174 protein-coding genes, 5 pseudogenes and 2 riboswitches (2 of these 181 only partly in view) are annotated in these 230,686 nt (G+C 52.5%); of the genes and pseudogenes, 57 read left to right on the top strand and 122 right to left on the bottom strand.

What is annotated here, in order from left to right:
- Positions 1–370 carry the start of a sugar phosphate isomerase/epimerase family protein gene (locus GYMC10_RS02380; protein WP_012818676.1) on the bottom strand. Its footprint begins 404 nt before the window's first position, so the window shows 370 of its 774 coding nt (coding positions 1–370); its start codon is at positions 368–370; the stop codon falls past the left edge of the window.
- A 139-nt stretch (positions 371–509) separates the two neighbouring features.
- Here GYMC10_RS02380 and GYMC10_RS02375 point away from each other — a divergent pair, with 139 nt between their 5' ends.
- Entirely contained in the window at positions 510–1,337 is an 828-nt protein-coding gene (locus GYMC10_RS02375) for a helix-turn-helix domain-containing protein (RefSeq protein WP_036664747.1), read from the top strand.
- A 116-nt stretch (positions 1,338–1,453) separates the two neighbouring features.
- On the opposite strand, the gene GYMC10_RS02370 is transcribed toward GYMC10_RS02375, so the two are convergent.
- From GYMC10_RS02370 to GYMC10_RS02330, 9 genes are all read right to left on the bottom strand, one after another.
- Positions 1,454–1,906 carry a hypothetical protein gene (locus tag GYMC10_RS02370; RefSeq protein ID WP_012818674.1) on the bottom strand — a complete coding sequence of 151 codons (453 nt, stop codon included), beginning with the start codon at positions 1,904–1,906 and terminating at the stop codon, positions 1,454–1,456.
- Between the two features lie 122 nt (positions 1,907–2,028).
- Positions 2,029–3,279: an MFS transporter gene (locus GYMC10_RS02365; protein ID WP_012818673.1), complete on the bottom strand. Its 1,251-nt coding sequence runs from the start codon at positions 3,277–3,279 to the stop codon at positions 2,029–2,031.
- Positions 3,280–3,486: 207 nt separating this feature from the next.
- On the bottom strand, positions 3,487–4,551 hold the full coding sequence (locus GYMC10_RS02360) for a bifunctional transcriptional activator/DNA repair enzyme AdaA (protein ID WP_012818672.1): 1,065 nt from the start codon (positions 4,549–4,551) through the stop codon (positions 3,487–3,489).
- A 253-nt stretch (positions 4,552–4,804) separates the two neighbouring features.
- Entirely contained in the window at positions 4,805–5,674 is an 870-nt protein-coding gene (locus GYMC10_RS02355; RefSeq protein WP_012818671.1) for a carbohydrate ABC transporter permease, read from the bottom strand.
- 18 nt (positions 5,675–5,692) lie between these two features.
- The gene (locus GYMC10_RS02350) at positions 5,693–6,568 is read right to left on the bottom strand and encodes a carbohydrate ABC transporter permease (protein ID WP_009595489.1); all 876 of its coding nucleotides are present in this window, start codon (positions 6,566–6,568) and stop codon (positions 5,693–5,695) included.
- 45 nt (positions 6,569–6,613) lie between these two features.
- Complete coding sequence (locus GYMC10_RS02345; RefSeq protein ID WP_009595478.1) at positions 6,614–7,939, bottom strand: extracellular solute-binding protein; 1,326 nt, start codon at positions 7,937–7,939, stop codon at positions 6,614–6,616.
- 117 nt (positions 7,940–8,056) lie between these two features.
- Positions 8,057–9,607: a helix-turn-helix domain-containing protein gene (locus GYMC10_RS02340; protein WP_260871482.1), complete on the bottom strand. Its 1,551-nt coding sequence runs from the start codon at positions 9,605–9,607 to the stop codon at positions 8,057–8,059.
- Positions 9,597–11,417 (bottom strand): sensor histidine kinase, encoded by a 1,821-nt coding sequence (locus tag GYMC10_RS02335; protein WP_012818669.1) that lies wholly within the window; start codon positions 11,415–11,417, stop codon positions 9,597–9,599. The genes GYMC10_RS02340 and GYMC10_RS02335 overlap by 11 nt, the downstream gene beginning before the upstream one ends.
- 397 nt (positions 11,418–11,814) lie before the next feature.
- Positions 11,815–12,891, bottom strand: a complete 1,077-nt coding sequence (locus tag GYMC10_RS02330) for a copper amine oxidase N-terminal domain-containing protein (protein WP_012818668.1) — start codon at positions 12,889–12,891, stop codon at positions 11,815–11,817.
- A gap of 414 nt (positions 12,892–13,305) precedes the next feature.
- Here GYMC10_RS02330 and GYMC10_RS32400 point away from each other — a divergent pair, with 414 nt between their 5' ends.
- The 4 genes from GYMC10_RS32400 (at position 13,306) to GYMC10_RS02315 (ending at position 19,581) form a co-directional block, all read left to right on the top strand.
- Complete coding sequence (locus tag GYMC10_RS32400) at positions 13,306–13,476, top strand: hypothetical protein (RefSeq protein WP_012818667.1); 171 nt, start codon at positions 13,306–13,308, stop codon at positions 13,474–13,476.
- 457 nt (positions 13,477–13,933) lie between these two features.
- Positions 13,934–14,833 (top strand): streptogramin B lyase Vgb(C), encoded by a 900-nt coding sequence (vgb(C), locus tag GYMC10_RS02325; RefSeq protein WP_012818666.1) that lies wholly within the window; start codon positions 13,934–13,936, stop codon positions 14,831–14,833.
- 141 nt (positions 14,834–14,974) lie between these two features.
- Positions 14,975–16,624 carry an SWIM zinc finger domain-containing protein gene (locus GYMC10_RS02320; protein ID WP_012818665.1) on the top strand — a complete coding sequence of 550 codons (1,650 nt, stop codon included), beginning with the start codon at positions 14,975–14,977 and terminating at the stop codon, positions 16,622–16,624.
- Positions 16,621–19,581, top strand: coding sequence for a DEAD/DEAH box helicase (locus GYMC10_RS02315; RefSeq protein ID WP_012818664.1), 2,961 nt, complete (start codon positions 16,621–16,623; stop codon positions 19,579–19,581). The genes GYMC10_RS02320 and GYMC10_RS02315 overlap by 4 nt, the downstream gene beginning before the upstream one ends.
- A gap of 684 nt (positions 19,582–20,265) precedes the next feature.
- Here the strand turns inward: GYMC10_RS02315 and GYMC10_RS02310 are convergent.
- Complete coding sequence (locus GYMC10_RS02310) at positions 20,266–21,105, bottom strand: helix-turn-helix transcriptional regulator (protein ID WP_012818663.1); 840 nt, start codon at positions 21,103–21,105, stop codon at positions 20,266–20,268.
- A gap of 134 nt (positions 21,106–21,239) precedes the next feature.
- Between GYMC10_RS02310 and fabF the strand changes: the two genes are divergently transcribed.
- The 4 genes from fabF to GYMC10_RS02290 all read left to right on the top strand — a co-directional run bounded on the left by fabF (position 21,240) and on the right by GYMC10_RS02290 (position 25,387).
- On the top strand, positions 21,240–22,481 hold the full coding sequence (gene fabF, locus GYMC10_RS02305; protein WP_012818662.1) for a beta-ketoacyl-ACP synthase II: 1,242 nt from the start codon (positions 21,240–21,242) through the stop codon (positions 22,479–22,481).
- Positions 22,482–22,693: 212 nt separating this feature from the next.
- A complete protein-coding gene (locus tag GYMC10_RS02300) occupies positions 22,694–23,206 on the top strand; it encodes an RNA polymerase sigma factor (RefSeq protein ID WP_012818661.1) in 513 nt (170 codons plus the stop codon).
- Positions 23,206–24,087 (top strand): anti-sigma-V factor rsiV, encoded by an 882-nt coding sequence (locus tag GYMC10_RS02295; protein ID WP_012818660.1) that lies wholly within the window; start codon positions 23,206–23,208, stop codon positions 24,085–24,087. The genes GYMC10_RS02300 and GYMC10_RS02295 overlap by 1 nt, the downstream gene beginning before the upstream one ends.
- Positions 24,088–24,271: 184 nt before the next feature.
- Positions 24,272–25,387 (top strand): stalk domain-containing protein, encoded by a 1,116-nt coding sequence (locus GYMC10_RS02290; RefSeq protein ID WP_012818659.1) that lies wholly within the window; start codon positions 24,272–24,274, stop codon positions 25,385–25,387.
- Positions 25,388–25,561: 174 nt separating this feature from the next.
- On the opposite strand, the gene comJ is transcribed toward GYMC10_RS02290, so the two are convergent.
- The 3 genes from comJ to GYMC10_RS02275 form a co-directional block, all read right to left on the bottom strand.
- Positions 25,562–26,020, bottom strand: a complete 459-nt coding sequence (comJ, locus tag GYMC10_RS02285; protein ID WP_012818658.1) for a competence protein ComJ — start codon at positions 26,018–26,020, stop codon at positions 25,562–25,564.
- A 55-nt stretch (positions 26,021–26,075) separates the two neighbouring features.
- Positions 26,076–26,726, bottom strand: a complete 651-nt coding sequence (locus tag GYMC10_RS02280) for a hypothetical protein (protein ID WP_012818657.1) — start codon at positions 26,724–26,726, stop codon at positions 26,076–26,078.
- Between the two features lie 99 nt (positions 26,727–26,825).
- Positions 26,826–27,425, bottom strand: coding sequence for an SMI1/KNR4 family protein (locus GYMC10_RS02275; RefSeq protein WP_009595862.1), 600 nt, complete (start codon positions 27,423–27,425; stop codon positions 26,826–26,828).
- A 279-nt stretch (positions 27,426–27,704) separates the two neighbouring features.
- Between GYMC10_RS02275 and GYMC10_RS02270 the strand changes: the two genes are divergently transcribed.
- The gene (locus GYMC10_RS02270; protein ID WP_012818656.1) at positions 27,705–28,700 is read left to right on the top strand and encodes an aldo/keto reductase; all 996 of its coding nucleotides are present in this window, start codon (positions 27,705–27,707) and stop codon (positions 28,698–28,700) included.
- Positions 28,701–28,802: 102 nt separating this feature from the next.
- On the opposite strand, the gene GYMC10_RS02265 is transcribed toward GYMC10_RS02270, so the two are convergent.
- Complete coding sequence (locus tag GYMC10_RS02265) at positions 28,803–29,438, bottom strand: carbohydrate-binding family 9-like protein (RefSeq protein WP_012818655.1); 636 nt, start codon at positions 29,436–29,438, stop codon at positions 28,803–28,805.
- A 200-nt stretch (positions 29,439–29,638) separates the two neighbouring features.
- Here GYMC10_RS02265 and udk point away from each other — a divergent pair, with 200 nt between their 5' ends.
- The gene (gene udk, locus GYMC10_RS02260) at positions 29,639–30,277 is read left to right on the top strand and encodes a uridine kinase (RefSeq protein ID WP_012818654.1); all 639 of its coding nucleotides are present in this window, start codon (positions 29,639–29,641) and stop codon (positions 30,275–30,277) included.
- Between the two features lie 338 nt (positions 30,278–30,615).
- Here the strand turns inward: udk and GYMC10_RS02255 are convergent, their stop codons facing one another.
- From GYMC10_RS02255 to GYMC10_RS02235, 6 genes are all read right to left on the bottom strand, one after another.
- On the bottom strand, positions 30,616–32,943 hold the full coding sequence (locus GYMC10_RS02255) for a histidine kinase (RefSeq protein WP_012818653.1): 2,328 nt from the start codon (positions 32,941–32,943) through the stop codon (positions 30,616–30,618).
- Between the two features lie 2 nt (positions 32,944–32,945).
- The gene (gene kdpC / locus GYMC10_RS02250) at positions 32,946–33,578 is read right to left on the bottom strand and encodes a potassium-transporting ATPase subunit KdpC (RefSeq protein ID WP_012818652.1); all 633 of its coding nucleotides are present in this window, start codon (positions 33,576–33,578) and stop codon (positions 32,946–32,948) included.
- A gap of 80 nt (positions 33,579–33,658) precedes the next feature.
- Positions 33,659–35,692 carry a potassium-transporting ATPase subunit KdpB gene (kdpB, locus tag GYMC10_RS02245; RefSeq protein WP_012818651.1) on the bottom strand — a complete coding sequence of 678 codons (2,034 nt, stop codon included), beginning with the start codon at positions 35,690–35,692 and terminating at the stop codon, positions 33,659–33,661.
- 22 nt (positions 35,693–35,714) lie between these two features.
- Positions 35,715–37,394: a potassium-transporting ATPase subunit KdpA gene (kdpA, locus tag GYMC10_RS02240; protein ID WP_012818650.1), complete on the bottom strand. Its 1,680-nt coding sequence runs from the start codon at positions 37,392–37,394 to the stop codon at positions 35,715–35,717.
- A 30-nt stretch (positions 37,395–37,424) separates the two neighbouring features.
- A complete protein-coding gene (locus tag GYMC10_RS33250; RefSeq protein WP_353057785.1) occupies positions 37,425–37,493 on the bottom strand; it encodes a potassium-transporting ATPase subunit F in 69 nt (22 codons plus the stop codon).
- A 158-nt stretch (positions 37,494–37,651) separates the two neighbouring features.
- Positions 37,652–38,062, bottom strand: a complete 411-nt coding sequence (locus GYMC10_RS02235) for a hypothetical protein (RefSeq protein WP_012818648.1) — start codon at positions 38,060–38,062, stop codon at positions 37,652–37,654.
- 129 nt (positions 38,063–38,191) lie between these two features.
- A riboswitch (cyclic di-AMP (ydaO/yuaA leader) is annotated at positions 38,192–38,360 on the bottom strand.
- A 542-nt stretch (positions 38,361–38,902) separates the two neighbouring features.
- A riboswitch (cyclic di-AMP (ydaO/yuaA leader) is annotated at positions 38,903–39,075 on the top strand.
- Between the two features lie 136 nt (positions 39,076–39,211).
- On the opposite strand from GYMC10_RS02235, the gene GYMC10_RS02230 reads away from it, so the two are divergent.
- Positions 39,212–39,673 (top strand): hypothetical protein, encoded by a 462-nt coding sequence (locus GYMC10_RS02230; protein ID WP_012818647.1) that lies wholly within the window; start codon positions 39,212–39,214, stop codon positions 39,671–39,673.
- A gap of 149 nt (positions 39,674–39,822) precedes the next feature.
- On the opposite strand, the gene GYMC10_RS02225 is transcribed toward GYMC10_RS02230, so the two are convergent.
- Positions 39,823–40,743 carry a proline dehydrogenase family protein gene (locus GYMC10_RS02225; RefSeq protein WP_012818646.1) on the bottom strand — a complete coding sequence of 307 codons (921 nt, stop codon included), beginning with the start codon at positions 40,741–40,743 and terminating at the stop codon, positions 39,823–39,825.
- A 196-nt stretch (positions 40,744–40,939) separates the two neighbouring features.
- Between GYMC10_RS02225 and pruA the strand changes: the two genes are divergently transcribed.
- Positions 40,940–42,487 carry an L-glutamate gamma-semialdehyde dehydrogenase gene (pruA, locus tag GYMC10_RS02220; protein ID WP_012818645.1) on the top strand — a complete coding sequence of 516 codons (1,548 nt, stop codon included), beginning with the start codon at positions 40,940–40,942 and terminating at the stop codon, positions 42,485–42,487.
- Between the two features lie 67 nt (positions 42,488–42,554).
- Here the strand turns inward: pruA and GYMC10_RS02215 are convergent, their stop codons facing one another.
- The 7 genes from GYMC10_RS02215 to GYMC10_RS02185 all read right to left on the bottom strand — a co-directional run bounded on the left by GYMC10_RS02215 (position 42,555) and on the right by GYMC10_RS02185 (position 50,207).
- Positions 42,555–43,988 (bottom strand): serine hydrolase domain-containing protein, encoded by a 1,434-nt coding sequence (locus GYMC10_RS02215; protein WP_012818644.1) that lies wholly within the window; start codon positions 43,986–43,988, stop codon positions 42,555–42,557.
- Positions 43,989–44,039: 51 nt separating this feature from the next.
- On the bottom strand, positions 44,040–44,801 hold the full coding sequence (locus GYMC10_RS02210; RefSeq protein ID WP_012818643.1) for a polysaccharide deacetylase family protein: 762 nt from the start codon (positions 44,799–44,801) through the stop codon (positions 44,040–44,042).
- Positions 44,798–45,634: a carbohydrate ABC transporter permease gene (locus GYMC10_RS02205; RefSeq protein WP_009595886.1), complete on the bottom strand. Its 837-nt coding sequence runs from the start codon at positions 45,632–45,634 to the stop codon at positions 44,798–44,800. Before GYMC10_RS02205 ends, GYMC10_RS02210 begins: the two co-directional genes overlap by 4 nt.
- Positions 45,634–46,509 (bottom strand): carbohydrate ABC transporter permease, encoded by an 876-nt coding sequence (locus GYMC10_RS02200; protein ID WP_012818642.1) that lies wholly within the window; start codon positions 46,507–46,509, stop codon positions 45,634–45,636. Before GYMC10_RS02200 ends, GYMC10_RS02205 begins: the two co-directional genes overlap by 1 nt.
- Positions 46,510–46,677: 168 nt before the next feature.
- Positions 46,678–47,940, bottom strand: a complete 1,263-nt coding sequence (locus GYMC10_RS02195) for an ABC transporter substrate-binding protein (protein WP_012818641.1) — start codon at positions 47,938–47,940, stop codon at positions 46,678–46,680.
- A 164-nt stretch (positions 47,941–48,104) separates the two neighbouring features.
- Positions 48,105–49,064: a LacI family DNA-binding transcriptional regulator gene (locus tag GYMC10_RS02190; RefSeq protein WP_012818640.1), complete on the bottom strand. Its 960-nt coding sequence runs from the start codon at positions 49,062–49,064 to the stop codon at positions 48,105–48,107.
- Between the two features lie 231 nt (positions 49,065–49,295).
- Complete coding sequence (locus GYMC10_RS02185) at positions 49,296–50,207, bottom strand: DMT family transporter (protein ID WP_012818639.1); 912 nt, start codon at positions 50,205–50,207, stop codon at positions 49,296–49,298.
- Positions 50,208–50,332: 125 nt separating this feature from the next.
- On the opposite strand from GYMC10_RS02185, the gene GYMC10_RS02180 reads away from it, so the two are divergent.
- A complete protein-coding gene (locus tag GYMC10_RS02180) occupies positions 50,333–51,190 on the top strand; it encodes a LysR family transcriptional regulator (RefSeq protein WP_012818638.1) in 858 nt (285 codons plus the stop codon).
- Positions 51,191–51,263: 73 nt separating this feature from the next.
- On the opposite strand, the gene GYMC10_RS02175 is transcribed toward GYMC10_RS02180, so the two are convergent.
- The 4 genes from GYMC10_RS02175 to GYMC10_RS02160 form a co-directional block, all read right to left on the bottom strand.
- The gene (locus GYMC10_RS02175) at positions 51,264–52,088 is read right to left on the bottom strand and encodes an alpha/beta fold hydrolase (RefSeq protein WP_012818637.1); all 825 of its coding nucleotides are present in this window, start codon (positions 52,086–52,088) and stop codon (positions 51,264–51,266) included.
- Positions 52,069–52,611 carry an SRPBCC domain-containing protein gene (locus GYMC10_RS02170; protein ID WP_012818636.1) on the bottom strand — a complete coding sequence of 181 codons (543 nt, stop codon included), beginning with the start codon at positions 52,609–52,611 and terminating at the stop codon, positions 52,069–52,071. The genes GYMC10_RS02175 and GYMC10_RS02170 overlap by 20 nt, the downstream gene beginning before the upstream one ends.
- Positions 52,612–52,687: 76 nt before the next feature.
- Complete coding sequence (locus GYMC10_RS02165; protein WP_119850358.1) at positions 52,688–53,020, bottom strand: ArsR/SmtB family transcription factor; 333 nt, start codon at positions 53,018–53,020, stop codon at positions 52,688–52,690.
- Between the two features lie 285 nt (positions 53,021–53,305).
- The gene (locus tag GYMC10_RS02160) at positions 53,306–54,955 is read right to left on the bottom strand and encodes a glutathione ABC transporter substrate-binding protein (protein ID WP_012818634.1); all 1,650 of its coding nucleotides are present in this window, start codon (positions 54,953–54,955) and stop codon (positions 53,306–53,308) included.
- Positions 54,956–55,115: 160 nt separating this feature from the next.
- Here GYMC10_RS02160 and nikC point away from each other — a divergent pair, with 160 nt between their 5' ends.
- The 4 genes from nikC to GYMC10_RS02140 all read left to right on the top strand — a co-directional run bounded on the left by nikC (position 55,116) and on the right by GYMC10_RS02140 (position 60,402).
- The gene (nikC, locus tag GYMC10_RS02155; RefSeq protein ID WP_012818633.1) at positions 55,116–56,012 is read left to right on the top strand and encodes a nickel transporter permease; all 897 of its coding nucleotides are present in this window, start codon (positions 55,116–55,118) and stop codon (positions 56,010–56,012) included.
- A 19-nt stretch (positions 56,013–56,031) separates the two neighbouring features.
- Positions 56,032–56,955, top strand: coding sequence for an ABC transporter permease (locus tag GYMC10_RS02150; RefSeq protein WP_012818632.1), 924 nt, complete (start codon positions 56,032–56,034; stop codon positions 56,953–56,955).
- A gap of 1,432 nt (positions 56,956–58,387) precedes the next feature.
- Positions 58,388–59,401: an ABC transporter ATP-binding protein gene (locus tag GYMC10_RS02145; RefSeq protein ID WP_012818631.1), complete on the top strand. Its 1,014-nt coding sequence runs from the start codon at positions 58,388–58,390 to the stop codon at positions 59,399–59,401.
- The gene (locus GYMC10_RS02140) at positions 59,398–60,402 is read left to right on the top strand and encodes an ABC transporter ATP-binding protein (RefSeq protein ID WP_012818630.1); all 1,005 of its coding nucleotides are present in this window, start codon (positions 59,398–59,400) and stop codon (positions 60,400–60,402) included. Before GYMC10_RS02145 ends, GYMC10_RS02140 begins: the two co-directional genes overlap by 4 nt.
- Positions 60,403–60,535: 133 nt before the next feature.
- On the opposite strand, the gene GYMC10_RS02135 is transcribed toward GYMC10_RS02140, so the two are convergent.
- The gene (locus tag GYMC10_RS02135) at positions 60,536–61,855 is read right to left on the bottom strand and encodes an FtsW/RodA/SpoVE family cell cycle protein (RefSeq protein ID WP_012818629.1); all 1,320 of its coding nucleotides are present in this window, start codon (positions 61,853–61,855) and stop codon (positions 60,536–60,538) included.
- Positions 61,856–62,000: 145 nt separating this feature from the next.
- On the opposite strand from GYMC10_RS02135, the pseudogene GYMC10_RS33245 reads away from it, so the two are divergent.
- A pseudogene (locus GYMC10_RS33245) lies at positions 62,001–62,102 on the top strand (alpha-amylase family glycosyl hydrolase); the annotation flags it as partial.
- 73 nt (positions 62,103–62,175) lie between these two features.
- On the opposite strand, the gene GYMC10_RS02130 reads toward GYMC10_RS33245, so the two are convergent.
- The 3 genes and pseudogenes from GYMC10_RS02130 to GYMC10_RS02120 form a co-directional block, all read right to left on the bottom strand.
- Positions 62,176–63,498, bottom strand: coding sequence for an FtsW/RodA/SpoVE family cell cycle protein (locus GYMC10_RS02130; RefSeq protein ID WP_012818628.1), 1,323 nt, complete (start codon positions 63,496–63,498; stop codon positions 62,176–62,178).
- Between the two features lies 1 nt (position 63,499).
- Positions 63,500–63,829, bottom strand: coding sequence for a PadR family transcriptional regulator (locus tag GYMC10_RS02125; RefSeq protein WP_009595865.1), 330 nt, complete (start codon positions 63,827–63,829; stop codon positions 63,500–63,502).
- 317 nt (positions 63,830–64,146) lie between these two features.
- Positions 64,147–64,683: pseudogene (locus tag GYMC10_RS02120) on the bottom strand (NAD(P)H-dependent oxidoreductase).
- 165 nt (positions 64,684–64,848) lie between these two features.
- On the opposite strand from GYMC10_RS02120, the gene GYMC10_RS02115 reads away from it, so the two are divergent.
- From GYMC10_RS02115 to GYMC10_RS02080, 8 genes are all read left to right on the top strand, one after another.
- Positions 64,849–65,550: a dihydroorotate dehydrogenase electron transfer subunit gene (locus GYMC10_RS02115; RefSeq protein WP_012818627.1), complete on the top strand. Its 702-nt coding sequence runs from the start codon at positions 64,849–64,851 to the stop codon at positions 65,548–65,550.
- Positions 65,531–66,463: a dihydroorotate dehydrogenase gene (locus GYMC10_RS02110; protein ID WP_012818626.1), complete on the top strand. Its 933-nt coding sequence runs from the start codon at positions 65,531–65,533 to the stop codon at positions 66,461–66,463. Before GYMC10_RS02115 ends, GYMC10_RS02110 begins: the two co-directional genes overlap by 20 nt.
- Before the next feature lie 158 nt (positions 66,464–66,621).
- The gene (locus tag GYMC10_RS02105; RefSeq protein ID WP_012818625.1) at positions 66,622–67,533 is read left to right on the top strand and encodes an FMN-binding protein; all 912 of its coding nucleotides are present in this window, start codon (positions 66,622–66,624) and stop codon (positions 67,531–67,533) included.
- Between the two features lie 50 nt (positions 67,534–67,583).
- Complete coding sequence (locus tag GYMC10_RS02100) at positions 67,584–69,452, top strand: FAD-dependent oxidoreductase (RefSeq protein ID WP_012818624.1); 1,869 nt, start codon at positions 67,584–67,586, stop codon at positions 69,450–69,452.
- 123 nt (positions 69,453–69,575) lie between these two features.
- The gene (locus tag GYMC10_RS02095) at positions 69,576–70,013 is read left to right on the top strand and encodes a hypothetical protein (protein WP_009593826.1); all 438 of its coding nucleotides are present in this window, start codon (positions 69,576–69,578) and stop codon (positions 70,011–70,013) included.
- A gap of 32 nt (positions 70,014–70,045) precedes the next feature.
- Complete coding sequence (locus GYMC10_RS02090) at positions 70,046–71,050, top strand: polyprenyl synthetase family protein (RefSeq protein ID WP_012818623.1); 1,005 nt, start codon at positions 70,046–70,048, stop codon at positions 71,048–71,050.
- 91 nt (positions 71,051–71,141) lie between these two features.
- A complete protein-coding gene (locus GYMC10_RS02085; RefSeq protein ID WP_261979535.1) occupies positions 71,142–72,323 on the top strand; it encodes a PCYCGC motif-containing (lipo)protein in 1,182 nt (393 codons plus the stop codon).
- 233 nt (positions 72,324–72,556) lie between these two features.
- A complete protein-coding gene (locus GYMC10_RS02080; protein WP_012818621.1) occupies positions 72,557–73,522 on the top strand; it encodes a hypothetical protein in 966 nt (321 codons plus the stop codon).
- A 31-nt stretch (positions 73,523–73,553) separates the two neighbouring features.
- Here GYMC10_RS02080 and GYMC10_RS02075 read toward each other — a convergent pair whose 3' ends face one another.
- Genes GYMC10_RS02075 through GYMC10_RS02055 form a run of 5 tightly spaced genes read right to left on the bottom strand, consistent with a single transcriptional unit; the run spans position 73,554 to position 76,998 of the window.
- Positions 73,554–74,345: an energy-coupling factor transporter transmembrane component T family protein gene (locus GYMC10_RS02075; RefSeq protein WP_012818620.1), complete on the bottom strand. Its 792-nt coding sequence runs from the start codon at positions 74,343–74,345 to the stop codon at positions 73,554–73,556.
- Positions 74,346–74,390: 45 nt separating this feature from the next.
- A complete protein-coding gene (locus GYMC10_RS02070) occupies positions 74,391–75,248 on the bottom strand; it encodes an ATP-binding cassette domain-containing protein (protein WP_012818619.1) in 858 nt (285 codons plus the stop codon).
- Positions 75,197–76,072 carry an energy-coupling factor transporter ATPase gene (locus GYMC10_RS02065; RefSeq protein WP_012818618.1) on the bottom strand — a complete coding sequence of 292 codons (876 nt, stop codon included), beginning with the start codon at positions 76,070–76,072 and terminating at the stop codon, positions 75,197–75,199. The genes GYMC10_RS02070 and GYMC10_RS02065 overlap by 52 nt, the downstream gene beginning before the upstream one ends.
- A gap of 16 nt (positions 76,073–76,088) precedes the next feature.
- Positions 76,089–76,634: a Gx transporter family protein gene (locus tag GYMC10_RS02060; RefSeq protein WP_009593823.1), complete on the bottom strand. Its 546-nt coding sequence runs from the start codon at positions 76,632–76,634 to the stop codon at positions 76,089–76,091.
- Positions 76,618–76,998, bottom strand: a complete 381-nt coding sequence (locus GYMC10_RS02055) for a NusG domain II-containing protein (RefSeq protein WP_009593819.1) — start codon at positions 76,996–76,998, stop codon at positions 76,618–76,620. The genes GYMC10_RS02060 and GYMC10_RS02055 overlap by 17 nt, the downstream gene beginning before the upstream one ends.
- Positions 76,999–77,157: 159 nt before the next feature.
- Between GYMC10_RS02055 and GYMC10_RS02050 the strand changes: the two genes are divergently transcribed.
- From GYMC10_RS02050 to GYMC10_RS02025, 6 genes are all read left to right on the top strand, one after another.
- Complete coding sequence (locus GYMC10_RS02050; RefSeq protein ID WP_012818617.1) at positions 77,158–78,222, top strand: FAD:protein FMN transferase; 1,065 nt, start codon at positions 77,158–77,160, stop codon at positions 78,220–78,222.
- Between the two features lie 22 nt (positions 78,223–78,244).
- Positions 78,245–78,994, top strand: a complete 750-nt coding sequence (locus GYMC10_RS02045; RefSeq protein WP_012818616.1) for a Crp/Fnr family transcriptional regulator — start codon at positions 78,245–78,247, stop codon at positions 78,992–78,994.
- A 404-nt stretch (positions 78,995–79,398) separates the two neighbouring features.
- Positions 79,399–82,203, top strand: coding sequence for a glycoside hydrolase family 3 protein (locus tag GYMC10_RS02040; protein ID WP_012818615.1), 2,805 nt, complete (start codon positions 79,399–79,401; stop codon positions 82,201–82,203).
- Positions 82,204–82,466: 263 nt separating this feature from the next.
- Positions 82,467–83,000, top strand: a complete 534-nt coding sequence (locus GYMC10_RS02035) for an RNA polymerase sigma factor (protein WP_012818614.1) — start codon at positions 82,467–82,469, stop codon at positions 82,998–83,000.
- Entirely contained in the window at positions 82,987–84,636 is a 1,650-nt protein-coding gene (locus GYMC10_RS02030; RefSeq protein WP_012818613.1) for a DUF4179 domain-containing protein, read from the top strand. The genes GYMC10_RS02035 and GYMC10_RS02030 overlap by 14 nt, the downstream gene beginning before the upstream one ends.
- Before the next feature lie 216 nt (positions 84,637–84,852).
- Complete coding sequence (locus tag GYMC10_RS02025; protein ID WP_012818612.1) at positions 84,853–85,299, top strand: carboxymuconolactone decarboxylase family protein; 447 nt, start codon at positions 84,853–84,855, stop codon at positions 85,297–85,299.
- On the opposite strand, the gene GYMC10_RS02020 is transcribed toward GYMC10_RS02025, so the two are convergent.
- A complete protein-coding gene (locus GYMC10_RS02020; RefSeq protein ID WP_012818611.1) occupies positions 85,268–86,167 on the bottom strand; it encodes a sigma-70 family RNA polymerase sigma factor in 900 nt (299 codons plus the stop codon). The genes GYMC10_RS02025 and GYMC10_RS02020 overlap by 32 nt on opposite strands.
- A 303-nt stretch (positions 86,168–86,470) precedes the next feature.
- Between GYMC10_RS02020 and GYMC10_RS02015 the strand changes: the two genes are divergently transcribed.
- Genes GYMC10_RS02015 through GYMC10_RS02010 form a run of 3 tightly spaced genes read left to right on the top strand, consistent with a single transcriptional unit; the run spans position 86,471 to position 88,815 of the window.
- On the top strand, positions 86,471–87,346 hold the full coding sequence (locus GYMC10_RS02015) for a GGDEF domain-containing protein (RefSeq protein WP_012818610.1): 876 nt from the start codon (positions 86,471–86,473) through the stop codon (positions 87,344–87,346).
- A 37-nt stretch (positions 87,347–87,383) separates the two neighbouring features.
- Positions 87,384–87,527, top strand: coding sequence for a hypothetical protein (locus GYMC10_RS32395; protein WP_012818609.1), 144 nt, complete (start codon positions 87,384–87,386; stop codon positions 87,525–87,527).
- Positions 87,520–88,815: a glycosyltransferase family 2 protein gene (locus GYMC10_RS02010; RefSeq protein WP_012818608.1), complete on the top strand. Its 1,296-nt coding sequence runs from the start codon at positions 87,520–87,522 to the stop codon at positions 88,813–88,815. The genes GYMC10_RS32395 and GYMC10_RS02010 overlap by 8 nt, the downstream gene beginning before the upstream one ends.
- 121 nt (positions 88,816–88,936) lie before the next feature.
- Here GYMC10_RS02010 and GYMC10_RS02005 read toward each other — a convergent pair whose 3' ends face one another.
- Positions 88,937–89,164 carry a DUF896 domain-containing protein gene (locus tag GYMC10_RS02005; protein WP_012818607.1) on the bottom strand — a complete coding sequence of 76 codons (228 nt, stop codon included), beginning with the start codon at positions 89,162–89,164 and terminating at the stop codon, positions 88,937–88,939.
- A gap of 327 nt (positions 89,165–89,491) precedes the next feature.
- Between GYMC10_RS02005 and GYMC10_RS02000 the strand changes: the two genes are divergently transcribed.
- Both GYMC10_RS02000 and GYMC10_RS01995 read left to right on the top strand, forming a co-directional pair.
- A complete protein-coding gene (locus GYMC10_RS02000) occupies positions 89,492–90,847 on the top strand; it encodes a sodium-dependent transporter (RefSeq protein WP_012818606.1) in 1,356 nt (451 codons plus the stop codon).
- Between the two features lie 159 nt (positions 90,848–91,006).
- Positions 91,007–91,483, top strand: coding sequence for a hypothetical protein (locus GYMC10_RS01995; RefSeq protein ID WP_012818605.1), 477 nt, complete (start codon positions 91,007–91,009; stop codon positions 91,481–91,483).
- Positions 91,484–91,577: 94 nt separating this feature from the next.
- Here GYMC10_RS01995 and GYMC10_RS01990 read toward each other — a convergent pair whose 3' ends face one another.
- The 12 genes and pseudogenes from GYMC10_RS01990 to GYMC10_RS01940 form a co-directional block, all read right to left on the bottom strand.
- Entirely contained in the window at positions 91,578–92,303 is a 726-nt protein-coding gene (locus tag GYMC10_RS01990) for an ABC transporter permease (RefSeq protein ID WP_012818604.1), read from the bottom strand.
- Positions 92,300–93,148 (bottom strand): ABC transporter ATP-binding protein, encoded by an 849-nt coding sequence (locus tag GYMC10_RS01985; RefSeq protein ID WP_012818603.1) that lies wholly within the window; start codon positions 93,146–93,148, stop codon positions 92,300–92,302. The genes GYMC10_RS01990 and GYMC10_RS01985 overlap by 4 nt, the downstream gene beginning before the upstream one ends.
- 163 nt (positions 93,149–93,311) lie before the next feature.
- Positions 93,312–93,674 (bottom strand): annotated as a pseudogene (locus GYMC10_RS32830) (LytTR family DNA-binding domain-containing protein); the annotation flags it as partial.
- A gap of 510 nt (positions 93,675–94,184) precedes the next feature.
- Positions 94,185–94,640: pseudogene (locus GYMC10_RS32825) on the bottom strand (ATP-binding cassette domain-containing protein); the annotation flags it as partial.
- Between the two features lie 238 nt (positions 94,641–94,878).
- Entirely contained in the window at positions 94,879–95,532 is a 654-nt protein-coding gene (locus GYMC10_RS01975; RefSeq protein ID WP_012818601.1) for a response regulator, read from the bottom strand.
- Positions 95,511–100,613, bottom strand: a complete 5,103-nt coding sequence (locus GYMC10_RS01970; protein WP_012818600.1) for an AAA family ATPase — start codon at positions 100,611–100,613, stop codon at positions 95,511–95,513. Before GYMC10_RS01970 ends, GYMC10_RS01975 begins: the two co-directional genes overlap by 22 nt.
- A gap of 793 nt (positions 100,614–101,406) precedes the next feature.
- Positions 101,407–103,521, bottom strand: a complete 2,115-nt coding sequence (locus GYMC10_RS33195; protein ID WP_012818598.1) for a glycoside hydrolase family 76 protein — start codon at positions 103,519–103,521, stop codon at positions 101,407–101,409.
- A gap of 75 nt (positions 103,522–103,596) precedes the next feature.
- Complete coding sequence (locus tag GYMC10_RS01960; RefSeq protein ID WP_009593907.1) at positions 103,597–104,487, bottom strand: carbohydrate ABC transporter permease; 891 nt, start codon at positions 104,485–104,487, stop codon at positions 103,597–103,599.
- A gap of 27 nt (positions 104,488–104,514) precedes the next feature.
- Complete coding sequence (locus tag GYMC10_RS01955) at positions 104,515–105,435, bottom strand: carbohydrate ABC transporter permease (RefSeq protein WP_009593927.1); 921 nt, start codon at positions 105,433–105,435, stop codon at positions 104,515–104,517.
- Between the two features lie 41 nt (positions 105,436–105,476).
- Positions 105,477–106,757 carry an ABC transporter substrate-binding protein gene (locus GYMC10_RS01950; RefSeq protein WP_012818597.1) on the bottom strand — a complete coding sequence of 427 codons (1,281 nt, stop codon included), beginning with the start codon at positions 106,755–106,757 and terminating at the stop codon, positions 105,477–105,479.
- Positions 106,758–106,816: 59 nt separating this feature from the next.
- Positions 106,817–108,052, bottom strand: coding sequence for a glycoside hydrolase family 125 protein (locus tag GYMC10_RS01945; protein ID WP_012818596.1), 1,236 nt, complete (start codon positions 108,050–108,052; stop codon positions 106,817–106,819).
- 452 nt (positions 108,053–108,504) lie between these two features.
- A complete protein-coding gene (locus GYMC10_RS01940; protein ID WP_012818595.1) occupies positions 108,505–109,665 on the bottom strand; it encodes a GntR family transcriptional regulator in 1,161 nt (386 codons plus the stop codon).
- Positions 109,666–109,893: 228 nt separating this feature from the next.
- Here GYMC10_RS01940 and splB point away from each other — a divergent pair, with 228 nt between their 5' ends.
- Positions 109,894–110,919, top strand: a complete 1,026-nt coding sequence (splB, locus tag GYMC10_RS01935) for a spore photoproduct lyase (RefSeq protein ID WP_012818594.1) — start codon at positions 109,894–109,896, stop codon at positions 110,917–110,919.
- A gap of 104 nt (positions 110,920–111,023) precedes the next feature.
- Here the strand turns inward: splB and GYMC10_RS01930 are convergent, their stop codons facing one another.
- Positions 111,024–113,042 carry a bifunctional diguanylate cyclase/phosphodiesterase gene (locus GYMC10_RS01930; protein ID WP_012818593.1) on the bottom strand — a complete coding sequence of 673 codons (2,019 nt, stop codon included), beginning with the start codon at positions 113,040–113,042 and terminating at the stop codon, positions 111,024–111,026.
- A gap of 388 nt (positions 113,043–113,430) precedes the next feature.
- A complete protein-coding gene (locus GYMC10_RS01925) occupies positions 113,431–113,769 on the bottom strand; it encodes a winged helix-turn-helix transcriptional regulator (protein ID WP_009593955.1) in 339 nt (112 codons plus the stop codon).
- 203 nt (positions 113,770–113,972) lie between these two features.
- On the opposite strand from GYMC10_RS01925, the gene GYMC10_RS01920 reads away from it, so the two are divergent.
- Positions 113,973–114,566: an NAD(P)H oxidoreductase gene (locus GYMC10_RS01920; RefSeq protein WP_041621916.1), complete on the top strand. Its 594-nt coding sequence runs from the start codon at positions 113,973–113,975 to the stop codon at positions 114,564–114,566.
- Positions 114,567–114,840: 274 nt separating this feature from the next.
- On the top strand, positions 114,841–115,254 hold the full coding sequence (locus GYMC10_RS01915; protein WP_012818591.1) for a DUF2500 domain-containing protein: 414 nt from the start codon (positions 114,841–114,843) through the stop codon (positions 115,252–115,254).
- Between the two features lie 141 nt (positions 115,255–115,395).
- On the opposite strand, the gene GYMC10_RS01910 is transcribed toward GYMC10_RS01915, so the two are convergent.
- The 7 genes from GYMC10_RS01910 to GYMC10_RS01880 all read right to left on the bottom strand — a co-directional run bounded on the left by GYMC10_RS01910 (position 115,396) and on the right by GYMC10_RS01880 (position 122,701).
- The gene (locus GYMC10_RS01910) at positions 115,396–115,815 is read right to left on the bottom strand and encodes an OsmC family protein (protein WP_009593933.1); all 420 of its coding nucleotides are present in this window, start codon (positions 115,813–115,815) and stop codon (positions 115,396–115,398) included.
- Positions 115,816–115,857: 42 nt separating this feature from the next.
- Positions 115,858–116,844, bottom strand: coding sequence for an ABC transporter ATP-binding protein (locus tag GYMC10_RS01905; protein WP_012818590.1), 987 nt, complete (start codon positions 116,842–116,844; stop codon positions 115,858–115,860).
- Positions 116,828–117,850 carry an ABC transporter ATP-binding protein gene (locus GYMC10_RS01900; RefSeq protein WP_012818589.1) on the bottom strand — a complete coding sequence of 341 codons (1,023 nt, stop codon included), beginning with the start codon at positions 117,848–117,850 and terminating at the stop codon, positions 116,828–116,830. The genes GYMC10_RS01905 and GYMC10_RS01900 overlap by 17 nt, the downstream gene beginning before the upstream one ends.
- Before the next feature lie 22 nt (positions 117,851–117,872).
- Positions 117,873–118,778, bottom strand: a complete 906-nt coding sequence (locus GYMC10_RS01895) for an ABC transporter permease (RefSeq protein ID WP_012818588.1) — start codon at positions 118,776–118,778, stop codon at positions 117,873–117,875.
- A gap of 15 nt (positions 118,779–118,793) precedes the next feature.
- On the bottom strand, positions 118,794–119,744 hold the full coding sequence (locus GYMC10_RS01890) for an ABC transporter permease (RefSeq protein ID WP_012818587.1): 951 nt from the start codon (positions 119,742–119,744) through the stop codon (positions 118,794–118,796).
- Between the two features lie 99 nt (positions 119,745–119,843).
- Positions 119,844–121,442 carry an ABC transporter substrate-binding protein gene (locus GYMC10_RS01885; RefSeq protein ID WP_012818586.1) on the bottom strand — a complete coding sequence of 533 codons (1,599 nt, stop codon included), beginning with the start codon at positions 121,440–121,442 and terminating at the stop codon, positions 119,844–119,846.
- A 311-nt stretch (positions 121,443–121,753) separates the two neighbouring features.
- On the bottom strand, positions 121,754–122,701 hold the full coding sequence (locus tag GYMC10_RS01880) for a phosphotransferase enzyme family protein (protein ID WP_144374186.1): 948 nt from the start codon (positions 122,699–122,701) through the stop codon (positions 121,754–121,756).
- A 245-nt stretch (positions 122,702–122,946) separates the two neighbouring features.
- On the opposite strand from GYMC10_RS01880, the gene GYMC10_RS01875 reads away from it, so the two are divergent.
- On the top strand, positions 122,947–123,570 hold the full coding sequence (locus GYMC10_RS01875; protein WP_012818584.1) for a TetR/AcrR family transcriptional regulator: 624 nt from the start codon (positions 122,947–122,949) through the stop codon (positions 123,568–123,570).
- Between the two features lie 77 nt (positions 123,571–123,647).
- Here the strand turns inward: GYMC10_RS01875 and GYMC10_RS01870 are convergent, their stop codons facing one another.
- The 4 genes from GYMC10_RS01870 to GYMC10_RS01855 form a co-directional block, all read right to left on the bottom strand.
- Complete coding sequence (locus tag GYMC10_RS01870) at positions 123,648–124,787, bottom strand: toxic anion resistance protein (RefSeq protein ID WP_012818583.1); 1,140 nt, start codon at positions 124,785–124,787, stop codon at positions 123,648–123,650.
- A gap of 56 nt (positions 124,788–124,843) precedes the next feature.
- Entirely contained in the window at positions 124,844–126,532 is a 1,689-nt protein-coding gene (locus GYMC10_RS01865) for a vWA domain-containing protein (protein WP_012818582.1), read from the bottom strand.
- Positions 126,533–126,547: 15 nt separating this feature from the next.
- Positions 126,548–127,291 carry a hypothetical protein gene (locus GYMC10_RS01860; protein ID WP_012818581.1) on the bottom strand — a complete coding sequence of 248 codons (744 nt, stop codon included), beginning with the start codon at positions 127,289–127,291 and terminating at the stop codon, positions 126,548–126,550.
- A 431-nt stretch (positions 127,292–127,722) separates the two neighbouring features.
- Entirely contained in the window at positions 127,723–128,565 is an 843-nt protein-coding gene (locus tag GYMC10_RS01855; RefSeq protein ID WP_012818580.1) for a MurR/RpiR family transcriptional regulator, read from the bottom strand.
- 198 nt (positions 128,566–128,763) lie between these two features.
- Between GYMC10_RS01855 and GYMC10_RS01850 the strand changes: the two genes are divergently transcribed.
- Genes GYMC10_RS01850 through GYMC10_RS01835 form a run of 4 tightly spaced genes read left to right on the top strand, consistent with a single transcriptional unit; the run spans position 128,764 to position 133,203 of the window.
- Positions 128,764–129,654: a cell division protein FtsQ gene (locus GYMC10_RS01850; RefSeq protein ID WP_012818579.1), complete on the top strand. Its 891-nt coding sequence runs from the start codon at positions 128,764–128,766 to the stop codon at positions 129,652–129,654.
- Positions 129,647–131,605, top strand: a complete 1,959-nt coding sequence (locus GYMC10_RS01845) for an ABC transporter ATP-binding protein (protein ID WP_012818578.1) — start codon at positions 129,647–129,649, stop codon at positions 131,603–131,605. Before GYMC10_RS01850 ends, GYMC10_RS01845 begins: the two co-directional genes overlap by 8 nt.
- A complete protein-coding gene (locus GYMC10_RS01840) occupies positions 131,580–132,389 on the top strand; it encodes an energy-coupling factor transporter transmembrane component T family protein (RefSeq protein WP_012818577.1) in 810 nt (269 codons plus the stop codon). The genes GYMC10_RS01845 and GYMC10_RS01840 overlap by 26 nt, the downstream gene beginning before the upstream one ends.
- 37 nt (positions 132,390–132,426) lie before the next feature.
- On the top strand, positions 132,427–133,203 hold the full coding sequence (locus GYMC10_RS01835) for a PHP domain-containing protein (RefSeq protein ID WP_012818576.1): 777 nt from the start codon (positions 132,427–132,429) through the stop codon (positions 133,201–133,203).
- A 215-nt stretch (positions 133,204–133,418) separates the two neighbouring features.
- Here GYMC10_RS01835 and GYMC10_RS01830 read toward each other — a convergent pair whose 3' ends face one another.
- The 9 genes from GYMC10_RS01830 to GYMC10_RS01790 form a co-directional block, all read right to left on the bottom strand.
- Positions 133,419–141,005, bottom strand: coding sequence for a pullulanase (locus GYMC10_RS01830; RefSeq protein ID WP_012818575.1), 7,587 nt, complete (start codon positions 141,003–141,005; stop codon positions 133,419–133,421).
- A 398-nt stretch (positions 141,006–141,403) separates the two neighbouring features.
- Positions 141,404–144,082: an alpha-L-rhamnosidase gene (locus tag GYMC10_RS01825; protein ID WP_012818574.1), complete on the bottom strand. Its 2,679-nt coding sequence runs from the start codon at positions 144,080–144,082 to the stop codon at positions 141,404–141,406.
- A gap of 48 nt (positions 144,083–144,130) precedes the next feature.
- Entirely contained in the window at positions 144,131–147,964 is a 3,834-nt protein-coding gene (locus GYMC10_RS01820; protein WP_012818573.1) for a DUF5722 domain-containing protein, read from the bottom strand.
- Positions 147,965–148,070: 106 nt separating this feature from the next.
- Positions 148,071–150,485 carry a glycoside hydrolase family 78 protein gene (locus tag GYMC10_RS01815; RefSeq protein ID WP_261979533.1) on the bottom strand — a complete coding sequence of 805 codons (2,415 nt, stop codon included), beginning with the start codon at positions 150,483–150,485 and terminating at the stop codon, positions 148,071–148,073.
- Positions 150,482–152,626, bottom strand: a complete 2,145-nt coding sequence (locus GYMC10_RS01810) for an alpha-L-rhamnosidase C-terminal domain-containing protein (RefSeq protein WP_012818571.1) — start codon at positions 152,624–152,626, stop codon at positions 150,482–150,484. The genes GYMC10_RS01815 and GYMC10_RS01810 overlap by 4 nt, the downstream gene beginning before the upstream one ends.
- Positions 152,627–152,653: 27 nt before the next feature.
- A complete protein-coding gene (locus tag GYMC10_RS01805) occupies positions 152,654–153,484 on the bottom strand; it encodes a carbohydrate ABC transporter permease (RefSeq protein ID WP_012818570.1) in 831 nt (276 codons plus the stop codon).
- Between the two features lie 12 nt (positions 153,485–153,496).
- A complete protein-coding gene (locus GYMC10_RS01800; RefSeq protein ID WP_261979731.1) occupies positions 153,497–155,407 on the bottom strand; it encodes an ABC transporter permease subunit in 1,911 nt (636 codons plus the stop codon).
- 101 nt (positions 155,408–155,508) lie between these two features.
- Positions 155,509–157,179 (bottom strand): ABC transporter substrate-binding protein, encoded by a 1,671-nt coding sequence (locus tag GYMC10_RS01795; RefSeq protein WP_012818568.1) that lies wholly within the window; start codon positions 157,177–157,179, stop codon positions 155,509–155,511.
- 158 nt (positions 157,180–157,337) lie between these two features.
- Positions 157,338–158,351, bottom strand: a complete 1,014-nt coding sequence (locus GYMC10_RS01790; RefSeq protein ID WP_041621914.1) for a LacI family DNA-binding transcriptional regulator — start codon at positions 158,349–158,351, stop codon at positions 157,338–157,340.
- A gap of 442 nt (positions 158,352–158,793) precedes the next feature.
- Here GYMC10_RS01790 and GYMC10_RS01785 point away from each other — a divergent pair, with 442 nt between their 5' ends.
- On the top strand, positions 158,794–160,710 hold the full coding sequence (locus GYMC10_RS01785; protein WP_012818566.1) for a beta-N-acetylhexosaminidase: 1,917 nt from the start codon (positions 158,794–158,796) through the stop codon (positions 160,708–160,710).
- 118 nt (positions 160,711–160,828) lie between these two features.
- Here the strand turns inward: GYMC10_RS01785 and GYMC10_RS01780 are convergent, their stop codons facing one another.
- Positions 160,829–162,148, bottom strand: a complete 1,320-nt coding sequence (locus GYMC10_RS01780) for a sulfatase-like hydrolase/transferase (RefSeq protein WP_041621913.1) — start codon at positions 162,146–162,148, stop codon at positions 160,829–160,831.
- A gap of 153 nt (positions 162,149–162,301) precedes the next feature.
- Between GYMC10_RS01780 and GYMC10_RS01775 the strand changes: the two genes are divergently transcribed.
- Positions 162,302–163,177 (top strand): AraC family transcriptional regulator, encoded by an 876-nt coding sequence (locus tag GYMC10_RS01775; RefSeq protein WP_012818564.1) that lies wholly within the window; start codon positions 162,302–162,304, stop codon positions 163,175–163,177.
- Between the two features lie 138 nt (positions 163,178–163,315).
- Here the strand turns inward: GYMC10_RS01775 and GYMC10_RS01770 are convergent, their stop codons facing one another.
- From GYMC10_RS01770 to GYMC10_RS01665, 22 genes are all read right to left on the bottom strand, one after another.
- The gene (locus GYMC10_RS01770) at positions 163,316–164,233 is read right to left on the bottom strand and encodes a hypothetical protein (protein ID WP_235201864.1); all 918 of its coding nucleotides are present in this window, start codon (positions 164,231–164,233) and stop codon (positions 163,316–163,318) included.
- A gap of 68 nt (positions 164,234–164,301) precedes the next feature.
- On the bottom strand, positions 164,302–164,790 hold the full coding sequence (locus GYMC10_RS01765; RefSeq protein ID WP_012818562.1) for an RNA polymerase sigma factor: 489 nt from the start codon (positions 164,788–164,790) through the stop codon (positions 164,302–164,304).
- Between the two features lie 344 nt (positions 164,791–165,134).
- Positions 165,135–171,389, bottom strand: a complete 6,255-nt coding sequence (locus GYMC10_RS01760) for a 5'-nucleotidase C-terminal domain-containing protein (protein ID WP_012818561.1) — start codon at positions 171,387–171,389, stop codon at positions 165,135–165,137.
- A gap of 182 nt (positions 171,390–171,571) precedes the next feature.
- On the bottom strand, positions 171,572–172,525 hold the full coding sequence (locus GYMC10_RS01755) for an ABC transporter permease (RefSeq protein WP_012818560.1): 954 nt from the start codon (positions 172,523–172,525) through the stop codon (positions 171,572–171,574).
- A gap of 6 nt (positions 172,526–172,531) precedes the next feature.
- Positions 172,532–173,587 (bottom strand): ABC transporter permease, encoded by a 1,056-nt coding sequence (locus GYMC10_RS01750; protein ID WP_012818559.1) that lies wholly within the window; start codon positions 173,585–173,587, stop codon positions 172,532–172,534.
- Complete coding sequence (locus GYMC10_RS01745; RefSeq protein WP_012818558.1) at positions 173,580–175,112, bottom strand: ABC transporter ATP-binding protein; 1,533 nt, start codon at positions 175,110–175,112, stop codon at positions 173,580–173,582. The genes GYMC10_RS01750 and GYMC10_RS01745 overlap by 8 nt, the downstream gene beginning before the upstream one ends.
- Positions 175,113–175,508: 396 nt before the next feature.
- Positions 175,509–176,621 carry a BMP family protein gene (locus GYMC10_RS01740; RefSeq protein ID WP_012818557.1) on the bottom strand — a complete coding sequence of 371 codons (1,113 nt, stop codon included), beginning with the start codon at positions 176,619–176,621 and terminating at the stop codon, positions 175,509–175,511.
- A gap of 368 nt (positions 176,622–176,989) precedes the next feature.
- The gene (locus GYMC10_RS01735; RefSeq protein WP_012818556.1) at positions 176,990–177,178 is read right to left on the bottom strand and encodes a hypothetical protein; all 189 of its coding nucleotides are present in this window, start codon (positions 177,176–177,178) and stop codon (positions 176,990–176,992) included.
- A gap of 413 nt (positions 177,179–177,591) precedes the next feature.
- On the bottom strand, positions 177,592–180,489 hold the full coding sequence (locus GYMC10_RS01730; RefSeq protein ID WP_012818555.1) for a DUF4855 domain-containing protein: 2,898 nt from the start codon (positions 180,487–180,489) through the stop codon (positions 177,592–177,594).
- A gap of 316 nt (positions 180,490–180,805) precedes the next feature.
- The gene (locus GYMC10_RS01725; RefSeq protein WP_012818554.1) at positions 180,806–182,356 is read right to left on the bottom strand and encodes an extracellular solute-binding protein; all 1,551 of its coding nucleotides are present in this window, start codon (positions 182,354–182,356) and stop codon (positions 180,806–180,808) included.
- 107 nt (positions 182,357–182,463) lie between these two features.
- On the bottom strand, positions 182,464–183,330 hold the full coding sequence (locus tag GYMC10_RS01720) for a carbohydrate ABC transporter permease (protein ID WP_012818553.1): 867 nt from the start codon (positions 183,328–183,330) through the stop codon (positions 182,464–182,466).
- A 184-nt stretch (positions 183,331–183,514) separates the two neighbouring features.
- Positions 183,515–184,450 carry an ABC transporter permease gene (locus tag GYMC10_RS01715; RefSeq protein WP_012818552.1) on the bottom strand — a complete coding sequence of 312 codons (936 nt, stop codon included), beginning with the start codon at positions 184,448–184,450 and terminating at the stop codon, positions 183,515–183,517.
- 174 nt (positions 184,451–184,624) lie between these two features.
- Positions 184,625–186,850, bottom strand: coding sequence for an AraC family transcriptional regulator (locus GYMC10_RS01710; protein WP_012818551.1), 2,226 nt, complete (start codon positions 186,848–186,850; stop codon positions 184,625–184,627).
- Between the two features lie 380 nt (positions 186,851–187,230).
- Entirely contained in the window at positions 187,231–188,250 is a 1,020-nt protein-coding gene (locus tag GYMC10_RS01705; protein WP_012818550.1) for an SPFH domain-containing protein, read from the bottom strand.
- 20 nt (positions 188,251–188,270) lie between these two features.
- On the bottom strand, positions 188,271–189,071 hold the full coding sequence (locus tag GYMC10_RS01700; RefSeq protein WP_012818549.1) for a TPM domain-containing protein: 801 nt from the start codon (positions 189,069–189,071) through the stop codon (positions 188,271–188,273).
- Positions 189,068–190,099 carry a TFIIB-type zinc ribbon-containing protein gene (locus GYMC10_RS01695; RefSeq protein WP_009593950.1) on the bottom strand — a complete coding sequence of 344 codons (1,032 nt, stop codon included), beginning with the start codon at positions 190,097–190,099 and terminating at the stop codon, positions 189,068–189,070. Before GYMC10_RS01695 ends, GYMC10_RS01700 begins: the two co-directional genes overlap by 4 nt.
- 27 nt (positions 190,100–190,126) lie before the next feature.
- Entirely contained in the window at positions 190,127–190,831 is a 705-nt protein-coding gene (locus tag GYMC10_RS01690; RefSeq protein ID WP_187293020.1) for a PspA/IM30 family protein, read from the bottom strand.
- A 157-nt stretch (positions 190,832–190,988) separates the two neighbouring features.
- Entirely contained in the window at positions 190,989–191,447 is a 459-nt protein-coding gene (locus GYMC10_RS01685) for an Hsp20/alpha crystallin family protein (RefSeq protein ID WP_036664830.1), read from the bottom strand.
- A gap of 325 nt (positions 191,448–191,772) precedes the next feature.
- On the bottom strand, positions 191,773–192,000 hold the full coding sequence (locus tag GYMC10_RS32810) for a helix-turn-helix domain-containing protein (RefSeq protein ID WP_012818546.1): 228 nt from the start codon (positions 191,998–192,000) through the stop codon (positions 191,773–191,775).
- 66 nt (positions 192,001–192,066) lie between these two features.
- Positions 192,067–192,309 carry a cold-shock protein gene (locus GYMC10_RS01675; protein WP_012818545.1) on the bottom strand — a complete coding sequence of 81 codons (243 nt, stop codon included), beginning with the start codon at positions 192,307–192,309 and terminating at the stop codon, positions 192,067–192,069.
- 222 nt (positions 192,310–192,531) lie between these two features.
- Positions 192,532–192,732 (bottom strand): cold-shock protein, encoded by a 201-nt coding sequence (locus tag GYMC10_RS01670; RefSeq protein ID WP_012818544.1) that lies wholly within the window; start codon positions 192,730–192,732, stop codon positions 192,532–192,534.
- Positions 192,733–193,075: 343 nt separating this feature from the next.
- Positions 193,076–195,862, bottom strand: coding sequence for a glycoside hydrolase family 3 C-terminal domain-containing protein (locus GYMC10_RS01665; RefSeq protein ID WP_012818543.1), 2,787 nt, complete (start codon positions 195,860–195,862; stop codon positions 193,076–193,078).
- A 240-nt stretch (positions 195,863–196,102) separates the two neighbouring features.
- On the opposite strand from GYMC10_RS01665, the gene GYMC10_RS01660 reads away from it, so the two are divergent.
- The 5 genes from GYMC10_RS01660 to GYMC10_RS32390 all read left to right on the top strand — a co-directional run bounded on the left by GYMC10_RS01660 (position 196,103) and on the right by GYMC10_RS32390 (position 201,640).
- Entirely contained in the window at positions 196,103–197,788 is a 1,686-nt protein-coding gene (locus GYMC10_RS01660) for a sigma-54-dependent Fis family transcriptional regulator (protein WP_012818542.1), read from the top strand.
- A gap of 159 nt (positions 197,789–197,947) precedes the next feature.
- Positions 197,948–198,931: a 2-keto-3-deoxygluconate permease gene (locus GYMC10_RS01655; RefSeq protein ID WP_012818541.1), complete on the top strand. Its 984-nt coding sequence runs from the start codon at positions 197,948–197,950 to the stop codon at positions 198,929–198,931.
- 53 nt (positions 198,932–198,984) lie between these two features.
- Positions 198,985–200,280 carry a four-carbon acid sugar kinase family protein gene (locus tag GYMC10_RS01650; protein WP_012818540.1) on the top strand — a complete coding sequence of 432 codons (1,296 nt, stop codon included), beginning with the start codon at positions 198,985–198,987 and terminating at the stop codon, positions 200,278–200,280.
- Positions 200,277–201,278, top strand: a complete 1,002-nt coding sequence (gene pdxA, locus GYMC10_RS01645) for a 4-hydroxythreonine-4-phosphate dehydrogenase PdxA (protein WP_012818539.1) — start codon at positions 200,277–200,279, stop codon at positions 201,276–201,278. Before GYMC10_RS01650 ends, pdxA begins: the two co-directional genes overlap by 4 nt.
- Positions 201,279–201,463: 185 nt before the next feature.
- The gene (locus GYMC10_RS32390) at positions 201,464–201,640 is read left to right on the top strand and encodes a hypothetical protein (protein ID WP_012818538.1); all 177 of its coding nucleotides are present in this window, start codon (positions 201,464–201,466) and stop codon (positions 201,638–201,640) included.
- A 64-nt stretch (positions 201,641–201,704) separates the two neighbouring features.
- Here the strand turns inward: GYMC10_RS32390 and GYMC10_RS31705 are convergent, their stop codons facing one another.
- From GYMC10_RS31705 to GYMC10_RS01610, 7 genes are all read right to left on the bottom strand, one after another.
- Positions 201,705–202,124, bottom strand: coding sequence for a DUF1259 domain-containing protein (locus GYMC10_RS31705; protein ID WP_012818537.1), 420 nt, complete (start codon positions 202,122–202,124; stop codon positions 201,705–201,707).
- 55 nt (positions 202,125–202,179) lie between these two features.
- Positions 202,180–202,599 carry a DUF1259 domain-containing protein gene (locus GYMC10_RS01640; RefSeq protein WP_012818536.1) on the bottom strand — a complete coding sequence of 140 codons (420 nt, stop codon included), beginning with the start codon at positions 202,597–202,599 and terminating at the stop codon, positions 202,180–202,182.
- 495 nt (positions 202,600–203,094) lie between these two features.
- Positions 203,095–204,648 carry an AAA family ATPase gene (locus GYMC10_RS01635; protein WP_012818535.1) on the bottom strand — a complete coding sequence of 518 codons (1,554 nt, stop codon included), beginning with the start codon at positions 204,646–204,648 and terminating at the stop codon, positions 203,095–203,097.
- Complete coding sequence (locus GYMC10_RS01630; RefSeq protein WP_012818534.1) at positions 204,649–205,191, bottom strand: hypothetical protein; 543 nt, start codon at positions 205,189–205,191, stop codon at positions 204,649–204,651.
- A 205-nt stretch (positions 205,192–205,396) separates the two neighbouring features.
- A complete protein-coding gene (locus tag GYMC10_RS01620) occupies positions 205,397–207,100 on the bottom strand; it encodes a hypothetical protein (RefSeq protein WP_012818533.1) in 1,704 nt (567 codons plus the stop codon).
- 7 nt (positions 207,101–207,107) lie between these two features.
- A complete protein-coding gene (locus GYMC10_RS01615) occupies positions 207,108–207,488 on the bottom strand; it encodes a hypothetical protein (protein ID WP_261979532.1) in 381 nt (126 codons plus the stop codon).
- A 372-nt stretch (positions 207,489–207,860) separates the two neighbouring features.
- Positions 207,861–211,502, bottom strand: a complete 3,642-nt coding sequence (locus GYMC10_RS01610) for an S-layer homology domain-containing protein (RefSeq protein ID WP_012818531.1) — start codon at positions 211,500–211,502, stop codon at positions 207,861–207,863.
- A 242-nt stretch (positions 211,503–211,744) separates the two neighbouring features.
- Here GYMC10_RS01610 and GYMC10_RS01605 point away from each other — a divergent pair, with 242 nt between their 5' ends.
- Both GYMC10_RS01605 and GYMC10_RS01600 read left to right on the top strand, forming a co-directional pair.
- On the top strand, positions 211,745–214,684 hold the full coding sequence (locus tag GYMC10_RS01605) for a histidine kinase (protein ID WP_012818530.1): 2,940 nt from the start codon (positions 211,745–211,747) through the stop codon (positions 214,682–214,684).
- Positions 214,684–215,454 (top strand): response regulator, encoded by a 771-nt coding sequence (locus GYMC10_RS01600; protein WP_012818529.1) that lies wholly within the window; start codon positions 214,684–214,686, stop codon positions 215,452–215,454. Before GYMC10_RS01605 ends, GYMC10_RS01600 begins: the two co-directional genes overlap by 1 nt.
- A gap of 121 nt (positions 215,455–215,575) precedes the next feature.
- Here GYMC10_RS01600 and GYMC10_RS01595 read toward each other — a convergent pair whose 3' ends face one another.
- The 13 genes from GYMC10_RS01595 to GYMC10_RS01540 form a co-directional block, all read right to left on the bottom strand.
- Positions 215,576–216,250: a uracil-DNA glycosylase gene (locus tag GYMC10_RS01595; protein WP_012818528.1), complete on the bottom strand. Its 675-nt coding sequence runs from the start codon at positions 216,248–216,250 to the stop codon at positions 215,576–215,578.
- 148 nt (positions 216,251–216,398) lie between these two features.
- Positions 216,399–217,283, bottom strand: coding sequence for a glycoside hydrolase family 43 protein (locus GYMC10_RS01590; RefSeq protein WP_012818527.1), 885 nt, complete (start codon positions 217,281–217,283; stop codon positions 216,399–216,401).
- A 176-nt stretch (positions 217,284–217,459) separates the two neighbouring features.
- Positions 217,460–218,713: a mechanosensitive ion channel family protein gene (locus GYMC10_RS01585; protein ID WP_012818526.1), complete on the bottom strand. Its 1,254-nt coding sequence runs from the start codon at positions 218,711–218,713 to the stop codon at positions 217,460–217,462.
- A 180-nt stretch (positions 218,714–218,893) separates the two neighbouring features.
- Entirely contained in the window at positions 218,894–219,367 is a 474-nt protein-coding gene (locus GYMC10_RS01580; RefSeq protein WP_012818525.1) for a DUF5381 family protein, read from the bottom strand.
- 494 nt (positions 219,368–219,861) lie between these two features.
- Positions 219,862–220,266: an HNH endonuclease gene (locus GYMC10_RS31700; RefSeq protein WP_261979730.1), complete on the bottom strand. Its 405-nt coding sequence runs from the start codon at positions 220,264–220,266 to the stop codon at positions 219,862–219,864.
- A 301-nt stretch (positions 220,267–220,567) separates the two neighbouring features.
- A complete protein-coding gene (locus tag GYMC10_RS01575) occupies positions 220,568–221,164 on the bottom strand; it encodes a hypothetical protein (protein ID WP_012818523.1) in 597 nt (198 codons plus the stop codon).
- Positions 221,165–221,468: 304 nt separating this feature from the next.
- Positions 221,469–222,824: an FAD-dependent oxidoreductase gene (locus GYMC10_RS01570; RefSeq protein ID WP_012818522.1), complete on the bottom strand. Its 1,356-nt coding sequence runs from the start codon at positions 222,822–222,824 to the stop codon at positions 221,469–221,471.
- Between the two features lie 34 nt (positions 222,825–222,858).
- Positions 222,859–223,716 (bottom strand): carbohydrate ABC transporter permease, encoded by an 858-nt coding sequence (locus tag GYMC10_RS01565; RefSeq protein ID WP_012818521.1) that lies wholly within the window; start codon positions 223,714–223,716, stop codon positions 222,859–222,861.
- A complete protein-coding gene (locus GYMC10_RS01560; RefSeq protein WP_012818520.1) occupies positions 223,706–224,653 on the bottom strand; it encodes a carbohydrate ABC transporter permease in 948 nt (315 codons plus the stop codon). Before GYMC10_RS01560 ends, GYMC10_RS01565 begins: the two co-directional genes overlap by 11 nt.
- A gap of 26 nt (positions 224,654–224,679) precedes the next feature.
- On the bottom strand, positions 224,680–225,372 hold the full coding sequence (locus tag GYMC10_RS01555) for a hypothetical protein (RefSeq protein ID WP_012818519.1): 693 nt from the start codon (positions 225,370–225,372) through the stop codon (positions 224,680–224,682).
- Between the two features lie 26 nt (positions 225,373–225,398).
- The gene (locus GYMC10_RS01550; protein WP_012818518.1) at positions 225,399–226,691 is read right to left on the bottom strand and encodes an ABC transporter substrate-binding protein; all 1,293 of its coding nucleotides are present in this window, start codon (positions 226,689–226,691) and stop codon (positions 225,399–225,401) included.
- Positions 226,692–226,861: 170 nt separating this feature from the next.
- The gene (locus GYMC10_RS01545; protein ID WP_012818517.1) at positions 226,862–227,626 is read right to left on the bottom strand and encodes a response regulator; all 765 of its coding nucleotides are present in this window, start codon (positions 227,624–227,626) and stop codon (positions 226,862–226,864) included.
- A 10-nt stretch (positions 227,627–227,636) separates the two neighbouring features.
- Entirely contained in the window at positions 227,637–229,469 is a 1,833-nt protein-coding gene (locus GYMC10_RS01540) for a sensor histidine kinase (RefSeq protein ID WP_012818516.1), read from the bottom strand.
- A gap of 179 nt (positions 229,470–229,648) precedes the next feature.
- Here GYMC10_RS01540 and GYMC10_RS01535 point away from each other — a divergent pair, with 179 nt between their 5' ends.
- Together GYMC10_RS01535 and GYMC10_RS01530 are read left to right on the top strand one after the other, a co-directional pair.
- Positions 229,649–229,912: an AbrB family transcriptional regulator gene (locus tag GYMC10_RS01535; RefSeq protein WP_012818515.1), complete on the top strand. Its 264-nt coding sequence runs from the start codon at positions 229,649–229,651 to the stop codon at positions 229,910–229,912.
- A pseudogene (locus GYMC10_RS01530) lies at positions 229,909–230,327 on the top strand (type II toxin-antitoxin system death-on-curing family toxin). Before GYMC10_RS01535 ends, GYMC10_RS01530 begins: the two are co-directional and overlap by 4 nt.
- Positions 230,328–230,398: 71 nt before the next feature.
- Here GYMC10_RS01530 and GYMC10_RS01525 read toward each other — a convergent pair.
- Positions 230,399–230,686, bottom strand: partial view of a pectate lyase gene (locus tag GYMC10_RS01525; RefSeq protein WP_012818513.1) — the final stretch only. Its footprint extends 1,764 nt past the window's final position; only the last 288 of its 2,052 coding nucleotides appear in the window; its start codon lies beyond the right edge, outside the window — the gene reads right to left on this strand; its stop codon occupies positions 230,399–230,401.

The following is a 230,686-nucleotide window of genomic DNA, read 5'->3' as shown; positions in this document are numbered from 1 at the left end:
GTCCCTGCTTGCGGGCTTCGGCCCCTACTTCCTCCAGGAAGGAGAAGAGGTTCTTCCAATCCTCGGCATCTTTACGATCTTCTTCGGCCACATATGGACACATCATATATTTAGCGCCAATGGTTTTCAGGTAATCAATTTCCTTCTGCAGGTCTGCACGAAGCAGATGCAGGCCCACGTGACTGCCGATCGCTTTCAAGCCAAGCTCTTGAAGAAGCGTTTTCATTTCCTCGGCCGGAATGTCTCCATAACCTGCGAATTCCACGCCTTCATAACCCAATTCAGCAACTTTGCGGAGCGTACCGCGGAAATCCTGTGCCGTTTCATCGCGCAGCGTATACATTTGCAAACCAATGTTCATTCTTCTCATTATAGCGCACCTCGATTCCAAAAATGAGTTACTGCTCTATCTGCTACTATCATACATGCAAATAGGCTAAAATGAACATAAACAATATTGCTGCAACATGAACTATCTGCTTATATTTTTACTGGGGGTTGTTACCATTATGGAAGCTAGGCTGCTCATCTGCGACTATTCCTATCACTTTCAGCAATTCAGCAACAGCCATCGGGGCGGCTTGACGACCTATCTGTTCCGACTTCAAACCGAAGGCTCCTGCGAAATCTACTGCAACGGCATTGAGCACCATGTGCAGGCAGGCGACCTGCTGCTGCTGAAGCCCGGCGATGAATACGAGCTGCGGGTGAAGGAAGACGGCGAGGATGGCCGCGTGTCCAGCGGGGATTATTTTATATTCTGCGACGGCTCCTGGATTGATGATTGGTGGAACCGCATCCCCCGCCCTGTCGTCAGTCATGTCGGGCTCGACGATTATTTGCTCGGTCTGTGGAGACAGATGCTGCTGGAGAAGCGGCGCGGCCTCGAAGGGGAAATCGGGGAACTGACCGACTACCTGCTGCGCAGTCTCTGCCTCTGCCTGGACCGCGCCATCACCGAGATCAAGCCGACCGATCGCCTTGCCTTCACTGCCCTGCGGCTGAAGCGATTCGTGGAGGAGCATGCCACCCTAACCTTCAAGCTGGAGGAAGCTGCTTCCCATGTCGGGCTTAGCTTATCCCGGGCGGTCAAACTGTTCAAGGAGTATTACGGAAAAACCATGATCCAGTACGCACTCGAGATCAGGCTGAACGCAGCCGTCGAACGCATCAAATACAGCACGATGACGCTGGAGGAAATCGCGGAAACCTGCGGCTTCGCAAGCTACTCTTATTTTCACCGGGTATTCCGGGCGAACTATGGCGTGTCCCCGGTGAAATTCCGGGAAACGGCAACGGTGCCGGCAAGGCCGGGGCAGGAGAAAAACCCCCGCTAATTTTTTTCTACTATAATATAAAGAAGCAGCCATGCTCCTCCTTAAAGGCAGGGGCTAGGCTGCTTTGTACTTTAGTAACTCGAAAGTATTCTGCAAAATGCTTTTTCCGGCCACATTCATAGCATCGCAGCCCCGGCGGCGGCAAAGACCAGCGTGAAATAAACTCCGACCCCTATCAGATGATTGCGATTCCAATCCCGCGGCTTGATCTCGACGATATACGGGAGCAGCCACAGGAAGCTGGCGACAAACCATGCAGCGGAGGCCAATCCGATAAACAGCAGTTTCTTTCCTTGCTCGTATTGGAAGACAGGGTCCATCCCGTTAAAACGGATCAGGGAGCCGCTGGTCAAGGTACAGGAATAAGCCAACACCATGAACACGGCCACGACCAAGAGCGTGCCGATGGCCTTGAGCCCGTCCGAAGTCAGAAAATTCGGCCGTCTCCCCTTCTTTCCGGAAAAGCCGATCAAAAAGAATACAAACCCGACCAAAATGGCCACACCTGCTCCTGAAGCGACAATGCCTCCGGAAATGGCAGCTGCCAAGGCTAGAATCGGAATCATCATCTCGTCTTTTCCTCTCTTTCGTACCTGCTGAACCGTACGGTGTGTGGTTGAAATTGAAATCGTGCGAAGGAGCACTAAGATTCCATAGGTAACGGCACAATGACCGTGCAGAACGTATCGATCTACTTACTCACATCTGTCGTATCATCCATACGGGCAGCCCGCATCGGTGAAAACACAAACCAAACTCCGACTACAGCCAGTCCGGTGATAACAACGCCTAATGCTGTGCGAAATCCATATACATCAGCGATTAAGCCACCCAGAGGCGCTCCAATAACGATCATACTGCGGTTGATAGACCTCATGGTGGCATTCATACGCCCATGCAAGTGTGCAGGTGTGATCGTCTGCCGGTAACCCATCTCAATCGGACCTTCAATACCTAATGCAAAACCATAAAACAGTTGCCCAAATCCGATCAAGAGGAAGGTCTGAATCGACAGATCACCGTCGTCAGTGGATGGTGCCAGAACCATGAACAGGACCGCAGGTGCATACAAAAGTCTGGCAAACGTGATGCTGCGTCCAATTCCAAATCGCTTGCTGACCCGGGTTGATAACGTCGTGCCTATAACAGCGCCAATCCCTGCTGATGTCATGACCAGTCCCAGGGTTGACGCATTAAACCCTAATTCAGTGAGAGCGTAAGTTACCAGCACCGTACCCAGCATACTGTTAAATAGAAACCACACATGGGTATTGAGTGCCAGCGTGCTAAGAAACGGATGCCGATAGACCCAGCGCAATCCTTCCTTTATCAATTCAACTATACGTTCATTCGAGGCCTTTTCCTGTATGGGCTGATGTTTAATGAAAGCCATAACCAGCCCTGAAAACAGATACGAAGCTGCGTTAACCAAGATGGCAAACGGAGCCGTAATGATGGAGACTAATAAACCGGCAGCTGCGGGGCCGCTGGTTTCCGCAACGGCTGCGCTTTGCTCCAACCGTGCATAAGCGGGCAATAACAACCTTCTCGGCACGAGCTGGGGCACAATAGATTGAGATGCAGCATCATTGAATAACGACATCGTCCCGAAGAGTATCATGATGATCATCAGAATGCCCACATGGATTCCATCGAACAATGCCAGTAGGCAAATCGCTACGAGCAAGATCCCCCGTCCCAAATCGGTCAGTACCAAGATGTTCCGACGACTGACGCGATCAATAATCACTCCGGCCACCAATCCCAGCAGCACATAGGGTAGCCACCTCGAGGAATTGATCCAGCCCACATCAACGGTACTGCCTTCCAGGTTAACCACCACCAGCACTTGGAGAGCAAGTGTGGTTATATATGTGCCAAAATATGAAATGGTGGAGGCTAACCAGAAAAATACGTAACTCTTATTGTTGGTGAGATTCATCTCTAACCTCCATCTGAGCGCCGTATTTTTCAGGTTAATTGTATATTGGAGTCACTGCTGAATGAAGTCACGAGCGCTATAACTAGTTAGATTGTAGCATATCTGTAACAGATAGAGTCGTACTCATTCCAATCGTTCCACGATCAAACCATGGGGCGACTTACCGACAGAATGATAGGTAAGACCATTTTCTACGACGAAAGTCTACTATTCATGTATGGTTCCCGCACTCATGGACTGCTCATGATGCAACAGCCACTGCTTTCGTGATAGGCCGCCGCCATATCCGCCGAGCTCACCGCTCGTATTGATCACGCGGTGGCATGGAATGACAATCGCAAGCTGATTGGCGCCATTCGCTTGGGCAACGGCGCGATATGCGGTCGGTCTTCCCATCGCCGCTGCGATTTCGCCATACGAAGACGTTTGGCCGGGGGGAATCCGCAGCAATCGGCCCCACACTTCTTGTTGAAACGGCGAACCCAGCAAGAACAAGGGCGTCTTGAAATCCGTTAACTTCCCTTCAAAATACGCTGCGAGCTCCAGCTCGATTGAACGGATCGGAGCCGTATGGCCCGGAATGATCGCCGACTTGGTTCTCTGCCGGAGACGTTCAACCTCACGCTCCAGGCCCCGGCGGTCCACGAATTCGAGCAGATACAGCGCCTCTTCATCCGCGATGGCCATCATCGGCCCGAGACGCGTGTCGATCCATGAAGCTTTTAAGATGTTATGGTGCCCCGATCGGCTAGGCGCCGCGCCCATGATGCGGGAAAATGCATCCCTAAAACCGCTGCTCGACTCGTATCCGGTCGACAGCTGCGCATCGATGACGGCATGCCCCTCCCGGATTTGCTTCAGGGCAAGTCCCATTCGCCGTGCCCGTGCGTATTCAACGAAGGTCATCCCGAACCGTTTCTTGAACTGGCGCCTTGCCGTTGAAGCATCGACGGACAGCTTCTGGAAATCCTGGTTGGTCCACCTTTTCTCCGGATTCTCCTCAACGGCTTCTACGAGCAGCCGGACCAGGTCCGATACCTGATTGGGGTGCGATAGCGGACGGCAGCGTTTGCAAGGCCTGAAGGATGCAAGCAGCGCTTCTTGAGCCGTCTCGTAAAATTCGCAGTTTTCCATCTTCGGTTTCCGGGCCGGGCATGTCGGGCGGCAGAACACTCCTGTAGTCTTCACGCCTACATAAAACACGCCCTCGTACTCCGATTTCTTTTCCAGCAGCGCCTGGTAATACTCCTGCTGATTGGCAGCCGATATCACTTGGGTTCCTCCCCGCTCTGATGTACTTTCTAAAGGGCCATACGCTTGTTGGCCTTAATCATCATGCTCTCTTGTTCTCGTGTTTCTATTATATTTCTTTTGCCGGCATGACGTGGCCGAAAAACGTGCACGAATATTTTCGAGAGGAAAAAGCGCCGACTCCGATGCCCCTGATTGACCAATCATACGAAAAGCCCCTTCCGTTGACCGGAAGAGGCTTTTTTCTTTCAAGAATATGAATTTCGCTTGAAGTTTAACCTTTGATGGATCCTGCCACCATGCCCTTCATGATTTGCTCCTGCAGTATTAGGTAGGCCACGATCGTCGGAATGACCGCGATCGCCATCGCTCCCATCGTCAGGCTGTAATCCGTGCCGAAGCCGTCCGAGAACAGGGACAAGCTGAGCGGGAGTGTCTTCAATGCCTGCGTATTGATGAATACGAGGGCGAAAGAGAAATCATTCCAGAATCGGAGGAATGCCAGAATCGATATCGTTGCCACAATCGGCGTACAGAGCGGCAGAATCATTCGGCCGAAGATTCCCCACCAGCCGCTGCCGTCGATCATGGCCGCTTCTTCAATCTCTCTTGGAATGGATGACATGTACGCCATCGCCAGGAAGATCGCGATCGGCAGCTCAAACGCCGTATATGGCAGGATGAGTGCGCCGTACGTGTCGAGCAGGCCGATATTTTTCATCATAATGAACAGGGGCACCAGCGTACTATGGATCGGAATCAGCAGCCCCGTCGTAAACAATACGACCACCAGCTTTTTAAACCGAAACTGGAATCTGGACAGCACATACGCCGCCAGCACGCTGAGCAGGATGGTCAGCACGACGGCCGTAATCGTTACAACCGTTGAATTGATCATCGCTCGGCCCATATTTCCGAGCTCCCATGCCCGGAATAAATTCTCGGTCATCCACTCCTTCGGCAAGCCGTAAGGGTTGTTGAAGAAATCCTGGTTCGATTTAAACGCGCTCGTAAAAAGCCAGTACAAGGGATAGAGCGTAAGAATCGCATACACAATCAGCAGCAATTTTACGAATCCGGTTAACCCCTTCGTGATGACGCGTTTCCCTGAGGTACTTCCGGTCCCGGTCGTCTGTAAATTCACATCGCTCCCTCCTTCATGTTAACTTGACTTTCTGCGCGTTGCGAAATAGTTAAGCGCGATAAGAATGGCGCTGACGATCATGATCATCGTGGAAACGGCGGAGCCGTAACCGTAGCGGTACACGCTGAACGTGCTGTTGTACATATAGGTAGCAAGAAGCTCGGTCGATTGCGCCGGTCCGCCGCCTGTCATGACGATGACATGGTCAAAAGCTTTCAGGCTTCCCGAGATACAGAGCACAATGGTTACGACCACCGTGCTCCAGACCATCGGCAGCGTGATTTGCATCAGCTTGTTCCAGCCGGTGGAGCCATCGATTTTGGCCGCATCGTGGATCTCTGGCGAAATATTTTGCAGCGCTGCGATAAAGATGACCAGATAAGGGCCGATGTTCGCCCAGTTAATCGGGATCGATATCGCCAGCATGTTGACCTTCGGATCGGACAGCCAAGCACGGGTCCATGACTCCAGGCCGAGCATCTCCAGCACATAGTTGGCAATCCCGAACTGCGGGTGGTAAATGTAACCCCAGATGAGACCGACAACCACCGTGGAGAGAACCATCGGCATGAAGACAGCGGACCGGATGAACCTGGAGAAGAACGAATTCTTGAACAATACGATAGCCAGAATCAACGCGATCGGAACCTGGCCGATAATGGACGATACGACCAGAATCAGGTTGTTTCGAAGCGCCCGCCAGAAGATCGGGTCCTTGAACATCTCTCTATAATTGTCAAGGCCGATGAACGTGGCGTCTCCGAACCCTTTCCAACTGAAAAATCCGTAGTATGCTGACCAAAAAACCGGAATGATGACAAATATCAGAAACAACAGAAGCGCAGGAAGAAGAGCTATGGCTATAAATCCTTTGCTTCTCATCGCTGTAGGCATGGCAGCCTCCTCCCTCCTAATCCTTATGCAGCGGTGAATCTATTCTTATGGAGTAGCGGATCGGGCTTGCGCATCCTGCAGCTTCTGGGCCACGCCTTCGACGGCACCGCCCATCATGATTTCCTGCAGGCCGTTGTTGATGACTTCAGCCGCTTCTGCAGACAGATAAGCATCGTATACCGGCGTAATGCCTGTGGATTTCACCAGGTTAAAGGCTTTGTAGTACAGGGAAGTAACTTTCGACTCATCGATTTCGGTATCGTACATGACCATGGAGTTGCTCTCGGCAATCGCTTTTTGCGCTTCCGGTCCACTCACGGCATAAATCAGTTCGAGCGCCAATTCTTTCGCTTTCCCTTCCGTTCTGCTGCTGAGGGCCAGACCGCCGCCAGCTCCGCCGGAGATGGTGTTAGCTTCGCCTTTGCCACCAGGGATCGCAGGCAGAGTCGTCACTTCAATATCCTTCATCTGCTCTTCGGAGGAAGAAGCCGCCAAGTTGGTGAGCGTCCACGCGCCGCTGATCATCATTGCTGCATTGCCTTGGATGAAATACTGCTCGGCTTGCGTGTTGTCGATGCTGTTGGCACCTTCTTGGAATGCTTTGTTGTCGACGAGCTCTTTGAAATAGCCAAGTGCTTCGATAAACTCAGGATCGGTGAATTTCGCGCCATCCTGTGCTGCCGCTTTTTTGAACCATTCGGTGCCGGTCACGCGGTCGGCAATCGATCCGATAATGGTAGATTGCGCAACCCACGGCGCTTTGTTTCCGAGGGCGATCGGCGTAATGCCGTTATCGTTGAACGTTTTAACCGCCGCCATCATTTCTTCCCAAGTCGTCGGAACTTTTACGTTATGTTTGTCAAACAACGCTTTGTTGTAGTAGAGAATCGATGTTGCGGACATGCCCAGTGGAGCGGAGTAAATCTGGCCGTCCTCGAACTCGTATGGATCAAATGCGCCCGGCAGGAATTTGTCCTTCCAATCGGAATGGGCGTCCAACACTTCCGTGATCGGTTGAAGCAGCTTCGCTTGATGAAGCTCGGCCGACTGACTTCCCGCATAAACGAAGAACACGTCCGGCATTTCATTTGCAGCCGCAACGGTGCTCAGACGCTGACGGTAACCGTCCGGCGGAATCGCTTGCGCGTCGAGCGTAACTTCAGGATGGTCCTGAGCAAATTGATCGATAAAACTCCGGACTGATTTCGCGCGCAGGTCGTCACCGGCAAAGTTATGCCAGATGGTCAGCTTGACCTTTTCTTGATCGCCTTCGTTCCCTCCGGCCTGCTCTTTGCTTTGCCCGCCTCCGCAAGCTGCAAGAACCAGTGTCATCATCAGCAGTACAAGACCTATTTTACGTTTTGGTCTCATGGTCAATCCCCCTTTTAATATACGAAAATGATGAAGCTTCAAGATGATTAGCCCAAGTATAAAAGAGGATGTAACGCTTACATAGGGGATATAATTCAGTCCATAGAGGGACAAAATTCAGGATTCGGGATTTGTCCGATACTCCGAAGGGGTGAGTCCGGTCCACTTTTTGAACAGGCGGTTAAAATATTTGATATCCTCGTAGCCGATTTCATTCGCGATTTCACTGATTTTGGCCGGCGTTTCCCGCAGCAGGTGCATCGCTTTCCGAAGCTTCGCCTGGGTTACGAATTCGATGTAATTCTGTCCGGTCTCCTTCTTGAACATTTCGCTGAAATAGTTGGGGTTCATATGAACATGCTTGGCCACTTGTTGGAGAGACAAGCTCTGTCCCAGATGTTCATGAATGAAGGAGATCGCTCGCTGGACGGGACTTGTCGTCGACACCATATCACGGTACTCCTTCATGATGAGCCCGAGCGAATCGACCAGCACCTTCTCCGGATTCTTGGTCAACTCGCGGATATCGTACGTCTCTTCCACTTTCACCGGACTGGTATAGCCGATAGACGTCGCAGCCCGTATGAGCCAGCGCTGTGCCGAGACGATCAGGGAATGCAGGTAAGCCTGAACCGAGCCGGGCGTTGCCTGGCCCTGGCTTTGGATACGCCGCAGCAGATCCGCCACCCATGCCTGCAAGTCGGCGGATTCCCCCGAACGCAGCAGGGATGACAGCTTGGTTTCTTCTTCCATCGAACATACCGTGCGGATGCCTGTACGTCCTTCGATATCTTCATAACGGATATGCCGTTCCGATTGCAGCAGCCACTCGTAGGAGCTGGCCTCTACCGCGGTAGCCAGCGCAATGTGCAGCTCCCTGGCGCTTGCGACCCGTCGGCCGCTGGCAGCCTTGATGCGGCAGGCATGCGTGGATTCCATCTTATGCAGAGCGGAATCTACCCGCCCCCAGCCATGATTCGGCTCTGCCCGCACCAACAGAAGCAGCGAGCCGTTCCACTCCAGCCACGCGCATGGCAGCACTTCGGCCAGCTCCGTGCCGATTAATCGATGCAGCTCGCTGCTGACGTTCGATTGTTCCGCCTCTTCTGGATGCAGCGGATAGACCGACAGCATCCAGATCTGCAGCACCGAATCGTTCGATTCCAAACGCAGCTCCGGGTATCGCTCACACAATTCGGCCTCGGCATGCTCATCCAGCGGAGTCCCGGAAGCAAGCAGTCTTCGCAGAAAGCCCCGGTTGACCACCATTTCCTGGGCCTGCCCCTTCGCTTGTGTAAGCCTGCGCTGCAACAGCCGTCCCCTGGCTTGGACAGCCGCCTCGATAATTTCACCGGGCCTGCTCGTCTTCAGCAGGTAATCGCTCACGCCTTCCCGCATCGCCTGCTGCGCATACGCGAATTCATCGTATCCCGAAATGACGATGATCTCGATCTCGGGATACTGCTGCTTGACTTGATGCGCCATGTCCAATCCGCTCAGGCCTGTCATGCGTATGTCCGTAAATATGATTTCGGGCATTTCAACGGGAATACGCTGAAGGGCTTCCTCCGCCGAAGCCGCGGGCGTCAGCACCGTAAAGCCGTTATCCGCCCAATTGATCACGGTACTCAAACCATTTCGAATGATCACTTCATCATCAACGATCATGACCTTCAATGTCGCCATCCCCTTTGCCGGATATTTCCGATTGTTGAATTTCAGGTAAATCAGGTATCGTAAACATCACCCGTGTCCCGGTACCCTCGGTGCTCTCCACACGCAGCCCCGCATCCTTCCCGTAATGAAGGAGCAGCCGCTTATGGACGTTCCGCAGCCCGTAGCTGCCGCGCGGGGTTTGTCCCTTCTCGTACTGCAGCGGATTTTCGACCAGCTGCTCCTGAAGCCATTTCAGGCGCTCCGCCGTCATCCCGATGCCGTCATCCTCCACCACGAAGCGGATCCCTTCGGGTTCGCGGTGTCCGCGAATCGTAATCGTCCCTACCCCGTCACGGCTCAGGATGCCATGCAGCATGGAATTCTCCACCAACGGCTGCAGCAGCAGCTTCAGCATGGTGTGCTGATACAGATCCTCTTCCACAAGATCCTTAAACTCGAATTTGTCCGGATAGCGGATGGTTTGGATGTTCACGTAGTGGCGGACATGCATGATCTCCTGCTGTATCGTGCAGTATTCCTGCCCGTTGTTCAGGCTGAACCTCAGAAAATCGCTGAGCGATCCCACCATCTCGGCAATCTTCACATCCTGGTTCATCAGCGCCAGCCAATGGATCGATGACAGCGTATTGTAGAGGAAATGCGGATTGATCTGCACCTGCAGTGCATGCATATCCGCCTCCTTCTTCAGCGACTCGTTCAGCTTCACTTCATCGGTAAGCTTCACGATCCGGGAGCTGAGCCGGTTATAACTGATAATAAGCTGCCCGACCTCATCAACCGTTTTGACCGGCAGCGCCGGCAGCGGCTCTTCCGGGCTCGAGTTCTTGAGGAATTTCGTTAAGACGGACAGAGGATTCGTAATCTTCTGGATCAGGAAAAGAACCAGGATAATGGCCAGCAGGATGGCCACCGTGACCGCAACCGCCGTCAATTTGATGAAATACTGGTTCTGGGAACGGTATTCCTGCGAAGGAATGATGCCGACGAGCTTCCAGTTCACGCTGGACATTTTCTTATAGAGAATGGTCTTCTTGCTGCTTCCCTCGCCATAGTCTATATTGCCGCTGAGCCCCTCGAACTCTCCAATCGCAGGATAATAATCCGCCAGCGTCAAATTGGTCTCCATATCCGGCGGACCGGCGATAATCCGGTTATTCTCGTCAAGAAGAAGGACGAATCCGGTCTTCTCCAGGACGGCCTGCCGGAACTGATTGGCAATGACGCCCTGATCCAGATTGATCTGCAGGTTCCCGATCGGCTTGTATTTATCCGTGCTCCGAATCGGCCGGGCCAGCGTGATGACCTTCCTGACGCCTTCAAAGGTCCACTGCCGGTGAACGAATGACCACCATTTGGGATGGTGTTCGTAATAATCGGGAACCATTTCGGTAATATTCCGGAACTCGGAGCGTACCAAGGATTTATGCGAAATCGCATCTTTGCTGCCGAGCGGTTCGACGATGATGTTGGCGATATAATCTTTGGAAAAGGCCAGGTTCGTCAAAAAATTAATAACCGTCGTCTGCTGAACGTAGTTGCTCTGCTCGGTCTTCAGATAGGCCTGAACACCGGTATGCCCGATGAGAAACAGCGAGATATTCTCCACGTCCTTGACCATCGTATCCAGGTAAGCTTCCAGCTGGCGGAGCGTATTCATCCCCGTAATTTTGGCCTTCTCCTCGGTCAGGCTTTTGGCTATGTTAAAAGAGAAAATGCCCAGAAACAGCAGCGGCACCAGCGTAGCGATAATGATAAGCAACGACAATTTATGCTTTAGCGATTTCCCAAGCCATTGCTGCATACATACACCCCGTTCAAAGTCCCCATGGTATGGGCTTGTTATATTACTTAACATTGAATGCGTTTACTTCAAAATCAATCTCCATTCTTCGCTAAAATGTGTCAGGTTTATTAACTATCTTAGAGGAATCTTAAGACTCAAGTAAATGGTAATAAAGTCCTATGAGAAGGGATGAAATCTTCTTGAAGCATATGGTATACGCCCCATTTCGGCGAACGGCTACGGAGATGAAAACGGCGTTGAAATCTATAAAAGCACAGCACAAAAAGGGCGCCGCAGCGCCCTCACATTCGGAATTCACATCATCCGACCGAAACCTTCCGCTTCTAACCCATGTTGATCACATCCTGCCAACATGCGTTTATGTGTAGTCCTAAAGCTTTATGATGAAAAACCGTTATTGCTCTCGCTCTTCCAAACGACGATATTCCATGTCATCCACCTCAAACCGGTTCAGCTCTTCATTAAATCGGTATGTGATTCGGAGATCCCCGGCAAAACCGGCCGGGCTCATGCTTCCTGCCGCTTCCGTAAGAAGCCGTCCTTCCGCCAAACGATGTCTGACAACGGCTCCGAAGCCAAGCTTATCAAATAGATAGCTTTTATCTTTGGAATCGTCCTTGAACTTCTGGACGCTTTCCTTTCCGTCAACCGTAACCTTAACCGTAAAGTGATCCGCTTCCTTCTCGATGCTGGATTTCACATGGCTCGATACGGCCTGCTCCAGCGATTCGATCGGGATTTCCTCCAGAGAACCGGCGTCCACTACATGCATCTCCCCCGCGTACAGACCGGTGCCCGTCCCGTCCACGTAGAACACAACAACGTCCGGCTTGCCATCGCCTGTGACATCCTGGTAATGAATGACCGGTTTACGCGTAGCCTCTCCTCCATGCCAGTCCTTAAAAACCCGCTTCCTGCCTTCTACCTCGACCACCATGCCTTCATATCTGCCATATTTCGATGCGCTGACCGGATACAGCTTCACATTGCTGTTCTCCTCCGCCGTCAACAGGTCAACCTCCGGCGTATAAATGTAAACCATGCCATCCTTCGTATCCAAGCGGACTTCAGCATCGTACAGCTCCGTCATGAATCGGGCGGGAACCATGACGCGACCATCCATAAGCTGCGCGGGAACGGACAGGGCGTAGGTCTTCTCTTTTCCCTCGGCAACGTCGCTTCCCATTTTCAAGGTGACTTGATCGGTGCCCGTGTTGACGGTTAGCGTCTTATTCTTGTTATCCCAGCGGAGCCCCATAGGCTTCAAGTATTCCTTGACCGTGTTCAGGGGGACCAGCACTGTGCCGTTCACGATGACGGGTTTGACATCCGGCGTCATTACATAATGATTGACGTTTAAAAATTCCAAGTCCTGCTTGTGCGCGGCCTGGGCCTGTACCGCCGTACTTAACAGCATCGCGGCCGCTATAGCGCCGCTTGCAGCCATTTTCGTCCATTTCCGGGTTATCATGTTCGCTAATCTCCTTGGCTTATAATATTCAGTAATGCATCTATAACTAAGACGCAAGGTGAATGCAATTGGTTCGTGCATATCCATGAAAAATGACGAAAAGCGTCTCTATTTCGATTTTTTTCGATCATCATCAGTAAAAATTGCCGCTTTTAAACTTAAATTCATGACCACATTCCAGATGATATGTTAGAATCAGAAATGATTGTTATATTATGGAACATACTTAATTCAAGGTTAATGGCATTCATTCGGGATACCAACGATAAGTATGTCATGGATCGGGCACGAACTCACCTGTATCCGAGCTCCGAGCTTCAGCGGGGAGTTAAGCCATCGCCTGGTCTTAAGGATATGACAACTGGAATCTTCGATATGATTCGTAAAACAGTACCTTGAAGGGAGGTGAGCTCCTTGAACCAGGGGATATCCTTTTTCGGCATGTTTTCCATGCTTAGCATTATCGTATACGGGCTATTCGCACTTCTCGGTTTATATGCTTTGTATCTCCTCATCAAATTGATGATCCGGGCCATAACCGCGCTTGAACTCTACATCGACGAGAAGCGCAACCGACGGTTGTAAAGGCAAACTTCGGATAAACCGAGGTTGAAACCACGGAATATCCTATGGTAAAGTCTAGGCAACCAGAAATGAAAGGGTGAACCCAAAGCCAATGATCTACTAATCCTGTCCCAAGCATTTGGAAAACACTTCGATTTCACGATACGAGGTTTTCGGGATAGGATTCGTGCGGCTTTTTTTATATGTGACGGGTGGATGTTTGGGACTTCTCCAGGTAGAGTCCGCATCTTCTTAGTTCGTATTCGCCTCCTATTCCGAAATCTCGGAGTGGGGGGTTTTTCTATTTAATCAACACCAATTGAGAGGCTAGAGATTATCGATGACAGGAACTCATCTAAGCATCCAAGGGAGGGCCTTCCCCATTCCGGGAAAGCCGAACGCGAGATTTGAACACGCTCAATCAAATGAAGAATCCGCTTTAAGCATCCTAACAACTTCTACAAGGAGGCATGTTTGCATGCAGATCACGGTACAGGAGTACAAGATAGCGAACCGGGAGTCGGGACCTTATGGCATTGCGGCAGGACGAGACGGGGCCATCTGGTTCACGGAGCAAAAAGGAAACCGGATCGGACGAATCACCAAGGGAGGGGATATGCGTACTTTCGATGTCCCGACGCCGGATGCGGGGGTCATGTCCATCCTCTCTGCCCCTAACGGGGACCTCTGGTTCACGGAGTACAAAGCGAATAAAATCGGACGGATGACAATAGAAGGGACATTCACGGAATTCGAGCTGCCGGAAGCAGGCTCGTCTCCTTACGGCTTGACGGAGGGCCCGGATGGAGCCATATGGTTCACCCAGCTAATCGGCAATCGGATTGGCCGGATTACGCCGGCAGGCGTTATCACGGAATACGATTTGCCGCGCGCAGGCTCGTACCCTTCCTATATCACGGCCGGTCCGGACGGCGCGCTGTGGTTTACGGAAAACCAAAACAACTGCATCGGCCGGATTACGGTAGACGGGGAGATCGCCGAGTACCGGATTCCAACCGAGCAATCAGGGCCTGTCGGCATCACGGCAGGTGCCGATGGCGCCCTGTGGTTCGTTCAAATCAACGGCAATCAAATCGGACGGATCACGACGGCCGGGGAGATTACGGAATTCAAGCTCCCTTCCGGGAATGCCAGACCCCATGCCATCGCGGCGGGAGCTCGCGAAGATTTATGGTTTACGGAGTGGGGAGCCAACCGGATCGGACGAATAACATGTACCGGGGACATTACCGAGTACCCGATCCCCACCCCCTCAGCCGAGCCTCACGGCATTGCCGTGGATTCCGGCGGCGAGGTATGGTTCGCCGAGGAATGCGATCAGATCGGCCGTTTCATCGTTCAATATGAGTATTCCTGATCGAACGCTCCACGCCGAAAAGTCCGTGGAGCCCGCTGCCGGGCTTTTCCAGCGTGAAGCTGCTCCGGCTGGTTTCTTCATCTAGGGGAATGTGATAGATTAAATGGATACTTAGAATTATTTCTCTTAGGAGACTGTCCGATGATGAACCCAAACTTAACTTTAGATGATCTGCAGTGGCAAACGCTCATTCGGCAAACTGCCGGTTATTTCAGCGATTTGACCATTAAACGGGGATTTCAATATTACAAGCAGGGCCGTGTCCACGCAAGTGAAAAGGCGGATGCTTCCGGTGTGATCGAGGCTTCCGTGGATGGAACGGAAACCTACCGCATCAGGCTTCAGCTGCATTCCCTGAGCGACAGCGAATGCAGCTGTCCCGTTAACGGGGGCTGCAAGCATATGGTGGCCGTTCTGCTTGACTATGCCCAGCTTCAGGGCCGATCCATCCATGCCTTGGTTAATGCGCATTCCACTACGTATGCCGCAACCTCTTCGTATGACCGAAGCGAGCCCGGCTTGAGCCAAGGCCATGAACGGCCGCCTGCCGGAGTTTCGAAATGGAGAGTCAAGGCCGACCATTTGCCCGAGCTGCCGATCTCCGCATGGCATGAGCTGTTCGAGGTTTGCACGGCATCGCTGGGAGCTAACACGCAGAATTCGTTTTACGCCAAAAACGCGTTAGCCTCACTCCATCACATTAAACCGCCGCTGCCGCCGGATATGGATCCGTTATACGAGCTCCATGCCCATCTCTTCATTCTCGAGAAGCTGGTCAAGCAGCCAGCCAGTGCTTGGAATGCCTCAGGCTCTTACATCGGCTATCATACGCAGGTGGCAGCGGATCATATCCTGGCCAGAATCGAGCGAATCCTTCATGAAGGGCTGGTGGACAGCGAACACGAAGAGGCATTCGGACAGCGGCTGACCGAGACGATTTCGTTTGTCCGGCGGAGCATGCTAAGCGAACCGCGGAACCGTAAATTTTACGCCCAGGTCTATATGCAGCTCTGGATGCACTGGATTCATCCGTTGGCAAAAAAGAACGACGGCTTGATCAAGGAGGAATTGGAGCAGCTGCAGGCAGCCGAATCGGAGCTCGGCAGCAGCCTTTCGCGCGCCTCATGGTATATGGCGCAGAGCTTCATGTCCTTCTATCTCGGAGAAGACGAATCGTCCTGGGACCTGATCAGGGCAGCGGACAAGGTCAGCAGCCTGCCCCCGGCTTCCGTCCTGGGCTTCTTCGACATGCTGCATTCGGGACGAGACTGGGACCGCTTGGCCCGCTGGCTCCCGGAGATCGGCCCGCTGCTTGGCAGTCACCGCAACGAGCACCTCAGCAGCTATCAATTCTACTGGGATGCCGTCATAGAGCACCTGCCCGGGGAAACGGAACGGATGTGGAGCAGTCTTGCCGACATGCTCCCTTATTCGAAGGACATCTATCAGAATGCCTTGATCACGCACGGCAGATGGCGGGAATGGATCGACTATCAATTAAGCACAGGCCGGGAGCCGCTGGAGCTCCGGGTCAGCGAGCTCGCGCCGATTGAGAAGAACGCGCCCGAGCTGCTGCTGCCTTTTTATCATCAGGCCGTCGAGCGATACATCCTTCATAAGAACCGGGCCGGCTATAAAGCAGCCGTCAAGCTGCTCAAACGGCTAGCTAAGTTATATAAAAAGCTCAAACAGCAGGAGCGCTGGGATCTGTTCATTATTTCCTTGTCCGTACGCAACAGCCGGCTTCGCGCATTCCAGGAAGAGCTTCGGAGAGGAAAGCTGATATCATGAGCAGATACACGGAAACCATCACGGTCCATATGGCATTAAGCGAATACGGAGATGCCGTGATATACGGCTCTACCGTCATGCGTGGTTACGTATCCGGACAATACCTGAAGCACCGTTTATTCGCTTGGCATGAAGCCTCCTTCTACGGAACAGAGCTTATCGTCCAATCCGTTCAGGATATGGAAGTCATCATCTTGCCTTCCGAACAAGTCATACCGTTCTTCGCAGACGGCCGGCTGCTCGAACATATCGAATGGGTTTGGGACGAGGATTGCCTTCCCTTCATTGAACTTGCGCCTTCGCTGGCAGCCTGCATTCAGGATCAGCAGTACGCGCCCAGCTTGAGCGCCTTCAAGAATGGCAAGCTGCAATGGATCTGGGATGCGGAGGCTTTCTCAGCCGAAGAGCAGGCCCGCCTCTCCGTCTTGGATGAAGACGAGATATGGAATGAAGGCTTGCGCGCCGCGTTCTCCGCCGCCGTTCAAGAACAGTGGTACGGCAGCGAAGAAGCCGTTGCTGACCTGCGCAGGGAGTATCCCCTGCTGTTCTCGCCGAGCCGTACCGCGGCCGAAGGCATGGATGACAAGTCCTGGCTGATCGCCATCGGATGGCGGCCGGATACCGCTCCGTTCCGCCCCCTGCTGCAATTGCTGGAGCCGGACGAAGAAGAAGCCGAGTGGCGTCTTCGGCTCGTATTGCAGGATAAGCTGGACGCAGCGGCGCTTGCAGCCGTTCGTCTGGCCGAAGACGGGCAGGCATACGGATCGTGGCCGGAGACATGGACCGCCCATATCAAGGAGCGGGCCTCCGGCTGGCTCCAAGGTTTGCGGGCAGCCCTGCCGGCCCGGGTGCTTCACGCTCCGGCTGAAGACATGCTCGGCGCCCCGCTGTCCGACGAGGCCGCGTGGCAGTTCCTGACCGTCGACAGCCAGCGGCTGCTCCAGTCCGGCTGGCTGGTGCTGCTGCCGGCTTGGTGGGAAGCCGCCAGCAGGAAGAAGCCCAAGCTGCGGGCGAAAGTCCGCTCCGGCGAAGGCGAGAGCGCGGAACGAAGCAGCGGCGGGTCCCTGTTCGGCTTGGATGCGCTGGTCAATTTCGATTGGCGCATCGCCATCGGCGAAGCTACCCTTTCCGAAGCGGAATTCGCCGAGCTTGTTGCCCGGAACGAACGACTGGTTCGGTTCCGGGGCCAGTGGATTCCGCTGGACCCGGCCCTGGTCGCCCAAATCCGCCAGATGATGGCGGGCGTCGACCGTGAGGAAGGCCTGTCGTTCCAGGATATTCTGCACTTGCATCTGCTCGGTAACAGCGATGAGGGGGAGCAGGTTCGTCAGGATGCGGAGGAAGCGCGAGATCCGGAACGGATCAAACTGGAAGTAGAGCTGAACGAGCATCTCGTGAAGCTCATCGGCCAACTCGGCCGGCAAAGCGAATGGCCGAGCCTCCCTGTCCCCGCCGGTCTGAAAGCCGAGCTCCGGTCGTACCAGCATGACGGCTTTGCCTGGCTTGCCTTTTTGCGGCGTTACGGGCTTGGTGCATGCCTTGCCGATGATATGGGCCTTGGCAAGACCGTGCAGTTTATCGCCTACCTGCTGCACGTGAAGGAGACGACGATGGAGCGGGAAGAGAGACGCCTCCCTTCCCTGCTGATCTGTCCGACCTCGGTGCTTGGCAATTGGCAGAAGGAGCTTGAACGGTTCGCCCCGTCGCTCCGGGTCATGCTGCACTACGGCGGGAAGCGCAGCAGCAGCGAGGATTTCTATCATGAGGCTTACCAAGCGGACATTATTCTTACTTCCTATGCGACGGCAACGCTCGATCAAGAGATGTTAAGAGACATGAAATGGGAAACGATCGGCATCGACGAGGCCCAGAACATCAAGAATGCCGACACCAAGCAATCCGCCGCCGTTCGAAGCTTCCCGGCAAGGCACCGCGTTGCGCTGACCGGCACACCGATTGAGAACCGGCTGTCCGAGCTGTGGTCCATCTATGACTTCATCAACCCCGGATATCTCGGCAGCCTGCGGGCATTCAATCTCCGGTTCATCCAGGCCATCGAAAAAGACAAAAACGAGCAGCGCACGGTCGATTTGCAGAAGCTAATCAAGCCGTTCATGCTCCGGCGCAAGAAAAAGGATCCTGCCATTCAGCTCGACCTGCCGGACAAGAACGAGATGAAGACTTATATTCATCTCACCGCCGAGCAAGGCGCGCTTTACGATCAGACCGTGAACAGCCTCCTGGAACGCATGCAAAAGCTCGAGGGCATCGAGCGCAAAGGCGCCATTCTGGCAGCTCTGACGCAGTTCAAGCAGCTCTGCGACCACCCGGCTCTGCTCACGAAGGAGCCGCTCCCGGAACTGCCGGGGGGTGGCGGCTTGCTCGACACCGAGGCCGTGGTCAACCGCTCGGCCAAGCTGGAGCGGCTGCTGTCCATGGTGAAGGAGCTGCGGGACGAAGGCGAACGCTGCCTGATTTTCACCCAGTATATCGGCATGGGCGAGATGATGCGGCAGGTGCTGCATCAAGAGCTTGGTGAGCCGGTGCTGTACTTGAACGGCAGCACGCCGAAGCGGACGCGCGATCGCATGATCGAGCAGTTCCAGTCCCAGACCCTGCCGCCCGAAGAGCAGCCGAATGTCATGATTCTCTCGATCAAGGCCGGCGGCGTCGGCCTGAATCTGACCGCGGCGAATCACGTATTCCACTTTGACCGCTGGTGGAACCCTGCCGTGGAGAATCAGGCAACCGACCGGGCCTATCGGATGGGGCAGACCAAGGACGTCCAAGTGTACAAATTCATCTCCATGGGAACGCTCGAAGAGCGGATCGATGAGATGCTGGAGAGCAAGCAGCAGCTGAGCGATCAGGTTATTGCAAGCAGCGAGGGCTGGATTACCGAGCTGTCTACCGATGAGCTGAAGGATCTGTTCACGCTGCGGCGCGATTGGGCGTAATCGTTGCGTCAAGGAGCGAGCTGTTAGGCGATTGTGGACAGTCGCCCCCTTGGAGCACAGCGCGGAATGCCTGTGGAACTCTGGGCGGCTTTCAGTAGCTCTATAACAACATCATGGAGTAGCAAAAGGCCCCGTGTGCAGACACGGGGCTTTTGTTATGTGGAGGGGTGACGAACTGCGAGAAGATTTACATTGTTACGCGTTTGAAGATTGTATGACAGAGCTATGTTTTCTATTAACGGACACAGAATACGCTATTAAGCCAAAACCCACTATTCTGGAAGACGAACCGGACTGTGAGTCCGTTATTTGCTCCAAAATATGATGAATATGCCGGTTATGAGCCCAATAACGGATCTTGTGTCCGATAAAGTTGTAATTAGGGCGTAATCTCGTCAAATAACGGAACTGGAGTCCGTTTAGTCGGGAACAACAAGTAGTTTGGCTACTTCAAGAACAGTAAGTGCCGGCGCGGAGTCTGTAATTACTGATGCAGCAAGCGCAAAATGCACGGGATCCATTTTTTCTGGCATAACAAGTACCATCAGTATCGCAATCCGTCACATCAAGCACCAAGCGCAAACGGCACGGAGTCCTATTACTTCGGCGCAACAAGTGTATCCAGCATCAAATCCGTTACCTCTGGCGCAGCAAGTAAACTCGCCGCTCCCCCGCTACCTCCCTTCACTTCTCCTCCATCAGCTGCCGCAGCTTCGCTTCCGTGGTCGTGTCGGGAGCCGGCGTATAGATGCTGCACCGCAGGTCATCATTTCCGTACACTTTGAGCGACGTGAGCTCATATACCATTTTCCCGGCCTTGGCATGCCGGAATTCCAGATGCACCTCCGGGGCGTAGCTGACCTGGCTCTGCTCCCACATGCGGTTGAAATCCGGATGTCCGTTCTTCATTTCCTCCAAAAAATGATCATACCATTCATCCTCGACATATTGACCGTAATAGCTTCGGAACATAGACAAGAAGCCGCTGGCAAACTGCTCCCAGTTCACCGCCAGCCGCTGGAATTCCCTGCGGGTAAAGAGCAGCCGGATCATGTTCCGCTCCTCGGGCGGGATCCGGTCAAAATCTAGGAACACGTACGCAGCCGCGCGGTTCCACCCCACGATATTGCACTTCCGATCGGATATCATGACGGGACAATATTTCAGCTCGGTGATGATTTTTTGCAGGGACGGGCTGATCTGCACCGCTTCGTGTTTGACCGTATACGGCTCCGCCCCGCTCTCCAGCGCCAGGGAGTACAGATATCTGCGCTCGTCCGCGTTCAGCTGCAGCGCACTTGCGACGCAGTCCAGCACGGATGACGACACCTGGATGTCGCGCCCCTGCTCGAGCCAGGTGTACCAAGTGGTACTGACGCCGGCCAACTGGGCGACCTCCTCCCTGCGCAAGCCCGGTGTTCTCCTCCGGGTACCGGGTGGCAGCCCGACGGACTCGGGAGAGATTTTAGCACGCTGCCCTTTCAAAAAAGCGGATAACGCTTGCAGCCTAACCTGGGAATTCATCTATCATCCTCCTTCCTTCAACAAGGATAGCAGTTTTTATACTAGGATAAACGGTATCTTGTAATAGGATACTACACGTGACATTATAACCTTAAGATTGACAAGTTATAAAGTCCTAAGGAGGCTGTTCATCCATGGAAAGAGTCGTTATCACCGGTATGGGCGTCATATCGCCGCTGGGCCATGATGTGGATACGTTCTGGTCCCGGCTTGTACGAGGAGAATCCGGTATTGCACATATAGAAAATTTGGACACATCAAGACAAAAGGTACAAATAGCAGGCGCCGTGAAGGGGTTTGACGCAAACGCGCTGTTCGGTGCGAAGGAAGCCCGGCGGTTGGACCGCTTCTGCCAGTTTGCGCTGGCTGCGGCGGATCAAGCGATAAGCCAGTCGGGCCTTGATCTTGATCAGATCGATCATGAGCGCATGGGAGTCTACGTAGGCTCCGGCATCGGCGGCATCCAAACCCTGATGAATCAGAGCGGCACGCTGTCGTCGCGGGGTCCCGAGCGGGTCAGTCCTACCCTGGTACCCATGATGATTCCCAATATGGCGGCCGCGCTCATCAGCATTAAATACAAGGCGCTGGGCTCCACGCTGGCACCGGTTACGGCATGTTCGATCGGCAATACGGCGATCGGCGAGGCTTTCTTTAACATCCAAGCCGGCCGGTCCGACGTCATTATCGCGGGAGGATCCGAAGCCGCATTGACCGACATCTCGCTGGCCAGCTTCGCGAATGCCACCGCCCTGTCCTCCCGCAACGAGGAACCGGGCCGTGCCAGCCGGCCGTTCGATGCGGACCGCGATGGATTCGTCATGGCGGAAGGAGCCGGCATCCTCATCCTGGAGTCGCTTTCCCATGCCTTGCGCAGAGGCGCCGTCATCCTGGGCGAGGTTATCGGTTACGGTGCCAGCTCGGATGCCTATCATATGGTCGCAACGCCGGAAGACGGCAGCGGCGCGGCACGTGCGATGAAGCTGGCACTGGCCGAAGCGGACCTCTCCCCGCCCGACGTGGATGTCATCAGCGCCCATGCCACCAGCACGGTCATCGGTGACCGTTCGGAGACGGCGGCCATCAAGCAGGTATTCGGCGAGGAGGCATACCGTATCCCGGTAACAGCCAACAAGTCGATGACCGGACACATGCTGGGCGCATCCGGCGGCGCGGAGGCCATTGCCCTCGTGAAATCCCTGCAAGAAGGCATCATACCGCCGACGATCAATCTGGATCATGCCGATCCAACCTGCGATTTGGACTATGTGCCCAACGAGGCGAGAAGCGCCAAGCTCCGCATCGGCATGTCCAATTCCTTCGGTTTCGGCGGACATAATTCGGCAATTATTTTAAAAAGATATGTGAACGAATAACCATGAGTCTACAAGACCCCAGTTGAACTGGGGTCTTTTTCTTGTTGCGATAATTGGAGGATGGGCTGAATAATGGGACAGAAACAGAAACAACGGCTTTTTTAAATTTTTTTCGCAGAATCAAACTTTTTGAAAGACTCGCACGTCTTGCTTCCGTAAGTCAATTGCAATTGATGGTTACCCGCGCGGGCCCAAAGGAGTGTCATATTTACATGAGAGGCGGCCGGAAGCTTGAGAAGCTTCTTATCCAATGCATAACCGAAAATCAGGACAGCGCCTACCGGCTGGCATACAGCTACGTCAGAAATAAAGAGGATGCCCTCGATATCGTTCAGGACGCGATCCACAAAGCATTTTTATCCATGGAAAAGCTGAAGCAGACGGGTTCATTAAAAAGCTGGTTTTTCCGAATTATTGTCACAACCTCCCTGGATCTCATTCGAAAACAGAAAAAAGTCCGCGTCATGGACGACGAGAACCTGGAGTTCATCTTACCCGGCAGTCATGACCACTATCCGAATCTGGATCTGGCCCAGTCCTTGGAGGATCTGCCTGACAAGTATCGGGTCGTCATTATTCTCCGGTTTTTCGAAGATATGAAGATTGACGAAATTGCCGAAGTTCTCCATGAGAATGTCAGCACGGTGAAAACGAGGCTATACCAAGGACTGCAGAGACTGCGGGTAAACCTAAGCGAGGAAGACCAAGAGGAGGCACAACGATAATGCATGACAAGCTGAATAGGATGAAAGAGCAGTACGAGAGCACTCCTATTCCCGACGAACTAAGCTCGGTGGTCAACAAAGCCATTGCAGCCAGACGAACAAAAAATAGAGCCCTGCCCTGGCTCGCCGGCGTGGCCGCTGCATGCGCACTGCTGTTTGCCGGCGTGAACGCAAGTCCCGCCTTCGCCAAGGCCATGTCCGATGTGCCCGTTCTGGGCGAGATCGTCAAGGTGATGACCATCCGCGAATATGCCGAGCAGGACGGCAGCACGGAAGTGCATATCGAAACGCCCGGCATTGCCAACCTGGGCAATCCGGAGCTTGAGCAAACGCTGAATAACAAATACCTGGAAGAGAACAAGAAGCTGTATGAGGACTTCAAAGACGAAGTCGCCCAGCTAAATCATGAAGGCGGCGGGCATCTCAGCCTCGATAGCGGTTATGAAGTCGTGACCGACAATGAACAGCTGCTGACGCTTTCCCGCTACGTCGTAGAGTCCGCAGGTGGCTCCGCCGAGTCCAGACAATACGATACGATCGACAAGATCAACCATTTGGTGATCACGCTGCCAAGCCTGTTCAAGGATGATTCCTACATCCAAGTCATCAGCGACAATATCAAGGAGCAGATGCGACAGCAGATGCAGGATAACCCGGACATCGTCTATTGGGTAGAGCAGCCTGGCGTCGAATCCGATATACCGGAGGATCTATTCCAATCGATCGCCAAGGATCACAATTTCTATATTGATAAGAATGGCAAACTGGTCATCAGCTTCAACGAATACGACGTGGCTCCCGGCTATATGGGCGTCGTGGAATTTACGATCCCTACGGAGGCCATCGCGGATCAGCTCGTCAGCAACGAATACATTCGATAGATCCGCCATTCATCACCAACCTACGAGTGCAGATCGTTCTTCCGATCCCCGTTGCCCCCGAATTTTCTTTTGAAACTTTATGAGTCCGTGGGAATCCGGAGGACAAGGAGACCGCTTCGCTTCTCCAAAACGCTTCTGTCTTCTCACTTTAAAGATATCAAACCTAACCCTGGAGGTAATCACGATGAAAACAATGAAGCATACAAGCCCACTGGCCAAAACACTCGCGGCTGCCGGATTAGCGGGCGTCCTGATGATTTCCGCTTCGGGTCTGCCATCCGCTCATGTCCATGCCGAAACCAAAACTGCAGCGAGCACCGATCAGGTGAAGACTTCGACTGCTGCCCCGCAACGGATAACGTTCAAAACATTGCACTCCAAGGAAAAATGGCTCGAAACGGATATCAAGATTCCTGTATTCCAGGGTCTGGCCGATACCAAGTACCAAGATCAGCTAAATGACATCATCGAATCCCATGCTTCCAAGGATATCGCCAAATGGGAAAAGGAGGCCTCCGAGGCTGCGGCAAATGCGGAACAGAACGGCTATACCATGCACCCTTATCAGCTGACGATCACCTATGAGCTTACATCGGATGGCACGGACGACAGCCTGATATCCCTTAAGGTCATCACGGAAGGCATGGGAATGAACAATGGCGATCCCCGCGTGGATACGTATAACTTCACGAACGAAGCCGAAGCCCAGCGCGTGACGCTGGAGGACCTGTTCGGGAAGAATTACAAATCGATCGTGGATACGGCGGTCAAAACCGCGATTGCCGCGGATCAGGACCATTACTTCGCGAACGAAGACGGATTTCAAGGCATAGACGCGGAGCAATCCTTCTATGTCGCGGACGGAACAGCCTACATCGTATTCCAAAAATACAGCATCGCTCCAGGATCCACGGGAACGCCGGAATTTGCCGTGAAGCTGCCGGATACAGCACCCGAAGAAAAGCCCGTTTCCGCCGTCTTGAAGACAGGCGATTACTACAAGGATAACAACGGCAAGATGATGGTTCCCGCGGCCCGCGTGCTGCGTCAGCTCCAATTCGACGTCAAGTGGAACGGCAAGAGCAAAACCGCGGAAATCTCCAAAGGCGCCGTCTGGAGCGCGGTGACGCTGAACAAGGATGCGTACGCATTGGGTAAAATGGCTCCGCGCTCGCTAGGCGCGTCTCCAGCAATGAAAGACGGCCACGTCTATGTTCCGCTCGCTTTCCTCACGGACATTCTGCAACTGCAGGCTGACCAAAGCCCATATGGCGACATTACGGTGACGGCAGCACAATAGCTATTTTCCACGCAATCAGAATCCCGTAAAGAGCTAGCAAGACGGGACAACGGCACAGCAGCATGGCGGCAACAAAAGAGGCCTCTCCAACACGGAGAAGGCCTCTTCTTATTTCAATGACAGGGGGAATTGCCTGACGCGGCTTTCAGTACCCCGTTTTCTGCAATGAATTGGTCAACAATACCCCTCCGCCAAGGCTTCTCCAGCCCTGCCGCCCCATTCATCGTCCATCAAATATCGGGCTTGGACATACTCTCCTTCACGCACGAAAGTCAGACGGTAATACACCTCTTCATCCTCGCAAATCTCAAAATACAAGGCATACCGCCCTTCTTGCAGCGGAAGCTCGATGACGGCGTCCGACATGACGGATAGCAGCTCCAGCTTGCCAGGATCCAAAACGTCAAACGGCACGACCATTCGGCGCTGCGCGTTCGGGTCTTCCGTGAACGCCTCTGTCAGGGCCAGCTTCACCCAAGCGCCGAAAGCATCGTCAGGAATTGGATCAAAGGTCAGATAACCGGGATGAATGACCGCGCCCTGCTTGATATTGATTTCTCCCCACTGGCAAAGCTCCTCGTCAAAATCCCGCGAGCGGACTTGAATCTGATGGTGCGAGATGGTGAGATCCACCTCTTAGGTCAATTTTGTATGCTGCATTATTCCGCACCTCGTTTTTAAAAAAATTCTATTTAAGCTGCTCCATATGGATCGTGGCCAGCCTGCGCTCTTTATCCACCTGAACCCGCATGCTGACGCCCAGCTTCTCCTCGAACAATCGGGTAACATTCAGATACTTATCCTCCACCACGCCCGACCCTCCTTGGCCGTTAGAGCGCGTCATGCCTGCGGTGATAATCTCCTTCACCATATCCCCGTCCGCTTTGGCTGCCGGGTCGTATGTAAATATGGGCTCTTTACGGTCATTATAAAAGATGATGTCCTGCCGATATTCCTTTGCGTTCACATACTCTTTCCGGGTCTCGATATAGTCGTTCTCCAGATGGTCATACTGGACCCTCCCTGCCAAGAACGGATTGTCCTCCGAAGCCTCCACCTCGAACTGCCCATATGCCAATTGATACAGCATGTTGAGGTCCGACCCTTCCAGTCTGTAATAGAGCGGGCGCAGCTCCCCCTTCTTATCGGTTGCGGCGAAGCCAGCCAGCAGCGGCCAAGCATCCACTTGTTCACCATCCAACTCAACGGCGAGCTGGTATTTGGTCAAGACCACCTCATGCTGAAAAAGCCCATACGTGCGCGCAATAAAATAGCCGGGTGTCAACAACACGGCCGCCACCAACAGGATGACTCCCCAGAGGACCCGTCTGTTGTTCATGCTGTCACCTCTCCTCGCCGGTTCTTCATCCGACTCCTAACACACGGCCTTTAGGCAAAGTTATGGGCATTAGGAGTGGTTCTATGTCTTCTGCTTCAATTAGTAGTCCACTTCTTCAATGTCGGTGCGCAGATTGCGGTTGGACGCCTGAAGCAGCTCCGTGAAGGAAGGCGCGATATAGTACACAAAATCAGGATCATGCACGTACATGATGATCTGCCCGGACGTTCCCGGCTCAGCCGGATCGAAATCCAGCATCAGATACAATGAGCCGCCCGCCATCGTGGCAAACGGATACCATGCCTTGTGGAACAGGTACGGTTTAATTTCAGGATCCAGCCGCTGTACCTCCTCTGGACCGTAGTACGCATCGAGCCGTTCGTCCCGCTCGCAGAAATACGATTTGACTTCCCTCATCTCATCCAGGCTCATCAGATAGAACGGGGTGTATTCGCCATCTCCCTCGTTACCGGGATAGAGCACGTGGAATGCGTACCCGCTGCCGTCCTTCTTGCTGTAGAACGAACGGAAATCCTCCGGCAAAGCGATCCCGAACTCCTCTTCAAATTGCTTCAATCGATCCGAGGGCGCTCCCTCCAATTGTTTATACTCGCCCAGCAGATCCCGAAGATCTTCGGCCACCTTCTCCTCCAGCAGCTGCTCCAGCTCGGTCATCAGACCATCGATGACAGCATTCATCTTAACATCCCCTCCGTTTACAGCATGTCCGCTCACTCTAAGCGGAACGCTTTCCCTTTACTAAAAAGTATATAGAACCCGCCCCAATGAAAACAACATGTCCAGCGGCATGCAAAAAAAGGGACAAAATCCCTGTTGAGATGTCCGTTTTTGTTCTTTTATGAAAAAGCCCCGGGTATTTTCGCTTCCGGCTGCTGCGCTTGTCATCCATTCGTAAAAGGCCGATAATGGAAGCAGATTTCGATCACGAAGATCACTTGGAGATGGGGAGGCTAAACGATGGATTACGTCTATTTGGGAAGAACCGGACTTGAGGTATCCCGCTTCTGTCTGGGAACCATGACTTACGGAGATTGGGATTTGGACGAGAAGACCTCGCTCGGCATTATCGACAGGGTGCTGGATTCGGGGATTAATTTTATCGATACGGCAGATACCTATGGCAAGGGTACGAGCGAAGAAATTATAGGCAAAGCCCTTCATGGACGAAGAGACCGGGTGATCGTCGCGACCAAATTCAAGGTGCGGACCGCCGAAGGACCGAACGGAGAAGGCGCCAGCCGTTACCGCATCATGAGACAGGTCGAGGCCAGCCTGAAAAGGTTGAATACGGATTACATCGACCTCTACCAAGTGCATAGACCGGATCCTCATACCCCGCTGGACGAGACGCTGCGCGCGCTCGATGATCTGGTTGCCCAAGGAAAGGTACGATATATCGGTTGCTCGAACTTCGAGGCTTGGCGTATCGTCGAATCCCTATGGACCAGCGAGAAAATGAACCTCGAGCGCTTCGTTACCAATCAGCCTTCTTACAGCATCTTCAACCGATATATCGAGCAGGAAATCCTGCCGGCTTCACAGCGCCACGGCTTGGCTACGCTGGCCTACTCCCCGCTGGACGGCGGCTGGCTGTCCGGCAAATACCGTGCCGGGCAGCCGCTGCCGGGCAATTCGCGGGGCGAGCGCATGGATTTGGATGCTCCCGGCAACCGTGCCAAACTGGACAAGGTTGAACGGCTCGCCCGGCGTGCAGAGGACAAAGGGATCACGCTGGGCCAGTTCGCGCTCGCATGGCTGCTGCAACGCAACATCATTCCCGTCGTCGGCATCCGCAACGAGCAGCAGCTTGCGGACAATCTGAATGCACTGAACGTGCAGCTGACCGAAGAAGACTTGAAGCTGGTGGACGAGGTGTCCCCAAGCCCATACCGGGACTTCTCCCAGGACGGCAGCTTCTGGTTCAACGAACCGCGTGCTTACCGGTTTAAGTGAGCTTGAGCCGGACTCGTAAGGCATTAAGTCATCACCCAACCAAAAAAGCTACGTTCAACGCTGCACGCCCGGAATCGGTTCAACCGATTCCGGGCGTGCATGCTATGTGGCATCCACAAACTCCAGCCTTCCGAAACGCGAGGGGATATGGTAATTGACCTCTCCGGTGGGGCTCCACGCCTGATATTCCCGGTTTCCTTGGTCGTCCTCGTCAATGCGGTAAAAATTCACGTTCCAGCATCGTCCCGCTTGCGGCGGATTCTGAAAGTTCTGCGCCGGAATGCGAATCTCGTAAACCAAATTTCCCTTACCATCGTTCTCTACCGTGGTCAGAAGGCCGGTAAGGTCCCACTCGACATCGCTGTCCGTGATCGACTTTTGCCCATCGTTACGGATCCGCGCATCAAATACAACATTGTTCGGGCTCACCTCAAGCTCGATATATTCCAAACCTTCCCCTGCATCATCCATAAACAGCTCCACGACATCCTGCTCATACAGCGGGTCATCCCGATGCCGATACTCCGAGACGATATGTGAATCCTGGCAAACAAACTGCACGTAGAAGCATTCGGCGCTCCAGCAGGCACGCACCTCCGTCGCTTCCTTCGCGGCAAGCCCGGTCACGGTGTCGCTCAGGGCCACAGCTTCATAGCGGCTCCAATCGACGCTTCCCCGATTCTCTCCCTGTTGAAGGTATATGGCGGGCTTGCATGGGTAAATAGCGGTATAACGCATGATCATCCCTCCGAAACATTTTCAATTGTAGTCATAATATCCTCTATGATAAGTCATACAGATTCGGTTCGCTATTCCGTGGTAAGAATAAAGAACATACGGAAATCCCATCTTTTGTTCTATGCTCCCATAGTGAAAAGAAGCGCATGCTGTGCTACAATAATAAAATTGCAAACTCTAGGGAGGGTTATGGATTCGCCATGCTCATAATTGGTATCGCCGGCGGCACCGGATCGGGCAAAACAACGGTTGCCCGCTCTGTCATTGACCGTCTTGGTTCAGATAAAGTCACGTTTATTTCGCAGGATAACTATTACAAGGATCATAAAGAGCTCAGCTTCGAGGAACGCGAAGCGATTAACTATGATCATCCGTTCGCTTTTGACAACGAGCTGCTCGTCGAGCATCTCGGCATTTTAAAAAGCGGACAACCCGCTTTCGCACCGGTATATGATTTTACCGCCCATGCCCGCTTCACGGATCAGACCATCGAGCTGAAGCCGAACAACATCGTCATCATCGAAGGCCTGCATGTGCTGTCCGATGAGAATCTGCGCAAGCTGCTTCACATTAAAGTGTTTGTGGATACCGATCCCGATGTGCGCCTGCTTCGCCGGGTCGTACGCGATATTGAGGACCGCGGCCGAACCATCCAGTCGATCCATAATCAATACCTGACAACCGTCAAGCCGATGCATGAGGCGTTCATCGAACCCTCCAAGAAATACGCCGACCTGATCATTCCCGAAGGCGGAGAGAATGAAGTCGGCATTCGCCTGCTTTCCGTCTTGACCGAGAAATATTTGACCGGCGACCGCACGCTGTCGGGCGAATCATAAGACAAGCTTGTACGTCAGCCTTTAGGCATGTCGGCAGCATGAAAAAAGCCCGCGGATCTGTAATGACAGGTCAGCGGGCTTCTTGACGTTGTCCGTTCGCTTACGCGCTAGTAAGCCAGCCTGCGCGTATGGCTTGCATTCTTCCGTTTCCGAGCGTTCTGCGGTCTGTACGTTCTTTTTCTCCGGAATGTACGTCCGGTGTTTTTGTTCTCCGGATTGTTGCGTTATCCGCGTTTTCTGCGATTCCTGCGTTTACTGCTTTTCCTGCACTTTCAGCATTCCCAAGTCTCCTGCGTCACCGGTCCTCTCAAAACATTCAGCTCCCGGCGCTTCAGCCGTCATACGCGCGGATCGTAATCCGCAACCACGAGCACGTCCATATGCCTTGAGGATCGCAGCAGCCTCCTGATCCATTTTCGCCGAGCGAACAGCTTCCAACCGGCCATCTGCGGCTGGCCGATAATGAATTGGGTCGCCTTGACCTCGTCTGCTGCGGCGACCAATCGGCCAGAACAGGCGCATGCCGGTCCCCTTTTTATCGGCAGCGGCAGCATCGTGAAGGTGCCCCCAAGACGCTCCGTTAACGTCTGGAGCGCCGTCAAGCGCTGCTCTTCGTCATGAGACAGGCTGTCATGACGCTCCAGAGGGAATGCCACATACCAGGCTGCCTTCAGCCGATGGGCGATCCGGAAGCCGCGGCGAATGAGCCGCTCCGCTTGCGGCCCCCTGCCGACCACGACATAGATAATTTCCTCGCGCCGCCACGGCCCCCGAAGCGAGCCGCTGCGCTGCCAGGACTCCAGCCTTTCGTCCACATCATCCGCAATCTCCCTTAAGGCAAGCTCTCTTAGGGCGATCAGGTTTCCCGTCTTGAAAAAATGGCTGAGCGCCTGATGAATTTTCTCCTTCGCATAGATGTTCCCATCCTTCATCCGCTGCCGCAGCGACTCCGGCGTCACGTCGACCAGTTGAACCTCATCGGCCGATTGCAGAATATGATCCGGTATCGTCTCGCGGACACGGACGCCTGTAATCTGCTCGACGGCATCATTCAAGCTCTCCAGATGCTGCACGTTCACGGTCGTAATGACGGAGATGCCGGCCGACAGAATATCCTGCACATCTTCATACCGTTTCTTGCGCTTGCTTCCGGGCACATTCGTATGCGCCAGCTCATCCACGAGGACCACGTCCGGCCTCCGGCGAAGGATCTCATCGGTATCCATCTCCTCAAGGCGCGATCCCCTGTAGTCCACCCTTTTTCGCGGAAGGGCCTCCAGATTGCCCACCTGGGACAGCGTATCCTTCCGGCCGTGCGTCTCCAGCAGACCGACGAGAACCGTCAATCCCTTCTTCAGCAGATCGTTGCCTTCCCGCAGCATCGCATAGGTCTTCCCTACGCCCGGGGCGGCGCCGATATATACCTTGAACCGTCCCCGCTTGACCTGCTCAATCTTCTGATCCAGCTCCTGTTCGTTCAAGCGGTGAAACGATTCGGAAGGGAGCCGCAGCGGATGAAGCCGGGCCGGAATGATCCGCTCCCCGTCATGTTCCGCCCGATCCGCCACCATAAAAATATCAATCCCGCGCGTTTTCTTGAGCAGATCCTGAATAATCGAACCCTGCCAAAGCTCTTGCATGCGCGTCTGCTTCGAATGGCCAAGCACAATGCGTGTAACGTGGTGCTCCAGCGCATACTGAACCAGCATGTCAGCGAGCTCCCTCCGGGAACGGAGGGGCAGCTCCTCCAGCTTGGCGCCGATCCGCACCGCGAGCTTCACCATGGAGCGCTTAAAGGCGGCCTGTTCTTTCGTAAGCTCTACTTCCGGCTTCACAAACGTAACAGCCAACAGTTCGCCGTTTAAACGCTTCGCGATCTGCTGCCCGCGCCGCATATAGATGGAACCGTTCCAATGGTATTGGGTGGACACCAGTATTCGCTCATCGGCTCCCGATGGGCCGACGAGTCCCTGTTCTTTGCGGTACCGCTCCAGGGAATGGCTCACGCCTTCGGCAACGAGGCGGAGCGTCAACTCCCGGAGCACCGCCAGATTGCCCTGCTTCCATAGGCTGCCGTCTCCAAGCAGGCCGCCTTGTGCCCGTTCCAGCATCGTTTCGGGCGTTACGTCAATAAGCACCACCTCGTCGGCGCTCTCCAGCGTATCGGCCGGTACCGTATGGCTGGCTTTAATGCCCGTCAGCTTGGAGGCAATGTCCTGCACATCCGCAAGCTCATACACGTTGACCGTTGTGATGACGCTGATTCCGCGGCTTAACAGGAATCGGATATCATCCAGCCGCGCAGCATGCCGCGCTCCCTTCCGGTTGCGATGGGCAAGCCCATCGACAAGCACTACCTCAGGGTTGCGCTGCACCAGCAGATCAAGATCAAGATCCTTCTTCTCTACGCCGTCCTCCATCCAATGAATGCTGGGCACCCGTTCCAGATCACGGACCTGCTCCACCGTTTCCGGCCGCTGCATCGTGGATACCGCGCATATGACGACATCGATGCCTTGCAGCCTCAAGGTCTGCCCTTCTCGAAGCATATGATAGGTTTTTCCCGATCCGCTCACAGCCCCGATATATACCTTGAGCCGTCCCTGATGGAGCTTGGAAATCGACCTTAAGAGCTCCTCCGGCGATTTTCTCCGAAAGGGATCCATGATCAGTCAAGGTTAAGAAGCTTTTGGAGCCCCAGATTCAGCTTCAACACATTCACGCGCGGTTCACCGAATACGCCCAAATCCCGTCCCTCCGTATGCTCCTTTACCAGCTGATCAAGCTCTGCTTCCGCAATTCCGGTTTGCTTGCTGATCCGCGGAATCTGAATATACGCGGCCTGCGGCGATAGGTGAGGATCCAACCCGGAGCCGGAATTCGTTACCAGATCGATCGGCACCTCGCTCACCGGAACGTCCGGGTTGTTCTCCGTCCACGCTTCAATTGATGCCTTCGTTCGTTCAATCAAATCCGGGTTGGAAGGGGCATAGTTATTGCTGCCTGAGCCGGCCCCGTTGTATTCAATGCTGGACACCCTGCCGTGAAAATATTGCGGCTCCGTAAAGTCCTGGCCGATCAATTCCGATCCGACCACCTTTCCGCCCCGATCCGTGACCAAACTGCCGCCGGCTTGCTTCGGCATGAGCAGCTGCGCCGCTCCCGTCGTGACCAGCGGATAAAGAATTCCGCATAACACGATAAATACAAGACTTGTTCTCAGGGCCATGCCCAGCGAGACACGGGCCGCGCCCACCCCGGCGCGAGGGGCCGGCGATGATTTCTGCAATGGCTTATTCATGGTTCCTCGATCCCTTCTTTCATATTTTCCTCAAATAGCAGCCTCCGGGATATCTCGATAGGACGGCTGCTGTTTCCGGCCTAAATCCAGAGATGCACGATCATATCGATCAGCTTAATCCCGATGAACGGCACGATCACGCCGCCTAATCCGTAGACCAGCACATTGCGCTGCAGCAGCTTCGACGAGCTCATCGGCTTATAGGCCACACCCTTCATCGCAAGCGGAATCAGCAGCGGAATGATAATGGCATTAAAGATCAGCGCCGACAGAATCGCCGACATGGGAGAACCCAGTCCCATGACGTTCAGAACGTTCATGCTTGGAATAGCAGCTGCAAACATCGCCGGAATGATGGCAAAATATTTGGCGACATCGTTCGCGACGCTGAAGGTGGTCAGCGCGCCGCGCGTCATCAGCAGCTGCTTGCCGATGGCAACCACCTCGATAATCTTCGACGGATCCGAATCCAGATCCACCATATTGGCCGCTTCCTTGGCTGCGGTGGTACCGCTGTTCATCGCCAGCCCCACATCGGCCTGGGCCAGCGCCGGGGCATCGTTCGTCCCGTCCCCGGTCATCGCCACCAGCTTGCCTTCGGCTTGTTCTCGGCGGATGACGGCAATCTTATCCTCGGGCTTGCTCTCCGCGATGAAATCATCGACGCCCGCTTCACGGGCAATCGTCGCCGCGGTGAGCGGGTTGTCGCCCGTGCACATAATCGTCTTGATGCCCATCCGGCGCAGCTGGTCAAACCGTTCCTTCATGCCCGGCTTCACGGTATCCTTCAGGTAGATCAAACCAAAGATGCGGTTATCCACGGCGACGGCAAGCGGGGTTCCCCCCTCTGTGGCGATGGCGTCGCTATTTGGCGACAAATCCGAAGGGATAGGGCCTCCTTGCGACTGCACCCACGCCTTGACGGCATCCACAGCGCCCTTGCGGACTTTCCGGCCATCCCTCAGGTCCATGCCGCTCATCCGGGTCTCCGCCTTAAATTCGATGAATTCCGCCCCATCCGCCATGCTCTCATCCACTGCGAAACCTTCCTTCCTCAGCAGCTCCAACACCGACCGTCCTTCCGGCGTCTCATCCTGCAGCGAGCTCACCGCGGCCCACTGGGACACCGATGCCAGCGACTCGCCGCCGACGGGAATCAACCGGCTGGCCATCCGGTTACCAAACGTAATGGTACCCGTCTTATCCAGAATCATCGTGTTGATGTCCCCGGCGGCCTCAACCGCTTTGCCGGACATCGCCAGCACGTTGAACTGCGTTACCCGGTCCATGCCGGCAATCCCGATCGCTGACAGCAACCCCCCGATCGTGGTCGGGATCAGACATACCAGCAGCGAGATCAGCACCGGAACGGTCAACTCGATGCCAAGATACTTCGCGATCGGTGCCAGCGTCACAACCACGATCAGGAAGATCAGCGTTAAGACGATCAACAGCGTATTCAGCGCAATTTCGTTTGGCGTCTTTTGCCGGGAGGCCCCTTCGACCAGCGAGATCATCCGGTCGATAAACGATTCCCCCGGATCGCTCGTAATCCGGATGCGGATCGTATCGCTGACAACCCGGGTCCCCCCCGTGACCGAGCTGAAATCGCCGCCGGCTTCTTTAATGACGGGGGCGGATTCCCCGGTAATCGCCGATTCGTCAACGGATGCAAGGCCCGCAATCACTTCCCCGTCCCCGGGAATCATCTCGCCCTGCGCGACCATCACGATATCTCCTTTGCGCAGAGCCGTGGACGACACGGATTGTACCCCGCCGTTCTCCATCACTTTGCGAGCCGTCATTTCCTGCTTCGACTGCTTAAGGGAATCGGCCTGCGCCTTGCCGCGCCCTTCGGCAAGCGCCTCTGCGAAGTTTGCGAACAGCAGCGTGAACAGCAGGATGACGAATACGGTCAGGTTAAATCCGATACTGCCCTCGGTACCGAAATAGGACGGAAATATCGTCATAAGCAGCACGACCAGAGTCCCGGCCTCCACGACAAACATGACCGGATTTCTCATCATCAGGACGGGATTCAGCTTCGTGAAGCTTTCCTTCAGCGCCTGACGGACCATCTCTTGGGACATCGCTTTTTTTCTCGTATTATTCATGGTAATAGGCCACCTTTTCTATTTAACGAATCGTCAGATGCTCGGCAATCGGTCCCAGCACCAGCACAGGCAGGAAGGTCAAGGCACCGATGATCAGGACCACCGCGATGAGAATGCCGGCAAAAAGCTTATTATCTGTCCGGAACGTTCCGAGCGTCTCGGGAACCCACTGCTTCCGCATCAGCGAGCCGCCTACAGCGAGCAGGGCAATCATCGAAATGTAGCGCCCGATCAGCATGACCAGTCCGGTGCTGATGTTCCAGAACGGCGTGTTATCCGCAAGGCCCTCAAACCCGGAGCCGTTATTGGCAGCGGATGACGTGTATTCGTAAAGCACCTGCGAGATGCCGTGAAAGCCCGAATGGGCAATGCCCGGCTGTCCCGCATCCGTCATGAGCGCGAGCGCCGTCGGAGCAAGGATGATCAATGGGTGTACCAGAATGACAATCGCGATCAGCTTCATCTCCCGGGCCTCGATTTTTCTGCCGAGAAATTCGGGGGTACGGCCAACCATAAGACCGGCCAGGAACACCGCCAGGATCGCGTACATGAGCATATTCATCAGCCCGACGCCTTTTCCGCCAAAAACGGAATTCAGCATCATCAGGGACAGCGGCGTAATCCCGCCGAGCGGCGTGAGCGTATCATGCATGTTATTGACCGACCCGGTCGTAGCCGCGGTTGTCACCGTCGTAAACAGGGAGGATTGGGCGATCCCGAACCGGACCTCTTTGCCCTCCATGCTGCCTTGCGAGGCGTCGATGCCCAGCTGGTTTAATGCCGGGTTGCCGTTGGTTTCCGCAGCATAGTTCAAGGACAGGAAGCCGATAAACAAGGTCATCATTACCGAGAATATGATCCATCCCTGCTTGCGGCTCTTCGCGAACAAACCAAATGTGTAAGGAAGCGCCGCCCCAAGACTCCACATGGACAGAATCTCGATCACATTGGTCAGCGGGGACGGGTTCTCGAACGGATGCGCCGAGTTGGCCCCCATAAAACCGCCCCCATTGGTGCCCAGATGCTTGATCGATTCGAGCGCAGCCACCGGGCCCACCGCTATTTGCTGCTCGCTTCCTTCCAGCGTCGTGACGCTGAGCGTAGGCTTCAGGGTCTGCGGCACCTGCAGCGCCACCAGTACCATCGCAATGATGAAAGCAGCCGGAATGAATACACGGGTATGCGCCTTAACGAAGTCCTCAAAAAAGTTGCCGACGGTCGTGCCCTTGCTGGTCACCGCCCGGATAAAAGCAATCGCCACGCACAGCCCGGTCGCTGCGGACGTAAACATCATCATCGTAATGACGGCCATCTGGGCCAGATAAGACAATCCCGACTCGCCGCTGTAATGCTGAAGATTCGTATTGGTCATAAAGCTGATAATCGTATTGAACGACAAGGTTGGTTCCATATGGCCGATACCGCTCGGGTTCAACGGCAGCACTTTCTGCAGCCGCAGAATCAAGTAGCCCGCCGCAACCAGCACGATATTCGTTAACACAAAGCTGACGGCATATCCTTTCCATGTCATCCCCTTGCGTTCTTTTAAGCCGATCAGAGCAAAGATCCGTTTCTCCGCCCAGGAGAACCATCTGTCCGTTCCATTGCTTTCATAACGAAACACCTGATATAGATAAGTTCCCAGCGGCTTGACCAGCAGCACCAGAACGAGTATAACGATGGCAATTTGTAAAATGCCCATGACGAATGCCTTCCTCCTTCAGCCGTTTCCCTAGAATTTTTCAGGGTGAATCAGCGCATAAATCAAATAGAGAAAAATAAAAATCGTGAATATCAACATGATCATCACGGCTGATCAGCCTCCGGTTCCGAAACCACGCGCCCGCACCAGGACATAAACAGCATGAGCAGTCCGTAGGTTCCTCCCAAAATGAGCACCATAACTAAATCCTGCATGAATGTAACCTCCCCTAACTCTTGTGGCGTCAGTCCAAACGCTTAGCTCATTACGGATGCCATCAGAAAGGACACCTGATGATGATTCGTATGAAGCACCACATCGGCACCCAGCCCTTTGTATATCAAGCGCGGATTGCCGGAATGGGTGATCACGTAAATCGACTCCGAGGTCCATGTCCGGCAGATCCGTAAATAGCGGCAGCACAGATTCAAGCTGCTTTCGAACAGAAACACCTTGCTGACGGGAAACTCGGGAATGATCCAGGTCTGCTCGTCTCTTGTATCAATCAAAATGATGGGTCTGCAGCCCAGTTCTCGCAGCCTCTGCTGCTCAGCCCGGTTGTTGGCTATGGCCGCAAACGGAACACGTTTGTGAATCAGCTGGCGGACGAATTCCTCCCCGGCCTTGTTCGGCGCGGATACCAGGATGAATTCCTGTGGTTTCTCCATCTTCGTTTCTCCTCCTAAGGTCAGAAAGAGAAGGCAACAACAAAGAAGCCTGCGGAAAGAGAAGAACTCTTCCCGCAGGCTTCTTACAGGCCACGGTGAAATACACCGTGGCCCAAGTCCACGACAATCGTTGCCTCTCTCGATACGCTTACGAGGTTAGCTGACGGATTCGGGCGTGAGAGTCGCCCTACCCATAGACCGTTATCTTGTCTACAGGATTCACCCCAGAGAGATCAGGTTCATCTCCCGACTGGTTCCCCCGTTCCTTTTCCATTCAAGGACTCAGCGAAAATTAAAAACGAGTAGCATGTTATTCTATTAGCCATTGACTTGTCATCCAGACTGGGCATAACAGCACAGCAACAGGAGGTTCACGCGGTGAGAGTCGCCTCTACCTTCAAATCTCAGCAAGGCCCATGGTGCCTTCTCCTAAGATTCGATCCATAAAGCGCCAGGCGCAGCTCTCACACTGCCTTTACCTTCATGGAACGGCTGCCCGTATGCCTTGGTCGTTGATAACCGTCAATTCATAGTTCGTATCATACGTCCGGCCCTGCAGGATGTAAATGTGAGCAAAAACACATCTGGCGTTATGTCGAACAGGAACCAAGCAGTATTTCGTCTTTATCTTCCGTATACTGCTCTATACTATGTATTTCTCTTGTTTTCTCTTATTTATCGCAATCCAACGAGATACCGAGATTTTGCCACGATAATAGATGACACGGCCGATTGTACGCGTTTTCTTTTACCGTTTTCATCACATTTCGGAATCTATTCGTCCCATACGGTCATTTACTTTTCGTTTCCTCCGGCGTATGATTCATCCATCTATTCGAAACACGTTATACGCCGAGCTCCCGACAGACCGGGAGACGGGGGAACCAAAGTCACCAGTCTTCGATTGGTGAATGGGGTGAATCCGCTGCGCCTAGGATCGAAGGGCCCAGTGGTAGGGTGCTCTCAGTCCGAATCCGTCAGCTAACCTCGTAGGCGCGTTGTTGAGAGAGAATACCATCCAAGCTTTGGCATAGCGGCCGCCGGAATTGGGGCTCTAACCATAAATAGGCCTGGAGAGCGGGGTTTCTCTGCTCACCAGGCCTATTTGCCGTGCATATAACATTCTTATAAAGGAGCGTAGATCATATCATGACGAAACTCATCGAGGCAGCGCTTACACCCGTCATCGAAACCGCAGTGCCTGCATTAGGTGAAGAGACTATCCGCCATATGGAGATATTTCGTTTCGACCGGGGTTCGGCCGAACGTTTTATCCCCTGGAGCGATCACAGCAGGAACTGCGGCTTGTTCAAAATCAGCTGTAAAAACGCATCCGGGTATGCCGAATATGCGCTGCCCAGCACAAGAGAGTTTGCGGATCTGGTTCGCTGGGCATCCGTATTCTCAAGGCTGAGAGGCATGCACGTGATGGAAGCCATTCGCTATGTCCAAAAGCAGCAATGGGGATCCGTACGGATGCTGTTGGCGGTATCGGCCCTCGCCGATTTAGAGGCCAATCAGCATCAGCACATTAGCCGGAAGCGGTTAGGCAGTCTGCCGCTGGAGCGTTCCTTCCTGATGGATTGCTCGGAGGCGTATTATCATTTCTAGGGGCAGCAGCTACAGAGAGCTACTATCCCCGTTTCCTTTGGATTGGGCACTTCTAAGCAGCCTGATGTTTTTTGAAACCATGAAGAACCCCGTCAAAAAGCCACTTATTTCATCAGGCATTTTGACGGGGTTCTGCAATCGGATCCCGCTCACTTGAACATATTTTTGAGCACCATCATCAGATTGGCCGGCTTCTCTGCCAGCCTCCGGGTGAAATACGGGTACCACATCGTTCCATAGGGCATATAACACCGGATACGGTAGCCGTCCTGCGCAAGCGCTGCTTGATCGTTCATCCGCAGTCCATACAGCATCTGAAATTCATAGTCCTGTTTGTCTATGCGGCTCTGCTCGGCAAATACCTTCACCCAGTCGATGATGTTGTCGTCATGCGAGGCAATCGCGACGTAGGCCCCTTGGTCGAAATGCATTTTGACCAATTTCTTGTAGTTGTCAATGACCTCCCGCTTCTGCTGAAAGGCGATGGTTCCCGGCTCTTTGTACGCGCCCTTTACTAGCCGTAAATTAACGCCGGCCCTTAACAGATTCTTCACGTCCTCCTCCGTACGGAACAAGTAGGCCTGCATCACGGTCCCCACATTGGTCAGCCCCTCCTTATGAAGGCGGAGCGTCATATCGATGGTTGCCTGGGTATACGGCGAATCCTCCATGTCCAGGCGAACGAAGTTGCGGTGCTCTTTAGCCTTTCTTACCACCGACCTGATGTTTTCGTAAGCCTTCTCGGGGTCCAGGGCCATGCCCATCTGCGTCGGTTTCAAGGATACGTTCGATTGCACTTCGCGCCTCCCAATCCCTTCCACCAGCTTCAAATATTCCTCTCGGTACCCGGCCGCTTCATCCAGCGTCGTAATGCCCTCCCCCAAATGATCCAGCGTAACGAGAATGCCTTTCGCGTTCAGCCTCTCGATTTCGTCCAGCGCCTCATCCAAGGTATCGCCGGCAATGAATCGGCCAGCCAATTTCCGGCCGTACTTGATCGACAGCCATTTCACGAGTTTATTGCCGGACACCGTCAGGATCACTTTACGGTAAAGCTCGGTTCCGTCCATGCGCGCGCCCCCTTTGCAAGGTAACCAAAATGACTCTATCTAACTCATATGCAAAAATCATGACGGCATGCAGGGAGACATACATATTTAAATAGAGGTTTTCACCAGGAGATCCTAACCATGCCACCATGACGATCCGCAGCTGGACCATTGGCCTGAAGCTTCGATTCATATCATGTTAAGGAGGGGCCTCCCCATGCGAGCACCTTTTCGGAACGAACCATTTATGGACTTCAACAACGAGTGGAACAACAAGTTATACGATGCGGCGTTATCCGGGGTCGAAGCCGAGCTTGGCCAATCGTACCCCTTGGTTATCGGCGGTGCCAAAATCCATACGGAACGTACCGCTAAGTCGGTCAATCCGTCGCGCAAACGCCAAGTCATCGGCGTCGTGTCCCAAGCGGATACTAAGCTTGCCGAGCAAGCCATTCAGACGGCGGCGCGTACCTTTGAGACGTGGAAGCACACCGAGGCGAACGAGCGGGCACGCTACCTGTTCAAGGCCGCGGCAATCATGCGGCGGCGCAAGCTCGAGTTCTCCGCGCTGATGACCCTCGAAGCCGGCAAGACGCGTGCCGAAGCGGACGCGGATACGGCCGAAGCGATCGATTTCATGGAGTTCTATGCACGCGAAATGCAGCGCCTGAGCGCGCCCCAGCCGCTGACGGTCCACGAGGAGGAAGAGAATCATCTCGATTACATCCCGCTTGGCGTCGGCATCGTCATTCCGCCTTGGAACTTCCCGCTCGCGATTATGGCCGGTATGACCACGGCGGCCATCGTCTCCGGCAACACCGTTGTGCTGAAACCGGCGAGCACCACCCCGGTCATAGCCGCCAAATTCGTGCAGCTTCTGGAAGAAGTCAGCCTGCCTCCGGGTGTCGTTAACTTCCTGCCTGGTCCGGGTCAGGAAGTGGGCGACTATTTGGTGGATCACCCTTTGACCAGGTTTGTCAGCTTTACGGGTTCCCGCGACGTTGGACTGCGAATTCAAGAGCGTGCGGCCAAAACGCAGCCGGGGCAGCGATGGATCAAGCGCGTCATCGCCGAAATGGGCGGGAAAGACGCCATCATCGTGGACAACGAAGCCGATTTGGACCTTGCTGCGGATGCGATTACCGCTTCGGCCTTCGGCTTCTCCGGCCAGAAATGCTCCGCCTGTTCCAGAGCCATCGTGCATGAGGACGTCTATGATACCGTGCTGCAGAAGGTCATCGAGCGCTCCAAGAAGCTGGTGATCGGAAGCCCCTCCCATGCCGAGGCTCAGGTGGGACCCGTCATCGACGATAAGGCGTACCGTAAAATTCTCGACTATATCGAAATCGGAAAAAGCGAAGGCAAGCTGGTACTTGGCGGATTTCCGGGCGATCCGGAGGGGTATTTCATTCAGCCTACGATTTTTGCGGATGTGGACAGCACTGCCCGTATTTCCCAAGAGGAAATCTTCGGCCCGGTGGTGGCCTTCACGAAGGCAGCCTCCTTCGACGAAGCGATTCAATTCGCCAATAATACCGATTATGGGCTGACCGGCGCGGTGATCTCGAACAACCGCGCGCATCTGGAGCAGGCACGGCGCGATTTCCATGTCGGCAACCTGTATTTGAACCGGAAATGCACCGGCGCCTTGGTGGGCACCCACCCGTTCGGCGGCTTCAATATGTCCGGCACGGATTCCAAAGCCGGCGGCCGCGACTACCTGCTCTTGTTCACGCAGCCGAAGGTGGTGTCAGAACGGTTCTGAATACGGCATGCCAAAAAACCTCTCCATGATCATGGAGAGGTTTTTGATGTACCTTGTTTTATCGGCATTATGCCCTGGCTTTGCCCTTAATCTCCCGGACTACCTTGCCTTCAAACGATTGGTTCATCCAGTAGGCAAGATGAATGCCTTCCTCGCTGAAGGTGCATTCCGTCGTTAAGTAGAACGGCGTCTCGGTCAGCCTGACGATCAGCTGCAGCGTCCGGTCATCCTTCCAGGTCATGGAGGCAGCATACGCTTGATCCGTCATCATGATCAGCTTCGTGGTTCCCGACTTCCACTCGCTCCGGCCAAGGGCAATCGAGTTGACGCCATGTTCCCCCGTAAGCTCCAACACCCCGCCATCCTCTTCAAACCGGACGGAGAACGAATGCAGCTTCTCCTCGTTCTCTTCGAGATCATAGACGATCCCGGATACGTCCTTCTCAATCGGAGATAACGCCTCCTCGCTTGGCGGATCCAGCTTAAGCGCTTGCAGCGTTTCGGCAAGGGAGGCTGCCGCATCGGCATCGGCCGGCAGCGGATCTGCTCCCATCGCCGGCAGCAAATGCTCCCATACCTCATTCAGCACGGCCTGCATATCTCCAAGGCCGGAAGTAATCGCCAGAACCGCATCCTGCTGCGGGAACACGATGCAGAATTGCCCGAACGCGCCGTCGCCTCGATAAGCGCCGTTGCGGCACATCCAGAATTGATAGCCGTATCCTTCGGTCCAGTCCGAAGTGGAATCCGCAGGTCCGTTGGATATCTGCTTGGAGGTCGCTTCTTCAATCCAAGCCTCCGGAATCAAGCGCCGACCATCCCATTCTCCCTTCTGAAGATAGAGCTGGCCAAACTTGGCGATGTCCTCGGTCTTCAGCTTAAGACCCCAGCCGCCGGTGTTGATTCCCTGCGGGCAGCTTTCCCATGCAGCCCCCTGAATGCCGAGCGGTTCGAACAGACGGGGCTGCAAATAATCCAGCAGCGTAATGCCGGTGACCTTCTGCAGAATGGCCGAGAGCATGTACGTCGCTGCGCTGTTATATACAAAGTGGGTTCCAGGTTCATGCTCGACTGCTTGCTTGAAGAAATCATCCACCCAAATATCGGACTGGATGGCAGGCTCCTGGGCATGTCCCGTGCCCATGATCAGCAAGTCGCGTATCGTCATCGCGGACAGATTCGGGGACGGATCCTCCGGTTTGTTTTCCGGGAAAAAGCCGATCACCCGATCCTCCAGCGTAATCCGGCCCTCCTGGACCAGGAGTCCAATCGCGGTAGAGGTAAAGCTCTTGCTTAGCGAGAACAGCATATGCGGTTTGTCCGCGTCGTACGGCTTCCACCAGCCCTCCGCGACGGAATGCCCGTGCCGAACCAGCATGAAGCTGTGCAGCTCAAGCTCCTTCTCCTGAATCGAGCCGATAAAACGTTTGATGGACTGAGATGAGATTCCTTGGTTTTCGGGGGTACTTCTTGGCAATAATCGAACCGTGTTCGTGTTCATCCTATTCCGCCTCTCCCTGTATAACAAGATAAATTCATCATGACCCTTCCATTATACACCAGATATCGGCGCCGCTTCATCATATCGCACGGTACGGAAGCCCCAACGTTCGCTAATCTCGTTCAAGTCCTCCCGAGCAAGGAAGGCGGCCTCCTGATCACGCCCTCGTGCCAGCTCCTCCCCATCCACTTGAGCATTGCCGCACTGCACCATTTCCTCCGAATACAGCGCCGGATGGGACAGGAAAAAGTACTGTTCGTCCGTCAGGCCGCCAAGCACCCTTTCAAACGACTCGGCCCCGTCCGGAACGCCGCCAGGGAAAAAGTTGTAGTAATATCGGTGGTTGATAAGCCCCTTCGCCTCCATCCAGCGGTCCAGCTCCTCTTGCAGCCCGGGAATGAAGCGCTCGGGCAGCATATGGGAATCCGCGTAAGAAATGTTAAAGCCAGCCGCAGTCAGTTTATCCAGCTGCGCTTCGCACTCCATAAGGATCTCCTGCAGCGAAGGCGGATGATGTTGAAACAAGCTCGGGTCCTGATAGAAGTACCCGGCCCGATCGACAAGCGAAGGAACCTGTTCCTTCGCGGCAACAGGTCCCCAGCGTACGTTATCCCATTCGGCGTTCAGCGTCATATGGAAGCCGAAGCAGATGTCCTTGCGATGCGCCAGCAGCTGCGCGGCCTCGGCAAGATAAGGACCGGGCGCCATAATGGACACATTTTTGATGAATCCGGCCTCAACGGTCCTGGCAATCGCAGCATTGGCGGAACGGCTGGAAGCATAGTCGTCGGCTCTCGTAATGATCCGCCTCATTTCACAGCACCTGCGGCAATCCCTTTGATAATGTATTTCTGCGCGAAAACGTAGAAAATGACAACCGGGATGATCGTCAGCGTCAGACCGGCCATCGCCTGGTTCCACACGATCGTGAATTCTCCGAAGAAATAAAAGGTCGAGAGCGGGATTGTCCGCAGCCCTTTGTCCGACAGCGTCAGCGATGGAAGCAGATAGTCGTTCCACAGCGCGATGACGTTCAGGATCGCGATGGTCACGCTGATGTTCTTCAGCAGCGGGAACACGATCCGCCAGAACACGCCCAGCTTGGAGCAGCCGTCAAGGGTAGCCGCCTCCTCCAGCGCAACGGGCACGGATTTGATGAACCCGTGGTACAGGAAGACTGCCATACTGGACGTAAAGCCGACGTTCATATAGATCAAGCCCTCATGGGTGTTGAGCATCGGAATGTGCAGATTGGTGCGAATCCAGTCCATCACCTGCATCAGCGGCATCATCAGCGTCTGGAACGGAATCAGCATGGTTGCCACAAACGTGAAGAAAATGACCTTGCTCAGCTTATTGTCCGTCCGTACCAGCATCCATGCCGTCATGGAGGCGAGCACGATGACGATGATCACCGAGATGACGGTGACATACAGCGAGTTACCTAGCGCCGTGAAGAAATTCATCTTCTCCATCGCGGATTTATAGTACTCAAAGCTGAAGGAAGAAGGCAGCGCAAGCGCATTCTCATACAGCTCGGCACGATCCTTAAAGGAGTTGATCAGCATGATGAAGACCGGAGACAAGAAGACCAGCGAGGCGAGGAACAGCAGGATATCGAGCAGCCATTTCCCTGATTTCTTCATTACATCTGCACCTCTCTTCTCTTCGTGATGATGACTTGCGTCAGCGTGAGTCCGGCCACAATCAGGAAGAAGATGATCGCTTTCGCCTGACCTAATCCATAATTACCGTAAGCGAAAATTTCGTTGAAAATATTCATCGCAAACATCTCCGTCGCATTGCTCGGTCCGCCCTTGGTCAACGACAGGTTTACGTCATAGATTTTGAACGCCCCGGACAGCGTCAGGAACAGACAGATCGTGAACGAAGGCATTAACAGCGGGAACACGATGCTCTTCAGTCGCTGCCACAGGTTGGCGCCATCGACCTTCGCCGCTTCCATCAGCTCATCCGGAATCCCCTGGATGCCTGCGATGTAGATGATCATCGTATAACCCGCCAGCTGCCAGGTGAATACCGCAACGATCGCATACAGCGCAAACTGCGGATGCAGCAGCCAGTTAAAGAACACGCTGTCGAATCCGGTCTTCTCGCCCAGGAAGCTGAACGCATCCGTAAAAATAAACTGCCAGATGTAACCCAGAATCAGGCCGCCGATCAGGTTCGGCATGAAAAACATCGTCCGCGCCGCATTTCTCGAGCGGAGCTTTGTCGTCACCAGCAGCGCAAAGCCCAGTCCCAGTACGTTGACGCATACCAGCGCGAGCAGCGTGAATTGAACCGTATGCCAAGCCGATGACAGGAATCGGTCGTCCTGGAACAGCTGAACGTAATTGTCGAACCCTACGAATACTTTCGGATTCGCCGGAATGCCGTCCCAATTGACGAAGGAGTACACGATCCCGATAATGAACGGGATGATGACCACGGTCGTGAAAATAAACAGAAGCGGCACCGTAAACAGGGCAAACCAGGCTTTATCCTTTCTTTTGCTCATAATCCATACCTTCTTTCCGTTCCGGATGATTCCCGCAAGGCGGCATCAAACCTTGAAGTCGTGTTAGAAAAAACAAAAGCCTAACGCTCATCATCAGAACGTCTGAGGCTAGGCTTTCGTTTTCATGGAATTGTGATATCAGATGATTGCCTTTCGGCTTCAATTAGATTACTTCGATGCTTTCGCCCATACTTCATCGAGTTTCTGCAGGAACTGCTCGCCTGTCATGCCCGGATTCATGAAGTACTCCTGCGTAGCCGGAGCCAAATCATTGGTGATGATACCCGATGGGAAGTAGTTCAGCGCCCAAGTGATCGTCTCGCCCTTCGTGGTTGCTTCGTGCACCGCTTGAGACAACGGGTCCAGATCGCCTGCTTCAATGTTCGTTAAAGCCGGGATGAATTTGAAATCGTCCACGATGGCCTTCTTGCCCGTCTCGCTCGTGAAGAGCCAGTTCAGGAAAGCGTTTGCGGCTTTGACTTCCTCAGCGTCCGCCTGATTGTTGACGACCCAGTAGCTGGCTACGCCTACGGCGATCTTATCGTTGCCGGCAAGCGGGAACGGCATCATGCCGACTTTGGAGCCGAAATCGCCGAAGTCCGCAAGCATGGAATAACTCCAGTTGCCCTGATGCACCATGGCCGTTTTTTCCGTTGCAAAGTCGCCCATCTGGCTATCGTATTTCACTTCCAGCGGATTCTTGGTGTTGGCCTTGATGACATCCATGAATTTCGCCCATTCCTGGAACTCCTTCGTGTCGGCCATCTTCACTTCGCCCTTGTTCAGCTGGTCGATGAAGGCCAGCGGATCGGATTGAAGCGCAAACGGCGTGTTGATGATGTGTCCGATCAGGAAGTAAGCCTCCTGGGACAGACTCAAACCGTTCTTGCCGTCAGCCTTCAGCTGCTCCAGCGTCTTGGTGAAGGAGTCCAGGTCCTTCATGTTGGCCGGATCCACCAGATCCTTGTTATATACGAGACCGAAGCCTTCTACGCCGTACGGAACGCCGACGGTCTTATCTTCGACCTTCAATTCCATGTCCGGCGCAATGTTCTTAACGTACTCCTCGCCGCTCAAATCGGAAAAATAGGATTTCAGCTTCTCGGACTCGGGTCCAGGAGCCACGCTGAATATCGTTGGGCCCTGGTTGCTGCTGAGCTTCGCCACCAGCTGCTGCGAATAAGCGTCGCCCGCGGCACCCCATACCTCAACCTCGTTGCCGGTTTCTTCTTTATAGGTTTTAACCAAGGCTTCAAGAGGTTCCGTAATTTCGACTTTCGATTGGAAGAGGGTTATCTTCTTCAGCTTATCTCCCCCATCTCCTCCGGCTGCTGCTCCAGAATCTTTGTCAGATGTACCGCCGCAGGCCGCGAGTGTCGCAACCAAAGCCGTTGCCGTAAGTATGCTCAATACCTTTTTTACTTTTTTCAAGTGACACGCCTCCCCCTCAAGGACTCTATAAAGTAAAACGTTTACAAACCCATCATAGGGCGGTTTACCTAGAATGTCAATAAAAAATGTACACGTTTTCATAAAAATACTAAGTAAAAAAACTAGTAAAATCTATGATATTTTACTAGCTGTAAAAATAAAGTTTATCTCACCGTTTTTCTCCACTGGATCGTGGCATTCAGTTTAAAGGGCTCCCTGCCCGTCGTGCCCTTGATCATCTCGAGCAGCTCCTTCGCCGCCAAATAACCGCTTTCATAACGCGGGATCGCAATGGTCGTCAAGCCGGCCATCGCCGCCGCGTCCGAATTATCGAAGCCGGTGATCGATATGTCCTCCGGCACCCGTATGCCGTTCTCTTCCAAAGCTTTGATCGCGCCCAGAGCCATATTGTCGTTAGCGCAGACCAGCACTTCCGGCAATGCGTTGCTAAGGATCAGGATCTTGGCCGCCTGATATCCGCTTTCCTCGCTGTAATCGCCATGGAAGTAATTCCGCCTGTCAAACGCGATGCCATTCTTCGAAAGCGTATCCATAAATCCGGCGAAGCGTTCCTTATGATCCAGGGTAAACTCCAGTCCGCCAATGTATCCAAAGGTTCTGAACTGTTTATCCACCAGCGCCTGAACCATTTCGCACATCACGGGGTAATTGTCCACGATCACGCTTTTGGTATTGGCATACTCGTTGTCGATAATCCGGTCCATGAGAACGACGGGGAACTGCGGCGTGGCTACCGAGACTAAATATTCGTCCGTCATGTTCCGGTCGAGGCTTATGGTACCGCTTGCAAACTTGCTGCGCATAAAATTGGTGCTGGATTTATTCGTGCAGATGATGAGGTCGTATCCATTCTCCGTGAGGCAATGGCTGATCCCCTTGATGATTTTTAAATAATAATCGCGATCAAAGTCGCTGAAGACGAATATAATCGTGTTGCTTTTATCGGATTTGGTTGACTTATGCGGAAAATAGCCGTGCTCCGAGCATAACCTCAGCACCCGCTCCCTCGTCTCCCGCCCCACGTTCTTGCGCCCGTTCAGCACGTTGGACACCGTAGACACCGAGACCTCCGCGAGCTTTGCAATTTCCTTCAAACCACTCATGAATCCTATCCCCTCTCCAAAGGCGTTAGTAAATTTAATATAACATGGATTTATTTTTAATAAAATTTACTTATTTTGCTGGGACAAGATTTTTCTTGGATTTCCCCCTTGTCATAACTTATCGTGATACCTGCTCAGGCCAGAAAACCTTTGCTTGTCATGGCAAAAAGCAGGCCGCACGAATGGCATCGTCGCGACCTGCTAAATTCGAATATATTAGGTTTCTTGCCTTTATGCGGTACCGCACCGCTCCTTGATCATGAATGGATCTTTTGTTACGTCCACTCGTCCAGGCCGGTTCACCAGATAAATGCCAAGCCCAATACAGACTGTTCCGGCCAAGGTGTACCAATGCAGCTGCTCGCCTAGTATAAGCCATCCGGATAATACGCCGAACACGGGAATGAGGAATAGATACACGTTAGCTTTATTGGGATCGCTGTTGCGCAGCACATAATACCAAGTGACGAATTGGGCAATCGAACTCATCAGAATCATCCAGCCTAGAACAAAGAGCTCCTTCAAGATCTGAGATGAATCCCATACAAAATGCGGCTGCTCCAGCAGCGGGCTTGCGATGAGCAGGAGGATGCCTCCGATCAGCATCTGATAGGCAGCCATGACCCAAGCGTCAAACTCCTTGCCCCAACGGGAACTTAGCAGCGTCGCCATTCCCCAAGCCATCCCCGCGCCCAACGCAAACCAGAATCCGCTCTGCATCTGCATCTGCAAGCCTTGCGTAATGAACACGCCGATAAAACCGATGATCACGCCCGCCCACTGAAGAAGACGGTACCTCATACCGAAGATCAGGAAGCTGAACACGATGAACCAGATCGGGTTGCTGGAAGATAAAACCGAGGAGCTGCCGGAGGAAATGGTCTGCATGCTCAGGTAGATGCCACTCATCACGAGTGCCGATTGAAACAGACCGATCGTTGCCAGCTTCAGCCAGGCAGCGCCGCTCCTGGGATGGGGCCGCCTTGCAATGAAGGGCAGCATCAGAAGCCCCGCTCCCACGAACCGGATCGCCAGCAGCACGAATGGGGAACCGAAGGACAGCGCCATTTTGCCGATCGGGAAGTTAAGTCCCGCGACCAGCATCGTAAATATCGTCAGAAACAGCATACGCGGTTTGCTCATGCCAATGATTTCCCCTCTCCTTAACTAGGTGTATCCACAGTTTATTCCGACCTTCGTATCATGTAAAATAATTAAATAAGATTCGAACCATCACTGTGAATGATGGATATAAGGAGGCTGCTAAGGTGGAGAGTGGAGATCTGAAGATATTCCAGGCTGTTGCCCGTGAAGGAAACATTACCAAGGCTGCCGCAAGCCTGGGTTACGTGCAATCGAACGTGACCGCTAGAATCCGGCAGCTTGAATCCGAGCTGAACACGCCCCTGTTCTATCGGCTCAGCCGCGGCGTTGCCTTAACCACGGCCGGCTGTAATCTGCTCAAGTATGCCGATCAGATTACGCGTTTGCTTGACGAAGCCGTGAAATCGACGCAATTCTCGGAAGAACCGACGGGACCGCTGCGAATCGGCTCATCGGAAACCACAGCCGCGGTACATCTTCCCGGTATCATGCTGGATTATCATAAACGCTACCCTAATGTGAAACTGTCATTGATTACAGGCCATAGGGCCGACTTGATTCGAGCCCTGAACGAATATGAACTGGACGGGGCGTTTATCAGCGGACCTCTGGATTACCCGGACTTTAACGAAATCCGGGCCTTTGACGAGGAGCTTGTCCTCATCTCGGAACCCACGGAGGCTGCGCTTCGCGATTTGCTCACCAAACCGCTGCTGTTCTTTGGCAGGGGCTGCTACCACCGTAAACGGTTGGAGCAATGGCTCCATGAGGAGAATGTGGGGCCCATGAACATTATGGAGTTTGGCACGCTGGAAGCCATCATGGGCGGTGTGGCCGCCGGGCTGGGTATCTCGCTGTTAACGCGTTCTTCCGTCCAGGACTGGGTGGATGCCGGGAAATTGCAGGCCTTCCAAATTCCCAAGCGTTACCGCAGCTCCAAGGTCCATTTTGTATTCCGGCGCGACCTGTTTCGCACCAGCGCCTTTAATCATTTTATTAAGCCGTTTGAGAAGACCGAATAAATACTTCCACCGGAACAGGAAACAAAGAAACCGTGGCCCTAAGGGTCACGGTTTCTTGATGAGCCAAGCACGCTTATCCCGGAATTCGATTTGCCGAAGGCAACAGAAAATCCGACACCTCGGGAGCCAGCACTTCCGGCGCCATCACGACGGCAGAATGGTCCTGACCAGGCAGCATCCGGTGCTCGCACTGAGGGAGCAAGTCGACCAATGCGCTAGCGGCCCCATGGAACATGGACCCGCTGTTCTCGCCCGTCATCACCATGACCGGGACATCGACATCCCAGCGATCCGTCGGCAGCGGTTGACCGGATTGCGTGCTCCCCATAATCATGCCGTCATAGGCCAATGTATGCGCCATGCCCTCCATGACCTGCCAAGAAGGATCTGCCTTCATGAATTCTACATATTCCGTTGGGATCCCCAGCGCGGCTGTCATGAAATATTCTACGGCTTCGCTGCGCCGATTCCCTGCCATCAGCGCATTCAATTGCTGCACGTATTCCGCCGGTACGGGTGCACGGCTGTCGTCAATGATAAACGGCGGCTCGTATAGAAACAGTTTACTAACTTTACTGCCGCCAAGTCTGCTCGCTGCATCCAGAGCCAGAACAGCACCCGAGGAACTTCCGAATACATACGCGCTGCCGCCCGCCTCCTGAATAAGGGCATCGATATCTTCGATCTCACGTTCAACGGCATACGGAACCGCATCCGTACTGCTGCCCCGTCCCCGCCGATCATAATTGTAGACGGTGAAATGTTCAGACAGAAACTCTCCAAGACGCGTTGTGTCGTTGTGATCCGAAGCTGCGGCAGCTACAAGAATGACAGCCGGACCAGTCCCTTTCTTTTCATAAAAAATACGGGTACCGTCATTAGACATCACGTAATTCATGATCATCTCTCCTTTTATTGTCCTTTATGTACAAACTTATTTCGTTCTCAAACCGTTCCAGCGTATCCGCGTATCCTTCCACCATTCCCATGCCTTCAGCAGCCTCCAGCTGCTCTACGCTCGCAAAATGGGTGATGATGCTTAATCGGGTCCCATCCTTGACTGTTTCGAATGTAACCGAGGTCAACATGTCGCTGCCTGCAACGGGATTCCAGTCCTGATCGGTAAATGTATCCGTATAAACGAGCTTCGATAACTCCGCCACTTCGGAGTAAGTCGCCTTGCAGAAGGCTTCTTCCCCTTCTCCCGCCGCATCGGGAGCCAGTCTGTAGCGCCATACGCCGCCCGGTCTGACATCCATCTCATATACCGTCGCATTCCAGTTTTTTGGTCCCCACCAGCGTTCGATGTGTTCCGGCTTCGTCCATCCCTGCCAGGACAGCTTCAGAGGTATCGATACGACACGCTCCACGGTCAGCTTCCGCTGCTCCCGGTCTTTCGTGATGATGGTCTTCCTGCCCATGTGAATTCCTCCTATCTGTGAAATCGGCTCTGCGTGCAGAGCCGCATCTTCCTGTGGAGCTAGTAAAAGAATTGGCTTAACTCTCCTCTCCGTTAAAGTCGCTCATATAGTCCTCGAACTTGTCGAGTCGCTCCTCCCACAATCTGCTGAACGAATCGAGCCAGACGTCCAGCTCCTGGAACGGCTGGGCTTCGAGACTATAAATGCGCTGCTGTGCGTTCTTGCGGACTTTTACGAGCCCGGCCTCGCTCAGTATCCGCAGATGGCGGGATACTTGAGGCTGGCCGATACCCAAAGCCTCTACGATGTCGCTGACCGATCTCGACCCTTGCTTTAAGAGTTCAACAATGTTGAAGCGGTTCGGCTCCGAGATCGTGAAGAGGGTTAATTGCATAGCTGAAGTATTCATGGCTATAATATACACCAATGCGTATATATGCGTCAATGTATATATTATTTTTTTCAATATGCTTTTGACATCAAAAAACGAGACAGCACATCAACTCCCTTCGCTCGCAAGCTGCATGATCTAGCGGATGCCCGACGAGGGTGATCATGAACCATTGGCTGGTTAACCCTATCTCCTGTCCCAACACCGAACAACATCAAACAAGAGGCCCCCGGATAGGAGCCTCTTGCTGTAAATCCTCTTTATATCATGACGATTCAAAGCTATAAAGCTTTCAGGACATCCTTATGGCTGAATGGACACTTGGTGCAGCTGCATGATGCCGTTCGGATGCCGCCAGAAGCCTTCCACCTTGCTGCTGACTCCGTTTAAATACTCCTGATGATGGATATAGAGCATCGGCGCTAACTCAACCAGCTTCTCCTGCGCCTGTTTATAGATGAGCTTGCGTTGCTCCGGATCGTTCTCTTTACGCCCGGCATCCAGCAGTTTATCCAGTTCCGGATCCTTCGTGAAGGTACGGTTACCCGGCTCCCCTACATTCTTGGAATGGAATAACTCATACATGCCATAGTCGGCATCGGCCGTTACCGTGGACCAGCCGAGAACAAACATGTCGTGCTTGCCTTCTGCGGTTTGGGCCAAATACGCACCCCACTCGACCACTTCGATTTTGACTTCGACGTTCAATTCCTTCAACTTGGATTGTACGTACTCGGCGATCTTAATTCGTTCCGGGTTGTCATTGGTCCAGATGGTCGTTGAGAAGCCACCCTCGTATCCGGCCTCTTTCAACAGCTCTTTCGCTTTGTCGATGTTATGTTCGATCGGCTTAACGGTAGCATCATAGCCGTTCACGTCCGGTGCCAGCGGACCAACGGCAGGAATGCCCGTGCCTTCGTAGATGCCCGAGATGATTTCATCCTTATTGATGGCCATCGACAAGGCTTGCCGCACCCGCACATCGTTAAACGGCTCCTTGTTGTTATTAAATCCGATATAAGACAAGCTGAGCGAAGCCTGGCGGTTCAGGGACATGCCGTCCGTGCTCTCGATACGGCTGATGCTGCTCGGCGACACCGGGTCGATAATATGCGCATAACCGGTTTCCAGCTCCGCGATCCGCGTTCCCTCTTCGCTCACCACCTTGAACGTGACCCGTTCAACCTTCGCTTTATCTCCCCAATAATCAGCGTTCGCCACCAGCTTCACTTCCTGTCCCGGGTTCCAGCTCTCTAGTTTGAATACGCCCGTGCCAACAGGGTTCTGCGCCAGATAAGCGCCTGCCTTCTCGCCTGCCTTCAGCTTCTCGTAATCCAGCTTGATGGCTTCCGCACTAACCATGCTGACCGCAGAGTGGGCCAGATGGGCAAGCAGCGGCGAGAAAGCATACTCGGTCACGAGCTGTACCGTATATTCGTCAACGACTTTAACCTCTTTAATCATGCCCACAAGCGAAGCGCGCGGAGAAGCAACCTCCGGATCCTGCATACGGTCGATGTTGGCTTTGACCACCTCTGCATTGAATGGAGAGCCGTCCGTAAACTTCACGCCTTGTCTCAGCTTGAACTCCCAGGTCAATTCATCGATTGCCTTCCAGCTCTCGGCGAGCCCCGGTTGAATATTCAGATCCTTATCATGAATCACCAACGTGTTATAAATATGCGTTGTCATTACGCTCGTTTGCTGGTCCGTCGACATATGAGGGTCCATGGATGGCGGATCAGAAAGCCAGGCAATCACAAGCTCATTCGCACCGGTGTCGGTTGTTGCTTCGGGAGGATCTTTAGCCCCCGGTTCAGGTGCCGGCGTATTGGTGCCGCTTGGCGGCGTTTCCGGGTTACTGCTCTTGCTTGGACTGCCGCACGCCGACATCAGTACGGTCAGCATGACCAGAATGCAGACAAGCCATTTGAATCTTCTATTTCCTGTCATGTGAAACAAACTCCCCCTTCTCAATCAAAATAGGAAAATATTTTATACACAGTTAACATATATTTTACTATTTGATATTTATACCAGAAGAAGCCAGATTTACCTCACGTTTATACGACATCAATGCTGACATCCATACTTGGAGAAAGGATGATTTCACGTGCCTAACATGACCGCTGATGCCAGAACAACAGAATCGCTCCCTAGTGGAACCCGCCTTGTACAATGGAAATCTTTCTACCACCGTCTGAAGAAGAACAAAGCGGCCTTATTCGGGGGCTATTTTCTCCTGCTGATGATCCTTATCGCGATTTTCGGCCCCCTGCTCACCCAGTATGATCCGACCAAAGTGGATTATTCTACGAAACTGCTGAAGCCGTCCGCCGACCATTGGTTTGGTACGGACCACAACGGGCGGGATATTTTCACGCGGATTATTCATGGCATGCGTCTCACGCTCTCGGTCGGCTTTATCTCGGTGATCATCGGTGCAGCCTTTGGTGTCGTGCTCGGAATCATCTCGGGCTATTACGGAGGTAAATGGGATGCGATCATTATGAGAGTGACCGATGTCATGCTGGCGTTTCCCGGCATTCTGCTGGCATTGGCGGTTGTCAGCGTCCTTGGAAAAAACCTGTTCAACGTGATCATTGCCGTCAGTATTTTTTCGATCCCTACCTTTGCCAGAGTCGTTCGGGGCTCCACGCTGGCCGTCCGCAAGCTCGAATATATTGATGCTATGCGTTCGTTGGGCGCCAGCGATGGCCGAATCATCTTCGGGCATATTTTGCCGAATATCACATCCCCTATCATCGTGCAGGCGACGCTGCGGATTGCGGTAGCGATCCTGACCGCCAGCGGCCTGTCCTTCCTCGGTCTTGGCGCGCAGCCGCCCACGCCGGAGTGGGGAGCCATGCTGAATGATGGGCGCAACTATATCATGGACCACCCTCATGTGGCCCTGTTTCCCGGCTTGTCGATCGTGTTCGTTGTCATCGCATTTAATCTGCTGGGTGACGGTTTGCGGGATGTCCTTGACCCGAAAATGAAAAAATAATGAAGGGAGCTGCCGGGCCATGCTCATCTATTCCATTCGAAGGCTGATTCAAACGATACCTGTCGTCATTGGCGTGACCATCGTTGTCTTCCTGCTGATGCACCTCATTCCGGGAGATGCGGCGCAGGTCATTATCGGGGAAGGGGCGCCCAAGGAGCAGGTCGAGAAGATCCGCGAGAACCTCGGATTGAACGATCCGCTGCCGCTTCAGTATTGGAACTACGTCAGCGGTTTGCTTCAGGGGGATTTGGGAGATTCGATCCGCAGCAGTCGCCCCATCGCCGATGAAATTTTCAAAAGCCGGTTCTGGATCACCGTTGAGCTTGCCGTGTACTCAACGATCCTGGCCGTATTCCTCGGCATTCTGGCCGGCATCATCTCCGCCGTCAAAAAAAGCTCCCCCGCCGATATCGGCGTCATGTTCATCGCCCTGTTCGGGCTGTCGATGCCGAACTTCTGGCTGGGGCTCATGCTGATCCAATATTTTGCCGTGGATCTGGGCTGGTTCCGTCCCTCCGGCTGGGGCACGTGGTCGCAAACCGTCCTGCCCGTGATCACGCTCGGGACCGGGGGCGCCGCGATTATTGCCCGAATGACCCGGTCCAGCATGCTGGAGGTCATCGGCCAGGACTACATCCGAACCGCCCAGGCAAAGGGCGTCCGGGAGCGCGTCATCATCTACCGGCATGCCTTGAAAAATGCCATGATTCCCGTCATTACCGTCATCGGCCTGGAATTTGGAGGCCTGCTGGGCGGGGCGGTGCTGACCGAGTCCGTATTTGCCGTGAACGGCATGGGACGGTACGTCATCGACTCGATCCGGGCGCGGGATTTCCCGGTCGTACAGGCAACCGTGCTTGTGCTCTCGATCATGTTTGTACTCGTGAATCTGCTCGTGGACATCTCCTACCGGTACTTCAACAAGCGCATTGATTTCGATTGATTGGCGATTTTTCGTCGATCGCTGGTTGAGTGTAGGCGGACACGGCGGGATTCGCTATCTGCCGAAAATCGAGCTGTTTTGGGCTCATTGCGGACTTATATTATAAACCGCTGATTACTGTAATTGAGCCGTTTGGGGAGCCCATCCGGACACACGATCCGCTATTTGCCGATAATTGGTACAATTTCGAGGCTATGCGGACATTTAACCCGCTAATTAGTGTACTCGAGCCATTTGGAGAGCCCGAGCCCGTCCGGACACATGATCCGCTATTTGCCGATAACCGACCTATTTTCGAGTCCACGCGGACACACGATCCGTTAATGCGCTCTAAATCACGGATTAATCCTGAAATATCTCGCAATAACGGATCTGGTGTCTCAACCTGCTGCTAAAAGGCAGAAAATCAAGTAATAGCGGAACCAGAGTCTCAACTACGCTAATGCGGCCAACTGAGTTCATTTTAAGTCCATGCACACCCGAGTTTACAGAAGCTACGGGCCATCACTAATCACTGTAATCCTGCCGTTTGGGGGCTCATTCGGACACACGATCCGCTATTTGCTGATATCCGACCTATTTTTCGAATCCATGCGGACATTCAACCCACTAATTACTGTAATTGAGTCGTTGGGTAGCCCGTGCGCACTTACGATCTGCTAATCGAGCCATTTGGGGAGCCCGTCCGGACACATGATCCGCTATTTGCCGATAATCCACCTATTTTCGAATCCACGCGGACACACGATCCGTTAATGCGCCCGAAATCACCGATTATTCCCGGAATATCTCGCAATAGCGGATCTGGTGTCCTCAGCCTGCTGCTAAAAGGCGGAATTTAATGAAATAGCGGAACCAGAGTCCTCAACTAGCTAATGTGGCCAACTGAGTTCATTTTAAGTCCATGTACACCCGAGATTACAGAAGCTACGGGTCATCACTAATCACTGTAATCCTGCCGTTTGGGGGGCATTCGGACACACGATCCGCTATTTGCTAATAACCGACTATTTTTCGAATCCATGCGGACATTCAACCCACTAATTACTGTAATTGAGCCGTTGGGTAGCCCGTGCGCACTTACGATCTGCTAATCGAGCCATTTGGGGAGCCCATCCGGACACATGTTCCGCTATTTGCCAATAATCGACCTATTTTCGAGGCTATGCGGACACACGATCCGTTAATGCGCCCGAAATCACCGATTAATCCTAAAATATCTCGCAATAGCGGATCTGGTGTCCTCAACCTGCTGCAAAAAGGCAGAAAATCAAGTAATAGCGGAACCAGAGTCCTCAACTAAGCTAAAGCGGCGAACTGAGCCGTTTTCAGTCCATGCACACAAAAGCTGAAAATCAAAAATAACAGAACCACAGTCCTCATCATCGCAAATACAGTCAGACCATTCAAAAGCGAAGGGAGCTACGACAAGATGGAAGAGCACGCACCAAACCTGCTGACGATCAAGAACCTGCGCACCTCTTTTTTTACCGAACTGGGCGAAGTGAAAGCCGTGGATGATATCAGCCTAACCGTACGCAAGGGGAGGACGCTCGGGATCGTGGGCGAATCCGGTTCAGGAAAAAGCATACTGTCCCTGTCCATCCTGCGGCTGATCTTTGATCCGGGGCGAATCGTCGGAGGCGAAATCCTGTATAACGGCGAGAATCTGCTCAAACAATCGGACCGGCAGATGCGGAAAATCCGGGGCAATCAAATCTCGATGATCTTCCAGGAGCCGATGACTTCGCTCAATCCGGTCTTCACCGTCGGCGACCAGATCGCGGAGGCCTATCAAATCCATGAAAATCTGAGTAAAAAACAAGCCATGGACAAAGCCGTCGAGATGTTGAGGCTGGTCGGCATCCCCTCCCCGGAAAAAAGAGTCCGGCAGTACCCTTTTCAGCTGTCCGGGGGTATGCGTCAACGTGTCATGATTGCCATGGCGCTGGCATGCAATCCGGATCTGCTCATTGCAGACGAGCCGACCACGGCGCTCGATGTGACCATTCAGGCTCAAATTTTGGAGCTGATGAAGGAGCTGCAGCAGAAGCTGCAGATGTCGATTATTTTTATCACCCATGATCTGGGCATCGTTGCGGAAACCTGCGATGACGTGGCGGTCATGTACTGCGGAAAGGTGGTGGAATATTCCGATGTGCGGACCCTGTTCAAGCATCCGAAACACCCCTACACCATCGGCCTAATGAACTCGCTGCCGCGGCATGATATCGATAAGGAAACGCTGGAGCCGATTAAGGGCTCGGTTCCGAGCCCCTATGATCCGCAGGAAGGCTGCCGCTTCGCCCCCCGCTGCCCCCATGCAGCCAAGCTGTGTTACGACAAACTGCCGGAGCTTCAGGTACTGGATGATAACCAACAAGTCAGGTGCTGGAAATACACCGATCAGTGGGAACCGGAAAGCGAGGTGAACGTACTGTCATGAGCAAAGAGCTGTTAACCGTCAAAAACCTCAAGCAGTATTTTCCGATCAAAGGCGGCATCCTGGGCCGTACCGTCAACGTCGTCAAAGCCGTGGATGACATTTCGTTCTCTGTGCACGAAGGGGAAACCGTCAGTATCGTGGGTGAATCCGGCTGCGGTAAATCAACCACGGGCAGGGCTATTCTGAGACTGGACGAACCGACCTCCGGTGAGGTGCTGTTCGAGGGAACCGATCTGCTCACCCTGAACAAAGCGCAGATGACCCGAAGGCGTAAAGACCTGCAGATGATTTTTCAGGACCCCTACGCTTCGCTTAATCCCAGAAAAACAGCCCTCCAAGTACTCGAAGAAGCGATGGACATCCAAAATGTCGTGCCAAAGAAGGATCGTCGGTCCCGTGCCATCGAGCTTTTGGAAACGGTCGGCCTGGCCGCCTATCAAGCCAATCGGTACCCTCATGAATTCAGCGGCGGACAAAGGCAGCGAATCGGGATCGCCCGTGCCTTGTCCGTGAACCCCAAGCTGATCATCAGTGATGAAGCGGTCTCCGCGCTCGACGTGTCCATCCAGGCACAGGTACTCAATCTGATGAAATCGCTGCAAACCGAATTCAAGCTGACCTATCTGTTCATCTCTCATGATCTTGGGGTCGTCCGGCATATTTCGGACCGAATTATCGTGATGTATCTGGGGACGATCGTGGAAATCGCGGATAAACACTCTCTCTTCCGGCGCCCGCAGCATCCCTACACCCGCGCTCTGCTATCGGCCATCCCCACAATGGATCCCGAGCGCAAGAAGGAACGCATCATTCTCAAAGGGGATGTTCCGTCCCCGATCAACCCGCCTTCCGGCTGCCGGTTTCATACCCGCTGCATGTATGCCACGGATCGCTGCCGATCCGAGGCGCCGATGCTTCGGGAAGTCGAAGAGCAGAGAGGTCATCAGGCGGCCTGTCACTATATTGAAGAGATTGCGGCCGGTACGTTGGAGAAGGTATAGCTTATACGCCACCGAACGAATGATGACGCTTCTCTATAAACGAGAAAAAAGCGAGAGCCCAAGATCTCGCTTTTTCTTTTAATAAATTTTAGCCTGCTAACCGAAATCGAAGAATGATCTTCAGCGACCTCCACTAAGCCGCCTTCAAAGGAGCCGCTTCTCCCACCTCGCTTGGGATCATGTTTTTGCGCCTATAAATGGAGAGGAGCAGGCCGACTGCCGCCATGTCCAGGATTTGGTTCATCCCGCTGTAAGAGAAGAAGGGTGGATCCAATGTAACCTTTGGAAGTATGCCGAGCCCCATGAGCAGCGGCCATAGCAGCCGAAATCCAAAGACAACGATGAGTAATGCAGCGATATGCTTCGCATAAGGATCCTTGTGAACCGTAGAAATATTCCATAGTCTAACGAGGAACAGCAGAATCAGTACGCCAACCACAACCCCGAACAACCAGCCGAAGCAATAGATGAGGTATGGAAACACGTTATCATAAAGGACATATGGGATCTTTGGTGCAGCTTGGCCAAAACCTTGTCCAAACCAACCCGCTGCTTGGATGGCATCGGCGTTATTCCCCATATACCACATTTCATTTGCAGAAGGATTCATAAATTCTCTCCACCGAAACAGTAAATGATCCGTCTGAGTGAAGAGAAAGCTAAGTAGTACTGTAAGAGACAGCGCGGCGATCATAACGAATTGCTTCATGCTGTTACTTGTTCTCCATGTTAAAACCAGGAACCCGATCACATAGATGTACGTGTAGATAATAGAGCTGCTTATGCTATAGAGAACTACAGGCAGTACTCCTCGATAGAGGATGTTCCAGGCTGTCTCCCACCGTCCCCATTGACTGGCAGGCTTCATCCCTGCCAAAGCGAGCAGAAGCGGTATCAAGGAAAAAGTGATGATATTGACTCCAATGTGACCTATGTTAATATAGGCAGTTCTCATATTGTGCAGTTGCCCATAGACCAATGAAACGGCCATTAAAATAACGATAAAGAAAAACACAGGGGCCGCGTATTTCTTTAGCTTTCGATAATCTAGAAAATAAAAGCCTATCAGGAATAAAACTCCGATTCCGAAGTAAAACAACTTCCTCTCTACAAGACTAACGGAATACCTTTCATCCCCGTAATAAACACTCAACATGCCAACCAGTCCAATGATTAAAAACAGAGCCAGCATAGCGAGCAGCTTCCAATCCAACTGTGGCCGATGAGCCATATGCAGGTTTTTGCCGATATCCCCCGGATCCCCCATTTGTTTCACCGCTTCCTGTATAGCGAACTCTTCTGGAAGTCCCTCCAGCATCAGCAGTTCGGTCCGATCCTCAATATGACCCAGCAGCTCCTCTCGAATCTCGGGATGCATTTGCCTCGTGCGCACTTGCTTGCACACACGGTCCAAAAATTGCCGGACAACTATATTTCCCTCCATTTGCCGCATGCGGTTCCTCCTTGACCAGAATGTAAGTTATCGTTTGAATTCCATAAATTTCGATGGCATAGGCTCAAATATAAATAGGGGTTATTAGTTTAAAAATGAATATTTATACAATTTTTTATGATAAAAAAAGATAACTCTCCTCAAGATGGATGCGGTGCTCAATCAAACCTCGGATGAACATCCGTGGTTTATTGAATCCCGTTCCTCCCGAGCCAATCCGAAGAGAGTTATCTGGTCATCTTGTAAGTTAAAACAGCAGGTGTTGTTCGATAAGTCTGTCCGATTAAAATAGAAGCGGCTGCGTAGATATTGACCCTCCACTAAGCCGCCTTCAAAGGAGCCGCTTCTCCCACCTCGCTTGGGATCATGTTTTTGCGTCTGTAAATGGAGAGGAGCAGGCCGACTATGGCAAAATCCAGCATGTTGTTGACGCCGCCATACGAGATAAAAGGAAAGTCCAGGCTCACAATGGGTACCACTCCCAGTCCCATCAGGATTGGCATGAGCAGGCGCAGTCCCATTACTACGATGACGCCGGTCACGATATTTTTCCCGTAGGAATCGTGAAGTACATGGGCTATGCTCCACATTCTGGCGAGGAACAAAAGAACGACCATGCCCACCACGATGCCAAACATCCAACCGAAGCAATAAATCAGATAGGGGTATATGGAGTCGCTATAAACGTACGGGATCCCTGGATTTGGCGCAGCAAAGCCTTGACCGAACCAGCCGGCGGAAGAAACGGCATCCGTGATGACCCGCATGAAATAACCGCCATCCCCCTCGCGGTCTTCGAGCCCCTCCAATCTCCACATGAGGTATATCCTTTTAGTAAACAGAATATAAACCACACCAATAAACGACAGTAATGTTAGTACCGCAAATTGTTTAATATTCCTTTTCGTCGTCCAGGTCAGTATCAGGAATCCTAGCAAATAAATGAACATATACACCATCGAACCACTCATGCTGTACAGTGCGATCGGCAGCCCACCCCGATACAGGATGTGGAATACAGCCTCCCATGGTCCCCACCGATTCGCAGGCTTCATGCCTGCCAAGGAGAAGAGGAGAATAAAGACGGACACCGTTCCAAGCATGGGAATCACAATAGGCCCGACGTGAAGATAGAGGTTGGCTCCATTTATATTCGTCCCGAAAAATTCCGTCATCGCCATCAGGCATAGCATGATAAAAAACAAAGCCCCGGAATACTTCTTCAGCTTTCTGTAGTCCAAGAAATAGAAACCGATGAGAAGGATCAAGCCGATACCGAAGAACACAACTTTTCTCGCGAACATATCTGTGATCTTTTCCGTACCGGAATAATCCACGCTCAGTGCCCCGAACAACCCAATCAGCGAAAGCAAAGCCAGCAGGATAAGCAGCTTCCAATCCAACTGAGGCCGATGGGCCAAATGCAGGCTTTTGCCGATATCCCCCGGATCCCCCATCTGTTTCACCGCTTCCTGCACCGCCGGCTCCTCCGCATTTCCCTCCAGCATCAGAAGCTCCGTCCGCTCCTCAATATGGCCGAGCAGTTCTTCGCGGATTTCCGGATGCATGGCTCTTGCGCGTACCTGCTTGCACACCTGGGTCAGGAAGTCTTGGACAACCTTGTATTCTTCAACCGATCGCACGCTAGCTTCCCTCCCCGATGACTGTATCCACCGCCGTCCGGAATTTAACCCACTCCTTGGTCTTCTCATGGAGCTGCTCCCTGCCGCGCTCGGTAATCCGGTAATATTTCCGTTTGCGTCCATCATGCTGGCTCCAGGAGGAATCCAGCCAACCTTCCGCCTCCAGCGTGTGCAGAATCGGGTATAACGTGCCTTCCTTCATGAGGAACACCCCATCTGAGCTTTGCTCAATCTCCTTGATCAGCTCGTACCCGTACATTTCCCGCTTGTTCAACACGGTAAGCAATAAAATGACGGTGCTGCCTTTCAGCAGCTCTTTGTTAATGCCCATTTCCCTATCACTCCAATACCTAGGTAATCTATGTATCGTATAACTATGTATATGAGTATAGAATAAGCGACTCCACAATGCAACGCATGTTTTCGAATGATCGGGCGATTCGTCAATTTGCCAGAACACCGAAAAGCCCGGCAGCTTTTGCCGCCAGGCTCATGTATCAGCCATTCTTTTCTTCACTTTTAATGAGCATCCGCCGCCCATAATCACCAATTATAGTTTGGAGCATACAACCTGCCGTTTTGCCCATCATCACCGATAATCGAACTATCACTTTAGAAGACAGGAACTTTCGTTTTCATTAGTAACCCTTATCCGGCCCTCACCGCGCCTGTCACGTGCAGCGCAAAATCCTCAGCATGACGCCGCAGCTCTTCATCTGTCAGCTGCATGGCATTATGCACGGTAAATACCGGCAAGTAGACCGCCCCTACCAGACTGGCCGTCACTTCAAAAGGCCGGGTGAGCTCTTCCACCGTGTATCGGTTATATCCTGCGTTGCCATAGGCTTCCGCTGCTCCGCCGGTCGTCACGGCCACGCCCCACTCTTTCCCCCGGAGCTTGTCGCCGCCCGGGCCATAAGCCTATCCGAAGGTCAGCACCTCGTCGAACCAATGCTTCAGAAGAGGCGGCGAGCTGTACCACCAGAAAGGGAACTGAAACACGATGCGGTCATGCCGAAGCAGCAATTGCTGTTCGGCCGCGATGTCGATGATGCCATCCGGATACCGCTGATACAGGTCATGCACCGTCACCTCAGGATGATGTCCCACCGTTTCGGTTAGCTCGCGATTGATCCGTGATCCCTCATGCAGACCCGGATGTGCAACGATCACTAGTGTTTTCATGTATGATCCCCACCCTTTTCTCGCCTAGCGTTATGTATACAAAAAGTATCAAGCCTCGGCAACGTCCGAATATGAGAAATGTCACAGGTAGCCTTATCTGTCTGTGATACTGTAGCAAGGAACATAGCGGGCGGAAAAAGTACGCCAAGGGAGGAGAATGAGAACGTGGCCCTTGTTATTCAAAATGTCAGACTGGCCCATCGCATCTATCGACTTACCGTTCAAGGCAGCTATTCGGCACGAATGGGACAGTTCTTCATGCTTCGCTGCTGGGATGCCTATCCCGTGCTGTCACGGCCGATCAGCGTTCATAACCTGACGGAGGATTCCGTTTCCTTCTTATATCGCGTGCAGGGAACCGGTACGTGGCTGCTGTCGGCGCTTCAAGCGGGTGACAAAATACAGCTGGAAGGGCCTTTCGGGCAAGGGTTTCCTGAACCCCAAGGACGGACGGCATTGGTGGGAGGCGGTATCGGAGTGGCTCCGCTGCTGCTCGCAGCTAAGGAAATTCCCGAAGCCAGCGTGTATCTGGGATACGCCGGCGTTCCCTTCGGGGTCAACGGATTCCACGAAATCAGCCGGGATGTCACGGTGAAGTCCGGCGGCACCATCGTCGATGCAGTGGACCCGAGCCGCTATGACACGATACTTGCCTGCGGCCCGGTTGGGATGATGCACAGCTTGGCGCAAAAAGCCGAAGGTACAAACGCGAAGCTCCACGTTTCCATCGAGAAGCGAATGGGCTGCGGCATCGGGGCATGCAACAGCTGCACGTTAACTGCCGCGGGTTCGAACCGCAAGGCGTGCACCGACGGCCCCGTATTTCTGGCGAAGGAGGTGAACTGGAATGATCTCCATCGATTGTGAACTGGCGGGAGTGCCGCTGTCGAATCCGATATTAGCAGCCTCGGGCACGTTCGGTTTCGGCAAACCGTATGCGGATCTGTATCCGCTTCGCAAGCTCGGGGGCATTGTCTCCAAGGGATTGACCCTGACCCCGCGGCTAGGCAATACGGGTACGCGGATCTATGAAACGCCATCGGGCATCATGAACAGCGTCGGCCTGGAGAATCCGGGAATCCGGGCTTTTCTGGAGCACGAATTATCCGACATGACTTCGCACGGGACAGCGGTCATCGTCAATCTCGGCGGCGGCACTGTACGGGAATATGCGGAGGGCGCCGAGCTGCTTACCGAAGCCAGCAGCAAGCTGCGCTCAGCCGGCAAACGGGCCGTCGACATGATCGAGCTTAACATCTCCTGTCCCAACATCAAGGAAGGCGGGCTTGCCTTCGGCATCGAGAATGAGCAGGCTCGAGAGGTGGTTCGCGCAGTCCGCAACGCCACCACGCTGCCTCTGCTCGTCAAGCTCTCTCCCGGGGCGAAGGATTTGAGGGAAATGGCACGGATGTGTGAAGCCGAAGGGGCCGACGGCCTCTCGCTAATCAATACGATTCAAGCGATGGCGATTGATATTCGGGAACGTCGCAGCGTTTTTGACAGAGCGTACGCCGGATTATCCGGGCCGGCGATTAAGCCGATTGCCCTGCGGATGGTCCATCAGGTGGCCCGGTCGGTGTCCATCCCGGTGGTGGGAATCGGCGGCATCTGCAGTGCCGAGGATATCCTCGAATTCATCATGGCAGGTGCCGCAGCCGTACAAATCGGTACGTACAACTTCATCAACCTCCGTGCGGGAGATACCCTGGCTGAAGAACTGATTCAACTGATGGAGAACGAGGGCATTCAATCCCTGGATGACATTCGAGGCATTATTTGACGGATGCTCAACTTCCTGAAATTCAGCATGCTCGCCTGAACATGAAGCACCGCGTCAGTTTGTGATTTTTTTCACCGATAACTATTCTTTTTCAGAATACAATGAACTCAAGAACAATATTTGTGAAGTAATTCACAAAATCATAGGAGGAAACCAGAATGAAAAGGACACTCTCTCTATCCCTCTCCGTCATGTTGATGTTCGCGCTGCTCGTAGGCTGCGGAGGCAACGGAGACAAAGAGCCTGTCACCACGGACAAACCGGCAGAGAGCCAAAACACGGATAATGCCGGAAACGCGGAGCAACCGGCCCAAGAAGGAACGGCCCTGCAGGACGGCTTATATTACGCCGAAGGCGAATTTGCCGAGGATTCCGGCTGGAAGGAACTCGTCGCGATTAAAGTCGAAGGCGGTAAAATCGTCAGCGCCAATTGGAACGGTCTTCATAAGGACGGCGGGTTGGACAAAAAGACATTTTCCGAAAAAGGCTTCTACGGCATGAAGGAAAAAGGCGGCGCTCAAGCGGAATGGCATGAGCAGGCAGCCAAGATGGAGGAATACCTGGTGGCTCAGCAGTCCGTTGAAGGGCTCGCCTTGAACGACGAAGGCCGCACGGATGCCGTATCCGGGGTATCGATCCATGTCAACGGTTTTACGGAACTGGCAGCAAAAGCACTGGCCGCGGGACCTGTTGAAGCAGGACCATACAAAGACGGCAGCTACCACGCGGAAGCGGCTGACTTCGATGCCAAATCCGGCTGGAAGGAAACCGTCGACGTTACCGTAATTAACGGTAAAATCGCCGCAGTCAGCTGGAACGGCGTTCATAAAGACGGAGGCACCGACAAAGTCACCCGTTCCAAATCAGGCGAGTACGGCATGAAGAACGGCGGGGCTCAATCCGAATGGCACGAGCAGGCTTATCAAGCCGAGCAGTATTTGATCGAAAAGCAAGACCCGCAGGCCATCGTAACGGGTGAAGACGGCAAAACCGATGCCATCTCCGGTGTATCCATCCACGTCAACGGATTCGTAGAACTGGCAGCGAAAGCGCTCGAAGGCGCCAAATAAGCCACAAGTACGATAGAAAGAAGACAACTATTCCTTGAGGGGAGATTCGCATGAAACAGATTATCGTGCTGGGCGGCGGATACGGCGGTATACTTACCGCCAAGAAGCTGGCTAAACGACTGCGCAAACAGAAGGATTTGCGGATAACGCTCATCGACCGCAAGCCGTATCATACGCTGCTGACCGAGCTTCATGAAGTGGCCGCCAACCGGGTCGAGGAGGATTCCATCAAAATCGACCTGAAAAAAGTATTTTCCGGATTCCGGAACGTGGACGTGGTGCTGGATGAAATCGGCGGCATCGACTTTGACGGCCAGACGCTCCAGGGAGAGAAACAGACCTACAACTACGACTATTTAGTCATCGGTACAGGCAGCAAGCCAACCTTCTTCGGCATACCGGGTGCGGATCAACACGCCTTTACCCTGTGGTCTTACGATGATGCGGTCCGCCTGAAAGAACATACCCTGAATATGTTCCGCAAAGCGGTTCTTGAGCGCAACCCGCAGGTCCGCAAGGAAATGCTGACCTTCGTCGTTGTCGGCGGCGGATTCACCGGCGTGGAAATGATCGGCGAGTTGGCCGAGTTCACGCAGCAATTATGCAAGGAATTCTACGTGGATCCAAGCGAGGTTACGCTTCACGTTGCCGACATGGTCGACAAGATCCTTCCGATCCTGCCGGAGCCGTTAATACGCAAAGCCGAGAAGCGGCTGCGTAAAATGAACGTCAACATCATCACGGGTTCCAAGATTACGGAGGTTAAGCCGGACGGCGTTACCGTCGGCGGCAGCGATATCAAATCCCGCACCGTTATTTGGACCGCGGGGGTGGAAGGCTCCGATGTGGTCGGCAGCATGGATGTCGAGCAAAAAGGCCGCAAGCGGATTTTGACCAACGACAAGCTGCAAGTTCCTGCTCATCCGAACGTATATGTCGTCGGGGACAATATCTTCTACATTCCTGAGGGCGCGGCTGCACCCGTACCTCAAATGGTGGAAAACGCGGAACTCGCAGCCCCGGTCATTGCGCATAACATCGTCGCTGAAATATCGAACAAACCGATGAAATCCTACAAGCCGACGTTCCACGGCACGATGGTCTGTATCGGCAGCCGCTACGGGGTAGCCAACGTGGGCGTGCCGGGCCATATGTTCAGGCTCAGCGGCTTCCCGGCCATGCTGGTCAAACATCTGATCAACATGCTCTATCTGTTCCAGGTTTGCGGCTTCAACAAGGTATACCATTATATGCTGCATGAATTCTTCCATGTCCGGAACAACCGCAGCTTCGTGGGCGGGCATTTTGCCAAGCGCTCGCCGAATTTCTGGCTCGTTCCGCTGCGGATTTTTGCCGGATGGATGTGGCTGTCCCAAGGGTGGGATAAGATTCATAAGATCATTGACGATCCGAATAAAATGTTCCTCATTCCTGCCAAAGCAGCCGACGGCGTAAGCGCAGCTTCCGCTGCAGGCGCCGATGCAGCCGGAGCGGCAGACGCGGTGTCCGCCGCCTCCGCTTATACCGCAGAAGCGGTCACCGCCCTTCCGGTGCCGGATTTCTTGAAATCCATCGTCGACTGGTCGATGGACCTGATGTTCTATACCGGAGACGGCGGCTATACTTCGCTTGCCTATGTGTTTCAGACCTCGATGGTATTGGCTGAGCTGATCGTCGGCATCCTGCTGATCGTCGGATTGTTCACGGCACCTGCAGCCGTAGCCAGCGTCGCCATGGGCGCCATGGTTTGGGTATCGGGTATGGCACCTAACGAAATGCTGTGGTATCTGGCAGCAGGAATCGCCTTGATCGGCGGATCGGGCAGCACGTTCGGTCTTGACTACTATGTGTACCCTTGGCTGAAAAAGGTATGGAAACGAATACCGATCGTAAGGCGCTGGTACGTGTATACGGACTAATTCTTCTCTATTCAATAGAACGGGCTGATCGTATCGGCTTTGCCGAAACAAGCTCAAGCCCTAACCGTTCTGCCGACATTCACATTCTGATCAACACGAGCCTTCCGGAAGGAGTCAATAACGATGGATATGAAGCTATTACAGGATACGATCGACCTGCTTCGGTCGCATATCGATTCCGGAACGGATATCGATTGGATGGAGATGGATAACAGACCGGTGAGGGACATCGCCGATATGCTCAACGCTTATGAACTCGCCTATTCACGCAAAATGACGGTGCTGGCTTGCTGCATCCTGATTCATACTGCGCTAAACAAGCATGGCAAGCTGCAAGCGAAGGATAACGAGAGACTGACGCGTTTGCTGCTGGACGGCGATTATTTGACCGGACTCATGTACCGGATTGCCGTCAAGCGAAAGGAATGGAAGCTGCTGTCCCGGCTTCTCCCCTTTCATAAGCGCATGCAGCTCAGCCTGCTCAAGAACGTTTCACCCGAAAGGATATTCAACGAGCTTAAGCGCGAAATCCGCAGCTATCTGGAGCAGCGGAGCGCGTAAGGAGCCATCCATGGAAAGGGGCGCGGATACAGATGAACCTTCATAACCGAATCGGAGTGGATCTCGCTTCCTTCGATCGCCTGCTCCGGGAGGTCGTCAGCTCAGACCGCGACCTCCCCCCTTCCTCCGTGGTGCTGAGCAGCGTCATGGATCTCATTAATGCCGGCGGCAAGCGGCTGCGCCCGCTTATGGTCGTGCTCGGCAGCCGTTTCGGGGAAAGCGGCCATGAGCCGGCCGTCATGAAAACCGCCGTACTGCTTGAATATCTGCACATGGCCTCGCTGGTGCACGATGACATTATCGATCAATCCGATATGCGGCGCGGCATGCCGACCCTGCACGAGACGACCGATGTCCAGACGGCGGTGCACATCGGCAACTACATGATTGCCCGTGCCATCGAATGGGCCGCCGGTCATCCGGGCGGCGACCCGGACGGGAACAGCGAAGACGTCTCCGAAGACGAGGCCTACCGATTAGCCGAGCTTGCGGCGCTGGTCACCGAGCTCTGCATGGGAGAATACGATCAGCTTCAACACCGCTTCGACTTCGGACTGACGATGGAGCAGTATTTGGAGAAAACGCGCTGCAAAACGGCCCTGTTGATGGCCCACTGCCTGAAAGCGGGCGCGGAAGCAGCCCATGCGGATGCCGGAACTGCTGAACGGCTCTTTCAATTCGGGGAGTCGCTCGGCATGGCCTTTCAAATCCGGGATGACCTGCTCGATTTCACGAAGCCCAGGGAGGCCATCGGCAAGCCGGCTGGCGCAGACCTGCAAAACGGCAACATTACGCTGCCGGTGCTTTACGCCCTAAACGATCCTGCCCTTGCACCTAGAATCAGGCAGCTCGGCCCTCATTCCGCCGCGGCAGACATGGATGACGTCATCCACCGCATCGCCGCAACCGGCGCGATCGAGCAGAGCGAAGAGCTTGCCCGTTCCTATGCGGAACATGCCCAGCGTATGATCGGCGACTTCGCGGATCACCCGGCTCAGCGTGATTTGCAGGCATTGCTCCATTATTTCCTGCCCTAAAAGACAGACATGAAGCCATATACTCCAAACGAACAGGGATACGTCCATCATGGATGCATCCCTGTTCGATATGAAAGGATGTTTAATCGACATGCATCGCACACGAATCTGGCGGTGGCGAATTGCGCTGACGGCCTTCCTGCTCCTGCTTGCTGCCGGGGGCTTCATGCTATTCAGGACATCTCCTCTTGCGGAACAGGAGACCGTTGACACGCAAGTGAGCTCCATCGCCATTTTTGCGCTCAAGGGCTGCGGCGGCTGTTCCAAGGCGCTGGGCGTCATGGAGCAGATGGAAGCAACCTCCCGGGACTACCGTTACCAGTATTTCAGCATTTCGGAGGATACGGAGGCCGTTAACCGGTACGGTATTACGGAGCACCCAACGATCCTGTTCCTGAACGCTCAGGAGGAAGAACTCGGAAGACTGACCGAAGATATATCAAGCGACAGGATCCTGCGGGAGCTGGAAGATATCGCTGCGAACGGTGCACGCCCGCCCGAGGGAGCGACTCTCTCGGCCATCCCCGGCACGATGCCCAGCGTAACCCTCCATGCCTATGACCCGCATTCCGGTCTATTCACGCCGGTATCCCAGTACGTGCAGACGGATACCTCCGTCCGCTATCCGAAGGTCAGTGCCATGACGATGCTGACCCAGCTTTCGGATCTGCTGCCGCCCGAGCTGGAAAGCGCCATCCCGGCCGGCGTAAGCTTCGCCGAAATCCGAACCGAACACGGGGTAACCGTGGTGGAGCTGTCCCCATCGTTTCGTGCTTTTACCGGCTCTAAGGAGGGAGAACGGGCGGAAGAAGCCATCGCGCTTACGCTGCAGACCTTTGAAGGCGTGAACGGCGTTCGAGTGGTAAGCGGCGCGTATCGCAGCGACATCCTCTATGCGGAAGCCCTTGCTGGCCGTTCCGACGGCAAAACCGAATACCTGCTGCATCCCGATACGCCTCTTCCGCATATGTCCAGCGTGAAGGAATACAATGCAGCCATCCTCCATGCCGGCCACTTGGCCTTCATGCCCTGCTTCTGCGGATGCGGCGATGCCGGCCATAGCAGCAACCTCAATTGCTACTATGCTCAAGAGGAAGACGGCAGGCTCACGCCAACCACGCACGCGAAATTCTGCCAAACCTGCCTGGACGTCACGAATATGTACCTGGGCGGCAGGCAGCAGGGGCTGAGTCTGAAGGAAATCCGGCAATCCGTGGACCGGGCCTACGAGGGGATCAAGCCGACGGATACACCGATGCCGATGAATGAATAGGTATGACAAAAACACCGTTCCGTAAAGGATCGGTGTTTTTATCTATATTTTCTATGAGATGCATTGTAAAGCTCACAAAAAAGATCGGTCAAATCCCAGTTCACTGATATAATTCCCATATTATAACTTTACGGCAGACATGCATCTCATCTATGATTTGACTGGGTAAATCATCCACCTTATGGGATACGCCAAAATTAAAAATCGGCAGATTAGAGGAGACGTATTACAACGTGATCAGAACATACCTAAGCTTTTTAACACTGGCATTGCTGTTTCTTATGTTTGCCCATGAAGAGACGGAAGCCTCCAGCCAAAAAGTTAGTTTGACCCTCCCTAACGGGGCCACCTACTATGGTGAAGTGAAGAACAACAAACCTCACGGAAAAGGTACGATGCGATGGGGACCATCCAAAGTATACAGCGGCGAGTGGTACAATGGACAAAGATCCGGTACAGGCAAATACATATCGGACAAGCTTCCCGAGGATATGAAAATCGTCTACGAGGGGGAATGGCGAAACGATCGTCCTAACGGAACGGGAATTCGGAGCGAAAGCAACCCTGATTTTGAATTTCATGTAATCTCGAAGGGCATTTTCAAGGATCATGACTTGTTGTCAGGTTATACCGTGATGCAATCCATGGACATCCTTTCGTTTGAATACCGGAATGGGAACACTCTCTTGGAGTTTTCCGTATCGGATCAGGAGCAGGCAAATGAATTGATGCTATCAAAATTGGCCTGCGGCCGCATTCAACTGCTGAATTATTACAAAAGGGATAAGTCCACGCCTGACTACAAAGGGTTCGCATATGCAAGCGAAATGGAGGATTACGGGAGCTCCATCAGCGAAGGCGTATATCGAACGGGTGACTATGGGGTGATGGAGCTCTACACTGGACTGAATCAACGCTTCGAGGACGAAGAGCACTATAGAGTAGAGAATTACAAGAACGGGAGACTCGCCTCTGCAAGAGAAGTACCGGAGAACGGACGGTTTGCCGGGATCGTTCAAGGGAAAATCAATAACAAGAAGCATGTCCTGCAGCCTTACCTAGGTGAATTCTCAAAGCTATTAAAGGACATTGAAAAACGAATCAGAGCCAGAAAGCTGCAGCAACTCGTCCACCAGCGTTTGCGGGCCCTTTTCTATCCAATTCGAGTAACAATAAACCACCAAACCGCAGTCCTTTAGGACTGCGGTTTTCATGCTCTTCAGACCGCCGTTACAGCAGCGCGGCTGCGGCCACGGGCAGCAGAAATGCCGCCACGAATAACGTGTCCGCCCGCTTCCATACAAACAACCTGAACCTGCTTCGCCGCGCACCCAGGCGATAGCCCCGGGCCTCCATGGAATCGGCCAGCCCGATCGCGCGCCGGAAAGCGCCTGTCGTTACCGGGACCAGCAGGGCAATGATCAGCCGCGCCTTCTCCCTCAGCGGGTGGGATGACAGGTCCAGTCCCCGGGAATGCTGCGCCTTCCACAGCCGCTCGGCTTCCTCGAAGATGGTCGGAATGAACCGGAGGGCTATGCCGAGCATCAGCACCAGCCGATCCGTCGGCACGCCGATCCAGGTCAGAGGCCGCAAGAGGCTGCCGAGTCCCTGGGCCAGCTGCTCCGGCTGGGTCGTGAAGGTCAGCACCGCCGCCAGCATGATGAAGAGTCCCATCCGCGAAGCGGACACGATCCCTTTTTCCAATCCGCCGGCATATACCTTGAACGCGCCCACATCCAGCAGTTTCCCGCCTCCCGCATCATAAAGGATGTGAAATACCAGGATGAACAACAGCAGGAACATCAGCGGTTTCATGGCTCTGATGTAATAGCGGTACGGGATACGCGTAGTCCGGATCACCACAGCAGTGAACAGCAGCAGCGCGAGTACCCCCATATATCCGTCCACCAGGAACACAGCCACCATAAAGAGCGGCATGGCCGCCGTCTTGGCGCGGGGATCCAGACGGTGAACCCATGAATCGCCTTCCATATATCGGCCCAGGATGATTTTTCGTTTCATGTCGGCTCCCTCCTATCTCCTCTGCCTAGCCCTGCCAGCCCTGTCCTATGATCCCAGCAGTTCCGCATACCATTCCGCCAATGCTGCCGCATCCGGAAGCATTTCCGCGGGTTCGATTCCAAGCTGTGCGGCCAGCATACCCGCCATCCGCACGGAGGAAGGAGCCATCAGACCTCCCTGCTCCAGCACCTCCTGTCGGTGTACGAGCTCCCCGGCCGTTCCTTGAAATAAGACCTTGCCGTCCTTGATTACCACGAATTCGTCTGCAAAGGGCACGATTTCCTCCAATCGGTGAGTGACAACGAGGACGGTTTTGCCTTGCGTCCTCGTTAATCCATGCAGCCGCTGCATCAGATCCTCCCGGCTGGCAGGATCGAGGGAGGCCGTTGGCTCATCCAAAGCCAAAATGTCGGGATCCGCCGCCAATACGGCGGCAACCGCCGCTTTCCGCATTTGGCCCGAGCTTAGCTTGAAGGGACTCTGCCCCAGCAGCTCCTCGTCCAATCCGACGAAGGATGCCGCTCTGCGGACCGCCTCTGCGGCTTCGGCAGGACTCCGCCCGAAATTAAGCGGTCCGAATAATAGATCCTTCTCCACCGTTTCTTCAAACAGCTGCTGCTCCGGATATTGAAACACCAGGCCGACCCGTTGCCGCAGCCCGGCCGGAATTTTCTTGCCGTCACCCGATTCAAGGCGGAAATCCAAAATGCGAATCAGGCCGTCATCCGCCCGAATCAAACCGTTCATATGCTGGAGAAGCGTTGATTTCCCCGAGCCCGGCGCACCAAGGACGGCAATCATTCGGCCTTCCTCCAGCTCCAGATTCAGGCCGTCAAGCCCAAGAACCGGACTCATCCCCCGGTCCCGGTAGCGGTAAGAAACCTCTTCGAATGATATGACCATAATGCCTCCAGCACCTCCTTCTCCCTGACCAGCTCGCCGATATCGATTCCTCTCGCTCTCAGCTCCCTGCACAACTGGAGGGCAAAAGGCGCCTTCAGCCTGCACCGCTGCAGCAAGTCGTCCTGCAGAAGCAGCTCCTTTGGACTGCCGTCCGCGGTCACCATGCCGCCGTCCAGCACGATCATCCGGTCGGCTTCGGCCATCTCCTCCACATCATGGGTGATGGAGATGAGCGTGTACCTGCCTTCGGCGTGCATGGCCCGCATCAGGCCCAGCAGCTCATTCTTGGCCTTCTCATCCAGCATGGAGGCCGCCTCGTCCATGACAATGATGGAAGGCTCCATCGCCAGCACGGCAGCGATGGCCGCCCGCTGCTTCTGTCCGCCGGACAGAGTGGCCGGATGCCGTTGGAGCAGATGGACGATATCCAGCCGCTCCGCATAGGTTCGAATCCGCTGCAGCATCTCTTCCCGGCTCAGGCACAGATTTTCCAGGCCAAACGCGATATCATCCTCTACGGTGAGGCCGACAAACTGATCGTCCGGGTTCGCAAACACCATGCCGATATGACGGCGAATGTCGCCCAGCGTGCGGCCGTTCAGCTCCAGCCCATCGATCAGAATGCGTCCCCGGCTCATGAGGAGCAGGCCGTTCAACAGCCGAATGAGCGTGGACTTGCCTGCCCCGTTTCTCCCGGCGATGCATACCCACTGTCCATGGGGGATCGCCAGCGAGACATCTTTGAGCACGTTCGTGCAGCCCTGTCCGTAATATACATGTTTAAGCTTTACGGCATGTTCTGACTTATCGGTTATGCCCGCCATGCCTAACGCCTCCCCCTTAGCTTTCTGTGTGAAACATGCCGAACGGATCAATACGCCGCAGGGATTCGATCAGATATTTTGCGGCCCATCCGACGAAGATCCCGGTCACCACGCCCGCCCCGAGCAGAAAGGGCAGGTAATAATAGATTTTTGCCGTCCCCAATACCAGCGAGGCTGCCGTCAATTGTCCGATATTATGAGCGATGCCGCCCGCGATGCTCACCCCGGTTAAGCTGAAATTGCTCCCCCCGAGCCTCAGCATGACATACATCACCAGATAACTCGCCAGAGCGCCGAACATGCTGAACAGAAAGGTCGAGAAGCTGCCGAGTATAAAGGCGGTCAACAATGTTTTTAAGACAATGAGCCACAAGGCATCCCTGCCCCCAAGACAGACCAGACAGGTCAGAACCATAATATTGCCGAGCCCCAGCTTGGCGCCGGGTATCGTGACCGCGAACGGAATCAGGGCTTCCACAATGCCCAGCACCACCGATAATGATGCGCAGATGGCGATCACGACCAGCTTGCGGAGCGCATAAGGATCAGGAGACAACGGCATCCGGCTCACTTCCTTTAATTTGTTCTCCGGTCACTTCAACGAACACGCGATTAGGCAAACATACGATGGTGCCATGGATGTCGTGAACGTGGCCGAACCCGATGCAGAGCTGATCCGGACAATCCGACTCCACCATCTCGATCCCTTCGCGCGAGATCCTCAAGAGGTTGTATCCCCGCTCCGTCCGGATTTCTATGTCTCGGGGCTCTTCCGTCAGCGCCACCGTATCATAATGCTTTCCGTTCACCTCGATCATGGCATAGGTTCCCTTTGCCGTTCCGTCTTCCCCCATAAACTTGGATATTCCAAACCAGGCGACAGCCGCTATCAGCACAAGCGCTATTCCAATATCTCCGCGTTTCATCAGCATCTCTCCACTTCGCTTTGCTTATCTTCATTATCAGGGCTGCACCAAGTGCCAGAAATGATTTTTCTCACATTCAGCGGGGTAAGGGTCTGATACGCTGAGATCATCGGAACTCGATGCGAAATCAGCATCAGAATTCGAAGAGGAGGCACTATCATGAATAGGAAGTTTCTTTCCTGCGGCAGCCTGTTGATCATGCTCACCCTGCTGATGACGGGAGCGATCGGCTGCACAACCAAAGCGGATCAGAAGACAGCCGCCAGCACCGAACCGGCAACCGAACGTTACTTTATATTCGATACCATTGTCAGTCTCCGCGTTTACGATGAACGGATGACAACCCGGCATTTCGACGAGGTTAGGGCTCTGCTGGAACGGATCGACCAGCGCATGAACCGGCAGCTGGCCGGTAGCGAGATTGATCAGGTCAATCAAGCGGCGGGCAAATCCGAGGTCAGCGTTTCGGAAGAAACCTTCAAGGTGGTCCAGACCGCTATCGATTACGCGGCGGCTTCCGGCGGACATTTCGAACCGACCGTAGGCCCGCTGGTGGATCTCTGGGGCATTGGAGGCGAACATCCCGCTGTACCGAAGAAAGATGAGCTGACTGCCGCCATGCAGCGAATGAACTACAAGGATGTGATTTTAAATCCGGCATCGAATGCCATCCGGCTGGAGAAGGAGGGAATGTCGCTGGATCTAGGCGCCATCGCCAAAGGATATGCCGCAGATGTTATCGCAGACTATTTGCAGCAGCAGGGTTTCCGCTCCGCCATCATTGACCTCGGGGGCAACATCCTGGCCATGGGTTCAAAGCCGGACGGCTCACCGTGGAATATCGGCATCCAGGACCCTGAGAAGGATCGCGGGCAATCCCTGGGGACGCTTGAAGTCGTCAATAAGACGATCGTGACCTCCGGCGTGTACGAGCGTTTCTTCGAAGCAGAGGGAACCGTGTATCACCATATTCTGAGCCCCTTCACCGGTTATCCGGTCGATAACGACCTGCTCAGCGTGACGATCGTGACCGACACGTCCATGGACGCCGATGCCATGTCGACATCCGTCTTTTCGCTTGGGCTTACGGAAGGTCGGCAGTTCGTCGAGAGCCGGGATGACGCCGATGCCATTTTCGTCACCACCGACCATCAAATCTATCTCACTTCAGGTCTGACCGATACATTCAAACTGACGAATGACAATTATCAGCTTGCCGAATAAGTTACGAAAAGGAGAAGATCGTATGAAACAGAATCGAGCTGCAAGGTCCGATGCGAAGGATGGAGGGCTGTTTCCTGCGGGCACTTCCTTCGTCTTTTCGCCGCCGCATCTCGCTTTAATCCGGGAAATGGCCGAGCCAATCGGTTTGTTTGCCGGCGATTGTCTGTATCAGGAGAACGATCCTGCCGACCGGCTGTACTTCGTAAACCGGGGAAGCCTGAAGGTATCCAAGCTGCTGGAAGGCGGATTGTCGGCAACCTTGTCGCTCCACATCCCGGGCGATCTGTTCGGTGAGCCCGATCCGTTCGGACGAGCCGTGCATCATTTCGAAGCCAGGGCCATGGAGGATAGCGAGGTCGGCGTCGTGCCCCAGACCGAGCTGGATAAAATCATCCGCATCAACGGTGACTTTGCCGTGGAATATATGGGCTGGATGGCGCTCATGCAGCGTACCACGCAGAGCAAACTGCGCGATCTGCTGCTGCATGGCAAATCCGGCGCCCTATGCTCTCTGCTCCTGCGGCTGTACAATATGTACGGCACCTGCGGGACCGCCAAGGATCACAGGGCTATCATCGGCAAGCGGATCACGAATCTGGAGATGGCTGAGATGATCGGCTCTACTCGCGAAAGCGTCAACCGCATCTTGAACGAGCTTAAGGATCTGGGCGTGATTTCTACCGAACGGGGGCGCATCGTTCTGAATGATCCCGGCTATTTGCGGAATATTTGCCACTGCGAGGACTGTCCCAAAGAGATTTGCCGAATGTAACGGACATCAAACAAAAAAACCTCTGAATGGAACACGGAGTCAACAACAATCTACCGTGCCCAAACAGAGGTTTCTTATTCTCATGGCCCCTTTCATGAATTTCATTTACACGCCAGCACCCAAGGATTCGTGATCACCACATGATTCCATTACCCGCTCTAGAAAAACGAATTCTCTCCTGAAATGATACTGCCGTCTGATTAACGACCTCCCTTCAAGCATGCAGAGGTTCGGCAAACATTCGAAATTTCCACATGAAAACTGCGCTAATTCTCGGTGTATCATGACTCCGCCTTGCGCGCTATGATGGAGTTGATTTAACGGTTTAAGGGAAACGCACACTTTTTGCATGTATATCTGAGAGCGTTTCCATTCCAACTCTGCTTAGAAATGAGGTTTTGCTCATGAAATATCCGTTCCAGGATCCGGATCTACCGCTGGAAGAGCGGGTTCACGATCTGGTATCCCGATTGACCTTGGACGAAAAAATCGAATTAATGTGCCAATACCAGACGGAAATCCCCCGTCTCGGCGTGCAAAAATATAAGCATGGCACCGAAGGCGCCCACGGCGTGGCATGGCTTGGCGAAGCGACCGTCTTTCCGCAAAACACCGGACTTGCGTGCACGTGGAATCCCGAGCTGATGCGTGAAATCGGCTCGGTCATCGCAGAGGAAGCCCGGGTCTATTACCAGCGCGACCGGGCCATCAACGGACTGACCATCTGGGCGCCGACCGTGGATCTGGAACGCGACCCCCGGTGGGGACGAACGGAAGAAGCCTACGGGGAAGACCCGCACCTGACCGGGGAGCTATCCACCGGGCTGGTGAAGGGCATGCAGGGAGACCATCCCTTTTACTACAAAACGGTAGCTACCCTGAAGCACTTCTACGGCAATAACAATGAAGCCGACCGCGGCAGCGCCTCGGTAAGCATCGATCCGAGGAACAAACGCGAATATTATCTGAAAGCTTTCGAGGCTCCGTTCCGGGAAGGGAAAGCCGGTTCCATGATGACCGCGTATAACGGCATCAACGGCACGCCGTGCAACCTGAACCATGAAGTGAACGATATCGTCAAGCAGGAATGGGGCATGGACGGATTCGTCGTAGGGGACGCGGGTGACGTGCTGGGTACCGTCATGGACCATCATTATGTCGCTTCCTACGCAGAGGCCGTTGCGGGTTCCGTCAAAGCCGGAATCGACAGCATCACCGACGATCAGGACATCTCCTTCCGCGCTCTCCGCGATGCTTTGGAGCAAGGATTGCTTGAGGAGCAGCATCTGGACCATGCCCTCCGCAATACCTTCCGCGTCCGCTTCCGCCTTGGCGAATTCGACCCGGAGGAGCGGAATCCATACAGCCGCGTACCGGAGACGAAGCTCTGCGCGCCGGAGCATGCCGAATTATCTCTTCGAGCCGCCCGTGAGTCGATCGTGCTGCTGAAAAACGACGGTTTGCTGCCCCTTCCGCGTGATCCGTTCAAATCCGCGGCCGTGATCGGACCGCTCGCCAACGAAGCGTTCACGGATTGGTACAGCGGCACGCCTCCCTACCGGATTACGCCGCTTCAGGGCGTGCAGGCCAAAGCGGGAGACCGTTACGTTCAATTCCATACGGGATTGGATCAGGTGCGCCTTCGTTCTGCCGTCAGCGGCACGTATGTCGCCCTGTCTTCCGAGGAGCAGGGCATCCTGCTTGCAGGCACGTCAGCATCCGCCGATGCCGCCGTATTCGAGCGAAACGACTGGGGCTGGGGCTCTGTCACGCTCCGCCTGGTCAGCAGCGGCAAATTCGTGACGGAAACGGAAACGGGACTGCAAGCTGCGGCCGACGAAGCTCGCGGCTGGTTCGTGAAGGAGGCTTTCGGCTTCGAGGCGTTGCCGGATGGAAGCTTCCTGATGAAAAACTGGGAAGGCAAACCGATCCTGCTCGATGAGCATGGCCGGCTTGTTGTTGGCGGCATCGAGGAAACGGGAACGCCGTTTACCATCGAAACGGTTCAGGACGGCATCGCTGAAGCCGCTGCAGCGGCAGCATCGGCTGAAACCGCCATCGTCTTCGTGGGAAACAGCCCGTTCATTAACGGCAAGGAAACGATCGACCGTCCCGACATCACCCTTCCGCCTGCTCAGCAGGCTTTGATTCAGGCGGTGTTCGAAGCTAATCCCCATACGGTGGTGGTCATCGTAGGCGGGTATCCGTTCGCGGTGAACTGGGAACAGGAGCATGTGCCGGCCATCCTCTTTACGTCTCACGCCGGGCAGGAGCTGGGCCACGCGGTGGCCGACGTTCTGTACGGAGATTATAATCCGGGCGGCCGCTTAAACATGACGTGGTATAAGTCAACCGAACAGCTTCCGGACATCATGGATTACGACATTATCAAAGGGAAGCGGACCTATCAATATTTCGAGGGGGATGTACTGTACCCGTTCGGTCACGGCCTCAGCTATTCCCGCTTCCAATACAGCGGTCTATCGCTTAGCCGTCCGCAGATCACGGCCGAAGGCAGCGTAACCGTCACCGTTGCGGTTAGGAACGAGAGCCAGCTGGCCGGGGATGAGGTGGTTCAGCTGTATGTGAAGGCTGACTCCTCCCGCGTCATCCGTCCTCTCAAAACGTTGAAGGGCTTCCGCCGCGTTCATCTGGCTCCAGGCGCTTCGGAAACGGTAACCTTTGAGCTCAAAGCCGAGGAGCTGGCCTTCTGGGATGTCACCCGGGAGCGCTACTGCGTGGAAAGCGGGACCTATACGCTCATGGTTGGACCATCCTCCGGCCGCCTGCCGGTTACCGCAGTCCTTCAAGTCGAAGGAGAAACGATTCCGCCACGCATGCTGCGAGAGCCTGTTCGGGCAGTGAATTATGACGACTACCAGGGTGTCTTCCTCGATGAATGCCGCGAAGGCGGCGAAAGCATCCGTTTAACCGGCGACTCGGGATGGATCGCCTTCCATGACGCCGATCTCGGCAATTCTCCGGCCACGTTCGAGGCCAGGGTGAGCGGACATATCAAGGGCGGCGACATCGTCGTTACGACCGGCAGCCCGGATGGCCCCGCAGCCGGAAGCTGCAAGGTTCTGCCGACCGGAGGGCGCCAGGCCTGGACGACGGTTCAGGCCGATCTGACGGGGTTAACAGGACGGGCCGACGTCTTCCTGGTCATGAAAGGCGAGGTGCAGATCAGCTGGTTCCGCATAGCTTAAGCCGCCAGCGATCTAGTGATAACCCTCGGCTTAATCGATGGTTCTAACGGGCCTGCCAGCGGCACCCCACCTTACAGATATCCATAGAACATCTGCCCTACGTTTTATACGGTGGGCAGATGTTCTTTTTTGTTAGAATGAAGTCAATCCGAAAATATAAGAAAATGTCCCCGCCTTCGTTACAAGGCCACAACAAAAAATGTGAACCCATTCCAAGGGTCATTTGTTTATTAGACATAACGCAAAGAAAGGAGTGCCTTGGATTGACGGAACGCGAGTTATTCGATTCATACAACAAGGACGTGTACCGTACCTGCTACTACATGCTGCGGAACGCCCAAGATGCGGAAGATCTCTGCCACGACGTATTCGTCACCGTATTTCGCCAGGATTGGAGAAGCGTAGAGCATACACGCGCCTGGATCATGCGCATCGCGATGAATCACTGCCTGAACCTGCTTAGAAGGAATCAGACCCAGCGGGAAAAGCAAAGCCAGGTCGCTTGGCTCCACGAGCAGACCGCGGCATCGGTTAAATCCGTGGACACCATCGTATTGGAAAAAGCAGCGGCGGCGGAATGGGAGAGCCTGCTTCAGCAGCTCCCGGACAAGCTGATGGCCGTGGTCACGCTCCGCTATATTGGCGAGCTGTCGATGGCGGAAATTGCCGAAACGTTGAAGATCCCTGTAGGAACGGTTAAATCAAGGCTTCACAAAGCATTGAAAATCATGCGCAAAAAGCTAGAGCATCATAACGGCTTTTGGCTGAAGGGGGAGAAACAATTTGGAACGTTTTGAGAATATTCTGAAAAATCAGATGAACACAGCGAATAACGTGTCTTATCCTGATTTTGACCGGATGTGGAGCAGCATACAGCAGGACGAATTGAAGGTGGCCGGAGGGGAATCGACTCCGCTTCGTCCGCGTAAGCGAAAGCGAATTGCGATCATTACCGGGATATCCGTCGCCCTGATGGCTACGCCGGTCTATGCAGCCTTGAATTATGACTGGTCCCATCTTCTGTCTTACAAGGCCGGGATCCAGACTGCGCTAGAACAAGGGCTTGGCCAGGCAATTGAGAAATCCGTTACGAAGGATGGCATCACGCTAACGGTGCACACGGCGTTTATCGATGAGAACCGCACGTTCCTGCTCTACAGCCTGGATACTGGCTCGAAGCGGGCCGGCGAACAAATCGCTTTTGATCGAATCGGGCTTAAAGATAAGGAAGGCCGTTCCGTCGAGGGTCATTATTCGCATCAGTGGAACGAGGAGTTAGGCGTATTCCAGGGGTATTTCGAGACCGATTGGGTTGCTGAGGGCCAGATCGCGGATATCGAGTTTGCGATGGAGAATATTCGTTTTACCGGCGATGGAAAACAGTCCATCCCTTACGACCCTCAAAACCCGAATACGCAGGTATTCCCCATTCAAAAGGATGGCATTGACAGCGTGACCCTGCAGTCCTTCGAGCAGGCTGAAGGCAATATCCTGCTTCAATCGGCCATTAGATTTACGGACCCTGAAATGAACAGCAGAAGCTGGGTGCGAATTCAAGTTGCCGATGACAAGAATGAGATGATTAAGGAGGTTAAACCTTCTACTTTCGGAACTCCGGCAGCCACCGGAGAATACCTGAGCCAGCAAATATTCAAGTCCGATTCCCTGCGTGCGGAAGGTACGACATTCCAGTTGGCTTATGATCGCACGCTGCAAAGCGTCGATGAAACCTGGAGCTTGAATATGGCTCTATCCAAGAAACAAATGGCCAACGGCACATGGAAGGACGTGCTGAATATCCCTGTGGATCAGGTGCCTGGCGAATCGAAGATCCATGAAATGATCGTAACGCCAACCCAAGTCCGGCTGATCCTGACCCATAAGGAAAAGCATACCCGTTTTCCATTCATGGACTATCAGCTGGACGTAGGCGGAACGCTGTTAAGCGGAAGCATGTGGCATGTGCCCGGCCAGTCCAAGAAAACGGAGCTGCGCTTTGAAATGACCGGACTGGATGCAGCCTCTCTGGCGAACCGCCCCGTGTCTCTGGTCGCCAAGCACCGCGTCGACGAATTCGCCGGAGATAAGAATCCGATCCGCTTGACCGATATTTCGGCTGAGCATCAGACCTTAACGTCCAGCATCGCCGGCTATCCGATCATGTGGACCTATTACATGAAGGACCACAACCTCTATGTGGAATCCTTGAGCTCCGACCCGGCGTTCGGCGGCGTCAACCAGACTTATTATCTGGACGGCGAAGATCGGAACTATGGCATGCCGGCCATGATCGGCCTGCTCGGCGATGACAGCAATAAACATATGGACGTGTATAAGAATTTCGACAAGACCGAGCTTGAGGTTTATATTTGGAACTATACCACCCATAAGCGGGACGACGTCCTGCGCATTCCGCTCAAAACCGGAAAATAAACCTATCTTAGCGTTATAAACGATAAAGAAACCCCATGCAGAGGACGAAAACGTTACCCGGGGCAGCATTTCTGCCAAGAAATGCTGCACCTTTCGTATCTTTCGTACCCCATCCATGAAGGGTTTCTTCTTTTTTTTCGTTCACATGTCACAATTCCCGGCGACAAACTGTCATATAGGTGAATATCAACCTTCAAACGTAAAGGGGAACTGAACATGGAACTGCGAATGAATTACCGGTCGGCCAATCCCGAAGCCTTTAAAACCCTGCTTGCCCTGGAGCAAGCGGCTCAAAAAAGCGGACTGGATCACAAGCTGTACGAGATCATCAAGCTCCGGGCGTCCCAGATCAACGGCTGCTCCTTCTGCGTGGATATGCATTCGAAGGATCTGCTCTCCATGGGCGAGAGCGTGGACCGTCTCCTCCTTCTGCCGATGTGGCGCGAAGTGCCGATCTATTCCGACGAGGAACGGGCCGTCATCGAATTGACGGAGTGCGTGACCAAGCTGTCCGAAGCCGGCGTTCCGACCGAGATATACGAACGCGTGCGCAAGCATTTTGACGAGAAGCAATTCGTCGATCTGGTCATGGCGATTACGACCATCAATGCCTGGAACCGGATCGGCGTTGCTACAGGGCTGTTCCCGGGCTGTTTTGATTAAACAGCTGCAATTTATCCGGATTGACCACAAGAAAGATCCGGCTGATGCGGGACAAGTCGGGTTCCCACTCTGCCGTAAGCACCATGGAGACCCTGCCTTCCCGCTTCAGCAATACACCGGGCTCCCCATTGATGGAGACGGGTTCAAACCCTTCCCGAAACGAGCCTTTGGCAGACAATCCCTCGAAGAAAGCCCGTACCCGCTCCACGCCCAGTATCGGATTGATGGCTGCTTTCGCTTTGCCGCCGCCATCCGACAGCAGCGTAACCTCTTCCTTCAGGAAAGAGAGCAGCGGTTTAAAATTACCCATATCGGACGCCCGCAGGAAGGCTTCAACGAAGCGTTCCTGCTTTTCCGTACGGGTCCCTTCTCCCACCGGCCTCTCCGTATGTCGGCCCATTTTTTGCTGGGCACGGCTGAAGGTCTTGCGGCAGCTGATCTCCGTCTTTCCAAGCATCTCCGAGATTTCATGATATTCGAGACCCAGCGTATCCTTGGCGATATAGATGGCACGCTCCAGCGGCGTCAGGCGTTGGAGCAGCACCAGATAGGCATAGCCGATATTCTCGCGGCGTTCCGCAGGATCGGACCGCTGTATCATGTCATAATCCGGCATCGGCTCCGGTAGCCAGGGACCGGTATACGTTTCGCGCTTGCGCCTGGACGATTTCAGCAGGTTGATGCAGCGGTTCGTTGTCATTTTGGCCAAATATGCCTTCTCGTTTTGCACCTCTCCCCGATCCATCTGCACGAATTGGGAAAAAACATCCTGCACGATGTCCTCGGCATCCGCCGCACTCCCCAGCATCCGGTAGGCCAGGCCGAACATCATCGGCTTGTATTCGATATAGATTTGATCCCATAACATCAGGCACACCTTCTTACTCTGTATATTGTCGGCAGTAAGCTACACCACATATAAGACAGATGAACACTACCGTCTGTGACATCAAGACGCCCTAATCCTACTCTATCCTATAGATCCCGATCTCTAAAAGGGGCAGTTTATCGGAGAGTTTGAGGGTCAACGAACGCTGCGTTCGCGATCCAATATGAACATTGTGGACAAGGTACGATAAATCTATCGACATTTGGGTAATTTTTAAATAACATATGGGATGACCTCACCACAAACGTAAAAGGTTTAAGAGCTTAGAAAGTAGGGAAACACATGAAAAAATCCACCCCTTTACGTCGCGTCGAATTCGGTTATTTTCTGCTGATTGCTCTTGCCATCGTCCAGCAGGCGTTATTATTTTGGCACATCCATGTAAACCAAAGTTTTACTTTCATGGAATTTATGTTTAGCGCCGGATCGCTGGCCGCTTTACTTATCGGGTTCTTTTTGCCGGTCGGCGTTTCGACGGTTGCCGTTTTTGTGTATTTGGTCACGTATTTCGTCTGGTTGTCCACGCTGGCTCCGATCCACGCGCTTACGCTGTCCTGGATTTTGCTGCTGCCCGCCAATACCGCCATTGCCGTCTTCATTAAGCTGGCCCTCGTGCGAAGCCGAAGATTTATCCGCCGTCTCGAGCAACTGAGGAAAACCAACCCGGACATCGACATCGATACCTCGCTCGGCAGCAAGGAGGCTTTTGAAAGCACGCTGGTGAAACAAGCAAATCTGGCAAACCGGTATTCCGATCAATACGGATTCTGCATTATGATGTTCAAGCTCGATTTCCTCCCCCTGACCAGAGAAAACGTCGGCTCCCACCGCTTTGCCAGGCTGATTGTGGAATTGTCCAATACGATTCAGAAGCAGATCCGTTACGAGGACTATAAGTTCTCCATCGGCGAAGGGCGGTTTATCATTCTATGTCCGCTCACCAAGCCGGAATACCTCAAAAGCCTCATGGACCGCATCAAAGTCGCCATGATGAACGTTCCCTTCCGGGATAAAAAAGGCATGTCCCTCAAGCTAGTGGTCCGAGCCGGCGGCCTCGTATTCCAGAAAGAGCAGTTCAGCCGATACGAACATATCGATGATGTCATCTCCGCTTTAGAACGTAATACCGAGACCGACCTCATCGGTGAATATATTTAACGAAGTTATCATCCTTGAAAAAGGAGGCTTGCAGCCGATGTCGTATACCCATTGGTTTATCCCTCTATGCATCGGGGTCAGCATCGTGTTCTCCATCGCCATCATGATCCTGACGATCGCAACCTTAAGCTTCCGTTCGAAAATCAAACGAAAGTACGATCGGGGGAAGTTCAGTGACTGACTTTTTCCTTGTTATCTCCATCATCAGCATATGGATTGCCGTACTGGAGTCGATTATTATCATGGCCGGCGCCATCGTGTTCATTCATAAACAAAGCCGGCAGAAGCTGGTGAATCCCGGCAATTTGGAGGATTATCCCACCGTGACGGTCATGGTGCCCGCGCACAATGAGGAAATGGTCATCCAGGCAACTGTCGAGCACATTTTGCAGATGAATTACCCTCACCACAAAATGCAGCTGATTGTCATCGCCGACAATTGCAAGGATCATACGGCCGAGCGGTTACAAGCGCTGAAAGCGAATGAGCGTTACCGGGACCGCGACTTTCTGATCCTGGAGAGAACGGGAACCGGCGGCAAATCGGGCGCTTTGAATGACGCGCTCAAGCAGGCAACCGGCGAATGGATCTGTGTCTACGACGCCGACGCCGCTCCCGAGAAAAATGCGCTGTTGTTCCTCACGCAGAAGGCGATGGAGCAGCCCGAACGCTACGGGGCCGTCTTCGGACGCAACAAGGCCCGAAACCGCGGGCAGAATTTCCTGTCCCGCTGCATCAATCTGGAGCTGGTGACCATTCAGCGCGTGCATCATACCGGGTTATGGCAGCTGTTTAAGCTGGGCACCATTCCCGGCACGAACTTTATCGTGAAAACCGCGCTCATTCAGGACATCGGCGGATGGGACGAGCATGCGATTACCGAAGATACCGCGATTTCGTTCGAGATCCTGACGAGAGGGCAGTTGATTGCCCTGGCCCCCCAAGCCGAAGCTTATCAGCAGGAGCCCGAGGATCTGAAGGTGTACATGAAGCAGCGCGAACGCTGGGCCAAAGGCAACTACAGCGTCGTCGCGGATAATATTCAGCATCTGTTCGACCGGAGCAGCTGGCGGATTAAGCTGCATGTGCTGTATTACGCGGCCAGTTACTTCTGGTTTATGATTGCCATCATCATCTCGGATATTATATTTGTCGCCAATATCGTGTATCAGATCATCGCGCTGTTTAATCCGGCCGTCGTCTCCCCTTTCCGGTTTGAAGGGGATGTCTACATGTATCTCGTCATTGCCTGGGCCTTAATGTATTACATCTACGTCCTGCAGATTAACCTGGCGCTCGCAACGGACATCGGCCAAAGCACCACGCGCAACTTCATTCTATCCTGCGTGTCGTACTTCACCTACGCTCAGCTGTTCCTCGTCATCTCCATCAAGGCGTTCTACTCCATGATCGTGGACAAGATTACGGGCAGGGAATCCAAGTGGTATAAGACGGAGCGGTTTGGATAGAGGGAGTCATTCGTATTTGGTGTTAGAAAAATAAAAGAAGAAGGATCGCCATGTCATGGCGATCCTTCTTCTTGTTCCACTATGTTCACCATGCTGTGTAAAAGCATTTACATCGTCATGGCTATTCGATTTTCCAGTTCTTTTGCTCATTGCGAAGTTTCTCAGGCGTCACGTCATTACCGGCGGGATCCACGATGCTTAATCCCGAAAAGGTGCTCAGCACCTGTCCGCGAATTTCGCGCAGGTATTCCGTGCGCAAAACTTGCTGTTCGGCTCTTTCCGCAGCAGTGAGCACTCCTTCCCGCTGTTTTTGTGCCAATTCGTTAATCCGGGTTAAGCTTTGGATCATGATATCCCTCTTTTCCGTTATTTGTTTGTTTATTTATCTTAATATAAAGATATATTATTTTAAGGTATTTGTCAACCCCTGCCAACCTTCATTTCCGTCAGACGCATTTGTGATTATTTTCCTATCGAAAGTCCCTTCCTTTCCTTAAACTTGGTGTTTAAGGTTTAATTATTTACAAATCGTGGTTAATGTTAGTATTGAAAACTTGGTGTTCGCAGCATAATACAAATGCAGGTCTTCATCCCTTAGGAAAAATTGCTTATGCCTTTCTGGCAGAACATGAAATATAATAGAGGAACTTAACTTTAAACAACTGGGGGAACATCTATGAAATCTCAGCTTAACAACCCAGCTTCACCGGGAAAAAACGATCGTTTTTCCTCTGCTGGATTCATCCTGGCCGCGATCGGGAGCTCTGTCGGCCTCGGAAACATGTGGAAGTTCCCGTACATTACGGGAGAACACGGCGGCGCAGCTTTCTTCCTGCTCTTCATTATCTGTCTCATCGTGATCGGTTTGCCCGTTCTGCTGGCGGAGCTTGCCATCGGACGAGCCGGCCGCGGGAGTGCCGCGACTTCCTTCGTTAAAGCGGGCGGACCGAAAGTCTTTGGACAGCTTGGATTGCTCCAGGTTATCGCGCCGTTTCTCATCCTGACCTTCTATGTCATTGTGGCAGGCTGGACGCTTCATTATGCCGTCATGTCGTTTAGCGGCAATCTGTACAGCAACACCGATTTCGGCGGTCAATTCACCGCGTTTACGGAAGGCTACATGCCGATCATTTGGCAAATTGTCGCTATTGCGATCACAGGTTGGGTAGTGGCTAAAGGCATCTCCGGCGGAATCGAAAAATTCAACAAGGTCCTGATCCCGGGACTGATCATTCTGTTAATTGTGTTAATGATCCGTGCTGTAACCTTGCCAGGGGCCGGAGCAGGGGTATCGTTCTTCTTGAATCCTGACTTCTCGAAGCTGAGCCCGGAAGCGGCACTCGTCGCGCTAGGACATGCCTTCTTCTCCCTCTCGCTTGGGATGGGGATTCTGTTGACCTACGGGGCTTATGTCGATAAGCGGCAATCCCTTGGTCCGGCTACCCTCGCCATCGGCGCAGGCGACCTGATCTATGCATTTATTGCCGGGCTTATCATATTCCCGACAACCGCTTCGTTCGGGATCGAGCCGAATGCCGGCCCTTCCCTTGTCTTCATTGCCTTGCCGGCTGCCTTCTCGGCCATGCCGCTGGGTGCTTTTTTCGGAGGATTGTTCTTCATCCTTCTAGCCATCGCCGCTTTAACCTCCGCGGTCTCCTTGCTGGAGGTTCCGACCTCGTATGTCATGGACCGCTGGCATTGGGGACGCACCAAAGCCGTTGTGGTTATCAGCGCACTGGTTCTGCTGGTCGGCTTACCCTCCGCGTTGTCATTCGGCATCGTGCCAGGACTTACCGATATCGGCGGCAAAAATTTCTTTGATTGGCTGGATTTCATCACATCCAACATCCTGCTTCCGATCGGGGGCCTGATCACCACCCTCTTTGCGGGATACTTCTGGAAGAAGGCCGCTGATGCCGCTGGTCTGAAAGCAGGCTGGTTCCGGGTATGGCTGTTCATGCTCCGTTATATTGCGCCGGTTCTCGTATTTCTGGTGCTGCTTCATACCACGGGGCTTATCACATTCGAATAATCATGCTTTCGGCAGCCCCTTGGCCCTTCCCGGCCCAGGAGGCTGCCTTTTCTATGGACTTGGCCACCGGACGGCCGGAGATGGACCGGACACTTACAGATTGGCACACCTTCCATGAAGCGGACCATATACTATCCTAAAAGGAGGTGTTTTCTCTCCATGCCGATTCAATTGTTGGACATGCGTCTATCCGTCCATATGCCGATGCGGGCCAGCGACAGTGAACCCATCGATATTTCCGAGCCGCTCCTTATCGGAGATATCGGACTTCAAACCATCCCGGCGCTTGGAACGGTCAACGTCACGGACGTGCGCGTATGGCTGTCCGGCACGGTATCCTTGTTACGTCCGGCCACAACCGAGGCAGCGCCTTCCTCCATGACTCTATTGATTGAACGCGACGGTAGCGGAACGCCGGGTTCCGGAACGATCATTTACGAGCAGGTCGTCGATCCCGGGAACCTCTCGTTCAATATGTTTCCCATCTCCCTGACGACCGGTGATTTCCCTCCCACCGCAGTCGTTAACCAAGGATTGATCCGTTATACTCTCTATATAGTCTCAGCCGGCGAAAATTCACTGCTGCTCAGCGGACCGGTCTCCTTCAGCGGCATTGCGGTCGCCGGATCCGGTTGAGGCGAAGTTTAAAAGGCAAGAAGGTCTTCCCCGGTTCGCTTTGGGAAAGACCTTTTTTTATTGAACCTAATGGCCGGTACCGACGACAGCAATGCTATCGATCGAACCGTTTACGGCTGTACACCGCGGTAGCTGCAACGATGGAGATGACCGTCCATCCTGCACAAATCAGCAGATCTTGGGTCATTTCGCTGATAGCGGCACCTTGGCTGACGCTGCCCATCACATCGATAAACTTCTGCGTAGGCAAGTAATCCACGATGCTCATGATCCATTCATTGCCTAACATGGGAGCGAACATCGGGCCCATAACGAAGATAATCAGTACCGGCAAACCGATAATGGAGGACTCCTGTACGGTACGTGACATCAAGCCGATGATTAAACCAAGCGCAATGAACATGACGAGCGAGACGAGAATCAGCAGGGACGGAATTCCCCAGTTGACCTCCGGCACCTCCGAAACGGCCACCGAAGCGATCACCGCGATCAGGGTCAATACGAAGGTGAGGAAGCTTTTGCCCATCAGAATCTCGGTTGTGCTCGCAGGCGAGAGCATCAATACGCGCAGGGTATGCTTTTCCTTCTCTTCCGCCACCATCATCGCCAGCACGAATGCGCCTGTCATCGATAAGGCCAGCAAAATCGGGAAGCTCAGGATCATCATGTCATCGCCCTTTGTCCCGCCGCTCCCCATCTTGCTGAACAGGAAGGCAAACATGATCGGCATTCCCATCATCAACAGGATTTGCGGGTTGCGGATACTATCTTTCCACTCTTTGTTTATGATGGCTTGCAGTCTCTTCATGGAAAATGTCATTGCAATTCCCTCCCAGTCATTTTTACGAAAATATCGCCTAACGTCGGTTCATTGGAATGGATCGATAACAGCCTGCCTTCCAGCATCCATTGTCCGATGCGCTGCGCGCTCTCTTCATTCTGCTGCAGCACCCGCTTGCCCTCGCCCTTCACCAGAACCGTCATCGATTGATCGGCATGCGCCAGCCGCAGCTGCTGCGGGGTATCGATCGCTTTGATCACGCCATCATGGATAAAGGCCACGCGATCACACAGGCTCTCCGCTTCCATCATATTGTGGGTCGTCAGAAAAATGGTGGTTCCTTCCCGATTCAATTTCCGCAGGCCCTCATGAATATGAAGGGTGTTAACCGGGTCCAACGCTGACGTCGGCTCGTCCAGGAATAGCAGATCCGGCTTGTGAAGAATAGCACGTGCCAGCATCACTCGCTGTTTCATCCCTTTGGAGAGCTTTTTCACCATCGTCTGACGATCATTGGCCAGATTAACCTCTTCCAGCACCTCGGCAATCCGTTTCGATTCCACGTCATACAGCCTGCAGAACAGTTCCAGATTGTCTTGAATGGTGAGTCTCTCATATAATGCGCTGTTATCGGTCAGTATGCCGATCCGGCGCTTATGGCTGGAATCGTTCATTTTATTTATAGGTTGACCGAACACCTTCACGGTGCCGGAGGTTGGCAGCAATTGGGAAGTCAGGATCTTCACCGTCGTTGTTTTGCCCGATCCGCTTGGACCCAGGAATCCGAATATTTCGCCTTGATGAACATTAAATTGTATATGCTGTAACGCACTCTTGTTTCCGAACGCTTTCAGCAGCTGATCGACTTCAATGATTGGTTGCACGTTTGATCCATCCCTTCAGGTTGTCGTTGTCGCCTTACACCCTTCATGTTAAGGTAACGTCGAAAACGCCGCATTATAATAGGGATGAAAGGAGTATATCCGCTATCGAAACCTGCGATATCAGCCTTGAACGGAGCAAACATTCGGATGAATGCAACGCAAATCAAATGCCAATGATCTTTTTTAGCTCATCGTATTTGCCTTTGGATAACGGGATGGAGCTCTTGGAATGGTCGTCCAGAATTAAACTGTAGCTGTTCCGTGTCCATGTGATGACTTCACGGACCTTCTGCAGATTCACCAGGTACGAGCGGTGACAGCGATAGAAGCCGAACCCCTTGAGCCTCCCTTCCAGATCGCTTAACGACATGGAGCAGGCATAGATCCCTTGGAGAACATGGAGATTCGCGACGCCTTCATGGCTCTCGATATAATCAATTTCTGTCGGATCAAACAGAATCAGCTTGTCCCCCACCTTGGCCGGAATCTTCTCGAAGCGTACGGGCTGGACGAAGGCCGGCACTTGAGCTCCCGCGGGGACCGGTTGTCCTCCTGCCCCGGCTTCGTCAAAGGTTTCGGAAGATTGCGATTGATCAGGGAAAGCGCTTAGCTTGGCGGATTTCGGCTTAGCCTCGGCGGATTCCGTTTCTGTTGCGGTCTTAGGCGCAGTCAACGGAGCCTGTGCTTCTGTTTCTTGAGTTACAGTCTCCGCAGCAGCCTCAGCGGGCATTATATTTTCAATCCTGGAATCAGCTGCTGTATATAGTCTTCCCTGATCCTCTACCTCAATTGAATGGAATGGCTCTCTATCTCCATCTCCATCTCTATCGCTAATGGGGTCCAACTCTTCTTCCGCCGTTTCCAGCTTTTTAAACCCGGCATGGCTATATAAATACACATCATTGGTCATCGATATGGCCTGTTCCAGCACCATGGTCGTGATGACGATCGCTTTGCCTTCCTCTATCAGAGCCGGTATCAGATTACGAATGATATAACTTGTCTCAAGATCGACATTTTGCTCCGGGTCTTCCATGAGCAAAACCGGCGGATTATGTACGAGTGCACGTGCGATGGACAATCGGCGCAATTCCGAAGTTGTCAACTGCAACACCCGGCTGTTTTGCTTCTCTGCTAGTCCTAAGCGCTGCATTAACAGCTCCATGTCCGGCTTCGTCTCATAGAGACGAGCATAAAAATGGAGAAATTCACGAACCTTCAGACGCTCGTATGCCGCATCCGATAACAGCTGAATCCCTATTTTTTCTCTAATATTCCGTGTATGTTCCGGTGTCAGCGCCTCTCCCAGAATCCAGATGGAGCCCTCCGATATCGGCGTCTGCCCGATCATGGCTAGCAGCAATTGATGTCCGAATTCGTGATTGCATTGAATGGCAACGCATTGACCTGCGCTCACCTCAAGGTTGATGTGTGGAATTAATACGGTACTGCCGGATGTCTTCTGCACGTGTCGTAGCTGTACTGCGCTCATCTGATTTTGTATCCCCCTAGATTGTTGATTCAACAGTCCTATTTTAATGGAATGATTTGGATGAAACTACTATTTATTTCGGATCATTCGCTAGCAGATGCTATTTCCCGAGAAATAATGACAAGGGATAACCATAAATGAAACAAAAAAAGGACTTCTAATTAAAGAAGTCCGAATTACTTATTTTTACATATTGAGCATTAAAATCAATTAGCAGTTAGTATTTCGTCGCACCCGTTCACAACATCGCCTGAAGCCGGACGATAGCCTGTGCCCGATCGACAACCTCCAATTTACTATAGAGATTGCTAATGTAATTACGGGCTGTGCCTTCCGCAATATGCAGCATATCTGCGATTTCCCGGTTGTTCAACCCTTGGACCATCAGTCTTGCCAGTTCTTCTTCCCTTTCGGTCAACCGGATTCGATCCAACCGATTTCTTAGCATACCAGAATGCCCTTCTGACATTCTGCTCATTCTTGCCGCCAATTTAGCAGCAACCGGAGCAGGAAGAATGAACTGTCCCGCAATCGTATCCCGAATCGATGCAATCATTTTATCCGCATCCATATCCTTTAACATGTATCCGTTCGCTCCGTGCGCCATTCCTTCTACGATGTAATCCGTCTCAATGAACGTAGTCAAAATAAGAATAAAGATATCCGGATGGCTCTGTTTTATATGCTTCAGCGCTTGGATTCCATCCATGACGGGCATTTGAATATCGAGCAGTACAAGTCTGGGTTGGAGGACATCCGCCAATTCACAAGCTTCTTCCCCGTTCTTGGCTACCCCTACAACCTCCATGTCGTCTTCCAGATCCAGTATCGTCCGTAGCCCTTCGCGTGTTAACAGCTGGTCGTCAGCCACTACAATCGTGATTTTTTCCATTCCTTTTCCCCAATCCATTGCTTTTGGTAAGGCAAATTAATCCGAAGCAGACAACCTTGACCGGGTCGGGAATCCACCGTCAAGCTGCCTCCCAATTGTTCAACGCGTTCTCTCATTGTTTTCAGTCCAAAACCATTAACGATTGTGCGAGCCCCGATACCTTGGTCTTGAAGCCTGAACTCAAGCTCCGACCCCACGAACATCAGATTAAAATGGAACACCTTGCTTCCACCATGTCGTATTCCGTTAGTTAATCCCTCCTGCAGCGCATGATAGATCGTCTTCTTACATGCTGTAGACAACCATTCGGGCAGATCATGGATAGACGCATGGATAGTAACTCCAGCGTTTCGCTCCGTATCCCGGATTAACTCCTGAAGCATATTGGGAAGATGGACATACTTGTCCTCCCTTAACATGTGTACCGAGCCCCGGATTTCATTGAGACTGTGGCGCACCAAATCTTGTGCCTCGTTCAGCCGCTGAACTCCGGCTTGCATATCCTTATGAAGCAGCCTTTTGCCTGCTTCAATCTGCAGAATCGTCGAAGTAAGCGTATGCCCAACAATATCATGAATCTCTTGCGCGATACGATTCCGTTCCTCATAGACAGAGGCCTCAGCCTGCGCGGCCGATGTTTCCCTCATCGATCGCTCCAGACTTCGCGTTCGCTCTTCCACTTGAAGCTCCAGATTTTCCTTCAAATATTGAATCCCGGTATACAGCTTGGCATTTTTGATCGAAATTGCGCATTGAGAGCCTAGCAATTTCAATATATCGAGCCGCTGGGGCGTAAATATGCTGCGCGATAATTTATTCTCCATATATAGAACGCAAGTCAGTTGATTCTGATGGATAATCGGTAGACACAGCACCGATTTTAACCCTTTGTTCCTGACATACGTATTGCGTACAAACATTCCTTCATTAGACGCGTCATGGAGAACAATGACCTCTTGCGTTCTGGCTGCATAACCGACAATGGGGGCAGGTACGATTTCGGATTCCTCCCCCAACAGCACGGACTCGATCCGGATATCCGCTGATGTGCCCCAAGCCTCAATTGTCCATTTACCTTCATCATCGAAAATAACCGCCCCATACTCCGCGCCCGCATTGTGCAGCATAATCCGCATCAGCGAATCCAACAGCCGGCTCATCTCCATTTCACCCGATAAAGCCTGTGCGGACATCATGACCGAGAGCGTATCCACGCGTTCCAATCCAGACTCGGGCCTCAATTGCAGCAGATGAGGGTGCTCCTGCTTAAGGACCGCAGCCTTCGCCAAAGCCCCCCACTGCACGTAAGCTTCATAAGCCTCGGTCATATATATTCTGGCCAGACGCGGCTTGCCTTGACGCAAGCCATATTTGCCGTAACACTCCGCCGCCATCGCCATATCGTGAATATGTCCATATTGGCGGGCAGCCTCTATCGATTGCTCGTATAACTCCTCGGCTTGACGGTTCCTCCGCATCAACCGAAATATCTCCGCTTTCATCAACAAATATTTATGCTGATAATTTTCTGGGCAGCGAATGGCGTATTCTTTCATTTTGCTTAGCCGCTTGCGCAATTTCCCCATATAATCGTTCTGCACTTCCATCGGCGCTTCTTCGTAAAGCTGTGCCCATACAAGCGACTCGTAATAGTATTGAAGAATCGGATCACCGGCCGTTTTCCGCTTTTCCAAGATAACGGCTGACCTCGCTAACGCTTCATTCGCTTCCCGATACTCGCCAAACAGATACCCCGGCAAATATCGATAAATGCATACTAACTCTTCAATCACATGGAATGAATCCCCGTGAACCGACTCGGCAAACTCCGCATCCGTAATCTGCCCGGTATCGAAGGGATCGTCAGGTGATCGAACGCCCGTCAACCGAATGAGAAGCGCAATAAATACTTTAAGCTGCTTGGAATGAAGATGATTATGATGTCTTAAGATATTCCCTGAGCTTGCGATTAGCCGGTCATATATCTCACCTAACGGATGACCAAACTGTAAGAGGGAACCACAATTGATCAGCACGCTTTGATTTCCTTGCCACAAGTCGCCGGATTCTAACCCGATCTTGCCTGCCTTCTCGGTAAATACCCCGAGCAGAGCCGGGTCGTATCGCCGCCAACTATCGGAGCACAAAGTAAATGCGGTCAGCGTTCTCACATGCAGCTGCGGATATGGTTTCGATAAGCGATATGCGAGCATTCCCCATTTAAATGCCTCTTCATGACGAAAGCGATAATACATGAACAGGGCGTAGCCCATAAACCCGATGGAGGCCTCCGGGGTCATGCCGTAACGCAACGTCATATCGACGATCGTTAGAGTATAAGAAAGCCATCCCTTCCGATTGACATAGAACGAGGCATTGCTCATATGGACCAACGCGGATATGGCCAGCTGCCGGGACGCATCCGTCATGGGAGGCAATTGATCCAGTTCTTTCATCGAATACTTGCCTAATTTCCGCTTTAGCCGTAACCACTGGAGAGTCAATCCGAATGAACCGAAATCAGACGGAAAATCAACTTGCAGCAGCCTTAAGGCATCTTGACCTAACGAGATCACTTCCCCATAATGGTCCTGACTTGCCTTCAGATGCATCTTCAGTACACAAACCGATGCTTTGTCCAAAGGGGTAACCGCCTTCTCCATCAAAGATTGGAACAAGTCGTGGGCGAGCTGGAAATGGGCACATAAATATTCCAATTCCGCTCGTTCCCGGTTAGCCTGAAAAGCGAGCCCATAATTTGTCCCCCAGTTATCCCCGTCCGCCTCCAAATAAACCGTTGCAAGGCGCATATATCGCAGAGCAGTCTCGTAGGCGGTCGATTCTTTTGCCTTCAAGCCTGCCCTAAGATTCAGCTCCGCCATCCTTGTTCTCTGTTCAGGTTGACGGTTCCGCTCCACAGCAAGATTCATATGATTAACAGCTTCAAATAAAGCCTCCGTACCATCTCCCTGACCGAGATTCATTCGGTCAAGGAAGAGCAAGCCGATGCTCCAATGCAATTCCGAGCGTTTTTCTTCCGGAACAAGCGTGTAAGCCACCTGCTGGATGCGGTCGTGTTGAAATTTATAGGAGCTTCGGCTACCGTCGTTGATGAGCTGCACCAATGACATCCTTTCTGCCATCTCCAGTTCCTTCGCCAGTTTCGTTATGTGGAGCCCGGATATAATGGAGAGGGTTTCCAGATCAAATCGGCTTCCGAGAAATGAAGCATAGCCGACCACAATCTTTGTGGATGGTGGCATTACCTGCAATCGATCCGTCAGATAGGAGACCGCATTATCGGGAATGTTCATTTCGGCAATAAACGGCAAATCCCATGACCAGCTTTTGCTCGATGCATCAAAGAACACATGGCCATGGGCAATTAAATCTCCAAGAAACTGCTTGAGAAAGAAGGGGTTGCCGTCTGTCTTCCTAAGCAAGGCAACAGCCAGCTCCTCTACATCGCCATCTTTATGACGCATGACATCCTTTAACAGCTGGTTTATATCCTCCAAGGCAAGCGGCTGCAGGTCGATACGATTCCGTATTATACGATCATGAGTCAAACGGTTTTCTAATCGACGGATCGGGTCTGCATCTTGATCACGGTAAGCCAATGCAACCAGCAGATGCTTGGTTGCTCTGTCGTCCAGAAGAAATTCCAGATATCGAAGAGATGCTTCGTCCGCCCATTGAAGATCGTCAAGAAATAGAACCAGGGGACAGTTCGGACGAAGGAACAACTGGATAAATCGGTTCATGATCAGATGAAACCGTTCCTGGGCTTCCACGGGCGGCAGCGGTTGAACAGGCGGCTGTTGGCCTATCAGCAATTCCAGCTCGGGAACCCGTTCAATCAGAATTTTCCCGTAATCCTCAACCGCTTGAAGAATCCGCAGCTTCCATACTTCGGCCTGCAGTGTGCCCTCGGTCAGCAGTTGACGAATCAGTTTACGGATCACCTGAATCCAAATATCGTAAGGCTGAGCCGTCTGATGGGTGCCGAACTTGCCCCTGATGAAGAAATAGTCCATAGATGCAGCCTGTTCCAGAGCTTCCATGAGAAAAGAAGTTTTTCCTATCCCCTCCGTTCCGCTAACGCCAACCAGCACAACAGACCCGCTAGCCGCCCTCCGCACTGCATCCTGCAGCATCTGCAGCTCGGCTTGCCGTCCGTAGAATTGGGCCGATTCCACCCATCGTTCCGGTATATCCCGGCTTCCAAGTCGGAATGGTTCCACCTCGCCTGTAACCTGAAGCCGATTGAAACACTCCTCAAGGTCCGTTTGAATACCGAATGCGCTGATATACCTATCGTCGGGCATCTTCTCCATGCATTTCTGTATAATATCGGACACTATTTTGGGGATGAATGGGAATTTGCGGTGCAGAGGCTCAGGGGTGCCGGCAAGATGGCGGTATACCGTATTTACAGGGTCGATATGTTCAAAGGGTAAAGTACCGGACAACCACTCGTATAATATGATCCCGAGAGAATAAAAATCGGATCGGTAATCCGGCGTCATTCCCGTTCTGCGTGTCTGTTCAGGCGATATATAAGGAAGAAACGCATCCGGCCGGCTTAAGGAAGACAACGGGCTTTTGCCCGCTTCGGTTGAACACATACGGATATCGATCAGCTTCACTTCATAGGTGCGGGGATTGACCATCAGATGAGAGGGCGTGATTTCGTTCAGCGTCATATTCTCTCGATGAATCCGAATAAGACAATCGGTTATGGCAACAGCCATGCGCAGGAGATCCGGAAGTTCCGGAACGTCAGAATATGCCCGCAGCAGCTGTTCCAATGTAACCCCGGCCATTTCTTTCAGGAGAAGAACCGGCCGATCTGCGATCATCTCCAAACTGTACGCTTCCAAGGCTCCACGGCCATCCAGCTTCTTCAATACGTCATACTCGTATCGAAAAGCAGCCACCATGGCCGATTCCGGACCTGCATCGCGTGTTGTCTTGGCTAAGACGCGCAAACCGTCGATAGAACGCGAAAGTCTAAAGAGTTGAATGTCTCCATTAGTATGGATTACGTCCAATGTTTGATATCCTGGCATTTCAAACATAAAGTTCCACTCCCTGATTATATGTAACAGCGTGTTTAATGATCGCAGGCTAATTAATTAAGGCTATTATAGCATTCGTCATTGCCGCGCTATATCAATCGCAAAAAGCTCGCGGTTTTTCTTTTCTTCAGATATGCAGTAGGCTCGGTTCCGCAATCTTCGACAGAACGAATGGGGAAAACAGACCTTCCCCTTTGGCGGTCTGTTCTCATGGCTTGCCGTACGTATCGACGTTGTGAAACATCTGCAACAAGCACTGCCTATTCATGACGATCGTCGTTGTTGTACCGAACATATTTAATATAATAGAAGGGCAGCTCGACAAATAGTGAGTGGTGTCATTAAATTGTCATATGACATCGATCAGATTTTAGGTAATGACAGGGGTTTGCCAAATCGCGGTGACGGTTGATGAGGGTAACCTGGGTAGGGGACTTCGGGTTCGGTCTTGATTTCAGGGTTCTCCAAGTTGAATTTATGAATGTCAATTCCTAGCTGAATACAAACGTCTTCTATTTTCAGATTAATGGACATACATCACCTCATGAACGGATATGACCTTACTTCACAGAGCATCTGAAATCATGTTTCGTATCCAAGCCAGGATGTGATTTACCTCATAAATATAACGCATGGCCCGTGCGACCAACAGTGTGTGTTGTCATGAATATTGTCATATGACAATCATCTCGATTTGGTTGAATTGGGAATAAAATGAAAAAAGAGCACACTGATCCGCGTGCTCTTCTCCAATCATTCACAAGACGCCATCATCGCTGACAGCGAATCAAAGCTATTTGCTCAACACGGCCGCAGCCTCCGTCAGCATCATTCCGCTCAGCTGCACGCTCAGTTGAACGGGAAGAGTCGGCAGAGTGTCCCAGGCAGGGCCGCATATACCAGCATCCTCAAGCATTCCCTTCTCCCACAGCTTTTCCGCGTTACACTGAACCATTCGGCGTACGGCGTCCTCTTCGGGCGCCTCTTCAAGCAGCACCAGCAGATAACGGATGAGGATGCCTTTAAACAGACCCGTGTCGTCAATGCCCTCATCGGGCAGAAGCAGGGTTTTTGGATCGCACAGCTCCAGCATGCACGCGTCAGCGGTCCGTTTAGCGTCTTCGAGATAGGACTTATCCCCCGTACAACGGTATAATTCCACTCCGGCACCGAGGAACACGCCCTGGCAATACGTGAACTTCCAATCGTAATCGATCTCACCGTCGCCGAGCCGGTTCATGCCATCCCATACAAACCCGGTCGATGGATCGACAAGCCGGCTCTTGTTCCATTCATAGATGCGCTTTGCCCAGATCAAATCCTCCTCGTTTCGCTCCAAAAGATACAGCCTCGCCGCCAAAATGGCGGCAGGCGCGTTAGCCGGCGTGTTTTTGTAATCCAGCTGATCCTTCTTCCACGCCATGCCGCCCCCGCAGTGATCATTCCATGCGGTCTTGATGTCTTCCCACAGCGTAAGCGCCTGCTCCTTATACCACTCGCTTCCGGTAGCCTGATGCGCACGCAGCAGCGCGAGTGCCGTCCACTCCATGTCATCGTAATAATTGTGGGTGAACGTATGGCCGTTGTACTTGTACAGGCTTCGGCTGAATGCTTCCATTCGGTCGGCATACATCGGTTTTCCCGTGCGCTTATAAGCGTCCACCAGCACATCCAGCACATGCGCCTGCCACCAATAATAGAAATTCTCGCCTGCCCCGGCATGTTCCCGCGGAAACCATTGATCCATAATGCCGCTGTCCGGGTTTCCGTAATTTCGGTACATGGCCTCCTGCAGCAGGTCCGCTCTCTCATCCCAGTTCGCCGCAGAATGCCGACCATCGCTCCCCCCAGCCTGCCCCGCGGATTCCAGCACGGCCGCACATTCAAGCAGCATCACGCCGCTCAGCTGCGAGCTGAGCTGAACGATAGCGTCAGACAGTGGACGGCTCTTCCAATCGGTCCCGAACAGCGCGCCATCTGCAGTCTTTCCCTGTTCCCAGAGCACATTGGCGTTCCGGCTCAGCCACCCTGCAGCTTCTGCTGCTTCAGGCCACACCTTGATGGCTTCCGTTACATAACGGATCAGGATGCCTTTGAACAATCCGGCGTCGCCTCCGCCTTCGTCCGGGAGGATGCCTTCCGCCGAATCCGCCAGTTCTACGCGCATCGCTTGAAAGGTCCGCTTGGAGTCTTCAAGGTACGCCGAATCACCCGTAACCCGAAACAGCTCGACCGCTGCTCCGATAAATACGCCTTGGCAATAAGTGAATTTCCAATCTTTATCGATAGCCCCGTCTCCGGTACGGTTCATTCCGTCCCAGACAAAACCCGTGGCAGGATCCACGAGGGCATTCTTCTGCCAAGCGTAGATTTTCCGAGCCCATTCCAGGTCCGCCGGGTTGCCGAAAGCCCGATGCAGCCGTGCCGCCAAAATAACCGCAGGCGCATTTGCCGGGGTATTCTTATAACCAAGCTGCTCCTTGTGCCAAGCAATTCCCCCGCCTTGAACATCGTTCCAGCCGGTTTGAATATCCTCCCAGAGCGTCAGCGCCGCTTGCTTGTACTTCTCCAGCCCCGTCGCCTCATAGGCGCGCAGCCATGCCAGCGCCATCCATTCCATGTCATCGTACAGCTCATTCGGCCATGCGCCCTCATTCCGGCGGAGCACTCCCTCATACAGCTGCTCCAGCCGCTCCGCATACAACGGATCCGCCGTGCGAACATAACCGTCCACCAGCACATCCGCCGCATGCGCCATCCACCAATAATGGAAAATCGTGTTGCACGCCCCGTCCGGGCACGGCGTTTCTATATTGTACATACGGATCGAATCATTCCAGAAATGACGTTCCAGCGCGCGCTGCGCCTCATCTGCCCTTTTGGTCCATATACCGGACACCGTTATCATTGTCGAAATCACTCCTGACATCTCAATATGCAAGTTTTTTTGTCCATTCGTCACGCATATCCAGCTTCCAGCCCGCTAGCCTTTGATCCCGCTAAATGCGATGCCCTGAATGAAGTACCGCTGCAGAGCCAGGAACAGGACAAGGATCGGCAAAATAGCCACCAGCGCCCCGGCCATCATCGGGCCGTAATCCGTCTGGAAATTGAACGAGAACGCCTGGAGCCCCATCTGGATCGTCGCCTTGTTCGGATCGTTCAGCACGATCATCGGCCACAGGAAGCTGTTCCAGCCAGCCTGAAACGTGAAGATGCTCAGGGTTGCCAGCGCCGGCTTGGTCAGAGGCAAATAGATGCGCCAAAAAATTTTGAATTCGCCGCAGCCTTCAATCCGCGCCATCTCCATCATGTCGGAGGGGAGCGTCAGGAAGAACTGCCGCATGAAGAACACCGCAAACGTGCCGGAAGCCCCCGGAAGAATGATCCCCCAGAAGGAATTCATCAGCCCCATGCCCCCGCTTCCGAACAGGTCGTTGCCTCCCATCAGCGGTATATGGCGCAGCACATACACGCTCGGGATCATGGTGACGATGCCCGGGACCATCATCGCGGCCAGCAGCACGCGGAAGAGTCCCGAGTTGCCTTTGAACTTCAGCTTGGCAAAAGCGTAGCCGCTGAGCGAACCGAAGAACAGGTTGAGCAGCACGCCGGTAATGGCCAGAAAGAATGAATTCCAGAAATAAAGGCCGAAGGGTACGGTTGTGAACGCCTTTTTATAGTGCTCCAGCGTGATGTCCGTAGGGAACCATTTGATCGGCATCGAGAACATATCCTCATCCGGCTTAAAAGAGGTCATCACGCTCCAGTAGAACGGGAGAAACATGACGATGGCGATCAGAATGGCACCGATATAGAAGACGCTCGCGGTAAGGATTCGCTGCCGCTTGGCCTGACTCTCAATTGCTCTCATCTCTTGTCTTCCTCCTCTAAGCCCCGATTACACAATCGATTCTTCCGATTTATTGATCTTCATGCTGATCAGCGAGAAGACCAGAATAGCCATCGCCAGCACGAAGGCCTGCGACGATGCATACCCCATTTGCAGTTGGTTAAAGCCCTGCTGATAAATGAGATAAACCGGCGTTTTCGTTGCATTGGCGGGTCCGCCCTGCGTGAGCACGAATGCCTGATCAAACAGCTGCAGCGCGCCGATAATCGACATCGTGCTGACAAGGAACGTGGTCGGCCGCAGCTGCGGCCAGGTAATGTAACGCAGGCAATCGAATTTGCTGGCACCGTCCAGACGAGCGGACTCGTACAGATAATCCGGCACGCCCTGAAGTCCGGCCAGGTAAATGATCATATTGGAGCCTACGCTCTGCCACAGCGTCATCATAATAATCGACAGCATGGCCGTATCGGTCTGGGACACCCAGGCCGGGCCCGTGATGCCGAACAGCGACAGGATCCCGTTAACGAGCCCGTATTCGGGATGCAGCATCCAGATCCAGACGGTGGCCGCCGCGACCGCCGACGTCAAAGTCGGAAGATAGTAAAACGTCCGCAGCGCCTTGACTCCCCTCGCCGCCCGGTTCAGCAGGATCGCCAGCAGAAGGGAGATCAGTACGTTGAGCGGTACGAACACCACCGCATAGATCATCACGTTAACGAAGGTTTTCCAATACAAATCATCGCCGAACAGTCGCCTGTAATTGTCCATGCCGACCCAGTCGTTCGAGCTGAGCACGTCATAATTGGTAAAACTCAGGTATAGTGCCATTCCAACCGGGATCACCATGAATACCGCAAATAACAGCATTGTCGGCATAATGAACAGGTAGCCCATCCTGGCCTGGTGTTTGCCGAGCCTCGTGACGGAGGCAGGCTTGGCGCTGACTGGCTTCGTGGCGGAAGTCATCCTCATGCTCCTTTCTGTAGCTCCTAGAATCCCCGAATGCGTTAACGGGCAACGGCATTTTCCTTCAGCTGCTTATCGCCCTGCTCCTGGCTGAGCCGGAGGGTCTCTTCGGCGCTCTGCTTGTTCTGCATGAACAGCTCCAGATTCGGAATGACGGCATTCTCCTCCATAACGGAGTACCCCGGATGCGTCGGCCTTGTTTTGGCAAATTCGAGCGTTTCCATAAACGGAATCCATTTCGGATCGTCCGCGAAGAACGGATCTTCAAAGGCAGGCTTGAAGCCCGGCATATTCAGGCTCGTTTTGGCCCATAACACGGCATTGTCCTTGTTGGCCGTCCACCATTTGATAAACTCCCAAGCCTCCTCCGGATGCTTCGAGCCTTGCGGAATGACAAGCCCAAAGCCGCCCATAACGCTTCCCTTATCGCCGTTCGGTCCGGCCGGTGGCGGCACGATGCCATATTCCAGGTCTTTGCCGTATTTATCATAGGTGCTCAGCATCCACGGGCCGGTGTACAGCATGGCGACCTTTCCGGTTACAAACGCATCCGTTCCTTCGCCCAAGCCGTCCTCGAAACCGATCTTGTACACCTTGTCCTCATTCAGCAAACGTCCCCAGAAGTCCAATACCGCTTTGCCCTTCTCGTTGTTCACGTTCATCGTGTTCTCCGGGGTCAGCATCGTTCCGCCCGCCTGCTGCAAATACATGTTGAACAGTCCGGGATCCCCCATCGACAACCCCGCCGTTTCGAGCTTGGTTCCGTTCCACTTGGTCGTGGCTTTGGCTGCCGCCTCAAGCTCATCCCAGGTGGTTGGCGGCTCAAGCCCGGCTTCCTCCAGCATTTTCTTGTTGTAGAACAGGGCCCGCGCATCCACCGTCAACGGCAATCCATACAGCTTGTCTTCATAGGTAAGCTCCTTCAGAGCCTCTTCGTAAAAATCCTCCTTGTTGACGCCGTCGCGCTCCAGGTATTCGTCCACGGGATGAAGCACGTTCTTAGGTGCATAGAGCGCGGTCCGCCACCGGTCCCAGAACACGACATCCGGCGTCCCCCCGTTCGTGGCCGCGGTCAGAAACTTCGTCACCACGTCCTGCTGCAGGGCATATTTCACCTCGATTTTATCTTGGGATTTATTAAAAGCATCCACCATCGTTTGGATCTGTTCCTGCCCTTCTCCGCCCCAGTCTCCCCAGAAGGTCAGCACCGTTTTGCCGCCGCTGGCTTCTCCGCCGGAGGAGCCGCCGCTGCCCCCTGAGCAGCCCGCCAGAAGCCCAATCACAACTATCATCGACCATACGATCTTCCACTGCTTTTTCATTCGTTAACCCTCCCTTATGAATTCCAAGCTTGGTTCGCCGCTTCATCCCGCTGCTAGCTTTACCGTTTAACCTCGATACCGGAACACAACAGCACCAGTTCGCAAAACATCATATTGGCCCATGAAAACCAAGGCCGGGTATATTCCTGCGGCCGATCCACATGAAACCCTTCATGCATGAGCCCGGTTCCTCCGTCCGTTGCCAGCAGCAGTTCAAGGAGGCGCTGCCGCTCGGCTTCATCCTGTTCGGTCATCCCTTGCATCGCAAGCGCAATATGCCATATGTATTGATCGGGCGTATGCGGACTGCCGATGCCGGATGCAGCGGTCCCGGAGAAGTAGTACGGGTTCCGCTCACTCAAGATAAACCTCCGCGTATTCGCGTATATCGGATCTTCCGCATTTCGGTATCCCAAGTACGGAATGGACAGCAGGCTGGGCACATTCGCGTCGTCCATCAGGTTAACCGAGCCCAATCCATCCACCTCGTATGCATAGATAGGGCCGCATTCCAGATGCTCCACAATGCCGTACCGCTGTATGCCGGCTTCGATCTGTGCCGCGAGCCCCTCCGCCGTCGCTGCCAGCTCCCGATCCTTGAGAATCTCCTCCGCAATCTCCGTCACATACCCCAGCACAACGACCGCAAACATGTTCGACGGAACCAGGTAACCGTAGGCGCAAGCATCGTCGCTCGGCCTGAAGCCGGACCAGGTCATGCCGGTATATGCCGTCTGCGCTCCTTTTCCGCCTCGGACCAGCGTATCCGACGGAGGGCAGTTGCTCCGCTCGAAGGTGTAAGCCGATTTCTGTTCATGATGCTGCTCTGTCGTCCACAACTCGATAATCTGCCGCACGCCTGCCCGAAAGGTTTCGTCAAAATGGCCGGTTCTTCCGGAGTTTTTCCACAGCAGGTAGCTGAGCTGGATCGGATAACACAGCGAATCGATCTCGTATTTGCGTTCCCAAATCCACGGACTCATCTCGGTTGCATCATCCTGATGTCCCATCCCGTTCGCAGACTCATTGAACGCGTTGGCATACGGATCCCGCAGAATATAGTCAAACTGGCGTCTGACCACGCCCTGGATCATGTCGCCGATCTCGCGGTCCTCTCCAAGCACCAGGAAGGGCCTGACCTGCGCAGCCGAATCGCGCAGCCACATGGCAGGAATATCCCCGGTAATGACAAACGTCGTGCCGTCCTCCATTCGCTTCAAGGTGGTATTCCAGGTATTGGCTAGGCATCTCTCGAACATGTCAGCCGTTCGTTTCGGCTGCTTCGCCCGAACCATGTCCGATAACCGCCTAATGGCCTCTGGCAGTTCAGTTATGGATTGCACGTGATGTTCCCCTTTCACTTGATGGAATTATGAAACCGCTATCACGAATCAGTATATTGTTATCTAGTTAATATGTCAATATATAAAATAAATTAAATGTTATATTAGGTATTTGGTAAACGTCGACACAAAACAACGCTGCTCCTCACCGAATTAAGAACAAAAAAAACCATGTGCTCACAGCTTCGTGAGCGCATGGTTTGCATGCGTGCATGGGTAAGGGAAGACATTACAAACATTCCGTATTCGCGTTTCCTGTTTGTAAGGTTCAACCTCCAAGGTTTTCGTTATAGAATTCGAATTTTCATTTGGTCGGTCAGGGAATTACCAATTCGCCGGTCACTTTCCAACACACTATGCATCGAAGGCTGCGCCAGCTGCGCAGACGTTTGAACAAGTTTCTGCTATTCCTTGACGGGACCGGTAGATGCGCCAACCACCAATTCCGCAGGCAATCTCTTCTCGACCGCAACCGCGTCGTGGTTCATGATGCCCAGCACCGTCTCGATCGCCAGCCTTCCCATCTCTTCCTCGTTCTGCCGCATATGGGTAAACAAATACCCCTCACCGATATTTAATTGCGGACTGTCGAAGCATATGATCGATAGATCCTCCGGGACCCGCAAACCGAGGCGTTCAGCCGCAACCTTAGCAAGCAATGCAATATTGTACTCAATCGCAAAAAAAGCGGTAATCGACGGATGATCCTGCAAATGCTGCATGATCCGCTGTATTTCCCGTTCAATATTGCTTTCGTAGAAAGCATTGGGCAGCGTGGCCGTTACGTCACTGATCCAGATTTCCTTGTCAAACGCGATGCCCCGGGCGGCATGTGCCTGAACGAATCCTTCAATCCGCTCTTCGACCGCCGTCGTATCCCTCGGCGGAGGAGACAGCAGGCAAATATGGCGGTGACCCAAATCGAATAAATGCTCCACCGCCTGCACGGCTGCCCCAAGATTATCCGTGCTGATGGAAGCCGCAGCGACCCCCTTCAGCTTGCGGTCAATCAGGACGAGCGGGAAGCGGGCAATGACCATTTTCAATATTTCGGCATTAAAATATTCACCCTGCGCGGGAAATACGATAAGACCGTTCACGCCCAGATTGCGCAGCTTCTGGATGGACAATTCCTCATTATCCTGGTCCCCGAACGTTCTGCGCAGGACCAGAAAGCAGTCATTCTCCCTGGAATACTGCTCCATGCTGTAGATCAGCCGCGTCCCGTAGCTTGAAGAAAAATCCGTGATGACCAGGCCGATCATTTTCTCCCGGCCGGCCGTTCCCGTTTCTGTGCTCTCTGAGGAGATGGGTTCCCTGTGTACCACAGGCTCATCCGGATCGGCTACGAACGATCCCTTGCCCGGCTTGCGCACGATCACGCCTTCTGCCGCCAGCAGATCCAAGGCTTTCTTGCTCGTGATTCGGCTAACTCCGTACTCATCCGCAAGTTCCTTCTCTGATGGAACTTTATCTCCAATCCGAAACATATGGGTTGAGATCTTTCGCTTCATCTCGTTAAAAATCTGTTCATACATCGGCTTCGTGGAAGCTGCATCTTTCAAATTGATATCCCTCCAACGGTACTCCAAAACCTGCTAATTTATATAACAATATAACATGATATATTTAAATTGTCCATGTTGAACGATGATCGCTCACAGATTCATCACATCCCCTATTTGCTTAAAACAGCACCATACAAACTCATAACTTGTACAATGCATGTTCAACCTGACCATTGCCCATCCTATAATCCATATCCTTAAATTTTTGCGGGGGAGGAAGATTCGTTGGAGCGTTTTGACCCGGAACTCGTCTTTTTTGAGCCGGATGCGTTGGAGTATCCGCTTGGGAAGAAGCTGCATGCATGGTTTGAGGAATTAGGCACACCCATCAAAATGACCACCTCCCATAATCGGGTAACCGGCATTCCGGGGGAGACCGAAACCGAAAAATACCGAAACGCCAAACGCACCCTAGTCGTCGGGATTAGGAAGACCTTGGATTTCGACACGTCCAAGCCTTCTGCGGAGTATGCCATCCCGCTGACCACGGGATGTGCAGGGCATTGTCATTACTGCTACCTGCAAACCACCATGAGCTCGAAGCCTTATGTCCGGATTTATGTCAACCTGGATGAAATTTTGGGCCGAGCGAAGCAGTACATCGCTGAGCGGTCGCCCGAAATCACCCGGTTCGAGGCCGCTTGTACCGGCGATCCCGTATCTCTGGAGCATTTGACCGGGGCACTGGCCTATTACATTGAATTTATGGCCAAGCAGGAACATGGCCGACTGCGATTCGTGACGAAATTCGCCAACATCGATTCCCTGCTCAATATCGATCACGGCGGCCATACCAGGGTACGCTTCTCCATCAATTCCGATTATGTGATCCGTTATTTCGAGCCGGGTACCTCTTCCTTCGAAGAACGCATTGAAGCCGCAGGGAAAATTGCCGAAGCCGGATATCCGTTAGGTTTCATCATTGCCCCGATCGTCAAATATGACGGATGGCAGGAAGGATACTGGCATTTATTGGAGAAGCTCCATGAGCGATTGAGCCATGTGGAGGTTAAGGATCTGACGTTTGAGCTCATTCAGCACCGGTTTACCAAAACGGCCAAAAACACCATTTTGAAACGGTACCCCAAAACCAAGCTGGACATGGATGAGGAGGACCGGCAGTTAAAGTGGGGAAGGTATGGAAAATTCAAGTATGTCTATAAGGCCGAAACCGTCGAGGAGTTTCAGCAGCTGTTCGAAAAGGGAATCCAAGAATATTTCCCGCGCGCGGAAATTGCCTATTTTGTCTAAAATACCTGGGAACGCCAGTCATTTGATGTACCCAAAAGCAACAAATAACGGACACCTCCCGGTGCCCGTTATTCTTATGAACCGTATCTATTCCCTTCCGCTTTTCATCGAAGGACCGCGAACTCTTCGGCCTTATGATCTTGGTCGTACATCCAGACCTCAATCTCATGGATATCCATCGGCTTTCCGTAATAGTAACCCTGCATGACATGACACCCGAGCCCCGTCAAAAAGTCGATATGCTCCTTATTCTCCACGCCTTCGGCGATCACGTCCAGATTCAGCTTTTCCGCCATAAGAACGACGGCGTTGACGATGGCGCGCTTGCTGGGCGTGTCCAAATCATTGGTGAACTGGCGGTCCAGCTTCAGGGCATCAATCGGAATCCGGTCCAAGAGCCCAATCGAGGAATAGCCGGTTCCGAAATCATCCATGGAGACCTTAACCCCTAAGGATCGGATACTCCCAAGCTGACGGATGATATCGTTCACATCGTGCAGCACCATGGACTCCGTAATTTCCAGCTCTAACAACCGCGGCTCCAAATCCGCCTTGCGCAGCACGTTTTGAATGAGCTCCAGCAGATTGTCGCCATGAAATAAACGGACCGATAGATTCACCGAGACCGGCTGGACAACCCCGCTATCCTGCCACACCCTGCACTGCTTGCATGCTTCTTCAAGCGTCCATCGGGTCATCGGAATAATCAGCCCCGTCTCTTCCGCTATCGGAATGAATTCCTGAGGAGAAATCACGCCGAGTCGGGGATGCTTCCAGCGGAGCAGCGCCTCGAATCCGACCAAGCGGTCGCTTTGCACATTCCATTTCGGCTGATACACGATGAAGAACTCCTTCATCTCCAGCGCTCTTTGCAGGTCCTTCTCCAATTCCATCTTGCGAACCTCTTGAAGCCCCATCTCCTCGTCATAAAGGCATTGCTGATTCTTGCCGAGCCCCTTCGCTTTATACATCGCGGTGTCGGCATTCTTCAGCAGCGTCGTACGATCCGAGCTATGGACGGAACCGATGCTGATGCCGATGCTAACCGTCACATACAGCTCGTTGCCGTCGATATGGTACACCTTTTTAATTTGTTGGAGTATATCATCGGCTAAGCGCTGGGCATAATTCGGGTCGCTTTGCTTCAAAATAACCAGAAATTCGTCGCCCCCGATCCGGAACACCTGCTGGCCGCTTCGAATGAATTGACGCAGCCGCTTGCCCACTTCATGGACCAGCAAATCCCCGACATTATGACCCAGCGTATCGTTGATGGCCTTAAATTGGTCCAGATCCAGAAACAGGATCGTAATCTTATCCGTTTCGGCATTCGTCCTGAAGAACCGGTTCATCTCATTGCGGTTGGGCAATCCCGTGATCGTATCCTGATAGGCCAGCTTTTCCAGCACATGCCGGTCAAAGAACATCGCGCCCCAGGAAATCAACAGAATAGCAAAAATCGCGACCGTCACGCAGTACAAGAGGAAGAAATCCACAGACTGCGGCTGATGCGTCATCATGCCGGCATGCGCTTCAAAGCGCGCCGCCTTCATCCCTGTATAATGCATCCCGCACACGGCGAATCCCATGACAACCGCCGAGCCCCACTTGAGAAAGCTGGACTTGGAATGGCTGCGAAAACGAAGAAACAATAATAAGGCCGCATAGGAGGCCGCCAGCGCAATGACGACGGACAATATCCAAAAGACCGGATCGTAACGAATGTCGGCGTGTACGACCATGGCTTCCATTCCCATGTAATGCATCGTCACGATGCCGCTTCCCATAACGAAACCGCCAATGGCGATTTTGGACCAGTTAATATCCTTGGGCATGGTGATATAAAACGCGATGAATGAGGAAATCACGCTGGCCAGCATCGACATGATGGTCAGAAAGGCATCGTACTTCACGTTCATATTCATGTGCATCGCCAGCATGCCGACAAAATGCATGGACCAAATGCCGCTTCCCATGACCATGGCTCCCCCGAATAGCCAAAAAAACTTGGATTTGCCGTTCGCGTCCGAAATTTTGGACGTAATATTCAAAGCCGAGTATGAAGCAAGTATAGCGATCGCAATTGAAAGCCCAACAATATACAAGTTATAATTGCCGTCCATCTGAGCTGTGCACACTCCTTTTGTGAGTAATCCTTAGGTCCTATGAAGTTCATACGTTACCTGAGAGACAAACGTTTCTATTAATTCAAGGATGGCTCTCCCTGCATACCCAAAGTGATAATTCTTATGGTTACGGCCCGCCCGGCCCTGAGTCTTCTACCTATTATATCTTTAGTAACTATTCAATTTCTCGACAAACTCCGTTTTGGCCGAAACTTTCGGAACCCGCATGAGTCCAAAGGACTATATATTCCACAATATCCCTGCCTTTCCTTCTAACCGATTTAAAATAATGGCACGCAGAACGGACATTTCAGCCGGATGGATAACGTGAAAAACAAAAAAACTGCCGACTCATTCCCTCAGGTCAGCAGCTTTTATCATGTCTTCATGGAGCACTTACCTTCGTTTCTCCATTCATATACTTCTCGCCCCACTCACAGATTTGATCCAGGATGGGCTGCAGTGAAACGCCCAATTCGCTCAGCTCGTACACGACTTTCGGCGGCACTTGATTAAAGACCGTTCGCGTAATAATCCCATCCTCCTCCAGCTCCCGAAGGGTCTGGGTTAACATCTTCTGCGTAATATCCGGCATCTCTTTCTTAATTTCACTCGTACGCTTGGGCCCATAACTAAGGTGGCACAGCACAACGATCTTCCACTTGCCGCCGATCACCTCCATGGTGGCTTCGGACGGAATATGGTATTGCCGATCGCGATTCATAAGATCCTCTCACCTCCCGGACGTAAAATTACTGCGACTATGAAGGGCACTTTAGGGTGCTAATAGCACCTTTAGGTACCTATAGAACAAATAAGTGCGTACTTCCTTCCAGCCATTATATGATACATAATCCCCTTATACCAGTACTGTAAGAAAACAAAGCACATTCAACACATTATAGAAGAAAGCGAAGGTGATTCATGATGAAAGTACTGACCGTTGTCACTCATCCCAGAGTGAACTCCTTTACATTTGCTGTCACGGAGCGATTTGTGCAGGGTCTTCAAGATGCCGGACATGAGACGGAGGTTCTGGATCTTCACCGCATCGGTTTCGATCCGGTTCTGTGGGAGGCGGACGAACCCGATTGGTCCGATCCTGGCAAGGTTTTTTCCGCTGAGGTTGAAAACGAGATCGCGCGAATGAAACAGCACGACGCGCTGGCCTATATCTTCCCGGTATGGTGGTACGGGGTTCCGGCTATGCTGAAGGGGTATATCGACCGTGTCTGGAATCACGGCTTCGCATATGGCGGCGGTTCCAAGCTCCATCACAAGAAGGCGTTATGGATCGCATTGGCAGGAGCGTCGGAGGACCATTTTGCCAAGCGGAGCTATGATACGATGCTGTCCCATTCCCTCAACGTCGGCATGGCCAACTATTCCGGAATCGAAGATTCCCGAGTGGAATTCTTCTATGATACGTTAGAGGGCAGGGCGGAGCACATGGAGAGCCTGCTGGAGCGGGCATATCAGCTGGGGCTGCATTATGCGGGCTCGGGAGTACATGTGAAGTGAAGGCTCCCTAGTGGAGTTAGAGCTTTGTTCATACAATAAAAATAAATCGGCCTCGCTCTTGAGGCCGATTTTTATGTACCGCGCTTCGGATCGCTCGCTCTCATGTCATTGATACGTCAATAAGGAACGGCGGAATCCAGGTTGGCCACAACTCAACCGTTGGTCATTACTTGCTCGGAACATCCATTGCCCCAACCAAAATTTGAAACATTTTAGTCATTTTTACCGTACATATAATCAATGGAAAAATAACGGAACAGGAGGAGTGCCGTCGATGATGCCCCAAGGCCCGTCTTTTGGCGGAGGTTTTGATTTTATGTTTACGCTGGTTCCCATTCTGATCGGGATTGTATTCGTCATTGTGATCGTGGGCTTCATCTCCAATGGCGCCCGCTATGTTAAGAACGCCAAGTCCCCGCGCACTTCCGAGTTTGCCCGGGTCGTCTCCAAACGCATGGATGTCCGCCATCATACCAATCACAACAACAACGATAATGGAATGATGCATGCCAACCATTCATCCCGTACGTATTATTACATCACCCTCGAATTTGATAATGGAGAACGAAAAGAGTATCTTGACGTCAAGAATCTGTACGGTCTTGTCGTGGAGGGAGATACCGGCTATGCCGCCATCCAGGGCGACTGGATCGTCGCGTTTGAGCGGAATATGCAGCCGCAGTCGTGACCGGACGCTGAAGAAGCATCACGTCTCCGTATTTTATTCGTACGGTCCCTTAAGAACAGAAGAGCCTTAGTCCGCGGTGAAACCCGGACTAAGGCTTTTCTTGTTGAATCGACTTGAATGGTTAATATTTCATCTAATCCTTTACGCATTGCTGCTCGTTTCGATAGGCTCATTCACTTCGATCAGTTCAACGACGGCCTCACTTTTCAGCGTATTGCCGATCGTGCATGCACGCTCTACGACGGATTTCAGCTTCTCCTTGTAGGCAGGCTCCAGCGTTGGCGGCAGCGAGACAAGGACGTTGAAATGCGAGAACTTATTGCTTTTATCCTCTGCTTTTACTGATGACACTTCGATATGAATGGAAGACTTATCATATTCCACGCCGTCGTAAGCCATTATTTTTTGGAGCGAGATGGATACGCACAGCGCCAGTGACGCTTCCAGTAGCTCTCTCGGTGACAAGCCGCCCTCCAAATTCGGGCCGTGGTTTCCTGCAATCTGAAACCCGGCCTCATTGAATATCCGATCCTGGCCTTCTACGATTTGTAACGTTGTCATGGTCCTTCTCTCCTTTTGGTTGGGGTTGCGAACTTATCTGTTCTAGTCAACAAGATGACAGGCGACCTTATGGCCCGGCCGCACTTCTCTTACAGCCGGTATGTCTGTTCTGCATACATCGGTCGCATAGGGACAGCGTGTGTGGAAAACACAGCCGCTCGGCGGCGATATCGGGGACGGGATTTCCCCCCGCAACATGATCCGTTCCTTTAATCGGCTGCGGTTAAAATCCGGTACGGCCGAGAACAGCGCCTTTGTATAGGGATGCAACGGCTCATGGAACAAATCGTCCGTCAAAGCCTCTTCCATTATTTTTCCGAGATACATAATGCCGATCCGATCCGAAATATACCGAACCACGCTGATATCATGCGTTATAAATAATAGCGTTAGTTTCATTTCGCGCTGCAGGCGCTTGAGCATGTTCAGAATTTGTGACTGGATGGACACGTCCAGGGCGGAGACCGGCTCGTCGCACACGATGATTTTCGGATTCATGATAAGCGCTCGCGCCAAGCCCAGCCGTTGGCGTTGACCGCCCGAGAATTCATGGGGAAAGCGAAAGGCATGCTCCGGCTGCAGGCCGACGGTTTTCAGGATTCGGAACACCGTTTCCTGACGCTCCGCCTTGTCCCCCATTTTATGAATGATCAAGGGCTCCTCCAGCATCCGGCCGATTCGTTTCCTCGGATTGAGCGAAGAGAACGGATCTTGAAAAACAAGCTGCACGTCCTTGCGGAAATTCCGCATTTCCTCCCTCGTCATGGCCGCCAATTCCCGATCCCGATACAGGACCTGCCCTTGGCTCGCCGGCGTTAATCCGAGGATGGTGCGTCCCGTGGTGCTTTTCCCGGAGCCTGATTCGCCGACCAGGCCGTAGGTTTCTCCCTCGTTCAATTGCAGGGAAACGTCCGTGACCGCGTTGACGTACGCTTTGGCGCCCCCTATCTTGCCGAATGATCCGTACACCGGAAACTGCTTGTGAAGGGAGCTTACCTTTAAGATCGAACGATCAGCTGCTTGTTCCAACGGTTGTCTCCCTCCCTTCCTGCTTGTTTAGGGCCTCGTAATGCCAGCACTTCACTCGATGGTCCGTTTGGGCCGTTTGCATCGGCGGCTCGGAGGTACGGCACAGCTCGTCAGCAAAAGGACACCGCGTTGAAAAGCCGCAGCCCTGCGGAATATCCGTCAGGGATGGCACCGTTCCCTCAATGACGTAAAGCTCATCCTCCCTGTCCCCTTCCAACTTGGGGATGGATTGGATCAGCCCCTGGGTATAAGGATGCAGCGGCGTTTGGAACAGCTGTTCCGTAGGAGCTTCCTCCACGATCTGCCCCAAGTACATCACCTTCACGCCCGTGCAAATTTCCGAGACCACGCCCAGATCATGCGTAATGAACAGCACGCCCATGCCCATTTTGCGGTTCAAGTCGGCAATCAATTCCAAAATCTGCGCTTGAATCGTCACATCGAGCGCGGTTGTCGGCTCATCCGCGATCAACAGGTTCGGCTCGCAGGAGAGTGCCATGGCAATCATCGCCCGCTGCTGCATCCCCCCCGACAGCTGATGGGGATATTCGTTAACCCTGATTTCGGGCGAAGGAATGCCCGTCATCCGCAAAATTTCGATGGCTTGCTGATGGGCTTCCTTCTTGGACTTCTTCTGATGAAGGCGAATGGCTTCTCCGATTTGGTCTCCAATCGTATAGACAGGGCTCAGGGAGGTTAGCGGGTCCTGAAATATCATGGATATTCGATCACCCCGGATCGCCCGTAATTTAGAATGCGGAAGGGACAGCAGGTTCTGATTCTCGAATACGACCTCTCCCTCGTACTCGATTGCATCCGTATGATCCAGCAATCTCATGATGGATTGGGACATCACGCTTTTTCCGCTGCCGGACTCTCCGACGATACCGATGATGTCGCCAGTATTCATGGAAAAGCTGACTCCGTTCACCGCCGTCACTCTTCCGCGCTCAGTATGAAAATGCGTCTTGAGATTTTTCACTTCCAATAGAGGCTCTTTATTCATGGAAACACCTCCAGCCTTATATTCATCGCTTTCTAAACTTTTGCTTCACGCGGGGGTCCAGCAAATCGCGCAGCCCGTCCCCTAGCAAATTCAGGCTGAGTACGGACAGAACGAGCGTGGCCCCGGGAAATACGACCATCCACCATGCCTTGTAAATTACAAGCTTGCTTGCCTGCAAAATGTTCCCCCAGCTGGCTTCGGGCGCAGGAATGCCCGCACCGAGAAAGCTTAAAGCCGCCTCCGAGATAATCGCTTCGGCAAATACGAATGTTGCCTGTACCAATAGAGGAGACAGTACATTCGGCACGATGTGCTGCCATATAATGCGCGTGGAGCTTGCCCCCTGGACATGCATCGCCTCAATGTAGGTTTGCTCGCGCACCACCAATGCTGCCGAACGAACGACTCGGGCAATATTCGGCGTGAATACGATCGTCAGCGCAATGATAACGTTCAAGGCGGATGCGCCGAGCGCAGCCATTAAGGCAATGGCAAGCAAGATTCCCGGAATCGCAATCAACCCGTCGCAAATGCGCATGAGAATATGATCCAACGTCTTATAATACGTCGCATAGACGCCGATCACGAGTCCCAGAGCGGAGGACAGCAGCGCAACCGCCAGCCCGACGCTAATCGATACCCTGGCCCCGTAGAGAAGTCTCGTTAACAAATCCCGTCCGAATTCGTCGGTACCCAGCCAATGCTCGGCCCCTGGCGGAGTTAAACGGTCTACAACCTTCATGTCGTACGGACCGTAGTTCGTGAAGAGCGGTCCGATCAGCGCCAGAATCACCAATACGACAAAGATGGTCGCTCCGATCAATAGCCCGTAGTTGGACTTCAGGCGGCGATATCCTAAGGCTCGCTGTTCTTTTTTCAGCTTTTTGCTGACTTGAGCGACATATTCCTTTTCCTGAACTGTAGCCATCCCGTTACACCTCTTTTATTTGCGATCCAATCGAACGCGCGGATCAACCGCGCCGTATAACAAGTCGATGATCAAGTTGATGGTGACGTACATCAGCGTGACGACAAGCACCACCCCTTGGATCACGACAAAGTCCCTTCTGGAAATGGAATTCAAGATCAATTGACCCAGACCGGGAATGTTGAATATGGCCTCCACGACCACCGCTCCCGTCACCAACGTGCCGAAGGTTTGTCCAATGACGGTCAGAATGGGCAGAAACGCGCTCCGAAACGCATGTTTGAACAGCACCTTCATTTCATGCAGGCCTTTGGATCGGGCTGTCTTGATAAAATTCAAATTCAGCACTTCCAGCATGGACGAACGGGTCATCCGCGTAATCAGGGCCGCCTGTATGGTTCCAAGGGAAATGCCGGGAAGAATCAGATATTTCATATGTTCCCATAGCCCGCTACTCAGCGGTTCATATCCAGCGACCGGCAGCCACTGCAGCTTGACGCCCACGAACAGCATAAGGAACAATCCCAGCAAGAAACTGGGCAAGGCCATGCCCAGCAAGGATATCCCCATCAACGTATAATCGGCGATGGATCCTCGCTTGTAAGCGGCGATAATCCCGAAGGGAATCGCGAGCAGGATCGCGATGACCTGTGCCAGAATGGCCAGCGATAGCGTGGGGGTAATATGCTCCGCAATGGCTTCGCTGACCGGCTGTTTCATGAAGATCGAATCCCCCAGGTCCCCCTTGAACAGGTTGGCCACCCAGCTCGTATATTGTTCGAGTATCGGGCGGTCCAGTCCAAGGTCCTGATTCAGCTGCTGTATTTCCTCCTCCGACGCCTCCATGCCCAAGATGGCCGCCGCCGGATTCCCCGGCGTTATGTGGATGATCAGAAAAATAGCGATGGTGACGACGGCCAGTACGGGAATCAGCGACAAAAGTCTTTTCGTAATATAAGCCAGCACGGCAAATCCCTCATTTGTACATGGTCTATGAATCCAATTTCAAAAAAGGAAGGTGTTATCGAAGTTACTCCGGTAACTTGTAACACCCTCCTTACACGCTTACTTCGCTACTTTGGCATTCCAAACCACCGGTGCTTCGAACAGCTCGAACCCTTCAAGCTTCTTCGTTGTGGCGACGACGCCATTATAATGGCCGATCACGGTGGAGGAAGCAAATTCGTACAGGAAGCCCTGCAGCTTCTCCCATTCCTGCTTGGCGGCTTCCGGCGTGGCTGCGCCGCGAATATCGATCAGTGCCTGCTTGACCGTTTCATTGTCGAGTCCGGCCCAATCCGGATTAACGGCCAGCAGCTGCGGCGGGGTAAGCTGATAGCCCGTGCTGGCAACAAAGATATCCCACTTGGAACGGTCGTTCTTCGTTTCCAGGAACGTCGGGAAATCGAAGTTCTCCACTTTTACGTTCATGCCGATCTGACGAAGCTGTTCCTGGATGACCAAGGTAGCCGTGTACATCTCGTTATAATCCTTGGTCGTCAGCAGCGTGATTTCTTCGCCGTTATACCCGGCTTCTTGCAGCAGCTGCTTGGCTTTCTCCGGATTGGACTGGTTGTAATACTCCGCTCCGGCTTCGGTCGACCACTGGACTTGATTCGTATTCAGGTAACCCGGCGCCAAAGAGTACAAATCCGGCTTGGCGAAGCTCGCCAACATGATCTCCTCATTATTGAACGCGGCGAGAATGGCCTGGCGAATCTTCACTTCCTTTAACAATCCCTCGCTGGTATTGAAAAATGCCGTCAGGGCACCGCCAGGGAACGAGAGCAGGTTGATGTTGTTGTCGGCAGCCAGCTCATCATAGCTTTCGATCGGAATGCTGTCCGCCACATCGTACTGGCCGGTCTTCACGCCTGCAATGCGCGTGGAGTGGTCCGTGACGAAATGGAAGTACAGGTCTTTGGCGGGAGCTTCTTTTCGACCGTCAAATCCGCTTGGCTCCGCATCCGACACCTGCTGATAATCGTCGTTTCGCACCAAATGGATGTATTGATCCTGCTTCCATTCCTGGAATTTATAAGGTCCTGTGCCGATGTACTCCTTAATTCCGTCAGCCGGTGCTGCGTCCACGATCTCTTTCGGCATAATGGAAGGGAACTGCGCTTGCGATGCAATAAGAATCAACACGTCCGACGTAGGCGACTCTACGGTCAGCTTCACGGTATACGTATCGACGGCTTCGAATTTGGCATTCGTCAGCAGCACCTTCGCCCGGGACGAAGTCACCAGCCAGCGGTTCATCGAGGCTACAACATCCTCGGACGTCATCTCTTTCCCGTTGTGGAACTTCACGCCTTGGCGAAGAGCGAACGTATACGTTAAACCATCCTCGCTTCGTTCAACCGACTCTGCCAGAGCCGGTACGGGTTCATAGTTTGCATTCAGCGTGTAGAGCTGTTCGAAGATATTGCCGGCCGTATCCAGTGCAACCGCCGATACCGTCAAGGCCGTATCCAGCGTTGGCGGCTGAGCCGTAAGCGCGATGTTCAGCTCGTCTTTGTACTCTTGTTGTTCGGCTTGCTTCTCGCTTCCTTTGTCTTCGGCTGCGCCCTCTGCCGCCGGATCGGAGCCGTTGCCGCATGCCGCGATCAACAGCATCAGCACGATCGACGATAAGAGTAAACCTAACTTTCTGGCTTTCATTGTAATCCCCCCGTGTAGTAGACATATGCATATGAAATGTATGCATCATGCTCTGTCAAAAACTCGTAAAACGAACGCACCCCATAATTCTAAGTTATCTGGTAGGTTTAATAAGCTATGCACATACTAATAGATTCGCTATGGGCTGTCAATGCAATAATTGATCGCACTAGAATTAATTTCCTGTTCGCAAAAATAAATAGATCCAACATGCAAGGACTTCGTTCCTCTCCATCGCCTTGACCGCTGCAACCGGCCTTCCCCCGAAAATAAAAAAGCCCTGGTCCGTCTTTCGAACCAAGGCTCGTTTATTAAAGTGGCAGATCGCTTTGCAAAATCTTTTCCCTGCGCCCTTTCATATACCACTGTCCCCAGGGATGAAGTTTGTCGAAATTTCCGCGGCAGGCATGGAACAGCTTCATATACCGCCCCATTTCTCTCAGCTTCATGAAATAGGGGATTTCCCGAAGCCACTCCTCCTCCAGGCAACGCTCCAGACGGTATCCTTCCAGGAAAGGGATCAGGAATTTACCTCTGTCCGGATCGGCTCCTTCGGTCAAACCCGAGAAGAAGGCGGCGACGGCTATATCATCCACGAACCATGAATAACGACTCGCATCGAAATCAATCAGGCACAACGCATCCCCCTGGACAAAAAAATTGCCGTAATGAAAATCGGCATGAATCAATCCATAAGTCTCCCTAGAAACCGGGAGCTTCGATATATACCGGCACAAGGCTTGATAACGAGAGGCAATTCCCTTCTCAGACGACGGTAAATCGAGATGTCGAACCTTCTCTGCCTCGTACGACCAATTCGGCCGTCTCGTGAAGGGGTCCTGATGGATATACTCTTGGGTGATACGATGCATGCCTCCCATGAATTGGCCCATTCGCCTGTATAAATCCTCGCCGGCTTCGTTCTCCCCAACCGGACGCCCCTTGGCTTCCTCGTAACAGACCGCCGTATATTCCCGGTCCTCCATCCGGATCCGCTCCACAAGGTTCGCGGCTGCCGAATGGAGCGGCCTCGAAACGCAAACGCCCTTACTCCCAAGAAACTCTACCCACTGCACCTCCCCGGCAATCTTCGCATAGGGTTTGTGGGACTCGTCGGTCAAGCGCACATACACGGTCTTCTCGTCCCTTCGATAAGAACGGACAAGGCTGTGTTCGGAAAAATGCGTCTGGAGTCTATCCCGCTCCAAAAGTCCGAACCTGCTCGCAGCCGCGGCCATAAGCTCGCTCCGTCGTTCCAATTGCAGCGCCTCCCTTCAAGCCGGATGATATTGACATCAATGATGAATGATTTCTACAAATATGTAAGCGGCTCCTACATGCAAAGCCCGGTCCTTATGAATATTCCATTGAAATAACGCCATCAACAGCGGTCCTTGTGCCGGCCGCTTTTTCCGCCGATGTATACGCTCTTGTTGTCGTCAAAAGGGCGGGAGGATATAATACGGGTAAAATAAAATCGTCATGCAAGAAAGAGGGCCTTATTATGAATCCCGAAACCCGAAACGCCCGAACCCAACTCATCATCGAAGCAGCCGAGCGCGTATTTACACATAAAGGCATTGAAAAAGCCACCATGCAGGATGTAGCCACCGAGGCTGCCATGGGCGTAGCCACCGTTTTTCGTTTTTTTCCCCGCAAAGAGAAACTCGTCGTTGCCGTTGCCACGAAAATGCTGGAAACCGTTCTCGAGACCTTTCGCTCCGTCGCGGAACAGCCGATTTCCTGCATGGAGAAGCTGGAGCTGCTGTTTGACCACTTCATTTCCCTGCTGGAGCAGCAGACCAGCTCGAACGTCAAGCTGCTTGAGAACTTCGAGAGCTATGCGGCTCAGTTCACGGAGCCTCTTGAGGATATCGAGCTGTTTAACGCCGTCTACCGGGATATATCCCAGGTATTCTCGACCATCGTGGAGCAGGGCATCGAGGATGGATCGGTTCAAGCCGACCTTCCGATTGCCGAGACGCTGACCACCATCGTGAATACATTCGGCATTTTTGCCAGAAAGCTGTCCCTCCAGAAAAACATTCTGGTGGTCGAGCCGGACCTCGCGCAGGAGAAGCAGCTGGCGATTCTCAAGCACATTCTGCTTAATTATTTGCGGGCATAAGGGACTTGGAGCCAAGTAAAAAGAGTGCGCAGCATCACGACTGCACACTCTTTTCTTGTTGGTATCCCTGGCTTCTCCTACAGGCCCAGCTTCTGCCCCCGCTCCAGGCGCTGAATCTGCTGCTCGCCCGTGACCGCCAGCTCGCTGAACTGATGGATCGTCTCGCGCATGCGCGGGAGAGCCTCCTGCTTGTAAGTGCTGATGGAATCAAGCGCCGACAGCACGTCCGTGAACGCTTGCTTCAAGGTATCGACGGAAATGCTCGTTTCCAGCGACTGCTTGTGGATCGCCGCACCTTGATCCTTCAGCATTTTGGAGGTGGCGCTGATCAGGTTGTTGGTGGTTTCGTTCAGCAGCTCGATTTTCTTCAGGACAATCTTCTGGTTGTAAAGGGCACTTGCGACCGTGACCGAAATTTTCAGCGCCGATACCGTTACGTTTCTTGCCCGATCCACACCACGGATTAACTCCTTGTTATTCCGGATGACGACTTCTATGGCCATGATCCCCTGCTGGTTCACGACGAGCATCTGCTGCAGGTCCATCACGCGCTGGCGCAGCGGGAACAGCACCTCTTCGGTAATAAACCGGATTTTGTCCTCCGACTCCTGGCGGATTTTGGCCGCCTCGACCTGGGACTCGATCTCCGTGTCCATCAGCATGCCCAATTGGATTTCCTTTTGCAGCTTTTTGGTGAGCTCGCGAAGGGTTTGCTGTTCAATCTCCAGCGTGGTGTTGTCGTTCTTTAATACGGTTTTTCCTTTATCCAGAGAAATGATGATGTCCGAAATGACGGCATCCGCCTTTTGGAACTTGGCAAAATATCGGCGCAGCGGGTTAAACACCATGCCCAGCAGCCCGCTCTTCGCAAAATCCACAACGCTCGGATCCAGATCCTTCAGCTGCAGCTGCAGCTCCGTTAACCCTTTGGCCACTTCGCCGCCTTCGTCCCCGGTTTTCGATAGTCTCCCCACCTGAACCTGCAGAAGCGCGTTCTTCTCCGAGGAGGACCTCATCGTGCTGATCCCAAAGCTGTCAATGGATTGCAGCACCTGTCTCCGTTTCTCGAGCGATTCGATATCCAGCTCCATGATGGCCTGCACGTTGCTCGCTGCCAGTTCCTTCAGCTGCGTGACTTCTTCCGGCTCAGGCTTCACCTGCTCTTCGATTGCCGTCTTAATCTCTTCGGGACGAATGACTTCCATCGTAAATGACAATATAACCCCTCCTACAAGTTTCTGATATACCAGATTCACATCGTTATGAAAAATTGCTACATCTGCACATTCAGCAGCTGGCCGATTTTGTATACGACATCATCGGTATCGGCGTTGATGCTGGCAGCTTCATTGATGCTGGAAATGCTTTGGAGCGCCTGAATGTCGGCATTATAGCCAATCGTATACACCGGTATTTTGAAGGCTTGAATCAGTCCGCGGATATCGTCTAGGGAATGCCCGACGTTCGTCTCCCCGTCGCTCAGCACAAAAATCAGGGGTTTCACGTCCGGATTCGCCGCCATCTCGTCCTGCAGCATCTTCATCGCCACGACGATGCCGTCAAAGGTCGCGGTATTCCCGCTGGCCTCGAGGCTGTTGATCGCACCGACAAACATCGACTGCTGATTCAAATCGTACTTGCCGATCGGAAGGTTGATCGTAACGTCCGTGGAATACGATACAAAGCCGATGCTGTTGTCCCGGCCCAGATATTTCTGTCCCGTCAACAGCGATTCCTTGAGACGGTTTAACGGCTCGCCGTCCATGCTCCCCGATACGTCCGCCACGAACACGGCCGCAACCGGCTTGTTGCCGTCCTTCTTCTCCTTCCACAGCTTCTGGGCGGACGGCAGCAGGCTGCTGTCGACGACCTCGAGCTCGGATTGGTAATCGTTAAGACCGTTGAACCCTTTTTTGTCGGCCATCTGCTGGTATTTGTCCTGCTCAACGAATTCCGCGAATTTCTTGATGATGTCCAGCTTCTCCTTCGGCAATTTCCCGAGCGCGTACAAAGGGCTGTCGTGCCTTACGCCAAACGGGGTAAAGACGTAACCGCTTTTCATATCCGCCGCGTTGACAAAGGTCTGATACTCCAGGACAAAGGCATCCAGCATGCCGGACTTCGCTGCATCGCGCATCTGGATCGTGGTGGAAGCCGTGAAAGGAACGTTCGCTTGGAATTTCTCGAAGCCCTGTACCGCCTTCTCACCCAGTATGTTGTTGCTGTCGAACGTTTCAAGGGCCGTGATCAGGAAGTTGAGACCCGTGGAGCTGGCAAAAGGATCCGTGTAACCCATCGCCAATTCATTATTCGCTATCGCATCCGTCAGCGTCTTGACGTTCAAGGAGCCGTACTTCTCCACCAGCTCGTCGTATTTGGCTTTTCGGGTGACGACGCCGGTGACGTTCCCCGTCAGGCGCTTGGATACCAGCTCGGCTTTGACGCCGTATTCCTTGACCATCTCCCCCCACAGCTCATTGGAAGGCGTAAAAGCGTCCGGCACGTACTTCCCGGATGTTATGTAATCGGTTGCGGTTCCGGAAGCGATATTGCGGATCTTCACGGATACCGGCTTGCCGTTCACTACCGGCTTGGATTTGTTGAATTCCTCTGCCACTTCGTTCAGCCATCCGTCAATGCCCGGTCCCGCCTTCTCCGGCGAGGAGAAAATCTCCACGTACAAGTCCGTCGTATTCTCGACCGAGATCGGGAACTTGGATATATCGGGCAGGGAATCCGCGACGGCCACCGGGTCCAGATCGACTTGGCCTTTGATGGGATCGGCTGTCGTGACAGTTATATCCTTGTAGATTTTGTTGATCTTTTTAGCCGCGCCTTCCGAATCGACCTCGGCTTGGCTTTTGCCCAGATTAGAGGTTAACGTGATCCCCGCGTACACTAGAACAAACACGACCACTGCAATGGCCACTAATACGACAAAGGCACTACCCTTGCTTCGCATAATCATCTCCCTCTCTTATTGCTTGTATAATTTGGTTTGCTTGATTAACGCATCGATTTCCTTCATGCACGGCATATCCTCCACATCCCGGTAATCGGTGCTGCCGAGCAAAGAGATCTCCAGCAGCAGCTTATCAAGCTTGAGCATGATTTCCTCGTTCGCCTCCAGATAACCGGTCACGTAAGCCAAGTACTCTTGGTATAACGCCGTTTTTTTCTGCGCCACCTTGCTGGACAGCTGGGAGGCTTTCGGCTGATCCGCCATGCGGGCGAAATCGGATGCGGCAAAGACGCCAAGCTTGTTCAGTATCCCTCTGATATTGAGGTAGAACAGCTTCTCGACTTCATCGATGACCCCCATGAATTTCTTGTAACTGAGCTCCGTTGGCTGAAAACGCTGACCCAGAACGCCCAGCAGCGCGTTTCTCTTCTTCTCGATTCGCTCCAATTGGTCCAGGGCAAGAGCGATATCATTCTTCAGCACTTTCACGTTGCGGTAATGGTGAAGCGCCTCTATGTAATCCTCGCGGGTCTGAATCGTTTGGATCGGTTTTGCAGCCGGAGACTTGAACAACAAAACATAACTTCCATAAAAGAGTGCAAGCATGCTGACCACCCATACGGTGATGACCAGTGCAGACTGGAAAGCGTTATCGCCGCCGACTTGGAAGCCGAGCAGCCCGGGCGAAACCAGGACAATATTCACGATCGCGATAACAGCCATAAGCAGGAGCAGCTTCGCGGACTTCGAGCCATTCAAGAATTAACACCTCCCCTACTCCTATAGAGCGATGACTGATTCAACCTATAACCGCTTATAAAACATCCGTAAAAACATAGGTAATTAAAGGATATAACACATACTACGTCTCAATTCGAAGTTAGATGCATTTTCCTCTCCAGGCAGCCCTGCCGATATGTAATCCATTCATTTCTTTATCGGATTTTCACTTGGATAACATGATGCGGGCATGACCGTCCCGTGTTTAAGAAAGCCATGGCGAATACGCAGAGAACCGCAGCAAAAACTGAGGGGCCAAGCCGAGGCGAGCAAGTTCATAGAGGTAGGGCTACTATATCAAAATTACATAAATAATCCAATGGTTCTGCGACAAAAGACGCAAAAAAAGTCCTTCAGGGCGTGCCTGAACGACTTCTATTAGGGATGGCTGCCGGCGGAACTATAAACCTTCAAGCTTTGCCTCTGGGCAGCTTATCCGCATATCGGGTCCGCAACTCGCCCAAGTAATCCAGCTTGCTGAGCACCTTCTCTTTATTCAGCATGCCCATGCTCAGAATGAGCTGCTCGATCAGCAGCAATGGCGTCACCATGGAATGAAATTCGCCCATGTCCCCCCGGCTGACAAAAAAGGAAATCTGCGCCGGCGTTCCATACCGGAACTCCTCCCGGTCCGTGATCATGATCGCCGCATTCTGCACGCGGCTTACGCAGTCCAGGATAACCTCCGTTTCCGGGAGCATCCGGGTGAAGCTGAAGATCAGCACGACATCTTCTCTCTCCATATGCGCGAGCGATTCCAGCAGTTCATGACCGCTGCCGGCCATGATTCGCACCGACATGCCAAACCGGGATAAACGATACGATAACAGCTCGCCCAGCGAGAGGGACGGACCAGGCGCATGCACATACACACGTCTTGCCGAGGCCATTAGACCGGCTGCTTCCTCCAGCTCGTCCGGGCGGTTCTTCTCCATCGTGTCTTGCAAATGATGCTTCGCCTGTTCCAGCATTTTCGCGGGCAGACTGGACGCGTCCAGCCGGGATATCGTCTTTTCCAGTTTTACGGCAGGCGTCGTATCCGAGGACTCCCGCAGCATCAGCTTGAACGCCTTGGCATTCTCGTGCCCGACGGCACGCCAAAACCGGGAAACGGTCGCAATGCTGGTGCCAAGCCTGTCGGCGATTTCCTGCTCGGTCATGAACAGCATCTCCTCGGGATTACGTTCGATAAAATCGGCTATTTTGAGCTGGCTCGGCGACAGCCCGGATGTATCGGGAAACCAATTCTTCAATGATGCTGCACTCCTTCTGCAATGAAATCATCGTAATTGGGCATGAGTTCATCATACGCCGTGATTGTTATGTAAATTTTATTTCATGATTATATTTTTGTAAAAAATATTACAATGCGTTGACATAGTGCTCCGTTCATTTTAATAATTTCCTCCTATACTGATAGCAAATCCCATTCCCAAGGAGGCTTCTCTCTAATGGCAAGCAATTCACGGGTCTATACCCTGACCTCTTCGCAGAAAATGATGATTTTCGTGCTGTCCATGTCGCTGTACGGCCTGTCCAACATGTTCACCGAGCTCATTCCCGCGTTTCGCCTGGGTCCGATCGAGCTTTCGGCCGAATATTTTGCGTTCATTCCCCTAACCCTCTGCATGCTGTTTCATCCTTTTTATGCTGCTGTGGGGGCTGCGCTCGGCGAAGTTATCTTCGGTGAACTGATGCTCGGGCAATTCGGCGGTCTCGGAGAGCTGGAGAAGTTTCTTACCTTTTCCTTCGCCATGTACGTTGCCGGCCGTCTGGTCAAAAACCCCCTCAGCCGCGCTCAGGTCGGCATCGCCGCCATGTCGGGCGTCATCATCCACCAGCTGTGCAGCTCTCTGGTGGATATCGGCAAGGTCTGGATCGGCGTCGAGGAATTCGAAGCCGTGCCCGGGCTTGCACAAAGCGTGGTCCTTGTCGAAGGCATCGGTTTCCTGAACGATGTGCTGTTCTCCGGCATTCTGTTCGCTCTTCTGCCTACATTATATCTGGTTCCTAGGTTGTATGGAAAAATCGAGCCGCTGCTCGGCATCAAACCCCGCCAGAAGCTTACCCAATACGAAGCCGCAGGCATCGTCTCGCCCAAGCTGGTCCTGGCTGGAATCGTTTTGGCACTGATTGCCTTCGGAGCGGAATCCCTTTCGGAAACGGACTGGAACCTCGGCGAGTGGGACAGCGGATTTGCAGACCGGTTCGGCATCGGCGCGATCTGGATCAGCATCGCTGCAGCCGCCATCGTTGCTATTGCGGTACTGACGTTCATGCGGGCCAGAAGAAACCGCGGCCTTCAGGAAGAGAAAATGCCGGAGACCCCGCCATATGCCTAAACCGTTCGTTCATGACCATCCGGCCATCCGAATCGCAGGCGTCACCTTTGCCTATCCCGGTTCGGAGCAGCCTGTGCTGAAGGAAGCTTCCCTTCATATTCGCCGCGGCAGCTTTACGGCGATCATCGGAGGGAACGGCTGCGGCAAATCCACGCTCTGCAAGCTGTTCAACGGATTGATTCCCCACTATTATTCAGGCGATTTCACCGGTACTGTCGAAATCTGCGGGGTTTCCGCCGAGAATCGGACAGTCTCCGAGCTATCGCGCAGGGTGGGGTATGTCTATCAGGATTTTGATAACCAGTTAGTCCGCCCCACCGTCATGGATGAAGCCCATTTCGCTCCGCTCAATTACGGGCTCCCGGACTACCGGGCCATGGGCGCCAGGGCACTCGATATGTGCGGGTTAACCCATCTGAAGGACCGCTATATATGGGAACTGAGCGGGGGGCAGAAGCATCTGCTCGCCTTGGCGGGAGCCCTCTCGCTGGAACCGGACATTCTCGTGGTGGATGAGCCGGTATCCCAGCTCGATCCCCAGCACGCCAGGCAAGTGTATGATGTGCTCCGCCAATTGAATCAGGTCCATGGAAAGACCGTTATCGTGATTGAGCATCATGCGGAGTTTATTGCCGACTACTGCGAGGAAGTGTGCCTGATGGAGAAGGGGAAGGTGCTGTGGCAGCGCCCGGTCATTGAAGCGCTGAACAGCCTTGAAGATCTGGAGCGGCTGGGCATCCAGCCGCCCCAGGTGACCAAAGCCGCGGTACAGCTGTCTGCGATTCTGCTGAATGGCGGCATGGCCTCCGGCAGTCCGCAGGACGGGCACTCGATAACGGACGTCTCCGGCTCTCATGCTATGGGATTGTCCGGATTTCAGCTGAAGCAGCCTTACCCTATTACGGCTGAGGAAGCAGAAGTCTATTTTGGAGAGCTTCTGCACAGGCACGGGGATACCCTGTCGCTGCTTGATCATCGACCAACCGACGCAAGAGCTGACGATGCTTCACTTGCTGACACAACCGCGAAGGACCCAGATTCCGACCAGCACCGCATCCAGCAGGGCGATGAATCAGAACGGCAAGGGGAGCATGGCGCGCTGGTGGAGTTCCACCATACCGTACTTCGCTACCGAACGATTCATAAAACGGAGCACGAGGTTCTTCGAGGCATAGATCTTCGCCTGTATGAAGGCGAACGCATCGCGCTTGTCGGCAACAACGGCGCGGGCAAATCGTCGCTTCTGAAGCTGATCGCCGGCATCGCCAAGCCTTCCGGCGGCTCTGTCTTATTCCTAGGCAGGAATACAAAGGATGTATCGATGGAGCAAATATCCGCTAACGTGGCTTACGTCTTCCAGAATCCCGAAGATATGTTCATTGAAGACAATGTGTATAGAGAAGTGGCCTACGGCTTGAAGAGCCGCCGTCACCCGGAAGCTGAGGATAGGGTTGATCGCATGCTGACCCATTTCCGGCTTCAGCCTCTCCAGGAACGGGATGCCCGTCTCCTCAGCGGTGGTCAGCAGCGCCGCGTATCCCTGGCTATTGGAGCTGCCATGATGCCCCAACTGATTCTGCTGGATGAGCCGACGGCCAATCTGGACATGTCCACTCGCGAAGAGCTTTTGGATACGCTGCAGGAGCTGGAGGACCATGTCCGTACCATTGTCATCGCCACCCATGATATGCAGCTGGTTCACGAATGGGCGACCAGAGTGATCGTCTTGAATCAAGGCGTCGTGGCCGGCGACGGCACCGTCTCCGAGATTTTCGCCGATTCGGAGCTTATTTCCCGGGCCGGGCTCGCACCGACCCAGATGATGGATTTATCTATAAGGCTGGGCGTCGTGCCCGCGACCAGCTCGCCGGACGAGTTTGCCCGCCATATATACGGCATTCTGAGCGGAAAGGAGATTCACTGCCATGCAGCTAGTCCGCAACTGGTTTAACAAGATTTCGATTGAACGGATTCAACTCGAGTTGATGAATACCGCCTACGGGAGCGGCCATGCCGCCCTTTCCCGGCTCGATCCCCGATGCATGCTGATCTGGTACCTGTTCTTTGCTATAGCGCCCTGGTTTATTTCAAACATTACCGTGCTGGCCGGATTGTTTCTCATGATGGTGGTCACCACCATTCTGTCGCGGGTTACGCCGTTTATTATCGTCATACTATGCCTGGGCCTGATCGGCCAGGTCGGCTGGCTGTTTGTGCTGTCCCTCTTTTTCGGCGGGGACGTCGGCTCGGCGCTTCCGCTGCTGAAACTCACCTTAAAGCTGTCGGTTGTATCCCTTGCGAGCATTACGGTGTTCTCCGGCATGGATCCCGAGAAAATCAGCGACGGCCTGCTTGCGCTCGGCATGCCTGCCGCCTTCTCGTTCAGCTTGTCGTACGGCTATCGGATACTCCCCGTATTGTTCGAAGAATTTCGCCATGTGCTGCTCTCTTACCGGCTTCGGGGAAAAGCGCCGGAGCATCCCGGTTTTCTCTACTGGCGGCTCGCAGCCTATTACATGAAGTTGCTTATGCTATCCTTTTTCCCTTTGATGCTGGCGACCGCCAAACGTTCCCGCACGACGGTAGAAGCGCTGGAGACCCGCGGGTTCTCCTACGGCATGAAGAATCCGGCTGCCAAGAAGCTGAAGCTGTCCCACCTGACCCTGTCGGCGCGGGATGCGGTGTTCCTGACCGGAACGGCAGCATATACCGCATTATTGTTCTGGTTCGGCTGACCTTAAAATTACTGACTTTGACAAGGAGTGTTCGAATATGAAAATTGATCTCCATACCCACGCCAAATTGTCCAAAGCGTCCGATTTCTCTAAACATTATTATGAGGAGATGATCCGGGAGGCGCTGGACAACGGACTTGATGCGCTCGCTTTGACCGAGCATTTTAACACGCGCCATTTTGACGAGGTGTACCGGCAGCTTGACAGCATGTTTCCCTATAATGGCGAATACTACGATGCAGGCGGATTGAAGATCTTTCCGGGGATGGAAGTGGACATCCGGGAAACCGGCCACATTCTGCTGATCGGCCGGAAGGAGTTCATTCTGGAAACCCGCCGTCGCCTGGACGGGTATACGGAGAAGGGCTCCTTCATCCCTTTCGATGATCTGATGGACTTGGCCGAAGGCTTCCCGCTGCTCAAGATCGGAGCCCATCCGTTCCGGGAGAGCACGCCGCTCCGCCATCTCACGCGCAGCCAGTTGAGCCGCCTGGACGCCTTTGATCTCAATGCCAAGGATATGTACCAGTACGGCAGCGAAGCCAATCAAGATCAGGTTCAACGTTTCGCCGCCGATCTCGGCAAACCTGTTACGGCGGGAAGCGATACGCATCAATGCCTCCAATTCGGAAGCGTCTATAACGAGCTGCAAATGCCTTGCGAATCCGCTGCCGAGCTCAAGGATGCCATTATGCAAGGCGCTTACCAGATTCATGTCTCGGACAGCCTGCCTATTAAGGTCAAAGCATCCGTCATGCTGAAAAAGCTCATGAAGGAGATCATCCGCCTCCAGTCCCCCTCAGCCGTCATCTAGCTAGTGAAACGTGAACTACGCCAAAGTTCGATAGGCCGCCCCGCCGTGTATTCATTTACATTCATGTACGAAAAAGAAGCCTGGTCATGTATCCATGTCCAGGCTCCTTGCGTTTCCGAAAGATTGTTACATTGCGACTCGACCCATGTCATTCCCTCCCGAACCGGCTCTCTAACCCCATTCCAGCGTTGCACGAATCGGTGGGATGGGCGGAATTACTGCAGTCGATCCAACAGATTCAGCATGGCTTGCGCGCTTTCCGCACGGGTGGTTTTGGCTTGAGGCGTAAACATGCCATTGGCATGCCCCTTCATCAAGCCAAGGGCCAAGGCTTCATTCACCTCTTGGAGTGCCCATGAAGAAATTCGCTGCTTATCTTTCAGGTTAGGTGCTCCCTCTAAAGAGGAAGCGTCTCCCTTGGTCTGGTAAGCACGATAAAGCATCACAGCCAGCTCCTCGCGGGTGATGGCCGCGTTCGGCGCGAACGTGTCCTTGCCTCTGCCGTTCACCAGCCCGTGCTGGGAAGCCGCCGCAACCGCCGAAGCATACCAAGCATCGCCGTCCATATCCGTGAAGGTCGTGTCGTCTTGCGTGCTTTCAAGGCCCAGGGCACGAACGAGCATCGCGGCGAACTGCGCGCGTGTCAGCGGCTGATGCGGACTGAATTTTGTATCGCCGGTGCCATTCACAATATGCTTGGCTGCCAGCTCTTTTACCGCTTGCTCCGCCCAATGGCCGGCAAGGTCGGCAAACGTTTTGTCGTATTCCAGCACGGCATAGTAGCTCAATTGACTGACTTCAGCCGTCAGCTGCCCGTTTACCGGCTTGCCGCCGGCATATTTCAATGTTCCCAATTCCGAAATGCCGTAGATGCCGGCCAGCTCGCCGTGAATGGCGTTGTCGACAGGAAAAGCAATCGTTACAGGCGCTATGAAATGCTCCAGCTTATATGCCTTGCCGTCTTTCGTACGGACGTTAAGATCTAATTCGTACATCTTGCTGCCCTGCTTCAGTCTAGCCTTCCCGGCAGCAGCTGCTTTGGCTACGAGAGAGGCGGCTGTCTGCGATCCAACCTCCTTGAGCTTAAACGAGATGACCGCATCCTTAGCCTGCTCGGCCGGTACGAGCTGGCGCAGCGCTTTGAGCAGCGCAGACGGAAGCTGTACCATCACGCCGTCCTGCTTCAGCTCCAGCGGCTTCGCCCCCAGAATATCCCCTGCCGTCAGCGGCAGGAGAACTTCGATATCTTCGGCACCGAGCTGAATCGTCACTTTCTCTTGCCCGCCGCGCAGCGATTCTTCGTTAACGATCCGCTGGCCCTGATTTGGCTTCGTTCCCGGATCGGTAGACGGATTGCCGCCTGCTCCTCCGCCTCCGTTTCCACTGCCGGGGTTGCTGCCGTTGCCGCCGCCTTCAGCTGGTACTGCAGTCAGAATGACGGTACCGCCATCCGACATGGCAGGGAGCGTTAGCGTCACTTTCTGATCGGCCGTTACGTTATACACGCTGCCGCCGTACAAGTCCTTCGCCTTGCTGCCCGCCTTAAACGGCACAGACAGGACGACTTCTTTCGGTTCGTTCTTCACATGAATCGCGGTAACGATATGCTCTCCGTTATACTGCTTGTCGAATGCGAGATAACCATCCGCATTCGAAGCCGCAATGGATGTGCGCGTTCCTTTTGAAAATACTTTCGAGTTTGCCGCTCGAATGTTCAAGAGCTTCTGGTAATGCGTGAGCAGCTTCTTCTCGGCCTCCAGCTGGTCCCATGGCATATCGCCGCGGTTCTCGCTAAATTCGCCTTTGCCCATATCCCCGGCATTCTTGCCGGAGCGCCCAAGCTCTTCGCCATAATAGATGACCGGCTGGCCTTTGGATGTAATTTGCAGCGCTGCGGCCGCCATCAGCTTTGCCTTGTTGCCATCCACGTAGTGGGACAGAAAGCCATCCTCGTCATGACTGCTTAGGAATTGCCCCATCATTCGGGTGTTATCCAGCTTCGATTCGCGGTCAGCCAGGTAGGCCTCAACCGATTCCACGCTGCCGTTCACGAATTCCTTGGCCATTCCTTTGAAGCCGAAGTCCAGCAAGCTGTCCATCTGGCCGCTCTGAAGCGTTCCGCCATCGCTGTCAATCGTAGCTCCGAAATATTCGCCAATCATTTTGAAGCTCGGATCGAGGTGGGTCAGCGCATTTTTGAACGCCTTCCATGTCGTTTCATCCACGTGCTTCACCGTATCCACGCGGAAGTAGTCGATCGTGTCCCCGCGGTCGGTTTTGGCACGCTCCAGCCAGCTTGCCTGCCAATCGATGATCTGCTGGCGAACAGCCGGATTCTCCGTTATGAAATCAGGAAGCCCCGCTAGTTCGCCTTTGATCGGATCCGTATCGGCCGACAGACCGTCTGTACGGAGCATATCTTTAAACCGGTCCTTATCTTCCTGCGTGATACCGGGCGCACTGTCTCCCGGCTTCAGACCATATCCCGTATGATTGACCACGACGTCCACCATAATTTTGATGCCCCGGTCATGCGCCTTGTCGATTAGCTCCTTAAAGGTATCCAGATCGCCCAAATGTTCATCGATCTTCGTAAAATCTTTGGCCCAATAGCCGTGATACGCATATTGCTTGCCGCCGAAGCCTGCACCCTGATTGAAATCGATGTTATCCACAATCGGCGTGATCCACAGCGTGTTCACGCCCAGATCCTCGATGTAATCGAGTTTATCGATCAGTCCTCTGAAATCCCCGCCATGATAGGCTTCCGGGTGATCCTTGTCAACATTCGCGTTGTTGGAAACATCCCCATCCATGAAACGGTCGGTCAGCACAAAATAAATGCGCGCCTCGTCCCAATCGAAATCGAGTTTGCCGCCTGCGATTCTTGGCTTCACCGTTACCGCGGCTTCGCCGGTATGCCTATTGCCGTATTGGTCGACTAGCGTGATTCCAATTTTCTTGCTGCCGGCCGTGACCGTATCTTTTACGGCAATGCTGTGCTCCAGCAGCCCTGTATCAACCTTCGCTCGGGCCGGTCCGCCCAGTTCCGTCAAGTCGACGAACGCTTCCTTGTAAGCAACGGGCTCCGAAGAGGTTACGTTCAGTTTTAGCACCGCATTTTCATCATAAGAGATGGAACCAGGGGTTACCTTCGCCCCGATGGTCACGGTCGGATTGCGATAAACCACCTGCGACTTTCCGTTCACCGTGTTTTTCGGATCGGTGACTTCCTTCGTGGTTCCTTTATGATTGACGATGAACGTGTATTCGTACGTTCCGGGAGCAACGCCCTTAAGCGTATAACTGAACCATTCCTTGTCAGGAACGTAGACCATCGTTTCCAGCTTCCCGTTAATCTTCACTTTCACGTCAGAGATGCTATCCATCCGTCCGTCCCTGAACAATTGATCGTCCCGGTAATGGAACGTAATGTTACCGCCTTCAAGCGTCGGCCCCGCAATGCTCGGCAAAATCTCCAGCTCATGCACCATGCTGGTCACATTCACTTTCGTGAAGGCCTCGCCTGGCTGAAGCGGAATGATTCGGTCATCCGGGATATCCTGCTTGGCCGTATCCCAATTCGTTCCTTTGCGCAGAACGAAACCAACGCCTGTTGTTTCGGGTGCCACCTCAATCTTTACGGTAGCCACGCCATTCTCTATCTTTTCAAAGTCGATCTGATCGTTCTTTACCCCCGTATTCCAAACCCACAAATTCCAATCCGCATAATCCTGATCCGGCCGAATGTAGTTAAGCTGCACATACCGTTTATTGTCCACTTCATCGGCTGTAACGGTTACGGTAATCTCTTTCTGGAACCCCCGATAGGAAACGGTTATGACCGCCGTTCCTTCCGCGACTCCCTTCACCACGCCTGCGGCCGTTACCGAAGCAACCTGCGGGTTGCTGGATGCATAGGTTGCTTGTTTCGTTACGGCTCGTTTGCTGCCGTCCTCGTATTCAGCGTATACCGCGGTTTGATGCGTCTTACCGGTCTGCAAAGAGTAACTTTCTTGATCTACCGATATCGCGCGGAGTACGGACGCCGCGGCGTCCGTCTTGATCACAACGGCCGTCAGAGGCTCAAGCGTGATCGAGCCGGAGGTTAACGTGAAGCCGGACTTCGCTTTGACGCCGGTCGTGCCGGCTTCATCGTTATCGACCACCACCGTGCCGGAGCTCAGATCTTCGCTTAGCGTCAACGTTCTCGACTGGTTATCCGCATTAACGAACACATAATAATGGCCGGTTCCGTCCGTCGCTTTATTCTTATATGCAATGACCAGATCCTGCGCCTTTACTTCGGGAATCTGCAGCAGCGTTACGTTCGAATTCACCATCGACTGATCGCCGAGACGGAAAGCGTCGGACGATTTTCTTAACTCGATCAGTCCGGCCGTATATTCCCGCGTCTTGTTATTCTCCGGATATTTGGCTTCATCCGTCGCTTTCTCCCAATCGAACATGTTGATGGCATCGGAGGAGTCGTAGGAATCATGGATGAAATAACCGAAGCGGTTTCCTGCCTCGTCCTCTAATTCATGGTATTTCTGCTCGGGAACCCCTGGGCCCAGCCATTGCTTGGTCCGCCCGTACTCCTGTCCTGCATGGAGGAAAGCCGTTCCTTGCGAGGTCAAGGTGAGCAGGTTGCCCAGGCGAATGCGCTTATGGATCTCCAGATCATTCGCTGCAATCGACGGGTCCTTCTTGATGGACTGCGCAATGATGTCGTATAGCGGCAAATTGTCATGGGCTTCAATGTATTGAACCATGTCACCCGGATCATCTTCCTTCGTGTTGCTCGGCTGCGCCTTGATATTGTTGAAAATGGTTTGGATGTCGCGCGCGCCGCCCGTAATGAATCGCGGCTCGCCTTCGTTGCCGAAGCCGGATTTCAGCTCGTTGCGGAACTCGTCGGAGAAAACGCCGACGTCGTCCGTTTTATCCATCCAATTCTGGTCCGCGCCCTTGCCTGCCAGGGAGGGATCCGACAGATGACCGCCGAACGTGACCCAGCCCTCGCCGATAAACAGCGCTTTCGGGTTGATGGCTGCAGCGGCATCATAGGCTTTCTGCACGGCCTCATAGGTGGCGTCGCCCATCATGTCCCAGCGCATGCCGTCGATTTTGTATTCGTCGAACCAGTATTTCACGGAGTCCACCATCAGCTTCTCGGCCATCTTGTGGTTGGTCGCCAGATTGTTGCCGAAGCCGCCGATGAAATTGCCGTTGGCATCCTGGAAAGCATAATAGTTCGGCACGATATCATTCAAGAAATCCGCCTTGGCCATATGGGTGTAGACCACGTCCAATACGACGCCCATGTCGGCCTCGTGAATGGCGTTGATCATCGCCTTCAATTCTTTGATGCGAAGCTCGGGATCCGTTGGATCCTCGGAGTAAGCACCGTCAGGGGAGAAATAGCTGTGCGGGTCATACCCCCAGTTGTACTCATTGTCTTTGGCCGAATAATCCAGCTCCCTGTTCTTCATGGCCGCTTCGTCACCGTAATACCAAGCCATCACGGGCAGCAGCTGAACATGGGTGACGCCCAGGGACTTGATGTATTCGAGCTTCTCTTTGAACGCGTCGTAGGATCCCCAAGTCGCGTTATGCAGGTCATTCTCAATCGTCGGATCCGACGTGAAATCCCGGACGTGAATCTCCCAGATGATGGCGTCTTCCCGCTGCTCGTAGCCCGGAATGTCCGCAAAATCCAAGCCGGCGGGATCCGTTTGACTCAAATCGACGATCGCGGCTTTGCCGACGGTATCGCCGTCCGGTCCAACTTCGCCCTTGGTGTTCACTCTGAATTGCGCCATGGATTTGGCATATGGATCCAGCACGGTTTTCGTCACGCCGTTGTTGGTCACTTCGTATTGATAGAAATATCCTCTAAAATCTTGGATGCCGAGGTCTCCCGGCTTCAACCGAACCGACCATACCCCTTTATCGCCCTTTTGGAGGGCGACATTGCCGATAAACTGCGTGGCATCATCCTTGCTGTACACCTTTGCGGTGACTTCGGTCGCCGTCGGTGCCCACAGTTTAAGCTCGGCTCCTCCAGCCTGATAAGTCGCCCCGAGGTCATCGCCGTCGTAAGCGTACATCTCATCCAGCATTCTCCAGCCGGTGGAGGCGGATACGGTTTTTCCGGCGTAAGTTACGCTTAGCGGTATCTGATCCAGCTGAAATGATGCCGCTACTTCGATGGTCGTGTTTCCGGTAATCCTCACGTTTTGAATGGCAACCGGATGGCCGTCCTTATTCTTAATCTGCAGCTCATTCTTCAGCGTATCCGCTTCCAAACCATCGGTCATGGTAAATCCGAGCTGGAGCTTTCCTTGAGCCAATACTTCAGCCGAGACCAACCCGGTAGGCACTTCCCCATACGGAGATGTGTAGACGGTGTTGTCGCCTTCTTGAATGAACAAATGCTGGTATCGGTCTACCAGGGTGAAGCCTTTGTCGCCTCCGTCTTTGCCGGCGTCTCCTTTGGCCGGATCCAGCACGAGGAAGTTAATCTTCTGGGCCCCCGGCTTCATTGGAATGTCCACATAAGCGCCATATCGGTCGGTTTGGCCCGAAGGGAACATGGTAGCCCCCGTCGGCCAGTCTTTCGAAGGCACAGCGACATCGTCGCCCCATAACCATAAACCGTACGGATCATAGTTCTGATCCTGCCGTTGATAGTGGATGCGCACGGTATCCGCCGGCAGGTCAACAGGCTCAAAGCTGTATACCGTATCGGAGCCTTCCTTGAGCCAGACTTCGTTCATGTCCGGCGAGGCTAGGGTGAGTTTCTTGTCGCCGCCGTCTTTATTGCCGCTGATGCGATCGACAACGACGATGCCGACTTTTTGCGCGCCGTCCTTGAGCGGTATGTCGACGAAGGCCCCGTAGGCGTCCTGCTGCCCGCCAGGGAATGGCGTTGCGCCTGCCGGCCAATTGGCGGACGGAGATGCGACGTCATCGAATATCCACAGTCCGACGCTCCCGTAATTCGCGTCAGCCCGGTTGTAATGGACGCGCAGATGGTTAGCCGGCACCGGCGTTCCCGGATCGGCGGGTACAGTGAAATGAGCGGCAACGCCGTGATTGGCCGCATCGTAGCTGAACGTAACCTTAACATCCTGCGGCAGCTGAAGGGCCTCCCGATTAGCGGGGTGAACCGGACTTGCCGCATCGCTGCCCAAAGCGATTTGGTACTCATGATCCCCTTCGTACACGTCGGCCGTCACCGTGTATACATGGTCATAATCGGAATCCTGCATGATTAATCTCGCATCCGCAGGCGACCAGTCGGCCGCTTCGCCGATGCCCGATTGGAAGCTGCCGATCACTCGGGGAAGCTTATCCGCCTCGATCGGAGCGTAGTATGTAGAATCCGCGATCCGGTGGGTCCCATGGTTGTAATAAAAGGTAACCTGGGAATCTTGGGCGAGCGTTATGAGGATGTTGCCATCCTTGTTTGCTCCGCTCGGATTGGAATAGTGGGCGGAGCCGTAATTCTCGTCCCACTTGCCGTCGATCGCGATCTTGTATTCGTACGATCCCGCGGGCAAGCTGCCGGTGAACCTGTATTCTCCGTTCCCCATATCGTTCATGGTTGTCGCGGCGGCAGCCGGATCCCAATCCCCGCTATGGCCTAATTCGGATTGCAGAGTCCCCACCAGCGTAACCTGGCTTGGCGCGCTATTGGCATCGGCCGTTGATGGCGGAATGCCGAGCATGGAGAAAATCAGCGAAACAATCATGATGATGGACCACGTTCGTTTGCTTGAAACCGTCATTCTCATGAAACAAATAACCTCCTTCTGTTCTTGGATTAGGTACAGCTGGTACGATGTTGATGCCAATCATTGCGCAAACGCTTGCATAAACAGGTTTGAGCTTCCATCAAGTAAAGTACGACAATTACTGACAAAAGTTAGAGAATATGTTCGAAATATAGAATGAAACAAAAATAGATGAAAGCGATTACAATGGAAACGTTTGCATCATTTATTGTAGTATCGAGTCTCCTTCTCGTCAACCACATTTTGACCTGTTTTCATCATGAATTTTACGGCTCAAGCGGGTTTTCTCCAGCAGCATCTAGCTCTAACAAATAAAGGGAATCCGTCATCCAGATGACGGATTCCCCTACTAAGGTTTACATGTATGGTATGGTCGGCCGCAAGCATAACGCTGCCTACTAATAGCGAACCGTTAACTCATAACGTCCGGACAGCAGCTCAAGTTCAAGCATGCTATGGTCCAGTCCGCAGCGGACGATGCCGTCCGGCATGCAGCTTGAAGCTGCTCCTCCCCATATCTCAACACCATCGATCAGGAGACCGGTTATGGGGCCGGAGCTCGGTGATGCCAATGCAACGGTGGCGCTCATCGTGCAGGGCAGCTCAAGCCGCATCCGAATGCCGGCTTCGCTGACCCGCTCCCAGCGTACGGCGATCTTGCCTCTTACGGTGGAAACGGAAGCCTCGGCAAAGTCCAGATCCGGCGCGAAAAAGGGGCGAATTCGTGCCGTCGCGAATCCGGGAGCTCCGCTCTGAATCCCGCAGACATACTCCTGCAGCAAGCGGGCGGGATAACCGTTCCATGCATGGCAATGGGACTCGATATCATCCCAGCCTTCCCACATGGTCTCGGCTCCTTGTGCAATCATGTAGCCCCATCCCGGATAATCCGGTTTACTCAGCAAATGGTAGGCCTGATCCTGCAATCCCTCCTCGAACAAAAGACGGAGCAGCGGGAGCGACAAGACCGTCTTGCTCTCCCACGGTTTGCCTGCCACGGCCTTCAATGCAGCCTCCCGGTCTTTCGTCGGCAGCAGCCCTGCATATAATGCCAACGCATTAACGCCTTGGTGGGTGGCAGTCGATCCCGAGCTGTCATGCAGCAGCTTGCCGGAAGCATCGTACAGCCCATTCAGGACGCTGACTTGCAGCTTCTGGGCATAGGCAGCATACGCTGCGCTGTCATCTGCCCGGTTCAGCAAGGCAGCGGCTTCGGACAGAATGCGCAACGCCTGCCATGCCTTGATCTGCTGCACGGTCAGATGTTCGCCTTCATGCTCAACCGTCGGGTAGGGCCAATCGCTAATATGCCATCCGCGGCCGACCGGAATCAGGCCTGTTGCTGGCGATATCAGCGATAGATAACCCTCGATCATGACCCGGAGCGGTTCATAATATCGCAAGAGCAGCTCCGTATCTCCGCTAAACTGGTAAAGCTTCCACAGCAAGGTCGCATAATGCAGGTCCCATTCCGGGATTTGAATGAAAAAGTCTGGATGCTCGTAGTTCGATGGGAACACAAAAGGGAAGGAGCCGTCTTCCAATTGGCCGTCCGCAAAGTCCTGCAGCGTCTTATCCAATACCGGATAGGCATCGAAGTTATAGAGCAGCGTCTCGGCTTGGAGATCGGTATCCGCGAGATACTGCGCCTGTTCCCGATGCGGGCAATCGACCACCTGGCCCAGCACATTGTTGCGCTGCGTCTGCAGGCAAACGTCGTACAGCTTGTTTAAGAAGTCAGACGAACACCGAAAGTGTCCCGTCCGTGCCATGGCCGTACCCGCTGAGCAAATTCGCAGCTGGCCTTCCTCAATCGGTTGCGGATAGCCGGTAACCTCCACATAACGAAAGGCTTTAAAGCTGAAATCCGGCTGCCAATATTCGATCCCTCCGCGTCCATGCATCGTATACACGTCGTAATAATGATGCGAAGTCTCGTTGCACACTTGATGAACGACCCGCCCGTCGCCATCGAGCGTTTCGGCGTACCGCAGCCGTACCGTGACGCCTGCCATACCGGGCAAGGCCAATTGCGGCCAGCCCGATATGATTTTCCCAGCGTCGAATACCTGAATGAGCCCCTCCTCCCCGTTTACGAACGACGGCTCCGCTGCCACGGATGGAATGATGGACTCCAGTTCTTCCGCCTCGGGGAGCTGCTGCCAATGGAGTGACCATTGCTGCGCGGATGGATGAGCAAGAACAACCGAACTGCAGTGTTCCTCTCCAACATCGGGCTGCAGCCAGTTCGGTTCCAGAAGAGCCGCATCATAGTCCTCTATGGACGATAAGCGGCGGTTCTGCTGATAAGGAGACCCGATGCGATGCGGAATCTGCCTTAAGGCCTGCCATGTCAGATCCGATACAACCAGTTGCTCCGTCCCGTCCTCATGCTCCACGTGCAGCTGGAGCAGCATTCCCGGGACGCCGTTCACATAGTTCTGACCGCTTCCGCCCAAATAATGAGCGGCAACGCCGATGCAGTTGGCACCGATCGACAAGAGGGGGGCCACATCATAAGCCAAATAATATTTGCGGTGAGGCACCCCCGTCGGTGCGGGTGAACCATAGCCTCCAACCCGTTGTCCGTTAACGAACAATTGGAATACATGGTGGGCGGATACGAATATTTTGGCCCGCGCAACGGCTCCCCGGAGATCAAAGGATTTGCGGAAATAGGCAAAATCATTGGGCTTCATCTCCTCGGACCGCCATATCCATTCGGCACTCCAATCGCCGGGAAACAAGCCCGTATCCCAATATGCCGGCAGGCCTTCGCTTTCCTTTCCCTGACGGTCCCAGACCGTAACTCGCCACCAGTAACGCGTATTGCTCTGCAGCGGTGGACCGTCATACAGAAGGCTGAGGCTTTGCCCACTCCGCCTGCCGCTGTCCCATACCAAATCTTCGTCCCTGTTAGAGAGCCCCTCCGCGGAAAGGGACACCCTCACCCTGTAAGCCGCGCACGCCTCTCCGCGCCGGTCGCTCTCCAGCAGCCATGAAAAACGGGGAGAAGACACATCCAGCCCCAATGGATTCTCAAGACCATGCACAAGCGGTTTTTGTATCGTAAGCACGTTGCTTCTCCCCTTCCAGACTGTCTATCAAGCTTTAGAATCCATCCATCATGGATTCGATTGATCATGCGGCACGTTCACCTGGGCCACGGCCGCGGTTTCATTTCCAGCTTGATCCGTGACCGTATAAGTGATCGTGTAGATCCTGCCGGAGCCTGCACCCGATCTTGACGCGCGCAAGCTGAACGAGGTATCCATCGTGCCCAGCTCCGCACCCTGAATATCCTCCGCTTGCAGCTCCTCATTACTCGTAATGGAGGACAGCACGACGGAACCGATATCCGAGCCCGAATCGCTGGCATCGACGGAAGCCGTGACCTGGACCAGCCTCTGGTTAGGCGGCCACAACTTGACCGGGTCCGCCGTTACGGCCGCCACGGGCGCAGTCTGATCGATCTTCAAGGTCAACGACTTGATGGAACCCGGTTCCCCGGCTGGACTCATCGTCCGATAGACCAGCTCATGAATCCCGTCCGTATCCATGATCATTTCGGAACCGTACGTCTGCCATTCTCCGTCATTCACGCGAAACTGAATGTCGTAGCCGTCCGGCAAGCCATTCGCTGCGCCAAGCTTCACGGTTACCGGGCTTCGGTACCAGCCGTCGTTGCCATCCGGCTGCTCCGGCGTCAAAGCGGCGGTAAGCTCTGCCGCCTCCATGCCGTCGGCCAAACCGATGCCGTCCACATGGAAATATCCTCCTTGCCAATGCACCCGGCTTGCAGGGACAAGCCCGATTTTGATTTTGGTGATCCGGTCCTTATAGGCCCAATCCCCTAAGTCAACCGCCAGGTTGCTCCACTGCTTCGGAGGAACATTCCCCTCTGCTTCCAGCACATGCTGATCGCTGTACACCTTTACCCGAACGGTATAAGATTCGGCCGCAGGTCCGTTCGAAGGATTGATGCCAAAGAACAGGTAGGGTTTGCCCTCGGCATTCAGCGGCTCGTCGAACCGCTTGGCGATGCCTTTGCTATCGCCCAGCTGCTCTCTGGTCATCACCGTAGCCTTGAGCGTTTGACTGCCGGTCCAGGTGTGGGAAGCATCGGTTTCGACGCCGGATACATACTCTGCATGGGTCCAGCCCTCATCGCCGTTCTCAAAATCAAACAGCATTTCCGCGCCCTCCAGCTGCTCCGGAGGAAGGACAGCCGCTGGCGCCGTATCCGGTATCTCCCGCCGAGCAAGCATGCCGGCATCGAAGGATGGCGCGATATCCTGCCAGTCGGCGATGCCAATGATCGGCTTCGCGAATTCCGTCACCTCCAGCGAACGTTCCGTATCGATATACTTAAAGACATCATACACCAGCTTGTGCTCCGCAGGGATGCTGGCGCCCCTGCTCGTATCCGGATCATGCGTCCACAATCCGAGATTCAAGCCGTACTCTTCGGCATGGTCCACATGCCGGTGCAGAATGAAGGAGTCGATGCCGTCCAGGAAGTCCGTAATGTAATAGGCATACGCATAGGCTGCCGCCTGCAGCTGCTGGCCTTCCGGCGAATTGTCGCCGCTGTGGAAGCCCTGCTCGGACAGGATAATCCGGCGCGCCTCATCGCCGTACATGAACTTCGGCTGCTTCATGTAATCAACGAGGACGTGCAGGTTTTTAAACGTGATTTTCGGCGTATCAAACTGCTCGAGGGACTGCGGCGCAACCCAAGCTCTCGGATCGAACAGGTTTTCCGGATAAGGATGATAAGCGATATGCCATGGAATATCTCCCTCTGCGTCGATCTCCGCCTGAAGCGTATCGATGATCGATCGGCCGTCGAACGAGCCGATCTGCGTGGATGGCAGCTGCTGATCCCAGTTATGCGTCAGCGAAATATACACTCTGGCGTTGCTGTAGAAGCTTTTTACGACGGTATTCGTTATTCTCACGGTCCGGGCATAGTCCTGAACGAATTCCCTGACCGTTTTATCGTTGCCCATATTGTACCAGGTCTCCCCGGCGTCCACCTCGTTGCCAACGATGTAATTGACGGCTCTGCCGTATTTCTCGTCCTCGCGCGAGTAGCGCTCCGCCAGGAAGGCGGTGATGGCTTTATAATACTTCGTCCCTAGCTCATCCGTCGTATTAAATGCATAGACGATGCCTTCCGTGGCATCCGGATGGAGCAAATACCGGTTAGGCGTGGTATCGTCCATTCCCCCCTTATACATGAGGAGGATCAGGGATACCGTCACCCCGTTATCGGACAAACTCTTGATGGAATTATCCCGCTCCTCGATCCAATCCTTCTTGAAATAGAAGGTCTCCCCTTCGTAGGAATATTCGAACGTATTGGCCGGATTGACGGCCCCGTTCATGTACAGGGCGTTATTGTAATCCACGTTCAGTGCGGCATGGCTGATGCCGAGGTCCTCCGCATCGCCGACCATCTGCACCTGCAGCCCCTTCTTGCTCTTCGCCACAGGGAACGGATACGTATTCGGCGCAAGTATCTCCGGGTTGCTCACGTATTTGGCGCGGTCCACGAGCTCCAGTGATCCGTCCGGAAGCCTGGCCGCGACCGCGAATTTGGATTGCAGCCGGTTGTGTCCCTCTTCTCCTGCAAGGTCCAGCTCAAACATGAATTGATCTTGAATCCCTTGCTCGGAAATCGGCTCTCTGTTCGCCAGATCCCTATCCGATTCATAAGGCTGCAGCTCAAATAACTGAAGTACTCCGCCTTCAAAATTCTCCGCTTCCCCTGGCTTTAATGCGCCCTCAATCACGATCCGATCCCGGGAAGCCGCAATTTCATGCCTCGTGAGCTCTCCGGGAAAAACCTCGATCGGAGCCAGCTGCTTGAACCGGATCTGATCGATGCCGACTTCTCCCGTGCTTGCCCCTTCTCCGCTCAGGAACGTCAACCGGAACTGCTTCAGGCTGCCGCTCCACTCCGGATGCAGCGACAGATTAAATTCCTGTTCAACGGACTGGCTGTTATCCGCTTCGATGTCGAACACCTCCGACTTCGTTTCATCCCATTCGGGGCTTTCCTCCGTAATCCATTCAACTTTTATTTTCTGGAATTGAGACTGGTTCCTCAGTTTAACGCTTAATGTATTGTAATGATCGATATCCTGGATGATCACCGGAGATTGCAGTACGGGATCGGCACCCGTCAGTGTCAATCGGAGCTCTCCGCCGGCTGCGTCTACCTCGGCACCTTGGGCGGTAAACCCTTCCGTTTCCCCGTCCACGTTAAAATCCATGCCGATGGCGTTCGATCCGCTGAGATAATCGATCTGGTAATTGCCGCCCCAGAATTCGTATCCCGGATCGCCCGGCTTCAGTCCGCCGTGATCGAAGTTGAGCATGAACGCGAATTCGATCTTGGTGACGTGGTCCCGCTGGGTCCAGTCCTTGACGGACACCGCTACTTTGCTCCAGCTGTTCGGATTGATTTGGGCAATGCTCTCATAGGAATCTTCGCCGCTGAACAGGGTAACCTTGATCAGATAGTCCTCTGTCTGCCATCCGTAACAGTTTGCGGCAAACGTAAGATAATTCACCCCCGACAAGTCGAGCGGCTGATCGAAAGCCCTTGATACCGTTCTCCATTCATAGGCTTTGACTTCATCCGACCACACCTCGAGCACGTGGCTTCCCTCATATGGAGAATTCGGGCCGTTGGCATAACGGTCGACGTAGGTGACTTTCTCCGCCCCGGCTCCGCTGGTCCATTTACCTGGCTGGTTTACCGCATCGGGCTCGTTAAAATCGTCAATGACAATCGAAGGCGTGTAACCCGTCACGTTCAGCACATGGGGAGATGCCTTTAAATCCGGATCATACGTGCCCGCAAACACGATCCCGGCGGGATACGCTTGCAGGGTGAGCGCCAGCAGGACGGAATACAGCAGCAGCCTTTTAAACCCCTTCAACTTCATTACGCTTGTTCCTCCTCAAAATGGATTCTGTTGATACGATTACCGCAGTTCGACGCCATTCACCCCCTTTCCAAACCCCTATTCGCTCGTCTCCAAGCCGATCGCCTTAATCTCTGATTCTAAGCACAAGCTCCGTCCCGTCGATCGCTTTCACGGTAATTCCCTCCGGAATCGTGAGCTCGTATTTCAGTTTCCCTCCCTTCTCTCTCTTCCAGCTTGCTTCCATCATGCCAAAGCGCGTCGGCACAGCGCCTTCCGCCCAATCGAGATCACCGGCATGCGGGGCAAGATATACCTCCTGCTCGCCGAGTCTGCTTAAATCAAGGCCCAACACGGATTGCGTCAAAATATAACTCGGCGATGCGCCCCAGCCGTGACTAAAGCTCACGGGAATATGATCAACTAAATAAGTTGGCGTATTGCCTTGATAAGCGCTCGGCACGGTACAGGCCGGCGTTGATGGATCATACGTCTCCCACCAGGTGGTCGCTCCCCGGTCCAGCATGCCGCCCCAATAGCTTCTAATGATCTCCAAAGCGCGGTCTACGCGTCCTTTGCTCATCAGCGTCTCCAGAACCACATGATAGAAAAAAGCGCCTTTTAACGGCGGCAGCTTTCCGCCGTCGTACCATTCGTCCAGGAAGCGGTCCTCTTCCGCCGGGTCCATCAGGCCGGACCATATCGCCGCAAAGTTGGTCTGAGCCGTGATCTGCTTCGATAATCCGTCCGATCCGATGCAATCCGCAAACACGATCTCGCCGGGGGGCCGCATCTGCTCCCTTATGGCAGCGCGAAGCTGGACCGCCTGGTCCTTCCACTGCCCTGCCAGCTCGTCGCGTCCGGTCTCTTGCGCCAGCTCCGCCGCCAACCCGAGCGCCTTGTAATAGAAGCAGGAGACGGCCGTCACCCGGTCGCGCCGGTCGATGTAATCGGCCCAGTCGATAAAGCACCACCAGCCAGGCCGGTCGGCGCCGGCAAACAGGCCATCCCGATCCTCCTGCAGCGCGAACCACGCCATCAACCGTGTAATGGCCGGCCAGATTTCTTCCAGGAAATCGCGGTCCTTCGTATACCGCCAGTGGGAATGCACGCCGAACAACCAATGCGCGCAGAAATCGGGCAGCAGGAACGAGTTTCGTTCCGGGCCGGTACCGGGTATGGAGCCGTCGTCATTCTGAATCCGCGCCCCTTGCAAGAGACATTTGCGCAGCAGCCGATCATCGCCGAACGCGTGGTAGATGACTTTGCCCATGACCACGGCATCGGCTACCCAGAGCGCCTTCTCGCGCAGCGGGCAATCCTCCAGATGATCCTGGCTGTTCACCAGCGTCGTATACGCCCCGACCTCCCAAATCCGGTTCAGGCGCTCATCGCTGCAGCGAAAAAAGCCGGATTCGTCAAACGGATAGTGGACGGATTCGACGCCGAAGCGCGATATCGTCAGCGCGGCCGGCGTCGCCTGTGCCGTAACCTGAAGGAAACGGAAAGCCCGGCGGCCAAAGGGCTTCAGCCGATTTCGCCCTTTGCGCAGGATGAAGGTATCGTACAATTGCAGCTCCAGCGATTCTCCGTACGACAGTTGGATCACGCCGCCCGCAGGCGCGTCCAGCTCCAGCTCGGGATACCCCACGATTTCGCTAGCAAAGTCATATACAACACCCGGCAGCGAGCCGGGCATGCTGGCATCAAGCGTCCAGCCTGTTGTACCTGCCGCTAACCGACCTGGATCTCTTTCTGTTTCCGCCGAGTCCTCTTGCAAGCCAAACGCTTCATGACCCCGAGGGGCACGCTCCGGCGAACCGAACGCTTCCGTGCTGCCTAAGCGATTCCGCAGCATGCCCGACTCCCCCAGGCTGACGCCGAAATTGGCCTCGGTCCGCACGATCGCTGCCGGACTAACCCATTCCCTGTGCAGCGGAGGAATCTCCCGCGGAAGCAGTCGCGGCCATGGCGAATCCGGATCCATTGCTTTGGCGATAACCACCGCCCCGCTCCAGGAGGAATCGTCGTAGGCGGATTCCTCCCATCCGTCCTCCTGCTGCGCGAGATAAACTTCGCGGAATCCGTTCCACTGATGCTGGCGCGACACCTGGGCCATCCATCTTGGCGATCGCCGGACCTTCCAATCCGCATCCGTGGCGGCCACGCAGAACACTCCGTTCCCGCGCTCGATCTCAAGCTCGGCAATCAATCCCCCCGGCCCTTGCATCTGGCCTGTCACGATATCGGTCGAACCGAAATTGTAGGCGACGATGGCCAGCACATTCCTACCTTTCGGAAGCAGCGGGGTCACATCGATCTCGTCGTAATATTTCCACTGCTGGTCGGCAGGTGAAGGGCCCCTCCCGACCACGGTACCATTGACATAGAGCAAGTACTCCTGGTTGGCTGACACGTACAATCGGCCCGCCATCGGCGCTTCCTGCAAGTCAAAGCTCCTTCTCGCTTCCAGATACACGTTGGCCGTATTCGGGGGGAAATCTCCCCAAATCCAGCTCGCTTGCCAGTGATCTTTCATCATGCCCTCCCTGCCAGCTCGGCTTCCCCGATGCGAGCTGATTTGATCATGCGGCCATGCTCAAGCTTCCATTCCACCTTAATCAAGCCCCTGGGACTTGGAATCACGCCCCGTGCGGCCGTGAGCCCTCCGATCGCATGAGGCTCAAAAGCGATGCGGGCATATCCGGGCTCAAGCGCGCGTATCCCCAGGACATACCTGGCAATCCAGACCACCGGCGTGCTCGACCAGCTGTGGCACAAACTCATCCGATAGGAATCGTACGCGGTATACGTGGTCAGGGCATGGTGAATATCGCTGCTCGGCGTCAGCCTGATCCCCTCCCAGAAAGTGGTTGCTCCTGCATCCAGCATCGTTCCCCAGACCGTAGCGATAACCGCCCACGCCCGTTCGTGCATGCCGTACTCCGAATAGCATTCCGCCAGCCAGTAAGCGGACAATGGCGTGAGCGGGTCCCCCAGCCGATAGTCGAGGAGAAATTTGCGTGCGCTGTCTTCTCCCACATACCCGCTCTTAATGCCGATGACCGAGGTGAGCAGCGCGTATGACGGCCCGATGAACTGCTTTTCCTTAAGCTCCGCTTGCGGTTCATCCCAATGGAGCCCGAGCTCCGGCATGTAATCCGCCAGCTGCTTCATTTGGCTCTTCGCCATGCCGTAAATCGCGTTCAGGCACGCCCACGATTCAGACGTCCCCATGGGCGACCATTCGATAAAGGAATGTGCTTCACTGGCATCCGGCATGAAAATCCCGCTGCACGGATCCGCATTCGCCTTCACCCAAGCGATATGCCGCTGCAGATCCTCCCTTATTTCCCATACGAATTCGCGGTCTCCCGTCTCGAAGTAGTAATCCCATATGCTGCTGAGCCACCACAGCGTATAGGAGGGGAGATTGTTCATCCAATAGCCGTAAGGGGTCCGCCCCAGCTCCCGGAGCGACCGCTTCAATACCGAATAATCGTCCCAGAGCGAGTATTCGGTTTTGGCGGCCAGGTAAATATCGTAAGCCCAATTGAGGCGGTCCCGCTTGATGCCGTCCCACAATCCGATTTGATGGCAGACCCGGCTGGTATGCACCGACACCTCATAGATGCGCTGCAGAAGGTCGTTGTCCGTCTGCAGCTGCCCCGCCTGGTTCAGCGCGGCGCCGGCTGCCTCCAATCGGAGCTCGATATGGAATGTTCCTCCATCGTCCCCGCTTACGTAAATTTGCACGTACCGCATGCCCTGGGGATTCGTTGCCGACAGGCTCCCCGGCGGAATCGCCAACCACTCGGTCATGCATCCGTCATAATGCCGCAGCTCCTGCAAGGATTCAGCGCCATTCCACAGCAAACCGATCTCGGAATCGCCGTGGTTGGTCACCTTCATCCGCACATTGAGCTCATGGGGCAATTCCAGCAGCAGCTTCGGCATCCGGCTCAAATCCAGCCCTTTCTGCTGAGTCCTGCGTTCCTTCCATTCCCCCTGCTTCAGAAGATGATAAAAAATATGCCGTTCATTCCGGGACTCCACTTCGCCTAGGACAATTCGCCCCCCGGCCGTTCCATTCATCTGAATTACACCATCTATGCCGCTGACCGCTTCCACTCCGGCTGCGGACATGACTCTTATGCCTTGGACAGGCTCGACCACGATATCGCCGTATCCTCCGGCAATAAACCAAGGAGGCGCATGATCCAGGTCTCCGAAAGGCTCCTCGCCCCAAACGCATACCACCTCCGCCGGGCCGTCCCCGGCCTCCCAGGTATCATCCGTTGCCAGCCATAAGCCTTCGCTTCCGCTCAAGTAGGCGATGCATCCCACCGAGCGGTCATGCAGATGCATATTGATGGGATGCATCGGCATCGGCTCCGTATTTCGGAGCTCGATTCGGAGCGTATAGGCTCCAGGCTCCAAACCGCCGGGGAGCCCCTCTACCGGATAAAATGCGGACGTGTGCCTGGCATGCTCCGGAAAATGGCCGATCACGGCATCGTTCAGCCTGATCTCGGCTTCTCCCGTACAGGCGATTCTCATCTCTAGCTGCTCAACCGCGGCATGCAGGACAAAGGTTTTTTCCAGTACGACATGCCGCCGGCCCTCACGTTCCCTGTGCCAGATCCAGCTGGGTATCTTCTCCGCTTGTCTGTGTATATTCATCCATCTCTCTCCATTTGGTCCGTCGTTTTATATTTTTAAAGCTCCTTGCGTAACGCCCTGAATGTAATACTTCATCCCGAAGCTGAACAGCAGCACCAGCGGAATCGCCGAAATGATGTACGCCGCGAATTCCACGCCCATGTTGGAGATGCCGAACTGGTTCGTGAATTGCGTAAGCCCGACGCCAATCATCTGGATGCTGTTCGATTTAATGGTCAAAAGCGGCCAGATGTAATCGTTATAGATCCCGACGGACTGCATGATCATCAAGGTCATGAGAACGGGAACGGACAGCGGCAGCACCATTCTTGTGAACACCACGAATTCTCCCGCACCGTCGATTTTGGCGGCATCAAACAGCTCGTTGGAAATGCCCGCCATGAAGCTCCTGCACAGAAAGGTGCCGAAAATCTGGCCGCCCGCTGCCGCGCTGATAATGATGACCCACGGCGTATTCACCAGCCCCAGATTCGCATACAGCACATAGGAAGGGATCAGCGTCATGACGCCTGGTATCATCATGATGGCCAGCATCAACATGAACAGCACCTCCTTGCCGAGAAAGTCCTTCTTGGCGAAGGTATAGCCGGCAACGGCGGACAGGGCCACGACCAGGGTGCCGCCCACCGCCGCATACAGCACCGTATTCAAGGTATACCGCCAGATCGCCGCGAAGGCTTCCGCATAATTCGCGGTCTGCGCGGGGATCGGCATCGTCCAGATGCCTCCGAGAATCTGCGCGTTATTTTTGAAGGAAGAAATCAGGGTGAAGGCAATAGGGGCGAGGGTCAACGCAACAAAAACGATAAGCAGCACATAAAGCCCCGACTGATGAACGAGTCTAGCCTTAGCATTCATGCCGTTTCCCTCCTAATCCGTATTGGTTTTGATGAATTTCATATTGATGACCGTAATCACCATGATGATGGCGAACATGCTGACGCCAAGCGCCGACGCATAGCCCAGGTCATTGAATTTCGTTGCGGCAAAATACATCTGCAGCGCCGGCACATAGGTCGAGTCGGCAGGCCCCCCGCCGGTCACGATCAGGATGGAGCCGAAGTCCTGAATGATGCCGATCAGCGCGAGCACGATCAGCAGCTTGAATTGTCCCGCCAGCAGCGGCAGGTGAATCGCCCGGATAATGCGAAAAGGTTTGGCGCCGTCGATTCTCGCCGCTTCGATCACTTCTTCCGGAATGGCAATCAGCCCCGAGTACATCACCAGCAGCTGCAGGATGCCGACGAACGGGAAGCCCATCATTATGATGGCCCACAGCGCCGTATTCGGGTCACCCAGCCAAGGATGGCTTAGCGAGCCGAGTCCGATCATGCGCAGCAGCTGGTTCACAAGGCCGATGTTCGGATCGTACATGTCCTGCCAGACCAGCAGCATGCCAACGGATGGAATGACCATGGAAATGACGAAAAACGTGCGGAATACATACTGGGACCTTTTGCTTCTCAGATGATAGATCAGCTCCGCCACGATCAGCGGCGGAATGAGCGCCTTGAACAATCCGGTGGCGATGAGGATGAGCAGATTGCCCACGCCTTTGGTGACGTACGGATCGTTCGCCATGCGCCTGAAATTGTCCAGCCCGATAAACTCGCTTCTTGCCCCGGGATTCCAGTCGTACAAAGAATGAATCAAGCCGGAGAACGCCGGGATATACAGAAATATGATAAGGAGCGTAAAGCTGGGGAGCAGCATGGCATACGCCAGTTTGCTCTTCCACAACCGGTGAAGAATGTAAGGTTTTTTGCGCCATAACCAGAAAAATAACAGGGCCGTCAACAGAACGAATACGATCACGGCCGCTACCTGTACCACGGTTTTGACCATCGCCGCCTGTTTGCCTTGCTCCAGCACGGCCCCGACTTCATATTGGAAGACGGCTCCTTTATCCGAGCCTGCGAAGAGCCGCGTGCCGTCTTTGCTGAACCGGATTTGCTGGCCGGCTCCGGCCTCCTTCGTGCTCCACAACAAATCGCCGTCTTGATTGGCCACGTAATAATTGCCCGAGTAATCCGCTACCCCGATAAACTCCCCGTCATGGGTGACATGAACGGAGGTCACTTTATCCTTGGTCAACAATTCGCCAAGCCTGCTGCCCTCCGCCGAATAGAAGACCGCTTTATTGCTGGACGTTCCGACCACCATCGTTCCGTTATCCGCAACGGAAGCATGAAGAATGTCGCCCTCCAGCGGCGTCTGGAATTGCAGCTCGTCGGCAGGATTGAACAAATAGGCATACTGGTTAGCGGCTCCGGCTGCCAGCCATTGCCCGTTCGGGGATACCGCGGCGCTCTTCACCGCGATGCCGATCGGAATTTCACGCAGCGTTTGTCCTTGTTCGTCCAGCACATGCACCAAACTTTCGTTATGCAGCGTCACGATAGCCAGCTTGCCGTCGGGCGTTGCCGACAGATTCTTGATCATTTTCTTAAAATCCCGCTTCCACAGCTCCTTGCCGTCAGCACTCAGCATATAAAGATGCCGGTCATCGGAAGTGACGAGCATGCGGCCGTCATTCAGGAGGGCGACACCGGTCACGACGTTGTTTGCCATGAATTCGAATCGCTGGGTGCCGTCACGCTGAAGAAGAATGGCACTCGCATTCTGCGTACCGACCGCCACCAGCTCGCCGTTTTCCGATATGGACAAGGCTTTGATCGTAAGGCCCTGCTCCATCGTCCAGATCGGCTCAGAGGCATGGATCGGCTGGGCATATAGAAATAGCAGCAGCGAAGCCAGCAGGCAGGAATATATTGTTCTCATCACCTTCGTGTTCACACTCCCTTCCATGCCAAGTGAACCCGCAGAACTCCACCGATGAAGGCGAAGTCCTGCACCTTACAGTTATTCACAGCCTTCTAATGCTACTGTCTGACAGGCGGCTGACGCTCCGGATTCTCGATATCGGAGAGTTCTTTTTTGCGTTCCTTGAGCATGGCTTCGAATTTGGCGTCAATATCCGCCTGGTACTGCTTCAGCAGCTGATCCACATCGATTTCATCGTTGAAGTATTTGGAGATCAGACCGATATAGCTTTGCACGGACGGCTGATAGTCATGGAGACCGCGGGCCAACACGTTGCCCGGGCTGTTCAGCCCTTCCGTATTCCCGATCGCGTCAAACGATTCGAACGTCTTCTTCATTTCTTCCGGCAGCTCGATATCGTTAAGCAGCGGCGCGCCGTTCAGGGAGGCGTCTTTGGAATTTTGGACGGCTTCCAGGTACACTTTATATCCTTCCGGGCTGGTCAAATACATCATGAAATCCACGTTCAGGGCGGTTTGCTCCGCATTCTTCTTCACGAAGCCGTAGAAGCCGGTGTAGATGTGAATCGTTCTCGCCGGAGCCTGGACCAGCTCCCCTTCCATGGAAGGCATGTTGAAGAATCCGAAGTCGAAGGATTTCACGCCGCCGCTCTCTCCCGTTTTTTCCGCATCGGCAAAATCCTTGGGAAGCTGCCAATAGGAGGACGGAAGCGCGACCATGGTTGCGGCCTTGCCTGTCAGGAAGAGCTTGTAGGCCTGCTCCTCGGACATGCCCATAAAACCGTCCGGCGCGTAACCGAACAAGGTTTTCAGATTTGTCATGACTTCGCGCCACGCCGGATTGCCCTCGACTTTATACGGGCCGACTTTGTTTTTGATCGCCTGGTACATCCGCAGCTCGTTCGTCGATACTTTGGAACGGGAATCGTTGTACGGGTCGCTCAGGTCGAACTTCCAGTTATCGTCGATGTTTGGCATGTACGTATAATCTTCCGGCTTTGATTTGATCAGCTCCACGTAATCGCGGAAGTACTGGTCCGGATAAATGCGCATGAGCCAGCCCGCCTGACCGCTCCACAGGGAGAGCGCGTTGCCACCGATCGTGAACGGGATATGACCCGCCGCCTTCAGTTTGTCGTAGGTCGCGATGAGTTCATCGAACGTTTTAGGGGTATCGGTAATCCCCGCTTTCTCGAACATCTCTTTGTTGTACATCCAGAGGATTTGAACCGATTCAAAGTTAAGCGCTTGCAAAGTTTGCAGGTTAGGGTCATCCAGATTGACGCCCATGCCGTCCAGGTTGAAGCTTTCCTTCCAGAGCTTTCCGGTGTATGGGTTCTCCGTCTCCAGCCAAGGCTTGAAGTCCACGAATTTCTGGTCTTCGTTCAGGTCGCTGTTTTCATTCGTGTTCACAAAATCGGCTTCCGGCTCTCCGGCGGCAAACTGAGCCTGCAGCCATTCGCGGTAGCCCTCGGCCGGCTTGATATCCACGACGACCTTCACGTCCGGATGCTTAGCCATGTAAGCGTCGGCTACCTTGCCCCAAACCTCGGCTGAGGCACCGCGCAAGGATATTTGGATCGTGCCGCTTTTAGATTTTTCGGTATCTTCTCCGGCTGATTCGGCTGGTGTTTTGTTATCCGTTGGGGTAGGCTGTTCGGATGGTGACGGGCTGGCGGTATTGGGTCCGCTGCTGGTACAGCCCGCTGCGATGATGATCATTAGTGAGGAAATCAAAATGAGGCTTACGATTTTTCTAAAATGGATCATGACGTTCACTCCCCTAAGCGTTTAATGAATTCGCTTACATTTATGTGAAGTCTTAGATGTCTAAATTGGACCCGCATCACTCCCTTCAAGGTTAACAGGGTGCAAAAACGTTTTTGCACCCTTCAAAAAAAAGAATCGTCCAACGAAAATATCCGTTTTCAGGTCGATTCTCTTTCAATGACGGTACACGGCAAAACGATCGTCTGAATATCGTCAAAACGAATTTCGCCGTCAATCAACTGCATTAACAGCTTCGCTGCTTCCAGGCCCATCTGCCGCATCGGCAGCTCGATCGATGTAATGGATGGCCGGGCCAACTGGGACACGGCCGTGTTATCGAATCCGATCACCGCCAGGTCCTCCGGCACCTTGTAACCCAGCTCCTGAGCCTTCTCGACGACGCGGGAAGCGATCACGTCGCGTCCGGCGATGATGGCGGTAGGACGCTCGGCTCTGTTCAGCAGCTTCTCCGTTTCCGTATACCCGCTGTCTTCTTCGAAGGAACCGATCTCCACCAGCCGCTCATCGAACCCGTCGCCTAATTCCTCCATGGCCTGGCGGTAGCCGTTATATCGGTCCAGCGAGGCATCCACTTCCAGCGAGCATGGGGTGATGAGCGCAATCCGGCGATGACCTTTGCCGATCAGATATTTAACGGCTTCATAGGCGCCTTGCTCGTTATCCGCATTGACGCTGTGACACACGCCGGGCATCGTCGGCCTCCCGAGCAGGACAAACGGAAACCGGTTCTTGATCAGCTCCCCATACGGCTGGTTAATGGCCGCCCCCATCAGGATCAGTCCATCCGCCGATTGCTTGCGGTAGACGTCCAGCAGGTGATCCGCCAATTTATTCGTACTCGGCTTCTGAAAGGACAGCAGCAAATCGTAATTGTTGTCTCCCGTCGCCTCCCCAAGCCCCTTGACGACGTCGAGGAGAATGGTATTCTCCAAACCGTCCACCGTATCCTCGACCACCAGGCCGATGTTGTTCGTCTTCTTCGTAACCAATCCGCGCGCGGATTGGTTCGGCCGGTAATTCAGCTTCTCGATTGCATCGAATATCCGCTTCTTGGTCGCTTCCGCTACATGCGCGGAGCCATTGACCGCAAACGACACGGTACAAACCGCTACGCCGGCCTCACGGGCGACGTCTTTTATGGTTGCTGCCATCATGATCATCCTTATCCAAAATTATAGGGGAACATTTAATTAGACTATAAACGCGGTGTTGCAAACAATATTTGCAGAGTACAAACCACTTATGTAAACGCTATCAGATCTTAGCCGATTACGGCGCTATCGCGTTGAGGAAAGAATCACCGAATGACGCAATGATTGATGTCCTCATGATGCAAAACGTTTTTGCAAAAACGATTTGTATATAAAATACACCGGGTTATCGGCAGTGTCAATCCTGTTTTTTGTTCTTTTTTTATCTATTTCGTAAATGAATAGCTCATCCACGAACCGCTGTACGTTTGAAGTAGGTCGTGATAACTCCTCTATCTTCGCAAACAAAAGATTGATTTCCAGCGGCGATTCCCATAACATTAAACATTATAATGATATAATGTTTAATGTTCGCAAAATCATGGATGCAGGGGGATTTCATATGAAATTTCGTTTCGAGGGCGCTGTTACGGATGTCATGCCAGGCATTGAGCTGCTGCTGGATGAGCTTGGCGTCGAACTTGGGGAAAACGGCATCCCCGTTGAGGCAGCCTTGTCCGATGGCGATCTGGAGGTCGGCAGGGACCGAGACCGCGCCTATATTCGTTACGGACGAAAACATCAATTTTTCCGGGGACTCGGCTTGCTGGTTCAACATAGCCGCCAAAGCGATTCGTTCCACCTTCACGAACGCCAGCAATTTGACCAAATTGGCCCGATGTTCGATCTGTCCCGCAACGCCGTGCTGACCGTGGACAGCTTTAAGCTCATGCTGAATAAAATGGCCCTGATGGGCATGAACAGCGTGATGCTGTACATGGAGGACACCTACCAGATCGAAGGCGAGCCGTATTTCGGTTATATGCGCGGTCGCTACACGCAGGCGGAGCTGAAAGAGATGGACGATTATGCCGATCAATTCGGCATCGAGGCTTTTCCAAGCATCCAAACCTTGGCGCACCTGGAGGAGTTTCTGAAGTGGGAGCCCATCAAGCATTACCGCGATACGAAGGGTGCCCTGCTCGTCGGCAGCGAGCAGACCGATTCCCTGATTGAACGGATGATCGAGGCTGCCAGCGCTCCGTTCCGCAGCAACAAGATTCATATCGGGATGGACGAAGCGGAGGAGCTCGGACGTGGTAAATATTTGGATCACAACGGTTATGTGAGCCGTTTCGACATTATGATCGCCCATCTGGACAAAGTCCTGGCTGCCGTCCGCAAGCGCGGCCTGAAGCCGATGATGTGGAGCGACATGTTCCTGAAGCTCGCTGCCGGCGGAGGCGGCGATGCGGCGTATTACGACAAGGACACCTCGATCCCGGAGGATATGGCCCGCCGCATCCCGAAGGATGTGGACATGGTGTACTGGGATTACACCCACATGGAGCCGGCAGACTATGAGAAGCTTATCGCCAATCACCGCCCCCTGGGCTGCAACCTCGTGTTTGCCGGAGCCGTCTGGATCTTTAACACATTCGGCGTCAACTACGGGTTGTCCCTGAACGCATCGAATGTTGCGCTTCAAGTGTGCAAGCAGGAAGGAATCCGTGAGGTATACGCCACGATGTGGGGCGACGACGGCAACGAAGGAAATCCGTTCGCGGCGCTGCTCGGTCTGCAGCTTTATGCCGAGCATGCCTACTCGGAACAGGAGCCTTCCCCGGCTCAGTTGGCGGAACGGGTGAAATTCTGTACGGGCATCGACATGGAGGCGTTCCTCTTGCTGAAGGATCTGGACGAGATTCCCGGCCAGGAGCCAAACAACGCCAAGCAGAGCAACCCGTCGAAATTTTTGCTGTATCAGGATGTGCTCCTCGGGATGTTCGACAAACAGATCGAAGGCCTGGACCTCTCGAACCACTATGCCGAGCTGGAGCAAAACCTGCGCGCGAAGCGCGATAGCACGGCCGAGCTGGATTATCTGTTCGAGATGCCGGAGAAGCTGAGCGCCGTCCTCAAACGCAAGAGCGAAATCGGCATTCTGCTGAAGCAGGCCTATGATGCCAAGGACGTCGATACCTTAAGGCATATGGCCAAAAACGTGCTCCCTGCCATCTCCAAAGCCGTGCAAGAGCTCCGCATTGCCCACCGTACACAGTGGCATCGGATGTTCAAACCCTTCGGCTGGGAGGTCATCGACATCCGCTATGGCGGCGTCATCACCCGCCTGGACACTGCATCGTTCCGCATTCTGGAATACGTGGAGGGACGGACGGCACGGATCGAGGAGCTTGAGCAGGAACGGCTGGTGTTCAGCACGACCAACCGCGACAACCACAAGGGCGTCGGCTGGTGCAGCCATTATTACCGCATGGCTTCGCCGAACGTGTTCTACCATGTGCTGAATCCTTTTTAAGGGTTCCGGCTGTCGGATTCTGCTGATACCCTGTCATCAACACATAATAAAAAGCCCCGGTTGCCGGGGCTTTTTTTGCATTTATCGCTGAGGCTTAGGCGATATGCTCTATTCACGCTCAGGATCCGTGCCGCTGCACTTCCTCATACCAGTCTCGCACATCCCGGCTAAGCCGTTCCACGATCTCCGGGTAACGGTCCGCCAGGTTGGAGCGCTCCCCGGGATCCCTGGACAGATCGGACAGGTGAATCTGATCCGGAACCACGCGGTCAAAATCGAGTTTTCCGTTCAGCACCAGCTTCCAATCCCCTTCCCGGACAGCCAGTTGGCCTTGATACTCCCAGAACAATTGCTGATGCGGCGACGGCTCGCGCATTTGCAGCATCTCCTTCAGGCTGCTTCCGTCCAGCGCAACGCCTTGAAGCGGTCCTGCCGCCGGATCGACGCCGGCCAGATCCAAAAAGGTCGGTGCGAGGTCCATCATAGCCGCCACCTCATCTCGCACTTGCCCGCCTTCCCATCCGTTCGGCCAGCTCAATATGGCAGGTTCGCGGATTCCGCCCTCGAACAGGCTTGCTTTATGCCCCCGGAAAATCCCCGCGCTTCCCCCGTAATACACGTCCTCCGTCCCATCCAGCCAGTTCCGGCTCTCGGAGGACGGTCCGTTATCGCTGGAGAAGAAAATGACCGTATCCTCATAACAGCCGGCTTCCTTCAGTGCCTTTACGATCTTCCCGACGCCGTCGTCCACCGCGGCAATCATGGCGGCCATGACCTGCCGATCCCAAGGCAAATGCGCAAACCGGTCCATGTATTTCTGCGGCGCATGCATCGGGTAGTGCGGCGCATTGTACGACGCAAACAAGAAGAACGGAGCCTCCTGCTCCCGCGACCGCTGAATGAAATCAACCGATCGTTCCGTGATCAGCTCGGTCATGTACCGGCCGTTCTCCCAAACCTCCGTTTCGTTTTCCCATAGATCATGCAGGGGGTTGACGCCATGGGCTTGGCCCCAATAAAAAATGTGCGAGTAAAAATCGACGCAGCCTGCCTTGAATCCGAAAAACTCATCAAACCCATGCGCATTCGGGCTGGTTTCCTCGGACAAGCCCAGATGCCATTTTCCATACAGCGCCGTCCTGTACCCGGCAGGCTTGAGAGCCTTGGCCAACGTCACCTCGTCGGCAGGCAGTCCATGCGAACCGCGCTTCGCCCCAAGAATCTCGCCGACTCCCGCTCGGGCCGGGTACTTGCCCGTCAATAAAGAGGCTCGTGACGGAGAGCAGACCGGGGAATTCGAATACCAATTCGTAAAACGAATGCCTTCATCAGCCAACCCGTCCAGATGCGGGGTTTTCACGGTGTCCGAACCGTAGCATCCAAGATCTCCATACCCTAAGTCATCGCAATAAATCACGATAAAATTCGGTTGTTTCATATCTCCATTCACCTCTACTATGCTCGACTTGTTCTTCATCATCGTACCTTTTGGCGGACGAATACGGAATGCTCCATCCTTGCAATCGTTATACAATATGTTGCATCATAGCAGTAACAAAAGAATTGACCGCTATAGGCGGAAGGAGGACACATGAGTTTAACAGTGAATCAGCGGCCATCCCGAGAAGAATACTTTAACAACCCGGCTCACTTTGAGACACAACTGGGATTATGGATATTCAAATCCGGATCCCACCCCTTTTTCACCGAAAAAGTCGGTCCCCGGTCCGTCGAATTTTACAGTATACATTTCGTTGCCAGCGGCAAGGTGCGGTTCGGATGGGACGGCAGCAGCGTCTCCCTCTCGGAAGGCGACCTCTTCTGCCTCTTCCCCGGCTCGGTCTATACGTATGTCAAGGACTGCGACGAGCCGTCTACCATGATCACCTGGACGGCCTTTATGGGCGAGTTGATGCCGTCCATATTGAACCATGTCGATTTATGTCCGGAACGGCCTTATCGACGAAATGCCTTCAGGGACGATGCCTTGGCTGTCATCAAGGACATTCAGCGATTGCTCCGGCAGCCCCAGCAGGACCATAGCCTTCAGCTGATGTCGCTGGGATTCCAGTTGATCCACAGCATCGATCCCAACCGGGACCAGCACCTCCCCGCTGCTTCGGCTGCTTCGGACTGGCTCGAGTCCGTCCCCGGATATATGGGGCTTCATTGCACGGAGAACCTGTCCGTGGAGGAGCTTGCCGCCTGGGCCGGCGTGCATCGCAGTCACTTCACCCGCGCGTTTACCCGCCGATACGGCATCTCTCCGTCCCGCTACATGCAGCAGTTGATCATGGAGAAAGCGACCCGCCTGTTATCCGCCGAGGGAACCAGCATCACGCAGACCGCTTTATCCCTGGGCTATTCGGATTTGTTTACGTTCTCCCGCGCCTTTACCCGGTATTTCGGAATGACGCCGAGCGCATTCGTGAAAGCGAACCGCCCATCATCGAGAACAAGCGAATAACAAGGAACCGCCATACGATAAACGATAAAGGGATCGCCGTTATCGACCCTACAGCAACGAAAAGAGGCTATCCGATTAGGGATAGCCTCTGGTCTTTTTACATTACCTATTTTTCGTGGCTACAAACGGCAGGACAACCTACTCCTCCATCAGCTCCCAGAGCGTGGTGAATGCCGCGCCTTCCAAATGAAAGAACACAGGCGCATTGGCATATCGCACATATTGGCCGCCTTTGAACAGTCTTAACTGGACTTCCGTCCCGTCCTGCAGCTGGATATACAGAAATTTCTGCTCGCTAGGCCCGGTCTCGTAGATCCCTTGCTCAAACAGAGGCTCTGCCGCTATCGGCTTCGCTTCATATAAAGCGTCAACGAAGGCTTGCACCTCCGCATCGGCGGAAAGCTCGCGCAGTTTGTTCTCGCCCATGTTCCAGCTATCGAAATCCTGCCATTTGACCGAAGTCATGTTCCCCATCAGATTCAGCTTGCCGATGATATCCTCGCCCTTGGCCACCGTAATCCCGTTCAAATGCTCATACAATTCGGCGTAGACTTCCCCGTCGTGCTCCATGTAGGACATGATTCTAAAATCGGCGTCATATCCCTTAACCGTGAATATATCCATTTCGCCGATCGTCGAAGCAAGCTCCGTATAATCATCGGAGGAGCTCCATTCCGTAATCCCCGACTTTGACCGTCCGAGCTTGTCGCCCCGCAGCTGCTTGGCGATTTCCGGCGTGATTTGCGTACCGGTTTGGGTGTAGATATTGCCCTGGTATACAACCAAACCGATCATGTCGGCTTTGACGTTGCTCTCGCCCGGAAGTTCGATTTTCGGAATGGTTATTGGATCGTGACCAACCTTCGCGGTCGGCGGGGTATTCGCCCCAGTCCCTTGTTGAACCACCGGGATATCGCTGACCGCTGGCTCGTTCTCAAGATTCAATACCAGCGAAGTCACTACCACCAGCCCCAGCATAATGGCCGCGGTGACGCCGGCGACCCCCATTCGGCTCATTCTTGTCGTTTGACGCTGATTTTGTTTCATTCCTTTCATAATTCGCTCCTCCAATCCCTTATCAGGTTCTATTCGATCTATCAATGATTTGTAGTCATTCCGATTCATCAATCGTCCTCTCCTTCCAAGTCCATGCGCAGCAGCTTCCTGCCGCGCTGAAGACGCATCTTGACCGCAGACTCGTTAATCTGCAAAATCCCGGCGATTTCCTTAACGGAATAATCCTCGTAATAAAACAGATGGATGACCGACTTATACTTGAACGGCAAACTCATGACGTGGTCCATCAGCGTCCGTTCCGACGGTTCGACAAAATAATCGTTCATATGCTCCATCTTGGTTACCCGCTTGCGCCACAGGCTCCCTTGCATGTTCTTGCAGTGGTTCGTAATCACCCGAATGAGCCAAGCTTTCTTATGCTCCTGGTCCCTGAAGTCAGGCGCTTTATATATCAATTTAATGAACGTCTCCTGAATGGCTTCTTCGACATCCTGTTTGTTCCCAAGATACACCATTGCTATTTTAAAAAGCATATCGCCATATAATTCATAGGTTTCCGTAATATCTCCGCCCGGCCGGAGCGAATCGATCTGCATCGCCTTTAGACCTCCTTTTACCCTTAACACAGTTATGGACGCGGATCGGTCACATTTTGTTTTTAAGTTTTTCGGATTAAAAAAAAGAGGGTGTCCCAATAGATATGGCTATCTCCTTTTTCTGTTAGGAGAAGCTCCGTGTGCGACCCATTTACGAAAGAAGCGGTGCAACGAAAGTAAAAAACAAGAAATGGCGGTGCAAGGATCGCCTCCTTAGCACCGCCATTTCTATTTTCCATTTTGTTGATCGATAGAGTGTTCTTTAGCAGATTTGCTGTTGGACGTTCCCTTCTCGTTTATAACCAAGAGGCTAACCCAAAATGCATCCAGCCTCTATAGAGTGTTTATTTTACGTACGTCAAATCCTGCATCAAACGATGGAGCACAGCGGCGCTTTCGCCGCGGGTGGCATTCGATTCAGGGTTGAAGCGCTGCTTCGGATCTCCGTTCAGAATATCAAGTGCCGCCAATTCATACACCGCTGCTTGAGACCAAGCTCCGATCGAGGACGCATCGGCAAAATGAGCTTTTGCCACGTCGACGGGGTTGTATCCGGCATACTCCAGCGCGTTGTAGGCCATTACAGCCATCTCTTCGCGCGTGATCGTCCGATTCGGCTTAAAAGTGCCGTCCGTGTAGCCGTTAATGATATCGGCATCGACTGCTGCCTGGATCGCTCCCGCGTACCAGTCGGATGAAGCCACGTCCTGGAAGCTGCCTGACGCAGCGTCTGCAGAAAGTCCCAATGCCCGGACGACAAGCGCTGCGAACTCGGCCCGAGTGACTGGAGCGTTCGGAACAAAGGTCTGATCCGTGCGCCCGGTTACGATCATTTGGGCTGCAAGCGATTCAACCTCACCCTTAGACCAGTGGGACGCGATGTCCTGGAACGTTACCGGGTTCTGCAACACCAGATACGTGCTGTTGGTTCGGCTATAGATATCGATACGTTGGCCGTTCACCTTGAATGGTACTGGCGTGTATTCGCCGTTTCCATCCACTCGAACAACCGCAATGTCTGTCAACGCATGCGATTTGTCGACATTCAGGGACCGTTTCACATACGTTTGGAACGAATCCAGCGTGAAAGCCTTGCCACTGCCGGACTTCACCGTCACGGTGTAGCTCACGGCTTGCAGCGCTTTATATCCTTTGGACGCCGCTGATTTAAGGGCATCCGCATCGACAGCAAGCTGAATGACCAATTGAAGGCTGTTCATATCCGAACCGGCTTGGGCTGCCAGCGCTTGAAGATCGATCTCCGTCTTCGGAAGTTCATAGCTTCCGTAAGGCGTCGCTACCACCAGCACCTGCGCGCTTGTTTGATCAAGCCACGCACGCAGCGCTTCATTCTCGATGGTAACGGATGAAGAAGAGATAGGCTGCGTGCTTGTTACCTCTACGGTAACATTTCCGCCAACAGGCTGTTTCAGGGCTTCCTTCATGGCCGCTCCGGTCACGCTGCCTGCCGCCGCGCCGTTCTCCACCTTAACCGGCACCTTGATCTTGCCTGGTTCCGCCGGCGGCGTCGTGCCAGGATTCGATGGATTTACGGGAGGCGTCGTCGGCCCTGGAGTTCCAGGCGTGCCCGGATTTTCAGGGTTGCCCGGCCCAGGCTCTCCCGGACCACCGGGAAGCGGCGCTCCCTTCAAGTCCGAAATCCGTCCTTCGACAGCGGAGGTCTTGGCCGTGATGGTGCCTACCTTTTTCACATAGTTCGAGAACACCTCATAGTCAGGCTTATAAAGCAGGTTCACGCGCCCTTCCAGATACGCCTTCTCGAGCGAAGCATAGAAATCGCCGCCCTTAGCGGTAAATGCGTTCGTCGCTACTTCATACGATTTATTCATGTCGATCGGCTCATATCCGTTCTTGCCTTTCACCTCGATACGCAGGACGCGTGATCCAACCGGCTTGGTCGAATCATAATAGAACCTCATGCCCGCGATATGCGGGAAGCGCCCGTCCTGAGCCGGGGTTTTGGAAACCCCGTTCTCCATGGCTTCTTTAATCTCAGCGCCCGTTAACGTGATCGTGACGAGATCATTGTTAAACGGAAGCACCGTCATGACGTCACCCATCGTGATTTTGCCTGCTTCAATCGATTCGCGGATGCCGCCGCCGTTCTGCAGGGCGATGACCGCATTCGTTCCGGCGGCTTGCGCCGCATCCAGCATGCCATCGGCAATCAGATTGCCGAGATTCGTTTCCTTCGTGCGGACATCGGCGCGGACGCCGTTCAGCTTCACTTCTGTCGTGCCCACCTCCGTTTGTTTCAATTCCTCCACGCCCGGCTTATATTTGGTGTTCAGAATTTGCAAGGCTTCGGGATCCGGCTGAATGACATACTGCTCATTGCTATCTTTCTCGTCAACGGAAATGAGGCTGCTGTTCCACTCCTGCAGAACCCCCTCGTCGTCAAATACGACCTCCAGCTGGCCTAAGAATTGACCTTTTTCACCTGTCTGGACAATCAGCTTCGGTTCGCTGTCCGAACGGTCCACGACCGCCAGATCCAGCTTGGTATGACTGTGACCGCCCACGATGATGTCGATGCCCTCGACTTCCTTCGCAAGGTTGACATCCACGTCATAACCGAGGTGCGACAGTACGACGATTTTGTTGATACCTTCATTCTTGAGCATCGCTACGGTATCTTTTGCCTTTTGCACCGCATTCTCAAAGGTTACGTCTCCAGGCGAAGCGATGTTCGCCGTGTCTTCGGTTGTCAGTCCGATGAGGCCAACCTGCTCCCCGTCTACCTCCATGATGATGGCCGGATAGATGGTTGCATCCTTGGCATCCCGGGTTACCTCATTTTTGAATTTCTGGGTCAATAAAGCATCGGCCGAAAAATTCACGTTCGAGGAAACAAACGGGAATTCCGCATGCTCGATGAAATCGTTCAGCACCTCGGAGCCTTTATCGAACTCATGGTTACCGAAGGTCATGGCATCATATTGAACCAAATTCATGAACTCCAGATCGGCGAGTCCCAAATATTGATTGAAATACAGCGTGCCTGAGAATACGTCTCCCGCATCCACGAGCAGAGGATTGACCGCATTCGCTTTGGCTTCCTTGATTGCCGTAACCCGGCGCGCAATATTATCCGGCGAGCTTACGGTGTCCAGATTGGCATGCGTGTCATTGGTATGCAAAATCGTCAGCGGGAAGCCGTCCACGGCTTCTTCCTTCAGGTCGATCTGGGCGACGACCGGATCATGATCCGATACGCGGCCCTTGGAGGCCGGGAAATCGGCGTTCAGATGCACGATATCGACTTGCGTAGAACGGGTCAGGTTCTTGCTGACCAGAATATGATCCAGCACCTGCGAGTTTCCGTCATACGTGTACGTGTACTGCTCCTTAAGCGGAAGCGTCTCGATCAGGTTGTCTAATTCGTTGCCCTTTAAAATGTTCGCCGTCTCGGTAAATTGGAAATCATTCAAATCCCCCAGCACGACGATGTTAGCATCAGGATTAGCAGACACCACGTCTTTCACGAAACTGTTCACGACCGCTGCGATCTGATGGCGCTGGGTTTCGCTGGAGAGAACCGGCGGCTGGGTATTGCCGAATGGCCCTTGATCTCCGGATTTCGAGTTAAAATGATTCGCGATGACGATCACTTTTTCCCCTTGGAATTCGAACTGTGCTGCCAGCGGCTTGCGCGATGCGTTGAATGCCGCATTCTGCGGATCAATTCGGCCCGGATTCAAGGTTAACTGATCCTTCGCCGCATCATACGCCACGGATTCCGTCGGGGATCCCTTCTTGCCCTGAACGCTGTCCGATAACTGGATGCGATCCGCGTTGTAGAGGAAACCGACCCGAATGTTGGCTCCCGGCGCTCCCCCGTCGTTATTATTCTCTGGTTCAATGTCGGTAAAGCTATAGGTTGGTCCGCCGGCTGCCTTGATGGCGTTAATCAAGGTCTGGTAGCTTTGATCGGCCGCGGTGGTTCCGTTGTTCTGCTCTCCGTTATTATCCTGTACTTCCACAAGGCCGATAATATCCGGAGACTTGATGTTGTTTACGATCGACTCCGCAAGCTTGTTGATTTTGGCAGAGCTTACGCCCGGGTAGAAATTTTCAATATTATACGTCGCTACTCTGAGCTGTTCGGCATTCACGTCAATAGTAGATACCTCTTGCTTAAAAGAACTGCTGTCGATTGGAGGCAAGCTGTTTTTGGCAGGGATCACCTTGAAGTTCCCGCCGTTATACCCGATCACGCCGATCACATCATCGGCAAACGTATCGCCTGTGCTCACTTCTTGACCCGGATTGCCGTAAGCAATCAAGAGACGCTGCGGGTTGAAATTGCCGTTCTCTTTCAGGACCAGCCCGCCCGCTGGCGTAATGACATCGGCGACATCATTGTCGACCCGGGTCGCAATGTTGTAGGTGCCGCCGCTTGTCCAATACGGACTAATGATCGTTGGCTGCGGAAGTCTGACCAGCATGCCCTCCAGCGACTCATAGAAGTCGATGGCATCTTCGTCCGGATCGAACGTGGTCATGCCGTCATTATCGATAATGGCGTCAGGAATCGGGCGCCCGCCTTTACCTAAGGTAACAGGGTCCGGCAGTTGTTGACCCTGACCCAGATTCTTGAACGATTGCAGCTCGATTTGAGTGGAAGTCAGGTTGCTGGAGCTTCCCTCGTTATACTCGGCCACTTTACCTGTTACGCTTACCAGATCTCCGATTTGAGGCCGGTTTGGATCCGTGGAATACACGAAAATGGCGTCCGAGGTATTCGGATTGGAATCCGGCTTCGGATCCTGGATATAGAATCCCTTAATGCTGCCGTTAGAGAACGTATAACCGTACTGGGTTACAACGCCTTCAATATCGGTTACCGTCTGTCCGTTATACGACGAAGCATGGTCCTCGCCTTGGATATCCGCAATACGCGGCTGCTGAGTGGCCTTGTAAGCAAATTCGTATACCTTGCTCACATCCGCACCCGAGACGACGATCGCCTTGATGGTCGTGTCACGGTCAATCTGTATCGGTGCGCTGTACAGTGTGCTTGCAGCCGTAGGAACCGATCCATCGAGCGTATAATAGATGCTTGCGCCTTGCGTAGGGCTGGACAGCGTCACCGTTCCCCCGGTAATGATCGGTCCGGCACCCGGACTTGCGATTACGGAGAACATCTCTTCGATTAAGGCATCCTCGCCTAACGGTATCAGCTCATAGATGTTTCCGAACTGCTTGACCACGCCCGTGATGCGGCTGAAGGTTTTCACCGTCTTCAGCTTGGACAATCCGGAATAGATGATGAATTCATGCCCGCCTTGCTCGGCTGTGTATTCCCCAGGTCTATTCTCGGACTTGATGGTGACATCATTCAGGGAGACTAATCTTGCCTCATAATTCTCCCCTGCAGCCGCAGATAGATCTGCTCCGGTGATTTGGAGAGCCTGCGGCACTCCGACTTGGTTCCCCGTTACGTCGTGCGGCAGCAAGGCATGCGGTTTGATCTCCTGAAGATTGTTGTAAATCTCCATCACGCCGGCCACGCTCACCCGGTCGCCAACGCTGGCATTAAGCGGGTAATCATAGAGCACAATACCGGCCGTGTCATCTTGAATGTAGGTCTCTCTGCCTTCAATATGCGTAATGACGCCTTCCGTCCAGACATGCTCGCCTTTTGCCTTGCTGCGGGCATCAGCGACGGACGTCTGCGTTAATATATCATATTGGAACGAGGAGACCGGCCCATCCGGCTGGCCATCCTGGGCTGCATAGGCTTCCACCCGCGTAGGCTCGTTAAGGATGACCGGGCCGTTGACGAGTTGGTAGCCGGACCCGTTACCGCCGGACCGATATACATCCGCATAAACGGAAGCGCCCACCGTAGGCGGATTCAGCGTAATCTCCGTTCCGGCTGGCCAGGCATTAGGCTCCGGATTAGCCGTTACCGCTCCAAGGCCAGAGCCAGGCGTGACCGGCGTAACGGGACTCGCACTGTTCCGGGGATCCGGGGTTATAACGATAAAATCGGCCGCATTGTTATCCGTGTCAAGGCCGCGATCCTTTTGACCAAAGGTCAATTCCTTGCGAATCGCTGCCGTGCTGTTGGATAGAGCTGCGGTCGGACTCGTTTCATACTCTGAAGCGGACCCATAGCCAATGAGATCGATGCGATCGCCAGCGGTGTTCACCAGATCTACTTTGCCATTGGAGCCGCTCAGGTTCAATGCTCCTGCAGCATCAGCTGTCGGCAAAGAAGCACCTACCGAGCCGCTGCTCTGTAGTTGAATCAAATAATAGGCATATGGTTCTATGATGCCAGTTAAAGAGGCCGTGTTGTTAAAAGTGCCTGTTGCGCTCGCATAACGCACCTTCCAGCCTGTCAGGTCGACCGGACTGCTGGTCGGATTGAACAATTCGATAAAATCATGAGTAAAAGATGCCCCGCTATTCCCGCCCCCACCGTACACTTGGCTGATCACAACCTGATCATGCCGTGGAGAAGCCTCCGCCACCTTCACGGGGCTGAAAGGAACGATGATACTCAGAAGCATCACGATAGCCAAAAGCATGCTTAACGGCCTTTGGCACCTATGTAATCGAATGCGCATTCAGGTGTTCACTCCTCTATTCTATTAAATTTTCTTACCTTATTTACTATATATACCAGATATGTTTTGGGAGTTCTAACCTAAAGTATGCTAGATGTAAAAAAACCTCCGATAGACCTAAACCCAAAGCTGGATAGGCATATCAGAGGTTCTATTTGTCTTACATCGACTTGCGCAATTCGTTACCGTTTACCTGAATCGAACGGCTCCCCTACCGCTTTCGGCGCATTCGAGGATTTGGAGAAAATCACGAGCGCGATCAGCGTGACGATATAAGGGAAAATCTTGAGAATGACCGGCGGGATCACCGCCAAGGACGGAATGACCTGCGATACGTTGGCTACCGTCGTGGCAAATCCGAAGAACAAGGTCGCCAGCAGGATGCCGAGCGGCTTCCATTGTCCGAAGATCAAGGATGCCAGAGCCAGGAACCCGAGTCCCGCAACGTTCCCCGTAAATTCGCCGGAATATGTCAACAGAATGACAGCCCCACCGAGTCCTGAAAAAGCACCCGAGATCATGACGCCGACATACCGCATGGACTGTACCTTAATACCGGCTGCTTCGGCCGCGTGCGGATGCTCGCCGCAGGACCGGAGCCGCAGACCGAAAGGTGTCCTGTACAGCACAAATGCACTGACCAAAAGCAAAATCAGAACCAGCCATGTCGTGGCATAGGTTTTCGTGAAGAATAAATCCCCGATAATCGGAATCTTGGAGAGACCCGGGAAATCAAACGGTTTGAATCCGCTGGTGATGCTGATCTTGCCGCTGCCCGTAATGTTGCGGGCAAGAAAAATCGTCAGGGCGCCCGCGATCATATTGATCGCCGTACCGCTTATGATCTGATTGGCACTGAGGTTGATGCTGGCAAACGCATGCAATAGCGAGAATAGCGCGCTCGCTGCCGCCGCCGCCAATAGGCCTACCCATAATACCCACCAATGGCCGGGCCATTGGGCCTGCATTTTGAATATGACAAAAGCGCCGATGAAAGAACCGACAATCATCAAGCCGTCAAGGCCGATATTGACGACCCCGCTTCGTTCACTGAACAGTGCGCCCAGGGCGGTAATCAAAAGCGGGATCGTGTAAGCGATGGCATACGGAAAAATCTGTTCAATCGTTGTCCACATATGTCCTTACTCCCCCTGCTTTTTATTTGCCGCGCGACGCAGCTTGAATTTACGGTACAGACGCTCGATCAAGATGCTGGTTGCCGCAAAATAGATAATGATGGCGATAATCGAATCGGCGATTTCCGGCGGAATCTCCGTCATGGCATTCATAAACCCTCTACCCGAGTAGAGAATCCCGAAGAACAGGGCCGACACCAAAACACCGATAGGTGCGTTGATTCCAAGCAGGGCTACGGCAATCCCGTCAAATCCCTGGCTCGGCAGAATGCCGATCTGCATGCTGGAGGCATTCCCCGCATACTGTGCAACACCCGCGAGGCCCGCGAGCCCACCGGAGATGAACATGGACAGCACGATGCTGCGTTTAACAGCGATCCCCGCATATTCGGAAGCGTGCCGGTTGAATCCGACCGCTTTCAATTCGTATCCGAGCGTTGTTTTGTTAATAAGGAAAGCGACGACCAGAACGGCGATCACCGCGATAAAAAAGCCCAGATTGACATAAGAACCTTGGAACATATCGGTGAGCCACTGCTGATGCAGCATGGCTTCCGGTGGAAGCTGGCGCGATTCCGTCTCCAGGCTCGCCCCTTTGAAGTAACCCGGAATGACATAATAAACGGTCCAGTAGGCCGTCCAGTTCATCATGATCGTGGATACGACCTCATGCACGTTATATTTTGCCTTCAGGAAACCGGGAACCACCGCCCATAGTGCGCCGCCGATGAAACCGACCAGCACCATGACCAAAAGGAGCAGAGCCCGCGGTAAATCCAGCGAAAGGCCGACAGCCGTTGCACAGAAACCACCGAACAGCATTTGGCCCGCAGCACCGATATTGAACAGCCCGGTACGGAAGGCAAAAGCCACGGACAAACCGGTCAAAATAAGCGGAGTCGCCGTCGCCAGCGTATTTCCGATCCGCTCCGGATTTTTAAGCCCGCCTTGGAGGAGATACTTATATCCTTCTATCGGATTATGCCCGGTCAGCGCCATAAGCAGTGCCCCCGCGATGAGTCCGAACAGGACGGCAAGCAACGATTTTACGCTGTTATTCATGTGGTGCCTCCTCTTTTTGATACCCGGCCATCATCAGTCCGAGTTCTCTTTCGTTCGTTTCGGAGGTTTTTACGATACCTACCAGTTCACCGTTATTGATAACGGCAATGCGGTCCGACAGATTCAGCACTTCATCAAGCTCCAGGGAAACCAGCAGAACGGCTTTCCCCTTGTCCCGCTGTTCGATCAGACGACGGTGAATATATTCAATCGAGCCTACGTCAAGGCCCCGGGTCGGCTGAACGGCAATAAGCAGATCCGGATCGCGCTCTACCTCGCGGCCGATGATTGCCTTTTGCTGGTTACCGCCGGACATCGAACGCACGATCGACCGGCCGCCCGTTCCGGAACGTACATCAAAACTCTGAATGATATGCTCCGCATGCTTGCGGATCGCTGCCGGCTGCAGCAGCCCGTTCTTGGAATACGGTGGGCGGTTATACACCTCAAGGATCAGATTCTCTTCAATCGTGTAATCCAGCACGAGGCCCCTCTTCTGGCGGTCCTCCGGAATGTGGCCGATTCCGCTCTCGTTCCGCTGACGGACGGAAAGTCCATTAAGCGTCTTACCATTCAGGATCACCGTCCCGCTCTCCGCTTGACGCAAGCCGGTAATGGCTTCCACCAGTTCCGTTTGACCGTTGCCGTCCACGCCGGCAATGCCCACGATCTCGCCGGCATGCAGATCCAGACTGAAGCCTTTGAGCGCATCGACTTTTTTACTGTTCTTCACGGTAAGCGACTGGATCTGAAGAACGGTCTTGCCCGGACGGCTCTCCTGTTTGTCCACTTTAAAGGAAACGCTGCGGCCTACCATCATTTCGGCCATCGCTTCGCGGCTCGTATCGGCCACGTCAACGGTACCGATCGTTTTCCCCCGGCGGATGACGGTACAGCGGTCCGCAACCGCTTTAATTTCTTTCAATTTATGCGTGATCAGAATGATCGATTTGCCTTCGTTGACCAGGTTCTTCATAATGCCCTGCAGATCTTCGATTTCCTGAGGGGTCAGCACCGCCGTGGGCTCGTCAAATATGAGCACTTCCGCATCGCGGTACAGCATTTTGAGAATTTCCACGCGCTGCTGCATCCCGACCGAGATATCCTCGATTTTGGCATAGGGGTCTACGTTGAGCCCGTATCGTTTGGACAGCTCCTCGACCCGCTTGGCTGCGGATCTCACGTCTAAACCAAAATAATACTTGCGCGTCTCGCTGCCGAGAATAATATTCTCGGTCACGGTAAACGGCTCGACCAATTTAAAATGCTGATGCACCATCCCGATTCCGAGTTTATTCGCGACGTTCGGATTCGAAATCCGCACGTCCTTGCCGTTGACTTTGATCACGCCACGGTCAGGCTGGTACATGCCAAACAGGATGCTCATCAGGGTCGACTTGCCCGCGCCGTTCTCGCCGAGCAGCGCATGAATTTCGCCCTTCTTCAGTTGAATCGTGATATCGTCGTTGGCCACGATTCCCGGAAATTCCTTGCGGATGCCCACCATCTCGACAACATAGTCCATGGTTTTGGGTCCTCTCCTTCTTTTTTGTTGGATATCTTCCTGTTCATCATTAACCGCTAAAAAAACGCGGATCGACTCACTTCCAAACAGCCAGAACGCAGTTCCATAGAGATCATTCTACATTCAATTTCAGGATGCAATCGCTTGCGCCGGTGATACGGTCTGTTACCTAAAATAGCCCCACAAAGTGGAGCCTATGCTTCGATGCTTGTTCCAAATACTTTGCAGGGGCCCCAAAACATATAGATGCGATTACAGAATTGCTTACGCTTCACTGAAACAACTATAAATTCTAATACCTTAAAAAAAGACGGAAGGAATCCGTCTTTTTTCATGCGGTATCGCTGCTTTTCAAGTAAGCCTATCCACGCTCCGTAGATAACTTGGTGTCTTGAATTACTTAATCAATTCGCCTTGCTCTGCGGCTACTTTAATTTCGCCGGCTTTGATCTTGCCAAACACTTCGTCTACTTGCTTCAGAACGTCCTCGCTCAAGTTCGGGTTATTCTCAGGAAGTCCGACGCCATCATTTGTGGCATCCAGCGTAAGCGTTTGTCCGCCCGGGAATTTGCCTTCGGTTTCGGCTTTGATCATATCGTAAGCCGCATGGTCGATTTTCTTGACAGCGGAAGTCAGAACAACGGACTTGTCGCCTTCGTAAACGCCGTCTTGGTATTGGTCAACGTCGACGCCGACGATCCAAACTTCGGATCCGTTCTGCACGCGAGTCTTCGCTTCGTTAATCGCACCGACGCCAACGCCGCCTGCAGCAGCGAAGATCACGTTTACGCCGCGGTCATACATTTGAGCCGCCAATTGGCTGCCTGCCGCAACGTCGTCAAAAGATCCTTGGTACACCACGTTTTCTTTATTAATTACTAGTTTCGTGCCGAGATTCTCGTTAGCATAAGCTACACCCTGCTGGAAGCCCCAGTTGAACTTCTGTACAGGCGGAATTTCCATGCCGCCGATAAAGCCTGCTTGTCCATCCTTCACATGAAGGGCAGTCGCTACGCCAGCCAGGAAGCCGGACTCTTGCTCAGCGAAGAAGATGGATACGGTATTTTCTTTAACGACCGGTGTTGCGCCTTCTTCTCCAGATTGAGGCGTTCCGTCAATAATTACGAATTTAGCGTCTTTATACTTGTCCTGTGCTTTGAACACGGCTGTTTCGAATTTGAAGCCTGGCGTTACGATAAATTTAAATCCGGCATCGTACAGGTTACCGATCTCTTTCGAATAGTCGGCTTCTGTGGTTCCGGCCGGCTTCAGGTATTTATACTCCATTTTGAAGTCCTCGTTCGCCTTCACGATACCTTCGTATGTGCCTTGGTTAAACGACTTGTCATCGATCGTTCCAGCGTCTGTAACCATCCCTACCTTGAATTTTGCCTTAGGTGCGTCGCCGCCTGCGCCGCCGCTTGGCTCTGACGCTGGTTTGTCGCCGCAACCCGCCAGCATTGTGACAGATAACGCCAAACTGATTAAAGATATGACCCCTTTTTTCATTAAGGATAACCCTCCTAGGTATATATGCCCGAATACTAGATTCGCGCTATTTACAATATATTAATAAAAGTGACCCTTTTCAACATAAATTTGGGTGAATCTGTCAAACTGCATCTGTGCCGCGGTGAAACGTTTAAGACATGTTTTATTCCAATTCTAGTAGAGATAGGAAGACGTAATTTTCGTATCGTTGATTTAACAGTTTTTATAGATAACACGGGGGTTACAGGCGGTGTGATACGAAGCGTGGGCAAGGGTTCAGACCCTTCAATTTGGAAAAAAATAAATGCGCATTACGAAAATAAAGCACCTTGGCCAAGGTGCTTATAGACATGCTGTTCATTCGATGAATGGCTGTGAATGATTATTCACTTGCGACGGATTTTCATCATGCGGTTATATGTAATGAATGCGGCAATAATCATCGCGATAAAACCCAGATTGCTCGCCGACTCCGGCGACATGCCAAACACGCCCGCCAAACTCGTGACCAAGTTATTCGTAAGCAGCGCCACCGCAATCAGCATGACTGGACGCCACACGCTGTACCTTTTCATCCTCGCAACACCCCCAGGCAGTTTCGAAACCATTCAAACACAAACCACTTAAGTGGTTAGCTTCATCTATTAGATGCATTATACCATGAATAAGTATGCGTTTACATTAATCTTAACTTTCGCAGTATGAATTTTTTAGATAGCCCGCAATTACTTCATTATATGAGACGTGTTCATAAACATCGGGATGCATCAGATATTTATCATACGGTCATCAAGACCGATTCGAAAGTAAAAGCCATAGGTCACAGCGTGGAAATCACGCTGCATCCATGGCTTTTTTACGAAACATAAATTAATTATCATGCATTATGCCGCGACAGAATTTATCACGGAATGCCCTCATCCTAAATCAACATCATGGAAATCAGGCCGCATGCCATCGGAATTTGAGCTCGTGCTGGAATAACTCATCAGTCCTTTTTATTGTACTCGAATGAAATCTTAACGGGAGCCGACATTCCTTCCATAGAGAGATAGGCATCGCAGGTTCCCTTTAAATTGCCGGTAAGCTTGATCGTGAATTGGAAACTTCCCGTTTCCGTACTGGTCGTCTGGCCTTCGTACCGAACTTTCCCTTTCGAATCGAGTATTTTCAAATTCACTTGGGACTGACTGCCGTTCACGACCAGACCGTCGATCGTCAATTTCTTCGCAGCGGCATCCACCAGGGCTCTTGCGCCGTCGATTGCAGTGCCACCCCCCGCATGGCCGTCAATGCCAAGAACTTCGATTTCATCAAGGAAGACCCAGACGTTGACCGGGAATTCCACTTTAACGTAGCGGGCAGACACTTTATCGGCTCCCGCTTCCCCCGGCACACCGTCTGTTATCCCGCTCCAACCCACGAACTCGGCCGAGGCAGCATCCTGTGCCGGTGGCGGAGAAACGGTTGCCAGCGTGCTCCAGGATTGGCCGTCAGATGAAACGGAAAAAGTAACGTTCGGAGGAAAATAGATGCCGGGTCCTTTATCCTGAAGAAAATGGGCTCTAATCGCCCCGATCGATTTGTTGCCGCCCAAATCAAATGTGATGGTGCGGCTTCGTTCGTCAGGGTAGTCGCTTCCCGCATGGGCCTGCCACTGCTCGGTGCGGTAATCCGTCCCGCCGAATCGGCCGTCCGTAAGTTCGTTCCCGGAATCGGGATAGTTGCTGTTAGGCTGCTGTGAAATTGTATAGCTTTGGCCAAGAACCAGATTGCTGAGTCCCCCTCCGTCAGACCAGGTATGAATGAGAACTTGGGCGTAGGAATCAAGCACCGTTGCGGCCGGGACCGAAATCAACCCTTGCGCTTGGACGGCCGGGTCGTGAATGTGCGCGAGAAAATCCTGCATATACGTCACGGCTTCCTTCGGCTTGTTATCGTCCAAAAGAAGCTTGATGGTCTGCAATCGATACGTCAAATCATTACCAAAAGCCGGCTTGATTTCGTTCGATGCGACATAACGCTGCACAACCTCCGCCATCGTCTCCGGCGCCGGGCTGCTATCGATGGCGTACGTTCCGTTCAAATACTGGTACAGCCAGTCATACATTAAACGCAAACTTGGATCCTTGCTTACCCCTAAGTTGTATACTGCATTATTGCCTTGATAGTGAGCTCTGAAGCCATTTTGCATCAGACCGGATCTGACGCCGCTGTCTAAGTATTCGACAAAACGCTGACGAAGTACGGGATCTGTCAGCATTCCGTCATCAAATTCAACTTCGTTCCCCATTCCGTATCGCTTTGCAGTATCCGTAGCATCGTCCAGACGGTCGGAATCCATTCCGCCAAAGAAATAGTTAGGCTGAAGCGCCGCGGCATCGAACCCTACGTCTTTCCACATAAACATTTTGTAAGCATATGAGTGTGGAATCCAGAAAACCTTCATGTTCATGGCGTGCACTTTATCCGACACCATGCGAGCTATGTCCGGTCCCGATTCGGATATGTCGATTTGTTCCGGCATCCAGTACATGCCGACAAGCTCAAGATTCGAGTAGTTGGCAGCCTGCCATCTTTGCCGGGTCTGGTCCAGCCACCACTGCACCGCTTTTCCTCTGTTTTCAGACGCTTTTTCTTTGCCTACGACGGAGTCGTTGAAATTTAAGGAGCCGCTACCGTCAATGTCGCCAAAATTGGTTAAGGATTCCCCTGGATTCGGAATCATTAACACAACCTTGACTTGATGATCGGGCTGTTTCAGCTTGGCCCCAACTTCCTTGGCAGCCTCATTCAACTGCTGCATATCGCCCGTGGCTGCAAATGTTTTATCCAAATACCATTTCCAATCGTCCAGGTTCGTTTGTCCCTGACCGAAATCGCGACCGGCAGGCGAAGCAATCCCGAGATACAGAACGCCGTCATAAAGCCAATCGACCGGCTCGCCGTCTTTATTTACATAACTGATATTAGGGATAATCCGTTCCTTCTTCCAATCGCCCAAACCATTCGCGTATTGTCCGTTATACAGCAGATTCAGATTCCGGATCCCGGCCGTAGCTTCCCCCGGCTCCAAGAAATGAGGCTGCTCGGCAGGAACCTTTACCGAACCGTCAACCTTGCCGTCCATACCCATAATTTCGATTTCGTCAATGTATTCCCACTGTGTAGGATGCATAAAAAAGGTCACCTTCACATAACGGGCATAAGCCAGCTTGCCATCCGTATTCCCGCCTTTGATTCCATCCCGGCTGCCATCCCATTCAAAGGTCTCCTGTCTGGGCGGTCCTTCTCCCCACAGAAGCTGCGTAGCGTTATGGGAAAGCAGCCCCCAATTTTCCTTATCGTCGGAGACATACATCGATACCGACAGCGGCACGAGAATCGAATTCGTAGGAAAATCTTGAAAGAAATTAGCCGTGATCTTTCCAATTGACTTTTCCTCACCGAGATCGAACACGACTTCGCGAGCCTTTCCGCGCAGATGTCCTACCCATGCCGGGTCGTTCATATCCAATGCGCCGTATTTTCCGTCCGTAAGCTTGTATCCGTCATCGGGATGCGAAGCTTCCGGAGCTTCAGACCATTCATACGGAAGGCCGGCCGCGAGATTGCGGAATTGCGTCTCCTGCACAGCCCAAGATACTACCGCTTGATCGCCTTTTGCTTGTGGTGCCTGTTCCGCTGTCGGTTCACCAGCATCCGTCAGTTGATCCAGATCGACCTGTAGATTACCCGAATCATTCCCTGCTTCCATCTGGTCTGCACCTGCCGCCTGCAGGACAGTCACATCCGGAACAAGCGATTTCGCCTGAACCGCAGAGAGCGGAGTCAGTAGTAATACGGCTGCCATTAATCCGGATAACCATTTTTTATTCAAATTCATCAAGGCCAGCTCCTTTTCTTTATTCTCGAGTACAGAAATATCAAAAACTTTAAACCCTTATTTCTGTTCCGGGTGAACGCTAGATTTTAATCCCCCCTTTCGCGTATTCCGCATAAGCAAGCAGCAAAGTGTATAAGATCGGCTTCCTCCGGAAGAGGAAGCCGTCACCGCCGCATCCAGTGCCGCGGCACGAAGTTTCCAGGTGGGCAACGGCAGTAATACTGCGCAGCCAAACACTCCGCACTTCAAGCGATCTGAGGCGTGGATAGGCAGTGGATAAGCAAACTTCGGTTATCCTTGTTCAAGTGATTCTGTTTTATTCCGCCTTCGCCGCCAGGAACTCGTCAATTTGCTTTTGCAGCTCCTGCTGAATCTTGTGGAGGGCGGGGCCGGCTTCCGCTTCGAATTTCTTCAATGTGTCCTCCGGATCAATAACCCCGTTAAACAACGCCGTGTAGTATTGCCCGTCGACTGTATTGTACTGGCTGACCTCGTTTTGCACCGGGGTACTGTCGAATTCGAAGCCGGCCAAAATGTCGGTGGTGAACATGTCGGCATCGCGAAGCACGGCATCCATTTCATCATTCTGCGGATCACCGCCTACAACACTGCGCTCATCGACCGGATTCCATAGCCAGACATAGCCGAATGCGGAGTAGCCGGATGTATCCAGGTTTTTCATTTTGTCTTCTCCTACCGCTTCCCAGTGCTTTCCTTCGATTCCATAAGAGAGCAGGTCGTAGTTTTCCTTCTCATTCGCCCAGTTCAGGAACATAATCGCCCGCTCCTTGTTCTTGCTCACCTTCGGAACAGCGAGGAAATTCCACTGTTTAAAATTGGTCAAATTCGCGCCTTTTTCCGGGTTAAAGAAGGTGACCGTTTCCAGCTCGCCTCCCGGTACGTTGTTCTTGAACGTGTTCTTGAGGGAATCGCCGATGCCGAACGCGCCGTTTGTGACGATTGCTACTTTGCCTGCCGATATTGGCTGGTGAAAATCTTTTGTCGTCAAAATGTCCTTGAAGATCAGTCCGTCTTTAAACCACTTGTGCGTGTTCGCCAGCCACGTTCCGATCGGCTCCCGATCCTCCAGCAAATTGTAAACTTTGCCGTCATTGTTCTTGTAGTAGAGCATCAGGCTGTTGCCCAGGGCGTGGGTCGGTCTGACATGGGTTTCGTAATCGTTCAGCGCATGGTGAGCGACAAATGAATAAGTGGCGGAGCCTGCGCTCATCGGGATAATGCCTTTCTCTTGCTCCTTTACCTTGTAAGCGAAAGCGATCAATTCTTCATATGTCTTGATCGGCGGTACGCCCAGCTTCTCGCGAATGTCTTTGCGCACCATGTACGAATTGCCGGACATGTAGCTGACGCCGAGCGGAACGGCCATAATTTTGCCGCCGTATTTGTTGTAGTCCCACATTTGCTGCGGCCGTTTCTCCAGCACCGTTTGGCCGTACTTGGCCAACAGGTCATCCAGCGGTTCATAGAATCCGTTTGCAATCATCTGATTGATGTGCAGCCATGGCGCATCGAAGATGAGATCGATGTTTTCGCCGGAAGCAAGCGTTACCTGTGTCTTTTGCGCCAGATCGGACCAGGGTACGAAGACGACGTCGAGTTTGACGTTGATCGTATCCTTCATCCGCTTTTCTGCTTCGGCGATGACCAAATCCATATCCGACGGCCGATCGCCGGGAATCATGATTTTCAGCGTCACCTCTTCAAGTTTGGCGTCATCGCTGGCGCTGTCTCCGGTTTGACCCGACGGTCCGGGCGTCTTCCCTTCCCCTTCGTTCTTGCCCGAACAACCCGCAATCGCGATGAGCGCAATCAATAACACAAGCGCGATGGACAATAATCTTTTCATGGTTCCTTCCCCCTGAATCAATAATAGAGAAAATAGGCGGATGAGCCGGTTCATAAACAGCAGCGATGGAAAGCTCGAACCGGCCAAACGCCTTCACGTTTGCGGCTCTACCCTTTTACCGAACCAAGCGTCAAACCTTTTATAAAGAAGCGCTGGATGAAGGGATAGACGAACACGATCGGGCCGATGGTAACGCAGACGATCGCCAGCTGCATGCCATAGGTCGGCACGACGACGTTGTACTGCGTCTGGCTCCCGCTCACATAAGCCATAACATTCAAATTGGACATAAGCTGGCGGATCATCATCTGCAGCGGCAGCATTTTGTGATTGTCGATAAACAGCAATGACAAGTACCAGTCGTTCCAATATTGCAGCGCGTAAAACAGGCTCACAGTGGCGATAACAGGCAGCGAAATCGGCCAGATGATGCGAAAGAAAATATAGAGATCATTGGCGCCGTCCACAGTCGCAGCTTCATTCAATTCATACGGCAGCGTCCGGTAGTATGAGACAAGAATGAAGGCATAGAACGGATTAAGCAGATAGGGCAAAATGAGCGCCCACACCGAGTCTTTCAGCTGCAGCCAGTTGGCGATCAGCATGTAAAAGCCGACAAGTCCTGCACCGAACAGCATCGTCAGGAAGGTTAGAAACGATAAAATATGGCGGTACTTCACTTTCCGGTGGCTCAGCGTGTACGCATAGGCAGCTGTCAAGAGTACGCCCAGCGCCGTGCCGGCGATCGTCACGATCATCGTAATGCCGTAGCTTAGAAACACCTGCTTGCCGGAAAGCAGAAATTTGTACGCATGGAGGCTGAATTTGCTCGGCAGCAACTGGTATCCCGCCGTCTGCAGAAGCGATTCATCGGCGAACGAGTTGATGAACACAATCCAGAACGGAATGAAGCAAAACAGCGCAAAAGCGCCCAGCACCGCGTACATCAAAACAAGAAACAACCGTTCTCTCACTTCGATCACACCTTAACTGGTTGGGACTGAAGCAAAGGGCCGGTTCGGAGCTGGAGAAACGCAAGTGGTCGCCTTTGTTCCCGAATCGTATCCGCTTAACGAGCTTATACGATCATAACGATTCGGGAACAACAGCGATCGGAAGCCCGAATCCGGCCTCATGCCAACTCGCCCAACCTTCCTTTTAGAATAGTCTTGAATCCGCGTCCACCTTGCGCGCGATCGCATTGAAGATCAGAATCGTGACAAGCCCCATGGAGGACTGGTACACGACAACGGCAGCGGACATGCTGAAGTTCCCCAGCTGCCTCAGCGCACGAAACGCATACGTATCGATGACATCTGTCGTTGGAAAGAGTATGCCGTTATCTCCGATGATCGCGTAAATCATGCCGAAATCGCCGTAGAAAATACGGCCAATGCCAAGCAGCGCCAATATCATCACGGTCGGCCGCATCAACGGCAGCGTTATGTAGAGCATCTGCTGCATCCGGCTCGCGCCTTCTATTCGGGCGCTCTCGTAGTATTCCGAGGAGATGCCCGTAATGACGGCCAAAAAAATAATGGAATTATAGCCGGCGATCTTCCAGGCGCTAATGACGGTTAAGATATACGGCCATACGCCAGGCGTCAAATACCAGTCCACTCCTTCGTAGCCAAGTGCGGCAAGCGCGCGGTTAATGAGCCCCTCGGATGTGCTGAATAGCGTCAACGTCATCATGCTGACGACAAGCCAAGAAATGAAATACGGTAAAAAAATAAACGATTGCGTGATTCGCTTGAACAGCCTGTTACGGATTTCGTTCAGAAAGATAGCCAGCACGACCGCGCTGCCGAGTCCGGTTACGAGAAACAGTGCATTCAGGAAAACGGTATTCAGCGTCACCCGCAGCCAGTCTTTCCCATTGAAGAAAAACTCGAAGTTTTTAAATCCGACCCATTCGCTCCCCCATATTCCATCGGATAGCCGGTAATTCTGGAAGGCGAGCAGATGCCCGGCCATGGGCATATACGCAAATACGGCCAGAAACGCAATGCCGGGCAGCGCCAGTAAGTACAAATACCGGTTCCGCGACAGCTCGCGCACAAACGACCCGCCGAACCTTCTACGTCGCTCCAAAGAGCGCCCCTCCTTTCTTGTGCGGCTTGCAGGATTCGAACGGAGCCATCGTAGCATTCACGGTTGCGGCTTGCCTAGTTCTCATTGGCCAGATTCGGTTCTCGCGCGGCCGATTCGCGAGCGTTCGGCCGATTGTTATTGGTCTGGCGAGTTCTCAATCGCCCGCTGACCTTTCTAATTCGCAGAGTTCCCGGCTATCTGCCGCGTCCGCTCCATCCGCTCGTCCGCCTTGCTGTCGCGGTATTGGCTCGGCGTCATGCCGGTCGCTTTTTTAAATGCGGTGAAAAAGTGGCTTTTCGTCTGAAAACCGGACTGCTCTGCAATTTCGGTGATCTGCATGCTGGTCTGCTCCAGCAGCTCCTTAACCTTCCCGAGCCGCTCGTTCAAAATGAAATTCGATAGAGGCATGCCATAATGTTCGTGAAACAGCTGCCGGACGTATTTGGCCGACAAAGCGATATGGTCAGCGATATCGTCTACCGACAGCATCGGGTCATGGGTATGGTAGCGGACGTACTCGATGATTTCCCCAATCAGCTTTTCCTTGCGATTGAATCCCTTTTGGTCGCTAAGCTGCCGGATCATCCGCCCGGTCTCTTCCTTCAGCCATTCGCGAACCTCGGTAAGCGTGGCGAACTGCCTCAAATGGCGCTCAATCCCTTCAACACTCTGGATAGACATCACTTTGCTGAACGACTTGACGATCGCAAACAGAAGCAGCTTCAGTTGGAATTGGCACTCGGTATATTTCATCGTCTGCAGGCGCGTGAACACCTCGTCCAGCATGGCCAGCACCTTCTCTTCTTTGCCGGTGCGAATCGTCTGGATCAAGCTTTCATGCACGGCGGAGTCGATCGGCGCCTGTAAATCCGCATACCGTTCAAAGTCTTGTTCGACGTAGATTTTGTCATCACCGCTGACAAACTTGAATAATGTCAGTTCGTTCATGTCGTCGTATACTTTGCGTAAATCGTCATGTACGCGCCGCGCTTCGCTTTCGGCGATCGTCACGTCCAGCTTTACGTAACGGCTGACTTGACGGCTAAGCTCCTTGAGCTCTTGGGTCAACTCGGGATCAGGGAGGGAACTGGCCGTGCCAACCAGCACGACCAGATGGTCGGTCCCAAAATCGACCACCTCGATCGGCCGTTCTGATGTGCCAAGCAGCTCCTCTGCGATATTGCCGATTGCATACTTGAGCAGCTTGCGAGAGAAGAAATCATACCGCTCGGATATCTCGTAAAAGGAATCGATCTTGATAACAGCCAACCGAAGCCACTCATAGTCAAGCAGGCACGATTCGCGGACAATCGCCGCTCTGGCGCCGTCGCTCAGCCTGCCCTGCAGCAGCCATTGCCGCAAATATTCGGTCTTGATCAGCGGATAATGATCGCGAAGCATAACGACGCCCTGCTCGATGACGCCGTAATCGTTCTCCCCCTTTACGCCCAGCTTCCGCTGAAGTTGATCCGCCAGCCGGCGAAATGGCCCGACGAAACGGCGCGAATTCCAATAGGCGACCAGAAGCAGCGCCGCGAGCAGCAGGAGCGAGCAGACGATGATGACGGTTTTGAACGCCCCGGCCTTTTCGCGGAATTGCTTCATTTCAGTGACGGATATAATGGTCCACTCCGGCGATCCCATCCGCGCATAGTTGACGAATGCTTTTCCTCTGGCGCTGTTCATCTCGAATGATCCCCGCTTCTGCCCTGTCTGGATGTTATCGATGGTCTCCTCGAGCCGACCATCCCCTTCGCCCAGAATCAATCTTCCTCGATCATCCACGATCGAGAGCAGTGTATCAGCTCTCTCGTCGCCTGAGATCAAATGCTTCTGCAGCTCCTTCTTGTCAAACAGGACGACAAGATACCCGTCCCGGCTTTTCTGCACAGGTGTCGAAGGAAGCTGAAGCGCCAAATACGATTGGTTTCCTATCCGGTGATCAAAATAGCGGAGGAAATTCCCGGGAGTGCGCTCGATTCGCTGCAGCATCGCCTGATCGGCAAATTCCTCGAACGAAACTAATCCAGCTTTGGCGTCGATCACCTCACGTTTGCGGATGCTGAATAAGTAAGCGGTTTCAATATAAGGCTCGTGAGATAAATATTTAGATAACACCCCCATCGTGCTGGCATTTTGAAGCAGGTTGTCGGCTGAAGCATACATCCAGTTTTGCACGGAATGATCCTCGTACATGGTCAGGCTGTACCATTTCAGCTTGGCCAGGATGTACTCGACCCGCTCCGCCATTTCGTCGATGCGGTCCTGATTAAACGTTCCCATCTGCGAGTATGCGAAATGAGAAAACCGGTTGGCCAGAAACAACGAGAACGGTATGATGGTCATTGCAAAAAAGATGCCGCTAATCACAAATATGCGCCAGGATGTCGATCTGAACATAGTATCCCCCTGTCCCCCTTCGTCTTTCGGAGTTCTCTTATGACCGATATGTCCTATCATAATGTACCCCTTTTCCATTTGCCTAGTTCTCATTTGTCCGTCAAGTTCTATTTCTCCGGATTCGCGCTGCGGCACCTTCCTTCCTGCCCTCGGAGGCTGTTCTTCATTCCAGTTGTGAGCCACTTCCTGCGGAAAGGTAGATACATAACTCAGCTACGGCGTTCATAGCAAAAAAGCCCCCTCACTTTATGAGTGAGGGGGTCGTGAGTTAAATTGACTTTTAATAGAAGAAATAACGCAGTTCGCATCGTTTTAACCGTGACATCAAAACCTTATGTCCATCCCAAGGTTGTGCGTTTATTCGTGCTGTTGGCTTTCATTCAACCCAGCTTATGACCACAATTTGGACAGAAGTTCGCCCCTTCGTTCTTCGCGCCGCAGTTCGGGCAGAAATTGGGCTTCTTGTTTCCTTCGGAAGAGGACGAGGCTGCTTGGGCGGATTGCTCCTTCGCGGCCGGAGACTGCTGGCTTTGATTCTGATTGTTTTGGCCCTGGTTCTGATTCATATTTTTCATCATTTCATTGGCCATGTTCATCCCCATCATCATGCCTGCCATATCCGAAGCCGCACCGCCGCCTTTCACCTTGCCGGACGCGATCCCGTCCGTCATGCTGACCTGCTGGTACTTTTGCAGATTGCCGATCATTTCATGGGAGGCCGTCTTCGTGATCATGTCCTGAATTTCCTTCGGATAATTGAAGCTCATCACCTGGAAGCCGGTAATCGTCATCCCGTTGTCCATCACTTCCATGTCGAGGTCTTCCCGAATCCCTCTGGCGATGTCGGAAGCGTTCGCCTGCAGATTAAACATGTCCTTGCCTTCACGGCTGATCCACTTCATCAACAATTGATCGAGCACCGAACTGATCCGGATTTTCACGTCCTCCACAAGGTAGCTCTCCTTGATCCCGGCAATCCTGTCGATCAGCGTTACGTAATCGTTCACTTTAAAATTAAACGTGCCGTTGGCACGGATTGGCATGCCGCCCGGCAGCTGCGGCGTCGGGATCAGAACCGGATTCTGCGTACCCCATCGAACGGTGAATTCCTTGGTGTTAACGAACAGCACTTCCACGCGCATACCGCTGTTAAAGCCGAATTTAAAACCCTTTAGGGTAGAAAGGAACGGAATGATGTCTGAGTCTATGTTATATACGCCTTCATCCTCGAAAATCCCTTCGATTTTGCCGTTATTGATGAATATCGCATCCTGACCGGAGCGAATGACCAGCTTGCTTCCTTTTTTGATCTCCCGGTTGCGCCATTTCCAGAAAATCATGTCATCTCTAAACTCTTCCCATTCCACTACGTTGGAGAATTGGTTCTTGAAAAATCCCATTGATGCTCCATCCCTTCCCATTAAAATTTCCCGCTGCTGCTGCTGTGCGAATGGCCGCCGCCGGTGACGCCGCCTCCGCCTCCGCCACCCGAGCCGCTGCTTGTGTTGCGCTCTATTTTCCGCTTTGTTACGGTCGTTCTAATATATCGGTCCTGTTGATTCAAGATCCCCGATGTGCTGGCATCCTCATAGGTCCGGCTGTTAACCGTGACCCGCCCGCCGGAGCGGAAAGCCATGATGCCCACGGCGATCGCGCCGATGGCAGCGGCAGCTCCCAGCTGAAACCAGAGATTAAATATAATATTATCCGGATTCACGTCCGGCTCAAAGCCCATGTACCGATGAGCGGTTTTGATGTATTTTTCAAAAGCCTGCTTGTAATTGCCGCTCGACAAGTCCGGAGTAATCTTGCTGCGTATTTTGGTCAGTCTCCCGGAATCGAGATACTTCTCAGCCTTATAATAACCTTCCAAATGCACGTTACGAGAACCGTCACGAGCACTCATTACAATGGTTAAAATAGCGGTATTCCCGTGCGGCTTATCATATCCGGGGGCATACTCATCGTAAAAGTTTTCGGTCCATAACTCATAATCATCATTCGGGACACTGTTAACGGTAAGTATCATAAAATCCGTCTCGCGTTCGGCGCCGTACTCATTCGCCATCGCATTCAGCTCATTCCGTTCTTCCGGACTAAGCAGATTCGCTTCATCAAAGATCAAAGGCTTATCATCCGCGGCTTTGACGATCCCGGAGGGCGCTATCAAATTAACCGTTAGTAAAAATAAGACCGCCCATAACGCATATCGTCTTCTCACAGGAACCCTCCCCCCATCGCCCAGGAGATCAGCTTCAAGGATAACAAGGAGACGCCCGAAATGCCCGCGAACCACCCGGCCACCTTCGCTTTGCTGATCGGCGGCTTGCCGACTACCTTGCCCGTCTGTCCGTTCATCGCAAACGTATACTCCGATTTGTTGTAGTCATAGTGCACCATCCATACCGGAAGAAGGACGTAATCCGCCTGTTTCTTGGTGGTATCGATCCGTTTGTTGGTATAACTCACGGTCGTATATCCTGAGACCGCCGACGAAATATACGAATCAATGAAGGAGCTGATCTTTTCCTTAGCGCGCGGAAGAAGCTGTTCGTCGTCATGGCTGTATTTTTCCGCTATGTACCCGGCGAGATACGGCGTCTTGAATTCCTTCAGCTGCTGATAGGGAAATGGCTCCAGCTTATCCATCAGCTCATCGTTCATTTTCTCCGAAGCATCGATCGGCACCTTCACGTAATTCAAGCGAATCTTCCGGTAGATGTCGAAATGCTCGGTCTCCGTGTACTGGTAATCTCCTTGCGTGTAAGTTCTCACCTTGGTGCCTTGGCCATGAACCTCAACCCGATTATGCAGCTCATACAGCCAGAAGGGGACGTAGATCCCGGTGATGCCCTTGATCCGGTCCGCTGTCATAAATCCGCTTGGCGTCAAAAGGCCGTTCCGGCACCATTTCTTGAACGCCTTCATCGCCTCTTCCTTCGTAATCGAAAAAGGGATGACCTTCACCGGTGCCAGCTCGCCGCTCAACCGGTCGCTGAGCACGACGGCCGATCCGCAGAAGCTGCAGGTCGTGGCACTGGTCTCCGGCTCGGTCACGATCACGGCTCCGCAGCTGTTGCAATGGTACTCCTTTACCTCGTCTTCCGCGAACACCTGCTTCTTCAGCGGGTCGGGGATTTCCTCGATATTGTCTTTTCTTCCGCAGCTGGGGCAAGACAACATTCCCGTATCGCCGTCAAAAACCATGCCGCTGCCGCAGTTCGGACATTTGTATTCAATTACCGGCATTTGCTCACCTCGATAACAATGAAATGGTTACTCCTTCTTGTTCAGCTTTTCTTTGATCGCTTCCAGTTCATCCTCGGCATTAGGAGGTGAAGTCGGGGCAGCTCCGTCCTTGCCCATGTTCTTCTCCAACTCCGCGATCAAATCGTCCAGGTCATCTTCCTTCGCTCCTGCGCGCAGCTCAGCCAGGGCCTCCGCTTCATCCAAAGCGCGGCTCGCTTTCTCCTCCATGGTATGGAATGCCGCGTTGGCACCGCCCAAGGAGGATCGGCCGGCATTCAGCTCCTGCTGGGTTTTCGCAGCGGCCATCTTCCCTTTCAACTCGGCATAGCGAGCTTCCAGCTGACTCATATCCGACCCCAGCTTATCCTGCAATTGCTTCATCCTGACGGCGTTTGCGGAAGCCGATTCGTGAGCTGCCTGCAGGTCGCTTAGCTTCTCGGCATGCGCTGCTTTTCGCTCCAGGAACTTCAGGGCATCGCCTTCATTTCCCGCTTCCACGGCCTTCTCCGCATATCGCTGCAGTTTCTGGATTTCGGCGCTGCACTCATCCAGTGCCCGCTTCGCTCTCCGCTCATCCGAGAGCACGGAAGCGGTCTCCGCTTTCACCTTACCCAGATCGCCGTTCAAACTCCGCATATAGGTATCGATCGTTTTCTCCGGATCTTCCGTCCGTTCCAATAACGAATTCACATTCACCCTCATAATATCCTTAAACCTCGATAAGATTCCCATCATGTGCGTCCCCCTCGAAAAGTTTACATTTAACTTATAATACCCTATATACTCCCGATAGGTTTCATTTGCCGAAATTCATTGGCATATATGTAAATTTATGACTAAGAAAGCACAAAAAAATACCCCCGACCTTATGGATCGGAGGGCATATATATTAGACATCATCCCGGATCTGGATGCGTTTCTTACCAGGTTCAGGCTTTTTTGGTATTTCAAGCTTAAGGACTCCATCCTTCAGGGAAGCGTCGATTTGGTCCTCGGCTATGTTCTGAACGTAAAATCTGCGCACATACTCGCCGTAACGGCGCTCCTTGCGGACGATGTGCTGGTTCGTATCCTCCACGCTCTGATCTTCCTTGCGCACGGCTTTGATCGTTAAGTAAGGGTCAGCGTAGCTGATTTCGATGTCGTCTTTTCGAAAACCGGGCAGCTCCGCCTCAACCAGATAAGCGTGCTCCGTCTCCTTGACGTCCGTCTTAAACGACATCATCGAACCCTTGAACGGCGCGAATACATCATCAGGAAAAGCGTCGTTAAAGGCATCATGAAATGACTTCATCAGTTGTCCGAAGGCATCCTCTCTGCGCTTGCCGAATGGCATCAATTCAAACATCATGAATTCCCCTTTCTTTGACCTTATTTGACCTTACGCTTTTATTATATGCCCGGAACGTTTAAATGCCAAAACCGATGATGCAGGAATTTGCGCCAAAACAGCTCGTTATCGGGCGGTTTGATTAAGAGAATTGTTTGAATCTTTAAATTTGATCTTTTTTGACCTTTAATGTGATTCGTTTAAAAGTTCCACCGATCGACTGGGAGCATGAAAAAAAGGAGCGCCCTTAGGGCACCCTCTTCTCTTATATATTCATATGGAAGGCGATACTGATCGAAGAGCTTGAGGCTCTGTCTCTGTATAAGCACAATACTGCTCTGTTTTATTGCTTTTCCATAATTCGATCGATTTCACTTTTCAACAAAAGGTATCGATGCACACTTCGCATGATCGGAACCTTAGTCAGCTTATTCTGATCGACATAGATCTTCATTTGATCTTTGGACAGACCTAACAAATGACCTGCCTCAGAAACGGTTAATACCTCCTTGTTACTTGTAGCATTAAACGTTTTTTTCACCTTTAGATTCCAATCTTCGAATGCCTGCATGAAATCTCAACCTTTCTTGTACGCAACGAACGAGGGCAGAATGTTTATGGGACCGTGAGAACCGCCCTACGACTTCGCGTCCTTGCGCTGATTCTTGCGGTAAAGCTTGATTTGCTGATCCGACGAAACGAGAATCGGCAGGATTTTATTGCTGCTGACCATGGACGAGGCGCACTGTGAACAAACGGGAACATCCTTGAACGAGAAATTGTCTCGAATCCAACCGTTACACCCTTCCTTCGTACAAGACCAGATCGCGGTCATCTCTTCCGGCAGATTTTCCAGTGGTTTATTCCAAGAATAAGACAATGCATTTCCCCCTCAGCTACATTTTTTAATACTTTCGTGCTTTAAACTAGCAAGCCTACCCTTTATAAGAAATACGTCAATCGACGTACTCTAAAAGAAGACGGACCGCGTTTAGCGGTAGTTTTTCTTGCGATATCAGGCAGCAGATCCTCCGAAATTTATACTTTCTGATATCTTATAAAAAAATCCCCAAACGATACGTTTGGGGATCCTTTCACGAGTCTACAGTTTTACAACGTTCTCGGCTTGCTGTCCGCGGTTGCCTTGGACTACGTTAAATTCAACGCGCTGTCCTTCGTCAAGCGACTTGAAGCCGTCACCTGCGATTGCACTGAAGTGTACGAATACGTCTTCGCCGCCTTCAACCTCGATGAAACCAAAGCCTTTTTCTGCGTTAAACCATTTCACTGTTCCTGTTTGCATAGAAACACCTCCTAAATTTATATGATTTTCTCATTTTTGGTTAAAAAACAAAAAATTCACATATTGCACAAGGTTCCTAATCAAAATAATAACCCTCTGCAATATGTGAATCTCAGGTCAAAATCCCAATAAATTTATTATACCTCAATGGATGTGGAATAGCAAACGACGAATGTTTTCCAATTCACTGCCGAAATTTTTAAGAAACCCTAAAAGAAGCCCGCTCCATGAGCGGGCCGCCTTCGTTATTTTCAAAAGAGAAGCATCGGACACTTACCATTTAATTTCATGTATCAATGAATCAGGCTAAACGGTACTTTGCGATATCCCATAGTGTTTAGATCTAAACCCCTTTAAATTCAATCCACTCGATCTGCAAGCCCGGCTTGACGAAGTCCAGCTTCATCTCGTAATAACCCGCTTCCAGCTCCACTTTGACAAGCTTCTGCCGAATCCATCTGCCGTCGGTGCCATTCGTTTGAATCGTGGTTACCGGCTGATCGTTCAGCGTGACGTTGCAGGCGCTTTGGGCCAGTTCCGATTCCGGCGACATGATGCGCACAATGATTCGGTACTCACCGGATTCCTCCACCTTCATATATGTTGATCCCGCTGCAGCCGGCTTCACTTGCGTGCTCTCCGATAAGGCTTGCGCTGATACCGACTCGAGGGAAGGATCGGCTTTAAATGAACCCACGGCTTCCTCGATCACCTGCTTTCTAGAGAAGACCGGCGCATGCATCAGGAATTGGCAGATGTTCATGGCGCTGCGCTGCAGCTCTCCACGGGTCAGCGTACCATTTTCCAAGGATGCCAGCGTATTGTCTTCCCAGGCGTTGATTTCTGCTCCGTAGTTCATGACCACCATGTACAAATCGTTTTGGGCACGGACCATCCAGTTCGTGTTTTTCCGATCGGCCGGGCCTCCGTTTACCACGTCGTTCATAATGGCCCACCAATCCGTCATGACGATGCCCTGAAATCCCCACTCTCCGCGCAGAATCGTGGTGTTCAGATCATAATTGGATGCCGCCCAGTGCCCATTGATTGGGTTATACGAGGTCATGATGGAGTTCGCCCCGCCCTGCTTCACCGCGATTTCAAAGCCTTTCAGATAAATTTCCCGAAGGGCCCGTTCGGATACGACGGCGTCGACTTTGCTCCGATGCTTCTCCTGGTTATTACAGGCAAAATGCTTCAGCGTGGCGTTGGAGCCGCCCTTCATAATCCCGCGCGTGCACGCCGCAGCAAAGGCGCCGGAGATGAGCGGATCTTCCGAGAAATACTCGAAATTGCGACCGTTCAGCGGGCTGCGCCGAATGTTCAGACCAGGACCAAGCAACGCATCGATGTTGTAGCTAAGCAGCTCCCGGCCTTCCATCACATAGAGCTCTTCGACCAGCTCCGTATTCCACGTAGCTGCAAGCAGGGTGCCAATGGCTACCTGCGTTGCCTGCTGCCCGCTGTCCATCCGAATACCGGACGGTCCATCCGCGGTGCAAGCCACCGGAATGCCGTAGTCGAGCAGGCGGTCGCTCACGCCGCCAAAAGCCGATGCCGTCCCTGCCGTAACCAGCGGACTGCTCATGCCTTCTCCTCTGACGATGACCGCCAGATCTTGATCGCTAAGCTGGGCGATGAAAGCCTCCATGCTGACTTTCTCCTCATGGACGTCCCTTAAGGTATAGCCTCGATTGCCCGTTTGCTCCAAGGTCGGCGGCAGGTTCAAGTGAATGCGCTCTTCCATGGCAATCGTGCGCTTCGGCACCTCCGCAAATGTAAGCTCGTACGAGCCGTCCTCCCTGCGAACGCCCGGCTTCATTCGCGTGAAGCTCTCCGTTGGCGCCATGGCTTCCTGAAGCTGCTCGACAACTTGCAGCGTTTCTACAACATAACCTTCTTGACCATCCAAGCCGATAGGCTGCACATTTCTCACGCTGGTTCCCGCGTACAGACGGTACGTTCCGGCCTCCAATACATAGGCTGAACGGTGGCCCGTCACGCCTGCATCGTCATAGGAGGCCATGGCATGAACCGGGAACTGGAGCGTTAGCTGCTGCGATTCCCCCGGCTGTAGCTCCTGCGTCTTCCCGAATGCGGCCAGAACTTTGGCAGGCTGACCCAGCCATCCTTGCGGTGCTTCATAATAAACTTGCACAACCTCTTTACCTGCATAGACGGTCCCGATATTGGTCACCTTCACGCCGATCTCAACGGTTTGTGCTCCCTCTCTAACCGCGAGCCTGGCTTCTTGCGGCTCGATTCGGAACTGCGTATAGGATAATCCAAACCCGAATTCATACTGGACGGCTGCGGGTCGAAACGTTTCGAAAAAACGGTAGCCCACATAAATATCCTCTTGATACAGGTTCTTAAGCTCATTGCCATAATTGCGGGTCGATGGATAATCCTCGATCGAATAAGCAATCGTATCGGTCAGTTTGCCGCTGGGCGTCACCTTGCCCGCCAATACGTCTGCAATGGCGTTACCGCCCTCCATGCCGCCGTGCCAAGCATAAATGACTGCAGAAATCGGGTGCACATAACCTTCATCGAGCATCCAGCTCATATCGATAATGTTGGATACATTCAGGACTACAACGGTTTGCTCGAAGTGTGCGGTCACCTGCTGCAGCATGGCTTTTTCTTCGGACGTTAACTGGTAGCTGCCCGGCTCATTGGCATTATCCTGATCTTCACCGGCCGTCCGCCCGATGACAACGATCGCCTTGTCGGATACCCGTCTTGCCGCGGAGACCAGCTCATCGGTCAAAGGCATTTCCTTCTGATGCCACGGCTCAGCCGCCCAGCCGCCCCCGCCGTTATCGAAAGGATTCTGCTCGATCCATTTCTCATAAACAGCAGCCAATTCTTCATTGACGGCGATGCCCTTCTGATCCCGAAGACCGCCCAGCAGATTCGTTGTATGGGAAACATGAACGCTGCCTCCCGACCCCGTACCGCTGCGGTAATAATGGATCTGCGTCCTGCCAAAAACGGAAACGGTTTCGTTCGACTGCAGGGGCAGAGCCTGTCCTTCATTCTTTAACAGTACGGCACCTTCGGCGGCAACTTTTCGGCTGAACTCCGCAAAGCCTTCCAAAGGAGCTCCCACTCTCTGTGTACTCAATATGTTCCCTCCTGTTTGTTTCTCCAAATCACCAAGCCATATGAAGAAAGATTGTAAATGCCTGACGAATTCCAATAATAGGTATTAGGCATCTATGTACTATCATAGTAACAAATTCCGTAGGGGAATACAGTGCAATGTTCGCAGGATGCGATGAAGTTGGCTATAATAATGTAAACATCTATATTCCGTCAACACGGATATGCGATTGGATGATTTTGAATGAAGGCAGGATCAGTTATGCGTATACGTGTCCATATGATCGCTCCTTATGAAGCGATGGTTCCCATCATACAAGAATGCATTCCTCTGTTTCCCCAGTTAGACATACAATACGCCGTCGGCGATTTGCAAAAAGGGGCCGAGCTGGCAGCTTCGGCTCAAAACAACGGAGCCGAGGTGATTATCAGCCGCGGCGGAACGGCCCAGCTGATTAAAGCCGCGGTATCCATCCCCGTCATTGACGTCCACCTGTCCGGATACGACATGATCCGTTCCTTGACGCTGGCGAGCCAGTTTAACGGAAAAACCGCCATTGTCGGCTTTTCCAATATTACATCGGGCGCCCAATCGATTATTGATTTAATGGATCTGCCTTTAAAAGTGTATACCATACACAGCTCCGAAGATGTTGCACGGTTATTGCTGGAGCTGAAAGCTGCCGGATACCGGCAGGTAGTCGGGGATGTCATCACCGTCCATACGGCCGAGGCTTACGGGTTAAAGGGCCTCCTCATCCATTCCGGCAAAGAATCCATCATGCGAGCCCTGGACGATGCCCAGCTCATCTACCGCTACCTGAGCAACAACCATACCGTCTCGGCCATTCTGAACGACCTGGTTGCCAAAGAACACCCCAATCTCGTGATTTTTAACGATCAGAATGAAATCGTATATGAGCAATTAGCCGATTTTAAGCACAGCCCTTTGACGGATAACCATATCTATCTGATCAATACTAATGTAGAATTCCACAAATCCCAAGTGCAGAATGTTTTTACGATGGACGATTACCAGCTTTCGGTCACAGCCTATGAAACCACATTGGATAACAGAAGCTATAAAGTATACGCCTTGGAAAAAGGGCGGCCCTATGAATTTGCGCAGTCAGGCATCAAAGCCTACGCTGAACCATTAGCAGAGCCGATGATTGCCGAATCCGCTGCCATGCGCACCACGTTGGCAAGCATCCAAGCTCTGTATCAACATCATGAGCCCATTCATCTGCTTGGCCGGGAAAATACGGGCAAATCTTTCATCGTGAAGTATATTCATCAATTGTACGCGGACGGCGGATTGCTGCTCCAGATCGATTTAGCCCAGGTTTCCCCGGATCAGTTAGGAACCCTTCCGCTGTCCAAAGCCAGGACCGTGGAATTCATCCATGTGGAAGAATGCATACAGGATCCGAGTTTGATAGCATTTGTGGAGACCTGCCTAAATAGGCGGATTGGCGTATTCATACTTAGCGATCGGGCACTTGACCTACACGAAACCCCGAACATGAGCCTGAATACGATCATCATGCCTTCGCTTTCGGACCGTTTGGAGGATCTGCCTTCGCTTATTCAGCTCTTTTTAAGCCGATACCATCAAAAATACGGGACGGCGGCGGTCAAAATAAAGGAAGATGCCTTGCAGCTGATAAGACAGAATGCTGCGCACATGACGATCGTCCAATTAAAGCAGCTCATTAAACAGGCTGCGATGAACGAAACCGACTATGTGATTTCAGCCGATACACTAGCACGCTTGCTCGATCATCAGCCTCCAGCCTCAAACCCTATTCCGTTGAAAGGGACGCTTAAAGAGATCGAGAAAGGCATTATTCAATACGTACTCCTCGAGGAAAAGAATAACCAATCTAGAGCAGCCGAACGATTAGGGATTAATCGGGCCACGCTTTGGCGTAAACTTAAAGAATAAATTTAAGTTTACGCTTTTTTTTATCTTTAGTGTTGCAATTTTAAACAATTTATTAGATTTATCACATTACAGAAATTATATGTTGCTAAAATAAACAATTTGAACTAGTATAATTACTGCAAGCGCTTCAATAAAACGATTACACAAGGAGCTAACATTATGAAAATTAAAGCGACATTAGATCGTATCCCTGGCGGTATGATGGTTGTTCCCCTCCTCATCGGAGCGTGCATCAATACATTCGCACCAAACGCTTTGCGGATCGGCGGGTTTACGGAAGCCTTATTCGTGAACAGCTCGAGTACGCTCATCGCCCTTTTCTTATTGATTGCCGGCACGCAAATTACGTTCAAAACAGCGGGTTCGTCGGTCGGAAAAGGCGTCACGCTGCTTGTGTTTAAATGGGCGATAGGCGCATTATTAGGTTTGGTCGCCATCCTGTTTGCGGATTCCAATGGATTATTCCTGGGTCTTGCCCCACTTGCCATTATCGCCGCGATGACGAATTCAAACGGCGGACTGTATATTGCGTTAGCCGGACAATACGGAAAAGAGGATGACAAAGCTGCCTATCCTTTCCTCGCATTAAGCGACGGACCGTTCTTGACGATGGTGGCGCTCTCAATCTTCGGCGCCATGGGCTTTGCCAACGGCATGTTCTCGGCGATGTCTTTTGTTGCCGTACTGCTTCCGCTGCTCGTCGGCGTCGTCATCGGGAACCTGGACCGGAATATGGCCGATTGGCTGCATAAAGGCAGCGACAAGCTGGTTCCGTTCTTTGCCTTCTCGCTCGGTATGGGCATCAATTTCTCATCCATCATTCAAGGCGGACTCAGCGGTATTCTGCTTGGCGTGCTGACGGTACTGCTCACGGGCGGCATTGGTTTCCTGCTGTTCAAGGCAATCGGCTGGAATCCGATTGTCGGTGCTTCCGAAGGCTCCACGGCGGGTAATGCGGTAGGCACGCCGGCTGCGATCGTCGCCGCGAATGCTTCCTTCGCGCCGATTGCCGAAATCGCGACCGTGCAAATCGCCGCGAGCGTCGTGACGACCGCCATACTGCTGCCTGTCTTCATTGGTTTCCTGTCCAAGAGACTGGAGAAATCAGGCGGCGTCGAAAAATACAACAACCCTGCAGCATAGAGGTTATCCCTAACCCCTCGATTGCATCGTTTTTCTCAAGGAGGAGGTACTGCATGAAATTAGCCATCATTGCAGATGATTTGACAGGTGCCAATGACAGCGGGGTCCAACTCGCTCGTCATGGCCTTAAAACAAGCGTTCTGTTCGATATGGACCAAGACAACATTCGTCATTACGATGCCGTTGTTTTTGATACGGACAGCCGTTCCATATCACCTGAAGAAGCTTATCAGCGAGTAAGCCGGGCCGCTCAATTTTTAACCGATGCCGGGTTTGATACGATTTTCAAAAAAATGGACTCCACCATGCGCGGCAATATCGGGACCGAAATTGATGCGTTATATGATGTGGTGAAGCCGGACTTTATGATGATCGCTCCGGGTTATCCCAAGAACAATCGAACCATTCTCAACGCTACCCATTACTTGAATGGAGTACCGTTAGCCGAAACCGAGATTGCCCATGATCCCAAAACGCCTGTCACCCACTCCTATCTTCCCGACTTGCTGAAGCTGCAAACCAAGTATGCCGTCGGCGAGATCTCAGTCCGTGACCTGGAAGCTGGAGCAGGCCGCATTGAAGGCAAATTAAAAGAGTTTCAAGAACATAACATACCGTATGTGCTGATCGATTCCACGGAAGAAGCTCATTTGGAGTTCATCCTGCACATCACCGGTCAGCTTCCCTACAAGTTCGCGTGGGCAGGCTCCGCAGGCATTGCCAACTATCTGCCAGCCCATTATCATATTTCGTCCAAACCGAGGGAGCTTGCCATCGCGCAGAATCAGGGACCGATCCTTACCGTGGTCGGCAGCGTGAATAAGAACTCCCGTGCCCAGCTAAAGCTTTTGCTGGAACATACCGACGTGGTTCCCGTGCATTTCGAGTCCTATAAGGCTGTGTCCGATTCAGCGGAGCGCACGGAAGAAATGGATCGCGTCTATCAAGAAGTCAAGCTGCACGCACTGGAAGGCAAAGATATCGTGATCTATTCCACGGCGGAGTCCTCCGACATCGAACGGGCCCGTGCCGTAGGCGAAGCCCGCGGGCTCAATCACACCGAGGTCAGCAACGAGATTGTCCGTGCCATGGGAGAAATCTGTGCCCAACTGCTGGAGCAGGGTTATTTCAAGGGCGTATCCATGACAGGCGGAGACACGGCCAAACAAATCTGCATGCAATGGAGCATTAGCGGCTTCGAATTGCTGGACGAGCTGGAAATCGGCGTGCCGATCTCGAAATTTCTGGGGATCGACGATCTGTATGTGGTCACCAAGGCAGGCGGATTCGGCAAGCCGGACGTATTTATCCATGCGATTCAAACGATAAAAGGAGGTAATCCAGCATGAAACCGACGGTTGGAATTACGATGGGCGATGCGGCAGGCATCGGACCCGAAATCATTATGAAGGCCTTATCCCATCAGGAGATGTACGATAACTGCAACCCGCTCGTGATCGGCGACGCTAAAATACTAGAACGCGTGCTTCCGATTATCGGCTCAAGCCTGAAGGTGAACGCCATTCAAGAGCCAGCCGAAGCAACATACGAGTTCGGCACCGTAGACGTCATCGATCTGGACCTCGTGCCGGCTGACCTTGCATTCGGCGAGGTATCGGCCGTCGCGGGAGATGCCGCTTTTCAGTTTCTGGCCAGAGCCATCGATCTGGCGAAGCAGCGGAAGATCCATTCCATCTGCACGGCTCCGCTGAACAAGGAAGCTCTGCATCAAGGCGGACATATGTATCCGGGTCACACCGAAATTTTGGCTGATCTCACGGATACCAAGGATTTCTCGATGATGCTGACGACCCCGAACCTGCGGGTCATTCATCTGACGACGCATATGGGATTGATCGAGGCCATTCAAAGCATCAACCCGGAAAGAACGTATACCGTCGTCAAACTGGCCCACGATACCTTGAAAAAGGCCGGTTTCGACAATCCCAGAGTCGCGGTCTGCGGAATCAACCCGCATGCGGGCGAGAACGGATTGTTCGGTAACGGCGAAGAAGAAGAAAAGCTGCTCCCGGGCATCCAGCGCGCTCAGCAGGAAGGCATTAATGTAGTCGGCCCCCTCCCTGCGGATACGTTATTTTTCAGAGCCGGCCGAGGCGATTTCGATATTGTCGTGGCCTGCTACCATGACCAGGGACATGCCCCGATCAAGGTCATGGGCATCGAAGAGGGCGTGAACATTACGGTCGGACTGAAGGGCGGCATCATCCGAACCTCGGTCGACCATGGCACGGCCTTCGATATTGCAGGGAAGAACATCGCCGATGACAAGAGCATGCTCGCCGCGATTCGTTCTGCCATTGAGCTTGCCCCGAAGGATCAAATGTAATCGTGTGACGACCGAAGATGTCATATGTAAAAGACCCGGCTTCCGCCGGGTCTTTTTTTTTCTATGCCTGGAGAGAACAAATCTAGGCCCTCGTTCAAGCCAAAGCTGGAGTACGAATAGCTGCACGACCGCCAGCACATAATAAACATCACAATCGATTCCAGTAAATAAGGAGGACCCTTCCATTGAGCACGAACCAACCGGACAAAAATCTGATCAACACGGTGGAACAACTGGCAGAGACACCCGTGAACAGCCATGAGGCCCAGCAACAGCAGCAAGCCCGCAATGATCGCCGGAAACAGGCTCTGCATGACAGCGACGGCAAATACAAGGAGAATGAGTCCAAGAACTATCACTAGGGCAGTAACCTCGTAAAAAAGCGACCGATTACGGTCGCTTTTCTAATATTTTTCCATCCGATAGTTAACCTAAGAATGCAATAGAACGCTTTACTTTTCTTGCAAATGCAATGGGATCATCGACGGACTCCCAGTGAACATACATCAGGCGGGGATTTTCAAACAACCAGTGATTGTGGACGGCCGTTACTTTAATCCCGTTCTTACGAAGATTCGACAGCAATCGATTCACTTGGCCTTGGAAGAGAGCCGTTTCTCCCAAACAAAGCGCGCGACCGGAACTGTCCAGGGATTCAAACGAGAAGAGTTGGTAACGGATCAAAGGAGAAGTGGTACGTCTACCTAAGATAGATGCGTTTACTCTTCTATTTCTGGAGACAAAGCAAACTGGGCCTTTTGTAATTTCATGCTCCGTTCCGCCTAAAATACTTGAGAATTGGTCACATAATCTTCTAAAGCGAGGACTTGCTTGCACTTCCGCCATACGTAATCATCCTCTCATGAAATGATAGAAATATGAACGATATGACTCAACCGCATTAACCCAAGAATGCAATGGATTCTTTTGTTTTTCTGGCAAACGCAACCGGATTGTCAATCGATTCCCAATGCATATACATTAAACGAGGCTGTTCTTTTAGCCAGTGATTATGGAGCGCCGTTACTTTAATCCCCCGTTTGCGGAGATTCGACATCAATCGATTCACCTGGTTTTGATGCACGGCAGTCTCACCCAAACAAAGCGCACGGCCCGACTGATCAAGCGATTCAAACGAAAACATTTGCATTTGAACCAAAGGGGAACGCGTTCTTCTTCCCAAAATCGTCTCTCTTAAGTTCGTCATCCGCGTGACAAAACAAACCGGACCTTCTTCGATTTCCGATTCGCCGCCTAGGATTCTTCCAAATTGGTTGCAAAGCCTTTTGAATTGCGGGCTCACTCTAACCTGTTCAGCCATGATAAGTCCTCCTTTAATCGTATTCTTGGTATCATATGATCGAAGGAGAAAATAGTATTGGACCAATAACTTATTTATAAGAATAAAATAGCGGATAGAATTCCGAACCTATCACAAGCAATCTCCACGGATCTAGAATCGAAAAGCAGGGCCTCGCAAGGGGGTACTCTGTCACGCCGACGCTGCCCAAATTGACTCCAGCTGGCGACGCTTCGGTTGGTCAACCCATCGTATCCGTTCGTCCAGGCCAGACGAAAACCGAAAAAGTGCGTTAGCCGACAACCAACCGGCTGACTACTACAAATAAAAAAATTACATATAGCGGCGGTAATGTCGCTGTGTATGCAGACAGACTTATAGCTAAGTGACGTAATACTTCCCAAAGTAAAAACTTGAAGACGACAGCCTTATAAGGCTGTCGTCTTCTTATAACTAACGTATTATTTATAATAATTAGCGTCTGGAGTGCAGATCCAGTAAAATGGTCTTCACACACTACACCATTACCTTTCGTCCGCTTGGTCGGTAAACTCCATGGGAATTCTGTTCTTCATTTATTTTACCAGCAGGTACTGCCCTCTCTTTTCCCCAAGTACGTATCGTTTCAATTTGTTCAGGACTTGTTTGTGATAATGGCACAACGTTTGTAAAGAAGTTTATAAAAGTTTCATCTGTAATTGAATTGTCCCCTTTTACGAATGCTTGCTTCACAACATCTCGAACAGCAGCTTCCAAATCCGCACCTGCAAAACCATCTGAAATTCTCACCAAATGCTGCAATAAATCATCAGTTATCGTTCTTTTCAATCCTTTTTCAATATAAATTTTTATGATTTCCTCCCGCTCACTTGCAGTTGGCAAGTCTACAAAAAACAGCTCATCGAAACGTCCTCTGCGCAGCAGTTCAGGGGGCAGCTTAGATACATCATTTGCGGTTGCAACAACGAAGACTCTAGCAAGGCTTTCCTGTAACCAATAAAGAAATTGGCCGACTAGACGAATGGATGTGCCTCCATCCCCACCGCCCACCGCACCGGCAAGTCCCTTCTCAATTTCATCAATCCATAATACACATGGTGCCACATGATCGGCTGTTGATAATGCTTCTTTTAAACGATTCTCACTCTGTCCTAAATACTGTCCATGTATAGTGGATAAATCCAAACGATACAACGGCAGGTTCCATAAGGAAGCAATAGCCTTAGCAGACAAAGACTTGCCGCATCCTGGAACACCTACTAACAAAATTCCTCTCGGAGGACGAATACCACGTTCGCGTAAGTCCGCCGTCAATAGCTGACGATTAGCTTCAAGCCATAATTTAAGACCATCTAGTCCGCCAATTTGATAGTCTTCTCTTACAATAACTCGTTCAATACCAGAAATATCGGCGAAAATTTTATCTTTGGCATGCATTAATTCTTTCAAATCCTCGTTCATAATGCTTCCGTTCGCTAATAATGTCGCGATTACATTCTCGGCCTCGATTTGACTTATGCCCGCAAGTATAGCAGCCGCTTGTCTCTCCTCGGCATCTTTCCACTCAATTGTCATTTCACTTCGATAAGGATTGATTTGATCCCGAATAATAACCAGCATTTCATCCTCATTAGGCTGAGACAGGCTTATCGACATGCCCAGACGCTGTAACGGCCCCCAAACAGGATTATTTGTAATGACAACTATAGCTCCGCCTGTTTCCGTGGCAAGCATTACCGCATCTTGCAATTGTCTTGCCATTCGAGTGTCATCTTCAAGTTCTTGTACCTCAGTAAAAACAAACGTTTGATTTTGCAGTTGACCTATTTTTTGTGTCACATAATCTAATCCACCAATAACCGAACGGTCCTCATTGAGAAGCCGATTTGTAGATATATCTCTCATTCCTTGAGATAACGTATGGTAGCCAATATTTAAATTTAACTTTGTTGATAATTGAGCTATAAAGCTAAGCGCACGAGATCGTTCCGCGGTACGTATAGAAATAAAGGGAATTCTCGCTTTCAAATACTGTTCCATGGTTTTCATGCATGTCTGCAGATCACTCATTTAAAATAGCACCCTTCTTCTAGGCTTGAATTGATTAGAATTTGGCTCTTTCTGTTCAATCGGCTCACGAGCCGCAGCCGCTGGAGCTTGTGTCTGTTGCTGTATCAAACTGTTATGTTTAATCATATAGGCAAGCTGACCTGTTCGATCATGCCTTGCGCTTTCTAATAAAGCTTCCTGAGAATCTCCAACATATTTACTAACTACATGTATCAAGGATTCCTTTATTTCCTCAGGAAAAATAGAAAGTCGGCATAAACGATAAAGTAAATCAAATCGGTACCGAGCATTTATAATAGCCGAAATAATTGCTGCTTCCTCACCACGTGAATGACCTAATTCCTGCTGGAATAGGCGTGTCGCATGCTTTAGCTTGAATTCAATTACATCATAAGTGCAATTTACAATTTTATCAGCGACACCGGGTGTCCATTCTAATCTTCCTTTTTCTAGAGCAGAAATGATTTTCTCATCTTCCTGTCCAAGCTCTTTCAGTTGATAAAACAGTTGTATCCATTCGGAATAATAGCTTGGAGGATTCATAGTTTTGAGCTCCGTCTACGAACTAATACAGCTGGCGGATTCAAATCCCATGCGGGAAAACTTTCTGCTAATGATTGATTTACTGTCTGTTTCTGCAGTTCTTCAATTTTCAAGTCTAACTTCGCTTGCATTTGATCAACTGGCTCTGTCGAGGAATTCAGGATGATTGGCTTGCTTCTATTTAACATCAAAAATTTCACTCCTTTTAATTGGACGAAATAACAGCTCTAGCAGAATCGTAGGTTGAATATGTATATTGCTCAGGTGTGACTTGATCAAGCAGCTCATTTATTTTACTTGCATTTGTATCTTCAATCTCATATTCACGTCGATAATCAACAATATCACTAAGAGTTGCAACTAAAATTTGTTTATGATTTTCGAAAAGCTCCACATAGTTCTTCTCAATTATGTCTACATTCTTTTTTACAGTCCTCAGACCATTTATGAAAATAATTAAACAGATTGCTGAAACTATAAATAAAAACAATGTGCTTACACCTAATATAAAGAAACCAATGCCCGCAACTAACGATACCCAATGTTTGGCACCAAGTTTATTCCTTCTTAAAGCGTCCTCTTTTTTCAATTGAATATGTTGTTGTAAACGAGAGGTCAACTCTTCCTCATTGCTTCCGTCCCTTGAAGTGCCTGACCAATCATCCAATTCAATCTCAATATCGATAGGGACTGCATTACGATTTTCGGCGGTTAGATCATTGTGGGCATGGTTAATCCATTCTTTTGATAACGCTATGGCTAGCTTTTGGGTAGCAATAGAAGCGTTTGATTCTGTTGGATACATGGAAAAGTTCGTTAGCAACTGGGTAAAATCAAGTTTTTCCTCAGTGACCTTTTCGTCAGCAAACAAATTCATAGCCGAACTTTTATCTCCATCTTCTTTTATAATTAATTCATTCAATCGTTCTTCACGGCGTAACGGCAACTCTTCTTCATCAAATTCACGAACTAAAATGTCGAGCAGTTGATCTACTGCAAATGCCAAATTTTTGGAAGGGATGATCTCTTGCGTAAGAATAAAATTGAAATATTGAAAAATAATATCATGAAGTTTTGCACCCTCAAGCGCATGCCGAAGCTTTGGCCAAGTTGGACTATATTTTTGCAAATGTGGAAATTTAGAAGAATCCAGCTTTTCTGCACGCGACAAAAGAGCCTTCTTCCATTGGTCTCGCTGCGTTTCTATAAAACCGGCTTTTTGCGAAAGTTCATCCAACCAGCTCTTAATTAATAATCCGCATCTCGCTCTAGCTTCAGGACCAAAAATTCCGTTAGAAAAGCCATCAATCAAAACAACGATTTCTCTTTTTAGCTCATTCGGATCTTGCTGACCAAAATATCGTTCCAACCACGAGCGGCTTGATTGATAACGGCCTCCTCGACGTGTGACTAATGCAAAAAACAAAGATGTCTTTTCATCATCTCTTCGCAAGGCTTCGATAACTGCCTTCTCAGCCAGCTCCTTTTTATCACTAAGCCATGCGGATAATGCTATTAAGCATGGCGCCAGCCAATAGCGTGGAGCAGCCAACAACTGCTCTTCCGATGCATTCTCGATGGTATCTTTACGTACCAAACTGGTGTCGACGGCTTGCAATATTCCAATCGCTCTTCGACGGACATCCTCATAGTGGCCGTATTTATTTTCAAGCTCTTGTCTAACCTTAACCAATCTCATTTCTGCCAACTGGATATTCTTAATCAGAGCGTCCTGGCGAACATATTCCCGAAACTCTTCTGCAAGCAGTTCCAGATCGCTCTTCGTAACTTCCAGTTGCTGTTCTACAGTAGCAACCTGATGAGACACTACATTAATATTGTCATTAATTGTGCTTAACGAATTTTCTATCCGACTCAAGTTCGCCGTTGAGATCGTTTGATTTGACATCGCTCATCTACTCCTTAATCATAGATACTTCTCCAGACTGGGATACTGCACAGATCATATTCATGTATACCTCGATGTAGACATAACCAGGATGCATAGCCAATCTTCTAGCTTTTTCCATTCCGTTAGGTAATATTTCTCCTCGTTTATAGTGATCGATAATCTGTAATCTAGCATCTAGCGAATGTACTTCATAAGGATTTCCCAAATAACACTTACTCACAATACCTAACGGAAGTTGATCAGCTGCTAACTCAGGAAATTCACCGGCTATTTGATCTATAAACTCTTGTACTTTCTCCTTAGTGGCAATTACACCGCTTACATCAAGCTTCGTCATAGCTTCAACGAAAGCGCTCGAGCGTTTTGAACGCAATCTTTTTTCCAATGCCACTCCTTCCAATCGGACTACAGCCCGCTGCCTAGATGAGACGTCCAGACTAGTTCCAACCTGTGTATTAAGTCCTAATATCGGTCTTCGCATAGTACCTCCAAGAACTATATTTTGGTTTATTTTAGTATATCATGGAATATGATGGAGGGATATGTTGAACTTTGTAGGCTCGGGTTCATTTACCTATATATATTTTTTTAAAAAAAGACGCTGACCGCATAAGGTCAGCATCTTTACATTTGTTTAGCATAGCTGAAATCAATTATTCAAAGGAACTCAAGGTTCCTCTCGCTATATGAGCACCAAATATAGGAAGGGCAGCTTAACTGCCCTTCTCTACCATTGCTTCGTCTAAGGTCTTAGCCCCTATTCCTTCCAATCTTCAATTCCTGTCTCAAGCTGCTCAAACCCATGCGGAATCGAAGCTTCCATGATGTCTGAATAATAGTCGTGGTTTTCCGGAACATCGGTCCACTTCGGTTCAACCTTGATATCCCAAGGTTTACGATCCAGCAGTTGGTTCAGGATTCGAACAACCTCTAATCTCGTAATCGGCTGATTCGGATGGAAGGTCTCCTCCGTGAAATCGAACAGCACACCTTGCTCCTGAGCCGTTTCAATGGCTTTTTCAGCCCAGTGTCCCGCTACGTCCGTGTATGTGCTCTCCTGGACAGCGTCCCATTTATACAAATTCATGAGAATCTGTGCAAATTCCGCCCGCGTGATCTGCTTCTTCGGTTTGAATGTATTGTCGCCGAAACCGACCATCCATTTATTGTTGGTTGCGGTCGTAATCGCGTTCGTTGCCCAATGTTTCGCACTCACATCCGAATACGATACTTTCTTCGAGCTCGCTGCGGATGTATACAAACGGGACAGGATCGCAGCCATTTCGGACCGGACAATGCCACGATCCGCTTGGAACGTGCCGTCAGGATATCCGACCATGTATGCGCGATGATCGCCTGCGGCCTTCACTTTCGGCTCCTGGGAGAAGCTGAATTTCACGATCGTGTCACCGACGTGGATGACTCCGTCCTTAATATAGCTGTCAGCGCCAAAGCGCTCTTCACGCTTATCGGTACGGCTGTCAAAAACAACGTATCCGTTCTTCTCGCCTAAGAAGTAGTAATCGCCATTGGCGTAAACCATCCAGCCATATTGACCGCTGTCTGAGCTCATTTGCGGGTTATGGTTCTTGTTGGGTGCAAAATCCGGAAGCTCAGGCAAATTGACAAGCGTTCCCGGCACTCTGCCTTTGGAACGATTCAGCTCCGTATCTGCCCAATACAATTGCATCTTCACGCCTGCAACAGGCTGTTCCGTCACCTTATCGAGAATCGTGCCATATGGATCGACTAGATCAACCGATAACTTGGCATTTCCATTGCTATCGACGCTCAGCTTGCCGGCAGGACCAGCCAGCTTCTCCCCGTTAGGCGCGATCACGTTCAGCGACAACGTATATTCGCCAGGTGCAACTTTCGGAAGCGTAAAGCTGCCGTCCTGGTTCATTGCGATATTCGGCAGATTCAATTCTTGACCGTTTGCCGATTTTATTTTCCCCGATACTTTCAGGCTGTCTCCGACGAGCTTCGTAATTTTGTCCTGAACGACTTTGCCCCCGTTGGCTTGATCGGAAACAACAACGTCCGTTTTCATAGTAGGTGCAGGTTGCTGTACAACGTTTGTATTCCCTGCAGGCGGATCTTCTGCCGGTACCGCAGGCGCGTTCGGCTTGATGCTAACCACATTGGACAAACCTGCATGTGGACCCGATTCGACGTTTAACCGGAAATAGTAGGTTTCACGGCTCGATAAACCGGCTACGGTTGCACTCGTTGAACCGGCATCCAATGTCTCCACTGGGTTGACCGGCGTGAACGTGGTGCCGTCCGTAGATTTTTCAATAACGATGCTCGTTGCCCCCGTTAAAGCAGGGAAATTCAATGTCACTTGTCCGACGCCCGCAACGGCCGACAACGTGGTGATCGGTTCCGAAGGGGAAGCCTGAACCACATTGGACAAGCCAGCATATGGACCCGATTTGACGTTCAATCGGTAATGATAGGTCTCGCCGTTCGTCAATCCGGTTACGGTTGCACTTGTAGAAGCAGCATCTAATGTCTCCAACGGGCTAACCGCAGTAAACGTGGTGCCGTCCGCCGATTGTTCAACCACAATGCTCGTTGCCCCTGTCAATGCCGGGAAAGTCAATGTCACTTGCCCATTGCCTGCTTCTGCCGATAACGTGGTTAACGATTTCGAAGGCGAGGCTTGGACTACGTTGGATACGCCGTCATATAGTCCGGATTCGACGTTCAGTCGGAAATAGTAGGTTTCCCCGTTCGTTAATCCGGTTACGGTTGCGCTTGTTGAAGCCGCATCCAGCGCCTCCAATGGTCTTACCTGCGTAAAGTTGGTACCGTCGGTAGACTGTTCGACCACGATGTTTGTTGCACCTGTTAAAGCAGGGAATTTCAATGTCGCTTGCTGATTGCCCGCAACAGCGCTCAATGTGCTTAAAGGAGCCGGATCTGCGGCAAGAACATAGACGGTAAACGTCTTCTCGCTTGTCAGCCCGTCTTTGGTGATGGTTGCCGTCAAGGTCACGTAAGTTCCCGACTGGTTCGTAACCGGCCTCGTCACGGTTCCATCAGGTGCAATGACCGACGGCTGGTCGGAGGACCAGGTAGTAGTGACGTCATCGTCTTGCTTCAATGTTAGATTGTTTTTCACCGAATTTTTCGTGTCGGCAAAATGGTACTCGATATCGGTTTTGTCCTCTGCCGTTTCAATGGCTTGAATGGCTTCTTTATAATCGGAAATCAGTTGATCCGCGATCCGATTCGCAATTTCTTGAATGATGTCGTCGGTTGATTTGTCGGAATCGACATGCAGTCCGCCTTCGTTCAGGCCGCGGATAAAATCATCGTTGGTGTCCGTATAAGTCGACTCCGTAACGCCGATATACTGTGTGCCTTTGTTATTGAACGCTTCCGTCAGCTTGGATTGATTCGATCCCTGATCCAAATCCCCGCGAGGGTCATCGTTAATGTTCACGACATAGCGCAGCGGCGACGTCCCCCACAGGATATTATCGACCGCTACATCCAACGGCTTGCTCGAAGTTAAATATAATTTCATATTGTCGAATGAAAAAATCGAAATGATCTCGCAGCCATGGCCTATATGGCTGACGACCGGACCAAATTCATCTCCGTAAACGTCCGGAAGGGCTAGATTACGAATGATTTGGTCGCCATTATCCCACATGCTCAGCGTCGTATCCGTTACGACGATTTTAATGCTGTGGTGGGTGGATGCCCCTTTCGGAAAACTTCCGATGGAGGTAACGCCTGACATGGAACTCAAAGGACTCCACGTTTCATTGTGCAGAGCGGCTGCGTCTACGCCATCGATCTTATATACATTGATGGCACCTTGAACATATAAAATCGCATACCCGCTTAATTTCCCGCTGACGTCGATTTGGGTATTAAATAGAAAACCGCCGCCTTCCATGCTGTGGTAATCCACTTTGGATTCATCCATGTCGAAGGTAATGATCTTCTTGCCTGAAGGGCTTCCCTGCGTTAGCATGAAATCCTTATACGCGGGCGAGGTATAACCATAGAAGGTTAACGTGTTACCGCCGTTGGAAGCTTGAACGTGATTGTAATCGGCAGTTTCAACCGCCGGGGGAATCGCATAGCCAAATTGATCTATATACCAGCTGTCATATCCGGCATGCACATACGTCGTATCCGTTACCGTTGTCCGGTCTGCGCTCGCGTCCATGATGGACACATATTTAGGATTTACGCCTTGTGCGCTCAACCGGGCTTTAATTGCATCATTCAACTGGCTCTCAAAATCACTGGAATCATAGATGCTCGTTCCGGCATTATAGTAAACCTCTGCTACCGGCGAGAGCGCATATGCCATTGGCATATTCGTAACAATTAACAGCGTTGCCACGATCATTGAAATTATCTTTTTCTTCAACTATTTCACCCATCCTGTAAGTTAGTAATCGTATGACATCCAACAACGACCCTTGACCCCTTGTACCATTCAGATATAAATTTGTGCGGATAACTCCCTCCAACGAAGCAGATTGTAAAAATTGTTAATTTCAACATATCAGAAGCATCTCTCAAAAATCTCTCAAATTTCGACTATTATCGACAGGTAGATTTTTGAGAGATCTTTGCCATATGATAGAGTCCATAAGGGTGTGACTATACATGAAGAAATGGATGGGTTATCTGGGTGCAATTTGCGCCTTAATCGCCATTCTCTATATGATTTTTAGCGACCGGGACACGGGTGCCGTCCATATCAAAGCCGTAGACGGCGTGCTTGACTTGCGAGAGCTCAAGGATTCGCCATTTGTATCGCTAGCCGGCGATTGGAAATTCACCGCCGAATCTTTTGTCGACCCGGCCGACTTTTCAAGCGAAACCGATTATCTTTCAGTACCCGGTCCCTGGGCATCGGATGTCGAGTGGGGATCCTACCAGTTAATCGTATACCTGCCGGACCACTGGACCGATGAGATCGGTCTCCGTGTTCGGAATATCTGGTCTGCCCATACCATCTATATTGATGGCGTACCCCTATCGAAAATAGGGACCGTGGCAGCAACCAAACATGCGACAACCCCGGACAATCCTGCCTATGAAGCGTATTTTAAACCGGAGGGTCGGCAGCTGCTGATTACCATTCATGCCTCCAATTTCTATAACACGAGAGGCGGCATCGTCCTGCCGATCGATTTCGGCGACGCCGAGCAGATGAAGGAAGACGTACAGCGGGATCTTTCCTTGGAATGGACGGCTACCTTATGTTTGCTGTTGTTCAGCATGTTCCATATCACGATCTACATGCTGCGAACGAAGGACGAGGCTTTCTTGTACAGCGGTCTGCACTTTCTGCTATTGGCATGGGTCATCGTGCTGCGAGGAGAGCGGCTGTTCATTCGGGAGTTTCCGTCATTTCCCTTTGAACTCTATTTTCGCCTGCAGGACAGCTTGACCTTCTTGGCCTCCACCTTGCTGATTGTCTTTATCGTCAAAATGATTCCTTCCATCATGAGCCGAAAGACGATGTATCTGCTGTTTCTGCCGATCCTGGCCTACGCGTTCTTTAATGCGGTTCTCCCGGCCAGAACCATGTCGATTACGCAGTATCCGCTCTTTTATTACAACGATGGATTAATCTTAGGCATTATTATTCGCATCTTCTATCTGACGATGAAGAAGCAAATCAACATCCGTAAGAATGAAGCCGTCATCCTCATGTCGATGCTTCTGTTTCTAGCCGTATTCGCGATAAGTGCTTCATCGGACAGCTTGTTCTTCACCGGACGCAACTATATGAACCGAATCGGGCTGGTCGGGTTTGTCATGACGATGAATGTTTTTCTGGGCATACGACTGATGAACCGGGCGGAGGAATCGGAGCAGTTGAGCACCAGGCTGCAGAAGGCTAACGATGCGAAGGATGCCTTCTTGAAGGTCACGACGCAGGACCTGCAGAGGCCTCTGCACGATGCCGTTCATCTGGTGGGGTCCATCAACCGGGAGCCCCGTCGCGAGAAGCAAGGCGAGCAATTGTACTTGGCTGAACAGCTGATGGGGAACATGGTGTATTTATTGAGGGATCTGCATGATTTCACCCGCATTCGGTTTGATGATTACGCGATCCAGCTCAAGTCCACCAATGTTCGGATGGTCATGCTCCATGTCATTCAGCTGATGCAGTTTACCTTCACGAAGAAGAAGATCGCAATCAATGAACAGATTCCGAAGCAGCTTTACGTATGGGCGGATGAACAGCGCCTGACGCAGGTATTCATCCGGATCATGACCGAGATCTCTCACGACACCGCAGATGATCAGCTGACCATTGAAGCCGTACAGGTGGGCACGGAAGTCCTGCTTCGAGTGAGGTCAACCGGCGTATCCATGGCAGCGAATCGGGAACGCCCGCATTCTTCGGGGCTTATGATGACGGAGGAACTCATCCAACAGATGAACGGAAGCATCGCATATGAACGCCTGCAACGCGGCATTCGCTTTACGGTCACCCTGGCTTTCAGCGAATGTAAAGAGCCGGTTAACGCAGCGGAGCATGAATACGATCTACAGTCTGCGGCGCACGCAGAAGATCGGACGTTAGGAACGCTCCTGATTGTGGATGATGACGTGATGCATGCGGAAGTCATGAGGGATATGCTGGGGGACGCTTACAAGGTACGAATCGCTTATTCGGCTCAAGAAGCGCTTGACTACTACAGGAATCATCCGGAAATCGCGATGATGATCATGGATGACATCATTCCAGGCGACATGGATAGTCTGGAATTGCTTCGGCAAATCCGTATACAGGCATCCTTAATGGATCTGCCGATCTTGATGATGATTTCTTCCGAATATCCCAGACATGTTGAAATGATTTTTGCAGCCGGCGCCAATGATTATTTGCTGAAGCCTTTTTCCAAAGAGACCTTGATGGCCCGCTTGAACGCTGCGGAACAAACAAAGCAGTCGATGCTGAAGGCGATTGAGTATGAAATGGCATTTCTGCAGACCCAAATTAAACCGCATTTTCTATACAACGCGCTTAGCAACATCATTGCCTTTTGTTATACGGATGGGGAGCGTGCAGCCTATCTTCTAACGATGCTCAGCTCATTCCTGCGTTATATCTTCGAGACGAGCCGGGATGGACAATTCTCCACCCTGCAGAAGGAGCTGGAGATTATCGAGGCCTATGTCGAGGTGGAAAAAGCCAGATTCGGCGAACGTTTAACCTTTGCTTATGACATCGATCCGTCCATTGTAGCGGAGCATGTTCGGATTCCTAGCCTGCTCCTGCAGCCTTTAGTCGAGAATGCGATACGCCACGGCCTATTCGACAAGGAAGGTCCGGGACATGTCCAGGTCACCATTTCCTTGCACGCATCCTGCTTGAACATACGCGTCGCCGATGATGGAGTAGGCATGTCGGCCGCGCAGTGCGCTCAGTTGATGGGGGGAACGGCCGCCAATGCCGGAATCGGGTTCACGAATGTACGTCGTCGCGTACATGATCTTACCCAAGGAAGCCTGGAACTTCACTCGTCGCCGGGCAACGGAACAACCATTCAAATAACGATTCCCGTGAAGGAGGGACAAGGGTAATGTGGAAGATCATTATCGTGGAGGATGAGAAACCGATTCTGGGCCTGCATGCCCGTTTGCTTGAAACGCATGGCCCGTTTCAGGTTGTAGGCTGCTTCGAATCGCCGTTCGATGCGCTGCAGGAAATACCGAAGCTGGATCTGGACGCACTCGTGCTCGACATTGAAATGCCGAGAATGACGGGACTTCAGCTGGCTCAGAACTTGGTGGAGAATGGGATCGACGTGCCTGTGATCTTCACGACCGCTCACCAGCAATATGCCGTGCAAGCCTTTCGCGTTCAAGCCCTGGATTATCTCTTGAAACCGATGACCATCAATATGGTGAAGCAGCTGGATGAACGCCTTCAGAAATATTACGGCCAGAGACCCAAGCAGGCACAGAAGAAGGAGCTCGATGTCCAGTTATATGGGGAAGCATCCGTTACGAAAGGCGAGCAGCTTGTAAAATGGCCTACCCGCATCACGGAGGAGCTGTTTTACTATTTGCTGCTGCATGAGAATAAATTGTGCCCGAAGTGGAGAATCCTCGATGATCTCTGGACGAACGTGGAGGAAAAACGGGCGCTTTCCAATCTGTACAATACGATTTACCGGATGCGTCAGCTGTTTATGGAGCTCGATATTCCCATCGTCATCGAACGAGTGAATGATGGTTATATCATGAATGCGAACAACAGCATCGTCATGAAGCCGAAAGAAAGGCCGGATGCCCTTCTATTGGAATCGAAAGGATATCTGTGGGCCTACGCTTTCGAATCGGGCCGTTAGAAAAGCAAAAGTCCATCCTTAATAGTAAACGAAAACCACATCCTGATGCGGATGTGGTTTTTTTGTCTAGATACTATCGCTTGCAGAATGCAGAGGTTTCGCTAATGCCCTCTCCTTCCGCTTACAAGTTCGGAATCTGCCAATCCACTTCCTGAAGCCCCATACTGCGTAGAAATTCGTTAGCGCGAGAAAACGGCTTGCTGCCAAAAAAGCCTCGATGCGCAGACAACGGACTCGGATGCGGCGAACGAATCAGTTTATGCTGCCGGTTCGTAATGAGCTCCGCCTTCTTCTGGGCGTGGCTTCCCCATAACAGGAACACGACAGGTTCATTTTTCCGGTTGATCGTCTCAATAACCTTATCCGTAAAGCTTTCCCATCCCCTGTTTTTATGAGAATTCGCTTCATGGGCCCTTACGGTGAGCACCGTATTTAGAAGCAGTACCCCCTGCTTCGCCCATGTTATCAGATGGCCGTTATTGGGAATGAAGCAGCCCAGATCATCCTGAAGCTCTTTGTACATATTTTGCAAGGAAGGAGGCGTGCTGACGCCCTCTTTGACAGAGAAGCTTAGGCCGTGGGCCTGACCCGGTCCATGATAAGGATCCTGGCCCAAAATGACCACCTTGGTGTCGGCCAGCGGCGTATAGTGCAGCGCGTTAAAAATATCGTATTTATCGGGAAAAATGGTCTTCGTCCGATATTCCTCAATAAGAAATTCCCGCAGCTGTACGTAGTATGGCTTCGTAAACTCCTGATCTAAATATGTCGCCCAGTCATTCTTCAATATCGCCATTTCGGGTTCTTTCCTCCTGCCATGGTCAAAAGATATAACTAGATTATATCATACGGATTATTTCCGGTATTTTCCTGACACCTAACCCTCACGAAGACGCAAAAAAGCGACCGATTACGGGCCGCTTTTTCACCATTGATTCTCCTAATCAAGTCATGATGACCGGCTCAATCTTGCCGTTGCCGATCCGCATCCGATCGATGCATAACTGGCGATGTCCCGGCTCGGTGTCTCCAATGATCCGGCGGTGGTATACGATAAGCCATTCATCTTTCTCCTGCAAATGCAAGTAGCCATGGTGGCCGGGTCCTTCGGCAATCGGCTCCTGACGCTCCAGAATCGTGCCTTCATTCTTGAATGGACCGAGCGGACTGTCGCTTACGCCATAGGCTACGCGATAGGTTCCATTCGTCCATCCGCCCATGGACCACATCAGATAATAAAGTCCGTCCTTCTTAATCATACAAGGACCTTCCACGTATCCCTCCGGCGTAATGGAACGGAAAATTTCATTGCTGTCGTCTGCCAATGGAACGAATCCCGTCATCTCTTCGTTCATCCGCGCAACGTTGCAATGCCCCCATCCGCCATAATACAGATAGATCGTTCCATCTTCGTCCTTGAATAGATGCGCATCGATCGGCTGTGCCTGATGAATGAACTTATCCACGAGCGGCTTCCCCAAGTAGCCTCTGTACGGCCCCTCCGGACGGTCCGCAACGGCAATCTCCAAGCCGCCGGTTTCCTCGTCCGATTGGATATCGTTCGATGCAAACACGAGATAATATTTCCCTTGATGCTCGATATGGGTCGGTGCCCAAACCGCCCTCCAGATCCATGGGAAATCCGCCATTTCGATAATGCCTTCGTGTTTCTCCCAATGGATCAGATCGTCGGAACTGAATGCGTCCAAATTCATTTGCATCGTATATTCCGTGAAGGATCGCGTCGCATAAATCCAGTGCTTCCCCTCATACGTTCTGGCTTCGGGATCTGCATACCAGCCGGGTATGATCGGATTGTTGATGTTCAATGGTAGACACTCCTTTCCTGTGCTGGGCATGTCGAGTTCGAGCGAGAGGGCATCGCCCCCGACCAATGGCGCTCGATTGAGCGATAGCCTCGTTCTACCATTGCTTCTACAACGGATAGCCAATCTCCTCCCGCGTGAAATCCTTGTAACTCGTTGAACTACCCTCGGAATCGTTCTCAATATCCCCGGGAATATTCCGGGCTTTCTTTGAGATGGACGATATCGTGGCCGGTTGGATTTTGGAAGGCACGGAGCCCGAAGGTCGGCGCAACGGCAAAGATATGGTCAAAGATATCCGCTTGAATCGATTCATACACACCCCAGTTGGTATCATTGCTGAACGCATAGATTTCCAAGGGCAGTCCGTTATCTCCCGGCGCTAACTGCCTGACAATCAGCGTCATATCCTTATGGATTTTCGGATGATTCCGCAGGTATTGATGGATATACTCCCTGAATACGCCCACATTCGTAAGCTGTCTGCCGTTCACGTTGCTTTCCGTATTGATCTGATGCTCGATGTTGTATGCGTTAATTTCGTGTAATCGAGTCGTGACATAATCGGTAAGGTAGTGTATCTTCTGAAATTCCTCAATCATTTCCTTGGTGCAAAAGCAGATGCTGCTCGTATCGACATAGAAGCTTCGCTTAATTCTTCGGCCGCCGGATACCTGCATGCCTCTCCAGTTCTTGAACGAGTCCGAGATGAGGGCATAGCTGGGAATCATCGTGATCGTTTTATCGAAATTCATCACTTTTACCGTATTCAACGTAATGTCGATGACGTCGCCGTCCGCATTGTATTTCGGCATTTCAATCCAATCGCCGACACGCACCATATCATTGGATGATAATTGAACGCCTGCCACCAAGCCCAGTATGGAGTCCTTGAACACCAGCATCAGAACAGCCGATAGAGCACCAAGCCCGCTGAGAATGATCAAAGGATTCTGCCCGATGAGGTTCGAGATCACCACAATGCCGCCGATGATGAACAAAACGATTTTCACCACCTGAATGTATCCCTTAATCGGCCTGATTTTGGAAACTTCAAATGAACGATAAATGTCATCAAAAGCATTAAGCAGCGCATTCAACACCGTGATGGTGACGATAATCATGTACGTCATGGCCGCTTTTTCAATCAGAATTTGGTACGCCGGAAAGATGGACGCCGAAAAATAAATAATGATTGCCGGCACAAGATGCGACAGCTTGTGGAACACTTTTTTCTCCACGATGATATTGTCCCATGTGTACCGATTGTTGTTGACGATATGAATAATCGTCTTCAGCACGATTTTTTTGGTAATAAAATTGGCCAGTATGGAGACCACCGCGATAAAAACGACCATGATCATATTCGAGAGATATCCAATGGTTTGTTCGCTCATGCCATATCCGTCTAGTTGATTTTTGATAAAGTCCATTGTTTCCTCCTGACGCAGTTTAAGATTAGCCTATTATTATAGAGGAGATTCTAGTACTGCGCAAAGTTCAAGATAAGACATCGCTGGGTTGATTTGGAAGATGCTTGGTGTAAGACGGTCTGTTTGAAAAACAAAAAAAGAGCACCGAAAGGGTGCTCTCTTAGTCTGATTCGATCAGATCTATTTCATTTCCTTCCCGTTACGGCTGATCAACCCCCGCAGGCGCTTCATGACAGACTGAATTTCGGTATCGGTCAACAAATAATACGTATTCACAGTCCAGGTCTTTCTGTTTTTCAAATGAAAAATCAGCACAGGGAATTTCGGAAGCAGCCACTTCCGAATGGATGGGCCGCTATAGCTGACACTTGTAATCTCCGTCCAGGCCATGGTCCGCGTTCCATCTGAAATGGAATTTTGATCGTATATCAACAGCTGCGTGTCTGATTTCAGCGCCTTTGGAAAGCTGACAAACAGATAACCTCCAAAAAACGGAATCCCTATTATGGCTGATGTGATACAAAAAAACTTACGAATAAAGGAAGTATCCATAAAAAAGGCCGCGTACAGCAGAAACAGGCAGGCCAGCACAAACAGTAAACTGCCAAGCGCTTTGCCCCATGCCACGGATTTTCGATAAGATATCGCGTTCATGATTTAGCGCCTTTCAAAAATTATTTGAACAGTCCTTTAATCCAGCTAACTCCACTTTCGACTGCTTTAGCTGTGCCTGGTGATACCTCTATTGTATCAAAGAGCCGTTTCTTTTACTCTCAATATATCATGATGAAGCTCTATCTTGTTTACTTCTCTAAACTAGCATTCTCATGCCCCATCACTTGTGATTAAAAGCACAAAGGTAATGAAAATTCATTGAACAAAGAAAGATAATTCCACTTCTTCGAAAAGTCTTTCTCCAACTTACCTCTGTATTCTAGGTATTTCCTGCACGCTGTCTAATCCGAACTGGCTACCCTCCTAACATAATCACGGCCGCTTTTATATCGGTATGAGAGAGGCGAGGGATCTTAACCCTGTCCGAAGACGACACCATATAAGCCACAGTTTTAATGTCGGCAAAATGAATGAGCGCGTCACGATTTCTGCATAGACTTCGGTCGGTCAAAACAACAATTCTAAGCCTTTACTTAAGTGCCTCTTTTTTTCAATTGACGATGTCTGTATTTAGCTATAAAGATACGCCAGCTAAGCTTCATAAGATTTGGAACAGCGTGTGCGTTTTCTTTGAGAAAGGACAATGCAGAACGGTTTCCTCGCTTCGTATTGCATTCGCTGCATGAAGCGATCAGGTTGTGCGGAAGATCCGAGCCCCCTTTGCTTGAGGGGATCATATGGTCCACTGTCGTGGCGTGTCGTCCGCACCACAAACAAGTGTGATGATCTCGTTTCAGTGCAGCTTTGCGATAGTCCCGAAATAAGAACGGATTATAAAGCAACTGGATCGTCTGCTCATCAACCCAGACAGCTCGCGATCGCTCAACTTCCCGCCAAGCCCGATGGGGCAAACATGGTGTCAGTTGTTGACCATCCATATTAAGTACCGTTATCAATGGTTCCTCTCCATCATGACTATGATTCATCGGTTTCACTCCATCTGTACGACATGCTCTAGCCTATAGTATTAATATAAAACAAAAACACCATCCTCATGCGGATGATGTTCATCATGGTGAAGGCGAGGGGAGTCGAACCCCTGCCCGAAGATAACGACAACACACAAGCTTCTACGGGCTTAGTCAAGTTTTGATGTCACCTGGATTACATTGTTTCGCAACTCTAGCCGACATCGTATGTGATACCGAAGCATCCCGTAACCAGCACTATTCGATGGGATTATTTTTTATATTCGGCTTCAAGATCCCTTAAATCCTCGTCGGAGATCTCTTGGTAAGCCCCGTCTTGTTGGGGAAAAGCCAAGCTTGCGATGATGTTTGCCTTGAACGTCGATCCTCCATTCCCGTTCTCTCGTTCTGGCGAAATCCCGACCAGAACCAATCCGGTCGAATATCCCTCCTGCTTCCGCACGAGGGTTACCCATGAGGCTTCAATTTCGGCGAGATCAGCTGAAGGTTCCCCGCAAAGGGGACTCCAGTAAACACGCTCTCCCGCTTTCCTTGAGGTTCCCGCCTTGCCTATGCTTTCAAGCCTGCCCTCGATTTCCACGCATAAGTAGTCGGTATCGCCTGATAGGTCATACGCTATTTCATCGCTGCCCTTCAGTTCAAACGGGATGCCCGGGGTGACGCTGATGGCCGGTGACCATCCTTCATTCCAAGGTATGGCTATCATTTCTTCCGCAGATACGCTTACAACCTCTGGTTGCACCTCTTCTTCCGTCTTCGATTCGCACCCGGAGCCAAGCAGAATGAATCCCAGGCCTGCACAGAAGAACAGTAGTTTAAGCCCACCGACTTTGATTATGTTGGACATCTACTTGTACCTCCTGTGTAAGAGTAAGGATGAAATTAACTAAAGAATTTATTCCTAGAGTTCTTGTTAGCAAGTGTCTGCTAAGGATGAGTTGCCCTTTTTTCACTCAATCCCAAGGAAGACGAACAAAGCCCCCTAATAATCTAGAGGACTTATTTTCCATTAATAGGTGAAAGTTGGTTAGAAAATATTATAATATCCATTACTTAATCTTTCAATGTGCTGAACTCCAAAAAATAACAGTGCGGATTGGAGAATCAAAATCAAGAGTAGCAACAACCTGCTTCTTCTAGCCCGCGTCTCTTCACACAATCGCCCCTTGGGCGTGCAGTATCTCCCTGAGCTGCGATGCATCGACTTCCGCCGCGGTAATTCCCGCCTTGCAGGCCAGGGCCGCCGCCGTGCCCGCCGCTTCTCCCGTAGCCATGCAGCTTGGCGTCAAGCGCGTGGTCGCCAGTGCTTCATGCGTGGTGGAAATGCAGCGCCCTGCCGCGAGCAGATTTACTGGCCCTCGGGCCACCAGGCAGCGGTAAGGAATGCTGTAGGAACCGTCATTCTCGATGGTAGCCTCCATGATCCCTTTGCCTGACGGATCATGCAAGTCAACCGGATAACCGCTCCGCGCAATGCCGTCTTCAAAATGTCGTCCCGTCACCACGTCCTCCATCGTTAACCGATACAGACCGTCGATTCGGCGCGACTCCCTAATTCCGATCTGGGGGGCAACCGAGGAAATGGAGGCCTCGGCAAATCCGGGCACCCGCGATTTCAAAAATTCCGCCATCATCAGCACCTGCTTGCGCCCTTCCTCCTCCGCCAAAGTCAGTTCCTCGACATCGGTCGCGCTTAAGCCTTGTACCCGCGTACAGTTAATCAGCACCTCATCCTTCTCCGGTCCGATAAACAACAGAACCTGATCGCGGTTGATCGGGACCTCGGCAGCTTTCCACTCCTTATAAAAGCCGGAAACCCCCGTGAGCGGAATAAGCTCCTTCTCTAGCTCGGCAAACGGCGTTTTGTGATAAAAGTTGTCGGGATCAGCAATCATCGCCTTCCGAATCGCCTCCACGTCAACGCCCCGCATCCGGAATTTCATCGTCATCGGCTGCGACAGCCCGTCGCTTTCGCGCCCCTGAAGCGTCGGCGCTCCCGCCAGATAAGCGACGTCCGCATCCCCGGACGCATCGACGAACATCTTCCCATCCACCTTGATTCGCCCCGATTTTCCAGTAAGGGTCACGGACTGGATGTATTCGCCTTCACGTCCCACTTCGTCAACGAAGCTGTGCGAGACGAGTTTCACCCCCGCTGCGCGCAGCATATCGACGGCAAGCACCTTATATATCTCTGGGTGGTACGGCGTCAGCGTATGCACGAAACCGACGGTATCGCGAAGATGGCCGGGCGAGCCCCCGCGCTCCATCAGGCGCTCCACAATCTCCTGTGCAATGCCGCCGATGACCCGTTCCCCTTGCTGTGTATGAAACGTCATCCAAGGATAAACTCCGGCAGCCGTAGACATCCCGCCGACAAACCCGTACCGTTCAATCAAGATGACGCTTGCCCCCTGCCTGCCGGCGGCAATGGCGGCGGCAATGCCCGCCGGCCCCGCACCTATAACTACCACGTCCGCCTCCATGATCCGTGTCCTGCTGTCCATCTCTTGTTACTCCTCCTTTTAAGCGTGATTTACCCTATTCCTTGAGACCCGTCATGGATACCCCTTCGACAAACTGCTTCTGCGCAAAGAAAAACACAATGAGCAGTGGTAATGTCGCCATAACCGAAGCGCTCATCAGCAAATGCCACGATGTTCCCGATTCGTCGGTAAACAGCGATAATCCCAGCGGCAAGGTCATCAGCTTACGGTCATTAATAAAGATCAGCGGATCAAAAAAATCGTTCCAGCTCGTCAAAAACGTGAAAATGATCAGTGTGGCGATCGCAGGTTTTGCTAACGGCAACATGATTGTGGAATAAATCCGCAGCCGCGAGCAGCCGTCGATCATCGCTGCCTCCTCCAGTTCCTTCGGAATCCCCAGAAAAAATTGCCGCATCACAAACACCCCGAACACGCCGCCCGCGCCGAATATAGGCAAAATAATCAGCGGTAAATGCGTATTGATCCAACCCAGCTCACGCATAAACAGAAACATCGGAATGGCAATAACCTCATTCGGTATCATCATCGTGCTCAGCAGCATCAGAAACACCAGGCTTCTCCCCCAAAAAGGAATTCGTGCGAAAGAATACCCCGCCATGGAAGAGAAAAGCACGGTGCCCACGGTAACCAGAAGGGCGATATAGACGCTGTTGCCATAAAATAGATGGAACGGGATCGTCTCCAGCACTTCCGCATAGTTCGCCCATCGTATCGGCGACGGAATCAGCTGCGGCGGAAAAACAAACACATCAGCCGGCTGTTTGAGCGAAGTAGAGACCATCCACACGAACGGGGTCATCATGACCACCGAAACGGCAAGCAGCAGCAGATAATGGAACAGGTTCCCGCCTGCCGGGTTGCCCCTTTTAGCAAATAGACTAGCTTTCATTCAGAACCCACCTTTTTCTCATCTGCCATTGTGCCAGCGTAAGCAGCAGGGTGATGACAAACAGCACATAAGCCAGCGCAGAAGCATATCCGAACTCGAACAGCTTAAAGGCTCGTTCCCAAATGTTGTAGACGAGCACCTTCGTGCTTCCAGAAGGCCCTCCTTGTGTCATCACGTAAATTTGTCCGAACACCTTCAGCGAACCAATAATGGTCATCATCAGGGTCAAAAAAATCGTCGGCGTGATCATGGGTACGGTAATTCGGAAAAAAATCCGCATTCTCCCTGCGCCATCGATCCTGGCCGCCTCGTAGAGCTGCGCCGGAACCTGCTGCAGCGCCGCAATGAACAACACCATATTCAAACCGACATTTTTCAGGAGACTGGTCACGATAACAACGGGCATGGCAAGCCGGGTATCGTACAGCCAGGCCGGACCGGTAATGCCGATCATACGCAGCAGCTGGTTAATGAACCCGGAATCCGTGGCAAACATATACTTCCAGACAATCGACCAGACCACCAGCGAGGTCATAACCGGAATAAAGATCAATGTCCGGAAAAAGCCGGCTCCGCGAATATTTTTTGATAAGGGGATTGCAAGCAGCAATGCCAAAATAATGTTCAGCGGAACAAGTCCGGCGGCAAAATAAAGCGTATTGCCCAGCACGCGCCAAAATTCTGCGTCCCCCGCAATCGTGCGGTAATTCTCGAATCCGATGAGCTTGGCTTCACCCAGCAGCGGCCAATCCGTAAAACTCATATAAAGCGCCATTATGAGCGGGACAAGCAGCAGTAGAACGAACCCCAGCACCATCGGCAGCACGAACAGCCAGCCCGCCAAATGGTCTCCCCGGTTTAAAGACCTGGTCTTCCTTGCCTTCCTTCGGAATGGACGGCCGGGCCCTTCAGATTTTATCGTTTCAAGTGTGGTCATGTCGCTTTCCTCCTTGTGGGGCACCTCTACAGACGATCGATTGCATTCCGTAAAGCGGCAACCTCCCTAAGGATGCCTTCCGCTTCATTGCCCGTGACCACCGCTCCGACCAACAGCACCTTGACGCCGCTATCGGCCAAGGCCGGGATATCCTCCGGGCCGATTTTACGCTGCGTTGGCACAATGACCGGCAAACCGCCGTGTGCCGCCAGCCAGCGGTAATGAAGCAGATCGGCAAGGGTAAGCCTGGTACCATATTCATGGCCGGGAACGATGGAAGCCTCAAGCGCGCTGATGCCGAAGGTCCGGCCTCCTTCCACGAGGCCCCGGTCGAACTCGCTATCGATCGCAAACGTTCTTGCCAGTCCCGGGGCCTGCAGCAGAGAAGCAGGATGATGAAAGGCATAAATCGAGTAGAAATCGACTCCGAGCTCAGGGAGCCGGTTGATTTCCTCCGCGTTTACCTCTTCCACCGAGCCTCCTGGCACAATTCCAAGGGGGCCGTTAAAGCGGGAGCGAATGTCCTTGAAAATGTCGGCATAGCTGTCCAGCGTGCCGAAGCGATTGCCGCTGGCCCGGTGCCCTACGTTGATATGGACTTTCAAACCGTCGGCGCCCGAAGCCAAGGCTGCCTCTGCAAGCTTGATGTCATTGGCCGGGAGGCTGACGAACAGCTGCAGCCCCGGCGCTTCGTTTAATGCTTTATCCAAACGATTCATGCCCGTTCCTCCTAACGTAACTGCCTCTATTTGCTCAGCAGAGCATCCACCTTGCTTTTTACCTCATCCTGAATTTTCTGCGGTTCGCCCCGCCCGGCAAATAACTCGTCAAAGCCCGTCAAAATTTCCGTGTCGATGTTTTGCCAGCGGATATGTCCCGGCTGCACGACCGCTTTAGGCATTTCGTCGATGACCGCCTGCTTGATGTGCCCGGCATCCGGATTGCCCTCCACGCTCAGAAACTCATCCGAGTTCAACACCGATTGGCGCGGCGGCACAAAGAAGGCCGACGTTTTCTGCACACCCTCTTTGCCGGCAAGGAATTTCAGCAGTTCCTTGGCTTCCTCCGGATGTTTTCCCTCTTTAAATAGCACGTAACCCGCCTGACCCATCATCGGAACGCTGCCTTTCGAGCCCGATGGCATTGGCGCAATGCTCCATTTGAAATTTTGGATCTCCCTGGCTTTGGATACAAAGCTATAGTTGTCGAAAATCATGCCGATTTGCCCGGATTCAAAATTAACCTGCTCTCCCGCCTTCGGGTGCGAGCCTTCCGTAAACATCATGCGCTTCAGCATGTCCAAGGTTTCAACCCCGTATTGATCATTCCATGTGTATTCCGTCATCTCTGGATTAAAAGGTCCGCTCCCGTTTGACCAAGAATACGAAGCGAGAATAATCCATGTCTTCCAATCGCGGAAGAAGTTAGCCCCGTAAACGTTCGGTGAAGCAGCGCTCGTCTTGATCGTTTTTGCGGCTTCTTCGAACGTTTCCCACGTCCATTCTCCTTTTTCCGCAAGCTCGTTCGGCGTACTTAAACCCGCTTGCTTGAACAAATCTTCGTTGTAGAACACCACGCTGGGCGGAGTGGAAAACGGCAGTCCATATAGCTTGTCGTCCTGGCGAAACAGTTCAAGCGTCGAAGGTATAATGTCATCGATGTCAAAAGCATCATCCTGAACGATATCGGTGACATCGGCCAGAATGTCGTTGGCCATAAATTGCGGTACCATCCGCTCTGATACCCAGGCAATGTCGGGCAGCTCCTGGCCTGCCGCCAGTACGGACATTTTTTGCTGATAGTCCGCAAACGGGATCGTGTCAATTTGCACCTCAATATTCGGATGCTCCTGTGTGAAGGCGTCGGTCAGCCCTTTGTACAGCTCAAGCTGCGCCGGATTTCCCCATGTCGCGAATTTGAGCAGTACCTTCTCGCCACTGGCTTCGCCTGGCGTATGATTCGGCTGTTCTTTCCCGGCGCAGCCCATGAGCCCCACACCAAGTGTTAATGCCAATAAACCGGTCAACCATTTTTTCATATACCGCTTCCCCCTCTGCATTGTTCAAGTTAAGGTTGTGATGAGGTTAATTATATTTACATATGGTCATATAAAAAATCACTAAACGTTCAGAAAAGGTACGATTTTTTTAGGTTATTTCCGTTTTAGTCCATAAAAAAGAACTACATAACATAATTTGTTATGTAGTATTACACACTGTATAACTCCCGATAGGTTCCCGGCGTCATTCCGGTATGCTGTTTAAATACCAGCATAAAATGCTTCGGACTTTGATATCCCGATAAACGGGCGATGTCGTAAACCTTCAGGTTCGTCGTCTCCAGCAGCTTGCAGGCACGCCGGATGCGCGTTTCGGCGATATAATCGGACAAATTGCCGCCCCCTTCCTGCTTAAAGAGCTGGCTTAGATAGGAAGGATTTAAATGCACCATCTCCGCTAACGTCTGCAGACGCAAATCACCATCGGGGTTTTCAGCGATATGCGCCTTCAGCTTCCGGATCATCCTGCGCCCCTCGCTGGATGGCGGCCCCCCGTCCGCCTCGCTATGAGGCTCAGTCCCACCCGCATATCGATTTGAAGAATTCAAGGTTAGCCGAATCTTGTCCAATGCAACCGTAAAATCCTTACGGTCTATGGGCTTCAGCAGGTAATCGGCGATCCCGAATTGCAGCGCTTTTTTGGCATATACAAAATCTCCATAACCGCTGATAATGACAATCGGCATCTCATGGCCCGCGATCCGCAGCTTTTCCACCATCTGAAGCCCGTCCATCTCCCGCATTCGAATATCCGTAATGAGCACATCCACCACATTGCGTTCCAGATAAGTCAGCGCTTCCTTGCCGTGAGCGGCTTCGTATACGACCTCAAAATCAGGAGCCACACGGCCGATCAAATCGCGGATGCCTTTACGGATAATGTCCTCGTCCTCCACCAACATGAGCTTGATCATGGATGACCTCCTACTTTTCTTGTTTCGCGAACGGCAGCGTCACGGTAAAAGCCGTACCTTGTCCCAAGCTTCCATCGATTTCGAAGTCGCAGTCCCGGCCGTAAATCAAACGCAACCGCTGATTAATATTTTTTAGCGCCACTCCATGACCGCGTAATGGCATCGCCGGCGTTTTTGCTGCCACATCATCCCCGGCCTCTTCCAATGAGGCTTGCAAAGCCGCCAATTCATCCTCTGACAAGCCCCGCCCGTCATCCCGAACGGTCAACAGCACCTCATCCTCAAATCGCGCCACCGTAACGTATACCGTTCCCCCTTGCTCGCGGTCTCCAATCCCGTGCATAATCGCATTTTCAATGAGCGGCTGGAGCAGCAGCTTCGGGACCAGGCAATCGTCCAACCCTTCTTCGATATCGAACATAGCCTGCAGCCTGGAACCATGGCGCATTTTTTGGATGCGAATATACGACTCCGCCGTCTCAAGCTCCTCGCCAAGCCGGATGAGGCTTCGGTCCTGCTCCACTGCGCTGCGGATCAGTCGTCCCAAAGCCGTGGCCATTTCCGAGACGTCCTCATTATTGCGCTGCCGGGCAAGCATGCTGATCGACTCCAGTGTATTATATATAAAATGGGGTTGGATCTGGCTTTGCAGGGCGGCTAGCTCCGCCTCTCTTTCCCTCATGCCGAGCACGTACACTTCATGGACGAGCCGGTCGATTTCCTCTACCATCCGGTTGAAGCCGGAACCAAGCCGACCGATTTCATCCTCAGTTACCGGCACACTCTGCTTGAAATCGCCGAGCTCCACAAGTCGCATTTTTCTAACCAGCGTCCCGAGAGGTTGGGTCAGCCGATAAGAGAAGTAGATAGCTAAGGCCCCGGCCAAAACGAGACATATCAGGCCGGCTAGAAGCGTAAAATTTCGAAGTTCCTTGGTCTCCACAAGCAGGGACGCCACCGGAATATAGCTGACGATATTAATATCGGAATATCGGGAATAGTTGGAGACAACCAAATACTTGCTGCCCTCCATATGCAGAATCTCGCTGGCCGTTTCCGAACGCCCTGAAAGGCCGAGGATCCGATCCGAAAGCAGCTTGGACGCCTCCGTATCCCCATCTGCGGTCGCCGTGTAGAAAAGCTCTTCCCGGCTATTCTGCACGACGATGCCGCCGTTCTCTTCCAGCCTGACATTATCGACAAGCTGCTTGAACAAGGTCTGCTTCAAATCGATTTTGACTAACCCGAGCGTCCGGTTGGTATTGGGCTCACGGATCAGCCGGGCTACGGAAAAATAGCTTTGATTGCCGTCCAGATAGTAAGAAGGCCGATGCGGCGGAAGCAGCACCCAAGCCCCTCTCGCTTCCACCACGCCAGGGTACCAGGGCTGCCGCTCCACGTCCGTATAGGCAGCGATCGCGCTAGGAGCCAGGCTCGAGAAGGTGTAACCGCTTCCGGCGAAAATCTGGATACTGTCAATCTCTGGCCTGTCGAAGGTCATGCTGGCGATATAAAGCTGCATTTTGGAGCGTTCTTCCACCGTAGGCTGCTGATGTAGACTATCCTCCTCCCTGTACTTGCGCAAGATGGACAATACCCCCGAATCGTATAAAGGCATCAACGTCAATCTCTGCATCTCCATCAGGGTCCTGTCTAAATTCCGGTTGATCTGGTCCACCAATTGAGCGGTATAATCGGAGGTTCTTCGTTCAACGGAGTTGGAGAAACCCACGTAGGTAGCCACGCCCTGCAGGCTGAGCGGAATCGAAATGAGCAGCAGGAAGATCAGCAAAATTTTAGCACGAAGACTCCAGGACTTAAGCGGTTTGAACCTGAAAGACACGCTGGCCACCCCCTTCCGCCAGTCCCGTTTATTTTCACTTCATTGTACAGGAACATGGTGGGGATGACTATGGGATACGAAATCGAATTCCGAAGTTGGCTAAAGTTAGACTGTGAAATCGATTTCATAATTGTATAATTGTTATAACGATTGAATGTGCTGATAAGGAGTGAATCTTTATGAATAGGGTGGCTCTGATGGAACGAAAAGTGACCAAATTCGGCAACAGTTTAGGTATAACCATGACTGACGCTTTGAAGCAAATTGGATTGGATCAAGGTGACAACGTCAGCATTGATGTTAGCCCGGAAACAGGAGAAATTATAATTAAGAAGTCAACAAGAGTTTCATTACCTGAAGGAATTAGTGCAGACTTCTTGGATACTTTAACAAATGTTATTGAGGAGTACGATCAAACACTGCAAGGACTAAAAGATAGATGACATCAAATCGTTATCTATCCGTCCAAGAAGTCATGGCTATTAATGTATCGATGATTCAACGCTACAGTCCAAGTGAACAAATCGGGGTAAAGGAACCCAGGTTTCTCGAATCCGCCGTACTAAGCCCTCAGACCTCCGCTTTTGGGGAGGAGGCTTATCAGACCGTGTTCGAAAAGGCTGCTGCTTTGTTAGAGTCATTAGGGCAAAATCATCCTTTCTACAATGCTAATAAACGCACCGCTTTTACAGCACTTGTCATATTCCTGCGTTATAATGACTTGTATTTTAGGATGAACCCAAAGAAAGCGGAGGATTTTACGGTAATATGGTTAATCATAAATATCAGTTTCCCGACTTAGCAGCTACCATTCAGATGCATGGTGTCCCAATAACCAAATCAACAGATAAAATATAAAAAGCGACCGAATCACGGTCGCTTTTTATATTCGTATGAGAGACGCGCGGGAGCACAAACCCCGCCCTGCTCTACTCCAACTCCATATAAAAGAGATTCGTCGTATGATCTTTTGTAATCGTATGCGCTCCTGGAGCAAGTGGCACACTGACCATACCATTCGTCATGGGATAACTCGTTCCATCAATCTTGATCTTGGTTCCGTCTGCCGAATTAAACACTAATGTTAATGTAGCGGTTTCCGTAGAGGTAAAGGTAATGCGGGTTGAACTCTCGATTTTCAAACATTGGGTTAGCGTTAAGCCGTTATACACCGCGGTTCCCTTGGTTGTGGAGAGATTCCCTACAATATGAAAGAA

Origin of the sequence: Paenibacillus sp. Y412MC10 (assembly GCF_000024685.1) — a bacterium.
Lineage (GTDB): Bacteria > Bacillota > Bacilli > Paenibacillales > Paenibacillaceae > Paenibacillus_AQ > Paenibacillus_AQ lautus_A.
The sequence above is the reverse complement of the archived record's forward strand: the minus strand, read 5'-3'. Positions and strand labels throughout refer to the sequence as shown.

Coding starts and splice junctions, on each gene's coding strand:
- GYMC10_RS01595 (WP_012818528.1), bottom strand. CDS start 216,250: ATGGCGATATTGAAGAATGACTGGGCGACATATTTAGATCAGGAGTTT.
- GYMC10_RS02265 (WP_012818655.1), bottom strand. CDS start 29,438: ATGCGTTATACCGCTATTTACCCATGCAAGCCCGCCATATACCTTCAA.
- GYMC10_RS02085 (WP_261979535.1), top strand. CDS start 71,142: ATGCATCGCACACGAATCTGGCGGTGGCGAATTGCGCTGACGGCCTTC.
- GYMC10_RS01690 (WP_187293020.1), bottom strand. CDS start 190,831: ATGGGAATCTTATCGAGGTTTAAGGATATTATGAGGGTGAATGTGAAT.
- GYMC10_RS01555 (WP_012818519.1), bottom strand. CDS start 225,372: ATGAATCGTTTGGATAAAGCATTAAACGAAGCGCCGGGGCTGCAGCTG.
- GYMC10_RS01970 (WP_012818600.1), bottom strand. CDS start 100,613: ATGTTTGAAATGCCAGGATATCAAACATTGGACGTAATCCATACTAAT.
- GYMC10_RS01815 (WP_261979533.1), bottom strand. CDS start 150,485: ATGATGAAAGATCACTGGCAAGCGAGCTGGATTTGGGGAGATTTCCCC.
- GYMC10_RS01685 (WP_036664830.1), bottom strand. CDS start 191,447: ATGTTTGAATTGATGCCATTCGGCAAGCGCAGAGAGGATGCCTTCGGA.
- udk (WP_012818654.1), top strand. CDS start 29,639: ATGCTCATAATTGGTATCGCCGGCGGCACCGGATCGGGCAAAACAACG.
- GYMC10_RS01960 (WP_009593907.1), bottom strand. CDS start 104,487: ATGAGAGCAATTGAGAGTCAGGCCAAGCGGCAGCGAATCCTTACCGCG.
- GYMC10_RS01895 (WP_012818588.1), bottom strand. CDS start 118,778: ATGGCTACAGTTCAGGAAAAGGAATATGTCGCTCAAGTCAGCAAAAAG.
- GYMC10_RS02320 (WP_012818665.1), top strand. CDS start 14,975: ATGATGAACCCAAACTTAACTTTAGATGATCTGCAGTGGCAAACGCTC.
- GYMC10_RS02205 (WP_009595886.1), bottom strand. CDS start 45,634: ATGAAGAAATCAGGGAAATGGCTGCTCGATATCCTGCTGTTCCTCGCC.
- GYMC10_RS02050 (WP_012818617.1), top strand. CDS start 77,158: ATGAATAGGAAGTTTCTTTCCTGCGGCAGCCTGTTGATCATGCTCACC.
- GYMC10_RS01995 (WP_012818605.1), top strand. CDS start 91,007: ATGCCGATTCAATTGTTGGACATGCGTCTATCCGTCCATATGCCGATG.
- GYMC10_RS02170 (WP_012818636.1), bottom strand. CDS start 52,611: ATGGGCAGGAAGACCATCATCACGAAAGACCGGGAGCAGCGGAAGCTG.
- GYMC10_RS02215 (WP_012818644.1), bottom strand. CDS start 43,988: ATGAACACGAACACGGTTCGATTATTGCCAAGAAGTACCCCCGAAAAC.
- GYMC10_RS01915 (WP_012818591.1), top strand. CDS start 114,841: ATGATGCCCCAAGGCCCGTCTTTTGGCGGAGGTTTTGATTTTATGTTT.
- GYMC10_RS01670 (WP_012818544.1), bottom strand. CDS start 192,732: ATGCAAACAGGAACAGTGAAATGGTTTAACGCAGAAAAAGGCTTTGGT.
- GYMC10_RS01950 (WP_012818597.1), bottom strand. CDS start 106,757: ATGAAAAAGCAGTGGAAGATCGTATGGTCGATGATAGTTGTGATTGGG.
- GYMC10_RS02275 (WP_009595862.1), bottom strand. CDS start 27,425: ATGAATGCTGTCATCGATGGTCTGATGACCGAGCTGGAGCAGCTGCTG.
- GYMC10_RS01560 (WP_012818520.1), bottom strand. CDS start 224,653: ATGACCACACTTGAAACGATAAAATCTGAAGGGCCCGGCCGTCCATTC.
- kdpB (WP_012818651.1), bottom strand. CDS start 35,692: ATGAATAATACGAGAAAAAAAGCGATGTCCCAAGAGATGGTCCGTCAG.
- fabF (WP_012818662.1), top strand. CDS start 21,240: ATGGAAAGAGTCGTTATCACCGGTATGGGCGTCATATCGCCGCTGGGC.
- GYMC10_RS01755 (WP_012818560.1), bottom strand. CDS start 172,525: ATGTGGACAACGATTGAACAGATTTTTCCGTATGCCATCGCTTACACG.
- GYMC10_RS01820 (WP_012818573.1), bottom strand. CDS start 147,964: ATGAAGTTGAAGGGGTTTAAAAGGCTGCTGCTGTATTCCGTCCTGCTG.
- GYMC10_RS01885 (WP_012818586.1), bottom strand. CDS start 121,442: ATGAAAGCCAGAAAGTTAGGTTTACTCTTATCGTCGATCGTGCTGATG.
- GYMC10_RS01750 (WP_012818559.1), bottom strand. CDS start 173,587: ATGAATAACAGCGTAAAATCGTTGCTTGCCGTCCTGTTCGGACTCATC.
- GYMC10_RS02340 (WP_260871482.1), bottom strand. CDS start 9,607: ATGATCGTTGATGATGAAGTGATCATTCGAAATGGTTTGAGTACCGTG.
- GYMC10_RS01955 (WP_009593927.1), bottom strand. CDS start 105,435: ATGACTTCCGCCACGAAGCCAGTCAGCGCCAAGCCTGCCTCCGTCACG.
- GYMC10_RS01875 (WP_012818584.1), top strand. CDS start 122,947: ATGAATCCCGAAACCCGAAACGCCCGAACCCAACTCATCATCGAAGCA.
- GYMC10_RS02140 (WP_012818630.1), top strand. CDS start 59,398: ATGAGCAAAGAGCTGTTAACCGTCAAAAACCTCAAGCAGTATTTTCCG.
- GYMC10_RS01830 (WP_012818575.1), bottom strand. CDS start 141,005: ATGAGAATGACGGTTTCAAGCAAACGAACGTGGTCCATCATCATGATT.
- GYMC10_RS01975 (WP_012818601.1), bottom strand. CDS start 95,532: ATGGAAAAAATCACGATTGTAGTGGCTGACGACCAGCTGTTAACACGC.
- GYMC10_RS01865 (WP_012818582.1), bottom strand. CDS start 126,532: ATGCGAAGCAAGGGTAGTGCCTTTGTCGTATTAGTGGCCATTGCAGTG.
- GYMC10_RS01810 (WP_012818571.1), bottom strand. CDS start 152,626: ATGAATATACACAGACAAGCGGAGAAGATACCCAGCTGGATCTGGCAC.
- GYMC10_RS01850 (WP_012818579.1), top strand. CDS start 128,764: ATGGCAAGCAATTCACGGGTCTATACCCTGACCTCTTCGCAGAAAATG.
- GYMC10_RS01550 (WP_012818518.1), bottom strand. CDS start 226,691: ATGAAAAAATGGTTGACCGGTTTATTGGCATTAACACTTGGTGTGGGG.
- kdpA (WP_012818650.1), bottom strand. CDS start 37,394: ATGGGCATTTTACAAATTGCCATCGTTATACTCGTTCTGGTGCTGCTG.
- GYMC10_RS01585 (WP_012818526.1), bottom strand. CDS start 218,713: ATGGACTTTATCAAAAATCAACTAGACGGATATGGCATGAGCGAACAA.
- GYMC10_RS02025 (WP_012818612.1), top strand. CDS start 84,853: ATGGAACTGCGAATGAATTACCGGTCGGCCAATCCCGAAGCCTTTAAA.
- GYMC10_RS02280 (WP_012818657.1), bottom strand. CDS start 26,726: ATGAACAACAGACGGGTCCTCTGGGGAGTCATCCTGTTGGTGGCGGCC.
- GYMC10_RS02315 (WP_012818664.1), top strand. CDS start 16,621: ATGAGCAGATACACGGAAACCATCACGGTCCATATGGCATTAAGCGAA.
- GYMC10_RS02235 (WP_012818648.1), bottom strand. CDS start 38,062: ATGGAGAAACCACAGGAATTCATCCTGGTATCCGCGCCGAACAAGGCC.
- GYMC10_RS02020 (WP_012818611.1), bottom strand. CDS start 86,167: ATGTTATGGGATCAAATCTATATCGAATACAAGCCGATGATGTTCGGC.
- GYMC10_RS01695 (WP_009593950.1), bottom strand. CDS start 190,099: ATGCCGGTAATTGAATACAAATGTCCGAACTGCGGCAGCGGCATGGTT.
- GYMC10_RS01740 (WP_012818557.1), bottom strand. CDS start 176,621: ATGAAAAAAGGGGTCATATCTTTAATCAGTTTGGCGTTATCTGTCACA.
- GYMC10_RS01910 (WP_009593933.1), bottom strand. CDS start 115,815: ATGACAACGTTACAAATCGTAGAAGGCCAGGATCGGATATTCAATGAG.
- GYMC10_RS01785 (WP_012818566.1), top strand. CDS start 158,794: ATGAAATTTCGTTTCGAGGGCGCTGTTACGGATGTCATGCCAGGCATT.
- GYMC10_RS01705 (WP_012818550.1), bottom strand. CDS start 188,250: ATGGGATTTTTCAAGAACCAATTCTCCAACGTAGTGGAATGGGAAGAG.
- GYMC10_RS01710 (WP_012818551.1), bottom strand. CDS start 186,850: ATGTTCAGATCGACATCCTGGCGCATATTTGTGATTAGCGGCATCTTT.
- GYMC10_RS02185 (WP_012818639.1), bottom strand. CDS start 50,207: ATGAGCAAACCGCGTATGCTGTTTCTGACGATATTTACGATGCTGGTC.
- GYMC10_RS02150 (WP_012818632.1), top strand. CDS start 56,032: ATGCTCATCTATTCCATTCGAAGGCTGATTCAAACGATACCTGTCGTC.
- GYMC10_RS02310 (WP_012818663.1), bottom strand. CDS start 21,105: ATGAATTCCCAGGTTAGGCTGCAAGCGTTATCCGCTTTTTTGAAAGGG.
- GYMC10_RS02165 (WP_119850358.1), bottom strand. CDS start 53,020: ATGAATACTTCAGCTATGCAATTAACCCTCTTCACGATCTCGGAGCCG.
- GYMC10_RS02190 (WP_012818640.1), bottom strand. CDS start 49,064: ATGAGTGGTTTGAAGGAAATTGCAAAGCTCGCGGAGGTCTCGGTGTCT.
- GYMC10_RS32395 (WP_012818609.1), top strand. CDS start 87,384: ATGTCGTATACCCATTGGTTTATCCCTCTATGCATCGGGGTCAGCATC.
- GYMC10_RS01770 (WP_235201864.1), bottom strand. CDS start 164,233: ATGAAAGGAATGAAACAAAATCAGCGTCAAACGACAAGAATGAGCCGA.
- GYMC10_RS01745 (WP_012818558.1), bottom strand. CDS start 175,112: ATGGACTATGTTGTCGAGATGGTGGGCATCCGCAAGGAATTTCCGGGA.
- GYMC10_RS02200 (WP_012818642.1), bottom strand. CDS start 46,509: ATGAGCAAAAGAAAGGATAAAGCCTGGTTTGCCCTGTTTACGGTGCCG.
- GYMC10_RS01640 (WP_012818536.1), bottom strand. CDS start 202,599: ATGGCTGAACAGGTTAGAGTGAGCCCGCAATTCAAAAGGCTTTGCAAC.
- GYMC10_RS01565 (WP_012818521.1), bottom strand. CDS start 223,716: ATGAAAGCTAGTCTATTTGCTAAAAGGGGCAACCCGGCAGGCGGGAAC.
- GYMC10_RS01760 (WP_012818561.1), bottom strand. CDS start 171,389: ATGCGCATTCGATTACATAGGTGCCAAAGGCCGTTAAGCATGCTTTTG.
- GYMC10_RS02110 (WP_012818626.1), top strand. CDS start 65,531: ATGATCTCCATCGATTGTGAACTGGCGGGAGTGCCGCTGTCGAATCCG.
- kdpC (WP_012818652.1), bottom strand. CDS start 33,578: ATGAATAAGCCATTGCAGAAATCATCGCCGGCCCCTCGCGCCGGGGTG.
- GYMC10_RS01790 (WP_041621914.1), bottom strand. CDS start 158,351: ATGGCAGCAACCATAAAAGACGTCGCCCGTGAGGCCGGCGTAGCGGTT.
- GYMC10_RS01900 (WP_012818589.1), bottom strand. CDS start 117,850: ATGAATAAAGAGCCTCTATTGGAAGTGAAAAATCTCAAGACGCATTTT.
- GYMC10_RS01925 (WP_009593955.1), bottom strand. CDS start 113,769: ATGAATCGCGATCGGCAATACCATATTCCGTCCGAAGCCACCATGGAG.
- GYMC10_RS02145 (WP_012818631.1), top strand. CDS start 58,388: ATGGAAGAGCACGCACCAAACCTGCTGACGATCAAGAACCTGCGCACC.
- GYMC10_RS02300 (WP_012818661.1), top strand. CDS start 22,694: ATGAGAGGCGGCCGGAAGCTTGAGAAGCTTCTTATCCAATGCATAACC.
- GYMC10_RS01535 (WP_012818515.1), top strand. CDS start 229,649: ATGAATAGGGTGGCTCTGATGGAACGAAAAGTGACCAAATTCGGCAAC.
- GYMC10_RS02100 (WP_012818624.1), top strand. CDS start 67,584: ATGAAACAGATTATCGTGCTGGGCGGCGGATACGGCGGTATACTTACC.
- GYMC10_RS02295 (WP_012818660.1), top strand. CDS start 23,206: ATGCATGACAAGCTGAATAGGATGAAAGAGCAGTACGAGAGCACTCCT.
- GYMC10_RS02060 (WP_009593823.1), bottom strand. CDS start 76,634: ATGCCGTTGTCTCCTGATCCTTATGCGCTCCGCAAGCTGGTCGTGATC.
- GYMC10_RS02345 (WP_009595478.1), bottom strand. CDS start 7,939: ATGAGACCAAAACGTAAAATAGGTCTTGTACTGCTGATGATGACACTG.
- pruA (WP_012818645.1), top strand. CDS start 40,940: ATGCGAGCACCTTTTCGGAACGAACCATTTATGGACTTCAACAACGAG.
- GYMC10_RS02040 (WP_012818615.1), top strand. CDS start 79,399: ATGAAATATCCGTTCCAGGATCCGGATCTACCGCTGGAAGAGCGGGTT.
- GYMC10_RS02055 (WP_009593819.1), bottom strand. CDS start 76,998: ATGAAACGCGGAGATATTGGAATAGCGCTTGTGCTGATAGCGGCTGTC.
- GYMC10_RS33195 (WP_012818598.1), bottom strand. CDS start 103,521: ATGATAACGGTGTCCGGTATATGGACCAAAAGGGCAGATGAGGCGCAG.
- GYMC10_RS01775 (WP_012818564.1), top strand. CDS start 162,302: ATGAGTTTAACAGTGAATCAGCGGCCATCCCGAGAAGAATACTTTAAC.
- GYMC10_RS02125 (WP_009595865.1), bottom strand. CDS start 63,829: ATGGGCATTAACAAAGAGCTGCTGAAAGGCAGCACCGTCATTTTATTG.
- GYMC10_RS02225 (WP_012818646.1), bottom strand. CDS start 40,743: ATGGACGGAACCGAGCTTTACCGTAAAGTGATCCTGACGGTGTCCGGC.
- GYMC10_RS01845 (WP_012818578.1), top strand. CDS start 129,647: ATGCCTAAACCGTTCGTTCATGACCATCCGGCCATCCGAATCGCAGGC.
- GYMC10_RS01990 (WP_012818604.1), bottom strand. CDS start 92,303: ATGACATTTTCCATGAAGAGACTGCAAGCCATCATAAACAAAGAGTGG.
- GYMC10_RS01635 (WP_012818535.1), bottom strand. CDS start 204,648: ATGAGTGATCTGCAGACATGCATGAAAACCATGGAACAGTATTTGAAA.
- pdxA (WP_012818539.1), top strand. CDS start 200,277: ATGAAACCGACGGTTGGAATTACGATGGGCGATGCGGCAGGCATCGGA.
- GYMC10_RS02255 (WP_012818653.1), bottom strand. CDS start 32,943: ATGGATCCCTTTCGGAGAAAATCGCCGGAGGAGCTCTTAAGGTCGATT.
- GYMC10_RS02330 (WP_012818668.1), bottom strand. CDS start 12,891: ATGATAACCCGGAAATGGACGAAAATGGCTGCAAGCGGCGCTATAGCG.
- GYMC10_RS01600 (WP_012818529.1), top strand. CDS start 214,684: ATGTGGAAGATCATTATCGTGGAGGATGAGAAACCGATTCTGGGCCTG.
- GYMC10_RS01840 (WP_012818577.1), top strand. CDS start 131,580: ATGCAGCTAGTCCGCAACTGGTTTAACAAGATTTCGATTGAACGGATT.
- GYMC10_RS02160 (WP_012818634.1), bottom strand. CDS start 54,955: ATGACAGGAAATAGAAGATTCAAATGGCTTGTCTGCATTCTGGTCATG.
- GYMC10_RS01735 (WP_012818556.1), bottom strand. CDS start 177,178: ATGAAAAGGTACAGCGTGTGGCGTCCAGTCATGCTGATTGCGGTGGCG.
- GYMC10_RS01780 (WP_041621913.1), bottom strand. CDS start 162,148: ATGAAACAACCGAATTTTATCGTGATTTATTGCGATGACTTAGGGTAT.
- GYMC10_RS02370 (WP_012818674.1), bottom strand. CDS start 1,906: ATGATGATTCCGATTCTAGCCTTGGCAGCTGCCATTTCCGGAGGCATT.
- GYMC10_RS02015 (WP_012818610.1), top strand. CDS start 86,471: ATGAAAAAATCCACCCCTTTACGTCGCGTCGAATTCGGTTATTTTCTG.
- GYMC10_RS02065 (WP_012818618.1), bottom strand. CDS start 76,072: ATGGCGGGCATAACCGATAAGTCAGAACATGCCGTAAAGCTTAAACAT.
- GYMC10_RS01620 (WP_012818533.1), bottom strand. CDS start 207,100: ATGTCAAATCAAACGATCTCAACGGCGAACTTGAGTCGGATAGAAAAT.
- GYMC10_RS01650 (WP_012818540.1), top strand. CDS start 198,985: ATGAAATTAGCCATCATTGCAGATGATTTGACAGGTGCCAATGACAGC.
- GYMC10_RS01605 (WP_012818530.1), top strand. CDS start 211,745: ATGAAGAAATGGATGGGTTATCTGGGTGCAATTTGCGCCTTAATCGCC.
- GYMC10_RS02230 (WP_012818647.1), top strand. CDS start 39,212: ATGACGAAACTCATCGAGGCAGCGCTTACACCCGTCATCGAAACCGCA.
- GYMC10_RS01630 (WP_012818534.1), bottom strand. CDS start 205,191: ATGAATCCTCCAAGCTATTATTCCGAATGGATACAACTGTTTTATCAA.
- GYMC10_RS31700 (WP_261979730.1), bottom strand. CDS start 220,266: ATGGATGGTCAACAACTGACACCATGTTTGCCCCATCGGGCTTGGCGG.
- GYMC10_RS01805 (WP_012818570.1), bottom strand. CDS start 153,484: ATGAATGCTAAGGCTAGACTCGTTCATCAGTCGGGGCTTTATGTGCTG.
- GYMC10_RS32810 (WP_012818546.1), bottom strand. CDS start 192,000: ATGCAGGCATTCGAAGATTGGAATCTAAAGGTGAAAAAAACGTTTAAT.
- GYMC10_RS02335 (WP_012818669.1), bottom strand. CDS start 11,417: ATGCAGCAATGGCTTGGGAAATCGCTAAAGCATAAATTGTCGTTGCTT.
- GYMC10_RS02350 (WP_009595489.1), bottom strand. CDS start 6,568: ATGCCTACAGCGATGAGAAGCAAAGGATTTATAGCCATAGCTCTTCTT.
- GYMC10_RS02075 (WP_012818620.1), bottom strand. CDS start 74,345: ATGAAACGAAAAATCATCCTGGGCCGATATATGGAAGGCGATTCATGG.
- GYMC10_RS01660 (WP_012818542.1), top strand. CDS start 196,103: ATGCGTATACGTGTCCATATGATCGCTCCTTATGAAGCGATGGTTCCC.
- GYMC10_RS01835 (WP_012818576.1), top strand. CDS start 132,427: ATGAAAATTGATCTCCATACCCACGCCAAATTGTCCAAAGCGTCCGAT.
- GYMC10_RS01655 (WP_012818541.1), top strand. CDS start 197,948: ATGAAAATTAAAGCGACATTAGATCGTATCCCTGGCGGTATGATGGTT.
- GYMC10_RS01930 (WP_012818593.1), bottom strand. CDS start 113,042: ATGGACGGCAATTATAACTTGTATATTGTTGGGCTTTCAATTGCGATC.
- GYMC10_RS01575 (WP_012818523.1), bottom strand. CDS start 221,164: ATGTCCAACATAATCAAAGTCGGTGGGCTTAAACTACTGTTCTTCTGT.
- GYMC10_RS01945 (WP_012818596.1), bottom strand. CDS start 108,052: ATGGTTCGGGCGAAGCAGCCGAAACGAACGGCTGACATGTTCGAGAGA.
- GYMC10_RS01920 (WP_041621916.1), top strand. CDS start 113,973: ATGAAAGTACTGACCGTTGTCACTCATCCCAGAGTGAACTCCTTTACA.
- GYMC10_RS02105 (WP_012818625.1), top strand. CDS start 66,622: ATGAAAAGGACACTCTCTCTATCCCTCTCCGTCATGTTGATGTTCGCG.
- GYMC10_RS01765 (WP_012818562.1), bottom strand. CDS start 164,790: ATGCAGATCGATTCGCTCCGGCCGGGCGGAGATATTACGGAAACCTAT.
- GYMC10_RS31705 (WP_012818537.1), bottom strand. CDS start 202,124: ATGGCGGAAGTGCAAGCAAGTCCTCGCTTTAGAAGATTATGTGACCAA.
- GYMC10_RS01800 (WP_261979731.1), bottom strand. CDS start 155,407: ATGAGAACAATATATTCCTGCCTGCTGGCTTCGCTGCTGCTATTTCTA.
- GYMC10_RS01725 (WP_012818554.1), bottom strand. CDS start 182,356: ATGAAAAGATTATTGTCCATCGCGCTTGTGTTATTGATTGCGCTCATC.
- GYMC10_RS02175 (WP_012818637.1), bottom strand. CDS start 52,088: ATGAATTACGTGATGTCTAATGACGGTACCCGTATTTTTTATGAAAAG.
- GYMC10_RS02375 (WP_036664747.1), top strand. CDS start 510: ATGGAAGCTAGGCTGCTCATCTGCGACTATTCCTATCACTTTCAGCAA.
- GYMC10_RS02365 (WP_012818673.1), bottom strand. CDS start 3,279: ATGAATCTCACCAACAATAAGAGTTACGTATTTTTCTGGTTAGCCTCC.
- GYMC10_RS02290 (WP_012818659.1), top strand. CDS start 24,272: ATGAAAACAATGAAGCATACAAGCCCACTGGCCAAAACACTCGCGGCT.
- GYMC10_RS01580 (WP_012818525.1), bottom strand. CDS start 219,367: ATGAACGCGATATCTTATCGAAAATCCGTGGCATGGGGCAAAGCGCTT.
- GYMC10_RS02045 (WP_012818616.1), top strand. CDS start 78,245: ATGAAACAGAATCGAGCTGCAAGGTCCGATGCGAAGGATGGAGGGCTG.
- GYMC10_RS02135 (WP_012818629.1), bottom strand. CDS start 61,855: ATGCGGCAAATGGAGGGAAATATAGTTGTCCGGCAATTTTTGGACCGT.
- GYMC10_RS02070 (WP_012818619.1), bottom strand. CDS start 75,248: ATGGTCATATCATTCGAAGAGGTTTCTTACCGCTACCGGGACCGGGGG.
- GYMC10_RS02210 (WP_012818643.1), bottom strand. CDS start 44,801: ATGAGGCGGATCATTACGAGAGCCGACGACTATGCTTCCAGCCGTTCC.
- GYMC10_RS02000 (WP_012818606.1), top strand. CDS start 89,492: ATGAAATCTCAGCTTAACAACCCAGCTTCACCGGGAAAAAACGATCGT.
- GYMC10_RS01570 (WP_012818522.1), bottom strand. CDS start 222,824: ATGGACAGCAGGACACGGATCATGGAGGCGGACGTGGTAGTTATAGGT.
- GYMC10_RS02005 (WP_012818607.1), bottom strand. CDS start 89,164: ATGATCCAAAGCTTAACCCGGATTAACGAATTGGCACAAAAACAGCGG.
- GYMC10_RS02095 (WP_009593826.1), top strand. CDS start 69,576: ATGGATATGAAGCTATTACAGGATACGATCGACCTGCTTCGGTCGCAT.
- GYMC10_RS01545 (WP_012818517.1), bottom strand. CDS start 227,626: ATGATCAAGCTCATGTTGGTGGAGGACGAGGACATTATCCGTAAAGGC.
- GYMC10_RS02270 (WP_012818656.1), top strand. CDS start 27,705: ATGGATTACGTCTATTTGGGAAGAACCGGACTTGAGGTATCCCGCTTC.
- GYMC10_RS01795 (WP_012818568.1), bottom strand. CDS start 157,179: ATGATCCATTTTAGAAAAATCGTAAGCCTCATTTTGATTTCCTCACTA.
- GYMC10_RS01730 (WP_012818555.1), bottom strand. CDS start 180,489: ATGAATTTGAATAAAAAATGGTTATCCGGATTAATGGCAGCCGTATTA.
- GYMC10_RS02090 (WP_012818623.1), top strand. CDS start 70,046: ATGAACCTTCATAACCGAATCGGAGTGGATCTCGCTTCCTTCGATCGC.